This window comes from Streptomyces sp. Tu6071, from assembly GCF_000213055.1.
Taxonomy (GTDB): domain Bacteria; phylum Actinomycetota; class Actinomycetes; order Streptomycetales; family Streptomycetaceae; genus Streptomyces; species Streptomyces evansiae.
In genome coordinates this window covers 6,947,217-7,174,366 of record NZ_CM001165.1, presented here as the reverse complement: position 1 = coordinate 7,174,366, position 227,150 = coordinate 6,947,217, and the positions used below count along the sequence as shown (strand labels likewise).

Sequence of the window (227,150 nt, the reverse complement as noted above, 5' to 3'; positions counted from 1 at the left end):
GCCGCGCTCGTCCATGATCCGCTTGATCTTGCCGACCGAGCGTTCCAGGGTGTCGGGGTCGACGACCTCGATGCCGACGCTGACGCCGATCGTGTCCTTGATCTGCTGGAGGACGACGGCCGCCGCGGCCTCGCGGGCCTCGGGGCCCGAGTCCTGGCGGGCCTCGACGCGGACCGTGAGGTGGTCCATGCGACCGCGGCGTCCCAGGTGGATCTGGAAGTGCGGGGCGAGCGCCGGGACGCGGAGCAGGATCTCCTCGATCTGGCTCGGGAAGAGGTTCACGCCGCGCAGGATGATCATGTCGTCGCAGCGCCCGGTGACCTTCTCCATGCGCCGCATCCCCGGCCGCGCGGTGCCGGGCAGGAGGCGGGTGAGGTCGCGGGTGCGGTAGCGGATGATCGGGAGGGCTTCCTTGGTGAGCGAGGTGAAGACCAGCTCGCCGGAGGTGCCGTCGGGCAGCACCTCGTCGGTGATCGGGTCGACGACCTCGGGCAGGAACTGGTCCTCCCAGATGTGCAGGCCGTCCTTCGTCTCGGCGCACTCGCTCGCGACACCGGGCCCCATGACCTCGGAGAGTCCGTAGATGTCGACCGCGTGGATGCCCATGCGGTCCTCGATCTCGCGGCGCATCTCCTCGGTCCACGGCTCGGCGCCGAAGACGCCCGCGCGCAGCTTCGTGGAGCGCGGGTCGACGCCCTGGCGCTCGAACTCGTCGAGCAGCGTGAGCATGTAGGAGGGCGTGACCATGATGAGGTCGGGCTCGAAGTCCTGGATGAGCTGGACCTGCCTGGCGGTCTGGCCGCCGGAGGCGGGGATGACGGTGCAGCCGGCCCGCTCGACGCCGTAGTGCGCGCCGAGGCCGCCGGTGAACAGCCCGTAGCCGTAGCTGACGTGCACGCGGTCCCCGGGGCGGGCCCCGGCGGCGCGCAGCGAGCGGGCGACGAGGTCGGCCCAGTTGCTCAGGTCGCCGTCGGTGTAGCCGACGACGGTGGGGCGCCCGGTGGTGCCGCTGGAGGCGTGCAGCCTGCGGACCCTCTCGCGCGGGACGGCGAACATCCCGAAGGGGTACGTCTCGCGCAGGTCCGCCTTCGTCGTGTACGGGAAGCGGGCGATGTCCTCCAGGGTGCGCAGGTCCTCGGGGCGCACCCCCGCCTCGTCGAACTTGCGGCGGTACAGCGGCACGTTCGCGTAGGCGTGGTCGAGGGTTGCGCGCAGCCGCTCCAGCTGGAGGGCGCGGATCTCCTCGCGGCCGAGCTTCTCGGCCGGGTCGCGCAGCTCGTCGGGGAGCGGTTCCCCGAAGCGCGCCGGGCGGGTGCCCGGGGCGGTGTGCGGCTGCTCCTCGGGCCAGGACTCCGTCGTTCCGGCCTCAGTGGTTGTCATGCTTGTTCCTCCACGCCTCGGATCACACGGCTGCGACCGCGGAACTCCACGACGACGGTGTGCCGGGGGTCGTCGCGCTCGATACGCACGTCGTACAGACCGCTGCGGCCGAACCGGGTGCGCTCCCTCGCCTCGGCGACGAGGACGTCGCCCTCGAACGCCGGTGCCACGAAATCGATGTCGGCGCCGGCCCCGACGGTCACCGGACCGCGGGAGTTGCAGGCGACGGCGAAGGCCGTGTCGGCGAGGGTGAAGAGAAAGCCGCCGTGGGCGACGCCGTGCCCGTTGACCATGGCGCCGGTGATCTCCATCCGGACCCTGGCGGTGCCGTCCCCCGAGGACAGCAGCTCCATGCCCAGGCCCTGAGAAGCCCTGTCCCTCTCCCACATGGCGTGTTCCGGGCCCGTCCCGGGCCCGGCGGGACCGGTCGGCTCGGCCGCTCCCGCATTGTGCGCCTCGACCGGCTTCGTGTCACTGCCACGTCCCATGTGGCGCTCACCACCCTTGCTGCCCGACCGAACATTCGGTTAGCTTTCGACCGGGTCAGTAATTCAGCATCCGATTCGCCTGTCAAGGGGTCCCATGTCTTCTCCCGCCACTGCCAGGACCGATTTCTTCGCACGTCACGAGGGTCTGCTCCGCGCTGCCGCCGAGGCGATCGCCACGCGCGGTTTCCACTCGGCCTACCCCGAGTCGCCGAGCAAGTCCGTCTACGGCGAGGAGGCCCCCGAGGCCGGCGAGCGCGCCTTCCGCGACCTGCTCGACCGGCCCTTCGCGCTGCCGGGCCACCCGGGCGAGGCGGGGGCCGTGGGCGGCGAGGTCTCCCCGTACGGGCCGCGGCTCGGCGTCACGTACCCGCGGCTCGACCCGCGCGAGGCGGTGGCGACCGCGAAGGCGGCGGGCCGCGCCTGGCGCCGTACGAGCCCCGACACGCGGGCCGGGGTCGCGGCGGAGATCCTCGCGCGGCTCAACGCGGCGAGCTTCCAGATGGCGCACGCGGTGCACCACACGACCGGGCAGCCCTTCGTCATGGCCTTCCAGGCCGGTGGCGCGAACGCGCAGGACCGCGGGCTCGAAGCCGTCGCGTACGCCTGGACGGCGCAGCGGCAGGCGCCCGCCGCGGCGACGTGGGCGAAGCCGACGCGCAAGGGCGAGCCGCTGACCCTGGAGAAGACGTTCACGCCCGTCGGGCGCGGCGTCTCGCTGCTCATCGCGTGCAACACCTTCCCGACGTGGAACGGCTACCCGGGGCTCTTCGCGAGCCTCGTCACCGGCAACCCGGTCGTCGTCAAGCCGCACCCGGCCGCCGTGCTGCCGCTCGCGCTGAGCGTCCGCGTCGCCCGCGACGTGCTCGCCGAGGCCGGGTTCGACCCGAACACCGTGCTGCTCGCCGCCGAGGCTCCCGAGGACCGCGTCGCGGCGACACTCGCGACCGACCCCGACGTGCGGATCATCGACTTCACCGGTTCGACCGGCTTCGGCGACTGGCTGGAGCAGAACGCCCGCCAGGCCGCCGTGCACACCGAGAAGGCGGGCCTCAACACCGTCGTCCTCGACTCGACCGCCGACTACAAGGGCCTGCTGCGCAACCTGGCGTTCTCGCTGTCGCTCTACAGCGGCCAGATGTGCACGACCCCGCAGAACCTGTACGTACCGCGCGAGGGCCTCGCGACCGACCAGGGCGTCAAGACGCCCGAGGTCTTCGCCGCCGACCTCGCCGACGCGCTCGGCAAGCTCCTCGGCGACCCGCAGCGGGCCGCGGGGACGCTCGGCGCGCTCACCGGCGAGGCCGTGCGCGCACGCGTCGACAAGGCCCGCGCCCTCGGTGGCACGCAGTTCGGCGGCGAGCCCCTGGCCCACCCGGAGTACCCCGAGGCCGTGTTGCGCACGCCGCTCGTGGCGGTGCTCGACGCCGACCGGGACGCGGAGACCTACCGCACCGAGTGGTTCGGGCCGATCTCCTTCGTCATCGCGACCGATTCCACCGCGCGGGCCGTCGAGCTGCTGCGCGAGACGGTCGCGGCGCACGGCGCGCTGACCGCGAGCGTGCACTCCACCGACGAGGAGGTCCTGGAGGCGACCCGCGAGGCCGCGCTCGACGCGGGCGTCCACCTCGCCGAGAACTTCACCGGGCAGGTCTTCGTCAACCAGACCGCCGCGTTCAGCGACTACCACGGCTCGCAGGCCAACCCCGCCGCGTCGGCGACCCTCAGCGACTGGGCCTTCGTCACCGGGCGCTTCGCGGTGCTCCAGTCCCGCCGCCCGGCGGTCGCAACGCAGGAGGCCACCGGTGCCTGAGGACGTCTACCTGATCGACGGGGCCCGCACCCCGCAGGGCCGCTACGGCGGCGCGCTCGCCTCCGTCCGTCCCGACGACCTCGCGGCGCTCGTCGTCGGCGAGGCGGTGCGGCGGGCCGGGGTGCCCGCCGAGGCGATCGACGAGGTGATCCTCGGCGCCGCCAACCAGGCCGGTGAGGACAACCGCGACGTGGCCCGCATGGCGGTGCTCCTCGCGGGCCTGCCGCACACCGTGCCCGGGTACACCGTCAACCGGCTGTGCGCCTCGGGGCTCACGGCGGTCGCCTCGGCCGCGCAGGCGATCCGCGCCGGGGAGGCGGAGATCGCCGTCGCGGGCGGCGTCGAGTCGATGACCCGCGCCCCGTGGGTCATGGCGAAGCCGGGGACGCCGTGGGCGAAGCCCGGCGAGGTCTTCGACACCTCGCTCGGCTGGCGCTTCACCAACCCGCGCTTCACCGCCGCCGACCGCGCCGCGGGCCCCGGCGAGCTCCGTACGACGCTCAGCATGGGCGAGACGGCCGAGGAGGTCGCCGCGCTCGACGGGACGACCCGCGAGCAGTCCGACGCCTTCGCGCTGCGCAGCCACCAGCGGGCCGTCGCGGCGCGGGAGGCCGGGCGCTTCGACCGCGAGATCGTCGCCGTGCCGGTCAAGGACGGCGAGGTCACGCGGGACGAGGGGCCGCGCCCGGGCTCCTCGATGGAGAAGCTCGGCACGCTCCGTACGGTCTTCCGCGCCGACGGCATCGTGACGGCCGGTTCCGCCTCGCCGCTCTCGGACGGCGCCTCGGCGCTCGTCGTGGCGAGCGCGGCGGCCGTGGAGCGGTACGGGCTGACGCCGCGCGCCCGTATCGTCGGCTCGGCCTCGGCCGGGGTCGAGCCGCACCTCATGGGCCTCGGCCCGGTGCCCGCGACGCGCAAGGCGCTCGACCGGGCGGGCTGGTCGGTGGGCGATCTCGGGGCCGTCGAGCTGAACGAGGCGTTCGCCGCCCAGGCGATCGGCGTCATCGACCGGCTCGGCCTGGACGACGCGGTCGTCAACGCGGACGGCGGCGCGATCGCGCTCGGCCACCCGCTCGGCTGCTCCGGCTCCCGCATCCTGCTGACCCTCCTGGGCCGCATGGAGCGCGAGGGCGCCGCGAAGGGCCTCGCGACGCTGTGCGTGGGCGTCGGCCAGGGGGTCGCGATGCTCGTGGAGCGGGTGTGAGCGCGGTGGACGACCTCTCGTACGAAGACCTCGCGGCGCGTTCCTTCGCGACGCTCGCCGTCGAGGTGCGCGAGGACCGCGTGGTGGTGACGCTCGACCGCCCCGAGGCGCGCAACGCGATCAGCGGGCTCATGATCCGCGAGCTGCACGCCGTGTGCGCGTGGCTGGAGGAGCACCCGCGGATGCTGCTCCTGACCGGCGCCGGGGGCTCCTTCGCGGGCGGCGCGGACATCGCGGAACTCCTCGGACGGGGCCGGGACCAGGCATTCCAGGGCATCAACAGCCGGCTCTTCGAGCGGGTGCGCAGGCTGCCGATGCCGACGCTGGCCGCCGTGGACGGCTGGGCGCTCGGCGGGGGCGCCGAGCTGAGCTACGCGTGCGACCTGCGCCTCGCGGGGCCGGACGCCGCCTTCGGGAACCCGGAGCCGGGGCTCGGCATCCTCGCCGCCGCGGGGGCCGCCTGGCGGCTGCCCGAGCTGGTCGGCGAGTCGGTCGCCAAGCAGGTCCTGCTCGCCGGGCGCACCCTGGACGCGCGGGCGGCGCTCGCGTGCGGGCTCGTCATGGACGTCGTACCGGCCGAAAAGCTCCTCGACGAGGCGCACGCGGTGCTCGACCGGATGGCGAAGTCCTCGGCGACGGCGCTGCGCCTGACGAAGCTCGTCGTGGACGCGCCCGGGGCGCACCCGGTCGCCGACGACCTCGCGCAGGCCGTGCTGTTCGAGGGGCAGGACAAGAAGGACCGCATGACGAGATTCCTGGACCGCAAGCGGGACCGGGGAGCGAGCGGCGGGAACACCGGGAACAAGGGCTCCGGCACGCCGGGGGCCGACAGCGAGCGGACGGAGGGCCGGGCATGAGCGCGGCAGTGCCCCGGCGGGCCGGGGTCATCGGTGGCGGGCGGATGGGCGCGGGCATCGCGCAGTCCTTCGCCACGGCGGGCGCGGCCGTGACGGTCGTGGAGCAGGACGAGGCGGCGGCGGCGAAGGTGCGCGAGCGCGTCGCGGGCTCCCTGGAGCGCGCCGCGCGGCGCGCGCTGCTGCCCGCGGCGCCCGAGGAGATCCTCGGGCGGCTCGCCTTCGTCGGCGACGTGGGCGGGCTCCCCGCCGACGCGGACCTCGTCGTCGAGGCCGTACCGGAGAACGCGGGCCTCAAGGCGAAGCTCCTCGCGGCGGCCGAGCGGGTGGTCGGCGCGGACACCGTCCTCGCGACGAACACCAGCTCGCTGTCCGTCACCGAGCTGTCGGCCTCGCTCGCGCGCCCCGGGCGTTTCCTCGGGATGCACTTCTTCAACCCGGTGCCCGCCTCCGCGCTCGTCGAGCTGGTCGTCCCCGAGGCGACCGAGCGGGCCGTCGTGGACCTCGCGCTCGCCTGGACCGCCGGGCTCGGCAAGAAGGACGTCGTCGTCAGGGACTCGCCCGGCTTCGCGAGCAGCCGCCTCGGCGTCGCGCTCGGCCTGGAGGCGATCCGCATGGTCGAGGAAGGGGTCGCCGCGCCGGAGGCGATCGACGACGCCATGACCCTCGGCTACAAGCACCCGATGGGGCCGCTGCGCCTGACCGACCTCGTGGGGCTCGACGTGCGGCTCGCGATCGCTGAGTACCTGCACCGCACGCTCGGCGAGCGGTTCGCGCCGCCCGCGCTGCTGCGCGAGAAGGTCGCGCGCGGCGAACTGGGGCGCTCGACCGGACAGGGCTTCTACACGTGGAACGACTGAACGCGACAGCGCGACCGGCAAGGACCCGTACGACAGCTACCGGAAGGAGGGGCGGGCGATGACCGAGACCACCGCGACCCCGCTCGCGCACGAGGAAGAGCTGAGCGCCCACTTCGACGCGACGATCGCGCGGGACCGGCGCGTCGAACCGCGCGACTGGATGCCGGAGGCGTACCGCAGGACGCTCGTGCGCCAGATCGCCCAGCACGCGCACTCCGAGATCATCGGGATGCAGCCGGAGGGCGACTGGATCACGAAGGCGCCCTCGCTGCGCCGCAAGTCGATCCTCTTCGCCAAGGTGCAGGACGAGGCGGGCCACGGCCTCTACCTCTACAGCGCCGCCGAGACGCTGGGCGCCGACCGCGCCGAGCTGACCGAGATGCTGATCGAGGGCCGCCAGAAGTACTCCTCGATCTTCAACTACCCGACCCCGACCTTCGCCGACGTCGGTGTCATCGGCTGGTTCGTGGACGGCGCCGCGATCTGCAACCAGGTGCCGCTGTGCCGGTGCAGCTACGGCCCGTACGCCCGCGCCATGATCCGCGTGTGCAAGGAGGAGTCCTTCCACCAGCGACAGGGCTACGAACTCCTCATGACGATGATGCGCGGCACCGAGGCGCAGCGCCGCATGGTGCAGGAGGCCGTGGACCGCTGGTGGTGGCCCTCGCTCATGATGTTCGGGCCGCCCGACGGCGACTCGCCGCACTCGGCGAAGTCGATGGCCTGGCGCATCAAGCGGCACTCCAACGACGAACTGCGTCAGCGCTTCGTCGACATGACGGTGCCGCAGGCGGAGCACCTCGGCGTCACGCTCCCGGACCCGGAGCTGCGCTGGAACGAGGAGCGGGGCAGGCACGACTTCGGCACCCCGGACTTCGAGGAGCTGAAGCAGGTCATCTCGGGCAACGGCCCGTGCAACGCGGAACGGGTCGCGCGGCGCAGGTCCGCGCACGAGAACGGCGCCTGGGTGCGCGAGGCCGCCGCGGCACACGCGGCACGGCACGCGGGCGACCGCGGGAAGACGACGGAGGTCGCGGCATGAGCGGGACGGACGAGCAGGGCACGCCGGCACCGAAGGACTCCTGGCCGCTGTACGAGATCTTCGTACGGGGCAAGCGGGGCCTGAACCACGTGCACGTCGGCTCGCTGCACGCGGCCGACGACCGGATGGCGCTGACCAACGCGCGGGACCTGTACACGCGGCGCAACGAGGGCGTCTCGATCTGGGCGGTGCGCAGCGAGGACATCGCCGCCTCGGCGCCCGACGAGAAGGACCCCTTCTTCGCGCCGAGCGGCGACAAGGTGTACCGCCACCCGACGTTCTACGACATCCCCGCGGACGTCCCGCACATCTGAGCCGCCGCGCCGCCCCCGCGCGGGGGCCCGCTTTCCAGAGGATTTCAAGGAGTAGTGGTCGCAATGAGCGACGATCACCTGTCGCTGGCCGCCGACGCCGCCGAGGGCGACGGTCACTGGGCCTTCGGCACCGGGTTCGAGGACCCGCTGCACGGCGTGGACACGACCGTCCCCGACGGGGTGGACACGGCGGCGCTCGCGGCGCTGTGCCTCGCCCTCGGCGACGACGCGCTGGTGAGCGCGCAGCGGCTCGGCGAGTGGGTCACGGCGGCACCCGAGCTGGAGATCGAGCTGGCCCTCGCCAACATCGGCCTGGACCTGCTGGGCCAGACCCGGCTGCTGTACGCGCGGGCCGGGCTGCTGGACGGCACGGGCCGCGACGAGGACGCGTACGCCTACTTCCGCGACGCCGACGCCTTCCGCAACCTGCGGATCACGGAGGTGCCCAACGGCGACTTCGCCTTCACCGTGCTGCGGCTCCTCGCCCACTCGGCGTGGCGGCTCGCGCTCCTGCGCCGGCTCACCTCCGCGCCGGACCCGGTCCTCGCGGCCATCGCGGCGAAGGGCGTCAAGGAGCTGGCGTACCACCGCCAGTTCGCCGCCGACTGGGCGATCCGGCTCGGTGACGGCACCGAGGAGTCGCACCGCAGGATGACCGAGGCGGCACGCGCCCTCGCGCCGCTGCTCGCCGAGTTCGGCCGCGACGACAGCGCCGCCTTCCTCGGGGTCGACGCCGCCGGGGTGGCGGCGGAGGCGCGCGAGGTGTGGGAGCGGGTGCTCGGCGCGGCGACGCTGGAGATCCCCGAGGCCGTCGCGGAGAGCGCCGACGGGCGGCGGGGCGCGCACACCGAGCACCTGGCCCCGCTCCTGGCGGAACTCCAGGTGGTGGCCCGCGCACACCCGGGGGCGACGTGGTGAGCGCGGCGGCCCCGGTGTCCGACCCCCGCCTTCGGGCCGCCTGGGAGGCGGCCGGGCGGGTGCCCGACCCCGAGCTGCCGATGCTGAGCCTGCACGACCTCGGGGTGCTGCGGGACCTCGCGTACGAGGAGGACGGCACGCTCGTCGTGTCGCTCACGCCGACGTACTCGGGCTGCCCGGCGATGGCCGAGATGCGGGCGGCGACGGTACGGGCCCTGAACGGGGCCGGTTTCGGCGCGGTCCGGGTCCGTACGGTGCTCGACCCGCCATGGACGACGGACTGGATGACGGAGGAGGGCCGCGCGGCCCTCGCCGCCCACCACATCGTCCCCCCGGGCCCGGCCTCGGGCCCCCGTCGCGGCGGCCCGGTCCCCCTCTCCCTCTCCCCCACCCGTCACGCGGACGACGCGGCGGCGGTGCGCTGCCCGCAGTGCGGCGCGGACGACGCCGAGGAGCTGTCGCGCTTCTCCGCGACCTCCTGCCGCTCCCTGCACCGCTGTCGCGCGTGCGGGGAACCCTTCGAGCGGTTCAAGGAGATCTGAGGGGCCGGACCGGCCGTGGTCCGGCCCCGCTCAGCCGGCCGCCGCCCTCGCGTGGGCCGCCTCCTCCCGGCGTTGTCGTTGGCGAGTGACGTCGGCGACCGGGGCCGAGAGGAGCAGGGTGCGGGTGTAGGGGTGGTCGGGGTGGCTCGTGACGCGGTCGGCGGGGCCCGTCTCGACGATCTCGCCGTGGTGGATGACGCTCACGCGGTGGCTCATGTACCGCACGACGGAGAGGTCGTGCGAGACGAAGAGGTAGGCGACGCCGGTCTGTTCCTGGAGTTCGAGGAGGAGTTCGAGGACGGCGGCCTGGGTCGTGAGGTCGAGCGCGGAGACCGGTTCGTCGCACACGACGAGGCGGGGGCGCAGCGCGAGGGCGCGGGCGATGGCCACGCGCTGGCGCTGGCCGCCGGAGAACTCCCGGGGCAGGCGTGCGGCGGCGTCGGCGGGCAGCCGCACCCGGGAGAGGAAGTCGCCGACCCGCCCGCGCGCCTCCTTGGCCCGGACGCCCTGCGCGAGGAGGGGTTCGGCGAGGGTGTCGCCGACGGTCCGTGAGGGGTTCAGGGACGTGTACGGGTCCTGGAAGATGACCTGGAGGTCGCGGCCGAGCGCGCGGCGGCGGGCGCGTTTCATGCCGTCGAGGCGTGCGCCCGCGAAGGTGATGCTGCCCGAGTCGACCGGGACGAGACCGAGCACGGCCCGTCCGATAGTCGTCTTGCCGGAACCGGATTCGCCGACGAGGCCGAGTGTCTCGCCGGGGCGGATGCCGAGCCCGACGCCCTTGAGCACCTCGGTGCGGGGGGCACGGCGGCCCTTGCCCCGGAAGGAGACGCGCAGATCGCGGACGGCGAGGAGGGTGTCGGTGCCGTCCGGCTCGTGGTGGGTGCTCATGCGGTCGCGTCCTTCGTCGCTGCGGCGGGGGTCGGCTGCCAGGGCGCTCGGGCCGGTACGTCGTCGAGCACGGCGTCGAGCAGGGCGCGCGTACAGGGGTCGCGCGGGGCGTGCAGGACCTGTTCGGCGGTCCCGGTCTCGACGAGGCGGCCCCCGCTCATCACGGCAACGCGGTCGCACAGGTCCGCGACGACTCCCAGGTTGTGGGTGACGAGGAGGATGCCGAGGCCGCGCTCCTCGCGCAGGCGGCGCAGGAGGGCGAGGATCTCGGCCTGGACGCGCACGTCGAGGGCGGTGGTCGGTTCGTCGGCGATGAGGAGCCGCGGGTCGCAGGACATGGCGCCCGCGATGAGGACGCGCTGGGCCATGCCGCCGGAGATCTCGTGCGGGTAGGCGCGGAAGGCGCGTTCGGGGTCGGGTATCCCGACGGCCCGCAACAGGTCGAGGGCGCGGGTGCGGGCCTCGGCGCGGCGGAGGCCGAGGACGGTGCGCAGGGGCTCGACGAGCTGGCTGCCGATCGTGAAGGCGGGGTCGAGATTGCTCATGGGCTCCTGCGGTACGTACGCGACGACGCTGCCGCGCAGCGCGCGGTGCCGCTTCTCGGGGAGCCCGACGATCTCGGTGCCCGCGACGGTCACGCTGCCGCGGGTGACGGTGCCGCCGTCGGGGAGGATGCCGAGGACGGAGAAGGCGGTCTGCGTCTTCCCGGAGCCGGACTCGCCGACGAGGCCGAGGATCTCGCCGGGGGCGAGGTCCAGGTCGATGCCGTGCACGACCTCCTTGGTGGTGCCGTCGGGGAGGGTGTAGGCGACGGCGAGGTCCCGGAGGGAGAGGAGGGCGCCGCGCTCGGTGGGGGCGGCGGACGGGGCGGGCTCCGGGAGCGGTGCGGTGGCCCTCTTCGTGGTGCGCCCGCCCCGGGTCGTGCCCCTGTCCTCCAGTACGTCGCGCAGCGCGGCGGCCAGCAGGACGAGGGCGCCGCTCGTGAGGCCGAGCGCGAGTCCCGGCCACAGCATGAGGACGGGGGCGCGCTGGATGTTCTTGAACGCCTCGTCGAGCATCGCGCCCCACGTCGGCGAGGAGCCGCTGCCGATGCCGAGGAATTCGAGGCCCGCCTGGAGGCCGATGGCGAGTCCGGCGACGAGGGCGAGCTGGATGATGAGGGGCGCGCGGACCACGACGAGGACGTGCCGGGCCACGATCCTGCGGTCGCCGAGCCCGGAGACCCGGGCGGCGTCCACGTACAGCTCGCCGCGTACGTCCGCGACGATGCCGCGCACGAGCCGGAAGAAGCTGGGCGCGACGAGCACGCCGAGGACGACCATGAGCACCCACACGCGGGGGCCGAGGATGGCGCGCCCGGCGAGGAGGACGACCATGGCGGGCAGCGCCATGACGAGGTTGACGAACCATCCGGCGACGGCGTCGAAGAGGCCGCCGCGGTAACCGGCGTAGAGCCCGGCAGGGACGCCGAGGACGAGGGCGATGACGAGGGAGAGCGCCGCTCCCCCGAGCGTCTCGCGACCGCCGTACAGGAGCCGGGCGAGGATGTCGCGGCCGGCCGAGTCGAGGCCGAGGGGGTGGCCCGCGCCGGGGTGGGCGAAGGCACCGCTGAGCGAGGAGGCCGAGGGGTCGGCGGAGGTGAGCAGCGGGGCGAGGAGCACCGCGAGCACGATGAGCAGGAGGAGTACGGCGGAGCCCGCGCCGAGCGGGTGGCGGGCGAGCCGGCCGGTGGTACCGGTGCGGGCACGGGGCGGTGCGACGGGCGGGTCACCGGCGGTGGGCGGCACGGGGCCGAGGACGGCGGTGACCGGGGTTGCGGTGGGGCGGGCCGGAACCGTGTCCGTGCCCCTCGCGACGGTGTGCGGGTTCTCGCTCACGCGGTCCTCGCCTTCGGGTTGAGCCAGCCGATCAGGAGGTCGACGAGGAGGTTGACGAGCACGACGCCGACGACGGTGAGCATGACGAGGGCCATGATCACGGGGATGTCGCCGCGGGTCGTGTAGGTGACGGTCATGGAGCCGATGCCGGGCAGTCCGAAGATCTGCTCGACGAGGACGGCGCCGCCGAGGAGCCCGACGAACTGCATCCCGAGGACGGAGAGCGCGGGCGCCGAGGCGTTGCGCAGGACGTGGCGCAGCACGATGCGGTGCGGCGGGAGGCCGCGGGCGCGCAGGGTGCGGACGTAGTCCTGGCGCAGGGTGTCGATGACGGCTCCGCGCACCTGTTGCGAGACACCCGCCACCGAGGCGAGGGAGAGCGAGACGACGGGGAGGGCGATGGTCGAGAGCCAGCCGCTCGGGGAGTCGCCGAAGGCGGTGTAGCCGATGGCGGGGAACCAGTTCAGCCGGACGGCGAAGAGCAGCACGATGACGAGGGTGACGAGGAAGCCGGGCAGGGCGTAGCCGACGACGCCGAGGAGTTGCACGAGGCGGTCGACCGCGCCGCGCCGGACGCCCGCCCACACGCCGAGGGCGAAGGAGGCGACCGTCGTCACGAGGGTGACGCCGAGCATGAGGCTGAGGGTCACGGGGAGCCGTCCCGCGACGGCGTCGGTGACGTTCTCGCTCGTGTACCAGGAGGTGCCGAGGTCACCGCGCAGGGCGTGGGCGAGCCAGTCGCCGTACTGGGCGAGGACCGGGCGGTCGAGGCCGAGGGCGGCGTTCTTGGCGTCGACGGCGTCCTGGGCGGCGCTCTGGCCGAGGAGCTGGCGGCCGACGTCGAGGTGCGGGACGGAGAGGAGGAGGTAGGAGAGCAGGGAGACGACGAAGAGGAGGAGGGCTCCGGCGGCGACTCTGCGGAGGAGGAAGGTCAGCATGGCACTCGCTGTCGGTGGTGCCCGCCGGGGACGCGGCGGGCGGAGGGGGCGGGGCCGGGAGGGGCGGGACGCGGGAGGGGCGCCCGCGCACGGGCGGCGGGGGGCACGACGGTCCCCGGTGCCGGGGTCACGCGGTCCTGGACGGCCGGTAGTTGTAGATCGAGGGGACCGCCATGCCGGACTGGGGCTCGGCCTTGACGCCGTCGGCGGTGACGAGGAGGTAGCTCATCCGGTAGAAGGGCACGAACCACGCCTGGTCCACGAGGTGCTGGTTGAGCCGGCGCGCGGCGGTCGTGGCCTCGGCGCCCGTGCTCCGCTGGATCTCGGGGACGAGGCGCTTGACGGTCGCGTCGGTGGAGCCGAAGAGGTTGAAGGCGCCGGGGGCGACGAGATCCTGGACGGTGATCCAGTCGGTGGCTGACTGACCGATGTTCATGACCATCGCGGAGTAGGCGCGGTCGGTGTAGATCTTCTGGACGGCGCTCGCCTGGTCGAGGCTTTCCCAGTCGAGGCGGACACCGACGGCCTTGAAGTCGCTCTGCAGCGAGGAAGCGAGGGCGTCGCCGACGATGGCGGTGAGGCGGGGCAGCTTGAGCGTGAACCCCCTCGGGTATCCCGCCTCGGCGAGGAGTTTCCGCGCCTTGGCCGGGTCGTGGGGGTAGGCGTGGTCGAGCTTCTTGTCGTAGCCGCGGGTGCCGGGGCCGAAGACCTGGTCGGTGGTCTCGCCGCGTCCGAGCCGGATCTTGTCGAGCATCGTGTCGCGGTCGATCGCGTAGTTGAGGGCCTGGCGCACCTTGGCCTCGCGCAGGGCGGGGGTGCGGGCACCGGCCCGGTCGAAGAGCAGGAGGCCCTGGAAGTCGATGGACTGCTTGCGGGTCGTGAGGCGCGGGTCGGCCTCGATCGCCGCCTGCTGGTCGGCGTCCTGGAGCAGGGCACTGTCGATCTGGCCGGTCTTCAGGCCGTTGACGACCGCCGTCTCGTTGTCGAAGACGCTCATCGACAGGGTGCGGTACGGCAGTTCCTCGCCCCAGTAGTCCTTCTTGCGGGTGTAGACGTACTTGGTGCCGAGGGCCGTACGGCTCTTGTCGAGCGTGTACGGGCCGGTGCCGTCCGGGGTCGTCTTGAGGCTGTCCCCGGTGAACTTCGCGGGGCTCGCCATGAGTCCCGCGGCGTCGCTGAGGTAGAAGAGCATCGCCGGGTCGGGGTTCGTGAGTTGGAGGGTGACGTGGTGCGCGTCGCGCACCTCGACGTCCTCGAGGACCGCGAGGGTCTTCGCGGAGGCGCCGCCGCCCTTCTTGAAGCGCGTCATGTTGGCCTTGACCGCCGCCCCGTCGAAGGGCGTGCCGTCGGCGAACTCGACGCCCTCGCGCAGGGTGAGCGCGAGCCGGGTGCGGTCGCTGCTCCAGCTCCACCGAGTGGCGAGCATCGGGTGGTAGGTGCCGTCGGGGGCGCGCCGCAGGAGCGTGTCGTAGACGGCCTGGAAGTACGGGAGCGCGCTGCCGACCGCGGCGGCGGGGTCGAGGCTCTGGGCCGCGGTGAGCGTGGCGATCCGCAGGCTGTCGGTCCCCGCGCTCGCCGAGCGGCCGACCCCCGAGCCGGCGCAGCCGGTGAGCACCAGACAGGCCGCCGCCGCACCCGCGAGGAGCGCCGTGGAGCGGGGAGTTCGTTTCATGAGGGATCTCCGTCCGGAGGGCCGGCAACGAGCGTTCCGGCGAGATTGGCGGCGAGCTTACACACAGAACTAACCACTTGGTAGGTTTCCGTCGACGGAAATCAACCAACTGGTAGGTTTCTCGCGGCGCGACGGTCCCGCGACTCCCCGGCCGGTGCGCCACGACGGCGACGCGACGCCCCGACAGGCCCAGGAGGTCCCCCCGTTGAGCGCACCCCACCCGCAGTCCGCCCCGCGCCCCAGCAAGGGCGACCGCACGCGCGCCCGCATCCTCGACGCGGCCACCGCGCTCTTCTCGCGCTCCGGCTTCCACGCCGTCTCGCTGCGCGACATCGCGGCCCACGCGGGCCTGACGCACGCCGGACTGCTGCACCACTTCCCGGGCAAGGAAGCCCTGTTGACGCAGGTGCTGAGCAGACGGGACGCGGAGGACGCCGCGCGTCTCTTCCCGCCGGACGCCTCCGGCGACCCCACGGAGCGGCTGATGCGGCTCGTGTACGTCGTCGCGCGCAACGCCCACACCCCGGGCCTCGTCGGCCTCTACGCCAAGCTGTCCGGCGAGGCGTCGGACCCCGAACACCCGGCCCACGACTACTTCGTGGAGCGGTACCGGCTGCTGCGCGAACGCACGGCGGTCCTCTTCGCGCGGCTCTTCGCCGAGCACGAGCCGCCGCTGCCCCACGACCCCGCCTCGGTCGCCCAGCAGCTGCTGGCCCTCATGGACGGGCTCCAGACCCAGTGGCTCCTGGAACCCGCCGCCGTGGACATGCAGGCGTCGGTACGCGCCTACCTGACCGAACTCGGCCTCGTGCTCCCGCCGACCCCCTGGACCGGGGAGCCCGCCCCGGGCGCCTCCCCCGCGCCCGGAGGCGCCGGGGCCCCCGGGGCGGGCTGAGGCGGTGGGACCCGCGCACTCCCGCTCAGCGGCCGAGCGCCGCGAGCACGTCGGCCGCCGCGGCGCGGTGCCCGACCTCGTTGGGGTGCAGCCCGGCCGTGGTCGCGGAGTCGGCCGGCTCGATCCACCGGGTACCGGCCGGGCGGCACAGGTCGTGGCCGACGGACGGCGCGTAGGTGTCCACGTACGCCGCGCCGTGCGCCGCGGCCCGGTCGGCGAGCATCGCGTTGAACCGCTTCTCCTTGTCCCTGATCCAGGGCGCGTCGCCGGAGGCCATCGGGACGATGTCGTGGCAGTTGCCTCCGTCGTCGGGAAGGATCACGGGGTAGCCGACGACCAGCACGCGGGCGGCGGGCGCCCGCCGGTGGATCTCGGCGAGCACGGCGTCGATCTTCGGGGCGACGCCGTCGATCCGCGCGTCGATCTCGTCCTTGCCGAGCAGGGTGAACGAGGTGCGGCACGGGTCCCCGTACGGGAGCAGCGTGCCGAGCACGGCGCACCGCCCGAGCAGGAGCGGCAGGTCGAGGTCGTTGCCGCCGATGCCGAGGGTGACGAGCGTCGTGTCCGGCGACAGCGCGTCGAGCTGGGGCGGCGCCTCGCCCTGCGGGCCCGTCATGTGACGCGTGTCGGCGCCGCCGCAGCTCACGTCGGTGAAGGAGGCGGGGGCGAGGGCGGCGGCCACGAGAGAGGGGTAGTTGACGTCGGAGCGCGCGCAGGCCGTGTCCACCTGCGTGCCGAGCTTGGGGCCGGACGTGTACGAGTCGCCGAGCGCCACGTACCGCTCGCCGCTCGTCGCCGCGTCCGGCGCCGCGTGCGCGCCGGGACCCGAGGCCACCACGGCGGCGAGCGCCAGGACGAACGCACCGGCCGCGGCCCCCGCACGGGAGCGCGGGGAGCGACAAGAATCTTTCAGTCGAGCCTTCATGACCGTTCCTCATCGACAGGCCGAAGGAGCAGGAGAGCCCGGTCACCCGCCGCGCGAGGACATTCCGTCCGGTCGGTAGGGCACCCGGGCGCGAAAACCGTAAGGCGTGCGGTTTCCGCCCGTCAATGGGCGGGAGGGGAGAAGACGGCGCAGAGCATTGTCGGGGGCCCCACCACCCTCACCCACCCTCGGCCCCTTGACACCAAAAACCGATCACCATACGTTTTTCATACTCCGCGCTCGTGCCGCCTCTCCACTCCCCCGCCCCCGCCGCCACACCGGCGGGCGGCCCCGGCACCCCGCGTCGCCGCCGCGTCGCCGCCGCGCCCCGCCGCCTCCGCCGCGCCCTCTTCCGCACCTCAACCGGCAGGTATCCCAGATGACTTCGCCCACCCGGCCCCCCGTACCCTCCGGCTCCCGCCCCGCGCCCCCGGCCGCGACCGGAGCTTCCGCACCCCTCTCCCCCACCGCCCTCCCCCTCGCCGCCAAGGCCGCGCTCACCAGCGGTGCCGGGGACTTCGTCACCGAGGGGAACGCGACAGCCGGGATCGCCGCCGTCACGCTCTCGGACGGGCCGCACGGGCTGCGCCTGCCGCGCCGGAGCGGCGACGGGGGCCAGTTGGAGCTGCGCAGCGCGAGCCCCGCGACGTGTTTCCCGCCCGCCGTCGCGCTCGGCAACTCCTGGGACCCCGCGCTCGCCCGCCGCGTCGCGGGCGCGCTCGCGGCCGAGGCCCGCGCGTACGGCGTCGGCGTGGTGCTCGGCCCCGGCATCAACCTGAAGCGCTCACCGCTCTGCGGGCGCAACTTCGAGTACTTCTCGGAGGACCCGCTGCTCTCGGCGGCGCTCGGCGGGGCGATGGTCGAAGGACTCCAGACGGCCGGTGTCGGCGCCTCGCTCAAGCACTACGCGGCGAACAACCAGGAGACCGACCGGATGCGGGTCTCGGCCGACATCGACGAGCGGCCACTGCGCGAGCTGTACCTGCGGGCCTTCGAGCGCGTCGTGCGGACGGCCCGGCCGTGGTCGGTGATGGCCGCGTACAACGCGGTCAACGGCACCCCGGTCACCGAGAACGCCCGGCTGCTGACCGAGATCCTGCGCGGGGAGTGGGGTTTCGACGGCATCGTCGTCTCCGACTGGGGCGCCGTGCGCGACCGGGTGAGCGCGCTGTGCGCCGGGCTCGACCTCCAGATGCCGGCCGTGGGCGGACGCACGGACCGGGAGGTGGTGGCGGCGGTCGAGCGGGGCCTTCTGGACGAGGCCGTCCTCGACCGCTCGGTCGCCCGGCTCGCTCTCTTCGCGCGGCGCGCGGGCGGTACGGGCGGTGCCGGAGGCGCGGGCGGTGCGGGCGGCATCGCTGGTGAGGGCGGTGCGGGAGCGAGCGCCCCGCAGGTCTCCGCGACGGACGCCGCCCACGGCTCCACCGCGAGCGCCCCGGCCCTGGCGGCCCTCGCCGAGGCCCACCACCGCCTCGCCGCCGAGGCGGCCGAGCGGTGCGTGGTGCTGCTGCGGAACGAGGGCGGCCTCCTCCCCCTCTCCCCCGCCACCGGGCGGCTCGCCGTCGTCGGCGAGCTGGCCCGTACCCCCCGTTACCAGGGCGGCGGCAGTTCGCAGGTCACCCCGACCCGGCTCGACACACCGCTCGACGCGCTGCGCGCGCGGGCGGAGGGCGCGGAGGTGGAGTTCGCCCCGGGATACGCGCTGCCCGGCACGCCCCCCGACGCGGCCGGGTCGCCCGACGCGGAAGCCCTCACCGCCGAGGCCGTCGCGCTCGCCGCCCGCGCCGACACGGTGGTCCTCTTCCTCGGGCTGCCGCTCGCCGAGGAGTCCGAGGGCTTCGACCGCACGCACCTCGACCTGCCGGGGGAACAACTGTCGCTCCTCGCGGAGTTGGCCGAGGTCAATCCGCGCGTCGTCGTGGTGCTCTCGCACGGCGGCGTCGTCCGTACCGCCCCGTGGCAGGACCGCGTCCCGGCACTGCTCGACGGCGCGCTCCTCGGTCAGGCGGGCGGCAGGGCGCTCGCCCGGGTGCTCTACGGGACGGCGAACCCCTCGGGGCGGCTCGCCGAGACCGTGCCCGTGCGCCTCGCGGACTCCCCGAGCCATCTCTCCTTCCCCGGCGAGGAGGGGCATGTCCGGTACGCAGACGGGGTGTTCGTCGGCTATCGCGGCTACGACGCGACCGGCCGCGAGGTCTCCTTCCCCTTCGGGCACGGCCTGTCCTACACGAGCTTCGCCTACCGCGCGCTGACGGTGGCGACCACCGAGGACGGGACCCTCACGGCACACGTCACCGTGGCCAACACCGGGGAGCGGCACGGGCGCGAGATCGTCCAGCTCTACAGCCGCCCGCCGCGCGGCTCCCGGGGCGCCCACCCGGTCCGCGAACTCCGCGCGTTCACCGCGGTCGACCTGGCTCCCGGCGAGGAGCGCACGGTCACTCTCGCGGTTCCCCGGGCCGAACTGGCCTTCTGGAGCGTGCGGGAGAACGGCTGGCACGTCGAGGGCGGTACCTACCGGATCGACGTGGGCGCCTCCTCGCGGGACATCCGGCTGAGCACGGAGGCGGAGATTGCCGCCGATCCCAGCGGTGTACGGCTGAACGGGAGTTCCACGCTCGGGGAATGGCTGTCCCACCCGGTGGGCTCGGCGGTGCTCCAGCGCCACATCGCCGCGGCGCGCGCCGCCTCGGGCACGTCCGGCGCGGCCACCGGGCTCACCGACCCGGCCGTCCTGCGCTTCCTCCGCGACACTCCGCTCGCGGTCATCGCCGACTTCCCGATCAGCCCCGTCGCCCCCGAGGAACTGCCCGCGCTGGCAGAAACGGTGGAGGCCGCGCTCGCGGAGGACGACGCCCGTTCCTGAGAGACTTGAGGGACGCGTACGGGCTCGGCGGGGTATGCGGGCGGCTCGGCCTCGTCCGTCGGGCGCTCGCGTGAGCCCGGCCGCGTGTGCGCGGCGACGTGTTCGGGGGGGGCGCGGGGGCCGTGTCGGCACCACCCGACGCGGACGCGCACCCGCGCGCCGACCGCTCAGACCGCGCGGGTGCCGAGGAGTGTCAGCAGGTCGTCCACGAGCTGTTCCATGTCCACGGAACGGTCGTTGAGCCACTGGAGCTGCACGCCGTCCACCGCCGCGAGGAGCAGCACGGCGAGGCGGTCGGGCGGCACGTCGGTCGTCAGCGTGCCGGCGGCGGCACGCTCGCGCACGAACTCGGTCACCTGCGCGCGCAGTTGCGCGTACCGCTCGGCGAAGAGCGCGTGAGCCGGGTGGCCGGGGTCGCTCCCGGCGGCGGCCATCGAGACGAACAGCTCGACGAGCCCCGGGGTCGCCGCGCCCTCGCGGACGATCGCGAGGAAGCGCTCCCGGGCGGGGCGCTCCGCGTGTCGCTCGCGCGCGGAGGTGTCCCGCATCCGCAGGACCTGGGTGAGAAGGTCCTCCTTGGACGCGAAGTAGTGCATCAGGCCGGGCAGGCTCAGTTCGCACCTCGCCGCGACCTTGCGCAGCGACGTGCCCCGGTACCCCTCGGCGGCGAAGACGTCCAGCGCCACGCGCAGGATCTCGGCGCGCTTGGCCTCGCCCTTCTCGTACGGGCCTCTCTTCGGCATGCCGAGCAGCCTAACGCGCGGGGCGGAGCCGACCGCGAGGACCACCCCGCCCTCGGAGTCGTCTCGCGATGTCATGCGCACATCCGAGGGGCGGGCTGGAGCCGTGGCGGCGGGAGTTCACGGTCCGCCCGTAGCTGGCCGGCCAAAAAGGCTGGTGGGCGTAACCAGCGTGCCGCAGGGGGCAGTTGCGTGTCGTGTGAAGAAAAACAACGAGACGTCGAGGGCACTGACGGCCACCTCAGCAGTCGTTACAGTGGGCGCGCGCGTTTCACCGTTGGGGCAGTGTTCCCGGAACGGAGTAATCGGACATGAGTGCCGTCGAAACAGGCCGTCGTGAGCCGGCTGGGCATGACGAGGATGTTCGCGGCACCGCGATCTGGTGGGTGTTACTGGCGCTGCTCGCCGCGGGTGTCGCCGTGACGCTGGTTCTCGTCTTCGGGACGGGGCTGTCCGGCGCGGACATCGCGGTTTACCGCGGTGGGGGCAGGACGCTGCTCGACGGTGACTCGCTCTACGACTACGCCAGCTCGAACTCTCTCGGGTTCACCTATCCGCCGTTCATGGCGTTGCTGTTCATGCCGCTCGGCCTGGTGTCGATGGACGTCGCCACTGTCGTGTGGGCCGTGCTGTCCGTGGCCGCGCTCGAGGCGGTGCTCTGGATCGTGCTCGGTGCCGCCGGCGTCTCCCGCCGGAACCGGCTGAAGCTGGTCTTCTTCGGGACGCTCGCCGCCCTGACACTGGCGCCCGTCTCGGCGAACTCGTGGACCGGGCAGATCAACAACTTCCTCATGCTGTTCGTCGTCGCCGACCTGGTGCTCGCGAAGGGACGGTGGCGTGGTGTCGGCATCGGGATCGCGGCCGGGATCAAGCTGACGCCCCTGATCTTCATTCCCTACCTCCTCATGACCCGCCAGCTCCGTGCCGCCCTCACCGCGGCCGCGAGCTTCGCCGGAACGGTGCTTGTCGGGTTCGTGTTTCTGCCCGGCGATTCCTCGCGGTACTGGTTCGACGCGTTCCTCGACATCAAACGCGTGATCGTCTTCGAGGAGGCATGGGGCTTCAACCAGTCCATGCTGGCTGTGCTCAGGCGGCTGCCCGGCGGCGCGGAGCACCTGTGGCTCCCCCTCGCCGTGATCGTGGGAATCGGCGGCCTGCTCGTCGCCGCCTGGGCCACCCGGCGCGGGCACGAACTGGCAGGCATCCTGGCCTGCGCCCTCACCGGTCTGATCATCTCGCCGGTGTCCTGGCCGTTTCACTGGGTGTGGTTCGCTCCGCTGCTGGTGCTGTGCACCGTGCGGGCCTGGCGCAGTGGGCTCGTGACCGAACGGATAGGTGTCGTACTGCTCTGGCTGGCTCTCGCCGCGACGTCGTACTGGACGTTCATGACGTTCTTCGACCAGCCGATTCCTGCCGCCCCGAACGTGGGGTTCGGCAACCTGTTCGTACCGGTCAGCCTGGTGGTGCTGGCCGCCCTGGCGGTGTACCTCAGAAATGAGACCAGCGGTGATGCTCGCCCGCGCTGGAGTCGAGGCACTGGCCTGTGATGACGCCGGCCAGGGCCATGATCCACCAGCCAAGATCAGTTGAAGAGACGGCCTAGCGCACTCCCGTACGGGTGGCCCCGGCCCCCTCCCGGCCCCCGTCCCCGAGCGCGCCCTCTCCCGTCGCCTCCGTCTCCGGCGGCAGGCAGCCCGCACGCGCCAGGCCGCCGAGCCATCGCGCCGATTCCTTCGGGGTCCGCGCGAAGGTCTCCGGGTCGACCGCGATCAATCCGAAGGTCGGCCCGTAGGAACCCCACTCGTAGTTGTCGAGCGCGCTCCAGTGCAGGTAGCCGCGCACGTCGCAGCCCTCGCGCAGAGTGGCGGCGAGACCTCGCAGCGCCTCCGTCGTGTACGCGAGGCGTCGGGCGTCGTCGGCGGTGGCGATGCCGTTCTCGGTGACGAGGACGGGCACGTCCGGGCCGGTCACGGCGATGGTGTGCCGGATCGCGGCGGCGAGGGCCGCCGGGTGGTACTCCCAGCCGGTCTGCGTCGTCTCCGCGCCCTCGGGCACGGGCAGCGGGCCCTCCGCGCCGACACGGGTGCGCGTGTACGACTGCACCCCGACCCAGTCGTCGCCGCGCGCCGCTTCGAGGAAGACGTCCTCGCGCGGGTACGCGTGCGCCGCCGCGACCTCCTCGGCGCCGGGTTCGGCCTCGTACACCTGGTTCGCGACGGTCCAGCCGACGAGGAGGTCCGGACGGGCCTCCTTGAGCACCCGTCGGGCGGCGGCGTGCGCGGCGATCAGCGCGCGGGTCACGGCCGCGTCGGGCAGCGCCCGCGCGCCGAGCGCGGCGGCTCCCTCCATGCCGCCGCCGGACCCCTCCGCGCGGGCGGTGGCGAGGAGGGTGTGCATGAGCGCGATCATGTTCGGCTCGTTGATCGTGGCGACGTACCGGACGCCCTCGGTGAGGACCGGCAGCACGGTGCGCGCGTATGCGGCGAACACCTCCGGCGCGTCGGGCGCCGTCCAGCCGCCGCGTTCGGTGAACCAGCGCGGGTTGGTGAAGTGGTGCAGCGTGACGACGGGCCGGAGACCGCGGGCGAGCGCGCCGCGCACCATGTCCCGGTAGTGGGCGAGCGCGGCGCGCGAGACGTGGCCCCGTTCCGGTTCGATCCGCGCCCACTCGATGCTGAACCGGTAGGCGTTGAAGCCCAGTTCGGCAAGCAGGTCCATGTCCTCGGGCCAGCGGTGCCAGCTGTCGGCCGCGTCCCCGCTCGGTTGCGGCAGGAAGGTGCCGGGCCGGTGCTCCAGGGCCCACCAGTCACTCGCGTGGTTGTTGCCCTCGGTCTGGTGCGCGGAGGTGGAGGCGCCGAAGAGGAAGTCCTCGGGGAGCGCGGTACCGGCGGTTGTACGGGACATGCGGGTCGCCCTTCTGCCGTGGTGGCCGGACGGGGGACCGCGGAGCGCGGCGGCACCGCGCTCCGCGGTCCCGCACACGTGCTCCGCGACCTGGAGCCGCCGGCGTCTTGAAAAACGTTCACTGATCGGTTTTGGTGTGAGCGTACACGCGCGGATGCCGGGCGAGGAGAGCGCCGACACCGCTTTCACCGTCCGCGATCCCGTCCGCCACCCGCCTTCGTCGTCCCGGAGCACGTCATGACCCTTGCCCGCCCGGACCACACGCCCGCCCCCACAAGCCACCATCCGCACCCCCTCGTCCCGCGCCCCACCGGTCCGGCGCGCGCGCTGCCGGGCCCTCCGCTGCCGGTGGGCGGCCGGTGGCGGCTGCGGGCCGAGGACCCCGCGCTCGCGGAGGTGGCGCGTACCGTGCACACGCTCCTCGCCCCGCACCTCGGGACACGGTTGCTGCCCCTCGGCGACGAGGACGGCGCCACGGCGCTCGGCGACGACGGCGGGACGCGGGACCTCACGCTCGCGCTCCGCACGGACGAGAGCCCGTACGGGCCGGTCGCGCGGGGCGTGTCCCCTGCGGGGCTCGACGTGCCCGCCGACGAGTCGTACCGCCTGACGGTCGACGCCACGGGGCTCCACTGCCGGGCGACGACGCCCGAAGGGCTCTTCCGCGCGGCGGCAAGCGCGCTCCAGCTCCTCGCGACGGCGGCGCACTCCCCCGGGCAAACCCTCCCCGCCCAGGAGTTCACGGACGCGCCGCACTTCGCCTGGCGCGGGCTGCTGATCGACCCGGCGCGCGGCTTCCTGCGCCCGGCCGAGGTGCGGCAGCTCATCGACCTGGCCGCGCTGTACAAGCTCAACGTCGTCCATCTGCACCTCACCGACAACGAGGGCTGGCGCATCGAACTGCCGGGGCTCCCCCGGCTGACCGCCGGGGAGGCGCCCTTCTACACGGCGGACGAGTACGGGGAGCTGCAGCGGTACGCCGCCGCGCGCTTCGTGACCCTCGTCCCGGAGATCGACCTGCCCGGACACTGTGCCGCGCTGCGCGCCGCCGTCCCCGGCCTGCCGGCCGCCCCCTGCCCGGAAGGGCTCGCCGGTCGCTTCCCGTTCGTACCGCCGCTCGACCTGGCGGACCCCGGCACGCGCGCTCTCGTGGAGGAGATTTTCGCCGGGGTGTGCGCGCTCACGGAAGGCCCGTACGTGCACATCGGCGCGGACGAGGCGGTCGGGATGACCGGGGAGAGCTTCGCCGTCGCCGTACGGGCCCTGCGCGCCGCCGTCCGCGCGCACGGCAAACGCCCCCTCGGCTGGCAGGAGTCGAGCCGCGCGGGCACCACCCCGGACGACCTCGCCCAGTTCTGGGTGGACGTGCCGATGATGGAACTGCCGGGCAGCCAGGAGGAACTGGAGGCCCGCCCCGAACTCCTGCGGCACGGCTGGACCCTGGAGCTGGCGCAGGCCATGGGCCGCTTCTTCGCCCCGGCCGACGGGGACCTGGGGCGCATCCTCGCGGGCGGCGGGAAGGTGCTGCTCTCCCCGCAGTCCCACCTCTATCTCGACCGCGCCTACGACATCGCGATCGTTCCGCCCGCGCAGGCGGCCGACGCCTCCCGCCTCGGCTTCCCCTCCTACCGGCACCGCGACGTGGCCTACACGGCGGCATGGGAACCGCACACGCACGGCGTGCCGCCCGAGCGGATCGCGGGGGTGGAGGCCACCGTCTTCGGGGAGTCGGTCACGAGCCTGGCCGACGTGGTCCTCCTCCTGCTGCCCCGGCTCCCCGCCGCCGCCGAGACCGCCTGGTGCGGTGGCCCGTCCCCGTGGGAGGAGTACCGCGCTCGTCTCGCCCCGCACACCCACGTGTGGCGCGCCCGCGACCTGGCGCACCTGGCGACGACGGAGGTCGCGTGGGAGTGAGCGGCGTCCCGCGATCCGCCGCGACGGTCCGTCCGCTCACGTCCTGCCCAGGGCGTCCGCCTCGATGACGGCCTCGGTGAAGGCCTCCGGGCGTTCCTGGGGCACGTTGTGCCCGGCTCCCGGGATCACGTGGTGGTTCCAGGGGCCGGTGAAGTGGGCCGCGTAGCCGCTCCCGTCGGTCCAGGGGGTGACGCCGTCCGCCTCGCCGTCGAGCGTCACCGCGGGGACGACGATCCGGGGCTGCTCGCGCAGAAGCGCCTCCCACTCCGCGTACGCGGGTGCGCCGGGCGCGGCGTCGAGGCGGTGCCGGTAGCCGTGGATGACGACGTCCACGTAATCGGGGTTGTCCCACAGCTCGGCCGCCCGTGCGAACTCTGCCTCGGTGAAGTGCCATTGGGGCGAGTTGCGCTGCCACACGACGCGGGCGAGTCCCGCGCGATCGCGGGTCAGCCCCTTCCGGCCGCGTTCGGTGAGGAAGTAGAAGAAGTACCAGTAGCCGGATTCGATCGAGGGGGGAAGGGGCTCCCGCGCCACGGCGAGGTTCTGGATCAGATAGCCGTTGACGGAGACGAGACCCGCGCAGCGCTCCGGCCACAGCGCCGCCGCGACATCGGCGGCGCGACCGCCCCAGTCGTACCCGGCGAACAGGGCGCGCGGGACGCGGAGCGCGTCCAGGAAGGCGAGGAGGTCGGCGCCCAGCGCGGCCTGCTGGCCCGAGCGGGGGGTGCGCGCGTGGCGGAAACGTGTCTCGCCGTGGCCACGCAGGTAGGGCACGTAGCAGCGGTACCCGCGCCGGGCGAGGGCGGGCGCCACCGCACCGTACGAGCCGACCGGGTCGAACGGCCAGCCGTGCAGCAGCACGACGGGCGTGCCGTGCGCGGGGCCGATGTCGTGGTAGGCGATGTCGAGTGCGTCGGTCCGTACGTGCCGGAGGGGTCCGAGCCCTCCGTCCGGCGCACCGCCGGTCGAGCCCTTCGCCGTCCGTGCGTTCCCTCGTCCACCGTTCACGCGGTTCCTCCCGTTCGTTCCGTGCGACGTGCGGCGTCGTGCCGGTCATACGTGTCGTGGTCGCGCGGGCCCGCGCGGTGCGCGTCGGCTTCGCGGCACCTGTCCCGCCGTACCATGCGTGGCATCCGTCCGATGTGAGGAGTGCGTGCCTGTGTCCAGCCAGTCAGCCGCCACGATCCGTTCGCGGTACGTCGAGCAGGCCGCGTCGGACCTGGAGGAGAACCGTCGCCGTCAGCAGCAACTGACGGAGGAGATGAGGGTGTTGAAGCAGGAGGAAGCGCTCCTGACCGACATCCTGAGCCTCACGGAGCGCTTCGCGCCGACCCCGCCCGCACAGAAGCGGGAGGAGAAGGCCGCCGGGGGCTCCGGGCGAAGGAGCCGGGGTGCGGGCGGCCGTGACGGCGAGGACGTCAAGCCCGCGAGGGGGAAGTCACCCTCTCCACTGCTGGGCGACCTGCTGGCGGAACTGCTCGGCGCCTCGACGGAGCCGCGTGCGGCGAAGGACCTGCGCGCGGAGCTGATGGCGAAGCACCCGGAGCGGACGCCGACGCCGCAGGTCGTGCGGAACACGCTGGAGTCCCTGGTGGCCAAGGGCAGGCTCCGCCGCCACAAGGAGCGGCGTTCGGTGCTGTACACACTCGTCCCTTCGCGGACGCGCTGAGGCTTCGCCCCCGGGCCGAGGCCGCGCCCCCTCAGGCCGCCGTGCGCAGAGGGCCCGCGAAGGACTTGCGGAGCGAGGAGGGGCCGACGAGGGGGAGCAGGGCGGCGAGGAGTTTCCCCTTGGTGGTGGCGGGGGTGCGGGTCAGTTCCACGTCTATGCGGGAGCCCGCACCCTGTGGGGTCATCCGGAAGGTCCAGCCGCCGCCCGCGCCGAAGAGCTTCGAGTCCAGCGTGGTGATCGTGACGCGTGCCGTGTCCGCGTCCCACTCGTAGCGTGCGCGTTCCCAGGCGGCGGCGGTGCCTTCGGTGACCTCCGCCCAGTTCGCGCCCCGGGCGTGGACCACGAAGTGCCCGGCGTCGATCGACGGCCACTCCCGGGGCCGGGAGGGCCCGAAGTCGGTGAGCACGGCGAGGGCCTGCGAGGGCGCGAGGGCCGAGTCGAGGTGGAAGCGGACGACGGCCATGGAAGATCCCCCAGGTGCTGTGTGAACCGGTCGCGAGTAACCGGTTCGACTGGTGATGACTCTGACACGTGCGCGATAACCAGTCAAGACGGTTACTTCGGCGAGTCACGTACACATTGAGGACCCCTTCACGCCTGCACATCACTTCCTTGACTGGTTATCAGGTGCGGCGGATGATGAGGCGCCGGTACACGGACGTGTCCACGGCTGGAGACGCGCGAAGGGAATCTCATGCTCGACAGGCGTACCTTCCACAAAACGATCGGTCTCGGGACCGGAGCCGCCGCGGCTTCGCTGGCCGGGCTCCCCGGCGTCGCGCGGGCCGCGACCGGCGGCACCCCGGCCGACCGCTTCGGGCACACCGCAGGGAGGGCGCCCGTGATCCCGGACCTCGCTCCCGGCGCCCACACCTCCTTCCCGCGGCTGAAGCGGATCGGGGCCGGGGTGCTGGACATCGGGTACGCGGAACTCGGCCCGGCGCACGGCCCCGTCGTCGTGTGCCTGCACGGCTGGCCGTACGACATCCACTCCTACGTCGACGTGGCCCCGCTCCTCGCCGACGCGGGCTACCGGGTGCTCGTCCCGTACCTGCGCGGCCACGGCACGACACGCTTCCGCTCGGCCCGCACCGTCCGCAACGCCCAGCAGGCCGCCGTCGCCCTCGACATCCTCGCCTTCCTCGACGCGCTGCGGATCGACCGCGCCGTCCTCGCGGGCTTCGACTGGGGCTCGCGCACGGCCGCCATCGTCGCGGCGCTGTGGCCCGAGCGGGTCAAGGCCCTCGTCGCGGTGAGCGGTTACCTCGTGACCGACCGGGCGAGGCAGCGCGACCCCCTGCCGCCCGCCGCCGAACGGCCGTGGTGGTACCAGTACTACTTCGCGACGGAGCGAGGCGCGAAGGCGATGGAGAACAAGGACTACCGGCAGCAGCTCACGCGGCTCGTGTGGGACGAGGTCTCGCCAACCTGGGACTTCGACGACGCGACGTTCGCCCGCACCTCGGCGGCCTTCGAGAACCCCGACTACGCGGCGATCGTCGTCCACAACTACCGCTGGCGGCTGGGTCTCGCCGGGGGCGAGCGCGGCTACGACCGCTACGAGGACCGGCTCGCCACCGGGCCCGTCGTCACCGTCCCCGCCCTCACGCTCGACGCGGACCGCGACCCGTTCACCGCGAACAACGGGGACGGCAGCGGCTACCGCGACAAGTTCACCGGGCCCTACGCGCACCGGCTCCTCACCGGCATCGGCCACAACGTGCCGCAGGAGGCGCCGACCGCCTTCGCCCAGGCGGTCGTGGACGTCGACCACTTCTGAGCACGGACACACGTGTGAGGAGAAGGACCGGCCGCCCCTCCCCGGGGCGGCCGGTCCTTCTCCTCACGTCCGGTGGCGCGACCGTGTCCCGGGCGGGCACAGCACGCACGTCCGTTGTTCAGCGGCGCGGCAGGACGCAGCGGAAGCTGCTCGCCTCGTCGACGTCGCCGTGGCCGGTGTAGCGCGAGACGCGCGGGTAGCGGCACAGGTCGCGCGTGACGGTGCGTCCGTCCGCGCGGGTCACCGCGGCGGGCAGGGTGTCCGGGGCCTTGCCGTGCTCGACCCAGTCCACGAGGGCGCCGAGCGGATCGGTCGGCGCGGCGCCCGTGTTCCCGGGCCCGGCGCAGTGGTCGGTCCCGGGGGCGAGGAAGAGCCGGTAGAAGTCGTCGACGCGCCCCGCGCCGCCCATCCGGTCCTCGACGCGGTCGCGGTAGGCCGCTGTCCCCGCCGCCGGGATGTACTGGTCGGCGAGTCCCTGCCAGCTCAGGAGCTTGCCGCCGGAGCGGCGGAAGCCGGAGAGATCGGGGTCGTCGGTGCCGATGACGCCGCCGAACTCCGCGCGCGACTGCCGGAACGCCTTCTCGAACTCGGTGTAGGAGAGCTTCGTCGCGTCCTCGGCGGGGTGCTTGCGCACGAAGGTGGTGACCCAGGCGGCGGGTACGGGGAACGGCTGCGCGATGCCGTCCTCGACGCCCGCGAGCGCGCTGAGGTCGGCGCCGACCGGTGTGCCGTACCAGAGCTTCGTGCCGCGCCCGGAGCGCGGACCGTCCCAGATCTCGCGCACGACGGCCGCGTCGGCGGCGGTGATCGTCGTCGGGACGCCGTCGCAGTCGATGCGCGTGCCGATGAGGCGGCGGGGGTCGTAGTCGCAGGCGGCGGGGTCGCCGATGACGCCGTCCTTCGCGCCGTCCGTCGGGTCGCAGGCGGTGACGGCCGCCGCCGTGAAGGCGTCGAACTCACACTTCGTGGGATACGTGTGGGACTGCGCCATGACCACTTGCGGCCAGAGCGTCGCGACCTCGAAGGCGTCCCAGCTGATCGCGGGCGCGTGGGCGGCGATGCCGTCGTAGTCGTCCGGGTGGCGCTGGGCCTCCATGTAGCCCTGCCGGCCGCCCGTCGAGCAGCCGTTGAAGTAGGCGTGGGCGACAGGACGTCCGTAGGCGCCGCTGACGACCTGTTTGGCGAGGACGGCGGTCTCGTGCTCGGAGCGCGAGGCGAAGTTCTCCAGCAGGGGCCTGTTGATCGCGCCCTTGGCGGTCAGGGCCCAAGAGACGTCGGTGTACGTGGAGACACCGGCGTCGGTCGTGGCGGCGGCGTAGCCGCCCTGGACGGCGGCGGCGAGCTGACCGCCGTAGTCGCCGGCGGCGTAGGCGCTGCCGCCGACGGTCTGGAGGCGGCCGTTCCAGCCGCTCGCGGGCAGCCACACCTGGATGCGGGCGTGATCGTCCGCGCCGGGGTGGGTGAGGGTCACCGTGACCTCGCAGCGGGCGGGCACGCCGGGCACGGTGTAGCCGTCCTGCGGCGGGATCGGCGGGACGACGACGTCCCCGGCCGCGACGCTCTCCGCGGTCACGGACTCGACGCGGGTCCCGGCGGGCGCGCGCAGTGGCGGGGCCGCGCAGCGGGGTGCCGCGGCTCCGGGCGGGGTGGCCGCCGACGCGGGCGGGAGGTAAACGGCCGCGGTCAGCGGGAGGACCGTCGCGAGGACGGCCAGGATGCGTTTCATCATGTGTCTTCCGGTCGGGTGGGGAGATACTTGCACGCACCTCATTACCCGTCAAGACGGTTACTTTTGAGGAGCGTTGCTGAGCTGGTCACTCCACTCGTGTCTGGGGAAGCGAGCATCCGGACGGGAATGGACACACGTGTGCGAGGGTCATGCCCACGACGGGCGGGCGCACAAAGGACTTGCCCGCGAAGGACGAGGACGCCGCGAAGGCGCGCGAGAGGGCACGTACGAAGGGACGTGGGCGCCGTACCGGGGAGACTGGCGCGTGCACGGGCGATGCGGGGCGCCCAGCGGTCGACGCCCTCGCGCGGGGCGCTCTACGGGCGCGGGAAACAGGCGACCGACGGCGATGCGGCGGCCCGCGACAGCGCGACGCCCCGGCGGATGGCCGGGGCGGGCGGAGCGTCGCCGGTCAGCCCCGCACCGCCTCCTGGCGACGGGCGCGGTAGGCGGCGGCCTTGACGCGGTTGCCGCAGGTCCGCATGGCGCACCACTCGCGGCGGTGGCCCCGGGAGCGGTCCAGGTAGACCTGCGTGCACTCGGGACGGGCGCACTCTCGCAGGAGCGCGCCGTCCGCGCCGCCGACGATCTCGACCGTCTCGCGGGCGAGGGCGGCGAGCCCCTGCGAGACGGACCCGGAGTGCCGCACGCCGTCGGGTCCGAGCTGGACCTTCACCGGAAGCCCCGCCGCCTGCCGGTTGATCGCGTCGACCCCGGCGGGCGGCAGCGTCTCGCCCGCGAGCAGCGCGGCGACCAGCTCGTAGATCACCTCGCGCAGTGCGACGGCCGTGTCGAGGTCGGCCTCGTCGGCGCCGGGCGGCATGTCGAACATCCCTGACTCGACGAACCAGTCGTCGAGCAGCCCGGGGGTCGCGAGCTTCTCCACCGGCGCGGCGTTGCGCCGAGCGCGCAGCGTGCCGACGAAGTCGAGGGGGAGCGTCCCACAGGGAAATGCATGGTTCACCTCACCATTCTGGCCAGTGAGGGGCCGAGAAGCAATGCGCGGGCGCACCACCCGGCTCCGGGCCCCGGCCCTCCCCCGGCTCCCCCGCCGTCCCGCCCCTTCACGCGCGCCGCCGGTTGAGGAGCCACCACGAGGTCACCAGGTCCTCGGTGCGCCGCAGGTTCAGGTCCGTGAGTTCCTGGAAACGGCTGACCCGGTAGCGCACGGTGTTCGGGTGCACGGCGAGCCGCCGGGCCACCTCCCGTACGTCCTGGTCGCATTCGAGGTAGACCCGCGTGGTGCGCTCGATCTCGTTGCTGGAGCGCCCGGCGCCGTCGAGTGCCGACAGGTGCCGTGCGGAGAGGCTGTCCGCGGTGAGCGGGTCCGCGAGGACGAGGGGCCGGGGGCCGAGGCCCGAGAGGCGCACGACGCCCGACATGGCGAACTGCCGCGCGGTCTCCAGCGCGAGCACGGCCTCGCCGAAGCCCGTGCCGAGCCGGTCGAGCGGGAGCGCGGGTCCCGCCGCCACCAGGTGCCCCGCGACCGAGTCCGGTGCCCTCGGCGCGATGAAGCCGAGAACGGTGCCGACCCGGGCGAGGAGCAGGCGGTCCGCGGGGAGCCGCAGCGCCCCGGCGACGGCGAGGCGCAGGGCCTCCGCGTCGGCGTCGTTGGCGGCCCGCGCGGCGAGGGCGACGTGGCGCGCCTGGGGCACGAGCCCGAAGAGGCGCGCGTCGTCGCCGATGTGCTCGGCGGGCAGCGTCCCCGCGAGCACGCCCGCCGCGAAGGCGGCACGGCGCTCGGCGTCGAACTGGACGCGTTCCAGGGCCAGATCGCGCTGGACGCGGGAGAAGATCCCGGCCGCCTCGTGGGTGAACTGCCAGGTGCCGTCGTGCGCGGCGAGCAGGACGGCGGGCGGGAGCCCCACCGCGGCCCCGACCTCGTCCATCAGGGCGAGCATCGCCCGGGAGCCCCACTGGTACGCGAGGGCGAGCACGTCGGGCGGCACGCCGCGCGCGGCCCGCTCGCTCGCGTAGTCGGCGAGCGCCCCGCGCAGCGCCGCGCCGGGCACGCGCAGCGCGGACAGCTCCGTGAGGACGATGTCCATGAACCGCCGTGCGGAGAAACGGATGTCCTCGGGTCCGAGCACCGCGTAGCCGGGGACGTGCCGGCGCAGCAGCGCGCACACGCGGTCGGCGAAAACCTCCCTGAGGCCCCGCAGCCGGTCGACGGCGGCGGCCAGCGCGGCGCGGTCCGCGGGATCGAGACCGGCGAGGTCCGACAGGTCCCGGCAACCGGGTCCCGCGGCGGGTGTCTCGGCTTCGATGGCGGCGGCCTCCTCAACAAGGTGTCTGGCGGGGGAGGTTGAGGTGCGCCCGATGGTCGGGGCGGCCGTCCCCCGGGCGGCCCGGCGGACTGTACCACCGTCCAAAGTTGTTTGTATCCAGAAACATAGACGCGCGCACGAGGTCGACGTTAGAACTACGCAGACGATCGATTGCGTTGTTAATTGGTGGCTTATGTTGGAAAAGTCCGCCGAGCGAGCTTCGCTCCGCCGCTCTCAACTCGCCGCCCTGCACAATCACTTACGCGATGGAGGCACCATGTCGCCTGTCGACCCGTCCAACGGCGTCACGGGTTTCGCCCACACACGCAGAGGTCTGCTCAAGGGTGTGGGCGCCACAGGGCTGACAGTGGCCGCGGGAGGGCTCCTGTCGGCCTGCGGGGACGACGACGATTCCGGCGGCGGGACGAAGTCGTCGGGCCCGGTGGCGGGCAGCACGGTCACCTTCGGCTCGAACTACTCCGACCCGGCCACGAAGAAGGCGTTCGCCGCGCTCACGGCGTCGGCGACGACGTCGACCAAGGCGAAGATCAAGATCAACACGGTCGACCACAACACCTTCCAGCAGAACATCACGAGCTACCTGCAGGGCACCCCCGACGACCTCTTCACGTGGTTCGCCGGGTACCGCATGCAGTACTTCGCGGCCCAGGGGCTCGCCGCGCAGCTGGACGACGTGTGGGAGAAGATCGGCGGCAACTTCGGGCCCGTCGCCAAGGACCTCTCGACCGGTCTCGACGGCCACCAGTACTTCGTGCCGATCTACCAGTACCCGTGGGTCGTCTTCTACCGGAAGAGCCTGTTCAAGAAGAACGGCTACTCCGTGCCGACCACGTGGGACGCCTACCTCGCGCTGTGCAAGAAGATGAAGAAGGACGGGCTCATCCCCGTCGCCTTCGGCGACAAGGACGGCTGGCCGGCCCTCGGCACCTTCGACATCCTCAACATGCGCATCAACGGGCACGACTACCACAGCAAGCTGATGAAGCACGAGATCCCGTGGACGGACCAGGGTGTGCACACGGTCTTCCAGCACTGGGCCGAGATGATGCCGTACGTGCAGACCGGCGCCAACGGGCGCATCTGGCAGGACGCGGCCAAGGCGCTGGAGGGACGCAAGGCCGGGATGATGTTCCAGGGCACCAACCAGGTCGCGGCCCAGTGGGTCAGCGACAAGGAGGACCTGGACGACCTGGACTTCTTCCCCTTCCCCGCGATCAACGCGAAGTGGGGCCAGCAGTTCATGGACGCCCCCGCGGACGGCTTCATGCTCAGCAAGAAGGCGAAGAACCCGTCGGCGGCGAAGGCCGTCCTGGAGTACATCGGCTCGGGCGAGGCGGAGGCCGAGTACCTCAAGAGCGACCAGTGGGACGTGGGTCTCGCGAAGGGCCTCAAGGTGCCCTCGTACAACGCGATCCAGAAGAAGTCCGTGGAGGAGATCGCCAAGTGCAAGGCGGTCGGGCAGTTCATGGACCGCGACGCCGACCCGGCGATGGCCACCGCGATGATCTCCGTCATCCAGAAGTTCCTCGACGACCCCAGCGGCGGCAACATCACGACGCTCCAGAAGAGCGCCGAATCGCAGGCGAAGGCGATCTACACGGGATGAGCACGCTCACACGTACGCGCCGGGCGCCCACCGCGCCCGGCGCCGCCGCCGCCGGGCGCAAGCGGCGGCGGCTGCGGCACCTCAGCGCCCGCGACCGCGTCGTGGCCGCGCTGCTGCTCGGCATCCCGCTCCTGCTCAGCCTCGCCTTCGTGTGGTTCCCCGCGCTCGGCACCATAGCCCTGTCCTTCTTCCGGTGGAACGGCGTCGGCGACCTGCACACGAAGGCGTGCGACCCGGCGCTGCCCACGGTCCTCAACAACGGCTGCGTCACGGGCCTCCAGAACTACCACCAGGCGGCGACGAACTACCCGGAGTTCTGGCCCGCCGTCCAGCACAACCTGATCTGGCTCGCGGTCTTCGTCGTGATCGCGACACCGCTCGGGATGCTCTTCGCGGTCGTGATCGACCGGGGCATCGCGGGCAGCCGCATGTACCAGAGCATCCTGTTCCTGCCCGTCATGCTGTCGCTCGCGCTCATCGGCATCATCTGGGAGTTCGTGTTCTCGCAGAACTACGGCGTGATCAACACGGTCATCGGGCGGTCCGGGGACAGCAACGCCATCGACTGGCTCGGCAACCCGCACCTCAACCTGTGGGCCGTGCTCCTGGAGGCCACCTGGCGTCAGGCCGGTTACGTGATGGTCCTGTACCTCGCGGGCCTCAAGGCGGTCGACCCGAGCCTGCGCGAGGCCGCCCGCATCGACGGGGCGAACGCCTGGCAGACGTTCTGGCGGGTCGTGTTCCCGGCGATGCGGCCGATCAACATCGTCGTCATGGTGATCACGGTCATCGAGTCGCTGCGCGCCTTCGACCTCGTCTACATCACGAACAAGGGCATCAACGGCCTCGAACTCCTCTCGGTGCTCGTGACGTCGAACATCGTCGGCGAGACCCAGCGGGTCGGCTTCGGCTCCGCGCTCGGCGTCGTCCTGCTCCTGATCTCGCTGGTCCCGATCTGTCTCTTCCTCCGCCAGTCCTTCCGCAAGGAGGAAACACCGTGAGTACGCAGACGTCGCCCGCGCTCGCCGTGCGGGGCGGCGGCGACCGCAGGCCGCGCCCGCGGGGCCAGGTCCTCTCGCAGGTCTTCCTCGTCTGCGCGTCGGTGCTGTGGCTGCTGCCGATCCTCTTCGCGCTCTACGTCGCGATCCGCCCGTACTCGGACACCCGCAAGCACGGATACGTGTCCCTGCCGCACAGTCTGACCCTGGGCAACTTCTCCGACGCCTGGACCCAGGCGAACATGGGCCGCTTCTTCTGGAACTCGGTGCTGATCACGGTTCCCGCGGTCGTCATCGTGCTCGTCCTGGCCTCGGGGGCCGCCTTCGTCCTCACACGTGTCAACGTCAAGGTCAACGTCGCGCTGCTCATCGTGTTCACGGCGGGGAACCTGCTGCCGCAGCAGGTGATCATCACGCCGTTGTTCCGGATGTACCTGAAGATCCCGCTGCCCCACTTCCTCGCGGACAGCGGCCTGATGTACAACTCGGCGTTCGGCCTCATCGTCATCAACGTGGCGTTCCAGCTCGGCTTCTGCGTCTTCGTGCTGAGCAACTACATGAAGTCGGTGCCCGGGGAGATGTACGAGGCGGCCCTCGTGGACGGGGCGGGGCTGTGGACCCGCTTCTGGCGGCTCACGGTGCCGTTGTGCCGCCCGGCGCTCGCCGCGCTCGCCACGCTCCTGACGACCTGGATCTACAACGACTTCTTCTGGGCCATCACCCTGATGTCCTCCGGCGACAAACGCCCGGTCACCTCGGCGCTCGCCAACCTCCAGGGGCAGTTCGTGACGAACCAGAACCTCATCGCCGCGGGCGCCATGATCGCCGCGATCCCGACCCTGGTCGTCTACATCCTGCTCCAGAAGCAGTTCATCTCGGGTCTCTCGCTCGGAGCCAGCAAGGGCTGAGCGACACGTGTCGCGGGCGGGGGCCGGAGCACACGCTCCGGCCCCCGCCCTGTGCGAGGTCTCAGCGAGGTGTCACTGCCAGACCTTCACGTAGTCGATGCTCATCTTCTGCGGCAACCGCGTACTGGCGTCGGGGGCGCCGGGCCAGTCGCCGCCCACCGCGTTGTTGAGGATGATGAAGAAGTCGTGGTCGAAGACCCAGGGACCACGCGTGGCTTCGAGGGTGTCCTTGTCGACCGTGTGCATGACCTGCCCGTCCACGCGGAAGGTCATGCCCTTGCTGTTCCAGTCGACGGTGAAGGTGTGGAAGCCCGCGGCGAAGTCGGCGCCGCCGGGCAGGGTGTAGGGCGAGCCGAAGCCGTTGGCGCCGTTGTAGGCGGGCGCGTGCAGGGTCGAGTACGTCGTCCCCGGCTCCTTGCCGACGTGCTCCATGATGTCGATCTCACCGGTGTACGGCCACGGCCTGCCCTGGTCGAAGTAGTCCGCGCCGAGCATCCAGAAGGCGGGCCACAGGCCCTGCGTCCCGGACACCTTGATGCGCGCCTCGACCCGGCCGTAGGTGAACTTGAACTTCCCGTACGTGTTGAGGCGGGCCGAGGTGTACTGGCACGTGCCGCTCCCGGTGAGCGGGTCGCGGGGGCACGCCGAGCCGGGTGTCTCCTCCTTGCGCGCTTCGAGGACGAGGTTGCCCGCGCCGTCGAGCGCGGCGTTCCTGTTGTTGGTGTAGTACTCCAGCTCGTTGTTCGGTCCGGGGCCCGTCTCCGGCACCCACTTGCTCGCGTCGGGCGCGCGGCCCGCCGGGCCGTCGAAGTCGTCGTTGAAGACGAGCTTCGAGTAGTTCGGGTCGGCCGGGAGGGGCGGCGGCGTGGTGGGGGCGCCGCCGGTGCCCCACACCTGGAACTCCCAAAGCGAGTAACCGTACTCGCCGGAGCGCTGCGTGCCGTACACGCGCACGTGACGGCCCGTGGTGTCGAGGGGGATGGTCTCCTTGAAGCCCTTGCCGGTGGTGGTCTGGTAGACGGTGCGCCAGTCGGTGCCGTTGTCGGAGACGTCGATGCGGTACGACTTCGCGTAGGCGGGGTCCCACTGGAGGACGACGCGGTGGATCGCGGCGTTCGCGCCGAGGTCGACGGCGATCCAGCCGGGGTCGGTCCAGCCGCCCTCGGGGCTCGTGGCCCAGCGGCTCGCGGGGTCGCGGTCGAATGCCTTGTCGGGCGTGCAGAGCCAGCAGGTGCCGTCGTTCTGCGAGGTCGAGGCGGTGCCCTGCTTCCCGTACGAGAGGAGGACGTCGCCGCCCGGCTGCGGGCCGCCCGTGCCACCGGTCGAGTAGACCTGGAACTCCCAGAGCGAGTAGCCGTACTGGGTGGCGCGCTGGGTGCCGAGGACGCGGACGTAGCGGCCCGTGCCGGAGACGTCGAGCGTCTCGTTGCCGCCGGTGCCGTTGGTGGTGGTGCGGATCGTCGTCCACTGCTGGCCGTTGGCCGAGACCTGGATCTGGTAGCCCTTGGCGTAGGCGGCTTCCCAGCGCAGCACGACCTGGCCGATCGCCGTGCTGCTGCCCAGGTCGACCTGGAGCCACTGGTTGTCGCTGAACTCGCTGGACCAGCGGGTGCCGTTGTCGCCGTCGACGGCGGACGCGGCGGTGAAGGGACCCTCCTGGCTGGAGGCGGTGGCGGGCTTGCCCTGCGAGACGAGTACGGGCGCGGCGGCGACGGCCCGGCCGGGGGCGGTCACCACCGCGAGGGAGAACAGGAGCGCGACGGCGGCGAGGACGGCGAGGACTCCTCGGGGGAGGGTTCTTCGCCGGCTGCGGGTGCGGGTGGTCATGCGAACTCCTCGGTGGGAGGCGGGGGTCGGGCCGAGAGAGCACTCCCTCCGCAGGGGGAGACTCGTGGCGGCGGTTCCGCGCGTCAAGAGAGCTGACCAGTCGATTCACAAAGCGACGCCGGATTGGCCGAATCCTGAGAGGAACGGCCGGTTGGCACCCCACCCGCTTCGAGAGGTGAAGGATCTGGACATCGCGCCTCTCCGTCGTGCACACCTCTTGACGCCAGTCGGAGCGGCGGCCCATCATCCTGCTCACCGAGAGAGCACTCCCCCCCTTCCGCGCCGCGCGCCCACCGAGGCCGCCCTTCCCCCACGCCGCCTCCCCCTTCGCCCGCGCGCCTCCTGCCGGAGCCCCTGCCGGCACCACCTTCCCGCCTGCGCGCCCCCTCCCGCACGCGCGCGGCCCCACGCCCGCAGGTCGGCACTCGCGGGCCCGCACCCGCGCCCGCAGGTCCGCACTCGCGGGCCCGCACCCGCGCGCGGACGCGCGACGGTGAGCCCGCGCCCGTACGCGCGACGGTGAACCCCCGGCCGACGGGGCACGGACACGAGCCACCGGGACGCCGAAGAATTCCCGGCGCCTGAGTTGTGGTCATTAAGTTCTGAGCTTTTCCTGAGCCAAGTCCGACCACATTTGCCGGTTTTCGAATCTAAAGAGCCGTTACCACAAGTGGTACAACGCACCTAGTCTCCTGTCCGGAAGCGCTCCTCACCGCCCCCGCCTCATCCTTTTGAGTGAGTCTTTGGAGCAGACCCATGGGCCACGTCCCCCCGGATGCACACACGGCTTTACCCCCTGCCGAGCGGCACCGCGCCCGGCTCCTGCGCTACGCGCGCCTGCACGCCTCCGGCGACTTCCATCGCGCCGAGGACATCGTGCAGGAGACGATGCTGCGCGCCTGGCTGACCCTCGACGAACTGGACCGCCAGGGCGACCAGCGGCTCCAGGCGTGGCTGTACCGCGTCGCGCGCAACCTCGCGATCGACGCGCACCGCCGCGACCGGGCCGTCCCCGTCGGCCTCGTCCCCGAGGAACCGGCGCACCACGGCGGCGAGGCCGAACTCGCCGACACCGTGGCGACCCGCCAGGTGCTCTACGAGGCGCTGTCGCGCCTCTCGCACGAGCACCGCGAGGTGCTCGTCCACATCCATCTGCGGGACCGCAGCCGCGCGGAGACCGCGCGCGTGACCGGTGTGCCCCAGGGCACGGTCAAGTCCCGCAACCACTACGCGCTCGAAGCATTGCGCCGATCCCTCCCTGCCGCGTGAGGGGCGGCGATCTGTGAACAGGAACACCGATCCCTTCGACTGGTTCCGCGACCACGCGGACGCGATCTTCCGCTGGCTCGGCATCATCGGGCTGCTCGTCCTGATCTTCGTCCTGCTGCGCTGGTGGGCGATGCGCTGGGGCGGCTGGCGACGCTGGGCGGCCCGGCTGCGCCGTGAGGGCGCCCTCACCGTCGCGGCCTTCACCGAACCGGTCCGCTCCCTGATCCGCCACCGCCGCGCCCTGCGCGCGCTCGTCACGAGCCTCGGCGACCCCGGCACGTGGCGGGACGCCGAACTGGCGCTGGCCGCCGCCGCGCGCGACCCCGAGGCGGGCGGACGCCCGTACGCCGCCCTCGTCGGGCCCGAGACCGTCACGGTGCTGCTCGCCGGGCTCGGCTCGCCCGAGCCGTGGACCTCGGCGCGTACCGCCCTGCCGCTCGTCGCGGTGCGCACGGCCGAGGAGCGCCCCCTCGTCGTGGCGCTCGGCGCGCAGAGCGTGGACGGCGCGCCGTGCTGCGTCTTCCTCGACCTCACCGTCGGCCCGCCCGTGCTGAGCGTGGACGGCGACGAGCGGGCGTCGCGGGCCCTGCTCCAGGCGCTCGCCGCCCAGCTCGACGCCCGGCTCCCCGACGACCTGGTCACGGTCGCCGAGGGGGTGCACCCGGGCCACGCGGGACCCGCCGTGCGCACCGCCTACCGCGAGGCGCGCGACACCCCGCGGCGCCTCGGTCTCGCGCCCGTCCTGGTCGCCGCCGAGCTGCCCGACCCGCTGCCGCCGGAGATGGCGGCGGCGCCGGACGGCGCGCCCGGGGTGCGGACCCTCGTCCTGGGGGAGGCACGCGCGTACGCCTGGCGGTTGTTCACCGACCGGTACGGCAGGGTCGCCGTCACCGGCACGCCCCTGCTGCCGCGCTGCGACGGCCTCGGCCGCGCCGTGGTGCGCACGCTGGACAACCTGCCGCCCGTGCTGCCGCCCGCCTCGGCCGTGGAGAGCGCCGCCGACCTCGTCGAGGAGAGCGAGGCCCGCGAGTCGGAGGCGACCGGCGCCACGACCGAGGAGGAGGCGAGCCCGGCCGCGCACGCCGGAGTCGCCGCCCGTCCCCTGCCCACTCCCGCGCGGCCCGACGAGGGCGCGACGCGGACCAGTTCGTGAAACGGACGACCACCCCGTGAAACTCGCTGTCAGCACCATCGCACCCGACGCCGGGCGGACCGATCATCTGCTCGACCTGCCGGAGAGCGCGACCGTCGCCGAACTCGGCAGCGCTCTCGGCGCGGAGCGGCTGTACCTCGGTGAGCGGCTCGTGAGCCCCGAGCTGCGCGTGGGGTCCGCGGGCATCCGCGCCGGGGCGGTCCTCGGGCTCGGCGCCCCCGTGCCCGTACGGACCGCGACCCGCGCCTGGCAGCCGCCCCCGCGCGATCCCGTCCTGGTCGAGGTCCGCCACGTCGGCGGGCCGGGCGCCGGGCGGACCTGGCTGCTCGGCCCCGGCAGCCACGAGGTGGGGACGGACCGCGGCTGCGCGCTGCGCCTGGAGGGGGGTGGGGCGCCGCCGCGCGGCACGTGGATCACGGTCGGCATGGACGGCGCGCTCAGCTTCCGGCTCCCCGCCGACGCGGACGCCGCCCGCGACGGGCTGCGCAGCCTCACCCCGCCGCCCCCCGTGGACCCCGAGACCGGCACCCCGCTCACCGCCGAGGAACCGGCCGGCCCGGTGGACGGCGGGCCCGGCGGCCACTCCCCCACCCCCGCCGAGCCCGGCCCCGACGGGCTGCCCGCCGAGCCCGCGCCGCTCCCGGCCACCGAGCGGCCCGCGCCCGACGACGGCTCGCGGGAGTGGCCCTGCCACGCCGATCTGGCCCTCGGCGACCACTTGCTGCGCCAGGCCGACCCCTTCGACGCGGACGCGGCGGTCAATCCCTCGCGCGACGGTTTCGCCGTCGAGTACAACCGGCCGCCCCGTATCGCTCCGCACCTGGACACCGAGTCGATGCGGATGCAGGGCCCGCCGGGCGAGCGGAAGAACCGCCCCTTCCCGTTCATCATGATGATGGCGCCGCTCGTCATGGGCCTCGTGATGATGAGCCTCTTCCGCACCTTCTACTTCGTCATCTTCATCTTCTTCACCCCGATGATGGCGATCGGCAACTGGCTCACGGGCCGCCGCTCGGGCCGCAAGCAGCAGGCGGAGGCGCTGCGGATCTACCGGCTGCGGCGCGCCGCCCTGGAGCGGGAGGTGCGCGAGGCGACGGTCGAGGAGCGCGAGCTGCGCAACGACACCTTCCCCGACCCGGCGACGGTGCTGCTGCACGCCAAGGGGCCCGGCACCCTGCTGTGGCAACGGCGGCGCCGCGACCCGGACTTCCTGACGCTGCGGCTCGGCACCGTGACGCGGCCCTCGCTCAAGCGGATCGAGGACCACGCGCGCGAGACGAACCACCGGGCGGTGCACTGGCGGCTCGCGGACGTGCCGTACGGCCTGGAGATGACCGACCAGGGCGTGGTCGGCGTCTCGGGCCCCGGGCGGGCGCCGCGCGACCTGGCGTGCTGGGCGGTGGCGCAGGCGGCGGTCCTGCACAGCCCGCGCGATCTGCGGATCGTCGTCCTGACGACGGAGGAGCACGCGGAGTCGTGGAACTGGGTGCGCTGGCTGCCGCACCTGGCTTCGGGCCGTCCGGGGTCGCCCGTCGCGATCGGCAACGACCCGGAGAGCACCGCGCACCGGGTCAACGAGCTGATCTCCGACATCCAGAACCGGGTGGCGGCCAGGTCCTCCTCGGCCCTCGCGCACACGTTGCTGCGCGAGCCGGACATCCTCGTGGTCCTCGACGGGGCACGGCGGCTGCGCGATGTGCCGGGGATGGTCCAGGTGCTCACGCAGGGGCCGGGCGTGCGGGTCTTCGGGCTGTGCGTGGACGAGCGGGAGCGGCTGCTGCCGGAGGAGTGCACGGCGGTCGTCGTCGCGGAGGGCAACCGGGTATCGGTGCGCAGTTCGGGGGTGCCGAAGGTCGAGGACGTCCGTGCCGACCTCGTCGACTCCGCATGGTGCGAGGAGGTGGCGCGCGCGATCGCCCCGGTGCGGGACGTGACGGTGGACAGCGACTCGGGGCTGCCCTCGCAGGTGCGGCTGCTGCCGCTGCTCGGCCAGGAGCCCCCGGACCCGACGGCGCTGGCCGGGGCCTGGGAGCGCCGTCCCGCGTCCACGACGTTCATCCTCGGCGCCGGGTACGAGGGGCCGCTGCGGGTGGACCTGGTGCGGGACGGGCCGCACATGCTGATCGGCGGCACGACGGGCGCGGGCAAGTCGGAGCTGCTCCAGACGATGATCGCCTCGCTCGCCGCCGTGAACCGCCCGGACGAACTGACCTTCGTGCTCGTCGACTACAAGGGCGGCAGCGCCTTCCGCGAGTGCGCGGAGCTGCCGCACACGCTCGGCATGATCACCGACCTCGACGGGCACCTCGTGCAGCGGGCGCTCGCCTCGCTCGACGCGGAGCTGAAGCGGCGCGAGCGGCTGCTCGCCGAGGTGGCGGCGAAGGACCACACGGAGTACCGGGCGAAGCGGGCGCGGGAGCCGGAGATGGCGCCTCTGCCGCGGCTCGTCCTGGTGATCGACGAGTTCGCGACGCTCGTGCGGGAGCTGCCGGACTTCGTGCCGGGGCTCATCAGCCTGGCGCAGCGCGGGCGTTCGCTCGGGCTGCACCTGGTGCTCGCGACGCAGCGTCCGGGCGGCGCGGTGAGCAACGAGATCCGCGCCAACACCAACCTGCGGGTCGCGCTGCGCGTGACGGACCGGGCCGAGAGCCAGGACATCATCAACGCGACGGACGCGGTGAGCATCTCGTCCGCGAGCCCCGGGCGGGCGCTCGTGCGGCGCGGCGCGGACGCGCCGACGCCCTTCCAGACGGCGTGGGCGGGCGCGGAGCGCGACACGGGTTCGGCGCCTTCGGCCGGTCCCGCGCGCCCGGTGCGGGAGGTCGAGCTGGCCTGGAACCGGCTCGGGCGCCCGGCCGAGTGGGGCGAGGAGGAGGAACGCGAGTGGGCCGCGGCTCCCGAGGAGGAGCCGGTCACGGATCTGCGGGTGCTCGTGGAGGCGATCGGGCGGGCGACGGAGCTGCTCGACGACTTCACGCCGCAGCCGAGTCCGTGGCTGGAGCCGCTGGAGGACCGGGTACGGGCCGAGGACCTGCCGCCCGTGCCGAAGCCGTCGCCGGGGGCACTGCCCGCGGTGCCGTACGCCCTCCTCGACCTGCCGCGGTCGCAGGAGCGCCGCCTGGGCGTCATCGACTTCGCGAGCTTCGGGCACCTCTACGTCATCGGCTCGCCGCGCTCCGGGCGCACGCAGGTGCTGCGGACGGTCGCGGGCTCCGCCGCGCTCGCGATCGGGACGGCGGACCTGCACATCTACGGGATCGACGCCTCCGGCGGCGGCCTGTCGGTCCTGGAGTCGCTGCCGCACTGCGGTGCGGTCGTCTCGCGGCACGACGCGGAGCGCCTCGAACGGCTCATCACGCGCCTCGGGCGGGAGCTGACGGAGCGGCAGCGCCTGATCGCGCAGCACAACGCGGCGGATCTCGCGGACGTGCGCGCGAAGGTCGGCAAGGACCGGCGGCCCGCGCGGCTGCTGCTCCTGATCGACGGCTGGGACGCGCTCGGCTCGATGCTCGACGACTACGACGGCGGGCGCGTCTACGCGGATGTCGTCCGGCTGCTGCGCGAGGGCGCGGCGGCGGGCATCCACGTGATCGCCACCTCGGAGCGGGTCCTGCTCGGCGGGCGGCTCGCGGCGCACAACGACCGCAGGCTGCTGCTGCGGCAGGCGGACCCGGGTGACTACAACGTCGCGGGGATGCCGCGCAACAAGGTGCCGGCGCACATCCCGCCGGGCCGGGGCTGGCTCGCGCCCGAGGGCATCGAGGCGCAGATCGCGCTGCTCCCCTCCGAGGAGGGGGACCAGGCGGAGGCGGTGCGGGAGATCGGGAAGCGCACCACGGCGCGCGATGCCGCGCTGCCCGCCTCGCGGCGCCCGTTCCCGGTCAGGGAGCTGCCGTCGGTGGTGGGTTTCCAGGAGGCGATGGACCAGGTCCCGGCCGAGGAGCGGGCCCCGCTGCGGGCGCTGCTCGGGATCGGCGGGGACTCGGGCGAGCCGCTGAGCTTCGACTTCGCGACGGGCGGCGGGGCGTTCATGGTCGCGGGCCCGCCGCGCACGGGCCGCAGCACGACGCTCGCGTCGATGGCCGTCTCGCTGCTCCTGGGCGGCACCCAGCTCGTCGTCCTCACGCCGCGCGACTCGCAGTTGCGCCAGCTCGCCGCGCACGACCTCGCGAAGGTCTTCGCGGAGCCCGACCCCTCGGCGGACGCGGTCGCGCGGGCGCTGGAGGAGGTGGAGGGCCGGCCTGTCGTCGTGGTCGTGGACGACGCGGACCTCATGCTCAACTGCAAGGCGGACAAGGTGCTGCGGCAGGTGGCCTCCTCGGGCCGCGACCGGGGGCAGGGCCTGCTCCTGTCGGGGCTGCCGGAGTCGATGAGCTCGCTGGGCTGGGTGGGTATCGCACGGCGTGCCCGGCGCGGCATCCTCCTCGGCCCGAAGAGCATCGGCGAGGGCGACCTCATCGGCGCGCGCATCTCGGCCGAGCAGGTGCGCACACCGCTCGTGACGGGCCGGGGCTGGACGGCGAGCGCGGCGGGGGCGGCGATCACGGTGCAGGTGCCGCTGACGGTGCTCGGCTCGTAGGACGGACGGGGGCGGGGCGCGCGGCCCGGGAAGGGCTCCCGGCGTCGCGCGCCCCGCTTGTCGTGTGGCCTTGCCTCGCCGATCGTCCCAGCCGTCCCCTGCCGTCCGCGCGCTCCCCCGCGTGCTTCGCGCATACGAAGGCCCCGCCTCCCTCTCCGGGGGCGGGGCCTTCGTGGCCCGGAGGGCGGGGGCCGCGGGGGGTCAGCCCTCGTTGCCGCTCTGGGCGTTCTTGACGCCGGTGGCGATGTCGCCGTCGGAGTCGGCGATCGCCTTGGCGATGTCGTTGAAGGTGTTCGCGTACTCCTGGATGTTCTTGGCGGACGTCTTCATCTGGTTGCTGAAGTCGTTGTACGCCTCCTGGAGCGCGGGGCTCGCCTTCTCGAAGACGAGTCCGTCCTGGAGCAGACCGCTCACCGTGGTCTCCAGGTCGCCCAGCTCGGTCGAGATGTCGCTGAGCTTGGTGCCCATCGTGGTGGCGACGCGGGCGATCTCGTCGTAATCGAAAAGGACATCGGGCTGCGCCATGGTGCTGTTCTCCTCGCGGTTCGGTGAAGGGGGCGGGGGCACGGGGCCCCGGGGGGCTTACTGGCCGCTGCTGTTGACCTTCTCGGCGATGTCGTGGTCCATGTCCTTCACCGAGTTCATGATCTGGCGGAACTGCTCGGCGTAGCCCTTGATGCTGTCCGTGGCCTCCTTGAGGGAGGTCGTGAACTTCTCGTACTGCGTCTGGAGGGCGGGGCTGGACTGGGTGAGGACGAGGGAGGTGTCGAGGAGGTTGTCGACCTCGGTCTTCGCCTCGTCCATGCGGGGCACGAGGGTCTGCTCGACGCTCGTGTCCAGGAGGTTGGACACTCGCTCGATCTCGGCGTACGAGAGGCTGATGTTGGCGGGCACGTGGGTGTCCTTTCTGTCGGGGGCAGGGGTCCCGGGCGTCCGGCCCGGGGCCTGGTCGGTGGGGACGGGGTCAGTCGTCGTCCTCGGGCTCGGGCCAGTCCTCGTCCGGGCCGCCGCGCGTCACGGTGGTGACCTCGCCGTCCTGGTCGGTGGTGGTCATGGTCCCGGAGCCGTCCTCGTTGATGACGACCTTGGTGGAGGTCTTCGAGCCGTCCGCGTACGTCGTCTCCATCGTGTAGTCGCGGGCGTCGTAGCGGTCGCCGTCGGAGGTCTCGTGGTACTCGGGCGCGGAGTCGTACGTCGTCACCGAGGTGTAGGACTGGCCGTCGGGCGTCGTGATGGTGGAGCTCTCCTTCATCACGTTGTAGTCGTCGTCCACCTCGACGTCGACCGACACCTTGCCGTGCTCGTCCTCGTACGAGTACGACAGCGGCGGATCGTCCGCGGGCTTGGGCGGCGCGTCCCCGGGGTCGTCGGGCGCGTCGTCGTCATCGATCCAGGTGTCGCAGAAGTCCGGCGCGTCGTCGGCACGGCACAGCTCGCCCATGTTCGCGTCGGGGTGCTCGGCGAAGTAGTCGGAGGCGCCGATCTTCTCCAGGTAGTCGTCCCACGCCGTCTTGTCGTCCTGCCACTGCTCGTACGCCTCCTTCTGGTTCTTCCAGTCGTCGAGGCCGAGGCTCTGGCTCATGAGCCCGGCGGCGGAGGAGAGCTGCGCGTCGGCGTTGAAGAAGGTGTCCGAGACGCCCGAGAAGGTGTCGGCGAGCTGGCCGAGGCCGTCCTTGGCGTCCTTGGTGCGGGAGGCGGAGTACGAGTAGAAGAGGTTGAACGCGTAGGAGAGGTCGGAGCTGCCGAGCACCGCCTTGCGTTCGGAGCTGGTCGACTCGCCGACCTCCTTGAAGGCCCCGGTCGCGCCGCCGCTGCCGGCCGCGTCCGCCAGCTCGTGCATCTTGGCCTGCACGACGTGCAGGTTCGAGTAGTCGATGGAGAAGTCGGGCACCCCGTACCTCCCTGGTCCCTCGGTGGCCCGGTGGTCCGGACCGGCTGTCCGCTCCTTCCACGCACGGGGCCCCTCGAAAGGTTCATCGCATCCCCGGAAATCCGGCTGAACCTTTCGGCGCGCTGGTGCGTGGACAGGTCAGCGGCCCTCGCGGCCGGTGACCGACAGGCCGGATGGCAGCCCGGACCGGGCCGTCGAGGAAGGAGCGCGTCCCATGCCCCGCCCCTCCGACTGGAGTGCGCTCGGACTCGGCGGTGACCCGACGCCGGGCGACGCGGACCGCATCGACGAGGTCATCTCCTCGCAGGAGAACCTGGTCTCGCTCGCCGACACGATCGACGACGGCCTGACCTCGGTGCTCAACACGACGGACGGCATCTTCGTCGGCGAGACGGCGGACGCGCTGCGCAAGAAGATCGACGGGGACCTCCGCAAGTACGTCTCCTCGTTCCGGCAGGCGCACAAGGACGTCCAGGGCGCGCTGCGCACGTACGTGGACGTCATGCGGACGCAGCAGAAGCGCGCCGACGACGCGCTGACCGCGGCGGCGGCGCTGGACGAGGACGACGACGCGGGCCGCGAGGAGCAGAAGGGGATCGCGGAGGACGCGAAGAGCCAGCTGGAGACGGCGGCGAGCACCGCGTCGGACACGATCACGGACGCCGCGTACAGCATCGCCTCGCCGATCGACGAGTGCGAGGAGTTCTGGAAGGCGCTCGGCTGGCTCGCGCTCATCCTCATCATCCCGGCGATGATCGTGGGCGGTCCGCTCGCGCTCTTCGCGATCGGCCTGAACGTCGCCCTGCTCATCAAGACGGCGATCGACTTCTCGCAGGGCAAGGCGAGCATCACCGACCTCGTGCTCTCGATCATCGGGGTGATCGCGCCGACGACGAAGGGCATCCGTCTCGGCGACCTGTGGAAGGGACTCAAGGGACTCGGCGCGGGTGCCTTCAGGGGCGCGGGGAACCTCTTCTCGGGCGCCAACTCGCTCGGCTCGCTGACCCGGCTCGCGCTCGGCTTCGACGACGTGTTCGCCGCCTCGGGCAACTGGCTGCGCGGCCTCAAGGGGCTCAACGGGCTGAAGATCAGCGGTGCGGGGCTGCACTTCATGCCGGGCGCCAAGGGCTTCACGATGGGCATCAACGGCATCCGCGACATCAAGCTGGTGCCCGCGGTCAGCGGCCTGACGGTCATCAACCTCGCGGGCGCGAAGACGTTCTTCGCCATGAAGACGGTGATCGGCGGCCTCAACGGCATCCGCGCCCTCGGCACGACGCTGGTCAACACGACGGTCAACGGGCTGCGCGGGGCGAACTCGCTGCGGCTGCTCCTGCCGGTCGCCGCGGACGAGCTGGGGCACGGTGTGCTCTTCGCGCTGAAGATCGGTGTCATCGACCGCGGTGTCTTCGGCCTGTACCGGTACGGGGCCTTCGCGGGCGGGCAGTTCATCGGCGCCGCGAGCAAGATCTCCGGGGGCGTGGCGCACGGTCTGCAACTGGCCCCGCCGACGGGCGGCTTCGGCTCCTTCGCGCACGTGAACCTCTCGGGGTTCACACCGACCCCGCCGACCGGCATCGGCGGCGGCTTCACCTCGGTCCACGGGCTCACCGGGGCCTCGGCGATCGGCGGGATCAACACGAGCGCCTTCCACGGCCTCGGCTCGACGATCAACTCCTCGGTCCCGGCGCTCGGCGCGAAGGTCGTCGATGTCCCGACGATCTCCACCCTCTCCGGCGTCAACGCCGTGCACATCCCCACCCTCGGCCCGATGAACGCGGTGTCGGCGCCGGGCATCGGCGCGACGCACCTCCCCGGCGGGGTCACGGACGTGGGGCAGGTCGCGGCGCACGGGGTGGACGTCCCGCACCTCGGGGCGGGTGTGGGCCGCGTCGACACACCCGCGCTCGGCGGGCTCGGCCAGGTCCACACGCCGCAGCTCGGCTCCGTCGCCGTCCCCGCCCCCACGCAGGGGCACATCGCGGCGCCCGGCCAGATCAACGCCCCGGCCGTCCACCAGATCAACGTGCCCTCGCTCGGCTCGGTGTCGCAGGGCTCGGTCGTCGGGAAGCTGGACGCGCCGCCCGTGGGCGCCCGTGTCAGCGACCTGCCGTCCGTGAACGTGGGCGTCACCCACGTCAACCTGCCCACCACCGGGCACGTGTCGGTGCCCGCGCTCGGCAACGGCTCGGAGGTCTCGCTGCCGTCCGTGGGGCGGGTCGACATCGCGGCCGTGGGCCGGGGCACGGAGATCAACGCGCCCACGGTGAGCCGCGTCGACGTACCCTCGGCCGGCGCCTCCGCCCCGGTCACCGCGCCGCCGGTCGGACACGTCGACATCCCCGCCGTCGGCGCGACGTCCGCCGCCGCCCCGCCGGTCGCGCACGTGGACGCCCCCGCCGTCCGTACCGGCGACACCACGGTGCCCCCGGCGGCGCAGGTCCACTCCCCCACGGTCCACCAGCCGGGGCAGACGCAGGTCCAGGCCCCGGCGACGTCCGGGCACGTGACGGCGGTCCCCGGGGGCGGGCAGGTCACGGTGCCGCCGCTGTCCTCGGGTGCCGGGGCGGGCGACGGCGCGAACGGCCTCGGCCACCTCAATGGCTCGGTCACGGGCATCGACGCGAAGCCCACGCCGATGCCCGCGACGACCGGCGGGCTCGCGCTCCCCGGCAGCGGCTCGCTCATCGCCGACCTGGGCAAGGGCGGACTGGTCGACCTCTCGGCGCTCGCCCAGCGCACGATCCGCGTCAACATGGTGCACACGGTCCAGTACGACCTCCAGCACACCTTCCGCAACATGGACGAACTGCTGCCCGGGGTCGTCGTGGACGTGCGCCCCGGCACGGGCGCCACCCGCGCCGACGTCACCGTGACGCAGACCGGCGGCCTCAGCGGCGTGACGGCCCACCACCTCCAGGAGGGCGGCCGGGACATCCTGCGGATCGAGCGGACGCTCGGCGACGGCACCGTGCACCGCTGGAACTACTACCTGGAGGCGTCCACCGACTACGCCCCGGCCGGGCCCATGGAGATCGTCCCGCCCGGCACACGCGGCAGCGGCGACGTCGAGCTGACGTCGCTGCCCGGCGGCTCGCACCACCCGCCCACCGCCTCCACCTCCGCCGCCGTGTCCGTCCCGGCCCCCGCCCCGCTCACCAGGACGCTCGACGTCCCGGGCCTGAACGGGGTCCAGCTCCACATGACCCCCGACGGCACGGGCGGCATCGGGCACGCCGCGGTCACCGTGCAGCCGGGTGGCGGCGCGTGGACGGCGACGGTCCGCGCCGGGCACACCCCGGGGACCCCCGGCATCGTGCACATGGAACAGCGCGTGAGCGCGGTCGAGGTCCGGCACATGGACGTGTCGCCGCAGGACGGCGGGGGCCTGCGGGTGCTCTCCGACGAACGGTTCGTGACACTCTCGGGCGGCCAGTTCCACGGGGCCGTCGTCGCGCTCGACTCGCTCGTCCCGAACACTGTGCGCCACGTGCCCTCGCCGGGTGCCGCGGCGCCCGGCGGGGTCCCGGGGATGGTCGGGCACGAGATACGGATGCCCTCGGGCAGCGGCTTCCAGCTCTACGACCCGGCGACGGGCCTGCCGACGCGCTCCGGGCTGCGGCTCGGCGACGGGGCGGGCGGCGAGATCCACGTGCTGCCGAGCAGGAACGGGCAGCAGCTCGGCCTCACCGGCCCGGACGGGGCCCCGGCGCCCGCGCCGCAGGCGCAGGTCACCGCGCAGGCGGGCGGCGGCTTCCGCGTCCAGTACGGCGAGAGCCACGTCGTCGTGGACGCGACCGGCGCCCGTACCCACACGGTCGTACCGCTCGGCGGCACCAACGACTTCGTCCTCACCCCCGCCGGGGGCGGCGGCCACACGCTGGTGGACGCGGCGGGGGCGGCCCACGCGCGGCCCGTCACCGCGCACGGCACGGACTTCCACGTGCCGGACGGCACCAACCCGCGGCTCACGCACGTGTACGACGCGCACGGCGCCCCGACGCACGACCTCCTCTCGCTCCAGCACCCGGGCTTCGCGGGCCGCGACCTCCACCTCCCCACCGACGGGACGCCGCCGACGCTCCACGGCGCCACCGTCACCCCCCAGACCGGCGGCGGCTTCCGCGTCGACGACCCGACCAACGGCCACCACATCGTCGTCGGCCCCCAGGGCGCACACACCCACAACGCGATCCCCCTCGGAACCACGGGCGACCTCGCCCTGCGCCCCACAGGCCCCGGCCCCGTCACCCGCGTCGACCTCAACGGCGGCGCACGCGGCCCGATCACCCTGCACGGCACCGACTTCCACGTCCCCGCCGCCGCCCCGGGCCGCCACCACGTGTACAACGCCACCGGCACCCACACCCACGACACCCTCACCCTCAACCACCCCGCCTTCAACGGCCGCGACCTCCACCTCCCCACCAACGGCACACCGCCGACCCTCCACGGAGCCACCGTCACTCCCCAGACCGGCGGCGGCTTCCGCGTCGACGACCCCACAGGCGGCCACCACGTCGTCTTCGGCCCGCAAGGCGCCCACACCCACAACGCGATCCCCCTCGGGGCCACGGGCGAGCTGGCTCTGCGCCCCACGGGGCCGGGCGCCGTCACCCGCGTCGACCTCAACGGCGGCGCACGCGGCACCGTCACCGTCCACGGCACGAACTTCCACGTACCGGACGGCACCAACCCGCACCTCGCGCACGTCTACGACGGGGCGGGCACGCACACCCACGACCTGCTCTCCGTCCAGCACCCCGCCTTCAACGGCCGCGACCTCCACCTCCCGGCCGACGGCACACCCCCCACGCTCCGTGGAGCCACCGTCACCCCCCAGACCGGCGGCGGCTTCCGCATCGACGACCCCGCAGGCCACCACATCGTCGTCGGCCCCCAGGGCGCACACACCCACAACGCCGTCCCCCTCGGAACCACGGGCGACCTCGCCCTGCGCCCCACAGGCCCCGGCCCCGTCACCCGCGTCGACCTCAACGGCGGCGCACGCGGCACCGTCACCGTCCACGGCACGAACTTCCACGTACCGGACGGCACCAACCCGCACCTCACCCACGTCTACGACGGCGCGGGCACGCACACCCACGACCTGCTCGCGCTCCACGGTCATCCACACCTCAACGGCCCGCTGCGCACCGACCCGGCGGGCGGGAACCCGTCCCTCGGGGCCGGCGACACCGTCGTGCGGCAGGGCGACGGGAGCTTCCGGGTCGAGGCGGGCGGCAACCACGCGGTCTTCGACGGGCAGGGCGCCCACACGCACGACGTGGTGCGGCTCGGCACCGGCAACGAGTACGCGCACATGCCGGTGGGCGGCGGGGCGCCGCGCGTCGTCGACGCGGGCGGCACACCCGTGCCGCACGCGACCGTCGTCACCCGCCCGGACGGGCACATCGTCGTCACCGGCACGGGCGGCAGGGTGCTGTACCGACCGGACGGCAGCGTGCAGGCCCAGGTCGGCCACGTGCTCGCGAACGGGGAGGGCATCCACGTACACCCGGGCGGACACCTGGCGCTGTACAGCCGGGACATGAACCTTGTGGACGACGTGACGGTCACCGCGAGGCCGGGCGGCGGCCACCGGATCACGGGCGCGGACGGCCAGGTACGGCTCTTCGGGCCCGCGGGCGCCCACGACTACACGATCGCGCCCCCCGGCGCGGGCGCGCACACCTTCCGTGTCACCGACCACGCGGGCGGCGGCCACTTCGACGTCGTGCAGCTCACGGACGGTGTCGGCACCCGTTTCGTCCGGACGGACACCCACGTCCTGCTCGACGGCGACATGGCCCCCGTACCGGCGGGCACGCACACCTTCGCCCACCAGGCGGACGGCAACTACCGCCTGACGTTCAACGGCGGCGGGCGCGCGAACGAGTACCACCTCTACAACGGCAACGGCCAGCTCTTCGAGCAGCGGATCAACGTCTTCGACAAGGGCACGCTCAAGAACGACCAGTTCCTCAAGGTGACCCACCCCACGGACGGCGTGACGAAGCCGAGCTGGGAGCGGGTGCGGCTCGACGGGACGGGACAGCCGGTCGCCGCTCCGGCGATCAAGAAGTGGTACGACGCGGGCACCGTGGACACGAAGGGTCTCGGCAACGGCCGCGTCAAGCTGACGACCCACTCGGGCGTCGAGCTGATGGAGCGCAGGCCGCTGCCGAACGGGCACGTCCTGGACGGCTACCACTCGGCGGCGGGTGTCGGCTCCTTCGGGCGCTTCAACCAGCGCGGCGTGTGGACCGAGTTCGACGGCGCGGGCACCGTCGTCGGCTCGGGCACCCGGCACTGGGGCGAGAGCGGGCGCAGCTGGTTCGACGTCACGGGGCACACCGGCACACGTGTGCGGCACTACCAGGAGCTGCCGGACGGCGGGCACGTCCTCGCCGATGTCGGCCACCGGCCGTTCTCGCAGAGCTTCTCCGGCGACACCCGCTGGACCCGCTTCGACAGCGAGTTCAAGAAGGTCGCCGAGGGCGACCGCACGTGGGGCCCGGGGCGCGGCTTCACGGACCACCTGCCCCACCCGGAGACCGGCGTGCGGGTCGTGGCGCAGGAGAAGTTCGGCCGTTTCAACTGGTCCGTGGACGACGTACGGCGCCTGCACCAGACGGAGTTCGGCGCGGACGGGGTGCCGAAGAAGGACTACACGTCGTGGTCCGCGCACGGCAAGGAGAACGGCCGGGGCGTGACGCTGAAGGACGGCGGCTTCCTGGACAGCACGCGGTTCGCCGAACAGCGTCCGCCGCGCGTCTTCCGCTGGATGATGAGCCCCGAGTACCGGGCGGCGAACCTGGACCACGTGCCCTGGCTCGCCAAGGACGGCCGGCTCCAGATGCACACGTGGACCGAGACCGGCGCGGGCGGCGTCACACACGGCGTGCGGTTCGTCAGCAACAACGGCACGATCACCGACATCAGCAGGGCGGGTGACCTCGTCCGCGAGACACGCAAGCCGCTCGACGGCAAGGCCGTGACGACCGGCGACGTCGCGATGCCGGACGGGGTCGCGAAGCAGAACGGCTACCTGCCGTGGAAGCAGGGCGACGACGGCCTCAAGGGCCACCGCACGTACCAGGCCACCGACTTCGACACCACGAACCTGCCGACGGGGGTCAACGCGGGCGACATCCGCTGGCAGGAGCGCTTCACCAACGACCTGGGCGACGGGAACTGGTACACCCCGAACGCGGGCAAGCAGTGGCACGTGGCCCGCATGGGTCTCGCGGACGGCTCCGTCGTCGACTTCCGTCCCCCGCCCGGCGCGGCCGGGCGCGAGGGCCGGATGGGCGCGGGCAACGACTGGACGCGGTACGACCACCACGGCCTCGTCCTCTCCCGCCAGGACACCTTCCCCGACCCGGCGGGCGGCGCGAACGGCATCCGGATCACCTCGCAGGGGATGCTCGACGGCACGGTGCGCTGGAGCGACGGGGCGGGCGGTGGCGGCATCCGCAGGCTCAACCACCACCGGGGCGAGGTCACCCCCTGGGGCTGGGACCGCGAGAGCTTCCAGGACTTCGACGCGGCGGGCGCGCTCGTGCGCGACCACAGGCTGCTCGCGGACGGCACGGTGGTCGACGCCTGGAAGAACCCGGCGGCGAACACCTGGCACTGGAACAAGATCGGCGCGGACGGGGAGATCAAGGGCTTCGGCAACGGCGTGGGCGACCGCGTGCGGCAGTGGTTCGACCGGAACGGTACGCGGCTCCCGGACTTCCAGCCCGGCGCCGTGTTCAGGGACCTGGACAACAACGCGGGCCACATCGTGCAGGAGATCCCCGTCCGCCCGGCGACCACCCCGCACTTCCAGGACTCGCCCTACCGGGTCCGCGAGTACGTCCAGACACCGGGCGGCGTCCACAACCCGCACGTGTGGAAGGAGTACGACAACGGCATCGAGCTGGGCCGCAAGGTCGAACTGCCGGACGGCAGCTTCCTGGAGAGCGAGGACTGGCACAAGCAGTGGCGCCGCTTCGGCGCGGACGGATCGAGCATGATCGACGAGCGGACCATCCCCGGATACGTGTGGCATCGCGACACCTTCGGCCGCACCACGCTGACGGGCCGCGAGACCAACTTCACGGGCATCCTCTCGGAGTACCGCGGCTTCAACCGCATGTGGCGCGAGCCCAACCGCTGGGAGTGGGGCCACACCGCGGGCGGCGTCAGCACGTACACGTCGTTCCCGTACAAGGCCGGGCAGGCGCTCGCCGTCGACCTGATCCAGGAGTGGCTGCTCGACTTCGGTATGAACCTGGCGGTGTACGGGATCGTCGCGGCGGCCACGGGCACGCCGTTCGGCTGGAACGAGGTCGGCAAGGCCGCGTTCGGCGCGACGGTCGGCGCGGGCGTCAAGGGGGCCTTCTCGCTCGGGCACTTCGCGACGTTCCGGGGCGGGCCGTGGAAGACGGGGCTCAGCCAGGTCGACCAGGGCAACCCGTACGCGCGGCGCCCCAACGACGACTCGTGGACGGCGGAGTTCGCGGGCAACGAGAAGGTCACGCGCTGGCGTTCGGGCACGTACGACTGGGGCGTGGGCCTCATGACCGGCGCGGTCTCGGGCTTCGTCACCGCCGCCGCCAGCTCCGCGATCTTCGGGATCAAGGACGCGAACGGCAACACCGTGCACCTGCACGGCAGCGACGCGCTGCTCGCGGGCGCGGTCGGCATGGCGGGCGGGGTCGCGGGCGCGGTGAGCCTCGGTGTGGCCCGTACCGCGATGATCCAGAACTTCGGCGGGCGCTTCTACCACCGGGGCGGCGTCTTCGACACCTTCGCCGTCGCGGGGCTCGGCAAGCTCGTCGACAAGACCTTCGCGAACCTGTACCTTTCCTCGACCTTGCAGAAGCAGGTCTTCCCGGGCCACGACTTCTACACGGGCGAGCAGCAGAACGAGCAGAACGGGGAGCCGAAGTGACGGCCGTCAGAGTCGGCCCGCGGGGCCGCGGAGTCCATCGCACGATCGCCGACGCGCTCGCCGCGGCACCGGCGGGGACGACGGTGCTGGTCGCTCCGGGCACGTACGTGGAGAGTCTGGTCCTGTCGCGGCGGGTCACCGTCGAGGCGGAGGCGGGCGCGGGTTCGGTGCGGTTGCGCGCGGCGCACGGGGTCCCCGTGACGGTGACGGCGCCGGGGTGTGTGCTGCGCGAGCTGAACCTCGCCGGTTCCGATCCCGATCAGCCCGTGGTGCGGGTCGAGGACGCGGCGGGGCTGACCGCCGAGCGCTGCGAGCTGACGGGCGGCCGGGTCGAGGTGCTGGGCTCGGCGTCGGGGACGTCGGCGGCGGCGAACACGCGGCTGGGCGCGGAGGACACGCTGCGGGGCGAGGTGGCCGACCCGGTCGACGGCGGCGGAGTCCTCGTGCTCGACAGGACGCGGCTGAGCGGGGCGCGGGGCGCGGCGCTGCACCTCGTGGGCGACGCGCGGGCGCGAGCGGTGGACACGGAGATCTCCGAGGTCGACGGGATCGGCGCGGTCGTCTCGGGGCAGGCCGTCCTGATCGCCGAGCGCCTGCGGGTGCGCGACACCTCGGGCTCGGGCGCGCGCGCCAAGGGCATGGGCAGGTTCCTCGCCCGCGGCAGCGTCTTCGCCGGTACGGGGCGGCACGGCGTGCTGGTCGAGGAGGACGGTGCCGTCGAGCTGACGGACTGCCGGGTGGAGCAGAGCGGGCGGTGCGGGGTGCGGCTCTCGCACCGCGGTCGCGCTGCCCTGCGCGAGACGCGGATCACTGGCCCGCGCGAGCACGGCGTGCGGGCCGACGACCAGGGCGGTGTCTCGCTGCGGGACTGCCAGGTGGTGCGTCCCGGCGGGCATGGGATCAGCGCGGCCGGGGCGAGCAGCGTGCGCGTCACGGACGCGCTCCTCGCGGAGGCGCACGGGAGCGGGCTCGCGCTCGCGGGACAGGCGCGGGCGGTGCTCGAAGGGCTGCGGGTGCGCGGCGCGGGCGAGCACGGACTGCGGGTCTCGGGAGCGGCCGGCGCCGAGGTGACCGACTCCTCCGTCGCGGGGGCGCGGTTGTGCGCCGTGCACGGCGACGAGGAGGCGCGTCTCGACCTCACCGGGCTGCGCGCGGTCGGCGCGGAGACGGGGCTGCGGCTGCGTTCGGCCGCCGAGGAGGAGTCGCGGGTGCGCGCGTGCGTCTTCACCGGGCAGGGGCGCAGCGGCGTCGAGATCGGCGCGGGGACGGCGGTCGCGCTCACGGAGGTCCGGGTGAGCGGCGCCGGGGGCGCGGGCGTGACCGTGGACGCGGGCGGGCGGCTGACCATGACGGGCGGCACGGTCGCGGGCGCGGCCGGCAGTGGTCTCGTCCTGGAGCGGGAGGCGACGGCCGAGGTGCGCGGCGTGCGGTTCGAGGACTGCGGCAAGAACGGCGTGCTCGTCGGCGAGCAGGTCAGCGGCACCTTCGCGCACTGCGACGTGTCGGGGACGACGTTCCCCGCCCTGCACGTCGGCAAGGGGGCGCGGGTCCGCTTCCTCGGCTGCCGGGTCTTCGACAGCGCGCAGGACGTCGGGCTCGCGGACGGCGCGGAGCCGGAGTTCGAGGACTGCGCGGCGGTACGGGTCAGGACGGCGGCGCTGCCGAGCCTGTCGGACCGTGCCCGGACCCCGGCCGCGCCCGCGTACGTCCCGGGCGGTGGCCCGCACGCGCCCGAGGAGACCGCCCCGGAGGCGGACGGCGCGCTGTGGGACCAGGGCGAGCCGGCGCCGGAGCCCGAGAGCCTGGAGGACCTGCTCGCCGAGCTGGACGAGCTGGTCGGCCTCGACGGGGTCAAGCGCGACGTCAACGGCATGGTCAAGCTCATGCAGACGGTGCGGATGCGCGAGGAGGCGGGGCTGCCCGCTCCCCCGCTGAGCAGGCACCTCGTCTTCGCGGGCAATCCCGGCACGGGCAAGACGACGGTGGCCCGTCTCTACGGCAGGCTGCTGCACGGTCTCGGGCTGCTGTCGCGCGGTCACCTCGTGGAGGTGGACCGCAGTTCCCTCGTCGGCGAGTACGTCGGTCACACGGGCCCGAAGACGACGGAGGCGTTCCTGCGGGCGCGCGGCGGGGTGCTCTTCATCGACGAGGCGTACGCGCTCGCCCCGGCGGGCGCGGGCAACGACTTCGGCACGGAGGCGATCGCGACGCTCGTCAAGCTCATGGAGGACCACCGGGACGAGGTCGTCGTCATCGCGGCCGGTTATCCCGGGGACATGGACCGATTCGTCTCGTCCAACCCCGGGCTCTCCTCCCGGTTCAGCCGGACGCTGCTCTTCGCCGACTACAGCTCCGAGGAGCTGGTGAGCATCGTCGAGCACCACGCGCAGCGGCACCAGTACGAGCTGACGGAGGCGGCGCGCCGGGCGCTCACCGCGCACGTCGGGACCATCCCGCGCGACGCGGGCTTCGGCAACGGCCGCACGGCCCGTCAGCTCTTCCAGGCGATGACCGAACGGCAGGCGATGCGAGTCGCCGAACTGACGTCCCCCGACTCGGCCCAGCTCATGCAGCTCGACGAGCACGACCTGCTCTGACCGACCCCCCAGGAGTTTCACACCATGCGCATGCGCCCCACGCACCGCACCGCGGAGCCGGCGGACCCGGCCGAGCAGACCTTCGCGGACACCTTCCGTCAGCGTCCGGCCCGCGCCCCGCACGGGCTCGTGCCCAGCCGCAGGGTCTGGGTGACCCTGGGCTGGGCCGCCGCCGTCTCCGCGACCGTCACGCTCTCGGCGGTGGCCGCGCGCGCCACCGTGCTGGACGACGACGGCAAGGAGAGCCCCGCGCTCGCGGCGAGCGACACCTCGGCGCGCGTCGCGGCCGACCCCGCGGCCTCGCCCTCCGGCTCGCCCACGCCCTCTCCGTCCCCGTCCCCGTCCCCCACGAAGGAGGCGGCGAAGCCGCAGGAGAAGAGCGGGTCCGGGGGCTCGGGAGGCGGTGGCCCCGTGTCGGGCGGGGCCCCGGCGGGCGCGCCCGCGGCCCCGCCCGCCGGAACACAGGAGAAGAACGGCACCGGCGGGTCGGGCGGCGGGAGCGACGGCGGCGGCGCGAAGAGCGAGGCGAAGAAGGACACGAAGGACGAGAAGCCGTCCGGCTCCTCCGGCTCTTCCGGCGGCAACGCGCCGAAGAAGGCGCAGGCGCCCGCGCAGGACTTCTCCCGGCCGCTCGGCGCGATCGTCGGGCGGTACGGCGACTTCCAGGGCCACTGCGTGCAACTCGCGGGCAGCTCGCTGAAGTTGTACCCGTGCGACGGGGGCGCGGACCAGCAGTGGCAGTTCGCCAAGGACGGCACACTGCGCAAGAACGGCCGCTGCCTCTCGCTCGCCGGCCGCTCGACCAACGACGGCACGTACGCGGTCATGGCCGGGTGCGACTCGACGAACGTCACGCAGTGGCGCTACTCCCCGGGCAACGACATCGTCAACGTCGCCGCCGACAAGTGCCTCGACGTGGCGAACGCGAGCACGGCGGGCGGTACCCCGCTCCAGATCGCGTGGTGCTCGGGCAACTGGGCCCAGAAGTGGAACGTGCCCTGATTGTTGGGGATTTCACCCTGTCCGCGCGAGCAACGCGGGGACACGACGCAGCACGCGACACCCGGCGGGGCCCGGCCTACCCCGCGCTCAGGTACGCGCTCGCGCCCGTCGCCGAGGCCGAGCGGCGAGCACCTACGCAAACGACACAGCGGCGGCGGTGCGCCAGGACGCCCCGCTGCCGCCCCGGAACGCCTACGCCCTCGTGGCGCGGCGCGAGGGCGTGAACGCGCCAGACGCGCACCAGGCAGGGCTGCCCGCGAGGCGCCCCAACGGCCGCCGGTCACGCCCCCCCCTCCCGGAACCGACCCCCCGGACACCCGAAGGCGGTTTCCCCGCGTCAGGAAGCGGTTTCACCCACCCGCGTCCGCGCAAGCGGTCTTGACAGGGGCATTGGTCTGGACCATCTTGAGGCAGCACTCCCGCACCACGACGGTTCCGTTCCACCCCTTCGCGTCCTCCGCCCCGGCACGCCCGTGCCGGGGCACCCCCCGCTCCGGAGGCAGTCGTGCACCGTAGAAGATCCCTGTCCCGCGGCAGATCCCTCGCCGCTTCCCTCGCCGCGGCGCTCACCGTCGGCGGCCTGCTCGCCCTCTCCCCCACGGCCTCCGCGGCCGACGCCGAACTCGTCGCCAACGGCGGCTTCGAGTCCGGCACGAGCGGCTGGAGCTGTTCCGCCGGCAGCGGCTCGGCCGTCACCACACCCACGCACGGCGGGAGTTCGGCGCTGAAGGCGGTGCCCGCCGGGAGCGACAACGCGCGGTGCGCGCAGACCGTCCGGGTCAAGCCCGACTCCGCCTACACCCTGAGCGGCTGGGTGCGGGGCGGGTACGTGTACCTCGGCGCCGCCGGGACCGGTACGACGGACGTGTCCACGTGGACGGCGTCGGCGGGCGACTGGCAGAAGCTGACCACGTCCTTCCGCACCGGGCCCTCCACCACCTCCGTCGAGATCTACACCCACGGCTGGTACGGGACCCCCGCCTACTACGCCGACGACCTCTCCCTCGTCGGCCCCGGCACCGACCCGGTCGCCGTGCCCGCGACCCCCGGCGGCCTGCGCGCGGCCACCCCCACCGCGACCTCGGCGACCCTCACGTGGAACGCGGTGCCGGGGGCGAGCGAGTACCGCGTCTACCAGGGCGGGACCAAGGCGGCGACCGTCACGGGGACCTCGGCGACGGTCTCGGGGCTCTCGCCCGCGACCGCGTACAGCTTCCAGGTGAGCGCGGCGAACGCCTCCGGCGAGTCGGCCAAGTCGGCGGCCCTGAAGGTCACGACGGCGGCCGGTGGCGACAACGGCGGCGGCACGAGCGGGCAGTTGCCCGCCCACGCCCTGGTCGGCTACCTGCACGCGAGCTTCGCCAACGGCTCCGGGTACACGCGGATCGCCGACGTACCCGACTCCTGGGACGTCATCGACCTCGCTTTCGGCGAGCCCACCTCGGTCACCTCGGGCGACATCCGCTTCAGCCTGTGCCCCGCGAGCGAGTGCCCGGGGGTCGAGACGCCCGCCGAGTTCAAGGCGGCGATCAAGGCGAAGCAGGCGGCGGGCAAGAAGGTCCTCATCTCGATCGGCGGGCAGAACGGGCAGGTCCAGCTCACGACGGCCGCCGCGCGCGACACCTTCGTCTCCTCGGTCTCGAAGATCATCGACGAGTACGGGCTCGACGGTCTCGACATCGACTTCGAGGGCCACTCGCTCTCGCTCAACACGGGTGACACCGACTTCCGCAACCCGACGACGCCCGCGATCGTCAACCTCATCTCGGCGGTCAAGTCCCTGAAGGCGAAGTACGGCAAGGACTTCGTCCTGACGATGGCGCCCGAGACCTTCTTCGTCCAGCTCGGCTACCAGTACTACGGCTCGGGCCCCTGGGGCGGCCAGGACCCGCGCGCCGGGGCGTACCTGCCGGTGATCCACGCCCTGCGCGACGACCTGACCCTCCTGCACGTGCAGGACTACAACTCGGGCTCGATTATGGGCCTCGACAACCAGTACCACTCGATGGGCGGCGCGGACTTCCACATCGCGATGACGGACATGCTCCTCACGGGCTTCCCCGTCGCGGGCGACACGAGCCGTGTGTTCCCCGCCCTGCGCCCCGACCAGGTCGCGATCGGCATGCCCGCGTCGACCCAGGCGGGCAACGGCTGGACGGCCCCGGGCGAGGTCACCAAGACCCTCAACTGCCTGACGAAGAAGACCGACTGCGGCAGCTACCAGACGCACGGCACATGGCCCGCGCTGCGCGGGCTCATGACGTGGTCGATCAACTGGGACCGCTTCAACGGGGGTGAGTTCTCGAAGACGTTCGACAACTACTTCGGCTGAGCGAGCCCCCTCGCGAACGGTCCGCCCGGGCGGAGTCGGCCGCTTCGCCGGAGTCGGCCGCTTCGCCGAAGCCGGCCGCCCCGCCGGAGCCCGCCGCTTCGCCGGAGCGAGCCATACGGGCCGGGCGGCGAACCGCCCAGCCCGAGCGGACCCCTTCGCCCGGCCGCACCGCCTCGCCCGAGCGGGCTACTTCGGCCGGGCGGACGGCTCCCGCGTCCTGACCGCCTCCGGCGGCCGGAAGCAGGCGGTGACGTCCTTGCCGCGGCGGCAGGGGTGGATGTGCCAGGTGTCGGCGAGCAGGCCGACGAGGAACATCCCCCTGCCGCCGGTCGCCTCCGGGCCCGCCTCGCGCGGCTTCGGGAGGGTGGGCGCCGAGTCGTGGACGGTCACGTGCAGGCACTCGTTGTCCCACGTGAGCAGGAGATGGGCCGTGCTGTGCGCGTGGACGTGCGCGTTGGTGACGAGTTCGGAGACGGTCAGCAGGACGTCGTCGGTGGTCCCGGGGGCGGTACGGGTCCACCCGAGCGTGTCGAGGTGGCCGCGCGTCCACTCGCGCGCCGCCCGCACCTCGGTGTCGAGCGGCAGCGAGCGGGCCCACCCGACCGCCCTGAGCGAGTTCTCGTCCATGACCGTGCTCCTTCACCATGGCCCGCGCTGCTGAGCGGGCACCCCGTCCTGCCGATCGGGTGCCCGCTCAGGGCGGGGACAGACACGGAACGGGGACATTCCGTACCCGTGGGGGTGAAGTCGTACGGAAGAAGTGGCTACGGTGCGGCCCGCCGCCCTCAGCCGGCGTTCTTCACGAACTCGGTCGTGTAGGTCTTCGCGAGGTCGACCTTCGTGTTCTTGAGGTTCGGGTTGAACGCCTTCAGGACGCGTTCGACGGTCTCGGGGCCGTTCTCGGGCATGACGCCGTCGGTCGTGAACATGGGCAGGGTCGCCTCGATCGACTTGGCGTAGAGGTCCTTGCCGCCCTGCGCGTAGTCGGCCGGCATCTTCGCGGCGATCTCCTCGGGCGAGTGCGCGTCCATCCACTTCAGCGTCTTGACGAAGGCGCGGGCGAGTTTCCGCACCGTCGCCTTGTGCTCGTTCACCCAGTCCGTGTTCATGTAGAGGCTCGACGAGGGGTACGGGCCGCCGAGCGCCTTCTCGGAGCCCTCGGGGGTGCGCATGTCGACGAGGACCTTGCCGATCTTCTTGTCGAGGATCGCCGTGACGGTCGGGTCGGTGGTCATGCCGGCCTGGATGGAGTTCTGCTGGAGCGCGGAGATGAAGGTCTGGCCCGCGCCGACCGCGACGGGCGTGATCTTCTCGACGGGCACGCCGCTCTTGACGGCGAGGTACTTGGTGAGGAAGTCCGTCGAGGAGCCGAGCCCGGTGACGCCGAGCTTCTTGCCCGCGAAGTCCTTCGGCGAGGCGATGTCCCCCGCCGCCTTCGCCGACACCACCTCGACCTCCCCGGAGGTGTGGGAGAGCTGCACGACCGACTCGACCTGCTTGCCCTTCACCTGGAGGTCGAGGGTGTGGTCGTAGAAGCCCACGACGCCCTGCACGTCGCCCGAGATGAGCGAGGTCGTCGCCTGCACCCCGGCGGGCTCGGTGAGGAGCTGCACGTCGAGGCCCTCCTGCTGGAAGTAGCCGAGCTTCTGGGTGAGCATCGCGGGCAGGTAGATGACCTTGTCGAGCCCGCCGACCATGATCTTCACCTTGCCCCCGCCGTCCTTGCCGCCGCCGGAGCCGGAGGAGTCGCCGCAGGCGGTGAGGGAGCAGAGGGCGAGCACGGCGGTCGCGGCGGCGGCCGTTGTCCTGAGGGAACTGCGCATGGGGTCACGTCCTTGTGAGGTGGTGGGTGGTGCGGTGGCGAAGGGAGCCGGGACGCCGCGGGACTCGGCTCAGCGCCCGTCGCCGCCCTCGGCCGGCTTCCAGCGGAAGAGGCCGCGTTCGAGGGCGGACAGGAGCGCCTCGGCGAGCAGCGCGACGACCGCGAGGATGACCATCGCCGCGTACACACCGGCCGCGTTGAAGGTGCCCTGCGAGGCCGAGACGAGCAGGCCGAGGCCCTTCGTGGCACCGATGTACTCGCCGACGATCGCCCCGATGAGCGCGAAGCCGAAGCTCACGTGCAGGCTCGTGAAGATCCACGAGGTCGCCGAGGGGATGACGACCTGGAAGGTGACCCTGCGGTTGCTCGCGCCGAGAATGCGCGCGTTGGCGACGAGGTTCCGGTCGACCTCGCGGGCCCCCTGGAACGCGTTGAAGAAGACCGGGAAGAAGACGAGGACGACGGCCGAGGCGATCTTAGACGCGGGCCCGAGGCCGAACCAGATGAGGAAGATCGGCGCGAGCACGATGCGCGGCAGCGCGTTGAGGACCTTGATGTACGGGCCGAGCACGTCCGAGAGGAAGCGGACGCGGCCGAGCGCGATCCCGAGCACCACCCCGGCGACGACGCCGATGACCCAGCCGAGCAGCGCCTCGTAGAGCGTGTACCAGACCTGTTCCCACAGGCTGCCCTGCGGTGTCCCGTCGGTGACCCAGCGGCTGATCTGGTCCCAGATCCTCGATGGCATCGAGAAGTTGAAGGGGTCGATGACCTCGGTCCGCGCGAGCCACTCCCACAGGCCGAGGAGCAGGACGAGGAGGAGCACGCGCGCCCCGTACACCGTGAGGCGGCGCCTGCGGGCCGCGCGGGCGCGGGTCTCGGCGCGCGTCGGCTCCTCCTTGCGCGCGGGCGCGGCGGGCCGGGCGGGGCTCGTGGTCTCAGGCGGCATCGGCGGCGCCCCTTTCCCTGGTGATGCGGACCTCTTCGCCGAGCGAGGTCCAGATCTCGCGGTAGATGTCGAGGAAGCGCGGTTCGAGCCGGATCGACTCGACCTTGCGGGGGCGCGGGAGGTCGATCGTGAAGACCTCCTTGACGGTCGCGGGGCCCGCCGTCATGACGACGACCTTGTCGGCGAGCGCGATGGACTCCTCCAGGTCGTGGGTCACGAAGACGACGGAGGCACCCGTGCCCGCCCACAGGTCGAGGAGTTCGTCGGACATGAGGGCGCGGGTCTGCACGTCGAGCGCTGAGAAGGGCTCGTCCATGAGGAGGAGTGTGGGGTCGTTGACGAAGGTCGCGGCGAGCGCGACGCGCTTGCGCTGGCCGCCGGAGAGCTGGTGCGGGTAGCGGTCCTCGAAGGCGCCGAGGCCGACGCGGGCGAGCCAGGCGCGGGCGCGCTCGCGCGCCTCGGCCTTGGGCACACCCCTGAAGCGCGGGCCCGCCATGACGTTGGAGAGCACCGAGCGCCAGGGGAAGACGGCGTCCTGCTGGAAGACGAAGCCGGTCGTGGGGCCGATCCCCGTGACCGGTGCGCCGCCGACGAGGACGTCGCCCGTGGTGGCCTCCTCCAGGCCGCTCACGAGGGTCAGGGTCGTGGACTTGCCGCAGCCCGTGGGGCCGACGACGGCGACGAACTCGCCCTGGTCGACAGTGAGGTCGAGATCGCGTACGGCGGTGTGGAGTCCGCCCGACGGGGTGCGGAAGGTCTTGCCCGCGCCCCGCAGCTCGATGGCGGGTGTCTGGTGACTGCTCATGCCGGGGGACGCTAGGGGCGGTACGGGTCCAGGGCGGCCTTGTGCCGACAAGCCTCCGTTGTGCCCGTACTCCTCGTTCCGCTCGTTGTGCTCACTCCGGCGTGTCCGTCGGGCGCACGGGCCTGGGCAGCGCCCCGCCGCCCGTTTACCTTGCCGCTACACGGGTGTTAAAAGGGCATGTCCGCGCGGGCGCGGTGGCCCGTACCCGTGGCCCTTCCCGTCCGTACGCGGCCCGCGCCCGTACCCGAACGAAGACAGAGGACAGCATGCGACCGCACTGGCCCCGGCGGCTCTCCGGCCAGATCCTGGTGGTGCAGCTGACCATCACGACCGGCGTCATGGTCCTGGCCGTCAGCCTCTTCATCGCGCCGCTCGCGCGCGAGCTGGACGACGAGGCGACGCACCGCGCGCTCGCCATCGCGCAGACCACGGCGGCCGACCCGGCGATCACCGAGGGGCTCCTGACGACCCGGCCCGGCGCGAGCGGCCCGGTGCAGCGCGAGGCGGAGCGCATCCGGCGGGCGACGGGAGCGCTGTATGTCGTCGTGATGGACCGCGAGGGCGTGCGCTGGTCGCACACGACGGTCGCCGAGATCGGGCGGCACGTCTCGACCGACCCGAGCGGCCCGCTCGCCGGGCACGAGGTGCGGCAGGTCGACAGCGGGACCCTCGGCCGCTCGGCCCGCGCGAAGGTGCCGTTGTACGGAGCGGGGCACGAGGTGGTCGGCGCGGTGTCGGTGGGGATCGCGTACGACAGCGTGCGGCAGCGGGTCGTGGACGCGCTGCCCGGACTGCTCCTGTGCGCGGCGGCGGCGCTCGCGGTGGGCGCGGGGGCGGCGGTCGCGGTCGCGCGGCGGGTGCGGCGCAAGACGCAGGGGATCGGCTTCGCGGACATCTCGGCGCTGCTCGACGAGCGCGAGGCGATGCTGCACGGCATCCGCGAGGGTGTCATCGCCTTCGACCCGCGTGGCCGGATACGGCTGGTCAACGACGAGGCGGCGCGGCTGCTCGGGCTCGACGCCGACATGACCGACTACGGGCTCGACGCGGTGCTGCCGCCGGGCCGTACGGCCGACGTGCTCGCGGGGCGCGTCGCGGGCGCCGACCTGCTCGCGGTGTGCGGGGGCCGGGTGCTGCTCGTCAACCGGATGCCGATGGCGGACGGCGGCGCGGTCGTGACCTTGCGGGACCGGACGGAACTGGAGCTGCTCGGGCGGGAACTGGACAGCTCGCAGGGGCTGCTGGACGCGCTGCGCGCGCAGGGCCACGAGCACGCCAACCGGCTGCACACGGTGCTCGGGCTCCTGGAGCTGGGCCGGCCGGAGCAGGCCGCGGACTTCGTGGCGCAGGTCGCGGGCGGCAGTGCGGCCTCGGCCGAGGAGATCGCCGAGCGGCTCGGCGATCCGCTCCTGTCGGCGCTGCTCGTGGGCAAGAGCGCGGTCGCCGCCGAACGTGCCGTGACGCTCGGGATCGGCGCGCGCACCGGCCTCCCCGGGCGGCTCGTCGCGCCGCGCGACCTCGTGACGGTGCTGGGCAATCTCATCGACAACGCGCTCGACGCGGCGTGCGAGCGGCGCGTCGCCGAACCCCGCGTGGAGGTACGGGTGTGGGCGGAGGGGACGACGGTGCTGCTCCAGGTCGCGGACACCGGGCCCGGGGTGCCGCCCGAGCTGCGGGAGAGCGTCTTCGCGGAAGGCTTCAGCACGAAGGCGACGGCGTCTCCCGGACCGCGCAGGCCGCACGGGCGGGGCATCGGGCTGAGTCTCGTCCGCAGGCTCGCGGAGCGGTACGGGGGCACGGCGCGGGTGGGGGCGCGGGCCGGGGGCGGCGCGGTGTTCACGGTGACGCTGCCCGAGACGCTGATCCCGCGGGACGCGGGGGCGCTCGTCCCGGCGGCGGGGGGTGAGCGGTGATCCGGGTGCTCGTCGTGGACGACGACTTCCACGTGGCCGAGATCAACACCGCGTACGTGAGCCGCGTGCCCGGTTTCACGGTCGTGGGCAGCGCGCACACGGCCGCGCAGGCACTCGGGTGCCTGGAGCGCACGGAGGTCGATCTCGTCCTGCTCGACCACTACCTGCCCGACGAGACGGGCGTGCAGCTCGTGCGCAGGCTGCGGCTCGGCGGCCACGACACGGACGTCATCATGGTGACGGCCGCGCGTGATCTCGCGACGGTGCGGGGCGCGCAGCGCTTCGGCGCGCTCCAGTACCTCGTGAAGCCCTTCACCTTCGCGGGGCTGCGGGAACGCCTGGAGGGATACGCGGCCCTGCGCCGTGCCGTCGACGAGGGCGCCGCGCGCCCGGAGCCTGGCCAGGAGCAGATCGACCGGATCTTCACCGGGCTGCGCGGCGGTGCCGGGCGCCCGCGCCCGTCCCTGCCGAAGGGCCACTCGACGGCGACGGCGGCCCTCATCCGCACCGCCCTCACCAGCGGCCCCGCGCCGCTGTCCGCCCACGAGGTCGCGGCCAGGACCGGGATCGGCCGCTCGACGGCGCAGCGCTACCTCAAGTACCTGGAGCACTCGGGCCTGGTCTCGCTGACGCTCCGCTACGGGGACACGGGGCGGCCGGAGCACCTGTACACGTGGGTGGCGGGGGCGGGGCGCGGCTGAAGCGCCCCTGCCCGCCCGTCGCTTACGCGCCAACGCGCACGACTTCCTGCCGCCCGTATTGACACGCACCCCGCAAGCCCCGACGGTGGGAGCGCTCCCGCACAGTGTCCCGCCCCCCGAGGGCGGCGCTCGCGGGCGCTCGGCACCCGCATGTCCGTACCGGCCTCCCACACCGAGGAGCACCCGTTGAACGTACGAGGACCCGCCCGACCCCCCACCCCCAGACGTCGCCCGCGTGCCCTCGGGGCACTCGCCGCCCTCGCCCTCGCCGCGGGGACCGCGCTCGTCGCCGTCCAGCCCGCGGCGGCCGCCACCGCCGCCCGGGTCGACAACCCCTACGCCGGCGCCACGACTTACGTGAACCCTGACTGGTCGGCGCTCGCCGCCGCCGAGCCCGGCGGGGACGCGGTGGCCGACGAGCCGACCTTCGTGTGGCTCGACCAGATCGCCGCGATCGAGGGCGACAGCGAGAAGCGCGGCCTGCGCGCGCACCTCGACACCGCACTCGACCAGGGCGCGAACCTCGTCCAGCTCGTCGTCTACGACCTCCCCGGCCGCGACTGCGCGGCGCTCGCCTCGAACGGCGAACTCGACCCCACCGAGATCGGCCGCTACGAGAGCGACTACATCGACCCGATCGCCGACATCCTCGACGACCCGGCCTACGCGAACCTGCGGATCGTCACCCTCATCGAGCCCGACTCGCTCCCCAACCTCGTCACCAACGCGGGCGGCACGGCGGGCTCGACGGAGGCGTGCGCCACGATGAAGGCGAACGGCAACTACGAGAAGGGCGTCGGGTACGCGCTGCACACCCTCGGCGCGATCCCCAACGTCTACAACTACGTGGACGCCGCCCACCACGGCTGGCTCGGCTGGGACAGCAACCTCGTACCGGCGGCGCAGGAGTTCAAGAAGGCCGCCACGACGAGCGGCGCGACCGTGAACGACGTCGCGGGCTTCATCGTCAACACCGCGAACTACTCGGCCACGACGGAGCCGTACCTCAAGATCACCGACTCCGTGAACGGGCAGACGGTACGCCAGTCGAAGTGGCTCGACTGGAACCAGTACGCCGACGAGCAGACCTTCGCGCAGGGCCTGCGCACCGCGCTGATCGCGCAGGGCTTCGACTCCGGCATCGGCATGCTGATCGACACCTCGCGCAACGGCTGGGGCGGCTCCGCGCGGCCCACCGCGCCCTCGACCGCGACATCGGTCGACGCCTTCGTGGACGGCTCGCGCACCGACCGCCGCATCCACGCGGGGAACTGGTGCAACCAGTCCGGGGCCGGGCTCGGTGAGCGGCCCGCCGCCTCGCCCGCCGCCGGGATCGACGCGTACGTGTGGGCGAAGCCGCCGGGCGAGTCGGACGGGTCGAGCAAGGCGATCGACAACGACGAGGGCAAGGGCTTCGACCGGATGTGCGACCCCACGTACACCGGCAACGGCCGCAACGGGAACAGCATGTCGGGCGCGCTCGCGGACTCCCCCGTGGCCGGGCACTGGTTCTCCGCCCAGTTCCGCCAGCTCCTCGCCAACGCCTACCCCCCGGTGGGGAACCCGGGCGGCGGCGGCGACACGCGGGCGCCGAGCGTCCCCGCCGGGCTGAAGGTCACGGGCACGACGGCCGCCTCGGTCTCGCTGAGCTGGTCCGCGTCCACCGACGACACGGCCGTGACGGGCTACGACGTCTACCGCAACGGCACGAAGGTGACGACGACGAGCGCCACGTCGTACACCGACCCGGGGCTGAAGGCGTCCACCGCGTACGCCTACACGGTCCGCGCCAAGGACGCGGCGGGCAACGTCTCGGCCGCGTCGGCCGCCGTCACGGGCACGACGGCGGCGAGCGGCGGCGGGGGCGGTACGGGCGCCTGCGCGGCCACCTGGAAGGCGAACACCTGGAGCGGCGGCTTCCAGGCGGACGTCACACTGAAGAACACCGGCGACAAGCCGCTGACCGCGTGGAAGGCGACCTTCACGGTCCCGTCCGGGACGGTCGTGACGAACGCATGGAGTGCGACGGTCTCCGTCTCGGGCACGACGGCGACCGCCGCGCACGTGGACTACAACACCGACATCCCCGCCGGGGGCAGCGTCTCCTTCGGCTACCAGGGAACGGGCACGTACGCGGCCCCGACCGCGGTGACGGTCAACGGGCAGAGCTGCGCGCTGAGCTGACCCGCACACTGTCCGCCGGGCGACGGGGCCACGTGCCCCGCCGCCCGGCGGCGCCTCCCGTAAATGTGCTCGCCCGCGCCCTCGGGCGGACCCCACACTCGCCCCATGCGAAACGACGAACTCCAGGCGATGGCCGCGCGGCTCACCGAGGTGGACGGCATCGTCGCCGTCGCGCTCGGCGGGAGCCGTGCCCGGGGCCTCCACCGCCCCGACTCCGACTACGACCTCGGCCTCTACTACCGCGGCGGTCTCGACACGGCAGCGCTGCGCGCGCTCGCCGGGGAGGGCGTCGAGGTGAGCGAGCCGGGCGGCTGGGGCCCCTGGGTGAACGGCGGGGCATGGCTCACGGTGGGCGAGGACAGGGTCGACTGGATCTACCGCGACCTGGACCGCGTGGAAGCGGTGTGGGAGGGCTGCCGCGAGGGCCGCTTCGAGACCGGTTTCCAGCCGGGGCACCCGCTGGGCTTCCACTCCCCCGCGTACGTGGGCGAGGTGGCCGTCTGCCAGGTGCTCGCCGACCCCACGGGCGCGCTGACGGCGCTGCGCACGGCGACCCGCGACTACCCGCCCCCGCTGCGCGCGGCGGTGGTGGAGAACGCCCGCTGGGAGGCCCCGTTCATCCTGGCCGCCGCCCGCAAGGGCGCGAAGAGCGCGGACGCGGCCTACGTGGCGGGCTGCCTCTTCCGCGCCACGGGCCTCCTCGCCCACGCCCTCCACGCCCACGCGGGCACGTACGTCCTCAACGAGAAGGGCGCCCTGCACGCGGCGGCGACCCTCCCCACGACCCCACGCGGTCTCACCCCCCGCGCCCAGTCCCTCTTCACCCGCCTCGGCACGACCCCGCAGACCCTGCACGCGGCGCTGGACGACGCGGAGGCGCTGGTGGCGGAGGTGATGGGGGTGGTGGGGGTGGTGGGGGCGTAGCTCCGTGACGGGTGCGACGGTCGGAGCTCACCTCTGCCTCCCGGCGTTTGTCGGCCAAGTTGTCCCGCTGCCGCGTTTTCGCGGGGCGCGCGGAACAGGAAACGGGAACACCAGCTATCTCCTCGTCGCCAGGGCGCCGCGTGCCACGCGCTCTTTCAGGTCACGCGCCGCCGCCCGCCGAAACGGCGCGCAGGACGGTGCACCCGACGTCTCGTTGCCGGACCAGGTCGCGGGGGTCTTCGATCTTCTGGGGCTCCCGGACGGCGACCCCCGCCGCGCGATGCTCGCAAAACAGTTCGCCGAGTACCTGCGGGGCATGGACTTCCCCGAGTCCGCCGACCGGCTCGCGCACCACTTCGACCCGCCCGCGGAGTACCGGGCCGGGGAGGCGCCCGGCCCTGCCGGGGGCTGACGCGACGGACGCCTCTCAGAACGAGTCCCCGTACCAGTGCGCCGCTCCCCTCGCCCCCACCGTCGCCGCGATCTCGGCCGGTGTCGCCGTGAGGGGGCGGGTCATGCCGGTGTGGCGGGGGGCCGGGTGGGGGGTGGTGAGGAGGGCGGGGAGGGATGGGGTGAGGGTGGTGGGGAGGTGGGTGCGGGCGTGGTGGTGGCCTGTCAGGCGGGCCTCGTGGGCGGCGGCGGTGAGGAGGCGGGTCAGGGTGGGGGTGTCGGCGGGGTCGGCGAGGGCCAGTTCCTCGACGGTCGCGGTGCCCGGGGTCGTGTGCGCGCGGAAGGTCAGGTAGCCGGTGGCGTCGGTGGTCAGGAGGGTCGTGGTGGTGGCCTCCGGGTACCAGGCGGGGACGCGGTGGTGCCAGTCGGCGGGGGTGCGGACGGTGGTGAGGGGGCGGGCGGTGTCGTACGCGGTGCGCAGCCGGGCGAGGTCCGGGAGGTCGGCCGCCGTCGCCGCGCGGACGCCGCCGGGCGCGCGGGGCGGTGCGGTGAGGGGGCCCTCCCAGGCGGGGGCCTCGTACGTGGTCCAGCCCGCGCCCTCGTAGACCCGTGGCGTGCCGGTGAAGAGGAGGGACCAGGCGCAGTCGTCCTCGGTCATGCGGGCCACGGCGAGGTCGAGCATCCGGCGCACGTGTCCCTTGCCGCGCGCCTGCGGCAGCGTGGCGACGCCGCCGAGGCACGCGACGCGGGCGGGCGCGCCCCCGGGCGCGGTGCGCACGGGTCGCGGCTGGTAGTGGAGCGCGGCGACGAGGCGGCCGTCCTCGGTGGTGACGAGGGTACGGGCGTGCCGCTCCTCGCCGAGTGCCCACAGCGCCGCGACGGGGGCGGGGCCGAAGACCTCCGCCCACAGGGCGCGGAGGGCGGGTTCGTCGGCCTCGGTCGCGGTGCGGTGGATCGTGGTCATGGGTGTTCCCGGGATCACAGGAGGAGGTTGGCGGTCCAGTGGACGCGGGGGCCTTCCTCGGGGACGGCCTCGCGCGTGACGCCGTCCTCGGTGCAGTGGGCGTGGACGAGGGTGGAGTCGCCCCGGAAGGCCGCCGGTTCGAGGCGGAGGCGGCCCCCCTTCAGCTCGGCGCCGAGCGCCCTCCAGTGGTGGACGCCCGTGGTGAGGACGGCGTGGGCCGTCGTGGCGGGGGCGGTGGAGCGGAGCGCGCCGAGGTGCCAGTGCGTGGCGGCGTCGGCGGGGCGGTGGGGGCCGGTCGTGAGGAAGGTGTGCCCGGCGTTGTCGCCGTCGAGGCGCGTGGAGCCGGTCAGGCTCAGGCGCTGGGTCCCGGCGGGGGCGTCGAGCACGAGCCCGGTGTCGTGCAGCACGCTGTCGGTCAGGCGCAGTTCCGGGCAGGTGACGGTGAGGGGCACGGCCTCGGGGCCGCTGCCGCGCAGGGTGCAGGCGGTGAGGGTGACGGTGCTCGTCCCGGCGAAGGTGTTGCCGTCGAGTCCGTCGAGGACGCAGCGTGTGAGGTGCACGGGGGTGTCGACGGCGGAGTGGACGAGGACGCTCTTCGCGGGCGGGGCGAAGTGGCAGTCGGTGAGGGTCGTGGGGCGTGCCGAGCGGCTGGAGCGGCGCGTGAGGGAGAAGGTGACGGCGGTGCAGCCGCGCAGTTGGGCGCCGTCCGCGTTGACGCTGAGGGTGCCCGCCTGGTCGAAAGTGGGGCGGGCCAGGACGGTGACGTTGTCGAGCGTGAGGTCGGTGATTTTCGTGTCGGCGACGAACCAGGAGCACACGTGGTCGCGCACGGTGATGCGCTTGGCCGATCTCCCCCAGGGGGCGCCGGAGTTGGCGATGTCCATGAGCCCGGAGTTGCCCTGGTAGAGCAGGTCGTGCTCGTACTGGCCGTGGGTGGTGAAGGGGTTGCCGCCGCTGTCGTCACCGTCGCCGTGGCAGTTGACCACCTGGCAGTGCGCGGAGGCGGTGAGGTCGCTGAGGTGGCGGACGTTGCTGCTCGCGCAGTCGCTGACGCGTCCGTAGAGGCAGTAGATCTGCTGGGTGAGGTAGCCCGCGCCGCCGTACTCGACGGTGGGCGGGTTCTTGAGGGAGCAGCGTGCGGTCGTGAAGCGGGTGTTCCAGCGGCGCATCACGACGGGCCAGAAGGTGCCGGTGGCGTGGATGTCGCGGGCGTGGCAGTCGACGGCGTACTCGAAGGAGACGGGGTGCGAGCCGGTGTACTCGTCGTCCTTCGCGCCGGTGTCCTCGCCCGCGCCGAGGAAGACGAGGTCGCGGACGGTGACGGAGTGGACGGGGCGGACGGGGACCCAGGTCAGTTCGCGTCCCGCGGGCAGTTCCCAGCCGGAGAGGTAGCCGACGCGGATGTGCCGGTCGTCGGGGATCTCGGTGATCTCGACGAGTTTCTGGAGTTCGCGTTCGTACTGGCCGCCGCCCGGCACGGGGGCGCACGTGACGCTCCACCACTCGCCGACCGCGAAGGCGCCGCTGTCGGGGACGGGGTAGACGTCGGTGAGTTCGGGGACGCGCGCGGTGAGGGCGTGGGTGACGGCGCGGTCGGGGTCGGTCGTGCCGGTGAAGGCGAACACGGCGCCGAAGGGGTTGTCGTGGGTGTTGCGCGCGATGCCGCCGGTGTGGACGGTGTGCCCGGTGAAGTCGAGCGTGAGGCGCGAGCGGGTGAAGGTGTGGCGGCGGCGGAAGAGGAGGTCGGTGCGGGCCTGGACGCGCGTGACCGAGGGGTCGGCCGCCATCGCGTCGAGGGCGTCGTCGGCGGGGGTGCGGGGGCCGAGGACGCCGAAGGTGCGGAAGTCGACGGTGCCGTCGTGGACCTGGCGCCAGCGGCCACGGCGGGGGCGCGCCGAGGGCGTGTGGACGAGGCCGCCGTCGGGTGTCTCGCTCGCTCCGGAGTCCCAGCGCAGGAGGGTGCCGCCGCCGTCGCCGGGGGTGCGGTAGCCGCTGGTCAGGGCGTGTTCGCCGTCGGTGAGCCCGTGCGGGGAGCGGTCGAGGAGGGCGGCGAGGGTGGGCCAGGCGCGGGCGGCGGGGGCCGCTTCGGGGGTACGGGCCTGGGCGGGCGCGGTCGCGGCGAGGAGGGCCCCGGCGGCGAGCCCGGTCCCGGCGCCGGCGCGCAGGAGGTGGCGGCGGCTCGGCGAGGTGTGGCCGGGGCTGTCCGGGGCGGGGGTGCCGGGAGCGGGTCTCTCCGGCTCCTCGTGGTCGTGCGAGGCGGTGGTTCCGGTGCTCATGGGGTCTCCGGGGGTGCGCTCTCGGTGGGGAGGCCGCTGCGGTAGGGCGGCATGAAGCGGGTGCGGGGCATCTGGTCGGCGAGGACGCCGCCGTCGACGAGGAGGTGGGTGCCGGTGACGTACGCGCCCGCGTCGGAGGCGAGGAGGAGCAGGGGGCCGGCGCACTCCTCGGGGCTCGCGTAGCGACCGAGCGGGATGCGGGCGCGGTAGGCGGCCTCGAACTCCTCGTGGGCGAGCGGGAACGCGTCGTCGATGGGGGTGTCGACCATGCCGGGGGCGAGGGTGTTGACGGTGATGCCGTGCGGGGCGAGTTCGATCGCGAGGGTCTTGCTGAGGAGGTCCACGGCTGCCTTGGAGGCGTTGTAGTGGGCGAGGCCCGCCTCGGCGACGTGGGCGTTCTTCGACGTGATGTTGATGATGCGGCCGGGGACGCCGTCGGCGATCATGTGCTCGGCGAAGCGCTGGGAGAGGAAGAAGACGGCGTCCGTGTTGACCCGCATGACGTGCCGCCAGCTCGCGGGGGTGATGGTGTTGAAGCGTTCGAGGGCGGCGACCCCGGCGTTGTTGACAAGGATGTGCACGGGTCCGGCCGTCGCGCGCACCCGGTCGGCGAAGGCGGGCAGTTCCTCGGTCCGCGCGAGGTCCTGGGGGTGGAGCGCGGCGGCACGGCCCGCGGCCCGTACCGCGTGCGCCGTCTCGTCGAGGCCCTCGGCACCCGGCAGGTCCACGAGGAGGAGGTCGGCGCCCGCCTCGGCGAGGGCGAGCGCGAAGGCGCGGCCGAGGGCGCCGGCGGCTCCGGTGACGAGCGCGGTGCGCCCGGTGAGGTCGAATCGGTCCATGGGGGCTCCAGGGGTACGGGACCGGGCGCGCCCCCGGGCGAGGGGGCCGGGGGCGCGCCGGGGCTCAGGCGAGGCCGAGCAGGTCGAGTGCCGGGCGGTGGATGAGGGCTTCGACGGCGTCCTGGTCGAGCGGGTCCAGGCCCGGGATGCCCGGGACGCGGGCGATGCGGCGCAGGCCCTCGATGGAGTCGTTGACCGTCGTGAAGGGGTAGTCGCTGCCGAAGAGGAGCTTGTCCCAGACCCCGTAGTCCTGGACGAGCCGCAGGCTGTGCCAGAGCTGGAAGGGGCGGTAGTGCAGGGCGCTGATGTCCGCGTACACGTGCGGGTGCTTGCGGATGACGGCGACGCACTCGCCCTCGAAGGGGTGGCTGAGGTGCGCGAGGACCATGCGCAGCTCGGGGTGGCGGATCGCGACCCAGTCGAGGTGGCGGGGCATCGCGTATTCGAGCGGGGCCTGCGAGACGAAGGTGGTGCCGGTGTGGACGAGGAGCGGGAGGCCGTGCTCCTCGGCGTAGCCGAAGAGGTCGTCGTACTCGGGGTCGGCCGGGTCGAAGCCCGCGTACATCGGCATGATCTTGATGCCGCGCAGGCCCAGTTCCTGGTGCCCGTACCGCAGTTCCTCGCGCCAGCCGGGCTGTGTCGGGTCGATCGCGAGGTAGCCGATGAGCTGCTCGGGGTGTCGCGCGACGTACGCGGCGACGGCGGCGTCGTCCACCCACAGCCCGCTTCTGCGGGCCTTGCCGCCGACGACGACGGTGCGGGTGCCGGGCGGGGTGCTCGCCGCGTAGTCCTCGTACCGCACGGTCAGGTCGACCTCGCCCGCGTGGGCGCGCGCGGACTCGGCGCGGAAGGTGGCGTCGAAGTCGTGGCTGTGGCGGAACAGGTGGGAGTGGACGTCGACGACGGGGCCGGAGACCGCCGGCGGCGGGGTGGTGCTCACGTGCGGTTCCTCTTCTCCCAGCCCTCCGCGAACATGTTCCAGAAGCGGTGGCTGGGCGGGTGCTCCTCGAAGACCTCGTCGACCAGCTCGATGCCGAGTCCCGGCGCGGTGGGCAGCTCGATGTGGCCGTCCACGACGGGCAGGGCCCCCTTGACCGCGTCGAAGACGTACGGCTCCAGGAGGCCGTCGAAGGTCTCCAGGATCTGGAAGTTGGTGATGCCGAGCACGGCGTGCACGGAGGCGGTCGTGCACAGCGGGGAGTTGGAGTTGTGCGGGGCGACGGTCATGCCGTGCGTGTCGGCCTCGGCGGCGATCTTGCGCAGTTCGGTGAAGCCGCCAGCCATGCTCAGGTCGGGCTGGACGATGTCGACGGCGCGGGTCGCGAAGAGCTGCTTGTACTCGTGGCGGTTGTGGAAGTGCTCGCCGCCCGAGATCGGGAAGGGCGCGCGTGCGCGCAGCTCGGCGTAGCGCTCGATGAGGGTCCAGGGCAGGGGCTCCTCGAACCAGCCGGGCTCGTAGGGGGCGAGCGCGTCGACGAGTTGCCGCGCGGTGCCGGTGCCGAAGCGGGCGTGGCCCTCGACGAAGAGGTCCACGTCGGGCCCGACGGCCTCGCGCACGGCGGCGACGAGGTCGACGCTGCGGCGCAGTTCGGCTTTCTCCAGGTGATGGAGCCCGGCGCCGAAGGGGTCGAACTTGAGTGCCGTATAGCCGCGGGCGACGGTCTCCTTGGCCTTCGCGGCGAAGATCTCGGGCTCGCGCTCCCCGGTGTACCAGCCGTTGGCGTAGACGCGGACGCGGTCGCGGGTCGCGCCGCCGGTGAGGCGGTAGACGGGGACGCCGAGCGCCTTGCCCATGAGGTCGTGCAGGGCCTGGTCGACGCCCGAGACGACGATCCCGCCGACGTCACCGCCGCGCAGGAAGTCGCCCTGGTACATGCGCAGCCAGATCTCCTCGGTGTCGAAGGGATCGGCGCCGAGGAGGTGGCGGTGGCCCATCGCCTCGGTGAGGGCGCAGGTCTCGCGGGGGCGGTAGGGGTGGGTGATCTCGCCGACGCCGGTGAGGCCCTCGTCGGTGTGGAGGCGGACGTAGGCGAAGTCGCGCCAGGCGGTGCCCAGCATGAGGGTCTCGACGCGGGTGATGCGCCCGGCGGGCCCGGCGGGACGGGTGGTGTTCACGGTGAGCATCAGCGCTGGGCTCCGCCCATGGTCGAGGTGTGAGCGAGGTCGGTGGGGGTGCCTTCGGCGAGGACGGTGCGCACGGCCTTCGCGGTCGCTTCGAGGAGGCGGTCGATGTCGTCGTCGGTGTGCGCGTACGAGACGTGGCTGCGCTTGAGGTTGAGCGGCAGCTCGAAGATCCCGTGCTCGGTGAGCGCGCGGCGCACGCCGATGAAGCGCGCGGCGTCGTTGGCGAGGAGGTCGTCGTACGTGAGCGGTGCGGGGCCGTCCATGAAGTACGTGACGAAGACGGAGCCGAAGCCGGTGACGACGGCGGGGACGTCCAGCTCGCGGTAGAGCGCGGCGAGGCCGTCGCGGGCGCGGGCGCCGAGGCGGTAGATGTGCTCGTGGACGGGTTCCTCGCGCAGTTTGCGCAGCGTGGCGAGGGCGGCGGCGACGACCTGGGGGTGCCCGTTGTACGTACCGGCGAAGAAGGCGGGGCCGCCGGGGCGGGTGCTGAAGAGGTCCATGAGGTCCGCCCGGCCGCCGAGCGCGCCGATGGGGGCGCCGTTGGCGATGGCCTTGCCGAGGGTCGTGAGGTCGGGGGTGATCCCGCAGATCTCCTGGTAGCCGCCGAGGCCGTGCCGGAAGCCGGTGATGACCTCGTCGAAGACGAGGACGGTGCCGGCCTTCGTGCACTCCTCGCGCAGGGTGCGCAGGAAGGTGTCGGTGGGCAGGAGGGCGCCGACGTTGTGCGGGACGGGTTCGAGGATGACGGCGGCGATGTCCCGGCCGTGCTCGGCGAAGACGCGGCGCACCGCCTCGGGGTCGTTGAAGGGCAGGACGAGTGTCGCGTCGAGGACGGGGGCGAGGATGCCGGTCGACGTGGGGTCCTTCGTGCCGACCCGCTCGGGGGCGGAGATGACGTTGAGGCTCACGGCGTCGTGCCAGCCGTGGTAGCAGCCCTGGAACTTGACGACGAGGTCGCGCCCGGTGGCGGCGCGGGCCACGCGCAGGGCGTGGAAGGTGGCCTCGCTGCCGGTGCTGGTGAGGAGGACCTTCTCCAGCGAGGGGACGAGCGCGGTGAGTTCCTCGGCGAGGGCGACCTCGGCCTCGGTGACGCCGACGCCCGCGAGGGCGAGGGTGGTGTTGGCCTCGGCGGTCGCCGCCGCGACGTCGGGGTCGTTGTGGCCGAGCACGGCGGGCCCGAAGGCCGCGTGGTAGTCGGTGAACTCCCGGCCGTGCTGGTCCCAGAAGCGCGAGCCCCGGGTCCTGGCGATCACGAGGTCCGTGAAGCCGGGGATGCTGCGCTGGCCGCTGTTGACACCCCCGGGGATGACCCGGCGGGCGCGTTCGGCGAGCGTCATGTGTGGTGCTCCTTGCGTCGAGTGCTGTCGGCCGGAGGCCCGCTCTGCTCAGCGGGATTCCGGTGCCATCCGCCGCATTCGTCGCGATCGCTGTGCCGTGGTGAGGCCCGGCGGTGGTCCTCCGGGCTCATTTTTCAGAACAGTGTTCTGTTATTCGGAACAGCGCGCTCAGCCTAGAACGGCCTGATTCCGCCGTCAAGAGGCGTTCTGCGGACAGCGCCTCAGGTACGGACTATCGTGTTCGGCTATGCAGAACAGTCAGCAGCAGAGTCAGGGTGAGGCGGCGGTACCGGCCGAACAGGCGAAGTACTGGGTGAAGACCGTGGGGCGCGGCGCGGAGATCCTGGAGGCGCTCGCCGCCGGGGGCCCCGGGCGGGGGCTGAGCGTCACGGAGGTGGGCAAGGCGTGCGGGATCTCCAAGAGCGCGGCCTTCGGCATCCTCCAGACGCTGCGGCACTACGGGCTGGTCGCCGACGAGGGCGAGGGGATGAACCGCCGCTACCGGCTCGGGATGGCGCTCGCGCGGCTCGGGGACCGGGCCAGGGCGCAGGTCTCGCTGCGGGACGTGGCCCGGCCGGTGCTCGCGCGGCTCTCCGAGGCGACGGGGATGGCGGCGCGGGTCGCGGTCCCCGAGGCGGGGCAGGCGGTCGTGATCGACCAGGTGGACCGGGCCGTGGGCCCCGGGCTCGACCTGCGCATGGGCACGCGGGAGCTGCCGCACTGCTCGGGGCTCGGGAAGGCGCTGCTCGCCGCGCTGCCCGAGGACGAGGCGCGGGCGCTGCTCGCCACGAGCGGGCTGCCGCGCAGGACCTCGCGCACGATCACCGACGAGCCGACCCTCCTCGCGCACCTGCGCGACGTCCGGGCCTCGGGGTACGCGCTGGACGACGAGGAGGACGCGGACGGCATCTTCTGCATCGGGAGCGTGCTCAGGGACCACCGGGGCGAGCCCGCGGGGGCGATCAGTGTCACGGGCCTCAAACTGGACCTGCCGAGCTGGCGGTTCCAGGAGCTGGGGCGGGAAGTGCGGGACGCCGCGGGGGAGATCAGCGGGGCGCTCGGGTACGTGGCGGGGGCGGCCGGGCGGTAGGGGCGGGGCGCGTGAGGGGTTGACCTCGGCCGCCGGGGGTGCTTAGGTACCGGCAATCCGGAGGGCCAGTGCCCGATCCGGGCCGTGACAGGTTTTTCCGACCGGGCTGCTCTCCCGGGGTCACGGCGCGGGGCCGACCGCCCCGCTTCTCCTCCTCGCCATCCGCCTCCGCTCGTACGGGCCCGCAACGGCCCTCGTGCGACCGGTAGTTGTTCGCCGCGGGAATGCACCACCTCACCAGCCGGTCCACCACCCGAGGTTGAGTCCCCCGTGAGCACTGCGTCCCGTCCTCCCTTCCCCGAACCACTCCCCGAACCCGGGGCCGAAGCCGAAACCCCCGGGCCCGGCACGGCCCGCCGCAGGCAGCTCCTGCGCGCGGGCGGCCTCGGCGGCCTCCTGCTCGCCGCGACCGCGGCCGGCACCGCCACCGCGTCGGCCGCGCCCGCCAAGGGCGCCCCCGCGCCCCGTACCGTCCCCGATGTAAAGGCCCTGCGGGCCCTCCCCCCGCATGCCCTCGCCCCCGGCGAGACCGTTCTCGTCACCGGCTACCGCACGCCGGGCGACGGCGGCGGGATGCTCCTGCGCTGGGACGCGACGTCCGGCGCCGACGACAACGGCGGCACCGTCCTCGCCCACAAGGGCGCGGGGAAGAAGGGCCGTTGGCTGCGCCTGCACGAGGGCGTGGTGGACCTCCGCTCCTTCGGCGTCTTCGGGGCGGACACGCCCGCCGACGCCGCGCTCGACGCGCTCGTCAACGACCCGGCGGTGCACCGCGTCGAGGCGCACACCGACCTCAACTTCGTGAAGCGGCACACCTTCGACCGCTCGGGCATCGAACTCGACTTCGGCGGCCACCGCGTCACCACCACCGGCATCGAGCCGAACACGAACGACAACCCCTTCGGCGCCGTCCTCTACTTCAAGGGCCACCGCACGGGGTCGACCCTCACGGCGAAGCTGTCGGCGCCCATGCCCGACCTCGCCGACATCTTCGAGGTGCCCGACGCCGGCGCGTTCGGGGTCGGCGAGTGGTGGGCCGTCGAGATCGACGCGAAGCCCGGGGGCGGCCAGTACGAGAAGGAGGTGCAGCGCCTCGTCCAGGTGACGCAGCGGGTCGACGGCACGCACATCCGCGTCAACTACAAGATCGGCTGGGACCTCGCCGCGGGCCGCACCTTCCGGTGGACGAAGGTCGAGCCCGTGACCCGCAGCCACGTGCGGAACATGGTCTTCGAAGGCGTCCCGGACGCCGACCAGCTCTCCGGCTCGCACCCGGTCGCCTACGAGTACGCCGTCTCCTGCGACGTCTCCGGCATCGACGCGACCGGCACCTTCTGGCCCGTCGTGATGCGCCGCTGGTGCACGTACTTCCACACCTATCAGTGTCAGCTGAAGAACCCGTCCTCGGTGACGTGGGGCGGCGCGGGCTACCTCACGCAGCAGATCTACTGCCTGTACGGGCACGTCGAGGACTGCCACACGGCGAACGCCCGGCACCTCAACGACTGGACCGCGTCCGCCTACGGCTACGTGACCAACTGCCACGGCGACGGCGACGACCAGGGCCCCTTCGTCACGCACGGGCAGTTCGAGCACGACCTCGTCTACACCGGCAACTCCGGGCTCATGACCTTCGCCAACTCGGGAACGGCCTGGGGCGGTGCCGCGAAGCGGGTCAGCGTCACGCGGCACGTGTGCTCGTGGTTCGTGGCGCGCGTCGCGGTGACCGACCTGACGCTTGAGGACATGCGCGTCATCGGGAACGCGCAGTCGGGCTCCGGGATGATCTGGATCAACGCGGACGGCGCCCAGTTGCGCGGCTGCACCGCGTCCGGGCCGCTCGTGATCTCGCAGTCGTCGCAGCGCTCGACGCGGCCAACCGTCGTCGCCGACTCCGCCTTCACGCTCGGCAAGGGCGCCGAGGTGACCGCCGCGAACGTGAGCGCGGCAGTGCACCTGGAGCGGGTCGCGCTCGACGGGCTCGACGGCGCCTCCTTCAAGGGCACCGGGCCGCTCGTCCTCGACGCGTGCGCCTTCACCGGGAAGCCCGACGCGGCGCCCGGCACCTTCGCGCACTCCTCCGTGACCGTGCGCGGGGGCCGCCACCAGGACACCGGTCTCGTGCTGAACGGCGCGAAGGACCAGGAGGTCGTGGTCGAGGGCGGCGCGGTGCTCGGCGGCACCAACGCGTCGGGCGCGCTGCTCTCCCGTACGGGCGACAAGGACCGGACCGTGCGGTGGCGGCTCGGCGTCTGCACGAGCGAGCCGGCGGGCGACACCGCGCACGTGCGGCTCACCGAGGGCGCCAACGAGTACCTCGCCCAGGGCGCCGTCCTGCGCGGCGGCAGCCTCGACCTCGCCGAAGCGGCCTTCGCCGAGGGCTGGCTGCTGCACAGCGGCTGCGTCGAGGACGGCACGGCCCGCACCCGTCTGCCCGCCGAGGGCGACCGCGTCCGGCACAAGGACGGGAACCTGCTCCTCGGCTGACCGGCCCGGGACACGGGCCCGGCGGGCGGCACCCCGTACGCGCACCCCGCCGGGCCCGTGCGCCCGCACCACCTCCGCACCACCCCGTACCGCGAGGACACCTCACCATGACTGCTCCACTCCCCCGGCCCGAAGGGCCCGTGCGCGTCGCGCTCGCGGGCGCGGGCAACCGCGGCCTGACGTACACCGACTGGATCAACGCGCACCCCGGGCGGGCCCGGCTCACCGCCGTCGCCGACCCGCTGCCCGCGGCGCGGGCCCGTGCGGCGGCGGGCGCGGCGGGGCCCGTCGCGGAGTTCGACGACTGGCGCGGGCTGCTGCCCGGCCCCGGCGGCGAGCGGATCGCGGACGCGGTGCTCGTGTGCACGCAGGACAGGGACCACGTCGAGCCCGTCCTCGCGCTCGCCCGCGCCGGGTACGCGCTGCTCACCGAGAAGCCGCTCGCGCCGGGCGAGGAGGAGACCCGCCGCCTCGTCGAAGGCGTCCTCGGCACCGGGGTGCCCTTCGCCGTGTGCCACGTCCTGCGGTACACGCCGTACACCGACCTCGTGAAGGGCGTCGTGGACAGCGGGGTGCTCGGCACGGTCACCGGGATCGAGCACCTGGAGCCGGTCGGCTGGTGGCACTACGCGCACAGCTACGTACGCGGTCCCTGGCGCAGCGAGGCCGCCTCGTCCCCGATGATCCTCGCCAAGTCGAGCCACGACCTCGACTGGATCGCCTATGTGACGGGCCGCCGCATCGAGACCGTCGCGAGCTTCGGCTCGCTCGCCCACTTCCGCCCCGAGAACGCGCCCGAGCACGCGGCGACGACGTGCCTCGCCTGCCCCGAAGCGGTCGAGTCGGCGTGCCCGTACTCGGCGCGCAAGCTCTACTACCCGGCGCTGCGCGAAACCGGCGGCGCCTGGCCCGTCAGCCACGTCACCGACCGCGCGCACGGGCCCGAGGACGAGGCGGTGCTCACCGAGGCGCTGCGCTCGGGGCCGTACGGGCGGTGCGTCTACCACGCGGACAACGACGTGGTCGACAACCAGGTCGTCGCGATGCGGCTCTCCGGCGGGATCACCGGGACGTTCACGATGAGCGCCTTCACCGAGCAGACGCACCGCCAGACCCGGATCTTCGGAAGCCACGGCTGGCTGCGCGGCGACGGCGAGCGCGTCACCGTGCACGACTTCCGCGACGACACCGTCACCGTCCACGAGACGGAGGCGACCGGTTCGAACGCCGCCGAGGGACACGGCGGCGGCGACACCGTCCTCATCGCCTCCTTCGTCGACGCGCTCGCCACCGGGGACCTCTCGCGCATCCGCTCGGGCCCCCTCGACTCGCTCGGCTCGCACCTCGCGGCATTCGCCGCGGAACGCTCCCGCCACCACGGGACCGTCGAGCAGGTCCCCGCCCGCTGACCACCCCCCGCGCCTCGCACCGCCGAACGCCGCCCCCTCCCCCGTACCGCCTGGAGAACACCACCATGAGAATCCGCCGCAGCCTCGCCTGTACCGCCCTCGCCCTCACGACCCTCGCCGCGACCGCCGCGTGCGGCTCCGGCAGCGGCGGCTCGGGCAAGGGCACCGTGAACGCCTGGGTCTACCCCGTCATCACCGACGAGAAGGCCAACAAGGCGTACTGGGACGGCCTGGTGAAGGAGTTCGAGAAGAAGAACCCCGACATCGACGTCAAGGTGTCCACCTACCCCTGGGCCAACCGCGACACCTCCCTCGCCACCGCGCTCTCCGCGAACAAGGGCCCCGACGTCGCCTACCTCATCCCCGATCAGCTCCCCGCCTACCAGCGCAACCTGGTGCCCGCCGACGAGTACCTGTCCGCCGCCGACACGAAGGCGCTCCGCCCCGCGGCGCGCGCGGCGGTCACGGTCGACGGCAAGGCGCTCGCGACGCCCGTCCTCATGTCGGCGTACCCGCTGCTGTGCGACAAGAAGGTCTTCGAGGCCGCGGGGCTCGCCGACCAGTACCCGAGCACGTGGGACGACCTCGACGCGCTCGCCCCGAAGCTCAAGGCGAAGGGCTACTACGCGACGAGCTACAGCGGCGACACGACCGCGACGCTCAACATGACCTTCTACCCGCTCCTCTGGCAGGCGGGCGGGGACGTCTTCGCGAAGGACAACAAGAGCGTCGCCTTCAACAGCGCGGCCGGCGTCAAGGCGCTGAGCTGGCTGCGGACGTACGTGCGGAAGGGGTGGACACCGAAGGACCTCGTCACCTCGACGCCGAAGATGGAGCAGACCGACCTCGCGAAGAACAAGGTCGCCTGCACGTGGCAGAACACCGCCGCCGAGGTCGCGCCCTTCTGGGGCGAGGACAACATCGTCGTCCGGCAGCCGCTCAGCGCCGACACGAGCGCCGCCTACGGCACCGTGGGCACCCTCGCGGTCTTCAAGGGGGGCGACACGAAGGCCGCCGGGAAGTGGGTGAGCTTCGTGAGCCGGTCGAAGAACAGCGCGGGGCTCCAGAAGCCCGGCGGCTACTTCCCGACCCGCGAGGACGCGAGCGACCTCTACCCCGGTGACGCGCGCCAGCAGGAGACCGCGAAGGCGCTCGACACCACCAAGGTCGGCCCGCTCGCGACCGCCGCGCGCGACGTCATGGGCTCGCTCGCCCCGGAGATCCAGGCCGCGCTGCTCGGCAAGAAGAGCCCGAAGGACGCGCTCGACGCGGCGGCGAAGGCCGCGGACCAGGTCATCGCGCGCAAGCGCTGAGCGAGGAGGGGGCGGGGGCCGGGGGTACGTGCGGGCCACCGCGCGTCCGTACCGTCCGGTGCCGGACGCACCGGCCCCGCCCCACCGGCACGTCCGTACCGTCCGGTGCCGGACGTACCGGCCCCCCGCCCGGCGCAGAACCGGACCCGCCCGCCCCGTCCCACCGGCCCGCCCCGCTCCCGCCCTCGACGTCCCTCCGCTCCCCCGCCCCTCGCGCCGCCCCGTGCGGCGTCCGCACCACCCCGAAGGAGGTCCCGTGTCCGCTCTCGCGGAACGCCCTCACCCCGCCAGGACCCGGCGCGGGCCGCACGCCCGGCGCGAGGCCAGGATCGGTCTGCTCTTCGTCCTGCCCGCTCTCCTCCTCTTCCTCGCCTTCCGCTTCGGCCCCGGCCTCGCGGGCCTGCTGCTCGGCTTCACCGACTACACCCTCGGCCAGGACACGCACTTCACCGGCCTCGACAACTTCGACCGGCTCGTGCACGACCCGCTCTTCTGGTCGGCCCTGAAGGTCACGGTCGTCTACACGGTCATGGCCGTGCCCGTCACGATCGCCGCCTCGCTCGGCCTCGCGCTCCTGACCCGCCGCGCCTTCCGCGGCTCGAAACTGTTCCGCTCGGTGTTCTTCCTGCCGGTCGTCACGAGCCTCATCCTCGCCTCGACGGTCTTCCTGTGGATCTTCTCCTCGGACGGACCGTGGTCGAAGGTCATGGGTCTCGTCGGCCTGCCCGACCAGTCCTGGCTCGCGGACTCGGCGCTCGTGCTGCCCGCGCTCGCCGTCGTCGGCGTCTGGTCGCGCTGCGGCTACGGGATGCTCATCCTCCTCGCCCGGCTCCAGGAGGTCCCGCGCGAGCTGGAGGAGGCCGCCCTCGTGGACGGGGCCGGGCCCTGGAAGCGGTTCCGGTACATCGTCGCGCCGCAGCTCAAGGGCTCGTTCTTCTTCCTCGCGGTCATCGAGACCACCGCGAGCTTCCAGGTCTTCGACGCGGTCTACATGATGACCGGCGGCGGCCCGGCGAACGCGAGCTACAGCCTCGTCTTCCAGCTCTACGACGCCGGCTTCAAGTACTTCGACCTCGGCTACGCCAGCGCGATCGGCTGCGTCCTGTTCGTCCTGACCCTCGTGGTCGCGGCCGTCCAGCGGCTGGTCATCGGAAAGGAGAGCTGACGATGAGCGACACCGCCGAACTGCCCCGTACCGCCGAGGAGTCCGCGGCGAAACCCGCCGCGGCGGCCCCGGGGAAGCGCGTCCCGCGCCCGCGCGAGCCCAAGCCGCACGAGACCCTGCCCGCCGCGCTGCGGATGCGCCGCGGCGGCAAGGTGCTGCGCGGGGTGCTGCTCGTCGTCGCCGCGCTCGTCACGATCTTCCCGTTCTACGCGATGGTCGTGCTCTCGCTGAAGCCGGAGGGCGCCGTCGACCTGCCGGGCAGCCTCGCGCCGTGGCCGCTGCACGGCGGTGCCTACGGGGACGTGCTCGGCTCGCAAGACGTACCGCGCTGGCTGCTCAACACCCTCGTGTACTCCGTCGTCTCGGTCGTCGGGGTGCTCGTGCTCTCGGCGCTCGCCGGGTACGCCTTCGCGAAGAAGCGCTTCCCCGGGCGCGAGACGATGTTCTGGTCGTTCCTGTCGATGGTCATGGTCCCGTACCACGTCACGATGATCCCGACCTTCATCCTCATCGCGAAGCTCGGCGGCGTGGACACCTACTGGGGTCTAATCCTGCCGACCCTCGCCAACGCCCAAGCCGTCTTCCTCATGCGGCAGTTCATCATGGGGCTGCCCGACGAGCTGTTCGAGGCGGCCCGTCTCGACGGCTGCTCGGAGCTGCAGATCTTCTTCCGGATCGTGCTGCCGCTCCTCAAGCCCATCCTCGCGACGCTCGGCACCTTCGTCTTCCTGTGGCACTGGAACGACTTCCTGTGGCCGCTCATCATCGGCCAGTCCACGGACATGCGCACGCTCACCGTGGGCATCGCCTCGCTCCAGCAGCAGCAGGTGCCGCTCAACCAGGTACTCGCCGGTTCCGTCGTCGCTTTCGTTCCGATCTTCAGCGCCTACCTGGTGGGCCAGCGGTACTTCACCGAGGGCGTCACCGGTTCGGCCGTGAAGGGATGACCCACACCCCCATGTCCAGCACTCTTTCCTTCCCCGGGGACGAGACGGGTCTCGAAGACCTCCTCGCCGCCCCCTCGCCGGGGCTCGTCGCCGATCTCGCGGGCCTGGAGGGCGATCTCGTCCTGCTCGGCGCGGGCGGCAAGATGGGCCCGAGCCTCGCCCGGCTCGCGCGCCGCGCCCTCGACGCGGGCGGACGCGCGGACGTCACCGTGCACGCCGTCTCGCGGTGGAGCGACCGCGCGGTGGCCGACGCGCTCGCCGCCGAGAACATCCGGCCCGTCACCTTCGACCTCATGGCGGGCGACCCCGCCGACCTGCCCGACGCCGGGAACGTCGTCTTCATGGTCGGCGCGAAGTTCGGCTCGGCCGGACGTCCCGACCACGCGTGGGCCGTCAACGCGGCGCTCCCCGACCGGATCGCGCGCCGCTACGCCGCCGCGCGGATCGCCGCCTTCTCGACCGGGAACGTCTACACGCTCGTCCCCACCGCCTCGGCGGGCAGCGTCGAGACCGACCCGGTGGGACCGGTCGGCGAGTACGCGATGTCGTGCCTCGGCCGCGAACGCGTCTTCACCCACCACGCCCGCGAGCACGGACTGCGGCTCGCGCTGATCCGGCTCAACTACGCCGTCGACCTGCGGTACGGGGTCCTCGCCGACCTCGCGACGACGGTGCGCGCGGGCAGCCCGGTGGACGTGACGACCGGGCACGTCAACGTCGTGTGGCAGGGCTACGCGAACGAGGTCGCCCTGCGCTCCCTCGCCCACGCCACGAGCGAGCCCTTCACGCTCAACCTCACGGGCCCCGAGACCGCCTCGGTGCGCCGCCTCGCCGCCCTCCTCGCCGAGGAGTTCGGCACCGAAGCCGCGTACGCCGGTGCGGAGTCCGGCACGGCGCTGCTTTCGGACGCCTCGCGGTGCCACGCGCTGTTCGGCTACCCGGGCGTGCCGCTGCGCACGCTCGTCGGCTGGCAGGCCGAGTGGCTGCGGCGCGGGCTGCCGCTCTCGGGCAAGCCCACCAAGTTCCAGGTCCGCGACGGAAGGTTCTGATCACCGGTGCCCGCAACGCCCTCCCCCACGCCGCTCGACACGCTCGCCGCCGGCACGGTCGTCCCCGCCCACCCGCTCGCGCTCGACGCGGACCGCCGCCTCGACGAGCGCAGACAGCGCGCCCTCACCCGCTACTACCTCGCCGCCGGGGCGGGCGGCGTCGCGGTCGGGGTGCACACGACGCAGTTCGCGATCCGCGAGCCCTCGGTCGGCCTGCTGCGCCCCGTGCTCGAACTCGCCTCGGAGACCGTCGACGAGGAGGCCGCCCGGCTCCGCCCGCCCGGGGAGGCCGCCGCGCCCTTCGTCCGGGTCGCGGGCGCTTGCGGCTACACGCGGCAGGCCGTCGCCGAGGCGGAACTCGCGCGCGAACTCGGTTACGACGCCGTGCTGCTGAGCCCGCTCGTGCCCGGCGCCGACGAGGCGGGGCTCCTGGAACGCACCCGGGCGGTGGGCGAGGTGCTGCCCGTCATCGGCTTCTACCTCCAGGAAGCGGTGGGCGGCAGGCGCCTGTCCCCCGCGTACTGGAGCGCGCTCGCCGAGATCGAGTCCGTCGTGGCGATCAAGACGGCGCCCTTCGACCGGTACCGCACCGCGGACGTCGTCGCGGCCGTCGCCGCGTCGGGCCGCGCGGGTGAGGTCGCGCTCTACACCGGCAACGACGACGCGATCGTGCAGGACCTCCTGACGCCGTACCGCACGGCGGAGGGCGAGCGGTGGTTCGCGGGCGGGCTGCTCGGGCACTGGGCGGTGTGGACCCGCACAGCGGTCCAGCTCTTCCACGAGGTGCGGCGGGCCCGCGCGGGCGACCACGCGCTGCTCACCGCACTCCTCGCGCGCGGCCCGCAGGTGACGGAGTCCAACGCGGCCGTCTTCGACGTGCGCTACGACTTCAGGGGCTGCATCGCCGGGGTGCACGAGGTGCTGCGGCGGCAGGGGCTGCTCGCCGGGACGTGGTGTCTGGACGTGGACGAAGGGCTCTCGCCGGGGCAGGCCGAGGAGATCGCGCGGGTGGCGAAGGCGTACCCGTGGCTGACGGACGACGCGTTCGTGGCGGAGCACCTCGATGACTGGCTCCGCTGATCGGGCGGCGGGGGCCCGTCCCCGCGCCGTCGTCGCCGTACCCCCGGCCCTGCGGCGGCAGTTCTTCACGGCGGCAACGTGGGACCGGCTCCGCGCCCTCGCCGAGCCGACCCTCCTGGACGCTCACAGCGACAGTACGGAGCTGGCCCGCGCTCTGCGCACGACCCGCCCACACGTCCTCGTCACCTCCTGGGGCACCCCCGCACTCGACGCCGAACTCCTGGCGGAGGCAGCAGAGTTGGGTCTTCTCGCGCACACGGGGGGCGCGGTGAGCCCATACGTGGGACCCGAGGTGTTCGCGCGCGGTGTGAAGGTGACGCAGGCGGGCGGCGCGATGGCGCGGCCCGTCGCGGAGGTCGCGCTCACCTTCACGCTGAACCTGCTGCACCGCGTGCACCGCTTCGATCACGCGTTGCGCTCCGGGGTGGCGTGGGAGGCGGCCTCGCGGGCGCCGGAGCGGCACGAGATCCTCGGCTGCCCGATCGGTGTCGTCGGGGCCTCGCGCACGGGCCGGGCCTACATCGCGCTCGTACGGGCGCTCGGCGCCGAGGTGACGGTGCACGACCCGTACCTCGACGCGGCCGACGCGGAGCGGCTCGGCGTGCGCGGCGCGCCGCTCGACGAGGTGCTGCGCACGAGCCGCGTCCTCGCGCTGCACGCCCCGGCCGTGCCGGAGACGCGCCACCTGCTCGGCGCGCGGGAGCTCGCCCTCCTCCCGGACGGCGCGGGGCTCGTCAACACCGCCCGCTCGTGGCTGGTCGACGAGGCGGCGCTGCTCGCCGAGGTGGGCACGGGGCGGCTCGACGCGGCGCTCGACGTGTACGACGCGGAGCCGCTGCCCGTGGACCATCCGCTGCGCGCGCTGCCGAACGTCCTGCTGACCCCGCACCAGGCGGCGGCGACCGTCGAGGGCAGGCACGCGCTCGGCGCGAGCACCGTCGCCGAGATCGCGAGGTACCTCGCGGGCCGGCCGCTGCGCCACGCGGTCGGGCCCGAAGCGCTCGTGCGGGTCGAGTGAGCGGGGCCCCGTCTTCCCCCGTGCCCCGCGAAGCGGCAGACTCGTGACGCCGCCGTTCCCAGCCGTGATCCAACCGCCCCCTCCGGAGGTTCTTCTTCCATGCGTCTCCAGCGCGTCGGCGCCGTCGGTGCCGAACGACCCGTCCTGCTCGGCACGGACGGTCACCACTACGACCTGAGCGGCCTGACCGACGACCTGACCCCCGAGTTCTTCCGCGACGGCGGTCCGGCACGCGTGGCCCGCGCGCACGCCGCGGGTGAGCTGTTCCGTGTCGATGTGGCGGGGCAGCGGGTCGGGGCGCCGCTCGCCCGGCCCGGCGCGGTGCTCTGCATCGGGCAGAACTACGCGGCGCACGCCGCGGAGTCGGGCGCGAAGCCGCCGGCCGAGCCGATCCTCTTCTACAAGGGACCGAACGCGCTCGCGGGGCCCGAGGACGACGTGCTGATTCCGCGCGGCAGCGAGCGCACCGACTGGGAGGTGGAACTCGGGGTCGTCATCGGGAAGCGGGCGCGGTATCTCGGCGCCGACGAGGACCCGCTGGACTACGTGGCCGGGTACGTGCTCTCCAACGACGTCTCGGAGCGCACCGTCCAGCTCGACGCGCCGGGCGGGCAGTGGTCGAAGGGCAAGAGCTCCGAGACCTTCAACCCGCTGGGGCCCTGGGTCCTGACGGCCGAGGAGCTGCCCGTCCCGCAGGCCGTGCGGCTGCGCTCGTGGGTCAACGGCGAGGCGCGGCAGGACTCCTCGACCGCCGACATGGTCTTCTCGGTCGCCGAGATCGTGCGGCACCTGTCGCAGTACCTCGTCCTGGAGCCGGGCGACCTCGTCAACACCGGGACGCCGGAGGGCGTGGCGCTCTCGGGGCGCTTCCCCTATTTGCGCGCGGGGGACGTCATGGAGCTGGAGGCCGAGGGGCTCGGGCGGCACCGGAACCGGCTCGTGCAGGCGTAACGGGGGGCGGGGCCGCGTCGCGGCGCTGCCCCGCGTCTCGCTCAGCCCGCGTACGGGAGCGGGGGCAGCCCGCGCACCCCTGGCTCGGCGCGGAAGACCGCGCCCGCGTCGGGGTCCTCGTGCGGGGCGAGGTCCTGGCGCGAGGTGGTGATGTACAGCTCGCGGTAGCCGGGGCCGCCGAAGGCGCACGCGCTGACCTGGCGGGCGCCGACGTCGACGACCGCGTCGAGCGTCCCGTCCGGGGCGTAGCGGCGGACGGCGTGCCCGCCCCACAGGGCGATCCAGATGCCGCCCTCGGCGTCGCGGGTGATCCCGTCGGGGCCGCCGTCCGCCGGGTCGATCCGCACCCACGGATCCAGCGTGCCGAAGTCGCCGGTGACCGGGTCGGGGTGGAGGCGGAAGACCGTGCCCGTGCCGGTGTCGGCGTAGTGGGCCTCGCTGCCGTCGGGGGCCCAGACGAGGCCGTTGGAGATCGTGGCGTCGCGGTGCACGACGCTCGTGGTGCCGTCGGGGGCGAGGCGGTGGACGCTGCCCGCGCCGCGCCGCGCGTCGTAGGCCATCGAGCCGCAGTAGAAGCTGCCCGCCGGATCGCAGCCCCCGTCGTTCATCCGCACGGTCGGGTCGCTCCACAGCTCGGGCCCCGGGCGCACCGTCCCGTCCGGGTCCACGAGCGTGAATCCACGCTCGACGGCCGCGACGATCCCGCCGCCCGCGCGCGGGCGCCACGCGGCGAGCACGTCGCCGAGACGCAGCCGCTCGGGCCGCGCGTCGGCGTCGAAGGTGAGCAGCTCGCCGCGCGTCAGGTCGACGATGCGCAGTCGCCCCGCCGCCGGGTCCCAGCCCGGCCCCTCGCCGTGGTGGGTCACCACCTCGCTCCACCGCCGCGCGCGCATCCGTCCCCCTCGCACTCGTGCGGCCCCGGTCGGGCCGTCCCGGGGGACGATACCCATGATCGCCCAGGCTGCCGCGGCGCGGGTACCCAGACCGGATCTGAGTACGTCCACGGAGGTGCGCCGCGGCGCGGCGCGCGAGTCTTGGGGGGTCAGATCGTCCGCCCACGGACGTCCAGGCCGACGAAAGGCCCCCGGCAATGACCACCTCCTCGCGCACCGTCCTCGCGACCGCCCGCCGCCTGCTCCTGCGCCCGCTGCCCCTGGGGTACCTGGCGCTCGTGGCCGGGGTCGTGTGCTGGGTGATCGCCGACCACTACCTCGTGGCGCACGCCGACGCGAGCATGGCCGGTGTGTGGATCTTCTTCTCCACCGCCCCCGCTTCGATGATCTTCGCCGCGCTGCCGACGGCGCTGTTCTGGGTCGGGCCCCTCGTGGGCGCGCTCGTGAACGCCCTCGTGCTCGGGGTGCTCGCCGAGCGGTTCGGCGGGCGCGAGCGGGGACGCTCGCACTCGCGTCCCGCGTGACCCGGGCGTGCGTACCGGGCTCAGTGGAGCTTGTTCACCGCCGTCACGGTCGTCCGCCGGAAGGCGGGGACGGGGGCGGAGTCGAAGCCGCCGAGCTGGGCCCACTCCACGAGCGTGACCGTGCGCCCGTCACGGCCCACCGACCACAGCGAGACGTCGGAGGCGCCCCAGCTCGTGACGGTGTGCACCCCGTAGACGTGGGCGCCCTCCTCGACGTCGAGTTTTCCGTAGGACTTCTGCGTCGCGGTGACGTCGGGGTCCTCGGCGGCGCGCTCCGCGCAGCGCGCGAGGCCGCGGCGGAGCACTTCCGCGTAGTCGGCGGCCCGCCGCGCGTCGCGCTCCACGACGACGACCTGGAGGGCGTGCGTGTCCACGTCGGTGCGGAAGGTGCGGTGGCTCGCCGTCGACGGCAGGGTCTCGCCGCCGCAGAGGGGCAGTGGGTCGGGGCGCCCGGCGGTGACGGGTCCCGCGTACCAGCGGGAGGAAGGGTGCGGCGGCAGCTCGCTCGCACGCAGCCAGTGCGGGCCGGGGCTCTGCGCGAAGGCAGGCGCGGCGCCGAGCAGGCCGCCCGCGCTGAGCGCGAGGAGAGCGAGAGAGGTGCGCCAGGCGTGGCGGGGCCGGGCGGAGGTGCGGGTCATGCGGTGGTCCCCCTGGTCGTACGGTCGTCCACCCCGTACGACGGGTGAGCACCGCCCCTCGTTGCCGGACCCCTCTCAAACCACCCTTTGGAGTGATTCCAGGCGGTATCGCCGGATCGGATTTACGGGATCAGCACCGCGTACGCCAGGAAGAATCCCGCGACGAACAGCACGAGCACCCCGACGGCGATGAGCGGGGCGGCGGTCCAGCCGCGCGCCGGGTCCTTCCAGGGCCCCGGCTCGGACGTACTGCTCTCGGCGGGCGGGGTCTCACCCTGGGGGACGCCGCCGCCCGGTTCGAGGCCCGTCGTGAAGCTCGGATCTGCGTCGGTGTTGGACACGGGGGTCGCGTAGGTACTCATGGGGACGGGATGCCCGCCCCTCATGCCCTATAAGCACCTTTTGCACGTTTAATCCGTCCCTGCGCGTACCCACCCTCCCGTCACGTGGCGCGTGCCGCACCGTCGAGGGCTTGCACCCCGTGGGAATCTTTGGAAATCTACTCCCGAACGAACGGTCGGTAGATGTTGAGGAGTACGACATGACCGCGACCCCCGTAGAGGGCGCGCGCCCATCCGCACGGCGCCGCCCCGGCTTCCACACGCTCCGTGTCGCCCAGGTGGAGCGGCTGTGCGAGGACGCCGTCGCGGTCGGCTTCGACATCCCCGAGGAACTCGCCGAGCAGTACGCGCACCGCCCCGGCCAGTCGCTGACCCTGCGCCGCGAGGTGGAGGGCGGCGACGAGCGGCGCTCGTACTCGATCTGCTCCCCGGCGGGGACCGCGCCCCGCATCGGCGTGCGCGAGGTCCCCGGCGGTCTCTTCTCCTCCTGGCTCGTCCACGAGGTGCGGGAGGGCGACGAGGTCGAGGTCATGTCCCCGACCGGCCTCTTCACGCCCGATCTCGCGACGCCGGGGCACCACGTGCTCATCGCCGCGGGGTCCGGGATCACGCCCATGCTCTCCATCGCCGCTTCCGTGCTCGGCGCGGACGAGGACTCGCGCGTCACGCTCTTCTACGGGAACCGGCGCGCGGGCACCGTGATGTTCGCCGACGAGCTGGCCGACCTGAAGGACCGCTACCCGACGCGCTTCGAGCTGGCGCACGTGCTCTCGCGCGAGCCGCGCGAGGCCGAGCTGTTCAGCGGCCGTCTCGACGCGGAGCGCCTGGCGGCGCTGGTCGCGGCGCTCGTGGACGTCGAAGCGGCGGACCACTGGTGGCTGTGCGGCCCGCACGGCATGGTCACCGACGCGCGCGACGTGCTCGACGGGCTCGGTGTCCCGGCCGCGCGCGTCCACCAGGAGCTCTTCTTCGCCGACGGCGAGCCCATCACCCCGGCGGTCCGCCCGGACCGCCCCGCCGCGGACGGCCCCGCGAGCGAGGTCACGATCGTCCTCGACGGCCGCTCCACGACCGACGCGCTGCCGCGCGACCGCACCCTCCTCGACGGCGCCCAGGCCACCCGCTCGGACCTGCCCTTCGCCTGCAAGGGCGGCGTCTGCGGCACGTGCCGCGCGCTCGTCACCGAGGGCGAGGCGGACATGCGCCGCAACTTCGCCCTGGAGGAGAACGAGGTCTCCGCCGGGTACGTGCTGACCTGCCAGACCTTCCCCGTCTCCGAGAAGCTGACCGTCGACTACGACAGCTGAGCACGCCCGGCCGGACCCGCCGCCCCGGCGAACCGGGGCGCGACATTCCCGAGCCGTCCACCGGACCTTTGGCCACGGATCATCCCGGTAGGGTCCGGGCGGACGGAAAGGGGACGAAGGTGGCGGACAGGGAAGCGGTACGCGGCGCATCGGAACGGGGCAGGGACGCACCGGGAAGCGGGCGGTGCACCGTCGTGGTGCTGCACGGGGGCAAGGCGGAGGGGCGGGAACCGGCGCGGCCCTGGCAGCCGGCCGCGCTGCGGATGCGGCCGTTCGCGACGGCGCTGCGGCGCGCCCTGCCGAGCCGCAGCGCCGAGGTCGTCCCGGTGCGCTACCGCTACCGGGGCTGGAACGGCAGCGCGGCCGACCCGCTCCAGGACACCCTGCTCGCGCTCGACGCCCTCGCCGCGCGCGACGGCGACCGCCCCGTCGTGCTGCTCGGGCACTCGATGGGCGGGCGCGCCGCGCTGCGCGCCGCGGGACACCCCACCGTGCGCGGAATCGTGGCGCTCGCTCCGTGGTGCCCCGAGGGCGAGCCGGTCGCCCAGCTCGCGGGCCGTGAACTCGTGATCCTCCACGGCGACCAGGACCGGGTCACCTCGCCCGACGCCTCCTGGCGGCTGCTCACGCGCGCCCGCGAGGAAGGGGCGGTGGCCTCGGGCGTGCGGCTGACGGGCGGGGAGCACACGATGCTGCGGTACGCGGGGATGTGGCGGCGGCTCGCGGTCGGCGCCGTGACCGGGCTTCTCGGCGCGGGCCCGCTGCCGCCGGAGGTCGCCGAGGGATTCACGGCACCCGAGCCGGTCGCGGTGGGGGCGGGGCGCGCGACGAGAACGGGCTGAGCGCCGGGAGGGGCCCGGGCGCTCCGGCCCCCCGCACCGGCGCTCCGGCCCCCGGTGGCGGGGCTCCGGCTCCCGGCGGCGGGGCTCCGGGCCTCTCTGGCTGCGGCGGCTCCGGCGCTTCCGGGCAGAACCCGGACCTCGCGAGCTCCGGGGGTTCCGGACAGGGCCCGGACCTCACAGGCTCCGGATCCTCCGGGCAGGCCCCGGACCTCCCCGGCGGCGGGGGCCTCTTGACACCCCCGCCGGGCGCCGTTTGGATCGGGGCATGGATCAGCGCACGGTTCTGACGCGGCGTCGCCACGTCGACCTCGCCCGGGTGTCGAGCGCGGCGTGTCGCTCCACCGCGGGCGGTACGCGCCCGAGCGGCACGCGCTGAGCGGCGCCCCTCTCCCGTACCGCCTCCCCTCCCCCTGTACGGCGTCGCGCCGCGCGCCTCGCGCTCGCGCGCCGTGCTCCTCCCCCCGCGCGCCCCGGCGGGTCCCCCGTGCCGAACGGAGCTTTCCCGTGCCTCTGACCTTCCACTGGTTCCTGCCCACCAACGGCGACAGCCGCGAGGTCGTCGGCGGCGGCCACGGCACGCCCGTGACCGCGAGCGGCGGCGACCGCCCGCCCTCCGTCGAGTACCTGGCCCTCATCGCGCGCTCCGCCGAACAGCTCGGCTTCGAGGGGGCGTTGACGCCGACCGGCACGTGGTGCGAGGACGCCTGGCTGACGACGGCGATGCTCAGCCAGCACACCGAGCGCTTCAAGTTCCTTGTGGCCTTCCGCCCCGGCGCGCTCTCGCCGACGCTCGCGGCGCAGATGGCCGCCTCCTACCAGTGGCAGTCGGGCGGGCGGCTGCTGCTCAACGTCGTGACCGGTGGCGAGAGCGCCGAGCAGCGCGCGTTCGGGGACTTCCTCGACAAGGACGGGCGCTACGCCCGCACGGACGAGTTCCTGCACGTCGTACGGAGCCTGTGGCGCGGCGGGACCGTGGACCACGCCGGGGAGCACCTCAGGGTCGAGGGCGCGCGCCTCGGGCGGCTCCCCGACCCCGTGCCGCCCGTGTACTTCGGCGGCTCGTCGCCCGCCGCGCTGCGCGTGGCGGCCCGGCACGCGGACGTGTACCTGACGTGGGGCGAGCCGCCCGCCGCCGTCGCGGAGAAGATCGGCGCGGTGCGGGAGCTGGCGGCCCGGGAAGGGCGCGAGGTGCGCTTCGGTATCCGGCTGCACACGCTCACGCGGGACCGCTCGGAGGACGCGTGGGCCGAGGCGGCGCGGCTGCTCGACGGGATCGACGAGAAGCTCGTCGAGGACGTCCAGCGGGGGCTGGGCCGCAGCGAGTCGGAGGGGCAGCGGCGGATGCTCGCGCTCCACGGCGGGCGGCGCGACGCGCTGGAGATCCACCCGAACCTGTGGGCGGGCGTCGGGCTCGTGCGGGGCGGCGCGGGCACCGCGATGGTCGGCTCGCACGAGGAGGTGGCCCGGCTCGTCGAGGAGTACCACGCGGTGGGCATCGACGAGTTCGTCCTCTCCGGCTACCCGCACCTGGAGGAGGCGTACTGGTTCGGCGAGGGGGTGCTGCCGCTCCTGGAGCGCCGGGGACTGTGGCGGTCCCCCCGTGCGGGGGCCCGTCCTCGCGCCTGAGCGACCGCACACCGGTTCCTTCCGGTGAAGACACGGAGGGGGAGGAACGCGACCGGGGTCCGGCGGGGAATAGCTGTGATCACCGGTGCGGTTGGCGCCGGTGAAGCCTCCCGGACGGCGGTGCCGCGATCCCGTACCGTCGCGCCGGATCGCACCGACAGGAAGGACCGGCATGGACATGGGCCGTATCGGCATCTGGAACGGGCTGCTGAGCAAGGGGGACCCGATCGCCCAGGAGGCGACCGGGGAACTGGAGGAGCTGGGGTACGGGGCGGTGTGGCTCGGCGGGAACAGCAGCGTGACGGGGGCCGCCGCGCTCGTCGCCGCGACCTCGCGGATCACCGTCGCCAACGGCATCCTCAACATCTGGGAGCACACGGCCGAGGACGTCGCCGCCGAGGCGTCGGACCTCGACGAGGCACACCCGGGCCGCTACCTCCTCGGCCTCGGCGCGAGCCACGCCCCCGCCGTGAAGAACTACCGCAAGCCGTACTCGACGATGGTCGCCTACCTCGACACGCTCGACGCGGCCCCGCGCCCCGTCCCCGCCGCGCGGCGCGTCCTCGCGGCACTCGGCCCGAAGATGCTGAAGCTCGCGGGGACCCGCGCGGCCGGCGCGCACCCGTACCTCGTGACGCCGCAGCACACCGCCGAGGCCCGCGAGGCCCTCGGCCCCGGGCCGCTGCTCGCGCCCGAGGTGAAGGTCGTGCTGAGCGAGGACGCCGAGCGGGCCCGCGCGATCGGGCGGCAGGTCCTCGCGATGTACCTCAAGCTGCCCAACTACACGAACAACTGGCTGCGCCTCGGCTTCACCGAGGAGGACTTCCGCGCGGGCGGCAGCGACCGGCTCGTGGACGCGACGGTCATCTGGGGCTCGCCGGAGACCGTACGGGGCCGCATCGCCGAGTACCACGAGGCGGGCGCCGACCACGTCGCCGTCCAGCTCCTCGACGGCAACCCGGACTCGCTGCCGCGCGCCGGGTGGCGGGAGCTGGCGGGGGTGCTGGAGCTGAAGGGCTGAGGACGAGGGGGGACCGGGCCGGGGCGGTGCGGGAACCGGGCCGCTCCGCCTGCGAGGCGCCCGGCGCGGTGCGGCCCCCGCTCCCCCGTGCCGCCCCGATTCCCCGGTCCCTCAGCCGCGTCCGAAGGTGTCGATGCCCGTGCGCTCGGCGGACAGGGCCCACAGCCGGGCCGCCTGCTCGGGGTCGATCGCCCAGTCCTTGACGCCGCCGCTTCCCTCGGGAGCCTCGTCGGCGGGGACGGCGACCTCGCAGTCCTCCAGGTAGAGGCCGCCGAGGCCGTCGAGGAGCGGCGAGGTCGCGGCGAAGACGGTCGTGGCCGCGCCCTGCTCGGGGGTCTTGAAGACATCGGGGTCGATCAGCTCGCCCTGCTCGTCGATCCAGCCCCTGTCCACCATCTCCTGCCGCTCCAGGTGGCGCTGGAGCGGCGTGAGGATGCCGCCGGGGTGCAGCGCGAAGGCCCGTACGCCGTCCTCGGCCGCGAGGGCGTCGAGGTGGACGGCGAAGAGCACGTTGGCCGTCTTGGCCTGCCCGTACGCCTCCCACTTGTCGTAGCCCTCGCGGAAGTCGACGTCGTCCCAGCGGATGCCGGAGCGCAGGTGCCCCGTCGAGGACAGCTCGACGACGCGGGCGCCGCCGTCCGCGACGAGCGCCGGGCGCAGGAGGTTGGTGAGGGCGTAGTGGCCGAGGTGGTTCGTGCCGAACTGGGCCTCCCAGCCGGGCCCGACGCGGGTCTCGGGGCAGGCCATGATCCCCGCGTTGTTGATGAGGAGGTCGATCGAACGGCCCGAGGCGCGGAACTCCTCGGCGAAGGCCCGGACGCTGTCGAGGTCGCCCAGGTCGAGGGTGGCGACCTCGGTGCCCTCGATGTCGGCGAGCGCCTCGCGCGCGGCCTCGGGCCGGCGCGCGGGCACGACGACGTGGGCGCCCGCCCCGGCGAGGGCGCGGGTGGTCTCCAGGCCGATGCCGGAGTAACCCCCCGTGACGACGGCGAGCTTGCCGCCGAGGTCGATGCCGGAGAGCACTTCGCTCGCGGTGGAGTCGTGGCCGAAGGGGGAACCGATGGGGTGCTGCTGGCTACGGGTCATGACGACGACGCTACGAACTGGAGCGCACTCGAAGTCAAACGCGGCTCGCACCCCGGCCCGCGGGCCCCTCCCCCGGCCGAACGCGGGACGGCCGCCCCGGGCCCGGCGCCGCGCGAATGGCCCCCGGAGCAGATTCCGGGGGCTGGTACGCGCGGCGAAGCCGCTTACGGCACGTAGTTGAACTCGTCCGGGTTCGGTCCCGTGCGCTCGTCGCGGTTGAGGGCCGAGATCTCGGACATGTCGCCCTCGGTCAGCTCGAAGTCGAACAGGGCGAAGTTCTCCTCGACGCGGGAGCGGGTGACGGACTTCGGGAAGACGATGTCGCCGCGCTGGATGTGCCAGCGCAGCGTGACCTGCGCGGCCGACTTGCCGAGGCGGTCGGCGATGCTGGTGATGACCGGGTCCTTGAGGACGAGGCCCTGGGCGATCGGGGACCACGCCTCGGTCGCGATGCCGTGCTCGGCGCCGAAGGCGCGCACCGTCTCCTGGGTGAGGTACGGGTGCACCTCGATCTGGTTGACGGCGGGGACGACGTCCGTCTCGTCCAGGAGGCGCCGCAGGTGGTGCGGCTGGAAGTTCGAGACGCCGATCGCCTTGGCGCGCCCCGAGCGGTAGACCTCCTCCAGCGCCTTCCAGGTCTCGACGAAGTCGCCGACCTTGGGCAGCGGCCAGTGGATCAGGAAGAGGTCGAGGTAGCCGATGTCGAGATCGGCGAGGCTCTGGTCGAAGGCGGCGAGCGCGTCGTCGTGGGCGTGGAAGCCGTTGTTGAGCTTGCTCGTGACGAACAGCTCCGCGCGGTCGATGCCGGACTCGCGGACCGCCTGCCCGACCTCCTTCTCGTTGCCGTACATCTCGGCGGTGTCGATGTGCCGGTAGCCGACGTCGAGGGCGCTGAGCGTGGCCTCCTTGGTCTTCTCCGGCGGGACCTGGAAGACCCCGAAACCGAGCTGGGGGATCTCCACGCCGTTGTTGAGGGTGATGTTCGGTACTGCGGGCACGTGCCTCTCCTCATTCGTTCGGCGGGGGCGGGAGCCGTACGGATCGCACGCGGGCGAGGTGCTCCACCGCCACGGTGGTCCGCCTCCCCGTTTTCCGGGGGCGGAAAACACCATTCTGCCCTGTTTCGACACGATGTGCGCGGGTTGTCACTCGCGGTACGGGCCCGCCGCGCGTGGCGGAAGGGATGCCTCCGCCACGGCTCCGCGTGCCCTCGTACGCCCCGCGCACACCACCCCGCCCGGCTCAGCCCTTCTCGCGGGCCCTGCGGAAGCGGTCGCGGCCCTCGGCGAGGTCGACGAGCGGCTCGGGGTACCCCTCGCGCTCCTCGCGCGGGCGCTTCCACGGCTCGTGCACCGCGCGCCCCTCGATGCCGCGCAGCTCGGGCACCCAATGGCGTACGTAGTCGCCCTCCGGGTCGTACTTGCGGGCCTGCGTGAGCGGGTTGAGCACCCGCCCGGGGCGGGTGTCGGTGCCGGTCCCCGCGACCCACTGCCAGTTCATCTGGTTGTTGACGAGGTCGCCGTCGACCAGGAGGTCGAGGAAGTGCGCGGCGCCGAGCCGCCAGTCGAGGTAGAGGGTCTTGGTGAGGAAGCTCGCGGCGAGGAGCCTGCCCCGGTTGTGCATCCAGCCCTCGTGCGCGAGCTGCCGCATCGCGGCGTCGACGACGGGGTAGCCGGTGCGGCCCTCGCGCCAGGCGGCGGCCTCGTGCTCCGCGTCGCTCCCGGTGCGCCAGTGGTCGCCGCGCGGGCGGTAGTCCTCGTGGGCGGCGGCGGGGCGTGCGGCGAGCACCTGGTGGTGGAAGTCGCGCCAGCACAGTTGCCGCACGAAGGCGTCGGCCCCCGCCCCGCCGACGGCGCGCGCCCGGTGCACGCACTCGGCCGCCGAGAGCGCCCCGAAGTGGAGGTACGGGGAGAGCCGCGAGGTGCCGTCGCCCGCGAGGTCGTCGTGCAGGTCCTCGTACCGGCTGATCCCGTCGCGCCGCCAGTCCGCGAGCCGCGCGCGGCCCTCGCGCTCGCCGCCCCGGGCGAGCCCCGGCGAGACCCCCTCGACGTCCTCGCGGCGCGGGACCCCGTCGGAGCGGACCTTCGACGGAACGCTCAGCTTGCGCGGCGCGCCGAGGGGTTCGCGCAGGTGCTGGGCCGACCACTGGCGGTGGTACGGGGTGAAGACGGCGAAGTGGTCCTTGGAGCCCGGGACGACCTCGCCGGGCGGCAGTGCCGTGATCACCGCCTCGTGCTCGACGAGTTCGGCGCCCGTCCCTTCGAGCGCCGCGCGCAGCCGGTCGGCGCGGTTCCTCGCGTACGCGCTGACCCCGGCCGCCACGTGCACGCGCTCCGCGCCCGTGGACCCGACGAGTTCGCGCACGACCTGTGCGGGCTCGCCCGCGCGCACCACGAGCCGGCCGCCGCGCTCGCGCAGTCCCGCGTCGAGGTCGCCGAGGCAGTCGGCGAGGAAGGCGGCCCGATTGGCCGCGTGGAAACCCACCTTCTTGATTCCGGGGTCGCGGACGAAGAGCGGCACCACCTCCTCGGCCTCGCGCACGGCGGCGCGCAGGGGCGGGTGGTCGTGCAGGCGCAGGTCGGAGGTGTAGAGGACGATCGATGCCTTCACGGCGGGCTCCGCTGGGGGACGTACGGGACGGACTACCGCGATGATCGCCGGACGGGGGCCGTACGACGCGCTTCCCACGCGGGAGGACGGGAGTAGAACACCCGCACGACGCTCACGCGTTCGGGGCAAACCCGCCCGCGCGGGGGCAACTGCCGCGCGCGGCGCGGAGGATACCGCGCCCCGCTCAGGACGGGGGCGCACTCCGGTCAAGCGCTTCCGCTCCCTTGACGTGAACACGTGACTCGGTATGGTCTAGTCCAAGTGGCCCAGACCATTGGGAACTCCGGTACTCCCGTGCCGTGTTCACCGGTCGCGGCCAGAAGCCTTCGCGCCTCTTGCACCCCCACCCTGAGAGGCCCGTCCGGACGGCACGGCGCCCCAATCGCCGCACCGCTCCCGGGCAGACCGACCGCAGTGAAGGAGAACTCATGCACGCCAAAAGGAAGTTCGCCATCGGAGCGGGCGCCGTCCTGGCCCCCGCCCTCGCCCTCACGCTCGGTGCGAGCACCGCGAGCGCCCACGGCTACATCAGCAACCCGCCGAGCAGGCAGGCCCAGTGCGCGGCCGGCACCGTCTCCTGTGGCGAGATCAAGTACGAGCCGCAGAGCGTCGAGGGGCCCAAGGGCCTGACGAGTTGCAGCGGCGGCAACTCGCGCTTCGCGGAACTCGACGACGACTCCAAGGGCTGGGTGGCGACCCCGGTCAGCTCCTCCACGCAGTTCAGCTGGAAGCTCACGGCGCAGCACTCCACGAGCACCTGGCAGTACTTCGTCGGCGGCCAGAAGATAGCCGAGTTCAACGACGGCGGTGCCAAGCCCGGCGCCACCGTGACCCACACCGTCAACTTCGGGAACTTGAAGGGCAAGCAGAAGGTCCTCGCGGTGTGGAACATCGCCGACACCACCAACGCCTTCTACAACTGCATCGACGTCACGGTGCGGTAGAGGTCCCGTGCGGCAGGCAGTAAGCGTCAGGCAGTAATCGGCAAGCAGCACAAGGCACTTCCACGAAGCGCGAGCCACGGGCGCGGGCCCCGCACCCCCGCCCGTGGTGCTTCCCCAGCCCCACCCCCTCCCCCCACACCGGCGGGCCGCCGCCACCTCCTCGCGGCGGCCCGCCCGCACGAATGGAGCCCCCCGTGCGCGCACGATTGCTCGCTCTCCTCTCGGCGACCGCCTCGGCCGCCGCCCTCACCACGCTCGCGCTCGGCGGCACCACCGCCGCGGCGAGCCCCCGCACCGCGAACGCCGGCACGAGTCAGCACGTCTCCGCCGCCGCCTTCGTGGTGAGCCAGTCCCAGTTCGACCAGATGTTCCCGGGCCGCAACTCGTTCTACACGTACGAGGGCCTGACGGCCGCGCTCGACGCCTACCCCGGCTTCTCGGGGACCGGCAGCGACACGACGCGCAAGCAGGAGGCCGCGGCCTTCCTCGCCAACGTGAGCCACGAGACCGGCGGCCTCGTCTACGTCGTCGAGCAGAACACCGCCAACTACCCGCACTACTGCGACACTTCGCAGCCCTACGGCTGCCCGGCGGGGACCGACCAGTACTACGGGCGCGGCCCCATCCAGCTCAGCTGGAACTTCAACTACAAGGCGGCGGGCGACGCGCTCGGCATCGACCTCCTCAACAACCCGTCCCTCGTGGAGAAGGACGCGGCCGTCGCCTGGAAGACCGGGCTGTGGTACTGGAACACGCAGAACGGCCCCGGCACGATGACGCCGCACGACGCGATCGTCAACGGGCGCGGCTTCGGCGAGACGATCCGCAGCATCAACGGCAGCCTGGAGTGCGACGGGAAGAACCCGGCGCAGGTGCAGAGCCGCGTCGACAGCTACACGCGCTTCGCGCAGATCCTGGGCGTCGACCCGGGCGCGAATCTGAGCTGCTGAACGGGTGACCCCGCAGACTTGCGGGGAGGGGGGCGGCCCGCGCATCGCGGGCCGCCCCCCCACCCGTACTCGCCGTGCCGGGGCGGGAGGGCCGAGGCTCAGGAGGGACCGGCGCCCGCGCTGAGCGTCGTCACCGTGAAGGTGTCCCCGCAGACGCGGAAGTCGCCCGCCCGCGTCGTCATCGCCTCCCGCGAGCCGGGCGGGTAGACCCGCAGCAGTTCGCCCTTCGCCCGGCAGGGGCCCCCGACTCCCCCGTTGAGCGTGTGCACCTCACTGTGCGCCTTGGCGCCCGGCGCGAGCCGGACGCTGCTCCCGGCTCCTCCCTCGCGCTTCGCCGGAGCGCCGATCTGCGCCCCGTCGCCCGCGAGATGGGAGACCCCGGGGTAGCCGCTGAGCACGCACGTGCGGCCCGAGGTGTTGGTGAAGACGAGCGAGTAGTGGATGTTGCCCGCGCCCACGTCGCCGCGCCCGAGGACGAGCCGCATCCCGGCGGAGGCGCAGCGCGGGGTGCCGCTGTCCTTCGGCGCGGAGGTCGCGGGCGTGCTCGCGGAGGCGCTCGGCACGGCGCTCGGCGGGGTGCTCCGGGGACGGCCCGGGGAGCTGTCCCCCGAGCCCTCCCGCGACTGGCCGGGCGAGGTGCTCTGCGGGGCGGAGGTGCTCGGCTCCGGGGAGCCCAGGCCGGGCGGGCTCGCCGTCCCGCTCGTGGGCGCGGCGGAGGCGTCCGAGGCCGACTGGGCCTCGCTCCCGCCGTCCCCGCCCGAGCAGGCGGTGAGTGCCGCCGCCGTCAGGAGGCAGAGCAGGACGCCCCGCACGGGGCGGCCTCCCGCTCCGTGCCGTCCAGGCCGCCGGTTCATGCGTGTACGCGTCACGTTCCCCATGGGGCCCGTCTTCCCACCGCGAGCGCCCCCGAATCCGCCGGACGCGGGTCGTACGGGGGTACGAGGGCGGCTCGGGGCCGCTCGGGGCGGCGCGCGGGGCGTGCGCACCGCCCCTGACCACGGGGCAGAGGGGCGGGGCGGGTCAGTCGCGGGTGGTGGTTCCCGCCGCCGTGGTGTGCGTGTAGTAGACGGACTTCTGCTGGCGCGACCGCTGCACCAAACCCTTGGCGACGAGCGCTTCGAGCGTGGTACGCACGACGTTGCCCTTCAGCTCGCGGTCGGGGTGCTCCTCGCGGAGGGTCGACCCGACCTCGGCGGCGGAGCGGGGCTCGCCGTGGGCCGCGAGCTGCCGGGAGATCAGTTCGCGCAGCGTGATACGCCCGGCGGGGGTGGTGTCGGTGGCGGACGAGGGCGCGGTCGTGGTGGCGGGCGAGGTGGCGGACTTCGCCTCGGCCTTGGCGGTGGGCTTGGCGGTGGGCTTGGGGGCCGACTTGGCGGGCGCCTTGGCCCCGGCCGTGGACTTGGCCCGCGTCTTCGGGGCGGCCTTGGACGCGGGCTTGGCTGCGGTCTTCGACGCGGCCTTGGAAGCGGACTTGGCTGCGGTCTTGGTCTTGGCCGCGGGCTTCGACGTGGTGCGCGCGGGGGCCTTCTCCGCCGTCCCGGCGACCGAGGCGGGGACAGTGGTCGCCAGTCCGGAGGCCGGGGCCGGTACGGGAACCGGGGCCGCCTCGGGTGCCACCGCGGCGGACGCGGGGGCCTGCGCCGGGCTCTCCGCGCGGGCGCGCGGCACCTTCGCCGACTCGGCGGCGGGAGCCGGAGCGGTGTCGGCGGTGGTGGCGGGGGCGGTGTCGGCGGTGGTGGCGGGGGCGCCGCCGAGGGCCTGCTGCACCCCCGTCAGCATCCCCTGTTCGCGGGCGAGGACGCCGAGCCGCTCGCGCAGCGCGTCGATCTCCTCGGCGATCCTCGACTGCTCCTCGGTGTTGGCGTGCAGGTCGGCGGCGACTTTCGCCTCGTACTGCGCCTTGAGGTTCTGCACCTCGGTGGGGTCCTGGGTCACGGACGACTCACTTCCTGGACGTGGTGGTGGTCCCCGGCCGGGGCCGGAGTGGTGCCTGCCGCGTCCGGTGGCACTCCCGTCGGATGCCGCCCGCTCCGGGACGCCTTCGAGGGCATCCGCCTGCGGTGCCGGGCCAGTTCGGGAACGGGGAGGGGACGCGGTGGGGCCGAGGGTACCGCCGTCGGGGCCCGTGCGGGGCCGGGCCGCCGGAAGTGCACTCTCTCGTGGCAGGACGTACGAGAGAGGCATCGCTCGCGCACCCCGGCACGCGCGGCGGCGCCGGGCGGGGCCCGGCGCCGCGGTGTGGTGGTGCGCGCGGCTCAGCGCGGGGTCCAGCTGTACTGGTCGCCGCCCACCCACAGCACCTTGTCGGGGTCGTCGAGATCCTCCGCGGTGAGGCCGAGGGCGAGGGCGACCGCCACCACCTCCTTCACGTTGGTGGCCTCGCCGACCACCTGCCCGTCCGCCTCGACGACGCGGAAGGGAGGGTGGGCCGGCTGGGGCGCGAGGACCACGAGACGGGGCATCATCGAGCGGGGGCTGTCTCTCTCTGTCATGCCTCACGCGTTCCACCGCCCCGCTCCCGCCACACGCGCCCCCTGCGCGGCTACGTCCCTCCGGGGCGGCAGCCGGAGCAGAACGGGCCGTCAACTGTCCCCCGAACGGCTTATTTTGGCTTCGCGGCCGATTATCCGTACGATCCCACGATGATCTTGACGAAATACCGGGTGGCAGCCGCCGGAGGGGCGCTCGCCGTCGCGCTCGCCCTGCTGCCGGGGGCCGCCGCCCAGGCCGCGGACGAGCCCGACGCGGGCAAGGCGCCGCCCCAGGTAGAACTGGTCCTCGACGTCAGCGGTTCGATGCGGGCGAAGGACATCGACGGCGCCTCACGCATGTCGGCGGCGAAGCAGTCGTTCAACGAGGTGCTCGACGCCGTCCCCGAGGACGTCGAGCTCGGCATCCGCACCCTCGGCGCCGACTACCCGGGCGAGGACCGCGAGACGGGCTGCAAGGACACCCGTCAGCTCTACCCGGTCGGCCACCCGGACCGCACCGAGGCGAAGGCCGCCGTGGCGACGCTCTCCCCCACGGGGTGGACGCCGATCGGGCCCGCGCTCCTCGGCGCCGCCGACGACCTGCGCGGCGGTGAGGCGAGCAAGCGGATCGTCCTCATCACGGACGGCGAGGACACCTGCCACCGCGACCCCTGCGAGGTGGCCCGCGAGATCGCCGCGAAGGGCGTGCACCTCGTCGTGGACACACTGGGTCTCGTGCCCGACGCGAAGACGCGCGATCAGCTCAGCTGCATCGCCGAGGCGACCGGCGGGACGTACACGACGGTCCGGCACACGAAGGACCTCTCCGGCCGCGTCAAGCAGTTGGTGCACCGGGCGGCAGACCCGGTCGTGACGCCCTCGGCGGTGTCCGGCGCGGCGGAGTGCGCGAAGGCGCCCGAGCTGAGGACCGGTCTGTACAGCGACCGCGCGAGGATCGGCGAGCACCGCTGGTACCGCGTCGAACTCCCGCCCGGCAAGGAGTTGCGGGCGGCGGTGACGGTCGCGGCGGACCGCGCGGTGGCGCCGGACAGCGGCGTGCTGCTGCGCGCGGTGACGCTGCACGGACGCGAGATCGTGCGGGGCGAGGCGGCCGGGACGGGGCGCACCGACGCGCTCTCGACGGGGCTGCGCTACCCGAAGCCGGAGGCGGATGACGACGACGGCGACGAGCCGCCCGCCGAGACGGTGTGCCTCCAGGTGGCGCACTCCTTCACCGACCGGGGCGCGAGCACCGCGAAGGCCCCCGGTCTGCCGCTGGAACTGACGATCGATGTGGTGGGCGGTCCTTCGAACGGCTCGGACGTGGCCTCCTTCGGGCTCGGGCACGGCTGGTGGCTGCTCGGTCTGCTCGCGGTGGTGGGTCTGCTGACCGGACTGGTGTGGGGCTTCGTCTCGCGCTGGCGCGTCACGGTGTGGAGGAGCAACTGATGAGGATGCGGAACAAGCCCGGCGCCTTCGCGCGCCGGGCGGGGGCCGCGCTCGCCGCGCTGTGCCTCGCGCTCGGCCCGGCGGTCGCGGCACGGGCCGACGACGGGAACGACAAGGGGGCGGCGCCCACGGAGGCGGGCACCTCCTTCCGCACCGCGACCGCGCTCGACGTGGGACAGCGCGGCACCGCGCACGCCTCGACGGGCGACTACCTGTACTGGGTCTACCCCGGGGACGCGGGACGCTCGGCGACGGTGCGTGCCGACGTGAGGCTCCCGGCGGCGAGTGCCCGGCACGGAGCGCAGACGTGGCAGGTCGACGTGTACGACGGGCTGCGGCGGCGGCAGGCGTGCCGCTACGGCGCGCAGACCCGTACGGTCGCGGCCGAGACCACCACGGTGCGGCTGTCGTGCACGCTGCGCACGGTGCGCGCCTGGGCGGAGCCGTGGGCGAACGACCCGCTGCCCGGCGCCTACTACGTGCGCCTGACGGTGCTCGACGCGCCCGCACAGGACATGGGCCTGCCGGTCGACGCGGCCGTGGAGGTGTCCACGGTCGACAAGGGCGGGGCCGCGGCCGTGGGCGGAAAGCTCGCGAAGCCGCTGCTGCCCGCGGCGGCTCCGCAGGCGCCCGAGCCGGAGGACGGCTGGTCGTCGGGCCGCTGGAACGACCGCTGGTGGTGGACCGGCGGCGGCGCGGTGCTCGGCGCGCTGTGCGGGATCGGCGGGTACGTGCTGACGCGGGGCCGGGGACGGCCGCGCGGGCTGCCCCCGCAGGTCTGAGCGAGGGCGCGCCCCGTACGTCGCACGGGAGGGGCCCGGCACCTGTCACAGGTGCCGGGCCCCTCCCGTGCGCGGCCTCGCGGTGCCGGGTGCCGGTGCCTCAGTCTCCGGCGAGCACGGCGAGCACCCCGCACAGCAGGCTCACGAAGGCGACGGCCGTGCCGAGCACGGCGGTGGCCACGCAGCGGCGGCGCAGTCGCTCGTAGCGCGCCGTGTACTCGGCGCGCAGGCTCACCGAGCGGGCGGCGACGCGGCGCAGCATCTCCTTGGAGTCGTCGAGCCGGTCGGCGGTGTAGGCGCGCTCGAGGTCCTCGCGCTGCGCGGTGGTGAGCCAGGGCAGGTGCTCGGTGAGGCACCGCGCCCGCCGCCTGGCCTCCGCCACCTCGGCGTTCCACAGCAGGTACCCCTCCAGCTGGACGAGTCCGCGCGCGCTGTCGGGGGTGGGCTGCTCCACGTACGGCTCCTTGCTGTCTGCGTCAGGGGGCTCTCTGCGTCAGGGGCTGCGGGTGCCACGGTGGTGGGGCCGCGCCGGGCGGCCCCACCGGTTCAGTCGCCGCGGTGGTCGCGCTCGCCGGGGGCCTTGATCACGGACTGGTGCGGGGCGTTGATGGTCTGGTCCATCGCGTTGATCGCCGGGTGGTGCAGTTCGAAGGCCGGCGACTCGCTGCGGATGCGGGGCAGGGCGTCGAAGTTGTGCCGCGGGGGCGGGCAGGAGGTGGCCCACTCCAGGGAGCGGCCGAAGCCCCACGGGTCGTCCACCTCGATCTTCTTGCCGTACTTGGCGGTCTTCCAGATGTTGTAGAAGAACGGCAGGACCGACAGGCCGAGGAGGAAGGAGCTGATGGAGGACGTGGTGTTGAGCCACGTGAAGCCGTCGGCCGCCAGGTAGTCGGCGTACCGGCGCGGCATGCCCTCGGCGCCCAGCCAGTGCTGGACGAGGAAGGTGCCGTGGAAGCCGACGAAGAGGGTCCAGAAGGTGATCTTCCCGAGCCGCTCGTCGAGCATCTTGCCGGTGAACTTCGGCCACCAGAAGTGGAATCCGGCGAACATCGCGAAGACGACGGTGCCGAAGACGACGTAGTGGAAGTGCGCGACGACGAAGTACGAGTCCGAGACGTGGAAGTCCAGCGGCGGGGCCGCGAGGACCACGCCGGTGAGGCCGCCGAAGAGGAAGGTCACGAGGAAGCCGACGGACCACAGCATCGGTGTCTCGAAGGACAGGGACCCCTTCCACATGGTCCCGATCCAGTTGAAGAACTTCACGCCTGTGGGCACGGCGATCAGGAACGTCATGAAGGAGAAGAACGGGAGGAGCACCCCGCCGGTCACGTACATGTGGTGCGCCCACACCGTGATGGAGAGCCCGGCGATGGCGATGGTGGCGCCGATGAGGCCCACGTAGCCGAAGACGGGCTTGCGGGAGAAGACCGGGAAGATCTCGGTCACGATGCCGAAGAACGGCAGCGCGATGATGTAGACCTCCGGGTGGCCGAAGAACCAGAAGAGGTGCTGCCAGAGCAGCGCCCCGCCGTTGGCCGGGTCGAAGACGTGCGCGCCGAACTTGCGGTCCGCCTCCAGGCACAGGAGCGCCGCGGCGAGGCAGGGGAAGGCGAAGATCACGAGCACCGAGGTGAGCAGCACGTTCCACACGAAGATCGGCATGCGGAAGGCGGTCATGCCGGGGGCGCGCATGCAGATGATCGTGGTGATGAAGTTGACGGCGCCGAGGATCGTGCCGAAGCCCTGAAGGGCGAGGCCCATGATCCACAGGTCGGGCCCGAGGCCCGTCGAGTGGACGGCGTCGGTGAGCGGCGAATAGGCGAACCACCCGAAGTCCGCGGCCCCTTGGGGGGTGAGGAAGCCGCTGACGACGATGAGCGAGCCGAAGAGGAAGAGCCAGTACGAGAACATGTTCAGCCGCGGGAACGCGACGTCGGGCGAGCCGATCTGGAGGGGCATGATCCAGTTGGCGAAGCCGATGAAGAGCGGTGTCGCGAACATCAGCAGCATGATCGTGCCGTGCATCGTGAACGCCTGGTTGTACTGCTCGGGCGAGATGATCTGGAGTCCCGGCCGGGCGAGTTCGGCGCGCATGACGAGGGCGAGGACGCCGCCGAGGCAGAAGAAGGTGAACGAGGTGACCAGGTAGGAGGTGCCGATCACCTTGTGGTCGGTGCTGGTGATCCAGCGGATCACCCAGCCCCCTGGATACCTCCGCCGTACGGGGTCGGGGGGCGTCGGGGGACGGGAGTCCACCAGGGTGTCTGCCGAGCTCACTCGGTCTCCATTCGTCATTCGTCAAGCGGCGGGCGGGAGTTCCCGCCTGCGCCCGTATGGCGACGGAAGAGTACGAACGACACGCGGCGCGCGAGGGGCAGGCCGGGCGGTAACCGCCCGATCGGCCCAACGCGGTGCACCCTGTTGGCGGAGCGCGGGCTCAGACGGTGACGGCCCTGCCCGCGAGGTGGAAGTCGTGGCGGGCGGGGTGTCCGTCCCGGATCGCGACGCGGGCGACGGCGGAGAGCCGGGAGGGCGCCGAGGCGATCACGACGACGGTCTGCTCGGCGAGCCCGGCGGCGGCGTAGGCGCCCTCGTCGTCGGTGGTGGCGCGCAGGAGTTCCCTGCCGTGGGTGCCCGTGACGGTGATGACGACGTCGCGCAGCGGGTGCCCCGCGGTGTCGGTGACGCGCCCGGTGAGCTGGGGCAGCGGGAGGAGGCTCGCGGCGCGGTGCGGGGGCAGCGCCTCGGGCTGCCCGGTCTCCAGGGCCGGGTCCTCGACGGGCGGTTCGGGCACGGTGTCCGTCGCGGTGTCCCGGGCGGCGGCGCGGCGGGCGAGGAGGGCGCCGAGGCCGTGCAGGACGAAGGCGGCGGCGATCCAGGCGAGCAGGACCAGGACGTGCGGCACGACGTCCTTGCCGCCGAAGTAGAAGAGTCCGCGCAGGGCTTCGATGAGGTTGCCCATCGGCATGACCGGGTGGAGGGCGCGGAAGAAGCCCGGGACCATCTGCACCGGGATGGCGCCGCCGCTGGAGGGCATGCTGAGCAGCACGAACAGGCCCATCGCGACGCCGGGCAGGTACTGCTTGACGAAGGGCACGAGGCCGAGCGCGGTCTGCGAGACGGCCTGCGACATGAGGAAGAGGAAGAGGATCGCGAGCGGGTCGTCCGGGATGACGTTCATCCAGCGGGCGACGCCGTAGGCGACGAGGGCGAGGACGGCTCCGGAGGCGGCGAGGACGAGGATCTTGTCCCGCCGCCCGAGGTTCGTGGCCCGCAGCAGCATCATGACCATGACGTAGGCGGGGATGGTGCAGGCGAGGACGACGTAGAAGAGCCCGGTGCCCATGCCGTCCCCGGCGGCGATGGGGGCGACCTCGGTGACCTTGAGGGCGGACTGCCCGCCGTCGTGCGGGCCGGGGCTCTGCTGGGCGACGGTGGTGAACGTCTTCTGGAGGACGTTTTCGAGCGAGTAGCCGTCGGCCTTGGCGGTGAAGAGCTCGGGCGCGCCGGGGCCGGGGACGTATCCGGCGACGGCGTCGCGGTCGGTGACGGCGGCGCGGGCGGCGTCGGCGTCGTGCACCGGGACGAGGTCGAAGCCGCCGGGGACGCCGCGGTCCAGCGCGTGCTGGAGGGGCGCGGCGGTGGCGGCGGGGACGGCGACCTTGACGTGGTGCGGGACCGGGTTGTGGAAGGGCAGGAGGTAGCAGACGAGGAACCCGGTGAACATGAACGCGGGGAACCACAGGGTGCGGACGAGGGTCAGGGCCGTCTCCCGCTTCGTGGAGCCGTCGCCTCGCGTCGTGGTGTCCGCCGTCGTGCCGGGTGCCGATCGCACCATGGGGTGCCTCCGCCTCCTCTTGTCCTCGTGCGCTTCGTGGATTTATGTGCCTAAACCAATATTTAGCAACGCTAACATTAACGTGCAGTCGTGCAAAAATTCATTCGTGCAAGTTCTCGCACAGAGATGGCAAAATCGTCGGCGCGGTCCTCCGGACGGCGGAGGGCGGACGCGGTGAGGACGACGATGCCCGGACAGAGCGCGCACGAGGACGAGCCCGGCGAAGAGGACGAGGGCGGCAACGGGCTGCGGGCCCGCAAGAAGCTGCGGACCCGGCGGGAGCTGCGCCGGGCGGCGACGCGGCTGTACGCGGAGCGGGGAGCGGCGCACGTGACCGTGCAGGACATCTGCGCGGAGGTCGGCATCTCGCCGCGCACCTTCTTCAACTACTTCGAGAGCAAGGACGACGCGGTCTTCGGGCTCGACCACCGGCTGCGCGAGCGGGTCGTGTCCGGGCTGCTCGCCCGCCCGGCCGCCGAGGCCCCGCTGCCCGCGCTGCGCGAGGCGATCCTCGCCGCCGTACCGGCCGTGGTGGCCTCCGACACGGAGTTCGCCCGCAGGCGGGCGCTGCTCCACACCGAGCCCGAACTGCTCGACCGGCCGCTGCGCAACAACCGCCGGATGGAGGAGGCCGTGACGGCCGCGCTCGCGCACCGCACCGGGGCCGCTCCCGGCGACCTCTACCCGCACCTCGTCGCGGCGACAGGGCTGGCCGCGATGCGCGCCGCGCTGCGCGGCTGGGAGCCGCGCAGCGGCGCGGAGGGGCTCACGGCCGCCCTGGAGCAGGCGTTCGCGCTGCTCGCGGCCGGGCTCCCGGTGCCGCCCGCCGGGCCCGCCCGCGTACCGGCCCCGTGAGAGAGCCGTACCCCCAAGGGCTCCGGACGGGTGGCGGCCCGCCGGGCGGGCCCCGACCCTGGAGACGTGGGCCCGACCGCGGGCCCGCGGGAGCCCCGTACCGGCTCCGCCCGCCCTCCCCGTACCGGTGAGCCATGACAACGTCCCCCGCGCCCGCGCAGGACCCCGGCAGTGCGGCAGCCGGCGAAGGCACGGCCTGGCTGCTCGTGGACGCGAGCGCCCGCCCGGCCGAGAGCCGTGTCCTGGAGGTCTCGCGCCGTGCCGCGCGCCTCCTGGAGCGCGCGCCCGACGAACTGGTCGGCGCACCGCTCACGGCCCTCGTGGCCGAGGGCAGCCTGAACAGCGTGATCGCCCTGCTCCTGGAGGCGGCCTCCTTCGCGCGCGACGGCACGGCGGGCAAGGCCCTCCAGCCGGTGGAGTTCACCGTCCCCAGCGGCGCCGTCATCTGCACCGCCAGCGCCCGCCGCCCGCGCGGGGACGACGGCGTACTCCTCGTGCGGATCGAGGAGAAGTTCCCGCAACGGCGCTGGGAGGCACTGCGCCTGGGCGTCGTCCTGACCGGCGAGTCCTTGTGGCTGTACGACCACGACGCGGAGCGTTTCCGCTGGCTGGAGGGCGAACCGCCGTTCTCGCTCATGGGCCCTGACCGGGACGTGAGCCCCGAGGAGTTCCTGGCGCGCGTCCATCCCCACGACCTCGACTCCGTCGCCGCCTTCTTCGACTCGCTCGTCTCCGGGCGCACCGACAGCGGCGAGCTGCTCTTCCGGCTCCGCAGGAGCGGCGAGGGCACCGGTTACCGCAAGCTGCACACGCGGGCCCGCGCGGCGCGCTTCGGCTTCACCGGGGCGCGCCGCATCGTCGGCACCACGGAGGACACCACGACGCTCGTGGAGCGCCTCGACGCGCTCCAGGCGGCGTACGTCAACGAGCGCAAGCGCGGGCGCCTCGTCGGGGAGCTGGCCTCGGCGTTCATCTCGGCCGCCACGGAGGACGAGCTGACCGAAGCGGTGCTGCACCGGCTCGCCCCGGCGTTCGGCGGGGTCGGCACACTCTTCGCGTACGGGGAGCGCGGGCACCTGCGGGTCGTCTTCGGCGACGAGATCGACCAGGCCCTCGCGAAGGAGCTGGAGGGGCTGCCGCTGAGCGCCCCCAAGCCTCTCCCCGAGGCGATCCGCACGGGAGAGGCCCTCTTCATCGCGAGCCGTGAGGAGTACCGCGAGCGGTGGCCGATGGCCCACAGCCTCCTCGACGCGACGGACGCGGAGTCCTTCGCGATGGTGCCGCTGCGCGCGGCGGGCCGGCAGCTCGGCGCGTGGGTCATCACCTTCCACGAGCCCGGCATGCTCACCGAGGGCGACCGCACCCTGATGCGGACCCTCGGCACGCTCGCCGGGCAGGCCCTGGAGCGGATCAGGCTCCAGGAGGCACGCGTCGAACTCGCCCGCATCGTGCAGCGCAACATGCTCCCCGAGGTGCTGCCGCCCGTGCCGGGGGTGGAGCTGACGGCGCTGTACCACCCGGCGCAGACCGGGCTCGACGTCGGCGGCGACTGGTACGACGTGGTGCCGCTCCAGGACGGCGGGGCGGCCTTCGTCATCGGCGACGTGCAGGGCCACGACCTGCACGCGGCCGGGCTCATGGGCCAGGTGCGCACCGCGCTGCGCGCCTACGCCTGGCAGGACCCGCAGCCCGGCATGGTCCTGGAACGCACCAACGAGCTGCTGCTCCAGATGGGGGTACGGGCCTTCACGACGTGCCTGTACGTGCGCCTCATGGCGGACGGCCGGCTGTGCACGGCGCGCGCGGGGCACCCGCCGATGGTGCGCCTCGACGCGGGAGGCACGGCGACCGTGTGCGAGGACGAGACCGGCCCGCCGCTCGGCGTCCTGGAGGGGGCCCGGTACCCGGAGCACGCCTACGACTTCGCGCGCGGAGGCATCCTGGCACTGCTCACGGACGGGGTGGTGGAGGGCCCTCGGTTCACCGCCGACGAGGGCCTGCGCCGCGTCGGCGACCTCCTGGCGCTCAAGGCCCACGAACCCCTGGACGTGCTCGCGCAGTACCTGATGTCGACGGCGGGGAGCACGGGGCACCTGGACGACTCGGCACTCCTGCTGGTGCGCGGCATGTGAGCCCCGGGCCGGGGCCCCGGACCCGCCTCACGTGCGGATGATCCGCCCCGTCAGCCGCTCCGGCCGCAGCGTGAACCACGTCGTGCGGTCGCCACCCGCCCAGGGGGCCGACCAGGCGGCGCGTTCCAGGGCCTCGGTGCGGGCGGGGTCCGTCACGCGGCGCAGGGTGCCGGTGGCGAGGACCGACCATCCGGCGCCGAGGGCCTCGTCGACGCGGTCCACCTCGAAGGCGACCGTGCCGCCCGCCACGTGCGCCAGCGGGCCGCGCGGCGTCGAGCGCAGCGTCAGCTCACCGTCGATCAGCGTGTAGTTGAGCGGCAGGATGACCGGGCCGGTCGTCTCCGTCGTGAACCCGACGCGGCCCACGCCGTGCGCGCCGATCCTGCGACGGCACTCCTCCTCGCCCATCTCCTCCAGGACCGGGTGGGCGGCGGCCCGCCCGCGGCCGTCCGGGTACCCGGCGGCCGTCCCGCGCAGTTCCGCGAGGCTCACGCCGAGGGCGTTGGCGATCCGCAGCAGCACCGCCGTACCGGGCGCCGCGTTCTCCTCCTCGATGTAGCGCAGATACGAGGGATCGGCGCCGACCGCCTGCGCGAGTTCGGAGCGGCTCAGCCCGGCCCGCGTCCTGCTGTGCGCGATGCGCCGGCCCACGTCGCTGCCCTGACCGCCCCCGGGGGCGGTGAACTGCGATACCGGAGTCATGGCTCGTGCCTTCCTGGGCCGGGGCGGGACCCGTGGGCGTGCCCCCGAGGCGGTGGTCGGCGGAGGGATCAGCCGCCGGTTCGTTCCGCGAGCGTGAAGATCGCCCCCGCGGGATCGCGCAGCACGGCCCGGCGGAACTCGGGTCCGTCCTGCCGCTCGACGAGCGAACCGGAGTGCCGCGTCGCCTCGGCGACGGCCGCGTCCAGGTCCGCCACCGGGAAGTGCACCCGCCACATGGGGCGTACGAGCGGATCGGGCGCGGCCTCGACGGCGCCGGAACTGATGCGGGCGAGCTGGTTGTCCCCGTCCCGCACCACGACCGCCTCCTGCTCGTACCGCACCTCGGGTGCCCCCGGGATCTCCGCGCCCCAGCCGAGCACCTCGCCGTAGAAGATCGCCGCCTCGAAGGAGTCGCGGGTGCGCAACTCGACCCAGGCGAGCCGGCTGCGCCTGCCGATGCGGCCCGGTGTGCCGTCGTCCTGCCAGACGCCGAAGACGGCGCCGTCGCGGTCGGCTGCGAGGGCGCCGCGGCCCCGCGGCAAACGCAGCGGGCCGATCGCGACGGTGCCGCTGCGCTCGCGGACGCGGGCGACGGTGTCGTCGATGGCGGCGACGGCGAAGAAGGGAATCCAGGCGACGGCGACCTGGTACGTGGAGGCGACCGCGCCGAGCACCGCGACCGTCCCGCCCTCGGTGTCCTCCGCCACGCAGAACTCGTCCCCGAGCGCGTTGCCCCGGAAGGTCCAGCCCATCACGGCGCCGTAGAAGCGCTGCGACTCGCCGAGGTCGTGGGTCATGAGGTTCACCGCGCCCCGGGAGCCGAGTGCGCGCTCCTCGTGGCGCTGCTGCTGCCCGGGACTGTCCGCCGTCACCTGGGGCCGCCTTCCTGTGGTGCCTGGGGCCGGGGTGCCCGCACGCGTGCCCTCCGCGCGCGGGCGGGCTCGTTCATCTTGGGCCGGGGCGGGGTCCGCCGCATCCGGGGACATGCCGGGGGTTCACCCCCACGCGCGGTGAGCCGTAACCCTGATCGACGGACGCACGTTCACGACGTTGACCCATGACCGCTACAGAACGGAGCGCACAATGGCCAAGCGTCGCCAGCAGAAGGGCCGCAAGCACCGCCAGGTGAACCGGACGCCTCGTCCGGTCACCCGCACGGGTGCCGCCCGGCTCGTGGCAGCGGCCGGAGGCCCCGAGCGCCCACGTCCGGCCGGTACGCCGGACGCCCCCACGACGGCCCGCACCATCACCCCGGCCGCGTCCGCTCCCCCGGCCCCGGCCCCGGCCCCGCAGGACGCCCCCGCCGCACCCGAGGTCCCCGCCCCCGCCCGGCCCACCGCGCCGGTGGTGGAGGCCGGGGATCTCTTCGCCCCCGCCGCCGCCGGGGGCCTCGGCCGCAGCGCGGCCCGCACCTTCGCCCAGCTCAGGGAGGGCGGCCCGGCGGGGCTCGCGCTTGACGAGCTGGCCGAGCGCGCGGGCTTCCAGCCGAACACGGTCGGCAAGCACCTGAGCGGACTCGCGGAGCGCGGCGTCGCGGAGCGGCGCGGCGACCGCTGGTACGCGACGGAGCAGGCCCCCGCGCCCGCCTGAGCCGGCACCGGCCGGGGCCCGGACCGCGCGGGCGCGGGGGCGGGCGGCGGCGCCGCGTGCGCGGGGGCGCGAAGCCCCGCGCGTACGCGGCCCGGCGCCCGCACCCGCGGCCTCACACGGCCCGTACGAGCCCGCTCCCCGTCTACTCCGCGAGCGGGAGCTGGAGCTCGGTCACCCACGTCGCGGGCTCGCCCGCGCACTCCAGGTAGACCTCGCGGGTGAGCCCGGCGGGCCGGGCGTTCTCGGTCTCCAGCCAGCGCCCCACGAGCTGTTCGGAGGCGAGGACGGTGTCCATGGAGCCGTGGTGGACGAGGGTGGCCGCGCGGGTGACGGCGGGCAGCGTGACGGCGCGCAGTCCGCTCGCGGCCGGGACGTCGGCGCCGACCGGGAAGAGGGCGTGCACCTCGACGGGGCCCTCCTCGTCCCCCTGCTGGACGTAGTGGGCGATGCCGGGGCCCTGCGGGCGGATTCCGGCGGCGTCGAGGAGGCGGCACACCTCGTCGAAGAGGGGGCCGACGACGGGGGTGATCGCGGCGGGGTCGAAGGAGGCCGCGACGGCGGTCAGTCCGGCGGCGCGGACGGCGGGCAGGGTCTTGACGACGATGTCCTGGGTGGACATGTGTCCCTCGCTCTCGATGACGTGGAGCCGCGCCCCGACCCGGGCGAGCCGCGCGCGGGCCGCCGCCGCCTCCTGTGCGAGCTGCGCCTGACGCAGGCGCAGCATCCCGCGCAGCTCGGCCGGGGCGACGTCCTCGGCGAGGAGGTGCCCCACCTCCTGGAGGCTGAAGCCGAGTTCCTTGAGCGCGATGACACGGTTGAGGCGGCTGAGCTGGTCGGCCGTGTAGAAGCGGTAGCCCGTGTACGGGTCGGTACGGGCGGGGCGCAGCAGCCCCAGGGCGTCGTAGTGCCGCAGCATGCGGACCGACACCTGCCCGTGCCTGGCGAAGTCTCCGATGGTGAACATGACGTCCTCACTCCACGGTCTGACACGGGGGGAGAGTCAAGCACGCGCGTGCCGGGGTGCGGACGCGTGGCGGCGGGGGCGGGACGGCCCGCCGCTTCGTGACGCAATCGTTGAACGCGCGCACCACGAGTACGGGGACAATGAGGGGCCCGCCGCGGCCCCACCGCTCCGGACGGGACGACCCTTATCCCTCCGGGCACGCCGGATTCGCGAGAAAGCAGGACCGCACATGTCCCACTCCCCCGAGGACAGCGAGCGCCCCGGCGGCGCCGGGGAGCGACCCGACCTCTCCAAGCCGGCCGCGCCCGAGCAGCCGCCCGGGGAGCGCGATCCTTTCGCGGTACGGGACGAACCGCCGCGCCCCGAGGGCGCACCGGGTCCGTACGCCCAGGCCCCGGGACCGTACGCGCAGGCCCCCGGCCCCCACGGGCAGGCGCCCGGCCCCTACGCCCAGCACCCGGGCTCCTACGCCCAGGGGCCCGGTTCCTATGCCCAAGGGCCCGGCCCCTACGGCCAGACGCCGGGTCACATACCCGGGCACGACGCGTGGGGAGGGCAGTACGGCGGGCAGTGGCAGGGCGGGAAGCCGCCGGGCGGCGGCATGGCCGTGGCCGCGCTGGTGTGCGGGATCGCGGCCGTGGTCTTCTGCTGGACCGTCGTGGGCGGGATCATCCTCGGGGTGCTCGGCGTCGTCTTCGGGATTCTCGCGCTGCGCCGCTCGCGCAGGACCGGGGCGCCGAACCGGGGGCTCGGGCTCGCGGGGATCATCGTCGGCGCGGTGGGAATCGTCGGCGGTGCCATCACGCTCGGGGTGATCATCGCCGTGACCACGTCGGACGACTTCCAGGACTCGTACGACTCCTTCCGCAACTACTCGGAGTGCCTCCAGCACGCGCAGTCGCCCGACGAACAGCGGATGTGCAAGGAGAAGTTCGACCGGGACCTGAACGGCTGACGGTCTTTCGGGCCCGGCGGCGGGAAGCGTCCGGCGCCTCGCGGGGGCTCAGCCGTCGCCCGACTCCCCGCCGCCGCGTCTGCCGCGTCCGGGCGGGCGCGGACCGCCGCTGGTGAGGCGCGCGCGCAGGGCGGCGAGCCGGGGGTAGCGCTCGCGCTGGCGGGACGTGATGCGGTCGAGTTCCTCGATGAGACGGGCCGAGCGCTTCTCGACGTCGAGTTCGTCGAGGATGCGGTCGGCCTCGGCGAGCAGGGCGCCGTAGAGCTGCCACTGCGCGGCCTCGGCGCGGATGACGTCGAGGAGGAGCGTCGCGAGGTGGTCGCGTTCGGCGTGGCTCGCGTCGAGCGCGCGGGTGAGCGCGTCCTCGGCGTCCTCCGCGCCCGTCGACAGGGGGGTGGTGATGAGCGCGGCGAAGCTCTCGACGGCGCTGCCCATGTGGAGCAGCAGCCGCGCGTAGCTGTCGGCGGCCTCCTCGGGGAGGGGGCGGCGGCCGGGGCGTTTGGCGGCGAGGTCGGTGAGGGTGCGGAACTGCACGCGCTGGACGACGGCGCAGATCTCCAGGGTGTCGAGCCCGGTGCGCAGGACGACGCGGTTGAGGAGTCCTTCGCGCACGCGGGGGTTGAGGCGGGTGCTCTCCTCGGCCTGGCGCAGTTCCTCGTCGACCTCGGCGATGTCGTTGTCGAGACGGCGCGCGGCGTGCAGCCAGTCGGCGGCGCGCGCGGCGTTGTAGTCCTCGCCGACCTGGAGGGCGACCTCGTTGTAGAGGCGGCTGCTGCGGCGGGCCATCGCGGTGATGGCCTCGTTCGCCGTGCGGACGTACACGGGCGGGGCGAGGAAGAGGTTGAAGGCGAGGCCGACGCCCGCGCCGATGAGGGTCTCGTAGACGCGGTCGAGCGCGGTGTTGGCGACCTGCGAGACGCCGAGGACGAGCATCGCCGAGATGGCGACCTCGGGGACGAACTCGCCGACCCGCACGATGCGGCCGATCACGAGCGCGGTGACGATCGTCAGCCCGAGGCTCCACCAGGTGAGGCCGACGAGCGAGGAGAAGCCGCTCGCGATGAGCACCCCGGCGATGACGGCGTTGACGCGGCGGATGCCGGTCCTGATCGTCGCGAAGAGGGTGACCTGCACGACGAGGAGCGCGGTGAGCGGCGCGGTGAGGGGGGCCGGTTGCGGCAGGAGGGTGACGGCGAGGACGTACGAGATGACGGCGGCCGACGTGGAACGCAGCGTCTGGGTGACGACGGGCTCGACGCTCCTGCGCGCCAGGTCCTTCACGGGTGCGGGCGCCTTGCGCGCCAGGGCGGTCACGGGTGCGGGCACTTCGGGCATTGCCTCATCTTGGCCACGCGGGCGTGAGGGGACCGCCCGGCGCGCGGGTCCCGGCAGGTGATTCGTGCGCGCGGAAGGAGGCAGGCGGGCCCGGGGCGGGTAGGGGTGCGGGGACGGACGAGGTCCTTCGCCGTGCCGGGCGGGGGCGGTGACGACGGGAGCCGGGACGATGACGGACGCGACGGACGGTGCGCGGGGGGCGGAGAGCTCCTCGGCGGGGAACCCGGGAGAGGGCGGCGGGAACTCCGGGTACGGCACGAAGCCGTTCAAGCGCTCGCGCAGCCATTTCGCGGACCGGGTGACGGCGGACGGGCGGGACGGCTGGCCGGTGGAGGCGGGCAGGTACCGGCTCGTGGTGAGCAGGGCGTGCCCGTGGGCGAGCCGGGCGCTGGTCTCGCGGCGGCTGCTCGGCCTGGAGGACGCGCTCTCGCTCGCGGTCGCCGATCCGATCCAGGACGACCGGAGCTGGCGGTTCACGCTCGATCCGGACGGGCGCGACCCGGTGCTCGGCATCCGCTACCTGGCCGAGGCGTACGACGCGCGCGAGCGGGACTACCCGGGCGGGGTGAGCGTGCCCGCGCTCGTGGACGTGCCGAGCGGCCGGCTCGTGACCAACGACTACCAGCAGCTCACGCTCGATCTCGCGACCGAGTGGAAGGAACTGCACCGTCCGGGCGCGCCCGATCTCTACCCCGAGGCGCGGCGCGACGAGATCGACGAGGTCATGGACGGCGTCTACCGCGACCTCAACAACGGCGTGTACCGGGCGGGTTTCGCCGATACGCAGGAGGTGTACGAAGAGGCGTACGAGGACGTCTTCCGGCGCCTGGCGTGGATGTCACGGCGTCTGGAGCGGCAGCGGTACCTCGTCGGGGACTCGCTGACGGAGGCGGACATCCGGGCGTTCACGACGCTCGTGCGCTTCGACGCGGTCTACCACGGCCACTTCAAGTGCAACAAGCACAAGCTCGCCGAGGACCCGGTCCTGTGGGCGTACGCGCGGGACCTGTTCCAGACGCCGGGTTTCGGGGACACGGTGGACTTCGGCCACATCAAGCGGCACTACTACGGGGTGCACCGGGGCATCAACCCGACCGGCATCGTGCCACGCGGGCCCGAGCCGTTGTCGGCGTGGCTGAGCCCGCACCACCGCGAGGAGCTGGGCGGCTCCCCCTTCGGCGAGGGCACGCCGCCGGGCCCCGTCCCCGCGGCGGAGGCGGTGCCGCCGGTGCGCCGCGGCTGAGGCGGCACGCGCGCGGACGTGCGGGCGTGGGGCGCGAGGGCGTGCGGACGTGGGGCGTGCGGGCGCGCCAGGAGACCCGCCCCGGTGACACCCGCCGCCGGGGCGCCCCCTTACTCCTCGCGCTCGTAGTCGGCCTGCGCCTCCTCCACGTCCAGGTCGTGCCGTGCCGCGTCGTACAGCTCGCGCACGAAGCCGCGCGCGGTCTCCTCCTCGGTGCCGGGCGCGGTCTCGCGCAGGCGGACGGTCCACTGCTCGATCGCTTCGTCACTCATGACTCCAGGGGACTACGCGCGCGGGGACGCCGCCACTCGGGTGAGCGCTCCCCTTGGGGGCGGGCCTCAGTGCGGCAGCAGCGCGCGCACGCGGGGGCGCAGGACGTAGGCGCCGACCCCGGCGGCGAGGGCGAGGACGCAGAAGGAGAAGGTGAGTCCCGCCGTGCGCAGCCCGACGCCCTCGGCGAGGGCGCCGACCGCGATGACGGGCACGGAGATGCCGATGTAGGCGAGGACGAAGTACGCGGAGAGCGTGGCGCCGCGCCGCTCGGCGGGTGCCCGCACGCCGACCGCGGTGGTCCCGGCGCGGAAGGCGAGTCCCTGCCCGAAGCCGCCGAGCACGCCGCCCGCGATCAGGAGCCACAGGCTCTCCCAGGCGAGTCCGGCGGCGACCAGGAGGAGCCCGGCGACGAGCACGAAGCAGCCCGTGGGCAGCGCGCGCCGCACCCCGAAGCGGCCGAAGGCGCTCTGTCCGGCGATGGACCCGGCGAAGACGAGGAAGACGACGAGTCCGGTCGCCGCGAGGTTGTGCACGCCGAGGGTCTGGCCCAGGAAGCTCGGTGAGACGGCGGTGAAGAGGCCGAGCAGCGCGAAACCGGCGAAGGCCGCGCAGGAGGCGGGGACGAAGACGCCGCGCACCTCGGGCGGCACGGCGAGCCCGCGCGGGCGGGGCCGGGCGCGGGGGCGCGCGTCGGCCACCGGTTCGGGGAGCGTGAGCAGCGCGAGCGCGGCGAGCACGACGAGGCCGAGGTGGACGAGGTAGGGCAGGCGCAGCGGCCAGCGGGCGTACTCGGCGAGGATTCCGGCGACGAGGGGGCCGCAGCCGAGGCCGCCCATGTTCGCCGCGGTGGCGGCGAGCGAGGCGCGGGCGGCGTGGCGTTTCGGGGCGAGGTCGAGCACGTAGGCGGTGGCGGCGCCGGAGAAGAGCCCGGCGGAGAAGCCGGAGAGGAGCCGTCCGGCGAAGAGGGCGGGCAGTCCGCCCTCGAAGACGAAGCACAGCGCGCTCGCGGCGGAGAGGCCGAGGCCCCACCACACGGCGGCGCGCCGCCCCGCGAGGTCGGACCAGTTCCCGGCGAGGAGCAGCACCGCGATGACGCCGACCGCGTACACGGCGAAGACGATCGTCACCATGAGCTGACCGAAGCCGAGTTGTTCGCGGTAGAGGCCGTAGAGCGGGGTCGGCAGGGTCGTGCCCGCCATGCCGACGGCGAAGACGGCGGCGGCGAGCGGGTAACCGTGCGGGAAGCGGGGACGGGGCGCGGTCATGGAGCCACGGTAGGCCGCGCCGTCCCCGGCCGCGCGGGCGGCCCGGGACAGGGTGTCAGCGGGCGGCCGTGGAGAGGGTGTCGGACGAGCGTGCCCGCGACGCCGGAACGTCCCTGGGGGGACGCCCTCCAGGGTGCTGACGAGTTGTCCGCGCACCACGTCGCCGAGTACGCCGGTGACGGCGCCGCTGATCCCGGCGACAAGCCGGGCAGGCACGTCAGGTGGGAGGCCCCTTCGCGCAGGCTCAAGGCGAGGACGGGGTACGGGCCTTCGACGGCCTTTCCGCCGACGCAGCGGCGCGCGCGCCGGCGCCCAACGGCTCGGGGTGTCGCCGCCGACGGTGGACCCGAGGGCCGGCGAGCCGAGCCGCCGGGGCGCCCCGGAGCTTCGCGGGGACAAGCGGGACCGCCGCATCGTGGGCATCGCCCCCGCGCACGAGTCGGCCGCCGCGCCCGGCTCGCGCCGGTCGCGGCGGCCTGACGCACCGTGCTCACACGTCCCCGCCCGCCGCTCAGGCCGTCAGGTCCGGGGTCGTGTGGTCCTTCGTCGCCTCCGGGGCCTCCGTGACGTCCAGGAAGACCTGGTCGGCCTCGGGCCAGCGGGCCGTGAGACCGGCCTTGACGCGCTCCATGACCAGTTCGAGCTTCTCGCTCTCGTGGCCCGGGGCGAGGTCCACGCGGGCCGCGACGAGGAGCGAGTCCTGGCCGAGGCGCATGGTGAGGAGGGTGGCCACGCCGTCGATCTCCGCCTGTTCGTCGAGGTACGCGGCGATCGCCTCGCGGGTCTCCGGGTCGGCGCCCTCGCCGATGAGCTGATCGCGCGCGTCGGCGCCGAGCTTGAAGGCGACGAAGAGCAGCAGCACGCCGATGGCGAGCGAGGCGGCGGCCTCGTAGACCACCTGCCCGGTCGTCATGTGCAGCGCCATACCGGCGATGGCGAGCAGGACACCGAGGACCGCCGTGCCGTCCTCCGCGACGACCGTGCGCAGCGCGGGGTCGGAGCCGATTCCGCCCTCCTGGCCGCGCACCTGGATCAGCGCCCGCGCCAGCGAGGTGCCCTCGGCGAGGAAGGCGACGCCGAGCACGACGAGCCCGACGATGTACCCGCTCGTCGACTCCTCGCCCGAGGAGCGCAGCGCCTCCACGCCCTGGAAGACGGAGAAGCAGCCGCCCATGACGAAGATGCCGACGGCCGCGAGCAGCGACCAGAAGTAGCGCTCCTTGCCGTAGCCGAAGGGGTGGCCCGGGTCGGCGGGCCGCTTGCTGCGGCGCAGCGCGGCGAGCAGGAAGACCTCGTTGAAGCTGTCGGCCACGGAGTGCGCGGCCTCCGAGAGCAGCGCGGGCGAGCCGGCGAAGAGCCCCCCGACGAGTTTCGCGACGGCGATGACGAGGTTCGCGGCGAGCGCGATCCAGACCGTCAGCTTGGTGTGCGCGTCACTGCTCCCGGCGGCGCGCGTGGCGTTGTCCGCCTCGGCCGGCTTGGCGCCGTCCGCCTCGCCCGGCTGGGCGGCGCCCGCTTCCCGCTCCCCCGCCACCCGCGTCCCGCCGTCCCGCGTCCTGACGTCGTCGGCCTCGCTCATGGGTCCTCGCTCCCTCCCCGTCGTACGTGCAGGAGACACGCACAGCCTCCGCGTACCCCGCTCCGGGCCGCTCAGGCGGGCCTTCGCGGTGGACCGTACGGGCTGTGTCCTCACCTCTTCGGCCGTGCCGCGCGGCGCCGGGGGCGTGAGGCAAGGAGGGTACGGAGGGCGGGCCGCCCCCGTAGCGGGAGGGGGGCGGCGAAACCCGTACGGGACCGTACGAGACGGGGAGAGGGAGCGGGATGCCGGAACCGACACGGCGGCCCAGCACGGACCGGGCCAGGAGAGGTGACCGGCAGGCCACCGACCGGATGCTGCGGACCCTGCTGCGCCGCCGCAAGAAGATGTACGCGGCCCAGGACGTGACGGTGACCGATCCGCCACGCATCCGGCGCGCGGTGACCGCGGCGGCGCTCGGCAACACCATCGAGTGGTTCGACTTCGGGGTCTACGCCTATCTCGCGGGCACGCTCGGGAAGGTCTTCTTCCCGTCCAGCTCACCGGGCGCGCAGGTCGTGCAGACCTTCGCGACCTTCGCGGCGGCGTTCCTCGTGCGGCCCCTCGGCGGGCTGGTCTTCGGGCCGCTCGGGGACCGGATCGGGCGGCAGAAAGTGCTCGCCGTCACCATCATCATGATGGCGGCGAGCACCTTCGCCGTCGGCGTGCTGCCCACGTACGCCTCGGTCGGCTTCGCCGCGCCGATCCTGCTGCTCGTGTGCAGGCTCGTGCAGGGCTTCTCGACCGGCGGCGAGTACGCGGGCGCGACGACGTACATCGCCGAGTACGCGCCCGACAAGCGGCGCGGGTTCTTCGGGAGCTGGCTCGACTTCGGGACCTTCGTCGGCTACTCGCTCGGCTCGGGTCTCGTCACGGTCCTGACCACGGTGCTCGGCGAGGACGGCCTCACCGACTGGGGCTGGCGCATCCCGTTCTTCGTCGCGGGGCCGCTCGGCATCATCGGGCTCTACCTGCGGCTCAAGCTGGAGGAGACACCCGCCTTCCAGCGCGAGGAGGAGGACCGCGAGGAGGCGCTCGCGGAGGGCGACCCGGTCGAGGAGGCTCGGCAGTCCGGCAAGGGCAGGCTGAGGGACATCTTCGCCCACCACTGGGAGGCGATCCTCATCTGCATGGGGCTCGTCCTGCTCTACAACGTGACCAACTACATGGTCACGTCCTACCTGCCGACGTACATGTCCGAGACGCTCGGCGAGTCCGAGACGACCGCGCAGCTCCTCGTGCTCGGCACCATGGTCCTCGTGGTGCTCACCATCACGACGGTGGGCCGCAGTTCGGACCGCTGGGGGCGGCGCCCGGTCTTCTTCTTCGGCAGCATCGCGCTCATCGTCTTCTCCATCCCCGCGTTCCTGCTCATCCGTCAGGGCGGCATCCTGCTCCCGGCGATCGGCAGCGGCATGCTCGGGCTGCTGCTCGTGACCTTCGCGGGCACGTCCGCCTCGACACTTCCGGCGCTCTTCCCGACGCGGATCAGGTACGGGGCCCTGTCGATCGCGTTCAACATCTCGGTCTCGCTCTTCGGCGGTACGACCCCGCTCTTCGCCTCGGCGCTGGTGGAGGCGACGGGCAACGAGATGGTGCCCGCGTACTACCTGATGGTGGCGGGGGTGATCGGGCTCGTCTCGACGCTCTTCCTGCACGAGACGGCGGGCCGTCCGCTCCGCGGCTCGGGGCCGATGGTCGAGACGAGCGAGCAGGCCCGGCGCCTCGTCGCCCGCAGCCGCATCCATGCCGGGCGCCAGGCACGGGACGTGTGGGTACGGCTGCGGCACCCCTGGCACGGGGCGGGAACGGGGGACGGCAAGGGGAAGAAACGGGAGTGAGGCGGGACGGTGCGGGGCTCGCGCCCGTACGGAGTCTGCCTCCCGTACGGCGTCTGCCTCCCGCACGGGGACGGGCCCCCGCCGGGCCGTCGCGCCTGCCCCGCCGCTACAGCGCCCGGTGCAGGCTGTGGAGCCCCACGTATCCGAGCCGCGGGTGGCGGAAGCCCTCGGGGAGGGTGCCGAGGATCTCGAAGCCGAGGTCGCGGTAGAGGGCGAGGGCGGGGGCGTTGGTCTCGACGACGGCGTTGTACTGGATACGGCGGAAGCCCGCCGCGCGCGCCCAGTCGAGGCTGTACGCGACGAGGGCGCGGCCCGTGCCGCGGCCCTGGTGCGCGGGGTCGACCATGTAGCTCGCGCTCGCCACGTGCGCGCCGTTGCCGGAACGGTTGGCGTACATGTTCGCGGTGCCGAGGACGGTGCCCGCCTCCTCGGCGACGACGACGTGCGCCGGGGCGGGCAGCATCCACATCGCGCGGGCCTCCTCCTCCGAGGGGTGGAGGGGGTAGGCGAAGGTCTCGCCCGCCGCGCAGATGTCGCGGAAGAAGGGCCAGACGGCCTGCCAGTCGGCCGCCGTGGCCTCGCGTATCAGCATGCGGACGATCATGCGGGGAGCCCCGGGGCCGTGTCAAAGGCTTTCGGGCGCGGCTACGTCCCGGCGGCCTGCTTCTCGTTCTCCGAGGCGATCATCGCGTCCACGCCGCCCCTGAGGAACGCCATCGCGAGGGTGATCGCCCCGTTGCGGTCGGCGCCCTCGGGGTGCTCGACGATCTCGGTGATGACGGCGGCAGCCGCGGCGGCGGCGAGGCGGGGACCGAGGGAGCCCGGCCGCTGCCCGGTGTCCTCGGCGAGGATGCTGGCGCCCTCCTCGATGACGGCCGCCATGCGCGCCGTCTTCACCGCCCGCAGCTCGGGGTTCGCCTCGAACATGCGCACGCCCATCTCGTCGAGGTCGTCGTGACAGGCGAGTTCCTCGCGCAACCAGCTCTCCAGGGCGTGTACGGCGGGGAGACCGGGGGCACGCGAGCGCAGGGCCTCGGTGAGCGCTTCGACGGAACTGTCGAACGTGGCGAAGGCGATGTCCTGCTTGGAGCGGAAGTAGAGGGTCACGGTGCGCGGCGAGACCTCGGCGGCGGCGGCGATCTCCGCGACCGTCGTGGCGTCGAAGCCCTGCTCGGCGAAGAGCTCGAAGGCCGCGCGCGTGATGGCGGCCCGCCGTTTGGCCTTGCCCCGCTCCCGCAACCCCGCCCCGTCAGTGACCCTGTGCATGACATCGAGCATAGCGAGGGACGCGCCGCCACGAGCCTTCGGCGCACTGCAAATTTACCGATGACTGCAAAGATGCACTAGAGTGCAGAAATCTCGCGGAGCCGGTCCGCGCGGAGCACAGCCTTGAACGGGAGAAGCCTGCCGTGGCACAACGTTTGTACGCGCTGGGACGTTGGGCGGCACGCCGCCGCGGGCGAGTGCTCGCGGTGTGGCTGCTGCTGCTCGCGGTGGCGGTCGGGCTCGGCACGACCCTCAACGGGAAGCTGTCGACCGAGTTCTCGGTGCCGGGGATCGAGTCGCAGGAGGCACAGGACCTCCTCAAGGAGAAGTTCCCCGAGGCGGCGGGCGGCACCGCGCGTGTCGTCTTCGAGGCGCCGAAGGGCGACACGCTGACGGGCGCGAAGGAACAGCGCGCCATCGGGGCGACGCTCAAGAAGGTCGCCGCGGTCCCCGGCGTCCTCGACGTCGCCGATCCCACGAAGACGGGCACCGTCTCGAAGGACCGCACGATCGCCTACGCGGACGCCGTGTTCGGCAAGCCCGCGCAGGACGTGCCGCAGTCCGCGAAGGACAAGCTCGACGACGCGCTCGACCCGGCCCGCGACGCGGGCCTCAAGGCCGAACTCGGCGGCACGGTCTCCACACCGCCCGTCGAGGTGGGCGGCCCGGCCGAGGTCATCGGCATCGTCATCGCCTTCGTCGTCCTCGCGGTCACGCTCGGCTCGCTGCTCGCCGCCGGACTCCCGCTGCTCACCGCCGTGATCGGCGTCGGGGTGGGCGTGATGACGGTGCAGTTCCTGTCCCGGTTCATCGAGATGACGAACACGGCGACCATTTTGGCGCTGATGATCGGCCTCGCGGTAGGCATCGACTACGCCCTCTTCCTCGTCTCGCGCCACCGCGAACAGCTCGCGGACCCGGACGAGGACGTGCACGACTCGATCGGGCGGGCCACCGCGACGGCGGGCAGCGCGGTCACCTTCGCCGGTGTCACCGTGATCATCGCCCTCGCCGCGCTCGCCTCGGCGGGCATCCCCTTCCTGACGGTGATGGGCCTCGCGGCGGCCGGCACGGTGCTCGTCGCGGTACTGGTCGCGCTCACGCTCGTACCGGCGCTCCTCGGCTTCCTCGGCGAACGGCTGCGGCCGAAGGCGAAGCAGGGCGGGACGGCGGGGGCCGGAGACACTGAGGGCGCTGCGGGCGCCACGGGCAATCCCGGCCGCGGGCGCGTGCCCGGCGCCTGGGGGCTGGCCTGGGGGCGTCTCATGACGCGCTTCCCGATCCCGGTGCTCGTCGTGTGCGTCGTCGGGATGCTCGCCCTCGCGGTCCCCGCGAAGAGCCTGCGCCTGGGCCTGCCGAGCAACGAGACGCAGCCCACGGCGAGCACCCAGCACAAGAGCTACGAACTCCTCCAGAAGGGCTTCGGCCCCGGCTTCAACGCGACGCTGCTCATCGCCGTCGACGGGACGAAGGTGCCCGCGAAGGAACGCGAGGGCATCGTCAAGCAGGTCGCCGCGACGGTCCAGAAGGACCCCGACGTCGCGACCCTCGCGCCCCCCAACACCAACAAGGACGGCACCCTCACGGTCCTCGGCGTCGTCCCCAAGTCCGGCCCCGACGACCAGCGCACGACGGACCTCGTGCACCGGCTGCGCGACGAGGCGACCAAGCCCGTCGACCGGGCGGGCGGCACGGCCTACGTCGCCGGGCAGACCGCCGCGGGCATCGACGTCTCGGCGAAGCTCTCCAGCGCGCTGCCGCTCTTCATCGCGATCATCGTCGTCCTGGCGCTGCTCCTGCTCATGATCGCCTTCCGTTCGGTCCTCGTCCCGCTCAAGGCGGTGCTCGGCTTCCTGCTCTCGATCGCGGCGAGCCTCGGCGCGGTGGTGTGGGTCTTCCAGTACGGGCACCTCGACGGGATCTTCCAAGTCGCCGCCGCCGCACCGATCGTCAGCTTCCTGCCCGTCCTGCTCATCGGGGTGCTTTTCGGGCTCGCGATGGACTACGAGGTCTTCCTCGTGAGCCGCATGCGCGAGCACTACCACCACCACCGCGACGCCCGCGCCGCCGTCGAGCACGGCGTGGAGCGCAGCGGACGGGTCGTCACGGCGGCGGCGCTCATCATGGCCTCGGTCTTCGGCGGCTTCATCTTCAACCACGACCCGATCATCAAGTCCATCGGCTTCGCCCTGACGATCGGTGTGCTCCTCGACGCCTTCGTGGTCCGCCTCACGGTCGTCCCCGCCGTCCTCGCCCTCCTCGGCCGCTACGCGTGGGCGCTCCCCCGCTGGCTCGACAAGGCGGTGCCGAACGTCGACATCGAGGGCGACAGCCTGCCACCGAGGCCGGGCACGGACGGCGCCAAGGAGTGAACCGGGAGGCCGGGGCCGGGGACCTCAGACGCGGGCCGCGAGGAACGCGTCGAGGAACCCGGCCACGGCGTCCGGCCGTTCGAGGTGCACGTCGTGCCCGGCGCCCGGCACCCCGAGGGACCAGGCGTCGGGCCGTGCGGCGAGCATGGCCCGCACCGCCGCCGGGGCGAGGATGCCGTGCTCGGCGACGAGCAGCAGGACGGGCAGTCCCGGCGCGGTCCAGGCGGGCCAGGAGGGCGCGCGGAGAAGGGCGTCGAAGAGCCGAGCGAGCACGTCCACGTCGAAGCGCGGCCGGAGGCCGCCGTCGCGCTCTTCGAGCCCGCCCGCCCACGCGTCCCCGACCGCTCCCCCGCCGAGCCACGCCGCGGCGCTCGCACGGTCCGGGAAGGGCAGCGGCCACGACCGCAGCCAGCGGATCGCGGCATCGCCGGGCGCCCCGGACGCGGGCCGCGCATCCGCCTCGACGAGCGCCAGGCCCCGTACGAGGGAGGGGTGTTCGGCCGCGACGCGCAGGGCCACCCGTCCACCGAGCGACTGCCCGACGAGTACGGCGGGCCCGGCACCGAGGCGCTCAAGCAGCCCGGCGACGTCGTCGGCGTGCGCGTTCGCGCTCGTGTCGCGCGGGTGGCGCACACTGCCGCCGTGCCCCCGCAGGTCCATCGCGAGCACGCGGTGCCCCCGCTCGCGCAGACGCACGGCGACCGGCTCCCACTCCCCCGCGTACCCGGCGAGGCCGTGCAGGAGCAGGACGGGCGGACCGTCACCGCCCCAGTCCAGGTGAGCCACCGGTTCGGCCACAGGACGGCCCCTTTCGTGAGTGTCGGAGCGGGTCACGGCCTCGTCCGGCCGCGGGGCACGGGTGGCGACCTCCGCCCCGCCATCCCGCACGGATGGGCATCCTGCCCCAGGCGCCGCGTCGAGACGAGGGGTGCCCCCGTTCTTCGGACCGCTCCCGTGCCCCCGACCCTCCCGTGCTCCCGACCGCTCCGGTGCTTCCGATCACTCCGGTGCTCTCGGCCCCGCGCGGACGGATCGGCCTGGGATGCCCGGCAGCCGTTCATGAGGGGACTGACGGGGAACGACGCACCTTGTCGCTTCCGGGGCCCGGGGGTGCGGACCGCTACGCGCCGACAGCGGGAACGCGACCCCGGGCGGCCCCGGGTGAGGGACCGCCCACGGTCGCACACGCCCGCCACGTCCTCCCGCCGCATCCCGCGCCGCAGGTGGCGCGGCTTCCGGCGGCGGATGCCCCAGCCCGCCGCGCCCGCCGGACTGCCACGGCGTCACGGCATCACGGCATCACGGCATCACGGCATCACGGCGTCACGGCGTCACGGCGTCACGGCGTCAGGGTCGCGAGTTCCGCGTTGGCGCGCGCGGTGACCTGCGCGAGGACGCGCCCCGCGGCGGCCAGGTCGTCGGCGGGGATTCCGGCCCAGACACGGGCCGTGAAGGGGGCGACCTCCGCCGCCGTGGTGGCGAGGAGGTCGCGGCCCGCGTCGGTGGGGCGGAGGTGGGCGCCGTCCGTCGCGAGCAGCCCCTTGGCGAGCAGTGCGTCGAGGTCGGCGCGGACGGTTACGGGGTCGGCCTTGAGGGAGTCCCGCACCTCGGCGGCGAGCGCGTCCGGGGTGCGCGGGGACTCGGCCGTCACGGCGGCACGCAGGGCGACCTGCTGCGGGAAGGTGACGCCGTGCCGGGCGAGGAAGTGCTCCAGGACGGCGCGGGCGGCGTAGTGGGCCAGGGCGAGGCCGCGGGCGTCCGCGGCGGGGGTCGTGGTGGTCATGGTGTGCTCCTCTGCGTGCGCTGGTCGTGCGGTACGGGTGGAGCGAGAGGGGTGCCGAGCAGAGCGGTCAGCTCGTCCGTGAAGGCGACGGTCCGCGCGGTGCCGGGGCCGCCGAGCGGTGTCAGGAGACGCTCGTGCAGGTCTTGGACGAGGTCGATGGCGCGGCTCGCGATGTCCGCGCCCTCGTCGGTGAGGGCCAGTTGGACGGCGCGCGGGTCGTGCGGGTCCCGGGTGCGCGCGAGGAGGCCGGCCGATTCCAGCGCGCGCGCCAGCTTCGAGACGTAGAGCGCCTCCAAGCCGGTGTGGTCGGCGAGCCGCCGCTGGCTGGGCCGCTCCCCCGACCGCCCCATGCCGTACAGGGAGGCGACCACGACGTACTGCGCGTGCGTCAGCCCCAGCGGGGCCACCGCCCGATCGACCGCCACCCGCCACTTGTTGGCGAGCCGCCACACCAGATAACCGGGAGTGGGCCCCGGCGACGCCTTGCTCATGCCGAAGAGAGTACATAGACATGATGTCCATGGCTACTAAATCCGCAGAGCGGGGGGGGGCGGCCCCCGCGCCGGTTCGGGTGCGGGGGCGGGGGGCAGGCGGCATGGTGGGGGAGGCGGCCGGGGGCGTCCCGGGGCCGGTGCCGACGAGAGGTGGTGCGCGCGATGCGCGGTGCGGAGCTGCTCAGTGACGGGTTCGGGCGGATTTCGGAGGAGGTGCACGCGGCGGTCGAGGGCCTGACGGGCGAGCAGCTCGGGGAGCGCCTCGATCCGGGGGCGAACTCGATCGCGTGGCTCGTGTGGCACCTGAGCCGGGTGCAGGACGACCACATCGCGGACGCGGCGGGCGAGGAGCAGGTGTGGACGGGGTCCGGGTGGGCGGAGCGGCTCGGGCTGCCGTTCCCCGACGGGGCGACCGGATACGGGATGAGCGCGGCGGAGGTGGGCCGGGTGCGGGTGAGCGCGCCGGAACCGCTGCTGGGCTACTTCGACGCGGTGCGGGAACGCAGCCTCGCGTACGTGTCGGGGCTCTCGGACGCGGACTTGGACCGCGTGGTCGACGAGAACTGGTCGCCCCCGGTCACGCTCGGCGTCCGCCTCGTGAGCGTCCTCGGGGACTGCCACCAGCACGCGGGCCAGGCGGCGTTCGTGCGGGGGGTGCTGGAACGGCGCTGAGCCCCGGGACCTCGCCCGCCCGTCCCCGTACCGTCACCCCGTTGTCAGACCCCGGTGCGAGGATGCCCGGCACGTAGACACTGCACCCACGGGACTGGGGTGACCGGGATGAGCGGGACGGCGACGACGGCGGTACGGGGACGCGGGAGCGGCGAGGCGGCGGCAGGGCGCGGCACGACGGACGAGCCGGTGATGCTCGGCGACGTGCTGCCGGAGGTGCTGCGCGCGCTCGCCGTCGGCGGGAACATCCCCCGCCCGGGCGCCGGGCGCGCGGCCTACTCCGGGCCGCCCGGCGGCTGAGGGGCGGCAGGACACGGCCCCGCCCCCGTGCGGGTACGGGGCGGGGCCGTGGTGCGGGGTGTCAGCCCACGGGTACCGCGTCGCGCGGTGCGACGGGGCGCAGGGGGCGGCCCGGGGGCACCGGTTCGGGACGGTCCGGCTCGGGCGGGGCGATCGCGCGGCCCCGGCGGCGGGTGACGCCGAGGTAGTGCTCGGCCGCGTGGGCCGCCTCGCGGCTCGTGCGGCGCGCCATGAGGACGCACAGCGTGTACGCGGTCGCCTCGAAGCGGCGGCGCACGGTGCCGTTCGCGGGGTGGTCGAGCGTGAGCCGTTCCCAGGCCCGGTAGCGGTCGAGCACGCGCGCCACGGCGCGGCGCTCGGGGCGCAGCGGGGGTGGGCGCGGCGGGCGGGGGCGCGGGCTGCCGTTCGCGTACGGGCCGCAGGGGCCCCGTGGCGCGGTGCGCGCCGGTGCGGCGGACCGCTCCGGCGGGCCAGGCCGGTGCCCCTACGCCGTCCACGGCGCTCACCGCGCCTCGGCCGCGGCTCGCAGCGGCTGCTCCGCCGGAGCGGGCTCGCCCTCCTGCGGCACCGGCAGGGGTACGGGCAGCGGCTGCTCCTCGGGGGCGAGCGCGTCGGGGACGGGCTGCGGGAGGGGCACGCGTTGGGCGTCGGCGACCCTGCGCGTGAACCAGACGACCTTGCCGCCGTCCTCGGTGGCGCACGTGCCCCAGCTGTCGCTCAGCGCGGCGACCCGGCCGAGGCCGCCCGTGCTCGCGGAGTGCAGTCGGGGCAGCCGCGGGTCGGGGTCGGAGACCGAGACGGTGAGCTGTCTGCCGCTCCAGCGCAGTTCCAGCGCGCACCGCCCGTCGTCGGTCCCCGCGTGCTCGACGACATTGCGCAGCAGTTCGTCCAGGGCCGCGCACACGGGGGCGACCTGGAGGTCCAGGCCCCAGTGGCGCAGGTGGGCGGCGGCGATGCGCCGCATCTGGGAAAGCCGCTCCCGCGTGGGTTCGCACGCGAGGTGGTAGCGGCGGTTGACCACACCAGCCATGACTCTTGGCTCCTTACCCGAAGCCCACACCCCTGCCCCCGTACACGGGGGGTGAGCGCTGACGTTCTGAGGGTCATAGCCAATCTGGACCGAAAGGGTGACCCCCGCAACACGAGAGGTGTCGGGGGGTGATCACCCCTGCTCAGGAGCGTTCCGGGGTACGGGGCGCGGCGGCCGGCACCTCCACCGCGGTGGTGGGGCGCCGCCCGCCCGAGGCGGCGGCGCCGGAGGCGCCGGTGCCGCCGCCGTTCCGCGAGCGGCCGAGGCTCAGCGCGCTGAGCAGGCCCACGAGGACGAGGACGCCGGAGTAGAGGGTGAGCGCGCTCCAGTGGCCGTGGCCGTAGACGGTGCCGCCCGCCGAGCCGCCGAGCGCGCTGCCCACGTAGTAGAAGAACAGGTAGACGGCCGCGCCCTGGACCCCGATGGCCTTCGAACGGGCCCCGACCCAGCCGCTCGCGACGGCGTGCGCGGCGAAGAAGCCCATGGTGAAGACGACGAGCCCGGGGATCACCCCGCCGAGGCTCGGTATCAGCATGAGCGCGAGGCCGCCGAGCGTGACGAGCAGCGCGGGCACGAGGACGAGGCGGCGGCTGAGGCGGTCGACGAGGCGGCCCGCGAGCGCGGAGGAGAAGGAGCCGGAGACGTAGGTGACGAAGAGCAGTCCGGCGGTGCCCTCGGAGAGCGAGAAGGGCGGGGCGATGAGGCGGAAGCCGAGGTAGTTGTAGACGGTGACGAAGGCGGCCATCGCGACGAAGCCGATGAGGTAGAGGCGCAGCAGCCCGCTGTCCGGCAGGGCCCGGACGACGCCGCGCGCGAGGGCGCGGGGGGAGGCGCCCTTGGGGACGAAGCGGACCGATGCCGGGATGGTGAGGCGGAAGACGAGCGCGCACACGGCGGCGATGACGCCGACCGCGCCGATCGACCAGCGCCAGGAGTGGGTGACCTGGAGGACGCCGTCCGCGGCGAGGCGGCCGAGCATGCCGCCGATGCCGTTGCCGGCGACGTACAGGCCCATCGCGCCGCCGAGCGAGCCGGGGTGCACCTCTTCGGAGAGGTACGACATCGCGGTGGCCTGGAGCCCGGCGAGCGCGAGGCCCTGGAGCAGGCGCAGGACGAGGAGGACGGGGAAGTTCGGGGCGAAGGCGGAGGCGACGCCGAAGACGGCCGCGGCGCCGAGCGCGAGCGACATCATCGTGGTGCGGTTCCAGGCGTCCGAGAGCGCGGTGAGCGGGATGACGCCGATGGCCATCGCGAGCGTCGCGACGGAGACGCTGAGCGAGGCGCCCGCCGGGGAGAGGTCGAGGTCGTGCGCGAGGGAGGGCAGGAGCGCCTGGACGCAGTAGAGCGTCATGAAGGTGCCGAGGCCGGCGGCAAAAAGGGCGCCCGATGCCCGCCGGAAGGCGGGGGTGCCCGCGCGGTGGGGCGGCGGGAGCGCGAGCGGGGCGACGGGGGTGCGGGCGGTGGGGGCTGAGGAACCGGCGGCGGAGGGGTCTTCGGCGGGGGGCGGGGTCACGCGAAAAATGTATGCATGACCCATCCAATGCGTCCAATGCATGAATGCGGCCCTCCTCATCCATGAAGGGATCGATCCCGCGCGCGCCGCAGGAAACCCGCCGCCGCAGGGCTGCGCGCGCCGGAAGTGGGAAGGAAACCGGCGTGCTTGATCAACAGCGGGCGAAGCTCAGGGGAGAGCTGGGGGCGTCGTGGCGGCGGCTGCGCGGCGAGGGCACCGCGCCGGCGCGCGTGGCGCACCTGTGGGGGCGGGTGCGGCGCGAGGCGACCGTGGTGCGCTCCGTACGGGCCGCGGGGGCCGCGACGCTCGCGTACGTCGTCGCGCAGCACGTGAGCGACACCCCGGCCCCGCTCACCGCCCCGCTCACCGCGCTCATCACCGTGCAGGTCACGCTCTACGCGACCCTCACCAGCGGGGTCCGCCGCGTCAACGCGGTCATCGCGGGGGTCCTCGTCGCGATCGGGTTCAGCGCGCTCGTGGGGCTGACGTGGTGGAGCCTCGGGCTGCTCATCCTGGCGGCGCTCGTCGTGGGGCACCTCGTGCGGGTGAGCGAGTTCGTGCCGGAGGTGGCGATCAGCGCGATGCTCGTGCTCGGCGTCAGCCGGGTCACGGACACGGCCTGGGACCGGGTGCTCGAAACGGTGATCGGCGCGGCGGTGGGCTTGCTCGTCAACGTCGTGCTCGCGCCGCCGGTGTGGACCGGGACGGCGGGGGACGCGCTGGAGGATCTGGCCCGGCGGATGCGGCGGCTCCTGCTGCGCATCGGCGAGGAGCTGAGCAGCAGCGACCCGGTGCGCGAGACCCGGGCCACGCTCCAGGAGGCGCGCGATCTCGACAAAGACATCGCGGAGGTGGACGCGGCGCTGCGGCAGGCGGAGGAGAGCCTGCGGTTCAACCCGCGCGTGCGCGAGGGGCTGCTCAACCGGGTCGTGCTGCGCACGGGGCTCGACACGCTGGAGATCTGCACGGTGGTCCTGCGGGTGCTCGCGCGCACCTTCACGGACCTGGCCCGGGTACGGGAGTCCGAGGACACCGCCGCGCTCTTCGAGCCGAAGGCCGCGCGGGCCGTGGAAAGCCTGCTCGCCCAGGTCGCCGACGCGATCGTCAGCTTCTCGGTGCTCGTGACGCACCCGGTGAGCGAGAGCGCGGAGGCCGCCGAGGACCGCCTCGCCGCCGAACTCCACGCCGCCCGCCGCGAACGCGCCCGCGTCGGCACGCTGCTGCGCGAGAGCGCCCGCACGGAGGACGGTCACTGGTACCTGTACGGGGCGCTCCTGACCGAGGTCGACCGCATCCTCGCCGAACTCGCTTTGGAACAGCGCTCCCAGCGGCTCCTGGACGAACTCGACCGCAACGCCCGCGAACAACGCGAACGCCACCCCCTGCTGACCCGCGCCAGGACCCGCCTCGTCCCCCGCCGTCCCGGGTCCCGCCTGCCGGGCCAGCGGAGCGGCACCGCGAGAGGGAGAAAGACGCGGGCGGGGCAGGACGCCTGAAGCGGCGCGGGCGGACCTGAAGCGGCGCGGGCGGGCGGAGCCTGAACGGTGCGGGCTGAGCGGAGCCCGAAGCGGCGCGGGGCCGGGAGCCCGGCCGGACGAAGCGCGGCCCGGGGCTTGGCGGCCCGCGCGTCCCCTCACACCCCTTCGTGCAGCCCCCGGTCCGCCGGGCCGGTCGTGAAACGGGTGAACCGGACGGTCAGCCCGGCGCGCTCCGGGGAGCAGCAGAACGGGCCCGCCGTGGCCTCCGCCTCCGGGTCGAGCCGGGCGAGGCGGACCATGCGCCACGGGCTCGCGGCCGTCCTCGCGCGGACCGTGAGGGCGTCGCCCGTGCGGCTCACCCGGATCGTGACGTCCTGGCCCGCCCAGTCGGGGACGGGCGCGAGGGACCAGTCCGAGGTGCCGTGGGTGACGACGGCCCCGAGGTGCGGGACGCCGTCGCTCGTCTCGACTCCGGCCTTGACCCAGGTGTCCGGGGCGACCCGGACGAGGAGGCCGGCCTGGTCGTACAGCTCGGGGAGGTCGGCGCGGAAGGTGACTTCCACGGCGCTGTCGCGGGCGAAGGGCGCGAGCAGGGCGTGGCCCGTGTCCCGTACGAAGCCGTAGGAGGTCGTGCGCCAGAAGTCGCTGCCCTCGGCCGCCGTGACGAGCAGCGCCCCGTCCTCCTCGTCCGTACGGAGCGCGGGCGGCCGGTTCAGCCACTCCCCCGCCGTCCACTCCACCGCGTGCGTGCTGTCCGTCGTCATGGGCGAGAGCTTCGCACGCGACGGGCTCCTCCGGTTGCCCCGGGGGCGTGCCGGGTGCGCCATGGAGGGGGGACACCGTACGGCGAGGAGGTGGTCACGGTGGCGAAGAGCAAGCGGCTCGGTGCGCCGGGTGAGCTGGACGGCCTCGATGTCTACGACGACGGCGGCGAGAAGATCGGCGGCGTCGACGAGGTCTACCTGGACGACCGCACGGGGCGTCCCGAGTGGGTCACGGTCCGTACGGGGCTGCTGGGCCTGCGCGAGCACTTCGTGCCGCTCGCGGGCGCGGTCCGCGAGGGCCGTCGCATCACCGTCCCGTGGCCGAAGGACCGCGTCCGGGACGCGCCGCGCCCCGGCGACGCGGAGGACCACATCGACGCCGCGGAAGAGAGCGCCCTGTACGCGTACTACGGGCTCCCGGCGGACACCGTGCCGGAGGAGATCGAGGGCGACGAGGAGTGAGACCGCCCCGCCGGGGGCTCGCCGCCCCTCCCCCGCCCGTCCCGCGAAGGTACGGCGTGGCTCGCGTGAAGGGTGTGCGGCGGCGGCCGTGAAGGGCGTGCCGCGGGGTTTGGGGGCGAGCGGGCCGGTCACTCGCATCGGAACGTTTCCGATACGAGGAGTGATCACCCATGGAGTGGATGCACCGCGCCGCTTGCACGGACACCGATCCCGAACTCTTCTTCCCCGTCAGCACCGAGGGCCCGGGAGCCGTGCAGCGCGAGGAGGCGAAACGGGTGTGCGCCGGCTGCCCGGTGCGCGCGGAGTGCCTGGAGTACGCGCTGGAGAGCAAGCAGAACTCAGGGGTGTGGGGCGGACTCGACGAGCGCGAGCGCGCGGCGCTGCACCGCGGTCGCCGGTCCCGGCTGCGTTCCTCCGGTGCGGGACACCACTGAGCCCCGTACCGGAGGAACGTCGCGGCGGCCCCGTACCGGCGCACCGGGACGCGGCGCCGCCCGCCGGGAGCGCGCTCAGGCCCGTACCGGGCTCTCCTCGCTCGCGTGCGGCGGCCCCGACGGGTCGTCGCCGGCGTCGGAGAGACGCGCGAGGACGTCCTCCGTCGCCTCGGAGGGCTCGGGGAGCAGGAAACCGAGTCCCGCGTAGAGGGCCAGCGAGACGAGGACCGGGGTCGCGACGAGCCACGTCTGCGAGGTGTCGAAGACGTAGTAGACGAGCGCGTAGGCGATCAGGCCGCTCGCCCAGGAGACGAGCGCCGCGCGCGGTCCGCAGGTGCGGAAGCGCGGCAGCATCCCGAGCAGGAGCGGGACGGATATCGGGCCCATGAGCGCGGCGACCCAGTTGACGACGATCTGGAGCACGCCGCCGAGGTTCTCGGCCTGCGTCGCGACGGCCATCGTCAGCAGCACGAAGACGACCGTCGTGACCCGCGCCGCCTTCAGGCCCTGCCGCTGCGTCCAGTGGCGGGCGCGCGCCGAGAGCACGGGGATCATGTCGCGGGTGATGACCGCCGAGATGGCGTTGGCGTCGGAGGAGACCATCGCCATCGTGTGGGAGAAGATCCCGGCGAGGACGAGCCCGATGAGACCGTGCGGCAGGAATGTCGTGGCCATGACAGCGTAGGAGTTGTTGGGGTTGTCGAGGCCGGGGACGAGCAGCGGCGCCGCGAACATCGGGAACATGAGCACGATCGGCCAGAACAGGTAGAGCGCCGCCGAGAGCCGGGCGCCGCGCCGGGCCTCGCTCGCGCTCGGCGCCGCCATGTAGCGCTGGGCGAGGTTCCACATCCCGCCGTTGTACTCCAGCGTCTTGACGAGGACGTAGACGAGCAGGAACACCGTCGTGTACTGCGAGGTCGCCGGGTGCAGGTGGCCGTCCGGCAGGTCGCCCCACATCGTCCACACCGCCGAGATCCCGCCGAGCTTGTGGAGCACGACGACGATCATGACGAGCGCGGCGGCGCCCTGGATGACGAACTGCCCGAGTTCGGTGAGGGCGTCGGCCCACAGGCCGCCGATCGTGCAGTAGACGAGCGTGATGACGCCGGTGATGAGGATGCCGAGGTTGTAGTCGATCCCCGCGAAGACGTTGAGCAGGGTCGCGACGGCGAACCACTTGGCCGCGATGTCGGCGACCTTGAGGAGGCTGCCGCTCCAGGCGAGGGCCTGCTGCGTCGCGACGTTGTAGCGGCGGGCCAGGTATTCGAGCGGCGAGGCGACGCCGAACCGCGAGCGCAGCCGGTTCCAGCGCGCGGCGAAGAGCCAGCTCCCGATCCCGACGCCGACGCCGATGGAGGCGAAGCCCCAGAAGTAGACCGTGATCCCGGTCGTGTAGGCGACCCCCGCGTAGGCGACGAAGAGCACCGCGCTGTAGCCGGACATGTGGTGCGAGATCCCGGCGAGCCACCACGGCATCCGCCCCCCGGCGGTGAAGAAGTCCTTCACGTCGCCGACCCTGCGGTGCGACCACCAGCCGATCAGGACCATGAGCCCGAAGTACGCGCACATGACCGTCCAGTCGAACGCATGCATCGATGACTTCCTTTCAGCGTCCGTCATTCCGCGAGGCGTTCACACACATGAACGCGTATGCTGTACTGGAACCTGTCCATCTCCATGAACGCGACGGAAGCTAATATGGCCCCCGTCACAAGTCAACGGAGCGCACAAGGACGGCTGGAACGCATGGGCGCGGATGGCTCCGGGACGATCAACTCCGGGCGGGCAGAGGGGAATTGAAGGGCGTGGCGACACCGGGCACACAGGAGGCCGCACAGACGGCACAGGCACGGTCCGCGAAGGCGCGACCGGCGGACGGAAGCGCCGCGGACGAGGAGGAGCGCGCCGCCGGGGGGACGGGCGTGAAGTCGGCCAGGCGCGCGCTGGACCTCATGGAGACCTTCGCCGCGCACGACACCTGGCTCACCCTCGCCGAACTGCACACGCTCACCGGCTTCCCGCGCTCCAGCCTCCACGGACTGCTCCGCACCCTGCTCGACGTCGGCTGGCTGGAGCAGGACGCGGGCGCCGCCCGCTACCGGCTCGGCATCCGCGCCCTCGTCTGCGGGACCGCCTACCTCGACCGCGATGCCGCGATGCCCTTCGCGACCGAGGCCCTGGAGCAGATCAGGGAGCGCACCGGTTTCACCGCGCACTACGCGCGGCGCAGCGGCGACCAGGTTGTGTACCTGGAGACCCGCGAGGCGAAGCGCTCCACGCACCTCATCTCGCGTGTGGGGCGGTCGCTGCCCGTGCACGCGACGGCGCTCGGCAAGGCGTTGCTCGCCGAGCTGACCCCCGCGGAGGTCGACGCGCTCCTCCCCACCACGCTCACCGCGCTCACCGCGCACACCGTCGTGAGCCGCGAGGGGCTGCGGGCCGCGTGCGAGCGGGCGCGGGAGCTGGGGTACGCGACCGAGCGCGAGGAGGGCACGCCGGGCATCCGCTGCGTGGCCGCCGTCGTCCCGTACCGCATTCCGGCGAGCGACGCGATCAGCTGCTCGCTGCCGGTGGACCAGATCGACGAAGCGGGGGTACGGGAGATCGGCGAGCTGCTCGTCGAGGTCACCGCGCGGCTGGGGCGCGAGCTGCGGCGGGCGGGTATTCGCTGAGCGCCCCCCGCCGGGCCGGGGAAGTCATCGTCGCCCCCGCCCGGGGGCCATCACGAAGGAGCACATCCGTGGGAGCACAGCGGCTGTTGATCACCGGGGCCGCAGGCGGGGTCGGGCAGTTGATGCGGGGGCGGCTGCGCCGCCCGGGGCGGGTGCTGCGGCTCCTCGACCTCGCGCCGCAGGAGCCGGCCGCCGAGGGCGAGGACGTGGAGATCGTGACCGGGTCGGTGACCGACCCGGAGGTCATGGCGCGGGCGTGCGCGGACGTGGACGCGCTCATCCATCTCGGCGGGCTGAGCCGCGAGAACTCCTGGGAGGCGGTGCTCGCGACGAACATCCACGGGACCCAGGTCGTCCTGGACGCGGCGCGGCAGGCGGGCATCACGCGGGTCCTGCTGGCTTCGAGCAACCACGCGGTGGGCTTCCGCCGCGTCGACGAGGCGGGGCCCGGGGGGCTGCCCGCCGACTCCACGCCCCGCCCGGACTCGTACTACGGCGTGAGCAAGGCCGCGATCGAGGCACTCGGCAGCCTCTACCACTCGCGGTTCGGCATGGACGTGCTCGCGCTGCGCATCGGCTCCTGCTTCGAGACGCCGCTGCCTCTCGGCCCGCGCGGCCTCGTGACCTGGCTCTCGCCCGACGACTGCGCCCGCCTCCTCGAGGCATGCCTGAGCGCCCCGTCACCGGGCTACCGGCTCGTGTGGGGCGTCTCGGACAACACGCGCCGCGTCTACTCGCTCGCGGAGGCGCGGGCGCTCGGGTACGAGCCGAAGGACAACGCCGAGGCGTACGCCGACCTGCTGCGCGGGGCCCCCGAGCCCCCGCCCGAAGAGGCCGCCCACGTGGGCGGCGGCTTCTGCACGAACCCGCTGGGGGCACCGAACCCGCTGTGACGGGTCCCGGCCCGCGCCTCTGTCAGACCGTCGTTCAGGAGGCCGCCGTGCGCGGAAGCCTGACCACCGTCACGAAGAAGTCGTCGATCTGCCGGACCGCCGCGATGAACTGGTCGAGGTCCACCGGCTTGGTGACGTACGCGTTGGCGTGCAGGCGGTAGCTGCGCAGGATGTCCTCCTCGGCGGAGGACGTCGTGAGCACCACGACCGGGATGTGGGCGAGGTTGTCGTCGCTCTTGATCCGCTCCAGGACCTGCCGGCCGTCGTACTTGGGCAGGTTGAGGTCGAGGAGGATCAGGTCGGGGCGGGGGGCGTCGGCGTGCTCGCCCTGGCGGTAGAGGAAGTCGAGCGCCTCCTGCCCGTCGCGCACGACGTGCAGCGTGTTGCGGATCTTGTTGTCCTCGAACGCCTCGCGCGTCATCAGCTCGTCGCCCGGGTCGTCCTCGACGAGCAGGACCTCGATGGGCTCAACTGGTGTGTTCACTTCGCGGCTCCAAGCGGGGCGGAGGACTGGGGTTCCGGGGACTGGGCGGGGATGTCGGCCGGGGACTCGCCCGCCGGGGGCGAGTCGGGCAGGGCCGGGAGGGTGAAGCGTACGCGGGCGCCTTCGGTGACGGAGTGGTCGAGCCCGATCTGCCCGCCGTGGTGCTCGACGATCTTGCGGCACAGCGCGAGCCCGATACCGGTCCCGCCGTACTCCTCGCGGCTGTGGAGCCGCTGGAAGATGACGAAGACCTTCTCGCCGAACTCCTCCGGGACCCCGATGCCGTTGTCGGTGACCGAGAAGTGCCACCTGTCGCCCTCGCGGACGCTCGTGACGCGGACGCGCGGGGTGCGCTCGGGGTGGCGGAACTTGACGGCGTTGCCGAGCAGGTTCTGCCACAGCATGGTGAGCGTCGTGCGGTCGCCGAGCACGCGGGGCAGTTCGCCCTCGATCTCCACGTCGGCACCCGCCTCCTCGATGGGCACCTCCAGGTCGCTGAGCGCGCGGTCCAGCGTCTCGCGGAGCGGCATCTCGACGAGGTCGCCCCCCATGCGCCCGACGCGCGAGAAGGCGAGGAGGTCGTTGATGAGGACCTGCATGCGCTTGGCGCCGTCGACGGCGAAGTCGATGTACTGCTTGCCGCGCCCGTCGAGCTGGTCCCCGTACCGCTTCTCCAGGAGCTGACAGAAGGAGGCGACCTTGCGCAGCGGTTCCTGGAGGTCGTGCGAGGCGACGTAGGCGAACTGCTCCAGCTCGGCGTTGGAGCGCTGCAGTTCGTTGGTCTGGGCGTCGAGTTCGGCGGTGCGCTCGGCGAGGAGCGCCTCGCGGGAGCGGGACTCGGACAGCTCGGCGACGATCTTGCGGCGCATGTCCTCGACCGCGAGGCCGAGGGCCCGGACGTCGGAGGGGCCGTCGATGTCGATGGGCCGCTCGAAGTCGCCCGCGCGCACGAGCTGGGCGTCGCGTTCGAGGCTCGTGAGCGGACGCCCGACGATGCGGCGCAGGAGGACGGCGAGGACGCCGCCGCCCGCGAAGAGGACGACGAGGATGCCGAGGAAGGTGCCGTCGCGCAGCCGCTTCGCCGCGTCCAGCTCGTCGTTCGCCTTGTCCCGGACCTCGTCGAGGTGCGCGATCTGCACGTCGAACAGCTCGCGGATGTGGTCGAACTCGGTCTTGCTGGAGTCCAGGGTGCCCGAGGGCACCGGGGCGCCGTCGCGGACGCGGTCCATGACCGGTTCGGCGGTGCCCGCGCGCCACCGCGCCGCCGCCGCGCGCAGATCCTTCAGGTCGGCGACGGGCTTCGGGTACTCCGCGAGGAGAGCGGCGGCGCTGTCGCCGTAGCGCTTCTCGTCCTTGCGGCCCTGGGTGTACGGGGCGAGGAAGGACTCGTCCCCCGTGAGGGCGTAGCCGCGGACCGCCGTCTCCTGGTCGAGCAGCGCCTTCTGGAGGCGGAAGGACGCGGAGCGCGCCGGCTGGATGCGGTCGACGAGGTCGGAGGTGCGGTCGTTGGTGCGGGATATCTGCGCCGCCACGAGGACGGCGGCGAGTACGAGCAGAACGCCCAGGATGCCGAGGACGAGGTTCATCCAGCCCTGAACCGAGAGGCGCCCGGTACGGCCCGCGCGCGGGGGCGCGCTGTGGCCCTGTGTCATGACTTCTTCTCCCAGGCGAGGTGCAGGACGGCGAGGTCGTCGGAGAGGCCGCCCGCCGGTGCGGCGAGTTCGGCGACCTTCTCGACGAGGGTGTGGACGAAATCGGGACCCGCCAGGTCGTTGTGGTGGCGGGCGAGGTCGAGGAGCCCGGACTCGCCGAGCCGTGTCCCCGGTCCCGTGCGGCCTTCGAAGAGGCCGTCCGTGAAGGAGACGACGGCGGTGTCGGGCTCGACGGCGCGCACGGCTTCGGGCCAGGCCGAGGTGGGCATGTCGGGGCCGAGCAGCCCGAGGGCCATGCCGCCCTCCGGCTCGTACCACTCGATGCCGCCGGGCGTGCGGATGATGCTGCCGTGGTGTCCGGCGCGCACGGTGTGCAGGGTGCGGCGGTCGGGGTCGAAGCGCAGGCTCACGTACGTGGCGAAGACGTGCTCGCCCGCGCGCTCGGCGCACAGGATCTCGTTGAGCAGCCGCGCCTGGTCGGAGCCGACGCAGCCGGTGAGCACCGCCGCGCGCCAGGCCACGCGCAGGCACACCCCGAGCGCGGCCTCGGCCGCGCCGTGCCCGGAGACGTCGCCGACGACCGCGTGCACGGTGCCGTCGGAGGTCTGCACGACGTCGTAGAAGTCGCCGCCGAGCAGCGCGTGGTCGCGGCCGGGCTCGTAGCGCGAGACGACGGAGAAGTCGGCGGGCACGGTGCGCAGCAGCGGCGTGGGGAGCAGGCCCAGTTCGAGGCGGGCGTTCTCCTCGGCGCGCAGCCTGCTCACCTGGAGCGCCGCCGAGGCGCGCTCGACGACCTTGCGCTGGACCGCGTAGCGGACGGCGCGGCCGAGGGTCTCGGGGTCGACGCGGTTCTTGACGAGGTAGTCCTGCGCGCCGAGGGCGACGGCGTCGAGCCCGATCTCGCTCTCGGCGAGACCGGTGAGGACGATGATCGCGGCGTCCGGGGCGGCCGTCAGGACCCGGCGGACGGCGTCGAGGCCGTGCACGTCGGGGAGGTGCAGGTCGAGCAGGACGCACAGCGGTCCCGCCGTGCGGGCGAGGACCGTCTGCGCCTCGGCGAGGGTCTTGCACCACGTGAGACCGAGGTTGAGGGCGCTGTCGGCGAGGTATTCCTCGACGAGCAGCGCGTCACCCGCGTCGTCCTCGACCAGCACCAGGGTGACATCGAGTTCCCACCCGGGGTCCGCGTGTGCGGCACGCGGTCTGGGCAGCGAGGAATCGAGCCCCGTGGGCCGTTCGGCCACTTCACACCCCCACTGAAGAGCAGGCGTCCATGTGGCGGACCTCTGCGAGACAAGCAGAAGCATACTGCCCGGTGCAGGAAGGCGAGGCGGCGTGGGGCGCGATGCTCAGCGGGCCAGGACCGCCGTCACCGTCTTGCCTCCGTCCGGCTCCGTCCGCACGGTCAGGGACTGGGCGATCTCGCGGATCATCGGCCAGCCGAAGCCGCCCGTCGTGCCGTCCAGGCGCGGGGTCCGGGGAGTGGGGTGCTCGGGGCTCGGGTCGCGCACCTCGACGGTGAGGGCGCCCGGTGTCGCGCGCAGCCGCAGCCCGCTCACCGCGCCCGCGTGCCGCAGCGCGTTGCTGACCAGCTCCGAGACGAGCAGCAGGAGGTGTTGCGCGGTACGGGCCGCGACGGCGGGGCTCAGCCCGTCGAGGAAGACCCGCACGGCCTCGCGTGCCTCGGCGGCGTGCTCGGGCCGTGAGTGGTGTCCTGCTTCGGCGGTGGGGCCGGGCGGCGCGAGGGCCTGTCCGGCCTGGTCCAGGTGGTGCATGATCTCACCCCGTCACTGGGAGCCCTTGGGGAACTCCGCATCGGTACGTGAAGTGGTGTACCCCGAGCACGGGAGCTGAAAAGGGGGTGGTGAAAGGGGAGGTGCGAAAAGGGACGGTGACGGAACGGGTACGGCCGGGGAGCGGCCCGGGTGAGGGCCGCTCCCCGGCCGTAGGCGCTCCCCCGGTCCGGTGTACGGGCCGAAGGGGTCCGGTCGTGCGGGACCGGGGCGTGCCGGTCGTGCGGAGCCGGGGCGTACCGGTCGTGCGGAGCCGGGGCGTACCGGTCAGACGGAGCCGGGGCGTGCCGGTGGTACGGGGTCACCCCCGGACCCGTACGGGCGCGGTCGGCACCCGTACGGGCGGGGTCAGGACTCGGCCGCGTGCTCCGGCCGCTCGTCGGCGGGGCGCGGGGCCGCGGCGGGCGGCTGCTCCTCGGCCTGCGCGTCGGCGAACGTGCGCGGGCGGGGCCCGGGGGCCGCTGGCGGGGCGGTCCGGCTGTTCGGGGTCTGGCCCGGTGCGACGGCGCCCGGCTGCGTCGGCGGGGTCGTCGCGTGGGGGTGCGTCGCCCGGACGGGCGGCGCGGGTGGTGCGGCGGGGGGCGGGGCGGCGGGCCCCGGCTGCTGCTCGGGCGCCGGGGCGACCGGCCGGCCGAGCGTCTGCTCCGCCTTCCTGCGAAGCGCGTCGGCGGTCTGCCGGGTGTCGTTCAGAACGTCACCCTGCTCCTCGACGAGCTGCTGATAGATCGGGGTGGGGGAAGACACAATGAAGGACTCTCTGCCATCTCAGGGGCTGTGCATCGGCCCGCCACCGGCTGCGACGGGCTCACGCCGTGAGGATCGCAGACGTGTCACCCGGCGGGGACGAGGGGGGTCGGGCCGGAGCCGCTGATCCGGCGGGGCGCCGACTCCTTGGCACGGAGTGCCACAGGTGCCGTGCGCTCCTCGGCGGCGGCTCGGGCAAGCCGCTCGCGGGCGACACCGAGGGCCGCGTCGATCGTGCGCGTCCCGGTGGAGACGCAGAGCGTGTACGTGACGTCGTCGAGGTCGCGGAGGGTCTCCGCGCCGGGGTCCTGCACGGCGCTCAGGGCTTCGTAACGGGCCAGCAGCTTGCGCAGCACGACAGGGTGGGCAATCAGCACAATGATCCCTTTCCACTTTTTTCACGCCGACTTCGCCTCCCCGAAAACGGGCTCAGCCGACATTGGCCGCAGGCGGTCTTCTGACCGCTTACCCGGCACTGGGTGCCCCAAGCATCCGAAGTAAAAGGTTTTCAGTCATTGCGGGCGATGCATCCGGCCAGAAGGCGGTGCGGCGGGTTCAGGGACGCCAGTAGCCCTGGGCGTGGACCTGGCGGCGCGGGGCGGGGAGGACGGCGCGGAGGTGGGCGGCGAGGGCGCGGGTCGTCGTGGTGTCGCAGGCGATCCACGCCCAGGCGTCCTCGGGTGTGCCGAGGTACCGGGGCAGCGTGGCCCGCACCTCCTCCACGAGGCGTTCGCCCGCGCGCTCGCGCGGGATGGGGAGCAGGGTGTGCGGCCCGGGACGGACGCGCACCGGGAGGTCCGCGTCGGCGGGCCCCCGGGTCTCGAACCACACCGTGGCGGGGGTGCCGGGGTGGGCGTCGAGCAGTGAGTTGAGCGCCGGGAGGGCGGCCGTGTCGCCGATCAGCAGGAGGTGGCCGGGCTCCGGCCGCGGCGGGGTGAGCGGGGTGCCGTGCACGGTCGCCTCGATGGTGTCCCCCGGGCGGGCCGCGCGCGCCCAGTCGGCGGCCGTACCGGCGTGCAGGGCGAAGTCGAGCGAGAAGGTGCCGCTCGCCGGGTCGGGGTCGACGAGGGTGTAGGCGCGCTGGTGGGGGCGGCCGTTGCGGCGGAACCAGAGCCGGACCCAGGTCGTGGGGAGGGTGCCGCTCGCGTCGAGGAGGCCGCCGTCGGTGACGCGGAGGCGTACGTAGTCGGGGGCGATGCGCTCACTCGCGGTCACCGTGAGAGTGAAGTCCCTGGCGCGCAGCAGCCGCAGCACCGCGCCTTCCCAGCCGTGTCCCACGCCGCACCCCTCCCGCCGCCGGGAGCAGCGTCCCGGCCCGTACGCGCGCCCGGCCGCGGAGTCCACGGCCGGGCGGATTACTTAGGCAAGCCTAAGCTAACTGCGCGGGAGGCGACAGTCGGGCGCCGGTACGGGCCCGGGTCGGCCCCGGTGTCCCGTACCGGCGCGGCTCGTCCCGACTCAGCGCCGTCCGAGCCGCCGGGCTCCGGCCGGCCCGATCTGGTAGGTGAGGTCGTAATAGGCGAAGAGCTTCGGCTCCTCCTCGGCGACGAGTTCGCCGTCCGTGTCGATCGACGGCGCGTCCTTCACCCGCTTCTTGTCGTAACGCACCTTGAGCGCCCCCGGCTTGACCGTCGCGCCGTCGAGCGGCACGAAGTTCAGCTTCCGCTTGGTGGGCAGCCCGGTCACGACGGTCGCGAAGGCGGGCAGATCGGTGGTGGTGTCGACGTAAATGGCCTCCAGGCTGCCGATCTTGTGCCCCTCGGCGTCCACCACGTCATGGCCGCGCCAGTCCCGGATGTCCTCGGCTTCGAACAACGCCCTGCCTCCTCGTACGGTCCGTCAAGCCCCCCCCCACCCAGCCACCTGCCCCCGCCCGGCCCGGCCACACGCGAGGCTACCGGCCGGTCGCGGCCCGGCCCCGCAACGGCGCGGACCGACGCGCTGTCAGCAGCCGTGCGCCCGCGCCGGGTTGCCCCGCCACGGGGCCGATGCGCGAGACTGGACGAATGCCTGGGCAGAATCCGTACGCGCACAGCACCTTCGTGGGCAGGGAACGGGAGCGTTCCGCGCTGCTCGACGCGTTGCGAACCCGCCGCCTCGTGAGCCTCACGGGGCCGGGCGGCATCGGCAAGACGCGGCTCGCGCGCGAGGTGAGCGCCGAGGCCGCGGGCAAGTTCGCGCACGGGACGCACTGGACGGACCTCGGCCCCGTGCGCGACGCGGGGCAGCTTCTCACGGAGGTGGCGCGCGCGGTGGGGCTCGCCGACCAGTCCTCGCGTCCGCGGGCCGAGGCGCTGTGCGCCTACCTGGCCCGGCAGCGCTGCCTGCTCGTGCTCGACTCCGGCGAGCAGGTGTGGGACGCGGTACGGGACCTGGCCGGGGACCTCCTGACGGCCTGTCCCGGGCTCACGGTGCTGATCAGCGCCCGGCGCCCGCTCGAACTCGTCGAGGAGTACGTGTGGACGCTCGGGCCGCTGCCCGAGGACGGGCCCGAGGCGTTCGCCCTCTTCGCCGAGGGCGTGGCAGCGGTGCGTCCCGGTGGGCTCGCAGCCGGGGAGCGGGTGGTGGCCGCGCGGATCTGCGCGCGCCTCGAAGGCATCCCGCTGGCATTGGAGCTGGCCGCCGCGCGGGCCGCCCGGCTGCCGCTCGACGAGCTGGCCCGCCGCCTGGAGTCACGGCTCGACACCCTCGTCGCCGAACGGCAGGCGGACCCCGGCACCGAGTGGCACGGCGGCATCGGCGCCGAGTGGCCCGAGGTCATCGGCACCGAGTGGCAGGAGGGGGTCGGGGCCGCGCGCCACGAGGGCGGCCCCGACCGGCACCGCACGCTGCGGACCACGATCGGCTGGAGCCACGAGCTGTGCCTCCCGGCGGACCGGCTGCTCTGGGCACGCCTCACCGTCTTCCGGGGACCCTTCGACCTCCAGGCCGCGCGCGAGGTGTGCGCCGGGGGTCCGCTCTCGCGGGGGGACGTCACCGCCGGGCTCGACCGCCTCCTCGCCTGCTCGGTGCTGCGCCGGCACGGGCGCGGCTGGTCGATGCTCGACACGCTCGCCGAGTACGGCGCCCAGTGGCTGGAGCGGCTCGGCACCGACGAGCACGAGGCGCTGGCGGCGCGGCACGCCGCGTACTACGCGCGCCTCGTGCGCCTCGCGGACGAGGAGTGGCTCGGGCCCCGGCAGATCACGTGGTTCCGCTGGGCGCGCGAGGCGTACGGCGAAGTGAACGCGACCCTCACGTACTTGACGGAGTACCGCCCCGACGAGGCGCTGGACGTCGCGGGGCGGCTCGTCTTCTTCTGGGCCTGCTGCGGGCGGCTGCACGAGATGCGGGCCCGGCTGGAGACGGCGCTGAAGAACCCGTCCGCCACCGGCCCCCACCGCACGCGGGCGCTGTGGGCGCTCGGCGTCGCCTACGCGCTGCACGGCGAGTACGCGGCGGCCGAGGAGGTGAGCGCGCGGGGGGCGGAGACGGCCGAGCGGGAGCGGGATCGCGAGGGGATGCTGGGCGCGGCGTACGCGGGCGGCCTCACGGCGCTGCTGACGGGCGATCCCGCGAGGGCGCTCGCGCGCGCGGAGGCCGGGCTCGACGCGGCGCCGGGACCGGACGCGGGATCGCCGGGCAGGCTGCGCTGCCTGCTCGTCCGGGTCTTCGCGTACACCGCGCTCGGGGAGCGGGAACGGGCGCGCGAGGAGGCGGAACGGCTGCGGGCGCGGTGCCTCGCGCTCGGGGAGCGCTGGGCTCTGTCGTACTTCGACTACCAGCTCGCGCTCGTCCACCTCGGCGAGGGCAGGGCGCAGCCCGCGCTTCGTTACGCGCGGGCCGCGCTGGAGAGCAAGCGGGCGATCGAGGACTCCTTCGGCACCGCGCTGTGCCTCGACCTGCTCGCGGCGACGCTGAGCGCGGCGGGGCAGGCGGAGCGGGCGGCGCGGATGTCGGGGATCGCCGAGAGCTTCTGGGCGACCTCGGGGCACCCGCAGCGCGGCACCCCCGAGCTGGCCCCCCTGCGCGAGCGGTACGAGGCGCTCGCGCGGGGGGCGCTCGGCGACGAGCGCTGGGAACTCGCGCGCCGCGCCGGACGGCGAACGGACGCGCGGGAGGCGCTGTACTCGTGGCTGGACGGGCCGGACTGAGAGAAGGGCCGGGAACGGGAAGGGGCGGCGGCCGGTACGGGTTGACTCCCCGTACCGGGCCGCCGCCCTCGGACTCTGCACATGCTCATCGCTCACCCCCGCGGTGACGGGTTCGTGGTGCTCCGTGACAGTCGCGTGCCCCCTCGCGTCCAGGGAAAACCGGGTGTCGCCCAGATGGCCGAGAAGTGCAGAATGCGGCCATGCGCTCCCCCGCTCCCCCGGCCTTCACGCTCGTCCCGCTCACCGTCCGGCACGCCCCGGCGATGGCCGCCGTGCTCGCCGATCCGGCCCTGTACCGGTTCACGGGCGGGGAGCCGCCGGGCGCCGCCGAGCTGGAGCGCCGCTACGCGCGGCAGCTCGCCGGTCCGGGCGAGGCGGGTGTCACGTGGGTCAACTTCCTTGTGCGGGTGGAGGAAAGCGGCGCTTTCGCCGGCTACGTGCAGGCGACGGTGACGCGCGGCGAGGAGGCGGAGGTGGCGTGGGTCGTGGGCACCGCCTGGCAGGGACGCGGACTCGCGAAGGCGGCGGCACGGGCCCTGGGGGAACGGCTCGCGGACGAGGGCGTACGCGGTCTGACCGCGTACATCCACCCGGAGCACACCGCGTCGGAGTCCGTCGCACGCGCCCTCGGCCTGCGCCCGGACGGTTCCCGGCGCGACGGCGAACGCCGCTGGGCGGGCCCGGCCCCGCTCAGTCCCGCACGTACCGCAGCTCGTTGAGCACGGGCCCGCCCCACGCGCGGTAGTCGTCGGGCCGCCGCGTCCCCTCGGCGCGGTAGCCGGAGCGCTCGTAGAAGCGGCGGGCGCGGTGGTTGCCTTCGAGCACCCACTGCGCGACGGGCCCGGCGAGGCGGCCGTGCACCTCGTCGACGAGGCGGCGCCCCACTCCCGTGCCGACCCGCTCGGGGGCGGCGTACAGCGTGAACAGCTCCCCGGCGGGCCCCTCGCCGGGCCGGGGCAGCCCGTAGGAGGCCCAGCCGAGGAGTTCCCCCTCGGCATCGCACGCGAGCAGGTCCGTGACCCGCCCCCGGCTCGCCCGGAACCACGCCGCGCGGTCGCGGGCGTCCGTGTCGGGGTCCATGGCGTCGAGGTACGCGGCCGGGACGAGCCCGGCGTAGGCGGCGGCCCAGGCGCGGGCGCGCAGGCGCATGACACGCGGGAGGTCGGCTTCCGTCATCTCGCTCACGTCCACGCGCACCTCTCCTCCCGGTACCGCGTTTCCTCGCGGCCGTGGACCGGAGGCGGGGGCTCGCCGCCCCGCTCCGCGCGTCTCCGCCCGCACGAGCACGGAGGCACAGCATCGCGCACCGGTACGGCCCCTGCCGACGGATTTCTGGGCGCCCCTCGCTTCCGCCGTCCCTACCCGCTACCCACCCAGGTCCCGCAGCCACAGGTCGTCCGGCTCCTCGCGGCGGATCAGGAGGCGGGGAGTGCCCTCGCGGGTGGCGATGAGCGGGGGGCGGCCGTGGAGGTTGTAGGCGGAGGCCATCGAGAGCTGGTAGGCGCCCGCGACGGGGGTGGCGACGAGGTCGCCGGGGCGGATGTCGGCGGGGAGCGGGACGGCGGGGGCCAGGACGTCGCCCGCCTCGCAGTGGCGGCCGACGAGGTCGACGGGGTGCGGGGCCGCCGTGGAGACGCGGCCGACGAGGCGCGGGACGCAGGGGGCGCCGTACAGGGCGGGGCGGGGGTTGTCGCCCATACCGCCGTCGACGGCGACGAAGACGCGGTGCGCGGTGCGCTTGACGGCGAGGACGCGGTAGACGGCGACGCCCGCGCGGGCGACGAGCGCGCGACCCGGTTCGAGGAGCAGCCGGGGCTCGGGGAGCCCGGCGGCGCGGCAGGATTCGGCCAGTTCGGCGCGGAGCCGCCGGGCCAGGTCCGTGAGGTCGATGCCCCGCTCCCCCGGGCGCTGCGCGACCGCGTGGCCGCCGCCGAGGTCGATCTCGGGGAGCACGACCCCGTACGTCTCGGCGATCCGCGCGCGCAGCCCGAGCAGCCGCCGCTGCGCCGCGAGGTACGGCTTCACCTCGGCGATCTGCGAGCCGATGTGGCAGTGCAGTCCGGTGAGTTCGAGGCACGGGGTGGCGAGGACGCGGGCGACGGCGTGCTGGGCGCTGCCGTCGGTGAGCGAGAGGCCGAACTTCTGGTCCTCGTCGCCGGTACGGACCTTGTCGTGGTGCCCCGCGCTGATTCCCGGTACGACCCGGACCAGGACCCGCCGGCGTTCGCCGGGGGGTACGAGCGCGGCGAGGCGGGTGATCTCGCCCACGCTGTCGAGGACGACGCGGCCGACGCCGAGGCGCAGCGCGGAGGCGAGGTCGCGGGGGCTCTTGGCGTTGCCGTGGAGGAGGACGCGGTCGGCGGGGAAGCCCGCGGCGACGGCGAGTTCGAGCTCTCCGGCCGAGCACACGTCGAGGCCGATTCCCTCCTCGTCGAGCCAGCGGACGAGGGCGCGGCACAGGAACGCCTTCGCCGCGTAGTGCACCCCGGCGTCGGGGAAGGCGGCGCGGTAGGCGCGGGCGCGGGCGCGCACCTGGTCCTCGTCGAGTACGTAGAGCGGGGTGCCGTACCGCTCGGCGGCCGAGGTGAGCGGTACGCCGCCCACGCGGACGTCGCCGTCGGCGGTGAGGCGCGCGGAGTCGGGCCAGAGGGCGAGGTCCGCCTCGGTGCTGGTGAGGAGGCTCATGCGGCACCCCCGGCGCGGTGCGCGGTGCCCGGGGCGAGGACGAGGCGCGGGTCCACGGTGAGCGTGGTGACGCCGAGCGGGGCGACGAGGGCGCGCAGGGCGGCGGGGCTCAGGACGGTCCACGCCTGCGAGCGGCCGAGGGCGGCGTGCAGCGCCCCTGCGGTCGTGAAGGCGACGGCGGTACGGGTGCCGTGCGGTGTGCGGCACAGGCGCGGCGACTGCCCGTGCGGGCCGTGGGTCACGGGGACGTAGCAGCGGCGCGGCGCGGGCGGGGGTACGAGGGCGAGGGCGGCCCCGGCGGGAACGGGTTCCGGTTCGGGCTCCGGTTCCGATGGGGCGGGTCGCACGGGGGCGGGACGACGGGCGGGCATGGCGTGCTCCGGTGGTTCGGGTCCCGCGGGTCGCGGGAACGTCCTGCCGGGAACGTATGTCCGGGCCGGGTGGCCGTGGAGGGGCCCTGACGGGCTCTTGATCCTGGTGGGGCCGCCGCTGACGGGACCTTGACGGCCGTGACCGGGGCGGGGCGTCGGGTCCCCTGGCCGGTTCTCGACCCCTGGCCAAAGGTGGCTGATCACCGAGGGGTGCCGGTCTAGCCGCCGGGCATATGCTGGCACGCCACGAGGAGGGACGAGAGATGCCCGCGGAGACCGCGATCCTCCTGGTCGACGACCATCCGGACACCCTGTTCGCCCTGGAGAGCGTGCTCGCGCCGCTCGGGCGGCCCGTGCTGCGGGCCCACAGCGGCGAGGAGGCGCTGAAGTGCGTGCTGCGGGGCGGGGTCGGTCTCGTCCTGCTCGACGTGGTGATGCCGGGGACCGGTGGCCTGGAGGTGGCCTCGTACATGCGGGGCGTGGACCGGGCGCAGGACATCCCGGTCGTCCTCGTCACCGGTCTGGGCCGGGAACGGGCCCTCGCGGAGCGGGCGCGCGCACTGGGCGCGGCGGACCTGCTGACGAAGCCGGTCGACCCGTGGACGCTCTGCACGAAGGCGGCGTACCTGCTGGAGCGGTACGAGCGGGTGGTCGCACTGCGCGAGCAGGTCAGGGAGTTGCGGGCCGAGCTGGAGCTGGCGGCGGCGCGGGAGGGGTGAGGGGCGGCCCGGCGCGCGGCAGGCCCGGAACGAGGTCCTGCCGCGCGCGACGGTTCAGGCCGGGGTGATCGTCTTCTCGATCGCCGCGACGACCTCGGCGGACTCCGGCTCGGTGGGCGGGGCGAAGCGGGCGACGACGGCGCCGTCGGGGCCGATGAGGAACTTCTCGAAGTTCCAGCGGATGTCGCCGCTGTGGCCCTCCGCGTCGGGCACGTCGACGAGTTCGCGGTAGAGCGGGTGCCGGTTCTCGCCGTTGACCTCGACCTTCTCGGTCATCGGGAAGGTGACGCCGTACGTGGCCGAGCAGAAGTCGGCGATCTCGTCGGCGCTGCCGGGCTCCTGGCCCATGAACTGGTTGCAGGGCACGCCGAGGACCGTGAAGCCCCGGTCGCGGTAGGTCTCGTGGAGCCTTTCGAGGCCCTCGTACTGCGGCGTCAGCCCGCAGCGGGAGGCGACGTTGACGACCAGGACGGTCTTGCCCCGGTACTGGTCGAGCTGGGCGGGTCCGCCCTGGAGGGCGCTGATTTCCACATCGTGCACAGTCATGCCCGCATCGTACGACCGGCCGCGCGGCGCCCGGCGGGCCGTACCCGGGCGCCTTGACGCACCCCGCACACGCCGTGGGCACCGCGCGCCGGTACCCGCGCCCCGTACGGCACCGCGCCGCCCGCGTCGTACGTTCGCGGGCTCACCCGTACGAGCGGTCCCTCGCCCCGAAGCCGCAGGGAACCGGCCACGAAGACTGCCGGAACCCGGCAGTGCGGGGGTGGCGGGCGCGGTGGGAGGCTCGACACCCGCCCGGGGCCGAGCGGTCCCCGGCGGAGTCCGCGACGGGGAAGGGGTGGCGCCATGACGTGGTTCCTGGTGGCCGGGGTCGCGGGGCTCGCCGTGCTCGCGCTCTCGCTCGTCGTCGACGGGCTCCTCGAAGGGCTCTTCGACGGGGTGTCCTTCCTGGACGGGCTGCTCGACGGGCTGTTCTCGCTGCCGGTCCTCGCCGGGACGGTGTCGATGCTCGGTTTCACCGGCGCGCTCACGCTCGCCACGACCGGCCTCGGCACGGGCGCGGCAGCCGGGATCGGCCTGGCCGCCGGGCTCGTCGCCGGCTGGCTGACCTGGCGCCTCACGCGCGCGCTCATGAGCGGTACGACGGCGGCGACGCCGCGCGGCGCGGATCTCGTCGGCACCTCGGGCGCGGTCGTCACCGCGATCCCCGCCGAGGGCTTCGGCGAGGTGCTGCTCTCGCTCGGCGGACAGCCCGTCAAGTACGCGGCGCGCAGCACCGTGGCGGTGCCGCGCGGGGCCGAGGTGTGGGTCGAGGAGACGCTGTCGGCCACGGCCGTGCGCGTACGCCTCGTCGAACGCTGAGCATCCCGGGGGCACACGGCGCGCGCTTTCGCGGCGCGCACCCGGCACACAAGCACGCACAACGCACGAGAGCGATCCCCGCGCGGCGGGGGCGAAGGGGGTGGAGCGGATGAGTCCTGTGGTTCTCTCCGTGAGCGGCATCGTGGTTCTGGTCGTCCTGGCGGCCCTGGTGGTCGTCACGCGGTACAAGGTCGCGGGGCCGAGCGAGGCGTTCATCGTGACGGGGCGGCGTGGCAAGTCCCGTACGGACCCGGAGACCGGGCGGATCTTCACGGACAACAGCGGCCAGAAGGTCGTGGTCGGCGGCGGGGTCTTCGTCGTCCCGTTCGTGCAGCAGCGGTTCACGCTGGAGCTGTCCTCGCGGCACATCCCGGTCGCCGTGCGCGGCGCGGTGACGCTGCGCGGCGTCAAGGCGAACCTGGAGGGCGTCGCGATCGTCAAGGTCGGCGGCACCGAGGACTCGATCCGCGCCGCCGCGCAGCGCTTCCTCATGCAGCAGGGCGGCATCGTCGGCTTCACGCAGGAGGTGCTCTCGGGGGCGCTGCGCTCGATCGTGGGCCGCATGTCGGTCGAGGACATCATCAGGGACCGCGCGGCCTTCGCCGGGCAGGTCGCCGAGGAGGCGGAGGCGAGCCTGTCGGGACAGGGGCTCGTGCTCGACGCCTTCCAGATCCAGGACATCACCACCGAGGGCTCCTACCTGGAGGACCTCGGGCGGCCCGAGGCGGCACGCGCCAAGCAGGAGGCGGACATCGCCGAGGCGGTCGCGCGGCGCGCCTCGGAGCAGGCCCGGCTCAAGGCGGCCGAGGAGATCGCGATCGCGGAGCGCACCTTCGCGCTCAAGCAGGCCGAGATCAAGGCCGAGACGGACGAGGCCGCGGCCCGTGCGGCGGCGGCGGGGCCGCTCGCGCAGGCGGCGCGCAACCAGGAGGTCCTCACCGAGCAGGAGAAGGTCGCCGAGCGGCAGGCCGCACTCACCGACCGCGAGCTGGACACCCAGGTCCGCAAGCCCGCCGACGCGGCCCGCTACCGCGCGGAGCAGGAGGCCGAGGCGCAGCGCATCACGCTCGTCAAGCAGGCCGAGGCCGACGCGCAGCGCGCCCGGCTCACCGGTACGGGTGAGAAGGAGCACCGCGCGGCCCTCGCCGACGCCGTGCGTCTGGAGGGCGAGGCGGACGCGGCGGCGATCCTGGCGCGCGGCGCCGCCGAGGCCGACGCGATGCGCAAGAAGGCGGACGCCTTCGCGCAGTACGGGGACGCGGCGGTGCTCCAGATGCTCGTGGAGGTGCTGCCGCAGGTCGTCGCCAAGGCGTCGGAGCCGCTGAGCGCGGTCGACAAGCTCACCGTCATCTCCACGGACGGCGCGGGGCAGCTGCCCCGCGCGGTCGCGAACAACGTCGTGCAGGGGCTCGAACTGCTCACCTCGACGACGGGTGTGGACCTCACGGAGCTGCTGCGCAAGGCGACGGGCGGCGGGAGCCAGGCGGGCGCGGCGGTCGCGGAGGGCCGGGCGGGCGCGGCGGTCGCGGAGGGCGCGGGTTCCGCCCGTACGGGTGAGGACGTGCCTTCTCCGCGGCGGAAGGGGCACACGGAGATCACCGACTGAGCCCGGCGGCCGGTCGCGGGACGCCCCGCGCGCCCCGCGACCGTACGCGGCCCGTGACCTCGCGCCCCGCGCGAGCGCGCGCTCCCCGCCCGCCGGTGCCATGGTGGGAAGGAATGTCACTCCGAGGGAGGCCGCGGTGCGTTGTCTGGTGACCGGAGCGAGCGGGTACATCGGCGGCCGGCTGGTGCCGGAACTGCTCGAAGCGGGACACAGCGTCCGCGCGCTGGCGCGTACGCCCGAGAAACTGCGTGACTACCCCTGGGCGGACCGTGTCGAGGTCGTCAAGGGGGACGTCACGGACCCGGAGTCGTTGCGGGCCGCGATGGAGGGCATGGAGGTCGGTTACTACCTCGTGCACGCGCTCGCCTCGGGCCCGCAGTTCGAGGAGACGGACCGCCAGGCAGCGCGCAACTTCTCCGAGGCGGCGGGCGCGGCGGGGCTGCGACGGCTCGTCTACCTCGGCGGCCTCACGCCCGCCGGGGTCCCGGAGAAGGAACTGTCCCCGCACCTGCGCTCGCGGGCCGAGGTGGGGCACATCCTGCGGGCCGGCCCCACGCCCACGGCGGTGCTGCGCGCGGCCGTCGTGATCGGTTCCGGTTCGGCCTCCTTCGAGATGCTGCGCTACCTGACCGAACGGCTGCCGGTCATGGTCACGCCGAGCTGGGTCAGCACCCGGGTGCAGCCGATCGGCGTACGGGACGTGCTGCGCTACCTCGTGGGCGCTGCCGAGCTGCCCGAGGACGTCGACAGGGACTTCGACATCGGCGGGCCGGACGTGACGACCTACCGGCACATGATGGAGCGGTACGCGGAGGTGGCGGGACTGCGCAAGCGCCTCATCGTCCCGGTCCCGGTGCTCACGCCGCGCCTGTCCTCGCACTGGATCGGCCTCGTCACGCCGGTGCCGCGCGGACTCGCGCGCCCCCTGGCCGAGTCGCTGCGCTACGAGGTCGTCTGCGCGGAGCACGACATCGCCGCGTACGTGCCCGACGAGCCGGGCCGCCCCATGCCCTTCGACAAGACGCTCCGGCACGCGCTCCAGCGGGTGCGCGAGGCCGATGTGGCGACCCGCTGGTCCTCCGCCTCGGTGCCCGGGGCGCCGAGCGATCCGCTGCCGACCGACCCGGACTGGGCGGGCGGCTCGCTCTACACGGATGAGCGACAGCGCGAAACGGACGCCCCCGAGTCCGCGTTGTGGCAGGTCATCGAGGGCATCGGCGGCGAGAACGGCTGGTACTCCTTCCCGCTCGCGTGGGCCGTGCGCGGCTGGTTCGACCGGCTCCAGGGCGGGGTGGGGCTGCGCAGGGGGCGCCGGGACGCGCGGCGGCTGCGCGTCGGCGACTCGCTCGACTTCTGGCGGGTCGAGGAGATCGAGCACGGGAAGCTGCTCCGCCTGCGCGCCGAGATGCGGATGCCGGGCCTCGGCTGGCTGGAGCTGTGCGCCGACCCGGCCCAGGACGGCGACCCGAACCGGTCCGTGTACCGGCAGCGGGCGGTCTTCCACCCGCGGGGGCTCGCGGGGCAGGTGTACTGGTGGAGCGTCTCGCCGTTCCACGCGGTGATCTTCGGCGGGATGGCGCGGAACATCGCGCGCGCGGCGGAGCGGGTGACGCGCGGCGAGGCGGTGTCCGGTCAGGCCGGGAAGCCGGTGCGGGCGCTGCTCGGGTTGCTGCGGCCCCGGGGCGCGGGCGGCTGAGCGGGCCGGCGGCGGGGCGGCGTGCCGTCAGGCCCGTGGAGGGTTCCTGCGGAGGCGGGCGCGTTCGACACGGCCCGGGTTCCTGACCCGTACCCCGCCCATGCCCGCCGCCCCCGTGAGCCGCAGCAGCGGCGCGCCCCTCTCGTGGCCCGGCGACGTACGGTCGCGCAGTCCGCCCAGGCCCGGGTCCACGCCGCCCGCGTCGACCCCCCAGGACTCCGGCACCACGATCCGTACGCCGGCCATCTCGCCGTGCACCTCGACCTGGATCTCGGCGAGCGACGTCCGCACCCTGGTGAAGTCGAGCAGCACCCCACCCATGCCCCCGCGCACCACGAGCCGCGCGGGCACCGCCCAGTCACCCGAACGGCGGACCCCGTGCATACCGCCGCGCAGTTCCACCGGCTCGCCGGGGGGTGCCGCGGGCGGCGGGACGAACCCCGGCGCCCCCGGCAGGTCCGCGAGGAGCGGTCGCAACTCCCCGTACGTCCGCGCGCCCAGCGCGGCGCCCAGGCGCTCGTCCAGCTCGTCGAAGTCGATCCTGCCCTCGGCCGCGGCCTCCCTGAGCCGCTCGGCGACCGCGTCCCTGTCGGCGTCGGAGGCGCGCTGACCGTCCTCGTGGGGGAATTCCTCGGGGAACCGGCCGGGACGCGGTGAAGGACTCATGACCGCGGATCATAGGCGGCGGCCGATCGGGAACACCAGGGAGCGCGTACCCCGCCCTCACGGCCCCTTCCGGGCTGCGTCGCGGGGCGGGCGGTGCCACCCTCGACAACACGACCGACCACGTGGGAGCCCCTTGTGCGAGACACCTTCGAGCTGAACCCGGACATCCTGGCCGAGCTGCGCGCCCCGCGCCCGTACCCGGCGGTGTCGCTGCTGCTGCCCACGCACCCCGCGTCGCCGGACGGCGCGGAGGACGCGATCCGGCTGCGCAATCTCGTGAGCGAGGCGAAGAAGCGGCTCGCGGACGACCCGGGCGTGGACAAGGCGGCTCTCCAGGCCGTCGAGGCGCGGATCGACGAGGCGGCGGCGTCGGTGGACTCCTCGGAGATCACCGACGGGACACTCCTGCTCGCCTCGGCGAACGACTGGGAGGTCTGGAAGCTGCCCGTCACGCCGCCCGAGCGCGTCGTCGTCGCGGACACGTACCTGACCCGCAACCTCGTCTCCTCCTGGCTGCACGAGCGCCCGTACTGGGTCCTCGTCCTCTCCGAGGAGGGCAGCAGGCTGTGGCACGGGGCCGGTGAGTCGCTCACCGAGGTGACCGGCTTCGGTTTCCCCGCGAAGCCCGAGCTGCCCGACCACGAGGACGCCGAGCCGGGAGCGAACTTCGGCCTTCAGCCCTCCCCGTACCGCGAGGAGCGGCTGCGCCAGTACCTGCGCGACGTGGACGACAAGCTCGCCGAGGCGCTGCGCACGGGCAAGGGCCCGGTGCACGTCGTGGGCACGGCGAACCAGATCAACACGCTCGTCGAGCGCAGCCGCAGCAAGGAGCGCGTCGGGGAGCGCGTCGAGCGGGCCGGGGCGGACAAGCTGACCGGGCACGTCCTGCTCGACGTCATCCGCCCCGCGCGCGAGAAGTACACGGCCGAGCGGCAGCGCGACGCCCTCGACCGGCTGGGCGAGGGGATCGGGCAGAAGCGGTTCGCCGCGGGCACCGACGAGATCTGGCAGAACGTGCAGGAGGGCCGCGTCCACCTCCTCCTCGTCGAGGACGGTTTCCAGGTCTCCGCGATCCCGGAGGCGACGCACCTGCGTCCCGCGGCCTCCCCGGAGGACCCGGACGTCGAGGACGACATCGTCGACACACTCGTCGAGACGGCGCTCGGGACGGGCGCGGACGTCGTCTTCGTCCCGGACGACGCGCTCGCGGAACACGGGCGGGTCGCGGCGGTGCTGAGGTACTAGGACGGAGCGGAACCCACCAGCCCACGGGCTCGCGGGCTCGCGGGCTCGCGGGCTCACGGGCTCACGGGCTCACGCTGAGGGGCGCGCGGTTCTCGACTGCCGCGCGCCCCTCCGTGTCGCTCCGGGCTCAGCGGTGGCGACGGCCGCCGATGCGCGAGGAGGCGCCGCCGAGGTGGGCGGCGAGGATCGCGAGGCCGACGAAGCCGAGCGCGGTCGGCGAGTACCAGGCGTCGGTGCTCGTGGACGTGGCGAGGAGGAGCCAGGCGATCACGAAGAAAGCCGCGGCGACGTAGGCGAGCACAGTGTCTCCCGGAAGGGGATGGGCGGGCGCGAGGCCCGTGGTCCCGGGTGGGACCGCTGAGCGAGTGCCCCGTCAGGTCCGTACCACTCCCGCGAATTGACGTGTGCACTGCGAAATTTCGTGTGCGCAGGCCGGAGCCGTTTCCCGGCCGGGAGCGGGGGCAATCGGGCGGTATGACGAGTGAATCGACGACACGGCGCGCGCATCAGAAGGCGGAGCGCGCGGCAGACAGCAAAGCGGTGGACCGCGCCGCACGTGCCGGGTTCGTCGCCCGGGGGGTCATCTACGTACTGATCGGGATCATCGCGATCCGGCTCGCCTTCCATCCAGGTGACGGCAAGCAGGCGGACCGTTCGGGAGCGCTCGCGGAGATCGCCGAGAAGCCCTTCGGGCTCGTCCTGCTGTGGGCCCTCGGCATCGCCACCGCGGGCATGGCGCTGTGGCGGCTGTCGGAGGCGGCCTTCGGCGCCTCGGGCGAGGACGGCGACAAGGCCGGCAAGCGGCTCATATCCTTCGGCCGGGCCGTCTTCTACGGTTTCGTCGCCTACTCCGTGCTCTCCTTCGCGATGGGCAGCGGCGGCGGGGGGTCCTCGGACAAGAAGTCGAAGGACATCACGGCGACGGCGCTCGGCTGGCCGGGCGGCCGGTGGATCGTCGCGATCGCGGGGGCCGTCGTCGTCGGGGTCGGCATCGGTCTCGTCGTACGCGGCGTCATGCGCAAGTTCCGCAAGCACCTGAAGACCGCCGAGATGGGCCCGCGCACCGAGCGCGTCGTGGACGTCCTCGGCATCGCGGGCAATGTGTCGCGCGGCATTCTCTTCGGCACGGCGGGGGTCTTCGCCATCGTCGCGGCCGTCCAGTTCGAGCCGAAGAAGGCGAAGGGCATGGACGACACCCTGCGCAGCTTCACCGACACCCCCGCCGGTCCCTGGCTGCTCGTGGTGGTCGCCATCGGCCTCCTCTGCTTCGGCGCCTTCTCCTTCGCGAGCGCCCGGTACCGGAGGACGTGAGCGGAAAGGCCCCGATGTGCGCTCCCACCGTGCGGTGGGGGCGCACATCCGCGTGAGCGGCCCCCGGGAGACGCGGGCGGTCCGGAGGTCGTGGGCCGGGCTCAGGCGGCGGATGTGCTTCTCGGCCCCACGCCCTCGCGCCGGGCCGGAGCCCCGTCCGGGGTGAACGGGCGGGGGAAGGGAAAGGCGTGCGGCGCGGGGCCGTGCTCGTGGAGGTGTTCCAGCCGGGCCACCCCGTCCTGCCAGCGGGGTGTCGCGTCGTCCGCGACCCACCAGAACACGTGCCGGGGGTGTCCCGTCCGCTCGAACCAGTCGGCACGCCGGTTCAGGGCCCGGCGGTGCGCGCCGCTGAGGACGGCGTCGAAGGCGGAGCGCGGATCGGTCCAGAGCGAGAGCGTCGCGGCCAGCGCGACGGTGTCCGCCGTACGGCCCTTGGTGTACCAGGCCGGGACGACGAACTCCCCCCAGGCGCCCCAGTCCGAGTCGAAGTGGTTGCCCTGGTCGCCGCCCACCGCCTCGGCGCGGGCGAGGTACCCGGGGTGCCGGGCGACCGCCCGGTAGACGGGCTCGCCGCTGTCCTGGAGGGCCCGCGTGAGGGGCCCGGGATCGGCGAGCGGCGACTTCAGGACGCCGAAGGTGTACAGCGCGGCACAGGGCATACGTCTCTCCACGGTCGAGGGGCCCGGCCCGGACCCGGCGGCGCGGCCGGGCAACTCCCGTACGACGGCGGGCACTCGTACGGGGCCAGGTGAACGTAGCCCTCTTCGCGGGACCTGTCGACGTTGCGTTTTACCGGTCCGTGTGGCCCGCGCGGAGGTCGTTCGCGGGACCTGTCGGCGTCGCGTCTTCCCGGTTCGTGTGGCCTCCCGCAGGGGTCGTGCGCGGGACCGGTTGCCGTGCGGGCCCGCGGTGCGCGCACGCGAAGCGCCCCCGCGCGTTCGGCCGGTGAGGGGCCGTACGGGCGGGGGCGCTGGGATGCCGCGTTCCCCCGTCGCGGGGGAAAGAGCTCAGTCGCCGCGGGGCGGGGCTCAGCGCTCGGACATCAGCCCGGCGCGCAGGGTGCCGAGGGTGCGGTTGAGCAGGCGCGAGACGTGCATCTGCGAGACGCCGAGGCGCTCGCCGATCTGGGCCTGCGTCAGCTCCTGGCCGAAGCGCAGCTCCAGGATCTGGCGGTCGCGGGGCTCCAGGCCCGCGAGGAGCGGGGCGAGGGCGTGCAGGTCCTCGACGAGTTCCATGCCCGGGTCCTCGGCGCCGATGAAGTCGGAGAGGGCGGCCTCGCCCTCGCCGCTGTCCTCGCCGCCGATGGTCGCGTCCAGCGAGGAGGAGGAGTAGCCGTTGGCCGCGATCTGGGCCTCGACGACCTGCTGCTCACTGAGGCTCATGAGGGCCGCGAGTTCGGAGACCTTGGGGGCCCGGCCGAGGCGCGTGGAGAGTTCCTCGTTGGCCTTGGCAAGCTCGACTCGCGCCTCCTGGAGACGGCGCGGGACGTGCACGGCCCAGGTGGTGTCACGGAAGAAGCGCTTGATCTCGCCGACGATGTACGGCACGGCGAAGGTCGTGAACTCCACCTCGCGGCTCAGCTCGAAACGGTCGATCGCCTTGATGAGGCCGATCGTGCCCACCTGCACGACGTCTTCCATGTCGTCGCCGCGGCTGCGGAAGCGGCGCGCCGCGAAGCGGACGAGGGACATGTTCATCTCGATGAGCGTGTTCCGCGCGTCCTGGAACTCCCGCGTCCCCTCCTCCAGCGTGTCGAGCCGGTCGAAGAAGAGCCGGGTCAGCTCCCGTGCGTCCCGGGGAGCCACCTTGTGCGGTTCCGCGATCTCGGGCAGGGCGGGGGCAGCTTCGGTCCGTTCTCCCGCGGTCGTGACGGTCCTTACCGCACCCATGAAAACCTCCTCGGTCCTGCGCCGCACCGCGCGGCGCGCTGCGGCCCGTGTACCCCGGCTTCCGGCCGTCATACTCAGCCGTTCGCGTAATTTTTTTCGGCGGCTTCCGCCGCCCCGCTCACGGGGCCTCGGCTCCGGTGTTCACGACTCCTGTCTACCCGTCCGCACCGGGCCGCGTACAGCCGGGGGTCCTTTCCGGCCGCCCGGCACGCGGGAAGACCCCACACGGATCGCCCGAAATGCCCCCGTAAGAGCGGAAATATTCGGACACCGGGCGCGGGTGGCGCGCGGTGTCCGGGTCCGGACGTCCGGCCTTCGCGGTCCGGTTTCCGGCTTTCCGGGTCCAGGTGTCCGGGTTTCCGGTGGCTCGGGCCGCTCGGCTCAGGTGGCCGAACCGAGATCCTCGGCCTCGGCCTGGCGGACGAGTGCGTCCTCCTTGTTCGCGCTCGCGCTGTGATGCGCGGCGTCGGCGGCCTGGGCGCGCTCGGCCTCCGCGAGGAGGCGGTGGCCGGTGGAGAGGATCACGATGCCGAGGACGACGACCCCGGCGCCGACGTAGAAGGGGACGTGCAGGTTCCAGTGGTCGGCGAGCTTGCCCGCGAAGTACGGGGCGAGACCGCCGCCGATGAAACGGACGAAACCGTACGCGGCGGAGGCCGTGGGCCGGTCGACCGGCGAGACGGTCATGACGGCCTGGGTCGTGACGGTGTTGTTGATGCCGATGAAGCAGCCGGTGACGATGACGGCCACGATGAGGGTCGTGCGGTGCTCGGTGTTGAGGCCGATGACGAGGACGTCGGCGGCGAAGAGCGTCAGGTTGAGGTAGAGCGCCTTCGCGACGCCGAGTTTCGCCTGGAGCCAGGGCGCGCCGAAGACGGAGAAGAAGGCGACGAGCAGGCCCCAGCCGGTGAAGACGTACCCGAGCTGGTGGGTGTCCAGCTCCATGGGGTAGGGCGCGTAACCGAGGACGGTGAAGAAGCCCCAGTTGTAGCAGAGCGCCATGAGGCCCATCGTGAGCAGGCCGCGGTGGCGCAGGGCCTTCAGCGGGTCGAGGACGGACGCCTTGCGGGCGGGCTTGGGTGTCGGCTGGACGAGGACGATCGTCGCGACGAGCGCGATGGCCATGAGGACGGCGACGCCGAAGAACGGGCCCCGCCAGCTGATCGCGCCGAGTTCGCCGCCGAGGAGGGGGCCTATCGCGATACCGATGCCGAGGGCGGTCTCGTAGAGGATGATCGCGCCGGCGAAGCCGCCGCTCGCGGAGCCGACGATGACGGCGAGCGAGGTCGCGATGAAGAGCGCGTTGCCGAGGCCCCAGCCGGCCCGGAAGCCGACGATGCCGTTGATGCCGCCGCTCGCGCCGGCGAGGGCGCTGAAGACGACGATGATCACGAGCCCGGCGACGAGGGTGCGCTTGGCCCCGATCCGGCTGGAGACGAAACCGGAGAAGAGCATCGCGACGGCCGTCACGACGAGGTAGCTCGTGAAGAGCAGCGAGACCTGGCTCGGCGTCGCCTTGAGGCTCGTGGAGAGGGCGGGGAGGATCGGGTCGACGAGGCCGATGCCCATGAAGGAGATGACGCAGGCGAACGCGACGGCCCAGACGGCCTTCGGTTGCCTGAAGGGGCTTGCCGGCTTCGGTCCTGATGCGGACAAGGTGTGCTCCAGGTAGGGACGTTCGGCCGCTCCGGCGCGGGCGGGTCCCGGCGGGGCGGCGGGGCGGAGCGCACGGCCACGGGCAGGGCGTGGCCGTGCGGTGGTGCGACCGCGCCGGCCTGGGGAGCCGGGCGGTGGTGCGACCGCGCGGCACGGCGGCCGGGCGGAAGTCGGGGTGGACGCGGGTCAGTCGGTACGGGGGGCAGGGCGCGCCCCGCCGCGTCCGGGCGGGGTGGGCCACTGGGTGCGGACGGCGGTGTCGAGCAGCGTCTCCAGGGCGGGCCTGGCGTCCCGCGCGGCGCGCAGGAGCGTCAGGCGTTCCTCGGCCGAGAGGGTGTCGAGGAGCTGGTGGAGGCGTTCGGCGCGAGCCTCGCGCCGTTCCCGGACGACGTCGCGGCCCGCGTCGGTGACGGAGACGAGGACGGCGCGGCCGTCGTCGGGGCAGCGCACGCGGCGTACGAGCCCCTGTTTCTCCAGGCGCTGGACGAGCTGGGTCATGGAGGGCTGGGAGACGCCGCCGTCGCTCGCGAGCACGGTGAGCCGCGTCGGTCCCGTACGGGAGAGCCGGCCCAGTGTCATGGCGGCGGTGAAGCTGATGTCGTGCACCGTCAGGTGCCGTACGGACAGCGCCGTGAGCCCTTCCAGGAGGGCGGTGACATCGTCCTGACCGAGGGGGATCTCATCCACGGAGCCATATGTATCACGCACCTATATAGGGGGTCCATGGATTATGCAACTACCAGAGAAAGAGTGATCCACTTCACACGGGGACAGGGAATGCGGGCGCTACGTCCCGCTCGTGCGGCTGCCGTCCTCGCGGCGTCTGCGGCCGAGGAGGGAGCCGAGGCCGTGGCGGGTGGCGGCGAGGACGACGCGGTCCTCGGGGCGCAGGACGTAGCCGGGGTGCAGGTCCCAGACGAGGCCGCCCCCGCCCTGCCCGCCGGGCGAGGCAGGGTCGGGGGCGCGCTCGGCGGGGCCGCTCGTGTCGAGCGCGATGACGCGCCAGGAGCCCGGGTGGAACGCCTCGGCGACCGTGCGGCCCTCCAGTTCGGCCCGCCCCGCCACGTCGAGCGCGGCGAAGAGCAGGACCCGGCGCTCGACGGGGATGGCGCCGAGCACCTGGCGGCCCATCATCGCCCCGGCGAAGGCGGGCGCGGCGAGCGAGGAGACGCTGCGGCTGCGGGTGAGGGCACCGGGATGCGCGGCGCGCAGGGTGCGGTACACGGCGGTCGCGAAGTCGTCGTCGAAGAGCCGCAGCGAGACGCGCAGGAGCGGGTGGAGGGAGCGGGCGTACAGCGCCGCCTCCAGGTTCGTCGCGTCCACGCTCGTGACGGCGAGCAGTGCCGAGGCGCGGCCGATCTTCGCGGCTTCCAGCACGCCCTCGTCGGTGACGTCGCCGATGACGCACGGCACCCTGAGCCTGCGCGCGAGCGCGATACCGCGCGCCTCGGGGTCCTCCTCGACGCACACGACGGGCACGTTCATCTCGTGGAGCCTCGCGAGCACCCGGGTGCCGATCTTGCCGAGCCCGAGGAGCACGACGTGTCCGGCGAGACCGCGCGGCGGGCGGCGCAGCGTGGAGGCGGAGCGGAAGGTGCCGAAGGCTTCGAGGGTCGCCGCGACGAGCACGGGCAGGATGAGCAGGCCGATGAGCCCGTTGAGGAGTTGCAGGATCTGGCGGGCCTTGCCCTGGTCGATCGGGTCGTTGATCGCGAAGAGGTCGAGGAGCGTGACGTACGCGGCGTGCAGGGGGTGTTCGCCCGCGACCACCATCGAGGCGCCGGTCAGGACGAGCACGGCGAGTCCGAGTCCCGCGAGCGACCAGCGCAGCCGCGCCGAGAACAGCGAGCCGAGCGGTACCCGCCAGCCGGTGAAGCGGCCCCCCGCCGCGGTGGAGCCGGGGCGGCCGATCTGCTCCAGGACGACCGTCTCGCGTCCGGCGGCGGCGGCCACCTCGCGGTCGTCGGGGAGCAGCCGTGGTGCGTCGGCGCTGCTGTCCGAGCCCTCGGCGCCGCCCGGGTCGCCGACCGTCGCGGAGAGCAGCGCGAGGGTGGCGAGGCCCGGCGCCGCGACCTCGCCCCGGCCGGGCGGGCGGCGTTCGACCGCGCGCAGCAGGATGCCGTCCGCCTCGATGACCTTGCTCGTCCCCGCCACGGCGGAGGCGGCGAGCGCGGGCGCCGCAGTCGCCGCGTCGGACAGCACGGTGACGCTCGCGACACCCTCGTCGAGCCCGGCGAGGACGGCCGCCTGGTCGAGCAGATGCTCCAACTGCTGTCCCAGGCGCCGGTTGTAGAGGCGGATGACGAGGCGCAGCCGCGGGTTGAGCCGCCGGGCGCGCAGCGCGGCGTGGATGTTGACCTCGTCCTCCTCGTGGACGAGCGCGAGCGCCGTCGCGCTCGCGATCCCCGCGGCCGTGAGCGCCGCGTCGTCGAGCCGCGCCGCCTCGACGACCTCCACTCCCCCGCCGCGCGGGGGCGCGGGCTCCTGCGCGGTGTCGGCGGCGCGTCCCCGTACGAAGCCGAAGCGGTCGAAGAACGCGGAGGCGCGCCCCAGCGCCCGCCCCGAGAACGCCGCCCCCGTCGCGAGGCCCTCGGGCGCGGGCGGCTCGATGAGCGTGACCCGCTCCTGGTACACCTCGGCGAGTTCGGCGGCGATCCGGGGCGCGAGCGCGTCGTCCCCCGCCACCACCATGCCGGGCTCGGGCGGGGACGCGGAGGAGGACTGGGAGGGGAAGGTGAGAGCGGGCACGGGGACAGCCTGCCGTATGCGGACGGGCGGCCCAAGAGGTGAGGGGTGGTCAGGGGGCCCTGGTGGGAGGGCGATACAGGTCGTGGTGCCGCGGGACCGGGGTGGCCGGAGCGGTGGAGTCGGGGTGACGGACCACGCGACGGGGCGGCGCTGTGGGGGCCCGAGGGGTCCTTGCCCCGACGCGCACACCACCGTGTCGGTGCGGGCGCGAAGGGCCTTGTGCGGAACAGTAGTTGGCCGTCCGGAGCGGTGAGTGGTGGCGCTGGGGGTACGGGCGGGCCCGCGCCAGGGGATCATCGCCCGGGGACCCCCCGCGCCCGCGAGGGGTCCGACGCAGGGCCCCATGTCCGCCCGCTCGCGCACCGGGCCCGTCCCGCCTACGAGGGGCCCGACGCTCGCCGCGCGGCCCCTCGCGACGGGTTCCCCGGGCCCGGCTCAGGCCCTGACGTCCACCAGCGTGCGTCCCCTGACCCGGCCCGCGAGGATGCGGGGGGCGAGGGGGATGACGTCGGCGAGCGCGACCGTCTCGGTGATGGTGTCGAGGTGGGCCGGGTCGAGTTCGGCGGCCAGCGCCGTCCAGGCGCGACGGCGGGACTCCATCGGGGCGTACACCGAGTCGATGCCCTGGAGGCGGACGCCGCGCAGGATGAAGGGGGCCACCGAGCCGGGCAGCTCGAGGCCCTGGGCGAGGCCGCAGGCGGTGACGGTGCCGCCGTAGCGGGTCGCGGCGAGCACGTTGGCGAGGGTGTGGCTGCCGACGCTGTCGACGGCGGCGGCCCAGCGCTCGGAGGCGAGCGGCTTGCCCGGGGCGGAGAGCGTGGCGCGGTCGACGAGGTCGGCGGCGCCGAGCGCACGCAGGTAGTCGCCGTGCTCGGGGCGGCCCGTCGAGGCGATGACGCGGTAGCCGCGCGCGGCGAGGAGACTGATCGCGACGGAGCCGACGCCGCCCGCCGCGCCCGTGACGAGCACGTCGCCGTCACCGGGCGCGACCCCCGCGTCCTCCAGCGCGAGGACGCTGAGCATCGCGGTGTACCCGGCCGTGCCGATCGCGGCGGCCTGCCGCGTGCTCAGCGCGTCCGGCAGGGGCACCAGCTCGTCGGCGCCCACGCGGGCCCGCTCGGCGAAGCCGCCGTCCTTGCTCTCGCCGCGGCCGAAGCCGTTGAGGACGACCCGGTCGCCGGGCGCGAAGCGCGGGTCGGCGGAGTCCGCGACCGTACCCGCGAGGTCGATGCCGGGCGTGAGCGGGAACGTGCGCACGATGCCCTTCCCCGCGAGCGCGAGACCGTCCTTGTAGTTGACCGTCGAGTACGCGACGTCGACGGTCACCTCGCCCGGTGGCAACCGCTCGTCCTCCAGGGTCTCCACGGCGGCGTGGCGGCCCTGCTCGTCCTCGGTGACACGGATGGCGCGGAACGACATGTGCGCTGCTCCCTGCTGGTCGCGGTACGGATGATGCCTGTACGGGCCAGTCTGCTCCCCCGCGCCGCACGGCTCGCCTCAGGGCTCGACGAGTCCCGCCCGGATCGCGTACCGCGTCAGTTCGAGCCGGTCCTTGAGGCCGAGCTTGTGGAGCGTGTTGGCGCGGTGGCGCTCGACGGTCTTGACGCTGATGACGAGGAGCGCCGCGATGTCCTTCGAGGAGTGCCCCTCGGCGACGAGCTTGAGGATCTCCTCCTCGCGCGGGGTGAGCGTGCTGCCCCCGGCGGGCTCCTCCCCCCTCCGCGCCTGGTCGAGGTAGTTGCGGATGAGCGCCCCGGTCGCGCCCGGGTAGAGGAAGGGCTCGTCGCGCATCGCGGCCCGGCATGCCTCGATGAGGTCGCGGTCGGCGAGGGACTTGAGCACGTATCCTCCGGCGCCCGCCTTGAGCGCCTCGAAGAAGAACTGCTCGTTGTCGTACATCGTGAGCACGATCATGCGCAGTCCCGGCAGAGCGCGGGACAGCTCCCGCGCCGCTTGGAGCCCGGTCATGCGGGGCATGGCGATGTCGAGCACGGCGAGGTCGGGCCGGTGCAGGCGTGCCTGCTCCACCGCCTCGGCCCCGTCCCCGGCCTCCGCCACGACGGTCAGATCCGGCTCGGCGTCGAGGATGAGCCGCAGCCCCCGCCGCACGAGGGCGTGGTCGTCGGCGAGGAGCACCCGGATGGGGGCGGCGGCGTCCCGGGGAGAGGCGTCAGGGGCGGAAGCGGGGACGGGCGGGGCGGGTGTGGCGGTGGACACGGGTGACTCCGTGGGGAGGGGCGGTGCGGCGGGAACCGGGGCGGGCGGCGGGGTCGGCGGGCGGGGGTGCACACCGCGCCCTCACGTGACGCTCGCCTCCTCGCGAGGGCCCGGTGGAAGTGGGGACGGGCGGGTCCGGAGCGGAACCGTCAGGCGGATCTCCGTACCGCCCGCGGGGCCGGGGCCGATGGAGAGGTGGGCGCCGATCAGGAGGGCGCGTTCGCGCATCCCGCGCAGGCCCGCGCCCTCGGCGGCGTCGCCCGGGCCGCGACCGTCGTCCGCCACGGTCAGCTCGATCCCGCGCGGCAGCGCCCGCAGCGTGAGCCGTACGTCGCGGGCCCGCGCGTGCCGGACGACGTTGGTCAGCGCCTCCTGGGCGACCCGGTAGAGGACCAGCTCCACCTCCTTGTCCAGCTCGGGCAGTTCGCGGTCGCCCGCGCGCCGCACCCGCAGCCCGCTGTCCGCCGGCAGCTCGGTGACGAGGGAGGCGAGCGCCGCGCGGAGCCCGAGTTCGTCGAGGACGCCGGGGCGCAGCCTGCGGGCGATCCTGCGGATCTCGTCGAGGCCGCCGCGCGTCGTCTCCTGCACCTGGTGGAGCCGCTCGGCGAGCGCCGGGGGCGCGTCCTTGGCGGCGCTCTTGAGTTCGAGGAGCACGGCGGTGAGGGTCTGGCCGACCTCGTCGTGCAGTTCCTGCGCGATCCTGCGGCGCTCGGCCTCCTGCGCGGAGAGCGCGCGTGCGGTGCTCGTGGCCCGTTCGGCCTCCAGCCGGTCGAGCATCGTGTTGAACGCGGTGATGAGCCCGGCGATCTCGCCGTGCCCCGAGACGTCGGGGCGGCGCCCCGGGCGGAGCAGGTCGGTCGTGCTCATCGCCCGGTGCAGCCGCTGGAGCGGGGCGAGGCCGATCCGGAGGAGCGCCGCGTTGGCGGTGAGCATCGCGACGAGGCCCGCCGAGAGGATCAGTACCTCGGTGAGCACGACGGGGGCCGAGACGGTGACCGGACCGAGCAGCAGCAGCCCCGTCGCCGCGAGGAGCACGGCGGCGTTGAGCAGGAAGATCCGCTGGAACAACGACACCTCGTCCCCTCCCGGTGGTCGGACATGTCCCGCCATGCCGTACGACGGGTCCACCCCCACCCTCCCCGATCGCCCCCGGCCCGGTCCATCCGTGACAACCCCCATTTCCGCCCCGGCGTGTCGCCCCGGCCCCCTAAGGGTCGGCTCCCCGTTCCTCAGGGTTCTCCCCCAGGGGCGGGTGGGGGTGATTCCGGATGGCGCCGGGCCCCGGCGGCGGGACAGGCTTGCGGGGAAGGACCCGGCGGACGGCCGCGGCGGAACCCCGGCCTCAGGTGTGGGCGGGGCCGGAGGGCGGAATCCCCTTGGTACGTGCCGCCGAGGGGCGCGGGCCGCAGGGCCCGCCGAAGCGGGGACCCGGGGCTGCACGGAGGGAGAGACGGGCGATGGATCGTCAGGACGAGACACTGCGGACGCTGGAGCGCCGGCTGCGCGCGGAGGACCCGCGCCTGGAGCGGGCTCTGCGCACCGGACGGCTGCCCCGGGCCTCGCACCCCTGGGTGGTACTGCTGCTCGTCCTCGCCCTCGGGACGCTGTGCGGGGGCCTGGTCGCCGGGCACGGCGTGGTGCTCGCCTCGGGACTCGTCGCGGCGGGCGTCGCCGCGCACCTGCTCGACCCGCACCCGCGCGCCCGTGGCCGCCGGACCGGCGGTGCCTTCACCCGCCCCCGGCTCACCCCGGGCCGCGGCCCCCACTCCCGGCACTGAGCGCGGGCTCCCGGTACCCGCCACCCTGCGCGCGCCCTCCGCACCCGGCCTGCGGAAATCCGGCCCCCGCCTCGCGCGAGTCCCCCACGAGCGCGAAAATTCCCACCAGTTGATACGCGCACTTCATACCGGAATCCACCCCTTCATCCTCTTTGCCGTACGTTAAAGTACTGGTCAAATAAGCAAGCCGGTCACGCTCTCATGGGCGTCCCGGCGCGTCGAGCGGCCCGTTCCCGGGGCCGCCTTCGCAGGTCTGGGAGGGGGTGGTCCCGTGGAGCACGACCGGCACACCCGCCCTCGCGCACTGCCGCTTCAACCCGGCCCCGGCGCGGCGCTCCGCCCTCCCTCTCGCGGCAGGGCCGTCGGAGTACGCCCCCGCGAAGCCGTTCCGCATAGCGCCTGACCCGGCACTCCCCGTGCGGGCCCCGGCCCGCACGCCACCGCGCCCCGTACCGCCGCCCCGCGCGGCACCGCGAGACCCACCGGCGCGCGATCCCGCACCGGTATCCCGCACCGGTATCCCGCACCACGAGACGCACCACCGCGAGTCCCCGTCCAGCCCCGCGAAGCCCCGGACGGACCGCCGTCCGGTCCGCCCCCGGAGCCCCGTACCGCTGGGCCTTCCCCTCGCACGTCCCGCAACCGACCGGGGGAGACCACTCCCCCGTATCCCCACCGTCCTTTCCGGGCTCCCCTCCCGCGCGGCCGGTCGCTCCGGCGCACCTCCGCACACCCGGCGGGGCCCGGTTCCGTCCCCTACCCACGCACGGGTGTTCTGTGCGCGCAGCAGGGATGACACGGTATGGGCTGTCACGGTCCCCCCGTGGCACCCGTCCCCGCACACCCTGCACGCAGCCGCGCGCGAGCGACACACCGTACGGAGTTCTCGATGGAGCCCACCGCTCACTTCACCAAGACCGCTCTCCCCGGGATCGGGGCGCGCTACGACCTGGACACGCAGTCCGGCCGCCACCTGTCGGTCGTCGTGCACCAGGACGGCCGCCGTGTCCTCGGCCTCCACGACCCGGAGGACGAGGACAGCTGCCGCGACGCCGCCCAGCTCGACCCCGGCGAGTCGCTCGCGCTCGCCGGACTGCTCAAGCCCGACCCGGTGCGCTACCTGCGCCAGCACGTGGAGATCGACCTCGTCACCGAGCACATCCCGGTGACGAAGCGCTCCCCCTTCGCGGGCCGGATGCTCGGCGCCACGCAGGCACGTACGAAGACCGGGGCCTCGATCGTCGCCGTCCTGCGGCGCACCGACGCGGTTCCTTCCCCGACCCCGGATTTCCGCTTCGCGATCGGCGACGTACTGGTCGTCGTCGGGACCCGTGAGGGAGTGGACGCCGTGGCCGAACTGATCGCTGGAGGATGACCCCTCGTGCACGACACGACGACTGAACTGCTGATAGAGCTGGGCGCGATCATTCTCGGCCTCGGCATACTCGGCCGCCTGGCCGGGCGGATCGGCTTCTCCCCCATCCCCCTCTATCTCCTGGCGGGCCTGGCCTTCGGCAAGGGCGGTTTCCTGCCGCTCAACGCCAGTGAGGAGTTCGTCGCCACCGGTGCCGAGATCGGGGTGATCCTGCTGCTCCTCCTGCTCGGCCTGGAGTACAGCGCCTCCGAACTCGTCACCAACCTCAAGAAGCAGTACCCCTCGGGCATCGTGGACTTCGTCCTGAACGCCCTGCCGGGGTTCGTGTGCGCGCTGATCCTCGGCTGGGGCCTCGTGGCCGCCGTGGCCCTGGCCGGGGTCACCTGGATCTCCTCCTCGGGGGTCATCGCGAAGGTCCTCGGCGACCTGGGACGGCTCGGCAACCGCGAGACGCCCGTGATCCTCGGGGTGCTCGTCATCGAGGACCTCGCGATGGCGATCTACCTGCCGATCCTCACCGCGCTGCTCGCCGGGCTCAGCCTCGGCGGCGCGAGCCTGACGCTCGTCATCTCGCTGGGCACCGTGGGCCTCGTGCTCTACCTCGCGCTGCGCCACGGCCGCCTCATCAGCCGGGCCGTCTCCTCGGACAACCCCGAGATGCTGCTCCTCGTCGTGCTCGGCCTGACCGTCCTCGTCGCGGGCGTCGCCGCCGAACTCCAGGTCTCCGCCGCAGTCGGCGCCTTCCTCGTCGGCATCGCGCTCTCGGGCGAGGTCGCCGAGGGCGCGCACAACCTGCTCGCGCCGCTGCGCGACCTGTTCGCCGCCGTCTTCTTCGTCTTCTTCGGCCTCTCCACCAACCCGGCGGACATCCCGCCGGTCTTCCTCACCGCGCTGCTCCTCGCCGTCGTCACCGTGCTCACCAAGATCGCCACCGGCTGGTACGCGGCCCGGCGGGCCGGGGTCCAGCGGGCCGGGCGCTGGCGGGCGGGCGGCACGCTCGTGGCGCGCGGCGAGTTCTCCATCGTCATCGCGGGCCTCGCGGTCGGCACGGCGCCCGAGATCGGGCCGCTGGCGACCGCGTACGTCCTGATCCTCGTCATCCTCGGGCCGCTCACCGCCCGCTGGACCGAACCCCTCGCGCGGCGCTTCCTGTACCGCGAGGACGCCGTCAAGGACCGCCCCGTACCCGCCGAGCCCCCGGGGGCGCGGGCCGTCGACAACCCGGGCAGTACCGCGCCCGCGAACTGAGGGGGCGAGCACATGCAGCCCAGAGAGATCCCGGAGCTGTACACGGAGGGCTTCCGCGAGACCCTCACCGAGGTCGCGAAGAGCGGGCGGCGGCTGCAGCGCGAGGAGATCGAGGCGCGGCGCAGGCTCGGCGAACAGGCGGCGGAGGCCGGGTACGGGCTGCGTTCGCTCGTCAACGGGCTCCTCGCCGCCGCGCGCAGCAACTGGCCGGCCCCGCCCGGCGCCTCGGCGCCCGAGGTGCTCGCCGCCGTGGAGCAGGCGGTGGACGCGAGCGCCGAGGGCTACGAGCGGGCCCAGCGACTCGCGGTGCGCCACGAGGAGGCCGCGCGCCGGGAGTTCATCGACGACCTGCTGCACGGGCGCGGCAACCAGGGCCGCATGGCCGAGCGTGCCGAGCGCTTCGGGCTGCGGCTCGCGCACGCGCACGTCGTCGCCGTGGCGCGCGGCGCGGAGGCGTACGACGACGGCCACCCCGTCACGCGCGGCGTGCAGGACGCCGTCTTCGCCCGCTTCGGGGACCGCAGGACGCTCCTCACCACGAAGGACGAGGTGCTGATCTGCGTCGCGCCGAGCGGGCAGGAGGAGATCGCGCGGTTCTTCGCGAAGCAGGCGTACGTGCGGGGCAAGGAGTGCCGCGCGGCGGTCGGCCGCCCGCACACCGGGCCCGGCGGGGTCGTGCGCAGTTACGAGGAGGCGCTCGAAGTCCTGCGGGTCGGCGAGCGGATGGAGCTGGCCGAGCCGGTGCTGCACGCCGAGGACCTGCTCGTCTTCCCCGTGCTCACGCGCGACCGGCAGGCGATGTACGACCTCATGGACACCGTGCTCGGGCCGCTGGAGGAGGCGCGCGGCGGTGCGGGGCCGCTCCTCGCGACGCTGCGCGAGTACTTCGAGGCGGGGTGCGTCTCGGCCGAGGCGGCGCGGCGCCTCAACCTGAGCGTCCGGGCCCTCACGTACCGCCTGGAGCGCATCCGGACCCTCACCGGGCTCGACCTCGCCGACTCCCTCGACCGCTACTCGCTGCACACGGCGGTCATCGGCGCGCGGCTCTTCGGCTGGCCGCGCGGCGTGCGGACGGAGCAGCAGGCAGGCTGAGGGGGCGAAGCGGCCCGGCGTGATGGTACGGGCCGGGGCGCCGCGTTCCCGTGCCGCCGGGCCACCGCCCCGCCGCGCCCCCGCGCCGCCGGGCCGGTGCACAGCCGCGCCCTGACGGCCCCTCAATCACCGCCCTCTTGGCGGTCGAAGGGGGTCTGCCTGCGCCTTTATGCTCTACGGGACCGCAGCGGCGCCACTCGGGAGTGCGCGCCGCGCCCCGGAAGTCCCAGGAGGATGTGCGCGATGGTGTTCAAGCGGCTGCTCGGTGCGCTCGGCGCGGGCGGGCCCTCGGTCGACACGGTGCTCGCCGACGGGCCCGTGCTGCCGGGCGGCACGCTCACGGGAGAGGTCCGGCTCGGCGGCGGCGAGACGCGGGCACGGGTCGAGGACATCACCCTGGAACTCCTCGCCCGCGTCGAGGCGGAGACCGAGGACGGCGAGCACGAGGGCGGGATCGTCTTCGGGCGGCACCACGTCGGCGGGGACTTCACGCTCGAAGCGGGCGAGGAGCGGGTCCTGCCCTTCGCGCTCGCGGTGCCGTGGGAGACGCCGACGACGGAGCTGTACGGGCAGCCGCTCGGCATCGTCCTCGGGGTGCGCACCGACGTCGCGCTCGGCGGGGCGCGCGACAAGGGGGACCTCGATCCCCTCGTGGTGACCGCGCTCCCCGTGCAGGAGGCGGTGCTCGACGCCTTCGGGCGGCTCGGCTGGGGCTTCCGCTCGGCGGACCTGGAGCTGGGCAGGATCGGCGGTACGGGGCAGCGGCTGCCCTTCTACCAGGAGATCGAGCTGACGCCGCCGCCCGCGCTCGCGCACGCCGTCAACGAGGTCGAGGTCACCTTCCTCGCCTCGGCCGCGGGCGCCGAGGTGGTCCTGGAGGCGGACAAGCGGGGCGGCCTGCTCGGCGGGGGCCACGACGCACTGACCCGGTTCAGCGTCGCGCACGCGGACGTCCCGGGCCTGGACTGGACGAGCGAGGTCGACGGCTGGGTCACCCACCTCCTGGAGCACAGCTCGGCGTACGGCGATCACGGCTCGTACTACAACCACGCGGACCCGCACGGCGGCGGCCACGGGGGCCACCACGAGGGGCACGGGGCCGGGGGCGCGGTGCTCGCGGGGGCCGCCGGACTCGCGGTGGGCGCGGCGGGCGGTCTCGTCGCGGCCGAGGTGATCGACGAGGTGGGCGACTGGTTCGAGGGGGACGACGAGGGCGGGAGCGAGGACGGCGAAGGCGGCGAGGAGTGAGCGCGCCCCGGCGGCGCGGACCGGAAGGGGGCGCACGGCCCTCTCCCCCCGGTTCCACACTGCTGTAGATTCTGGCCGGTGCGCCGCTCCGCCCCGGTCCGGCGTACCGCCCGAAGCCCCCTTCTCCCAGGAGCGCACCCGGTGTTCGGACTCAGTGAGCTGGCGATCCTGCTCCTCGTCGTGATCGTGGTACTCGGTGTGAAGCGGCTCCCGGGACTCGTGCGCTCGGCGGGCCGGGCGAGCCGCGTGCTCAGGAGCGAGGCGCGCGCGACCGGGGACGCGCCGCTCACGGACCCGGCCGACCCCAAGCTCATCCGGGCCCGGCCCGGGGACTGGACCCGTGAGCGGGACGAGCCCGCCGCCTGAGAGAACCCCCCGGCGCTGCCTACACTTGTGCGGCCGGGCGGGACCCCGGCGCGGGACCGGCGGAACGGAGAGCGGTGTGAGCGGGGACGGCAGCGGCTTCGCGGGCGACCCGCCGCCGGAGGCGCTCGACGCGGCGGCGACGGTCTTCGGACTGCTCGCCTCCCCGGCCCGGCTGCACCTCGTCTGGGCCCTGGCGGGCGGCGAGAGCGACGTGACGCGGCTCGCGCAGCGGCTCGGCGGCGCCCTCCCCGCCATCAGCCAGCACCTGACGAAGCTCAAGCTCGGCGGTCTCGTCGGCTCCCGCCGCGAGGGCCGCCGCCAGGTCTACTACCTGCGCGATCCCCGGATCGTCGAGCTGGTCGGCGCGCTGCTCGCCCCGGGGAGCGAGGCCCCCGCCGCACCCGAGCGGTCCCTCGGTGCCTGAGACAGCGGCGCCCCTGCACGTCCTGCGCCGCCTGGAGTCCTCGCCGCGCGGGCTCACGGAGGAGCAGGCGGCGCTGCGCGCGGCGCGGTACGGGCCGAACCTGCCGCCCGCGCCCGTGCTCACACCGTGGTGGCGGCTCGCGCGGCGGGGTCTCGCCGACCCGTTCACGGCCGTGCTCCTCGCGCTCTCCCCCGTCTCGGCGCTCGTCGGCGCGTGGGGCACGGCCGCCGTCACCGCGCTGCTCGTCGGTCTCAGCCTCCTCCTGCGCGCCCTCGGGCAGCGCAGGGCCGAGCGCGCCTCGGCGGCGCTCGGCGCGCTCCTCGGGGACACGGCGGCGGTACGGCGCAGGGCGCGCCCGGACGCGGAGCCCCGGGTGCGGGATGTGCCGGTGGCGGAGCTGGTGCCGGGGGACGTCGTGCTGCTCGGTCCGGGCGACCGCGTCCCGGCGGACCTGTGGCTGCTGCGGACGCGGGGGCTGCGGCTGCGTCAGGCGGCGCTGAGCGGCGAGTCCGACGCGGTCGCGCGGCGGGCCGGGGACCCCGGCGGGGCGCTGCTGGGCTCGACGGTCGCGAGCGGCACGGCGACCGGCCTCGTGACGGCGACCGGGACGCGGACGCGGCTGCTCGGTGCCTGGGACGGGCCGCCGCGCCCCGCGAGCGCGTTCGCCGCCTCGGTGCGCGGCGTCGCCTGGACGCTCGTGCGGTTCATGCTCCTCGTCCCGCCGCTCGTGCTGTGCGCGGACGCGCTGGCGCAGGGGCAAGGGGCGCAGACACTGCCGTTCGCCGTCGCGGTCGCCGTGGGCCTGACGCCGGAGATGCTGCCGGTGGTGGCGACGCTCGCGCCCGCGCGGGCGGCGCTGCGGCTCGCGGCGGAGCACGGCGTGATCGTCAACCGTCCCTCGGCGCTGCACGACCTGGGCGCGGTGGAGGTCCTGTGCGTCGACAAGACGGGGACGCTGACGGCGGACGAGCCGCGCGCGCACGCGAGTCTCGACGCGCGCGGGGCCCCCGACCCCGAGCCCTTGCGGCTCGCGGCGGTCGCGGCGGCGTGGACGCTGGAGCTGGGCGAGGTGCCGCGCCCGGCGCCGCTCGACGAGGCGCTGCTCGCGGCGGCGGACGCGGCGGGCATCGATCCGCTCGGGTCCGAGGGGATCGCCGCGCTCCCCTTCGACGCGGAACGGCGGCGGGCGAGCGTGCTCCTCGCCGAGTCCGGGGTGCCCGGCGCGCACGTGCTCGTGGTGAAGGGCGCGGTGGACGCCGTCCTCGAACGGTGCGGGTGCGGGCCCGGGGAGCGGGCGCGCGCCGAAGCGCTCGCCGGTAGGCTCGCGGCGGACGGGCTGCGGGTGCTCGCGGTGGCGACGGCGCGGCGGGCCGCGCGGCCCGGCCGGCGGTACACGCCCGCCGACGAGCGGGGCCTCGCGCTCGCGGGCTTCGTGACGTTCAGGGACCCGCCGGTGGCCGGGGTGGCGGGGGCGCTGCGCGAGCTGACCGGCCTCGGGGTCGAGGTGCGGGTCCTGACGGGCGACCAGCCGGGCACGGCGGCGCGGGCCTGCCGGGAGCTGGGGCTCGATCCGGGCGAGGTCGTCGACATGCGCGCGCTCGCGGCGCTCCCGGAGGCCGAGCGGGCGGTGCGCGCGGCGCGGGGGCGGGTCTTCGCGCGGTGCGCGCCGGAGGACAAGGCGTGGCTCGTGGCGAGGACACGCGCGGCGGGCCGGGTCACGGGTTTCCTCGGCGACGGCTGGAACGACGTGCCCGCGTTGCGTGCCGCGGACGTGGGACTGTGCCCGCCGGGGGCGGTGGCGCTCGCGCGCGAGCACGCCGACCTCGTTCTCGGCGGCAAGGACCTGGGGGCGGCGGCGCACGCGGTACGGGCCGGGCGGAGCGGTACGGCGACGGTCCTCGCGTATCTGCGCGCCGCGCTCTCGTCGAACCTCGGCAACGTCGTGGCGATGCTCGTCGCGGGGCTGCTGCTGCCGTTCCTGCCGATGCTGCCCGCCCAGGTGCTGGTGCAGAACCTGTGCTTCGACCTGGCGCAGACCGCGTACGTACGGCGCGGGGCCGCCGCGCGCCCCTCGGCGCGCCCCGTGCCGCTGCGGACGCGAGCGCTGGTGCGGCAGATCCTCGGGTACGGGGCGCTCAACGCGGGGGTCGACGTGCTGACCTTCGCGGCGCTCGCGTGGGGCGCGGGGGGTGCGGCGGGGACGCGGTGGCAGGCGCTCTTCCACGCGGGGTGGTTCACCGAGAACCTGCTCACGCAGGCGCTCGTGCTCGTGGTGCTGCGGCCGGGGGCGGGCCGGGTGCCGAAGGTGCTGTGGGCGGCGGTGGCCGGGCTGGTCGCGGTGGGCGTGGCGCTGCCGCCGAGCCCGGTGGGCGCCGCGCTGGGGATGGTGGCGTTGCCGTGGCGCGTGTGGGCGGCGCTCGCGCTGCTGATGCTCGCGTACGGGGGTGCGCTGCGGTGGATACGGGGGCGGGGGCGGCCCGGGTGGGAGCCGGCCGCCCCCGCGTACGGACCGGCCCGTGCCGGGCGGGGCCGGGCTCAGCCGTAGGACAGGTCCTCGCAGGGGTTCTCATCGGCCGAGCGGGCGTCGGAGCCGACCGGTTTCGCGGGGGTGTCGGACTGGGGTGTCGCGGGGGCCGCCGCGGGGTCGTCGGCGTAGGTGCGCCCGAGGGTGACGGTGATGCCGGGTGTGCCGGTCTCGGTGAGGTTCGCGCCGGGGAACCAGTGGGCCGTGGTCGTGGCGGACTTCTTCTCACCCGGGCCGTAGGCGATGGTCGTGGTGGCCGCGGTGAGGTCGGCGGCGTTGCCCGTCGAGGCGACCGTGAAGCCGCCCGTGCCGAGGATGCCCGCGGCCTTCGCGGCGAGACCCGGCACGGTGGTGCCGTTGCGGATCGCGACGGTGATCCCGGCGCCCGTGACGGGCTCGGGGCTCTTGTCCGCGTCCTTGCCGCCGTTCTTCGCGTCGGCGGACTTCGACGGGCCCTTCTCCGCCCCGGCGAGCGGCTTGTCCGCCTTGAGCGCGGCCCAGAGCCGGTCGGCGTCGGGCTGGACGATCGCGACGCGCTCGCCCTCGTACCGCCAGGGGATGGTGACGAACTTCGTGTTGTGCAGGTCGACGTTCTTGAGCGAGAGGGCGAAGGAGAGCATCTTGTCGGCGGAGCCGAGTCCGGGGTCGACGGTCATCGAGCCGGTCGCGGCCTCGGCCAGCGGCAGGAGCCTGGTGGGCGTGAGGCCCTTCTCCTTCACCTTCTTCAGGAGCGCCGACACGAACGCCTGCTGCCGCTTGATGCGGCCGATGTCGGAGCCGTCGCCGACGCCGTGCCGCAGCCGCACGTAGTCGAGCGCGCGCTGGCCGGAGACCTTCTGGAGCCCCTCGTGGAAGACAAGGTCGCCGCGGGTGGGCCGCTTCGGGCTCAGGTCGCGCTGGTAGATGTCGTGGGGCAGGCAGACGGGGACGCCGCCGACGACCGAGGTCAGCTCCGAGAAGCCGTTGAAGTCGACGACGACGGTGTGGTCGACGCGGAGCCCGGTGAGCTTCTCGACGGTGTTCTGCGTGCAGGCCGGGTTGCCCTTCTCGGTCTGGCCCACGGTGAACGCCGCGTTGAACATCGTGTTCGGCTGCGGCTCGCTCCAGCTCCCGTCGGGCAGGCGGCAGCGGGGGATCTCGACGAGCGTGTCGCGGGGGACGGAGACGGCGACGGCGTGCCGGTGGTCGGCGTAGACGTGGAGCAGGAAGGCGGTGTCGGAGCGGCCGATGTCGCCCTCGCCGCCGCCGAGTTCCTTGTTCTTGCCGGAGCGCGTGTCCGAGCCGATGACGAGGATGTTCTCGCCCGGCCCGGCGTCGTCGGGCCGGTCCTTCGCGACGCCGCCCTGGTCGAAGGTGCCGATGTCACCGCTGAGCTTGAGCCACACCCAGCCGAAGCCTCCGCAGGCGAGGACGGCGAAGGCGGCGAGCACGCCGAGCCCCCTGAGGAGCCGGGAGCGGCCACTCCGGCGGGACCGCCGGGCCCCGGACCGCCGGCTCCCCGGCCGGGAAGACGCTCCGCCCTGCGCGGTCGCTTCCTTGCGAGTCATGCACGTACCCCTCGGTGGCTCGTTCCCCACGGTCGGCCGGCCCCTGACCGACTCCGCCCACGGCTGTACAGTTGCGCAATGTAGCAAGCTTCCCGGGGTGCTCGCGCTGTCCGGCCCCCGGCTCCCCGACCCGGAACGAGGCGATCATGATCCGCAACGGACTCGAACCCTGGCACCTCCTCATTCTTCTTGTCGTGGTCCTCGTCCTCTTCGGTTCCCGCAAACTGCCCGACACCGCGCGGGCGTTGGGCAAGTCGCTGCGCATCCTGCGGAGCGAGTCGCGGGCGCTGCGCGCGGAGCACGAGTCCCCCGAGGCGGGAGGGGACCCGGGCTCCGCGCGCGGGACCGGCTGAGAGAACCGGTCCTCAGTGCCCGCGGGCGACCCACTCGTCCAGGTGGGGGGCCTCGGCGCCGATCGTCGTGCTGTCGCCGTGCCCGGTGCGCACCTCGGTCCCGGCGGGCAGTCCGAGGAGCTTCCAGCGGATCGACTCGATGATGGTCGGGAAGTCGCTGAAGGAACGCCCCGTGGCCCCGGGCCCGCCCGCGAAGAGCGTGTCCCCGGTGAAGACCGTGCCGAGCGCGGGGGCGTACAGGCACACCGCGCCGGGCGAGTGGCCCGGCGTGTGCAGCACCGTCAGCTCCGTACCGGCGACACCGAGGACCTGGCCGTCCGCCAGTTCGCCGTCCGGCAGTATCCCCGGGTGCGTGAGCTTCCAGAGCGGGACGTCCTCCGGGTGGAGCAGCACGGAGGCGTCGGTGACCTCGGCGAGCGCCGGGGCCGCGTCGATGTGGTCGTCGTGCGCGTGGGTGCACACGATCGCGACGACGTGCCGGTCCCCGACCGCGCGGGCGATCGCCTCGGCGTCGTGCGCCGCGTCGATGACGAGGACCTCGTGGTCGTCGCCGACGAGCCACACGTTGTTGTCGACGTCCCAGGTGCCGCCGTCGAGCGAGAAAGTGCCCGAGGTGACGACGCGTTCGATCCGTACGGCCATCAGAGGATCACCACCGAGCGGAGCACGTCGCCGTCGTGCATCTTCGTGAACGCCTGCTCGACCTCGTCGAGCGCGATCGTCTCGGTGACGAAGGCGTCGAGGTCGAGGCGGCCCTGGCGGTAGAGGTCGATGAGCATCGGGAAGTCCCGCGAGGGCAGGCAGTCCCCGTACCACGAGGACTTGAGGGCGCCGCCGCGCCCGAAGACGTCGATGAGCGGCAGGTCGACGCGCATCTCGGGGGTCGGGACGCCCACGAGGACGACGGTCCCGGCGAGGTCGCGGGCGTAGAACGCCTGCTCGTACGTCTCGGGGCGGCCGACCGCCTCGATGACGACGTCGGCGCCGAAGCCGCCGGTCAGCCCGCGGATCGCCTCGACCGGGTCGGTCGTGCGCGAGTTGACGGTGTGGGTCGCGCCGAGGCCGCGGGCGGTGTCCAGCTTGCGGTCCTCGACATCGACGGCGATGATCTTCGACGCTCCGGCGAGGCGTGCGCCCATGACGGCCGCGTCGCCGACTCCGCCGCAGCCGATGACGGCGACCGAGTCGCCGCGCGTGACGTTGCCCGTGTTGATGGCCGCGCCGATGCCCGCCATGACGCCGCAGCCGAGGAGACCGGCGGCGGCCGGGGACGCCTCGGGGTCGACCTTGGTGCACTGCCCCGCGGCGACGAGGGTCTTCTCCGCGAAGGCGCCGATGCCGAGCGCCGGGGTCAGCTCGGTGCCGTCCTCCAGCGTCATCCGCTGCTTCGCGTTGTGCGTGTTGAAGCAGTACTGCGGCCTGCCGCGCTCGCAGGCGCGGCACTCCCCGCACACCGCGCGCCAGTTGAGGATCACGAAGTCACCGGGGGCGACCTCGGTGACGCCCTCGCCGACGGATTCGACGATGCCGGACGCCTCGTGGCCGAGCAGGAAGGGGAACTCGTCGTTGACCCCGCCCTCCCGGTAGTGGAGGTCCGTATGACAGACCCCGCACGCCTGGACGCGTACGACCGCCTCGCCGGGCCCGGGGTCCGGGACGGTGATCGTGGCGATCTCGACCGCAGCCCCCTTCGCCCGCGCGATGACGCCCTGAACCTGCTGTGGCATGGATGCCGCCTCTCTCGTTCCGACCTGTCCGACCCGCTCGGTGCCCGCGTGGAATGCGGAGGGTCCGCGACAGGGGCGATTCTCCCCCAGCACCCCCTGCCCACCGCCGAGGGGGAGACTCCCGGCGGGTCCGCGCCGCGCCCGCTACCCTGTCGGTTTCCGTCGAAGGGGGGCGCCGTGCGCGTCGGTACGGCACGAAAGGCGGCCCACGACTGGGTGGCACGGCACGGCCGCGCGCTGCCCGGCTTCGCGGGGGCGTACTTCAGCGGCTCGACGGTGGGGCTCGACGCGGCGGACACGCTCTCGCCGTACGCGGACATCGATCTCGTCGTCGCGCTCGACACGCCCCGGCCGCCCCCGAAGCCCGGCAAGTTCCGGCACGCCGGGGCGCTCCTGGAGGTCACGTACGAGCCGTGGGCGGCGCTCGCCTCGCCGCACGCGGTGCTCGGCGACTACCACCTGGCGCCGCCCCTGGCCCGTACGGACACCCTGGTCGCCGACCCGGACGGGCGGCTCGCGGCGCTCGTCGCCGACGTCGCGCGCGGCTTCGCCCGCCCGGAGCACGTCCTGCGCCGCTGCGCGCACGCGGCGGGACGGGTGCGGAACGGGCTCGCGGCGATCCCCGCGGACGCGCCCTGGCACCGGCAGGTCACGGCGTGGCTGTTCCCGAGCGGCGTCACCGCGCACGTCCTCCTCGTCGCCGCGCTGCGCAACCCGACGATCCGGCTGCGCTACCCCGCCGTCCGCGAAGTCCTCGTGCCGGGCCCGCACGAGGGGCTGTACGAGGACCTGCTCGGCGCGCTCGGCTGCGCCCACCTGGACCGGGCCCGCGTGACCGAGCACCTCGCCGTGCTCACGGAGACGTTCGACGCGACGTCCGGGGTCCCCGCGCGCACGCCGTTCCCCTACGCGGCCGACCTGCGGCCCGAGGCCAGGCCCGTCGCCGTGGACGGGAGCGCGGATCTCGTGGAGCGGGGCCTGCACCGCGAGGCGGTGTTCTGGATCGTCGCGACGCTCGCGCGCTGCCACACCGTCCTCTCCGCCGACGCCCCGGCCGCCCACCGTCGCCTGCTGCCCGGCTTCCGCGACGTCCTCGCCGACCTGGGCCTGTTCGCGTACGCGGACCTGCGGGCGCGCGGGGAGCGGACGGCCGCCGCGCTGCTGCCGCGCGTCGAGGAGGCGGCGGCCCGGCTCGTGCGCGAGGGGGCGCCCCCACCCCGTCCCGGCAAGTGAGGTGTGACTGTCACACACATCACTCGTTTGACGGAGTGCACCACGCCCCACGCCCCGTCACTCGAAAGGCGCCCCCATGCCGACGCGTTCGCGGCCCTCCCCCACCGCCGGGGAGCGGATCGACCTCGACCTCGCCGAAGCCGCCCTCGTCGAGCGGTACGCACGCCTCGTACGGCTCACCTACCTCGTCCTGCCGACCTCGCTCACGCGGCACCGCAGGGTCCTCACCGCGCACGGCATCGTGCAGCGGGCCCTGCCGGGCACGGGCACGCGACTCCTGCGGCCCGCGCCGCGCCGGGTCCCCGCGCCGCGCGGCGCCCACGAGCGCCCCGGGTACGCCTGGGTGCGCGAGCAGGTCCTGCGCGAGGCGCTGCGCCACGCGCGCCGCCCCTCCTGGTGGCCGCACCGCCTGCCGCCGCCGCGCGCCCTGCGCCCCGGGCTGCCCACCGTGATCGGCCTGCGGCTCTTCCCGCACGCGGGCGGCACGGAGGAGGTCGCGCTCGACCAGGCGCTCGGGCAGACGGACGGCGCGACGCGCGCGGCCTTCGTCCTCGCGACGCTGGACGAGCTTCCCCCCGAGGGCGTCGACGACGTCCTCGTACGCCTCGGGGTCGAGGACCCAGCGGGCGCCCGTGAGCGCGCGGCGGGTCTCGCCGGGGCGGCGCGGGGCGCGGCCGAAGCCCTCGTGCGCTCCGACGAGTTCGACCCCTCCTCGCTGCGCACCCAGCCCACGGACCTCCTGCGCCGCAGGCACCGGGTGCGCCTCGGGCTGATCACGGGAACGGCGCTGGTCGTCACGGGCGGCGTCCTCGGAGTCGTCGGCTCGGGCGCCACGCCCCTCACCGGGCCCCCGCCGGTGCCGCACGGCAGCGGGGCGCTCGACCCGGACCGGCTCGTCGTCCGCTCCCGCACCTCCTGGGACGACACCGCGCGGGTGGACTTCACCGCGTGGCCCGCGCGCGGCTCCCGCACGAAGGACACGGACCTGCTCGCGAAGGCCCTCAACGCCTGGGCGCGCGCGGGCGGGGCGCTCGGCGAGGACGGGCGGACGGGCCGCGCGGCGGGCATCGCGTTCACGCGGGCTCCCGGGACACCGGCGGGCGCGCCGACGGGTTCGCCGCGACTGCTGTACGCGGGGAACGTCGAGGGGGACGCGGTCGTGCTCCTCCACGACGGCGACCGCGTCGCCCGGTACACGGAGCCCGCCTCGGGGGGCGGCGCGGCCTTCGAGGTGGGCCGTACCGACGACGCCGACGTGACGACGGCCGCCGCGCTCGTCCTGCACCGGTCGAAGGCGGGCGCGCGCTGGCTCACGGCGCCGTGGATCGACGAGTCCGCGACCCGGGACCTGCTGCGCCCCGACACCCCGGCCCGCGCCCTCGGCGTGTCGAAGGACGGCATCACCTCGCCGCTGCCCGAACCGCCCGCCGGGGGCGGCTGCGGCACGTGGCCGGTCGTGCAGTTCCGTTCCTCGGCGCGGATCGTCGAGAAGCACTCGTTCCTCCTCACCGACCTCGGCGCCCTCTCCCCCGTGCACCTCACCTACACGCCGCCGCCCGGCGCGGGCGCCCCCGCCAGGCAGCCGCGCGAGGCCACCGGCTCCCGGGCGCTCGTGACGTGGGCGCGGCTCGCCTGCCGCCTCGGCGCGCTGCGCGGCGAGGGCGTACGGGCCGTCAATACGTGGGACTACGCGGCGCAGCGGCTCCCCGAGGGCGGCGGCGAGGCGGTGTGGGCGTGCACGCGCGCCGACACGTGGGCGGGGCGCGGCGACGTGTTCCTGTCGCTGCGCACCCCGGCGGCGCGCCCCGCGGCCCCCGTCGAGGTCGTGGCCCGCGCGGACGACACGGCGGCGTGCAGCCGCTTCGGGCAGCACGTCGTGGCGGGCGCGCGCTGGAAGTCCCCGCAGGGGCACTGGTACGCGCTCGGCGCGGGCAGCCGCCAGGTCACCGCGCTCACCACGAGCGGCGCGGTCTCGGGCACGCACCCGGGGGCGACGTTCGCCGTGCGGGCGCCGGAGGACGGGCCCGTCCGGGTGCGGGCACGACTGGGGAACGGGGAGACCCTGGACGAGGTGGGGCGCTGACGGGCCGGAACACCCGAGGGCCCCTCCGGGAGGGCCGTGTGCCGTCGCTTCGCCGGGCGGGGCCGGGGCGGGGCGTGGACACTGTGGCGATGAGCCACGACGAGCGTGACAGGGACCGCCTGGAGCGGCACGAGGCGGAGACGCTGGGGGCCGCCCTCGCGGCGGAGCGGCGCAGGGCGCGCAGGGCGCTCGCCGCGCGGGCCAGGGACGCCGACGACCTGGCCCGGCTGCTCGACGCGCTGGGGCTGCGGCCCGAGGAGGGACGACGGGAACCGGAGTGAGGCGTCCGCGAGGCGGGCGGCGGTCCGCCCGCCTCGCGGACGCCCCGCGCGGACGCCCTTCTCAGGCATCCCCCTGGACTTCTCAGGCATCCCCGTCGGGTCTCTCAGGCATTCCCCTCGGGCTGCCCGGCGAAGTACGTCGCGATCATGTCCTCGCCGCCGTGTCCCTCGTCGCGCGCGCGGGCGAAGCGGGCGGCCGTGGCGTCGAGGAGGTCGAGGCGGGCGCCGCTGCCGCGGGTGGCCTCCAGGATGAGGCGCGTGTCCTTCAGAGCGGTGGAGAGCGCGAAGCTGGGGTCGAGTGCGCCCTTCAGGAGCGCGTCCGCCTTCATCTGGAGGTACGGGCTGTCGAGCGCCCCGCCCGTGACCGTGTCGAGGAAGAGCCGCGGGTCCACGCCGAGCGCGTCGGCCACGTTCAGGGACTCGGCGACGGCGCTCACGAGGTTGACGAGCCAGGAGTTCACGACGAGCTTGAGGCGTGTCGCGTCGCCGGGCTCGCTCCCCGCCCACACCGTGCGCTGGCCGATCGCGTCGAGTACGGGCGTGACGGCGGGCCGTGCCGCCTCGTCACCCGAGACCAGGACGATCAGCTTGCCCTGCTCGGCGGGTTCCTTCGTGCCCGAGACGGGGCTGTCGAGGTAGACGACGCCGTGTGCGGCGGCCTTCTCGGCGAGCGTCGCGGTGGCCGCGAGGCCCACGGTGGACGCCTGGAGCCAGGGCTGCCCCGCGCGCAGTCCCTCCGCCGCCTGCTCCATCACGGAGGCGACCGCCGTGCCGTCGTTGAGGACCGTGAGGACGACGTCGGCGCCGCGCACGGCGGCGGCGGGATCGGCGGCGAGTTCCGCCCCGTCCGCGACAAGCGGTCGCGCCTTGTCCGTGCTGCGGTTCCAGACGCGCACGGAGAGGCCCTCGCGGAGCAGGCTGCGGGCCATCCCCGCGCCCATGATGCCGGTGCCGAGGACGGCGACGAGGGGTGCGTCGGACATGAGGGTTCCTCCCTGACGTGCGGTACGGCCCGCGGGCCGGGCGGGGTCGCTGTCGCCCCTCGCCCCCTCCACCCTGGCACCACCCGGCCGGTTCCGCCCCGCCGGACGGGTGCCGGGGGTGGCGCGGCCGGGCCGTGCGACGCCTGATCAGGGGGCGTTGTCAGTGGGGTGGTGCACGCTGGGGGCCGGGCGTGCGGCACGGGGCCGGCGCCGGGACGACGGGGAGCGTGTGGTGACGGTACGGGACAGGACGGACGAGCGCCGGGCGCGGGCGGCGCGGGCCTGCCTGCGGCTGCGGCAGGCGACGCGGGCGGTCCTCGCCGATCCGCGTACGGCGCCGGCGGCGGCGGTGCTGCTCGCGGGCCCGATGGCGGAGGCCGACGCCGCCCTGCGGGAGGCCGGGCTCGCGGGCAACGAGGCGGAGTTGTGCGCGCTGCTCGGGGTGCGGGCGTGAGCGCGGTGCGGCGCTGTGCCTGGGCGGAGGGCACGTCCGGGTCGATGACGGAGTACCACGACCGCGAGTGGGGCCGCCCGTCGCACGACGACGGCTACCTCTTCGAGATGCTGGTCCTGGAGGGCGCGCAGGCCGGGCTCTCCTGGTCGACGGTGCTGGGCAAGCGGGAGAACTACCGGCGGCTGCTCGACGGTTTCGACGTCAAGGCGGTCGCGGAGTACGGGCCGGGGAAGCTGGAGGCGCTGCTCGGGGACGCCGGGATCGTGCGGCACCGGCTCAAGGTGGCCTCGCTGCCGCGCAACGCGCGGGCCTTCCTCGCGGTGGCCGAGGAGTTCGGTTCCTTCGACGCGTACCTGTGGTCGTGGGTGGACGGGCGGCCCGTGGTGCGGCACCGGGCGCGCGGTGCGCGGCCACCGGCCCGTACGGACTTGTCGGACCGGCTCGCGAAGGACCTCAAGAAGCGGGGGTTCTCGTTCGTGGGGACGACGATCACGTACGCGTTCCTCCAGGCCACCGGGGTCGTGGACGACCACGCGGGGGACTGCTTCGTCGTCGGGGAGCTGAGCGGGGGCTGAGGTGCGGGGCCGGTCCCGCACCTCGGCCCCCGCAAGGTGCGGGGCCGGTCCCGGACGGCGGTGGGGGTCGCCGTGCCGGGACCGGGGGTGCGCGCCGGGTGCTGCGGCCCGGGGCCCGCTGCGAGGGACCCGGGCCGCGGGCCTCAGCCCTTCTGCTCGACGCGCACCCAGTCGATGTCGGCCTGGACGCCGCCCTGCGCGATCTTGTCGACGCTGGACTGCGGGAGGCCCCAGTAGGGCGAGGTGACCTTGTTCCACCCGGCCGGGTAGGCGCCGCCGAGTGCCAGGTTGAGGATCACGTACTGGTTGTGGTCGAAGACCCACTGGCCGCGCGTGGACTCCATCGTGTTGCGGCTCGTCTCCTGGATGACGCGGTCGTCGACGGAGAAGGTCATGCCGGTCGGCTTCCACTCGACGGCGTAGGTGTGCCACTGGTCGGCGCCGCCGTCCGGGTACGTCTGCCGCGCGCCGATGTTGCCGTCCGCGGAGTAGCCGGGGCCGTGCAGCGCGCTGGAGGTCCAGTCGTTGTAGCCGATGTTCTCCATGATGTCGGTCTCGCCGGAGCCCGGCCAGGAGACCTTGGGGTCGTCGACGTCGCTGCCGAGCATCCAGAAGGCGGGCCAGAAGCCCTCGCCGACGGGGAGCTTCATGCGGGCGCTGACCTTGCCGTAGGTGAAGTCGAACTTGGTGTTGGTGTCGATGCGGGCCGAGGTGAAGTCGTAGGTGGTGCCGTCGGCCTCGGTGCAGCCCTGGCAGTACTTCGCCTTGAGCTGGAGGACGCCGTCCCGCGTGCTGAGCGCGTCGGGCGAGTCGACGTACGCCTGCGACTCGCCGTTGACCGGGCCCATCTCCGTGCCGGTGCGCACGACGCGCCACTTGGAGCGGTCGAGCCCGTCGCTGTCGAAGTCGTCGAAGAAGGTGGTGCGGTAGTCGCCGCCCTGGTCCGCGGGGAGCGCGGGGTAGGCGGCGTCGGCGCTGCCGCCGGTGCCCCAGACCTGGAACTCGTAGAGGGAGTAGCCGAACTGCGCGGTGGCGGGTGCGGGGTTGTAGAAGGAGCGGCGCTCCTTGCCGAGCATGCGGACGTAGCGCCCGGTGGCGGGCTCGGGGAGCTGGACGGTGTCGTGCTTCCCGGCGGACTGGCCGGGGGTGCCGATGTCGGCGCGGCGGGCGGCGACCTCGTCGGCGGAGGGCTGGTAGACGGTGCGCCAGTTCTGCTTGTCGTCGGAGACCTGGATCTCGTAGTCGACGGCGAAGGCGGATTCCCAGTAGAGGTCGACGCTGTCGATGGTGGAGGAGGCGCCGAGGTCGACGGCGACCCAGCGGTCGGCGTTCCAGTCGCTGGCCCAGCGGGTCGCGTCGCCCGTGAGTCCGGCGGGGATGCCGCCGTCGGTGACGAAGGAGGGGTTGGCGCCCGCGCCCTGGTAGAGGTCGCCGTAGGCGGGGTGGTGCAGGGCGAGGTTGGTGCGCGAGGTGGAGGCGGGGGCGGGGTCGCCGCCGTAGACCTTGAAGGAGGCGAGCACGTAGCCGCCGGCCGCGGAGCGCTCGACGCCGCGCACGCGGACGTAGCGACCGCGTACCTCCTGCGGGTAGGTCTGGGCGGTGACGGTGTCGCCGTTGCCCTGGTCCTCGGTGTAGAAGGGCTGCCAGTCGGTGCCGTCGCCGGAGACCTCGACGACGTACTTCTTGCCGTAGGTGGCGCCCCAGTCGAGGACGACGCGGTCGATACGGAGCCTGCTGCCGAGGTCGACGCTCAGCCAGGCGGTGGCCGAGTCCTCGCTGGTCCAGGAGGTGCCGTCGTCGCCGTCGAAGGCGTCGGCGGCGGTGCCGCCCGAGGCGGAGGCGGCCCCCGGGTTCGCGGCGACGGCCTCTGCCGCGAGGTCGGTGTCCCACGCGGCCGCGGCGGCGCGCGGGGCGGCGCGGGGGCCGGGGTCGGCGAGGGCGGGCACGGCGAGGAGGCTCGCGGCCGAGAGGGTCGCGAGGGCGAGGGTGAGGGCGCGCCGGTGGGGGGTGCGGCGGGTGCGGGCGGGCATGGAGCACTCCTGTCGGAGGAGGTGGGGGGGGGTGCGCGACGTGGGGGGACCGGTGCCGGAGCCGGTTCGTGTTCTGCGGCGTGAGTAAACCGAGCACCAAGGAGGTCGTCAAGACTTCTAACCAAACTCGGCCCATCAGCAACTCGGTTACGGTAAAAGCCAGTTGTCGCTTCATTTCCTGAAGGAAAAGTGTTGTCGGCGCTCCCCTCGGCACGTCCCCTCCCCGTACGGCCCCACCCCGCTCGCCACTGCCCTATGCCGCCTTTAATGTGATATTTCGGAGCGTCGAAGGGCTGAAGACCATGAAGCACCGATCCGATGGCCCGGCCGACCAGGGCGGCGGGGGTTCGAGCGGCGGGCAGGGCGGGGGCGAGGGACGGCACGCGGGGCGGCAGACCGAGCGGCAGGCCAAGCGGGAGATCGTCAGGAACAGGGCCCAGGCCCACCGCTGGTGGGTGCTCGCCGTCATCGGGACCGCTCAGCTCATGGTCGTCCTGGACGCGACGATCGTGAACATCGCGCTGCCGTCCGCGCAGAAGGCCCTCGGGTTCAGCAACGGCAACCGGCAGTGGGTCATCACCGCCTACGCGCTCGCCTTCGGCTCGCTGCTGCTCCTCGGCGGCCGGGTCGCCGACATGGTCGGCCGCAAGATCGTCTTCCTGACGGGGCTCGTCGGCTTCGCCGCCGCCTCGGCGGTCGGGGGCGCGGCGCAGAGCTTCGAGATGCTCGTCGTCGCCCGCGCGGCGCAGGGGGTCTTCGGCGCGATGCTCGCGCCCGCCGCGCTCTCGCTGCTCACCACGACGTTCACGGACGCCAAGGAGCGCGCGAAAGCCTTCGGGATCTACGGGGCCGTCGCGGGCGCGGGCGGTGCGGTGGGGCTCCTGCTCGGCGGTGTGCTCACGGAGTACCTGGACTGGCGCTGGTGCCTGTACGTCAACCTGATCTTCGCGGTGCTCGCCATCGTGGGCGGGGCGCGGCTCCTGGAGGGCGGGCGCCCGGCGGAGCGTCCCGGGCTCGACCTGCCCGGCGCGTTCCTCGCGACCGCGGGGCTCTTCTGCATCGTCTACGGCTTCTCGAACGCGGAGCGGCACCACTGGGGCTCGGCGCAGACGTGGGGCTTCCTCGTCGGCGGAGTCGTGCTCCTGGTCCTCTTCGTCGTCCGGGAGCGGGTCGCGGCGCACCCGCTGCTGCCGCTGCGCGTCGTGCTCAACCGGCAGCGCGGGGCCTCGTACCTGGCGATCTTCCTGGCGGGCGCGGGGCTCTTCGGCGTCTTTCTGTTCCTGACGTACTACCTCCAGCAGATCCAGGGCTACTCCCCCATCAAGACGGGACTCGCCTTCCTCCCGATGGTCGGCGTGATGATCGTGATGTCCGTCGTGGTGACGAACGCGGTGCTGCCGCGCACGGGGCCGAAGCCGCTCGTCCCGCCGGGGATGCTCTTCGCGGCCGGGGGCATGGCCTGGCTCACGGGGCTCGATCTGCACAGCACGTACGCGGCGCACATCCTGGCGCCGCTGCTGCTCACCGGTTTCGGCGTGGGTCTCATCTTCGCCCCCGCGTTCAACATGGCGACGGCGGGCGTGCGCCCGCAGGACGCCGGGGTCGCCTCCGCGATGGTCAACACGTGCCAGCAGGTGGGCGGTTCGGTGGGGACCTCGCTGCTCAACACGCTCGCGACGACGGCGGCGACGAACTACGTGGTGGGCAAGCGGCCCACGAAGCTCGTGCTGGCGCAGGCCCAGATGCACAGCTTCACGGTGGCGTTCTGGTGGTCGGCGGCGATCTTCGGGCTCGGCGTGGTCCTGACGGGACTGATCTACCGCTGGGGGCGCCCGGCGACGGGCGATCAGACGATCGCCACCTGAGGGGGCGTACGGGTACGGGGCCGCCCGGCGCACGCCGCCGGGCGGCCCCGTACTCGCGGGGACCTCGTACCGCTCAGGCCCCGAAGCTCTCCGCGAGCGGCCCGACGGCCGCCTTCCACTCGTGCACGGTGACGTTCTCGACGAGACCCTGGAGCCGGAAGGGGTCCTGCTCGGTGTGGGCGAGGGCCTCCTCGGCGGATGCCGCGCGGAAGATGAGCAGTCCGCCCTCGCCCGCCGGGTTGCTGAGCGGGCCCGAGACGAGGATGAGCCCGCGGTCGGCGAGCTCGCTCAGGAAGGCGCGGTGGGCGGGGCGGTGCGTGTCGCGGGGGCCCTCGCTGCCCGCGGGGTAGGCGTAGACGACGGCGAAGAGTGCCATCGGGGCACGTCCTTTCGGAGTTCGGGTGCGCCGGGCGGCGGCTCGCGGCGGTGGTGCGGCGCCATGATTCCAGCACCTCGGACACGCCGGACGCGCGGGGCGGGAACGGGGACGGGAGCGCCCGGCCGGGCCACGCGGCACTGACGGGGCGGCACGCGGGGCCGCGCGGCGGCGGGAGCGCCGGTCCTCGTCGCGCTCCCGCCGCCCCTCGCCCGGCCCCCGGCGCCGGGGGCCGGGGGCGCCTCGCGGGCGGGCCCGCACCCGTATCACCCGAACGGGGGGCCGCTCAGGCCCGGCGCAGGGCCACGAAGCGGCGGCCACCGGCCTCCCACTCCCCCGCCTTCGCCCACGCGCCCGTCTCCTCCGCGTGGCGCAGGAGCGCGGTGCTGCCGAGGCGGGCCCAGGGGAAGGGGGTCCCGTGGACACCGCGACCGTCGCCGACGCGGACGCTGAGGCGCTCGTCCAGGGCGTGCGCGGCGGTCTCCACGAGGAGGGTGCCGCCGGGGCGGACGAGTTCGGCGGTGCGGCGCAGGAGCCGGGGCGGATCGCCTCCGATGCCGATGTTGCCGTCCACGAGCAGCGCGGTGTGCCAGCTTCCGGTGCCGGGCAGCGGCGCGAAGACGGAGCGGCACAACGCGCCGCCGCCCGCGCGCACGGCGCGGGCGACGGCGTGCGGATTCGCGTCGATGCCGAGAGCGGTGAGGCGGCGTTCGGCGAGCGCGACCAGGAAGCGCCCGGGGCCGCAGCCGATGTCGAGGACGCTGCCCCGGCAGCGTTCGATGACGGTGCGGTCGGCGGCGTCGGGCGCGGCGCACCAGCGCTCGATGTCGAGCGGGTGCCGGGTGCCGTCCTCGCGGTGCAGGTAGAGCGGGCCGCGCCCGGAGCGCAGCGCCGCGCTCCAGGGGTCGCAGCGGCTCCAGGCGTGTTCCTCGTGCGCGTCGAGCGCCTCCGCCGCGGCGGACTCGGAGACGGCGGGCTCGGAGACGGCGGGCTCGGAGACGGTGGGCTCGGGAACGGTGGGCTCGGGAACGGCCGGATCGGGCGCGACGGGCTCGGGGCGGGTCCGCGGGACGCGGGGCGGGGCGCTCATGGGTGGCTCCCCGTGGTCGTACAGGACGTCAGGAGCCCCTGGGGCAGGGCGCCGACGGCGGCGGCGAAGCGGGAGTGCGGAGCGAGGGTCGCGACGCTCAGGGCGTCGGGGGCGGTGTCGACGTCGGTGAGCGTGGGGAGGGTGCCGGTGCGCAGTCCGGCGGCGTGCAGGCGCGCGCGCTGGAGGGCACCGGTGTCGGGGCGGGACATGGGGACGCCGCGCAGCAGAGCGGCGCGCGGGACGGGCAGCGCCGACGGGGCGGCGAGCCCGAGCGCCCAGAAGCCGCCGTCGCTCGCGGGACCGAGCCACGCCTCGTGGTGCGCGAAGGCGTGCGGGGCGAGGACGGGGGTCAGCGCGGCGGCGTCGATCTGCGGGGTGTCCATGCCGAGCAGGAGCACGGGCCCCTCGCACGCGCCGAAGACCGCGGCGAGGCGCACGTCGAGCGTGCCGGGCACCTGCGGGATCACGTCGAAGCCCGGCGGGAGCCACGGTCCCGGCCGCCCGTCGAGGGCGAGGACGCGGCGGCACGCGGGGAGCGCGGCGAGGGTCGCGAGGGTGTCGTGGAGCGCGGCGCGCGCGAGTCCTGCGGCCTGGGCCGGCGTGCAGGGCGGGCACAGCCGGGTCTTGACGCGCCCGGGGAGCGGTTCCTTCGCGATGACGGCGAGCGTGAGGTCCGGCGGGACGGGGCGGGCGGCGGGTACCTGGGCGTTCTTCACCGGGCCTCCGTTCCGGCCGCGGCGAGCACGCGGCGCATGTCGTGCACGGCCTGCCAGGTGCCGCGCCACGTCCCCGTGACCTTCGACGTGCCGGTACGGGGCAGGTACGGGACGTCGCGCTCCTCGACGCGCCAGCCGGCCTCGGCCGCGCGCACGACCATCTGGAGCGGGTAGCCGCTGCGCCGGTCGGTCAGGCCGAGTTCGCGCAGGGCGGTGCGGCGGGCCAGGCGCAGGGGCCCGAGGTCGTGGAGCGGGAGCCCGGTGCGGCGGCGCAGGCTGTGGGCGAGCGCGGCGTTGCCGAGCCTGGCGTGCGGCGGCCAGCTTCCGCGCGCGGGCCTGCGGCGGCCCAGGACGAGGTCGGCGGCACCGGAGGAGACGCGTGCGGCGAAGGCGGGCAGGAGACCGGGGTCGAGCGAGGCGTCGCAGTCGCAGAAGGCGACGAACTCGGCGGTCGCCGCTTCGAGCCCGGCGTGGCACGCCGCGCCGAAGCCGCGCCGCGACTCGGTGACGACGTGCGCGCCGTGCGCCGCGGCGATCTCGGCGGAGCCGTCGTCGGAGCCGTTGTCGACGACGACGGCGCGCCAGCCCTCGGGGACGCGGCCGAGCACCCAGGGCAGCGCTGCGGCCTCGTTGAGGCAGGGCAGGACGAGGTCCACGGGGGCGGGCGGGGTGGGGTGGGGGGTGGCGAGCGGCGTGGGGGTGGGGTGGTTCATGGGCACACCGTACGAAGACGAATGCCGCGAATCGGGCAGCGCGGCCCTACGAAACGCGGGACGGAGGAAGGCGGGGCGGCGCCGGGGTCCGCCCCACCCGCCTTGCGCGGCGCGTCAGCCCCCGGCCGTCGCGCTCGTCGGCTCGCGCATCGGCTCCCTGGCGAACTCCGCGATGCCCTCGTCGAAGGGCACCTCGGCGCGCCAGCCCAGCTCCTGCGTGAGGCGTGCGGAGTCGGCGGTGATGTGCCGTACGTCGCCGAGGCGGTACTCGCCCGTGACGCGCGGCGCGGGTCCGCCGCACGCGGTGGCGAGGGTGCGGGCCATGGCGAGCAGGGTGCGCGGGGTGCCGCTGCCCGTGTTGTAGGCCGTGAGGGTGCCCGGGGGCATGGCGGACCCGGTGAGCGCTTCGAGCGCGCGGACGTTGGCCGCCGCGATGTCCCGTACGTGCACGAAGTCCCGTCGCTGCGCCCCGTCCTCGAAGACGCGGGGTGCCTCGCCGCGCGCGAGCGCGGAGCGGAAGAAGGAGGCGACGCCCGCGTAGGGGGTGTCGCGGGGCATCCCGGGGCCGTAGACGTTGTGGTAGCGCAGGGCGAGGGCGCTGCCGCCCGTGGCGCGGGCCCAGGCGGCGGTGAGGTGCTCCTGCGCGAGCTTCGTCGCGGCGTAGACGTTGCGGGGGTCGGCGGGCGCGTCCTCGGGGACGAGTCCGGGGGCGAGGGCCGCGCCGCACGTGGGGCAGCGGGGCTCGAAGAGACCGGCGCGCAGGTCGGCCTCGGCGCGCGGTCCGGGGCGTACGAGTCCGTGCGCCGCGCAGGTGTAGCGACCCTCACCGTAGACGACCATCGAACCGGCGAGCACGAGCGCGCGGATACCGGCGCGGGCCGCAGCGGCGAGGAGGACGGCGGTGCCGAGGTCGTTGCAGCCCACGTAGTCGGCGGCGTCGGCGACGCCGTTGCCGAGGCCGACCATGGCGGCCTGGTGGCTGATCGCGTCGATGCCGCGCAGGGCCTCGTCGACGGCGTCGGGGTCGCGCACGTCGGCGTGGACGAGCCCGGCGGCGCGGGGTGGCGGGACGGTACGGCCGTGGGGGTGGACGGCGGGGAGCAGGGCGTCGAGGACGAGGGCCTCGTGGCCCCGGTCCGCGAGGGCGGCCACGAGGTGACGACCGATGAAACCGGCACCGCCGGTGACGAGTACGCGCATGAGCGGGGACCCTAGGGGCCGCCCGGCGGGGGCGGGACAGGACGCGCCGGGCGGTGGCGGCGAGGTACTCGGGTGCGGGAGTCCCCGGCACGCGCGTCCGTGCCGGGTCTCCCTCGCCGCCACCGCCCGGCGGGCCGGTCCGTCAGTCCGTCAGGGCCGCGGCGACGTCCCGCAGGAAGCGGGCGGTGGCGCGCGGGGCGGGGGCCAGTTCCGGGTTCCAGGGCAGGACCGGGTGGCCGCTCGTCAGACGGGTCCAGCCGGGGACTCCGGCGAGGTCCACCGGGGGGACGGCGTTGCCGCGCGCGTCGGCGAGGACGAGGTCGGCGCCGAGTCCGGCCGCGTACTCCCAGTCGGTGGTGAGCCAGTTGAGGCCGGGCCCGGGGCCGGGGTCCACGAGGTCGACGCCCAGCTCGGCGAGGTGGCGCAGTTCCGGCCAGGTGCCGGGGCGTGCGAGGTGCACCTGTTCGGTGCCCGCCGCCGAGAGGACGAGGACGCGCGGGGCGCCGGGGCCGGCCGCGGCGGTGCGTACCGCCGTCCGGGCCTCCGCGAGGACGTCCCCCGCCGCCGGGTCCGCCGGGACGCCGAGCGCCTCGGCCAGAGCGGCGAAGCGGGCGACGAGGCTCGTGAGCGGGGTGCCGCCCGCGACCGACAGCGCGACGACGGGCACCCCCAGTCCGGCCGCGACGCCCTCGTCCACGGCGTAGGCGAAGTGGTCGTCGTAGGTGACGTCGACGACGAGGTCCGGCGCGGCGGCGCCGAGCGCCTCCTCGTCGAGCGTCTTGCCCGCGCCGAGATAGGGCACGTCGGCCGGGAGGTCGCCCGCCTTGACCGGGTCGGCCTGTTCGCCGTCGTGGCCCGAGCCGAAGATCCCGGCCGGGGTGAGCCCGTACTCGTGGAGCGCGGCTCCGGCACGTATGTAGGCGACGACGCGTTCGGGCCGCCGCGCCGCGCGGATCACGCTCCCGCGGTCGTCGGTGAACTCCCAAGTGGTCGATGACATCCGCTCCACCCCCTCGACGGCCCGCCCGGGGCCCTGGGACCGTCCGTCGGTCCCCGGGTCCCAGCCTGGCCCCCGAAGGTGTGCCGGACAAGGGCGCACCGGCCCCGGGAAAGAAAACCGGGGCCGGACGATTGTCCGGAACTCGCCGCTTGCCAGGAGCAGTTGACACGCTGTCAGCGGCACGCGCTCACCGCAGGTCGAAGACGAGTCGCGCCGTGACCTTTCCCGAGAGCACCTCGTCGATCGCGAGGTTGATGTCCTCCAGGCGGCGGGTCTCGCGGATGACGCGGGTGCGGCCGAGCCGGTGGAGGCGGAAGACCTCGGCGAGGTCCTGCCGGGTGCCGACGATCGAGCCGACGACGGTCTTGCCGCTCAGCACGGTCTCGAAGACGGGCAGTTCGAGGCTTCCCTCGGCGGGGAGCGCGACGAGGACGAGGGTGCCGCCGCGCCGCAGGGCGCTGTAGGCGGCGCGGAAGGAGTCGTTGTCGACGGCGGTGGAGATCGCGACGTCGGCGCCGCCGAGCCGCGCGACCTCCTCGGCGACGTCCTGGTCGCGGGCGTCGATGACGTGGTCGGCGCCGAGTTCGCGGGCGAGGGCGAGCTTTTCGTCGGTGATGTCGACGGCGATGGTCTCGCCGCCGAAGATCCGCGCGTACTGGAGCGCGAGGTGCCCGAGGCCGCCGATCCCGGAGACGAGGACGCGCTGTCCGGGCCGGGTCCCGCCGACCTTGACGGCTTTGTACGTGGTGACGCCGGCGCACGTCAGGGGCGCGGCGTCGAGCGGGTCGATGCCCTCGGGAACCGCCACCACGTAGTCGGCGTCGGCGAGCGCGTACTCGCTGTGCGTGCCGTCGACCGAGTAGCCGGTGTTCTGCTGCTGGAGGCACAGCGTCTCCCAGCCCGAGACGCAGTGGTCGCAGTGGCCGCACGCGGTGCCGAGCCAGGGCACGGCGACGCGGGCGCCGACCGCGAGGTGTCCCGCCTCGGGGCCGGTGGCCTCCACGATGCCGATGCCCTCGTGCCCCGGCACGAAGGGCGGCGAGGGCTTGACGGGCCAGTCGCCGCGCGCGGCGTGGATATCGGTGTGGCAGAGCCCGGAGGTCTCCATGCGCACGAGTGCCTGGCGCCCGGTGGGTGCGGGGATCTCGCGGTCCTCGACGGCGAGGGGCTCGGTGAAGCCGGGGACGACGGCTGCCTTCATGCGGACCTCCGTGGGCTGCGGCGGGAGCGGGTCACCGCCGGGGTACGGGCCGGGCGCGGCGCCCTCGCGGACGGTGCCCGCGAGGGCGTGCGGCAGGTGCGGCAGGTGCGGGGTGTGCGGCACGTGCCGCACGGCGAGCCGGGCGAGCGCCAGGGCACGCAGGACCCCGGCGAGCGCGCGAGCACCGCGCGGGACGAGGCGCCGGGCCGCGCGGCGCTCGCCGGGGCCCGCGCGCGGCACTGCCCGGCCCGTGCTCAGCGGGCGCCGCCGCCTTCGCCGCCGTACCGCTTCTGGAACTTGGCGACCTGTCCCTCGCTGTCGACGACCCGCGCCTTGCCGGTGTAGAAGGGGTGGCTCTCGGAGGAGATCTCGACATCGACGACGGGGTACGTCTCGCCGTCGTCCCACTGGACCGTCTCGCCGCTGGTCGCGGTGGAGCGGGTGAGGAAGGCGTACCCCGCGGCCCGGTCGCGGAAGACGACGGGGTGGTAGTCGGGCTGCTTGTCCTTCTGCATCGCTGCGGCTCCAATCGGGAAAGGCCGTCGGGGTTCCGGGGAGGGCCGCCCGGGATGCGGGCGGCCCTCCGGCTGAGGCCGTTCAGGGAAGGTCGTTGACGTCCTCGTCGACGGGGAGGTCGTTCTCGTCGTCCTCGACGACGTGCACGGCGGCCTCCTCGGCGGAGGCCGCGGCGCCGTCGATGCCGACGTCCGAGGCGACCATGTCCTTCTCGGTGTCGGGCCCGAGGCCCTCGTCCGGGGCGACGAGCCGCCCCGAGCGGTCCTCGCCCACCTCGTCGTCGCGCAGCTCGCCGTCCGTGTCGAGCGCGTCGCCGAGGCCGTCGCCCTGCGGGTCACCGATGTCGGGCAGTTCCTCGGCCAGGCGCTGGTCGAGCGTCTCACCCTCCTCGCTCTCGGCGAGCGTGGTGCCGTCCCGGTCGGCGGCGAGGGGACGCTCCACAGGCGAGTAGCCCTCGTCGAGCGGGTCCTTCACGTCGGGGTCGAGGAGGGTGTCGTCGTAGTCGAGCTGGGCGAAGTCGTCGTCGTCCCGCTCCTCGGAGCCGTCCGGCTGGTAGACGTCGTCGCCGCGGCCCGTGTCATCGCTGTCCACGAGTGGTTCCTCCCGGTCATCGGTGCACGCCGAGCGGCGCCTCCCGGCCAGCGTGGGGCGCCGCGTGGACGCGGGCCACCGCGCATGGGCCGAACGGGTGAGGCCGCGCAGCGCTCGTACGGGAGCCCCGGTACCCCGCTCACGGCCGCGCACGCACTCCGGACGCGTTGTGCGTGCGCGAGCGCGGGGGGTCACGCTCCGGGGGACTGCTTGCCGTGCCCCTTCTTGGTCCCGGGGTCGGGATCTCGCGGGCGCGGACCTGGCCTGTGGGCGCGCCGACCGGTTGGGACGGCTCTCCGGAAGTGACGTGGTGCCGATTCCGTCGACCCCGATTAGTCAACAGTTTTGACAAATTCACGGCAAAGACGGGCCGCAGGGGGCGGGCCGCGCGCACCGGCCGCAGTGGCCCCGTACGCCGCTGATCAGCCCGCTCGGCGCCGGGAGCGCTCGCGGCAGGAAAAACGGACGGCGCGCGGCGTTCGGGGCCGGAAAGGGCGCGGGAACACGGGGCGATGCTCTAGCGTTCACCTGTGTGGGAGGCGAGGCGCGAATCCCCCCTCGCTGCCCCTCCCACCGCGGCCCCTGCCGGTCCCCCCGTCCGGCAGGGGCCGCCCTTTGCCCACACCCCATGCGGGGACACGCGGGCCGGGTCCCCGCGTTCCAGGTGCGCGCCCCGTGCGTCAGGCCCCGAAGTCCCGCACCTTGAGTTTCGCCTTGCGGCCGTCCGGGTGGTGCCACACGACGCCCTCGTACGGACGCGCCGTGACCCACGCGCGCAGAGCGCCGAAGTCGCGGGGCGCCGCCGCGAATTCCGCCGCGACGTCCGGGGCCATCCAGCCGTGCCGCAGCAGCGTGTGGCGCGCGACGCCCTCGGGGTTCCCGTTGATCCTGGGCCCGACCAGCTCGTACGTGCCGGGGGCGAGGTCCGTACCCGTCCCGTCAAGCGCCTCCGCGTGGAAGCGCAGGAACGTCGATCCGGCCATGGGCTCCCAGCCCATCGCCTTGCCCGTGCGGGAGTCGGTGCTGATCGCCAGGTAGCCGGGAGGCGCGACCCGCCCGGGGCGCACCTCCCTGCGGGCCCACCACTCCCCCGCCTCGTCGCGCAGGACGCACGTGCCGTCGTACTTGCGGGTCGCCGCGCCCTCGCCCGCCACGACCCACGCGCACTCCGGCGCGACCTCGGGCAGCAACCGTTTGCGGTTCTCCGGGTCGCGGACGAAGAGGGTCGGGATCTTGTGCACGAGGGGCTCCGGCAGGGACGAGCGGGGCACGACCGCGCCCCGGCACGGGCCGTCCGTGCCGGGGCGATGGTGCCAGCCGGGCCGCACGCCCCGCCACGGGTTTCCGCCAGTGGGCCGCGACGGGTTCCGTCACCGAGCCGCGAGCGTGCGCGCGATGACGAGCCGCTGAATCTTGCTCGCGCCTTCGAAGATCGTATAAATCGTTGACGGGCAATGCCTGAAAGTAGCTGCGGCCACATGATCCGGGCGCCCCTGACGTCTGTCGAACGCCGCCCCAAGATCAAGTCCCGCCGTGGCGATCCGGCCTGCACCGCCAGGCAGGCGAACGCCTCCGAGCCCGCCCCCTCCGCTGCAACCGCACCCAGGAGGGGCTCGCCGAGGACGTCGGCATGAGCCGCGACACCTTCCAGGGCATCGCAGCCGGACGCTCCGACGCGGGGATCAGCCACCTCGCCTACGCTCTCGACCGCAAGGTGAGCACCTGCTGCCATGAGCCCCGGCCGGTCCTGCCTCCGGCCGGGGCTGCGGCGTCCCGCCCTCGACGGGGGGCGTGGGGCGGGAGTCAAGGGGCGTCGCGGCGGCGCCGCACGGCTTCCCGTGCCGCTGCCCACCGCGCCGCTTCGTGCGGGCACTCGGCGTGGATCGTGGCGGACGGTCGCGGCGCCGAGACGGAGTCGCGGAAGACCTGCTGCGTCTTCTCACCGGGCCGGAGGACCTGGCCGCAGCGCTCGCACGTGCGGGTCTTCACGATCGGCCTCCAGGGGGCGCGAGGTTGAGGGTCGGCCGCCAGGCGCGGTACAGGGCCGCCGCCTCGGGGCAGCCGTCACCGTCGGCCCGGCATCGCGAGCACGCGGCGGAATGGGCTTCAAGGGCGCGGAACGCGACCTTCTCCTCCTGCGTGGTCATCGCTTCTCCACGTAGGGGGTGAGCTGATACGACTCGCGGCAGCGAGGGCAGGCGTAGAGGCGGCCCGCGCTGCCGGGCCCGGACGCCTGCTCGACGACCTGGATGAGCACGGGGTCGTCGGCGAGGCCACGGTGCCACGCGCACCAGCCGATCGAGCGCGCGGGGACGCCGGGCGTGGTCACCGATCCCCCTCTCCGCAGCGGGAGGAGCACGCCCTCGGGAACGAGGCGGTGCCGGTGTCTTCGCGTCGGCGGTGGCCGAGATCGACGTCGTCGATCCCGGGTCGGAGTGGGGCGCGGCACCACCCGCAGGCGACCCCACGGAGCTGCCGCCCGCTGAGCGTCCCAACATCGGGGAGCGCTGTCACGTCCACGTTGTTGGTCACCGGGGCAACCTCCTCGTGGAGGCGGCGCGAGCCGGTATGGCGACGGCGTCAGCAAGTCGGATTCGTGCGTCGCGCTCTGCCGTCGTCGTCATCGTCATTGTCCTGTCCCAGATAACTGTGGGCAGGGCGAGGGTCTGACCCGCGGTGCCTACGGTTGGGTGGGACAGGTCGGCGGTCGATGTCCCGCTCAACCGTAGGCAGTCGCCTCTAGGGTGCTCATCGCGGAAGCCCACTGGCCGACGCGGAGGTGCCGGGTCTCGCCGAGGCCCGGCGCAAGAGGCCGGGGAACCTTCCCCGCCTGCAGGTCCTCTTCCCTGCCTCCCCGGGGACGTCGCCGAGCTCACCAGTCTGCTCACGCGCCCGGCGACGCCCGACGTTTGCGGCGGTCAGGCCGTGTTGGAGCGGGTCGAGGTGATCACGACGGATGTGTAGGGCATGGTGGCGTGGCCGCCGAGCTTGTCGATCGCGGTTCCGGCGCTGTCCAGGACCTCCTCCATTTTGTCTGCGGGGAGTTGGGTGAGGCCGCCGAAGGTGGGGAGCTGGTCGAGCCACTCCGCTCGGGAGTAGGTGCGCTCCCAGGCGAAGCGCCACTGTTCCGGCTCGCTGAAGCTGCCGGTCTGCCGGATCCCGTCGGCGATTTTCGCGAACAGTGGCTGGTATGCGTCCACGGCCGATCCTCTCAGCAGGCCGGGGTTGAACGGGGAATCGGGGGCGACCCGTTGGAGGGCTTGGGCGAGGGCGTCGATCACCTCGGCCGGGAGCTGGGGGACGTGATGGAACGGAGCCAGCCGGCCGCCGGGCCGGAGCACCTGGGCCGCCTTGGCCGCGCCGGCGACAGGGTCCACCCAGTGCCAGGCGGTGCCGGCGATGACCGCGTCGAACTGCCGCCCGGCCGGCTGCCAGTCCTCGAACCTGGCGACCTCGACCTCAACGCGGCTGCGTCGTGTGAAGGCGGCCATCCGCTCGTCGGGTTCGACACCGAGCACCGTGCAGCCGACCGCCTGGAATTGCCGAGCCTCGATGCCGGTCCCGGCCCCGACGTCGAGGACGTGCCGACCGGGGCTTGCCGCGACGATCCTGTCCACCAGGGCCTGGGGATACGGAGGTCGGGCGCGGTCGTAGCGTTCGGCGTCGACGCCGAACGACTCGGCTGTCTGCCGGTGGCGGTGGGGCTCGGGGCCGGACTTGTCCGGCTGTCCCTGCGATAAAGTGGGCATGCGCCCACACTAATGGGCGGTTGCCCACTTGTTAAGGCGGGCGGCGCGGAAAGGGAGACAATGCCGTCAGGGGTGCACATCCACAACGTGCGCGGCCAGTTGTTCGAAGCCGCCGAGCGCGTCCTGCTCCGGGACGGGCCCGACGCGTTGACCAGCCGGGCGGTCACGGAGGAGGCGAACTGCGCCAAGGGCGTGCTGCACCGGCACTTCGCCGACTTCGACGCTTTCCTGGCGGAGCTGGTCCTCGACCGCGTCCGCGGCGTCGAGGACCGAACCACGACTCTGCTTGCCGCCGCCGGCACCGGGAGCGTGGTGGACAACCTCGCCGACGCCCTGCAGGATCTGTTCGGGCCGGTCACGGTGGCAGTCGTCGCGCTCGTCACCTTCCGCGACGGCCTCCGCGCCCGGCTGCGTGAGGCCGGTCTGACCGGTATCCCGCTGGCCATGCAAGGCACCGCCATGATCGCCGCATACCTCGCCGCCGAGCGGGAGTCGGGGCGCCTGGCCGGTGACGCCGACATCGACACACTCGCGCCCACCCTCGTCGGGGCCGGGCACCTGCTGTTCGCCGACCGGACAAGCGCCCCACCGCAAACCACCACCGTCCGCAAGATGGTGACCACCGTCATCGCCGGCGCCTTGCGACCACCCCAATCGTGACCTGAGCGCCCAGGTCGCAAATGCCCGGCTGCTGGAGCCGGGTGCGGGCAAGCCGGATCACCAGACGCGCGGGGACAAGACGCGCGGGTCCTCACCGATTCAGTTGGGCATCCCATCTGCGTCAGCCTGCGCTGATTGCCGGATTCGCGAGGCCCTCGACCTGTCTGGCAGTGGCCTCGATGGTTGTGCTGAGCCATGTGCGGCCGGTGCCTCGCAGGGGCGCCCGCAGAGGGAAGCGGCGGTGGAATTCGGCGATGGCCCGAGTGACGGCGAGGAGGTCGTCACTGAGGATCGATCGCCTCCAGTGACCTGATGCGAACAGGCTGACCGGTGTGATGTGTTCGGGGTATCCAGCGGCTTCCAGCCATGGGGCCTTTTTGTCCCGTTCGACGGTGGGTGCCTTGACCACGACCAGGTCGTGGAGGAGTTCGGCGCGGTGGGTGAGCTGGTAGTGGCGGTGGGCCAGACCGCTCCAGAGCTTGCTGGTGGCGACGTAGTAGGCGTCGATGTGAGTCGGGCAGTATCGCTGCCGGAGTCGTCAGTAGTGGCGTTGAGCGCGAATGACGTCGGGGGTTCGGGACAGGTCAAGTTGCTGTTCGGGGGCGAGGACATTCTTGCCGTTCCAGGCGTGTCATTACGGTTCCCTCGGCCGGGACTTGGCCGCCCTCCTCCCCCTCGCGCAAGCTGCCGCTGACGCCTCGTCGCCAGGCGCCGGGGAAGCACACGTCCTGCTGTCGCGCACGCTACAGCTCACGGCGTCGTTCCTGCACAAGTACGGCTCCGCGACCGCGACCCAGGCCGCAGTCGTCGCGGACCGCGCGCTGGCCGCAGCCGAGCGATCCGGGGACCCAGTGGCGATCGGCGCAGCGGCACGTCGAGTCGCGAAGTCACTCACCCGTCAGGCCCACCCGGACGCCGCGCGCGCCTTCGCGGTCTGCACTGCCCACCGGCTCGCCCCCGACCTGGAACGGCGGGGCCCCGTGGGGCTGTCGACTCTCGGCATGCTGTACCTGAACGCGGCGCTCGCGGCCTCAGGTGGCGGGCGCAGCCCTACGTCCGTGTGCCAGGCGGCCGAGCATGTAGCCGAGGCCGGGGAGGCGGCGGCGCGACTGGGCTCCGACATGAACGCGGACTACACCAGCTTCGGCCCGACGAACGTGGGCCTGCACGAGGTGGATGTCACGGTCCGCTTCGAGGACGGGTGGGACGCGCTCCGGGCGGCCGAGACCTTGAGCGCCGAGGCGGTCGACGGGCTCAGCCGGGAACGACGGGCCCGGCACCTCGTCACGATGGCGCGCGCCCAGCTCCCGACCCGGCGAAAGGCGGATGCCGCCGTATCGCTCGTGAAGGCGGCGCATCTGGCGCCCGAGGAGATCGTCGGCCGCGCCGCGTCCGTGGCACTCGTGGGTGATGTCCTGGGCGCGACCGCGCGCCCGGACCAGGGCTTGCGTGATCTTGCGCGTCGGGGTGGACTCCCGGCATGACGAGTCCAGTTCTCTATCTCCTTGCGAGCGCGGCCGGCCCGACCCAGTACCTGGACGACGGCGTGCGGGCCGCGCAGGCGGACGGCTGGGACGTCCATGCCGTTCTCACGCCGACGGCCGCGCGGTGGTGGGAGCCGCGCATGGGCGAGCTGGAGGAGGTGACCGGGCATCCGGCGGTGTGGGAGTACCGGGTGCCTGGCCAGGACGTGCGGGGCGCGTCGTCGTTGCCGAAGGCGGACGCGATGCTGTTCGCGCCGCTCACGACGACGTCCACGTGCAAGTGGGCGGCGGGGATCACGGATACGGCCGCGCTCGGGATCGTGGCCGAGGCCGTGCACATGGCCGTGCCCGTGGTGGCGATGCCCTTCTGGAACGCCTCGCTCTACGCTCAGCCGGCCGTGCGCGTGGCCGAGGAGAACTTGCGGGGGCAGGGCGTGCAGCTCGTCTTCGGGCCCGGGGAGCCGCATCCGCCGAAGACGGGCTCGGCGCGGGACTTCCCGTGGGATCTCGCGGTGAGCGCCGTGCGTGAGGCGGTCCGTCAGACGGTGCCCCCTCGGGCGTAGCTTGCGCATCAATCCCCCGATGGCCTGCTCACTCTCCAGCGCGCGGCCGATGAGGAGCACGCCGCCCTCGCCGCCCGCGTGCAAGTCGATCTCCCCGTCATCGCCCAGCAGCCCACGTGCCACCCTCTTGACGCCGGAGCGGGGCTCTCCCGAAATCCTGGGAGAGCCCCGCTCCGACATCGGCACTGCGCACGTTCCGCGGGAACCACGGCTCAGCGGATCGGTACTCCCGCGAGCGTGCGCGCGATGACGAGCCGCTGGATCTCGCTCGTGCCTTCGAAGATCGTGTAGATCGCGCTGTCCCTGTGCATCCGCTCCACCGGGTACTCGCGCGTGTAGCCGTTCCCGCCGAAGATCTGGATCGCCTGCGCGGTGACCTGCTTGGCCGTCTCGCTCGCGAAGAGCTTCGACATCGAGCCCTCGGCCGAGGTGAAGGGCTTGCCCGTGGTGGCCATCCAGGAGGCGCGCCACACGAGGAGGCGCGCGGCGTCGATACGGGTGCGCATGTCGGCGAGCTGGAAGGCGATGCCCTGGTTGTCGATGACGGGGCGGCCGAACTGGGTGCGGGTCTTCGCGTACTCCAGGGCCTCCTCGTACGCGGCGCGGGCGGTGCCGACCGCCATCGCGCCGACCGCCGGGCGGGACGCCTCGAAGGTCGCCATCGCCGCGTTCTTGATCCGCTCGCCGCCCTGGGCCTTCGCCCGCTCGCGGGCCCGCGCGAGGCGCTGGTCGAGCTTCTCCTTGCCGCCGAGCAGGCAGTGTCCGGGCACCCGCACGTCCTCGAGGACGACCTCGGCGGTGTGCGAGGCGCGGATGCCGTGCTTCTTGAACTTCTGGCCCTGGGAGAGGCCCTTCGTTCCGGGCGGGACGATGAAGGAGGCGTGGCCCTTGGAGCCGAGCCCGGGGTCCACGACCGCGACCACGACGTGGACGTTGGCTATCCCGCCGTTGGTCGCCCAGGTCTTGGTGCCGTTCAGCACCCACTCGTCCTTCGCCTCGTCGTAGACCGCGCGCGTGCGCATCCCCGCGACGTCCGAGCCCGCGTCGGGCTCCGAGGAGCAGAAGGCCGCGACCTTGACGTCGTCGGGGGTCCCGTACATCTGCGGCACCCACGTGCCGATCTGCTCCTCGGTGCCGTTGGCGAGCACGCCGACCGCGGCGAGGCCCGTGCCGACGATCGACAGGCCGATGCCCGCGTCGCCCCAGAACAGCTCCTCCATCGTCATCGGGATGCCGAGCCCGGTCGGGTCGAAGAACTGCTGGGCGTAGAAGTCCAGCGAGTAGATGCCGAGTTTGGCCGCCTCCTGGATCACCGGCCAGGGCGTCTCCTCGCGCTCGTCCCACTCGGCCGCGGCGGGCCGGATGACGTCGGCGGCGAAGCCGTGCAGCCAGTCGCGGATCTCCCGCTGTTCCTCGTTGAGATCCATCGTGAACTCGGCCATGACCGGCCCCTCCCGCGTGGCGAATGCTGTTACCTCAAGTAACCCGAGTCTGTTACCGGCTGGTAGAGCATGTCAACCGCCTCCCTCGCCCCCGACGGGCTCCGCGCGCGGGTGTTACGTTGCGCGATGCGCGGGGCCGTCACGCCTGGTCCGGCGCGCGAAGACGGCACGGAGACGGCACGGGCGGGGAGATTCGTTGTGGAGAGCACGGACACGAAGGGCCGTGCCGCGCGGCAGCGTACGGCACAGCAGCGGACGGCGGCGCTGCGTCGGCGCGAACTCCTGGAGGCCGCCGACCGCGTGGTACTGCGCGAGGGACCCGGCGCCTCGATGAACGCGATCGCCGCCGAGGCCGGGATCACCAAGCCGATCCTCTACCGGCACTTCGGCGACAAGGGCGGCCTGTACCGGGCGCTCGCGACCCGGCACACCGACGCCCTGCTCGCCGCGCTGCGCCAGGCGCTCGACGCACCGGCCTCGACGCGCAGGGAGCGCGTGCGCCGCACGCTCGACACCTACCTCGCCGCGATCGAGGCCCGGCCGCAGGTCTACCGCTTCCTCATGCACCCCGCAGAGGACGCCCCCACGCCCGAGGGCGCGGGCTTCGACGTGGGCCGCCACTCCGCGCCGCTCCTGCGCCGCCTCGGCGAGGAACTGGCGGAGGTCATCGCCGAACGCGTCGACCCGGGCCCCGGCGGCACCCGCAGGGCCCGCGTCTGGGGCCACGGCATCGTCGGAATGATGCACGCGGCGGGCGACTGGTGGCTCGCCGAACGCCCCTGCGGTCGCAAGGAGCTGGTGGAGGATCTGACGGAACTGCTCTGGGGGATGCTCGGCGAGGTCCCGGACCGGGGCGAGGACGGCCCGCGCTTCTGAGACCGGCCCCCACGGCGGCAGCGCCCCCTTCCCCGCACGTCCTCCGGATCGCGGGGCGACGCGCTCGCGCGGGCGGTGATCGCACGGGCGACACGCCGTCATCCCGTGCGATCCGGGGGCCCTCACAGGCCGGCGGCCCTCCCCCAGCCCGTGCGGCCCGCCTCCCGCAGGACCTTGCGGTGGCGGCGCGCGTCGAGCCGGTCCACGTAGAGGCCGCCCTCCAGGTGGTCGTACTCGTGCTGGAGGCAGCGGGCGAAGAAGCCCGTGCCCTCGACGCGGCGGCGCGCCCCGTCCGCCGTACGGCCCTCGACGACCGCGCGGTCGAAGCGCGGGGTGCCCGCTTCGAGGCCCGGCAGGGACAGGCAGCCCTCGGGGCCGCGCACCACAGGGCCGTCGACCTCGACGAGGCGGGGGTTGACGAGGTGTCCGAGGTGGCGGCGGTCCTCGTCGTCGGGGCAGTCGTACACGAAGACCCGTACGTCCTCGCCGATCTGCGGGGCCGCCAGCCCGACCCCCCGGGCGGCGTACATCGTCGCGAAGAGGTCCTCCACGAGCTTTTCCAGCCACGGACCGAAGTCCCCGGTCTCGCGCGCGGGAGTGGTGAGCACGGGGGCGCCGTAGAGGCTGAGGGGCCGGACCTGTCCGGAACTGCCCGGGATGGGACGTCGTCGCATGACCGGACAGCCTACGGTCCCGTGCCTTTCCCCAGGCAAGGCACGGTGTGCGGTTCTGGCCGCGCGGGGGATCTCGGTAGGCTGCACCCGACGAATGCCTCCCCGCCAGTGTGCGGCGCGCGGGAGGAGCACCGCACCACAGCGTGGGCCGGAGTGGCCCGGGGACGGTCGCGGGCGCCGGACGCGGCGGAAGTGAAGGAGGAGCGAGGACGATGACAGCCAACTCGGAGCCGCTGTCGGCACGGGCCAAACTGGCCGTGACGGCGGGCAAGGCCGCCGCGGCGGTGTCCCGAGCGGCGGGGCGCGGAAGCGGGTCGGTGATCGGCGGCAAGGTGGCTCTCCGGCTTGAGCCGGACCTGCTCGCCCGGCTCGCGACGCACCTCGACGTCGTACTGGTCTCCGCGACCAACGGCAAGACCACCACGACCCGGCTCATCGCCGAGGCCCTGCGCGCCGCGGGCCCCGTGGTCTCCAACGCGCTCGGCGCCAACATGCCCGCGGGGATCACCTCCGCGCTCGCCGGGGGCTCCGACGCGCGCTACGGCGTGATCGAGGTCGACGAGAAGTACCTCGCGGGTGTCGCGCGGGACGTCGAACCCAAGGCGATCGCGCTGCTCAACCTCTCGCGCGACCAGCTCGACCGGGCCGCCGAGACCCGCATGCTCGCCGAGCGCTGGCGCGAGGGTCTCGCGGGCAGCAAGGCCGTCGTCGTCGCCAACGCGGACGACCCGCTGGTCGTGTGGGCGGCCTCGTCCTCGCCGCACGTCATCTGGGTGGCGGCCGGGCAGGAGTGGAAGGACGACGCCTGGTCGTGCCCCTCCTGCGGCGGTGTCATGCAGCGTCCGGGCGACGACTGGTTCTGCGGCGAGTGCGGTTTCCGCCGCCCCGCCGCGAGCTGGGCGCTGTCCGGCGAGCACGTCCTCGATCCGCACGGCTCGGCCTGGCCGATCCACCTCCAGCTCCCGGGGCGCGCGAACCGCGCCAACGCCGCGACCTCCGCCGCCGTCGCCGCCGTCTTCGGGGTGCCGCCGCAGGTCGCCCTGGAGCGCATGTGGCAGGTCCAGGCAGTCGCCGGACGCTACGACACGGTGCAGTTCCAGGGCCGTGACCTGCGCCTGCTGCTCGCGAAGAACCCGGCCGGCTGGCTGGAGACCTTCTCGCTCATCGACCCGCCCCCCACCCCCGTGCTCCTGTCGGTCAACGCGCGCGGCGCGGACGGCACCGACACCTCCTGGCTCTGGGACGTGGACTACACGCGGCTCGCCGGGCATCCCATCTTCGTCATCGGGGACCGCAAGCTCGACCTCGCGGTCCGTCTCGAAGTGGCCAATCTCGACTTCCGGGTCTGCGAGAGCGTGGACGAGGCGGTGCGCATGGCCCCGCCGGGGCGTATCGAGGCGATCGCCAACTACACGGCGTTCCAGGACTTGCGCCGACGCGTGGGGAATTGACCGGACCAGTGAGAAGGGACAGGGATATGAGCGACAACAGTCTTCGTCTGGTCTGGATCTACCCGGACCTGCTGAGCACGTACGGCGACCAGGGCAACGCCCTCGTCGTCGAGCGGCGGGCGCGCCAGCGCGGCCTCGGCGTCACGCGCGTGGACGTGCGCAGCGACCAGCCGGTGCCGACCTCGGGCGACATCTACCTCATCGGCGGCGGCGAGGACAGGCCGCAGCGGCTCGCGGCCGAGCGGCTGCGCCGCGACGGCGGCCTGCAGCGCGCGGTGGGCAACGGGGCGATCGTCTTCTCGGTGTGCGCCGGGTACCAGATCCTCGGACACGAGTTCGTCAACGACCTCGGGCAGCGGGAGCCGGGCCTCGGGCTGCTCGACGTCGTCTCGGTACGGGGCGAGGGCGAGCGGTGCGTGGGCGACGTGCTCGCCGACATCGATCCCCGGCTCGGCCTGCCGCCGCTGACCGGCTTCGAGAACCACCAGGGCGTGACCCACCTCGGCCCGACCGCGCGCCCCTTCGCGCGGACCCGGCTCGGCAAGGGCAACGGGACCGGGGACGGGACCGAGGGCGCGTTCAACGACACGGTGTTCGGGACCTACATGCACGGGCCCGTGATGGCGCGGAACCCGCAGATCGCCGACCTGCTGCTGAAGCTGGCGCTGGACGTCAACGCGCTGCCGCCGGTCAACGACCAGTGGTACGAAGCCCTCAGGGACGAGCGGATCGCTGCCGCGACCCGGCCCGAATAGTCCGACGTGCGTGCGGGGTTTCGGGGCTCCGCCCCGGACCCCGCTCCTCAATCGCCGGAGGGGCTTGGGGTGGTGCGCCCGGAGGGCTGGAAAGCGGCCCACCGGGGTCTGTCCACCACACGGACCGGAATAGGCGGCGTGCTGGACCGGGATTAGGGTGCTGCCACCGACCGGACGTCGTGGTCCGGTGTCATTACCAGGTTGCGAAGGTGTTTCAGGCCCATGCGCATTGGCGTGCTGACGTCCGGTGGGGACTGCCCGGGGCTCAACGCGGTCATCCGCTCCGTCGTTCACCGGGCGGGCGCCCTCGGTGACGAGGTGATCGGTTTCCACGACGGCTGGCGCGGGCTCCTGGAGTGCGACTGGCGGCCCCTCGACCACGACGCGGTCGCCGGCATCCTGGCGCAGGGCGGGACGGTGCTCGGTTCCTCCCGGGTGCAGCCCGCGCACCTGCGCGACGGCGTGGAGCGGGCGCGGGCGCACCTCGCGGACCTCGGTCTCGACGCGGTCGTGCCGATCGGCGGCGAGGGCACCCTCAAGGCCGCGAAGCTGCTCTCGGACGCCGGGCTGCCCCTCGTCGGCGTGCCCAAGACGATCGACAACGACATCGCGGCGACCGACGTCACCTTCGGCTTCGACACGGCGGTGGGGGTCGCGACCGACGCGCTCGACCGGCTCAAGACGACCGCCGAGTCGCACCAGCGGGTCCTCATCGTCGAGGTGATGGGCCGGCACACCGGCTGGATAGCGCTGCACTCCGGGATGGCGGCGGGCGCGCACGCGGTGCTCGTGCCCGAGCGGCCCTTCGACGTCGCCGAGGTCGCCGAGCGGGTCGGCGCGCGCTTCGACGCGGGCAAGCGCTTCGCGATCGTCGTCGTCGCCGAGGGCGCGAAGCCGCTGCCGGGCACGATGAAGTACGAGGACGGCGAGCGCGACATCTACGGGCACGAGCGCTTCTCGGGCGTCGCCCGCCAGCTCTCCCTGGAGCTGGAGGACCGGCTCGGCAAGGAGGCCCGCCCGGTGATCCTCGGGCACGTGCAGCGCGGCGGGACCCCGACCGCGTACGACAGGGTCCTCGCCACGCGCTTCGGGCGCGAGGCGGTCGAGGCCGTGCACCGCGGCGAGTTCGGGCGGATGACGGCGCTGCGCGGCACGGAGATCGTCATGGTGCCGCTCGCCGACGCCGTCGCGACGCTCAAGACGGTGCCCGCGGCGCGGTACGAGGAGTGCGAGACCGTGGTCTGAGCCGTACCGGGGAGCCGTCGGCCGGGGCGGGCGACCCGCGCGCGGGAGCGTGGGTCGCCCGTCCTAGTCTGGTGCGGACAACCGGTACGAAATCAGGAGTCTGCGGATGGATCACAGCGGGCACGGCATGATGTCCGATCTGCCGCCGTTCACGCTGGGGCGGGGACTCGAACCCTCCCCCGACGTGTTCTTCCTCGTCGCCTGCCTGCTGGGGCTCGGGCTCTACGGCTGGGGCGTGGCGCGGCTGCGGCGGCGCGGCGACTCCTGGTCCTGGGGACGGACGATCCCGTTCGTGCTCGGGGTGCTGACGATCATGCTCGTGATGTGCACGAAGCTGAACGACTACGGCATGGTCATGTTCAGCGTGCACATGGTGCAGCACATGGTCATCAGCATGCTCTCGCCGATCCTGATCCTGCTGGGTGCCCCCATGACGCTCGCGCTGCGCGCGCTGCCCGTCGCGGGGCGGGGCCGCAAGGGGCCGCGCGAGTGGCTGCTGTGGCTCCTGCACAGCCGGTACATGCGGGTCGTCACGCACCCGCTCTTCACCATCCCGCTCTTCATCGCGAGCCTCTACGCGCTGTACTTCACGCCGCTCTTCGACTTCCTCATGGAGTCGACCGCCGGGCACATCGCGATGATGGTGCACTTCCTCGCGGTCGGCGTCGTCTTCTTCTGGCCGATCATGGGCGTGGACCCGGGCCCGCACCGGCCGGGCTACCTCATGCGGATGCTGGAGCTGTTCGCGGGCATGCCCTTCCACGCCTTCTTCGGGATCGCGCTCATGATGGCGTCCACGACGATGGTCGGCACCTTCGAGAACCCGCCCGCCTCGCTCGGCGTCGACGCCCTCTCCGACCAGACCGCGGCGGGCGGCATCGCCTGGGCGTTCAGCGAGGTCCCCTCGGTCGTCGTCCTCCTCGTCCTCCTCATGCAGTGGTACCGCTCCGAACAACGCCAGGCCCGCCGCACCGACCGGGCGGCGGACCGCGACGGCGACGCGGAGCTGAACGCGTACAACGACTACCTGGCGTCGTTGCAGGGCCGGAGCTGACCGAGGCCCCCGGGGGCGAGCGCGGTCGGCCGGGCCTCCCGGCGCCCGTACCGGCGCTCCCGGGGGCGAAGCCGACCCGCACCAGAGGTGGCGTCCGTGCGGCCGTTCGGGTGAGGATGGTGGGACGGGTCTCGTCCCCGGGGCCCGGTGGCCGGAGAGGCGGACTCGGTATGCCTGGCACCACGAAGACCATGGGCGTGTTCACCATCGGCGGGCTGGTGGTGGTCACCGCCTACACCGTGGCCCTCGGCAGCAACGGCTGGCTGTGGTTCGGCTGGGTCGTCCTCGGTCTCCTCACGCTCGCGATGACGATGACCCAGGACTGACCGAGCCGCGTACGACACCGCACGACAACGAGAGACGAGGGGCGGCTCCCGGACCGGGGGCCGCCCCTCGCTCGCGTACGAGCCCTCGCGGTACGGCGTCCCGGTACGGACGGGGGCGCCGTACCGGTTTCCCCGCTTTCCCCGCTCAGAAGCGGAAGACGTCCCCCGTCTCCTCGCCGAGCACGCACGAGTTCGCGTACGTGCGGTGCCAGGTCGTGGCGCGGCCGAGGTAGCTGCCCGTGACGCCCACCGTGACCGGCTGGTACCGCTTGACGCAGTTGCGGGGCGCGCCGCGGAGCTGGTCGAGGCGACCGCCCGCGGTGGCGAGCGCGGCGCAGGCCGCCGCGGCGTGCGGGTGAGTGCCGCTCGCGGGGCGCGCGGCACAGTCCAGCGTGACGCCCTTGATCCAGGTGGCGTCGTCGGCGGCGACGGTGAGGAAGAGGCCGCGCGCGGGCCCGTGCGCGGTGAGCCGGCCCCCGGCGTCGCCGGGCGCCGGGGTGTCGCGCGGAGTGTCGCGCTCGGCGGACTGGGCGCTGCCGGGGGCGGGGCGTTGCAGCGTGGGGCGGTCGGCCGGGGGCGGGGGCGGGGCTGCCTGGGCGGTCGGCAGCAGGGCCGTACCGGCCAGCAGCGCCACCGCGAGGGTGGTGACGAGACGCATGCGGGACTCCTCGTGCGGGACGGGGGTTTCGCGCCCGCGCGGGCGGGCGCCCGCGCTCACCCCTCCCCGGTCACCGGGCACGGGCGACGGGGCTCCCGGGTCCCGGCACGCGCACGGGTGAGGGCGCGCGGCCGTACGGCGGAGCGTGCGGCGGCGTGCCGGGCGACCCCGGCGCGCTCCGTCCGCCGGGCAACCCGGCGGCCCGAATGCCCCTCTCTGTGGGTGGAAGGTGGCAGAGCGTGCGCGAGGGCGGTGCACGGGCGCTCAGGAGCGGTGAGAGAGGCAAGGCATGGACGACAGCGGGTTCTGGCCGCTGCGCGCGGTCACGGGGGTGCTGCTGCTGGGCGGGGGGCTGCTCGGCACCGCGGCGGCGGTGCGCGCGGCGGTGAGACAGCGGCGGCTGCCCGGGGGCCGGGCGCTCGCGCGGGTCGTGGACACGCTGCTCGTCGGACCCCCGGCGGGCTCCTGGCACGCGGGCCCCGAGCGGCAGGCGCTCCTGGAGTTCCGTACGCCCGAGGGGCGGCTCGTGCGCCTGCGGGACACCTCGGGCGAGCTGCGGCTCACGGGGGATCTCGTGGTGGTACGGCATCCCCCGGGCGAGCCGGAGCGCGCGGTGTGCCCGCCGCCGGGCGAGAGCGCGGACCCGGTGCCGGTCGTGCTCGGTCTGGTCGTGTGCGCGGTGTGCGCGGCGGTGGGCGCGCTGCTCGTGGGCCGGGCGCTGCTCCTGGGGTGAGCGGGTGGGGGCGGGGGCGTACGGTCTGGGGCGCGCGGAGGTGGGGGCGTACGGTCCGGGGCGCGCGGGGGCGGGGTCGCCGGGGCGTACGGGCACGGAGGCGGCCGGAGCCCGGCCCGTACCGTCCGCGCCGCCCTGCCCCGTACCGGCTCGGTCCCCCGCGCGCCCCAGGGACTCACGTCCCCGCGTGCGTCACGCCCCCGTCACCCTGGCCTCTCCCCCGCCGCCCTCCGGGGCCCAGCCGAGGGCGAGGAGGCCGCGGTGGATGGCCTCCCTGCGGGCCTCGTCCACGGCGTCCATCTTGAGGTCGGCGCGGGCGCGCTGGTCGACGGCGAGGGCGAGGTCGTTGTCGAGGTGGCCCGTCTCGCGCCAGGCGCGCAGGCGGGACTCCTCGGCGTTGCGGTAGCCGAGCGTCTCCTCGTACTCGTGCGTGCCCTCGGTGGCGGCGCTCAGCTGTCCCTCCCACTCCGAGAGCCTGCGCGAGAGATGGACGTCCACGGCCTCGCGGGCGAGGTCGGCATCGGAGGCATCGCGTCCCCCCTGTGGCTTTTCGCTCATTCTCGTACCGTATTACGCCCCCACGGAGGCGCAAACGGTCAGCCGTCGATCCCGCTCGATCCGAATCCCTTCGCCGTGTAGGCGCACTCGGTGTACGTGTATCCGCCTCGCACCTTCACGGTGTCGGTGGCGGGGGACCCGCCGAGGCCGCTGCCGCTCCTCGGCTCGTGCAGGAAGTACGTGGTGCCCGCGGGCAGCCGCAGCGTCTTGCTCGGGTACGTCCGGCCGGACGGGCAGGGCTTGAAGGCGGGGTTGAGGGTGTCGGCCCACTCGTAGCGCTTGCAGTTCTCGCAACCGCCGAGCTGGAAGCTACCGGTCACAGGGCCGGTGTAGAGCACTTCGACGGCCTCGGGGCTGTCGTTGCGGACGGTCACCGTGATCGAGCCGCCGGACGAGGTCGTCGGCTTCACCTTGCCCGCGGCCGGGAGTTCGTCGGCGACCTGGGCGGCGATGACGTACTTGCGCGCGAGCGGGGTCCGGCCGTCCTTGCCGTAGCGGGCCGTGAAGTCGCGCATGCGGGACTGCGTGGCCGCGTAGTCCTTGTCGTGATAGGCGTCGAGCGCGCAGTTCCACGTCTTCGTGGGCAGGCCGCCCTTCGCCCGGTCCGCCTGGCGGCCGAGGGCGGTCACCGTCGCGGCGGGCGCGCCGTCCGCCTTGGCGACGGAGGTGGCCTGGTCGGCGAGGGTCTGGAGGGATGAGGCCGCGTCACAGGGCGACTCGCCGCCCTTGTCCTTCAGCGAGAAGCTCACGTGCTTCTCCACCTCGGGGACGATCTTGCCCGCCTCGGGGCTGTCGGGGTACTCCTCCAGGAGGGCCGTGAGGTGGTACTCGGCGGTGGAGGAGTCCTTGGTGCCGAGCCCGCCGATGCCGCAGCCGTAGAGCGAGGTCGCGAGGCGCGGTGCGGGCCAGGCGGCGAGGTCCTCGGGGACGCGGCCTGTGCCCATCGTCCTCGGCACGGTGAGCAGGTGGCGCAGGGGATCGACGGCGTCGCAGTAGTCGCCCTTGCCGAAGGGCGCGCCGACGGTCCGGTAGTACGTCCGCAGCCGGGCCGGGACCTTGTGCGCCGCCGCCGAGCCGGGGTGGTCGCGGCTCAGGTCGCGGTACGCGGTGAGGGCCGAGGAGAACGCCGACTCGTGGCCCGCGTACCCGGAGGTCTCGTAGCGGGCCACGGTGCGGTCGGCCTCGCCGAGCCGGTCGAGCAGTTGTTTCTCCAGGCGGGCGTGCTGGGCGCGTTCGCGGGCCGCGTCGTACTCGAAGCCCGCGAGGACGGGCGCGGCGAGCAGGACGAGGGCGAGGCCGAGCACGGGCACGGTCGGCACGGCGCGCGTCGTGCGCAGTCCGCGCGCGGCGGCGTGGGCCGCGAGGAGGACGAGGATCACGAGCCAGCCGACGACGAGGGCGGGCGGCACGCCGTCGGGGTCGGCGGGCAGGGCCACGAGGGCGAGGGCGCCGGTGCTCACGAGAGCCACGGCGAAGCCGCCCCGGGAACGCAGCAGGGCGTGCCCGATGCCGAGTCCGCTCAGGTCGAGCAGGGCGAGACCGAGAGCGCGCGGAACATCGCGCGGGCCGCGCGGCGCGTCGGGCGGACCGGGGGGCGGGGCGAGCGCGGTGGGCGGACCGGGCGGGTAGAGGGGCGGCGGGGGGAAGGAGGGCGGGGCCCCGGACTGGGCGGGGATGCCGGGCGGGGTGGGGGAGCCCGGGTCGGCGGGGTCGTACGCGGGGCCGAAGCCGCCGTGCGGTGCTCCCGGCGGGGCGGGCGGCGGCGGGGCGGGCGGGACGCCCTGCGAGGGATTCTGCGCAGGGACTTGCGGAGGACCCTGGGACGCGCCCCGCGCCGGACCGGGCGATGTGCCCCGCGCCGGGCCGAACCCCTCGGGCGGCGGGCCGAATCCGCCGCCGCCCGCGCCTCTCGCGTCCTCCGGCTCTCCGGACGCGCCCTGCCGAGGATCAGTCATGTACTCCCCCTGTTGTGCGTATGCGGCACCCGTGTCCCGACCCCCCGGGGCAACGTCGGACGCCTACGCATGGTTTACCACCGCCCAACCGTCCGTGAACATCCGGGTCCGTACCACTTGTACGCCTTCGCGACTTCCCCGTGCGAACAGCCAGGCATGACCGGCCCGTTCCGGGAAACCCGTCCGCTGACGGCGGCCCGCACCCGGCGGGGCCTCCTACGAGAAGGGGTACGCATGAGCGGCTACGGAGCGGGACGGACGCGTGGGACGACAGGCGGCCTGGCGATAGCGTCGCTCGTCCTCGGCATCGTGGGACTCTTCTTCTTCTCCATCCTCCTGGGCCTGCTGGCCCTCGTCTTCGGTTACATCGCGCTGCGCGGCACGGGCCGCCCCGGCATGGCCAAGGCCGGTCTCGTCCTCGGGGCGATCGACCTGGTCCTCGGCATCGTCCTCATGGCGACAAACGGTTTCGGTCTGTACGTGGGAGCCTGACCCCCCGGAGGGCCGCGGGGCTCACGCCCTCACACGCCCGGCCGTCCCAGCGCCTGCGCCGCCTCGTCCAGGAGGCGGCGCAGGCGCAGTGCGTCGGGGGCGAGCGCGCTCACGAGCACGGCCGGTCCGTCGAGCGGCAGCAGCACGACGCCCGGTGCGAGGGAATGAGCGCCGATCTCGTACTCCTGGAACTCCGGCGCCACGAGCAGCAGTTGCCCGAGCGCGCGGCGTCCCGCCGTACCGGCCGGGCCGTCCCAGCCCGGCGGAGCGCCCGTCCCGAGACACGTCTCCTGGTCCAGGAGCGGGCGTCCGGCGAGGCGGACCGTGAGGCGCGAGGTGATCCGGCCCGGTGACTCGCCGCTGCGGCCGAGGACCTGCTCCTCGCGCAGGGCGAGCCGCGCCCCTTCGGCGAGCGTCACGCGGGTGTGCTGCGCGAGGTCGCAGCCCGCGACGGCGACGACGGGTTCGGGCAGCCACTCCAGGAGCCCGTCCCCGGCCGCCTCCAGATCCACGGCGTACGTGGAACGGGGCGTGGACTGCCCCGGCAGGGCGAGCGTCGCGGCGACGGAGCCGACGCGCAGCCGCGCCCCGGGGCCCGCCTCGGCCCGTACCTCGTACGCGTCCCCGCCGAGCGGACCGCCCATCGCGCCGACGAGCACGACGTGCGCGGCCCCCGGGACGCCCCGCGTGCGGCGTGCCGCGAGCGGGCCCTCGCCGCTCAGCACGGGGAGCGCGGTGCCGCCCCGCCCGTCCGCGCGCGCCTCGATCCGTACCCGCGCGCGGGCCCCGGCGACGGCTGTCGTCATCCGCGCGCCCGCCACGCGCGGTGCTGTGCGCGTACCCACCCGGCGACCGGGCCCACGCCCTCGGGCGTGCGCAAGGACTGGAGGATCACGGGGAGTTCGCCGCGCGCGTGCGCGGCGTCCTTCGCCATCCGGTCGAGGTCGGAGCCGACGTAGGGCGCAAGGTCCGTCTTGTTGACGACGAGGAGGTCCGCCGTGGTGACGCCAGGTCCGCCCTTGCGCGGGATGTCGTCGCCGCCCGCGACGTCGATGACGAAGATCTGCGCGTCCACGAGGCCGCGCGAGAAGGTCGCCGTGAGGTTGTCGCCGCCGGACTCGACGAGGATCACGTCGAGGGGGCCCGTCGCGGCCTCCAGTTCCTCGACCGCCTCCAGGTTCGCCGAGATGTCGTCCCTGATCGCGGTGTGCGGGCACGCGCCCGTCTCGACGGCGGTGATCCGCTCGGGCGGCAGCACGCCTTCCTTCAGGAGGAATTCGGCGTCCTCGCGGGTGTAGATGTCGTTGGTGACGACGGCGAGGGACAGTTCGGCGCGCAGGGTGCGGCACAGCGCGGCGACGGTCGCGGTCTTGCCCGAGCCGACGGGGCCGCCGAGGCCGAGCCGGAGCGCGCGGCGGCGGCCGTCGGGCAGGTGGGCGTCGGCGCTGAGCGCGGGCGGCGCGTCGTGGGCGTGGTCGAGGTGCACGGGGCGGCTCCAGCGGTGCTAAGTGGTGAACAGCTTGTGCGGACGGCGGGCGTGGTGTTCGGCCGCGAGGTCGAGCAGCGGGGCCGCGCGGGCGGGGAGCGCGTCGAGGCCCTCGGTGCGGGCGCGGGCCGCGTGCGCGACGGCTTCGGCGGCCAGAGTGTCGAGAACGGGGGCGAGGCGGGCGAGGACCCGGGTGGCGTCGAGCGGGTCGAGGCTGAGCAGCCGGACGGTGGCGCTCGCGGGGCCTCCGACGCTCTCGTAGAGGCTCGCGGCAGCCGCGTCGGCGGGGCCGAGCCCGGCGGCACGCGCGGTGAGGCCGAGGACGACGGGCTGGTGGAGACCGCGCGGGTGCCGTGCGGCGACGGCGTCGAGCGCGGGGTCCGGCCAGGCGGCGCGCGCGGCGCGCAGGAGCTGGCGGCCGAGCCTGCGGGCCGCCGCGCGCAGCGCCGGGGACGGGGTGCGGGCGTCGGCGGCGTGGTCGAGGGCGAGCGGGTCGAGCCCGTCGGCAGCGGCGGCGGCGAGCGAGGCGGCGACGAGGCCGGTCGTGTGCGCGCGGCCGAGGCAGTACGCGTACAGGTCGGCGGGGCCGCTGACACGCCCGTCCGCGACGGCCTCCTCCGCGCCCCCGGAGTGCGCGTGGCCTCCGGCCGGGAGCCTGCCGTCGGCGAGGACGAGCAGCGCGGCGGGCACGGGCACGAGGGCTCCTTCCTTCGGGTGCGGTCGGTGCGGTGGGGTGCGGGCGGGTGGATGCGGGTGCGGTCGGGCGCGGCCACGGGATGCGGACAGGAACGGGGCAGCGCGCGGGTCAGAACAGGAAGTACCGCTGGGCCATGGGGAGTTCCGTCACCGGTTCGGGTTCGACGAGTTCCCCGTCGATCGTCACGGCGAAGCTGTCGGGGGCGACCTCGACGCGGGGCAGCGCGTCGTTGAGCCGCATGTCCGCCTTGCCGAGGCCGCGCGTCGAGCGGATCGCGGCGAACGTACGGCGCAGGCCGAGGCGTTCGGGGAGCCCGTCGTCGAGTGCCGCCTGGGTGACGAAGTTGAGCGAGAGCCCTGCGGGCGCGGCGCCCATGGCGCCGAACATGGGCCGGGGCAGGACGGGTTGGGGCGTGGGGATGGACGCGTTGGCGTCGCCCGTCTGCGCCCAGGCGATCTGCCCGCCCTTGAGGACGAGGTGGGGTTTCACGCCGAAGAACGCCGGGTCCCACAGCACGAGGTCGGCGAGCTTGCCGGGCTCCACGGAGCCGACCTCGGCGTCCAGGCCCTGCGCGAGCGCCGCGTTGATCGTGTACTTCGCCACGTACCGCCGCGCGCGCAGGTTGTCGGCGCGCCCGTCGCCGGGCAGGCTGCCGCGCCGCCGCTTCATGACGTGCGCGGTCTGCCACGTCCGCAGGACGACCTCGCCGACGCGGCCCATGGCCTGGGAGTCCGAGGACATGATCGAGATGGCGCCGAGGTCGTGGAGGATGTCCTCGGCGGCGATCGTCGAGGGGCGGATGCGGGACTCGGCGAAGGCGAGGTCCTCGGGGACCGCCGGGTTGAGGTGGTGGCAGACCATCAGCATGTCGAGGTGTTCCTCGACGGTGTTGACGGTGTGCGGGCGGGTCGGGTTGGTGGAGCTGGGCAGGATGTGCGGGAGCGAGACGGCCGTGATCATGTCGGGCGCGTGACCGCCGCCCGCGCCCTCGACGTGGAAGGCGTGCAGGGTGCGGCCCCGTACGGCGGCGAAGGTGTCGCCGACGAAACCGGCCTCGTTCAGCGTGTCCGTGTGGATGGCGAGCTGCGCGCCGGACTCCTCGCACACGTCGAGGCAGGCGTCGATGACGGCGGGGGTCGCCCCCCAGTCCTCGTGGATCTTGAACCCGACGGCGCCCGCGCGCAGTTGCGCGCGCATCGAGGCGTACGAGGTGGTGTTGCCCTTGCCGAGGAAGCCGAGGTTGACGGGGCTGTCCTCCAGGGCCTCGAACATGCGGGCCAGGTGCCAGGAACCCGGGGTGATGGTCGTGGCCTTCGTGCCCTCGGCCGGTCCTGTGCCGCCGCCGACCATCGTCGTGATGCCCGAGCCGATCGCCTCGTCCACGAGTCCCGGTGAGATGAAGTGCACGTGTGTGTCGATGCCGCCCGCGGTGAGGATCTTCCCGTTGCCCGCGATGATCTCCGTCTCGGGGCCGATCACGAGGTCGGGGTGCACGCCGTCCATCGTGTCGGGGTTCCCGGCCTTGCCGAGCGCGACGACGCGCCCGTCGCGGATGCCGACGTCGGCCTTGACGATGCCCCAGTGGTCGAGGACGACGACGCCCGTGACGACGGTGTCCGGGGTGCCGTCGGCGCGGCTCGCGCGGGACTGGCCCATCGACTCGCGGATGACCTTGCCGCCGCCGAAGACCGCCTCCTCGCCCGCGCGCCCGGGACCGCCGCAGCGGTCCTCCTCGATCTCGACGAGCAGATCGGTGTCGGCGAGCCGGATGCGGTCCCCGGTCGTGGGGCCGTAGAGGTCGGCGTACGCGGGCCGCGCGAGGGTGTACCGGCGGGGGCTCGGCTCAGACGTCGTCACGGGTGACTCCCTCGTCCGGTGCGGCGGTGGGGGTACGGGGGTCGAGCGGGCCCGCCGTCTCGCCGCGCAGACCGGCGACGAAGCGGGCGCCCGCGAGCGGGACGAGCGCGACCTCGGCGGGGATGCCGGGCTCGAAGCGGACGGCCGTGCCCGCCGGGATGTGGAGCCGCTTGCCGTGCGCGGCGCCGCGGTCGAAGTCGAGGCCGGGGTTGGCCTCGGCGAAGTGGTAGTGCGAGCCGACCTGGACGGGCCGGTCGGCGCGGTTGAGGACGGTCACCACGGTGACCTCGCGGCCCTCGTTGTAGGCGACGGGCTCCTCGGCGTACAGGATCTCCCCGGGAATCACACGGTCCTCCCCCGGCTCAGACGATGGGCTCGTGGACGGTGACGAGCTTGGTGCCGTCGGGGAAGGTGGCCTCGACCTGCACCTCGTGGATCAGCTCGGGGATGCCGTCCATGACGTCGGCGCGCGTGAGCACTTCCCGCCCCGAGGCCATGAGTTCGGCGACCGTGCGGCCGTCGCGCGCCCCTTCGAGCAGGTGCGCGGTGATCAGGGCGACCGCCTCGGGATGGTTGAGCCTGAGCCCGCGCTCCCGCCGCCTGCGCGCCACGTCGGCCGCCACATGGATCAGCAGCCGTTCCTGCTCGTGCGGGGTGAGTTGCACGCGCCTACCACCTTCCACTCGTCCCACGCCCCGCCTGCCCGGGGAGTCCCCCGGCGAGGCGAAGCCGAGGCTAACCGCGAACGGTTTCAGGCGCGTTACATCGAAGGGCGGGCACAAGGGGCCGGAGGTGCGCGGTCACGGCGCGGCAGGAGCGGGCCCGTATACGTACCGGCGGGTCGCGGCCGTCGTCCGGGGCCGGGGCCGGTGGACCGCGTCCGGGACGGGTCAGTGCTGTCCTGGTGGGCGGTGTTCCGCCGCGATGCCGAAGCGGGGGCGGTAGGAGTCGGCCGGGGCGGCGGGCTCGGGCAGGGTCGTGACGATGCCGAGCGAGGTGGGGGTCTCGGCGGCCTCCGCCGCCTCGGCGGCGTCGAGGGCCGCGAGGCGGTCGAGGTCGGCCGCAGGGACCAGGGCGGCGAGGGGTTTGCCGTGGCGGGTGACGACGACCCGCTCCTCGCCGTAGACGACCCGGTTGATCAGGTCGGCCAGCTCGGCGCGGGCTCGCGTCACCGGGATCTCGTAAGCCATGCCGTCCACCTTAAGTCGCGCGACCGCTCTCGCTGTCGGCGTAATCCGGGCGTCTCTGTTGCGCGAGCCCCTTCGGCTGACTCAGACTCACGTACGTTCTGTACAGAATTTACAGGACGTACAAATCGTACGGTCTGCCCGATCCGTGCG

General features: G+C 73.8%; 207 protein-coding genes (1 of these 207 only partly in view). 97 read left to right on the top strand and 110 right to left on the bottom strand.

Annotated features, from left to right (window positions below; genetic code table 11):
- Together paaK and paaI are read right to left on the bottom strand one after the other, a co-directional pair.
- Nucleotides 1-1,380: the 5' portion of a phenylacetate--CoA ligase PaaK gene (paaK, locus tag STTU_RS30555; RefSeq protein ID WP_043256829.1), read on the bottom strand. 6 nt of this gene lie to the left of the window's left edge; 1,380 of the gene's 1,386 nt are visible here — the first part of the coding sequence; its start codon is at nt 1,378-1,380; its stop codon lies off the left edge, out of view.
- Nucleotides 1,377-1,769: a hydroxyphenylacetyl-CoA thioesterase PaaI gene (paaI, locus tag STTU_RS30550; protein WP_324607911.1), complete on the bottom strand. Its 393-nt coding sequence runs from the start codon at nt 1,767-1,769 to the stop codon at nt 1,377-1,379. The genes paaK and paaI overlap by 4 nt, the downstream gene beginning before the upstream one ends.
- Before the next feature lie 193 nt (nt 1,770-1,962).
- Between paaI and paaN the strand changes: the two genes are divergently transcribed.
- The 8 genes from paaN (at nt 1,963) to paaD (ending at nt 9,412) form a co-directional block, all read left to right on the top strand.
- A complete protein-coding gene (gene paaN, locus STTU_RS30545; protein WP_007830097.1) occupies nt 1,963-3,678 on the top strand; it encodes a phenylacetic acid degradation protein PaaN in 1,716 nt (571 codons plus the stop codon).
- Nucleotides 3,671-4,882, top strand: a complete 1,212-nt coding sequence (locus STTU_RS30540; protein WP_043256828.1) for a thiolase family protein — start codon at nt 3,671-3,673, stop codon at nt 4,880-4,882. Before paaN ends, STTU_RS30540 begins: the two co-directional genes overlap by 8 nt.
- A 5-nt stretch (nt 4,883-4,887) precedes the next feature.
- On the top strand, nt 4,888-5,739 hold the full coding sequence (locus STTU_RS30535) for an enoyl-CoA hydratase/isomerase family protein (protein WP_007830095.1): 852 nt from the start codon (nt 4,888-4,890) through the stop codon (nt 5,737-5,739).
- Nucleotides 5,736-6,596, top strand: coding sequence for a 3-hydroxyacyl-CoA dehydrogenase family protein (locus STTU_RS30530; RefSeq protein ID WP_043256826.1), 861 nt, complete (start codon nt 5,736-5,738; stop codon nt 6,594-6,596). Before STTU_RS30535 ends, STTU_RS30530 begins: the two co-directional genes overlap by 4 nt.
- Nucleotides 6,597-6,654: 58 nt before the next feature.
- Entirely contained in the window at nt 6,655-7,638 is a 984-nt protein-coding gene (paaA, locus tag STTU_RS30525) for a 1,2-phenylacetyl-CoA epoxidase subunit PaaA (protein ID WP_007830093.1), read from the top strand.
- Entirely contained in the window at nt 7,635-7,952 is a 318-nt protein-coding gene (gene paaB / locus STTU_RS30520) for a 1,2-phenylacetyl-CoA epoxidase subunit PaaB (protein ID WP_043256825.1), read from the top strand. The genes paaA and paaB overlap by 4 nt, the downstream gene beginning before the upstream one ends.
- A gap of 63 nt (nt 7,953-8,015) precedes the next feature.
- Entirely contained in the window at nt 8,016-8,870 is an 855-nt protein-coding gene (paaC, locus tag STTU_RS30515) for a 1,2-phenylacetyl-CoA epoxidase subunit PaaC (protein WP_007830091.1), read from the top strand.
- Complete coding sequence (gene paaD / locus STTU_RS30510; RefSeq protein WP_078519066.1) at nt 8,864-9,412, top strand: 1,2-phenylacetyl-CoA epoxidase subunit PaaD; 549 nt, start codon at nt 8,864-8,866, stop codon at nt 9,410-9,412. Before paaC ends, paaD begins: the two co-directional genes overlap by 7 nt.
- A 30-nt stretch (nt 9,413-9,442) precedes the next feature.
- Here paaD and STTU_RS30505 read toward each other — a convergent pair whose 3' ends face one another.
- The 4 genes from STTU_RS30505 to STTU_RS30490 form a co-directional block, all read right to left on the bottom strand.
- Nucleotides 9,443-10,300 (bottom strand): ATP-binding cassette domain-containing protein, encoded by an 858-nt coding sequence (locus tag STTU_RS30505; RefSeq protein ID WP_043256824.1) that lies wholly within the window; start codon nt 10,298-10,300, stop codon nt 9,443-9,445.
- Nucleotides 10,297-12,177 (bottom strand): dipeptide/oligopeptide/nickel ABC transporter permease/ATP-binding protein, encoded by a 1,881-nt coding sequence (locus tag STTU_RS30500; protein WP_043256822.1) that lies wholly within the window; start codon nt 12,175-12,177, stop codon nt 10,297-10,299. The genes STTU_RS30505 and STTU_RS30500 overlap by 4 nt, the downstream gene beginning before the upstream one ends.
- The gene (locus tag STTU_RS30495) at nt 12,174-13,115 is read right to left on the bottom strand and encodes an ABC transporter permease (RefSeq protein WP_007830087.1); all 942 of its coding nucleotides are present in this window, start codon (nt 13,113-13,115) and stop codon (nt 12,174-12,176) included. Before STTU_RS30495 ends, STTU_RS30500 begins: the two co-directional genes overlap by 4 nt.
- Before the next feature lie 127 nt (nt 13,116-13,242).
- Complete coding sequence (locus STTU_RS30490) at nt 13,243-14,787, bottom strand: ABC transporter substrate-binding protein (protein ID WP_007830086.1); 1,545 nt, start codon at nt 14,785-14,787, stop codon at nt 13,243-13,245.
- Between the two features lie 205 nt (nt 14,788-14,992).
- On the opposite strand from STTU_RS30490, the gene STTU_RS30485 reads away from it, so the two are divergent.
- Nucleotides 14,993-15,682 (top strand): TetR/AcrR family transcriptional regulator, encoded by a 690-nt coding sequence (locus STTU_RS30485; RefSeq protein ID WP_043256820.1) that lies wholly within the window; start codon nt 14,993-14,995, stop codon nt 15,680-15,682.
- Nucleotides 15,683-15,707: 25 nt separating this feature from the next.
- Here STTU_RS30485 and STTU_RS30480 read toward each other — a convergent pair whose 3' ends face one another.
- Nucleotides 15,708-16,607: an SGNH/GDSL hydrolase family protein gene (locus STTU_RS30480; protein WP_007830084.1), complete on the bottom strand. Its 900-nt coding sequence runs from the start codon at nt 16,605-16,607 to the stop codon at nt 15,708-15,710.
- A 379-nt stretch (nt 16,608-16,986) separates the two neighbouring features.
- Between STTU_RS30480 and STTU_RS30475 the strand changes: the two genes are divergently transcribed.
- The gene (locus tag STTU_RS30475) at nt 16,987-19,473 is read left to right on the top strand and encodes a glycoside hydrolase family 3 C-terminal domain-containing protein (protein WP_007830082.1); all 2,487 of its coding nucleotides are present in this window, start codon (nt 16,987-16,989) and stop codon (nt 19,471-19,473) included.
- Between the two features lie 167 nt (nt 19,474-19,640).
- Here the strand turns inward: STTU_RS30475 and STTU_RS30470 are convergent, their stop codons facing one another.
- Nucleotides 19,641-20,216: a TetR/AcrR family transcriptional regulator gene (locus STTU_RS30470; RefSeq protein ID WP_043257867.1), complete on the bottom strand. Its 576-nt coding sequence runs from the start codon at nt 20,214-20,216 to the stop codon at nt 19,641-19,643.
- A 308-nt stretch (nt 20,217-20,524) separates the two neighbouring features.
- Between STTU_RS30470 and STTU_RS30465 the strand changes: the two genes are divergently transcribed.
- Nucleotides 20,525-21,760, top strand: coding sequence for a glycosyltransferase 87 family protein (locus STTU_RS30465; RefSeq protein WP_007830080.1), 1,236 nt, complete (start codon nt 20,525-20,527; stop codon nt 21,758-21,760).
- 52 nt (nt 21,761-21,812) lie between these two features.
- Here the strand turns inward: STTU_RS30465 and STTU_RS30460 are convergent, their stop codons facing one another.
- Nucleotides 21,813-23,117: a glycoside hydrolase family 1 protein gene (locus tag STTU_RS30460; protein WP_043256818.1), complete on the bottom strand. Its 1,305-nt coding sequence runs from the start codon at nt 23,115-23,117 to the stop codon at nt 21,813-21,815.
- A 348-nt stretch (nt 23,118-23,465) separates the two neighbouring features.
- Here STTU_RS30460 and STTU_RS30455 point away from each other — a divergent pair, with 348 nt between their 5' ends.
- The gene (locus tag STTU_RS30455) at nt 23,466-25,031 is read left to right on the top strand and encodes a family 20 glycosylhydrolase (RefSeq protein WP_007830078.1); all 1,566 of its coding nucleotides are present in this window, start codon (nt 23,466-23,468) and stop codon (nt 25,029-25,031) included.
- Nucleotides 25,032-25,067: 36 nt separating this feature from the next.
- On the opposite strand, the gene STTU_RS30450 is transcribed toward STTU_RS30455, so the two are convergent.
- Complete coding sequence (locus tag STTU_RS30450) at nt 25,068-26,039, bottom strand: alpha/beta fold hydrolase (protein WP_007830077.1); 972 nt, start codon at nt 26,037-26,039, stop codon at nt 25,068-25,070.
- Between the two features lie 151 nt (nt 26,040-26,190).
- Here STTU_RS30450 and STTU_RS30445 point away from each other — a divergent pair, with 151 nt between their 5' ends.
- On the top strand, nt 26,191-26,700 hold the full coding sequence (locus STTU_RS30445; RefSeq protein WP_007830076.1) for a hypothetical protein: 510 nt from the start codon (nt 26,191-26,193) through the stop codon (nt 26,698-26,700).
- 31 nt (nt 26,701-26,731) lie between these two features.
- On the opposite strand, the gene STTU_RS30440 is transcribed toward STTU_RS30445, so the two are convergent.
- Nucleotides 26,732-27,163 carry a hypothetical protein gene (locus tag STTU_RS30440; RefSeq protein WP_007830075.1) on the bottom strand — a complete coding sequence of 144 codons (432 nt, stop codon included), beginning with the start codon at nt 27,161-27,163 and terminating at the stop codon, nt 26,732-26,734.
- Between the two features lie 231 nt (nt 27,164-27,394).
- Between STTU_RS30440 and STTU_RS30435 the strand changes: the two genes are divergently transcribed.
- Nucleotides 27,395-28,480 carry an alpha/beta fold hydrolase gene (locus tag STTU_RS30435; RefSeq protein WP_007830074.1) on the top strand — a complete coding sequence of 362 codons (1,086 nt, stop codon included), beginning with the start codon at nt 27,395-27,397 and terminating at the stop codon, nt 28,478-28,480.
- Between the two features lie 118 nt (nt 28,481-28,598).
- Here STTU_RS30435 and STTU_RS30430 read toward each other — a convergent pair whose 3' ends face one another.
- The 3 genes from STTU_RS30430 to STTU_RS30420 form a co-directional block, all read right to left on the bottom strand.
- Nucleotides 28,599-30,209, bottom strand: a complete 1,611-nt coding sequence (locus STTU_RS30430; protein WP_007830073.1) for a tannase/feruloyl esterase family alpha/beta hydrolase — start codon at nt 30,207-30,209, stop codon at nt 28,599-28,601.
- Nucleotides 30,210-30,621: 412 nt separating this feature from the next.
- Nucleotides 30,622-31,173 (bottom strand): CGNR zinc finger domain-containing protein, encoded by a 552-nt coding sequence (locus tag STTU_RS30425; RefSeq protein WP_043256816.1) that lies wholly within the window; start codon nt 31,171-31,173, stop codon nt 30,622-30,624.
- Nucleotides 31,174-31,273: 100 nt separating this feature from the next.
- Nucleotides 31,274-32,581 (bottom strand): PucR family transcriptional regulator, encoded by a 1,308-nt coding sequence (locus tag STTU_RS30420; protein ID WP_007830071.1) that lies wholly within the window; start codon nt 32,579-32,581, stop codon nt 31,274-31,276.
- A 262-nt stretch (nt 32,582-32,843) separates the two neighbouring features.
- Between STTU_RS30420 and STTU_RS30415 the strand changes: the two genes are divergently transcribed.
- Genes STTU_RS30415 through STTU_RS30405 form a run of 3 tightly spaced genes read left to right on the top strand, consistent with a single transcriptional unit; the run spans nt 32,844 to nt 36,009 of the window.
- Nucleotides 32,844-34,103, top strand: coding sequence for an ABC transporter substrate-binding protein (locus STTU_RS30415; protein ID WP_007830070.1), 1,260 nt, complete (start codon nt 32,844-32,846; stop codon nt 34,101-34,103).
- The gene (locus tag STTU_RS30410) at nt 34,100-35,104 is read left to right on the top strand and encodes a carbohydrate ABC transporter permease (RefSeq protein ID WP_043256814.1); all 1,005 of its coding nucleotides are present in this window, start codon (nt 34,100-34,102) and stop codon (nt 35,102-35,104) included. Before STTU_RS30415 ends, STTU_RS30410 begins: the two co-directional genes overlap by 4 nt.
- Nucleotides 35,101-36,009, top strand: coding sequence for a carbohydrate ABC transporter permease (locus STTU_RS30405; RefSeq protein WP_010265456.1), 909 nt, complete (start codon nt 35,101-35,103; stop codon nt 36,007-36,009). Before STTU_RS30410 ends, STTU_RS30405 begins: the two co-directional genes overlap by 4 nt.
- Before the next feature lie 72 nt (nt 36,010-36,081).
- On the opposite strand, the gene STTU_RS30400 is transcribed toward STTU_RS30405, so the two are convergent.
- Nucleotides 36,082-37,836 (bottom strand): discoidin domain-containing protein, encoded by a 1,755-nt coding sequence (locus STTU_RS30400; protein ID WP_043256812.1) that lies wholly within the window; start codon nt 37,834-37,836, stop codon nt 36,082-36,084.
- A 756-nt stretch (nt 37,837-38,592) separates the two neighbouring features.
- On the opposite strand from STTU_RS30400, the gene STTU_RS30395 reads away from it, so the two are divergent.
- Genes STTU_RS30395 through STTU_RS30385 form a run of 3 tightly spaced genes read left to right on the top strand, consistent with a single transcriptional unit; the run spans nt 38,593 to nt 44,837 of the window.
- A complete protein-coding gene (locus tag STTU_RS30395) occupies nt 38,593-39,105 on the top strand; it encodes a sigma-70 family RNA polymerase sigma factor (protein WP_009062777.1) in 513 nt (170 codons plus the stop codon).
- 13 nt (nt 39,106-39,118) lie between these two features.
- The gene (locus tag STTU_RS30390; protein ID WP_007830064.1) at nt 39,119-40,258 is read left to right on the top strand and encodes a hypothetical protein; all 1,140 of its coding nucleotides are present in this window, start codon (nt 39,119-39,121) and stop codon (nt 40,256-40,258) included.
- 16 nt (nt 40,259-40,274) lie between these two features.
- Nucleotides 40,275-44,837 carry an FtsK/SpoIIIE domain-containing protein gene (locus tag STTU_RS30385; protein WP_007830063.1) on the top strand — a complete coding sequence of 1,521 codons (4,563 nt, stop codon included), beginning with the start codon at nt 40,275-40,277 and terminating at the stop codon, nt 44,835-44,837.
- A gap of 201 nt (nt 44,838-45,038) precedes the next feature.
- Here STTU_RS30385 and STTU_RS30380 read toward each other — a convergent pair whose 3' ends face one another.
- The 3 genes from STTU_RS30380 to STTU_RS30370 form a co-directional block, all read right to left on the bottom strand.
- Nucleotides 45,039-45,362 (bottom strand): WXG100 family type VII secretion target, encoded by a 324-nt coding sequence (locus tag STTU_RS30380; protein ID WP_007830062.1) that lies wholly within the window; start codon nt 45,360-45,362, stop codon nt 45,039-45,041.
- A 57-nt stretch (nt 45,363-45,419) separates the two neighbouring features.
- Nucleotides 45,420-45,731 carry a hypothetical protein gene (locus STTU_RS30375; protein WP_008749402.1) on the bottom strand — a complete coding sequence of 104 codons (312 nt, stop codon included), beginning with the start codon at nt 45,729-45,731 and terminating at the stop codon, nt 45,420-45,422.
- 70 nt (nt 45,732-45,801) lie between these two features.
- Nucleotides 45,802-46,728: a hypothetical protein gene (locus STTU_RS30370; protein ID WP_007830060.1), complete on the bottom strand. Its 927-nt coding sequence runs from the start codon at nt 46,726-46,728 to the stop codon at nt 45,802-45,804.
- A 214-nt stretch (nt 46,729-46,942) separates the two neighbouring features.
- Between STTU_RS30370 and STTU_RS35750 the strand changes: the two genes are divergently transcribed.
- From STTU_RS35750 to STTU_RS30350, 4 genes are all read left to right on the top strand, one after another.
- A complete protein-coding gene (locus STTU_RS35750) occupies nt 46,943-55,672 on the top strand; it encodes a hypothetical protein (RefSeq protein WP_007830059.1) in 8,730 nt (2,909 codons plus the stop codon).
- Nucleotides 55,669-58,269, top strand: coding sequence for a right-handed parallel beta-helix repeat-containing protein (locus STTU_RS30360; protein ID WP_043256809.1), 2,601 nt, complete (start codon nt 55,669-55,671; stop codon nt 58,267-58,269). The genes STTU_RS35750 and STTU_RS30360 overlap by 4 nt, the downstream gene beginning before the upstream one ends.
- Nucleotides 58,270-58,293: 24 nt before the next feature.
- Complete coding sequence (locus STTU_RS30355) at nt 58,294-59,271, top strand: RICIN domain-containing protein (protein ID WP_007830055.1); 978 nt, start codon at nt 58,294-58,296, stop codon at nt 59,269-59,271.
- Nucleotides 59,272-59,776: 505 nt separating this feature from the next.
- On the top strand, nt 59,777-61,603 hold the full coding sequence (locus STTU_RS30350) for a chitinase (protein WP_007830044.1): 1,827 nt from the start codon (nt 59,777-59,779) through the stop codon (nt 61,601-61,603).
- 186 nt (nt 61,604-61,789) lie between these two features.
- On the opposite strand, the gene STTU_RS30345 is transcribed toward STTU_RS30350, so the two are convergent.
- The 4 genes from STTU_RS30345 to STTU_RS30330 all read right to left on the bottom strand — a co-directional run bounded on the left by STTU_RS30345 (nt 61,790) and on the right by STTU_RS30330 (nt 65,179).
- A complete protein-coding gene (locus STTU_RS30345; protein ID WP_007830042.1) occupies nt 61,790-62,230 on the bottom strand; it encodes an ATP-binding protein in 441 nt (146 codons plus the stop codon).
- Nucleotides 62,231-62,388: 158 nt separating this feature from the next.
- Nucleotides 62,389-63,426 carry an ABC transporter substrate-binding protein gene (locus tag STTU_RS30340; RefSeq protein ID WP_007830040.1) on the bottom strand — a complete coding sequence of 346 codons (1,038 nt, stop codon included), beginning with the start codon at nt 63,424-63,426 and terminating at the stop codon, nt 62,389-62,391.
- 69 nt (nt 63,427-63,495) lie between these two features.
- Nucleotides 63,496-64,374 (bottom strand): ABC transporter permease, encoded by an 879-nt coding sequence (locus tag STTU_RS30335; RefSeq protein WP_043256806.1) that lies wholly within the window; start codon nt 64,372-64,374, stop codon nt 63,496-63,498.
- Nucleotides 64,364-65,179 carry an ABC transporter ATP-binding protein gene (locus STTU_RS30330; protein WP_007830035.1) on the bottom strand — a complete coding sequence of 272 codons (816 nt, stop codon included), beginning with the start codon at nt 65,177-65,179 and terminating at the stop codon, nt 64,364-64,366. The genes STTU_RS30335 and STTU_RS30330 overlap by 11 nt, the downstream gene beginning before the upstream one ends.
- Before the next feature lie 266 nt (nt 65,180-65,445).
- On the opposite strand from STTU_RS30330, the gene STTU_RS30325 reads away from it, so the two are divergent.
- The 5 genes from STTU_RS30325 to STTU_RS30305 all read left to right on the top strand — a co-directional run bounded on the left by STTU_RS30325 (nt 65,446) and on the right by STTU_RS30305 (nt 71,313).
- Nucleotides 65,446-67,092: a sensor histidine kinase gene (locus STTU_RS30325; protein ID WP_007830026.1), complete on the top strand. Its 1,647-nt coding sequence runs from the start codon at nt 65,446-65,448 to the stop codon at nt 67,090-67,092.
- Nucleotides 67,089-67,793 (top strand): response regulator, encoded by a 705-nt coding sequence (locus STTU_RS30320; RefSeq protein ID WP_043256805.1) that lies wholly within the window; start codon nt 67,089-67,091, stop codon nt 67,791-67,793. Before STTU_RS30325 ends, STTU_RS30320 begins: the two co-directional genes overlap by 4 nt.
- Nucleotides 67,794-67,943: 150 nt before the next feature.
- A complete protein-coding gene (locus STTU_RS30315; RefSeq protein WP_007830022.1) occupies nt 67,944-69,977 on the top strand; it encodes a glycoside hydrolase family 6 protein in 2,034 nt (677 codons plus the stop codon).
- Nucleotides 69,978-70,082: 105 nt separating this feature from the next.
- Complete coding sequence (locus tag STTU_RS30310; RefSeq protein ID WP_007830020.1) at nt 70,083-70,901, top strand: nucleotidyltransferase domain-containing protein; 819 nt, start codon at nt 70,083-70,085, stop codon at nt 70,899-70,901.
- 214 nt (nt 70,902-71,115) lie between these two features.
- On the top strand, nt 71,116-71,313 hold the full coding sequence (locus STTU_RS30305; protein WP_007830018.1) for a hypothetical protein: 198 nt from the start codon (nt 71,116-71,118) through the stop codon (nt 71,311-71,313).
- Nucleotides 71,314-71,328: 15 nt separating this feature from the next.
- Here STTU_RS30305 and STTU_RS35990 read toward each other — a convergent pair whose 3' ends face one another.
- The 6 genes from STTU_RS35990 to STTU_RS30275 form a co-directional block, all read right to left on the bottom strand.
- A complete protein-coding gene (locus STTU_RS35990; protein ID WP_007830017.1) occupies nt 71,329-72,255 on the bottom strand; it encodes a GNAT family N-acetyltransferase in 927 nt (308 codons plus the stop codon).
- Between the two features lie 14 nt (nt 72,256-72,269).
- Nucleotides 72,270-74,531, bottom strand: a complete 2,262-nt coding sequence (locus STTU_RS30295) for a hypothetical protein (RefSeq protein ID WP_043256798.1) — start codon at nt 74,529-74,531, stop codon at nt 72,270-72,272.
- Complete coding sequence (locus tag STTU_RS30290) at nt 74,528-75,370, bottom strand: SDR family NAD(P)-dependent oxidoreductase (RefSeq protein ID WP_007830015.1); 843 nt, start codon at nt 75,368-75,370, stop codon at nt 74,528-74,530. Before STTU_RS30290 ends, STTU_RS30295 begins: the two co-directional genes overlap by 4 nt.
- Before the next feature lie 64 nt (nt 75,371-75,434).
- The gene (locus STTU_RS30285; protein WP_043256797.1) at nt 75,435-76,310 is read right to left on the bottom strand and encodes an amidohydrolase family protein; all 876 of its coding nucleotides are present in this window, start codon (nt 76,308-76,310) and stop codon (nt 75,435-75,437) included.
- The gene (locus tag STTU_RS30280) at nt 76,307-77,494 is read right to left on the bottom strand and encodes a mandelate racemase/muconate lactonizing enzyme family protein (protein WP_007830013.1); all 1,188 of its coding nucleotides are present in this window, start codon (nt 77,492-77,494) and stop codon (nt 76,307-76,309) included. The genes STTU_RS30285 and STTU_RS30280 overlap by 4 nt, the downstream gene beginning before the upstream one ends.
- Complete coding sequence (locus tag STTU_RS30275) at nt 77,494-78,831, bottom strand: aspartate aminotransferase family protein (protein WP_007830012.1); 1,338 nt, start codon at nt 78,829-78,831, stop codon at nt 77,494-77,496. Before STTU_RS30275 ends, STTU_RS30280 begins: the two co-directional genes overlap by 1 nt.
- Nucleotides 78,832-79,078: 247 nt before the next feature.
- Between STTU_RS30275 and STTU_RS30270 the strand changes: the two genes are divergently transcribed.
- The 10 genes from STTU_RS30270 (at nt 79,079) to STTU_RS30225 (ending at nt 91,340) form a co-directional block, all read left to right on the top strand.
- Nucleotides 79,079-79,921, top strand: coding sequence for an IclR family transcriptional regulator (locus STTU_RS30270; RefSeq protein ID WP_007830011.1), 843 nt, complete (start codon nt 79,079-79,081; stop codon nt 79,919-79,921).
- Between the two features lie 684 nt (nt 79,922-80,605).
- Entirely contained in the window at nt 80,606-82,408 is a 1,803-nt protein-coding gene (locus STTU_RS30265) for a hypothetical protein (RefSeq protein WP_007830009.1), read from the top strand.
- A gap of 107 nt (nt 82,409-82,515) precedes the next feature.
- Nucleotides 82,516-83,817 (top strand): Gfo/Idh/MocA family protein, encoded by a 1,302-nt coding sequence (locus STTU_RS30260; protein ID WP_007830008.1) that lies wholly within the window; start codon nt 82,516-82,518, stop codon nt 83,815-83,817.
- Nucleotides 83,818-83,882: 65 nt separating this feature from the next.
- Complete coding sequence (locus tag STTU_RS30255; RefSeq protein ID WP_007830007.1) at nt 83,883-85,130, top strand: extracellular solute-binding protein; 1,248 nt, start codon at nt 83,883-83,885, stop codon at nt 85,128-85,130.
- A gap of 256 nt (nt 85,131-85,386) precedes the next feature.
- Nucleotides 85,387-86,295: a carbohydrate ABC transporter permease gene (locus STTU_RS30250; protein WP_043256794.1), complete on the top strand. Its 909-nt coding sequence runs from the start codon at nt 85,387-85,389 to the stop codon at nt 86,293-86,295.
- A 2-nt stretch (nt 86,296-86,297) separates the two neighbouring features.
- Entirely contained in the window at nt 86,298-87,242 is a 945-nt protein-coding gene (locus STTU_RS30245; RefSeq protein ID WP_007830005.1) for a carbohydrate ABC transporter permease, read from the top strand.
- An 11-nt stretch (nt 87,243-87,253) separates the two neighbouring features.
- A complete protein-coding gene (locus STTU_RS30240) occupies nt 87,254-88,291 on the top strand; it encodes an NAD-dependent epimerase/dehydratase family protein (RefSeq protein ID WP_007830004.1) in 1,038 nt (345 codons plus the stop codon).
- Nucleotides 88,292-88,297: 6 nt separating this feature from the next.
- Nucleotides 88,298-89,371, top strand: coding sequence for a dihydrodipicolinate synthase family protein (locus tag STTU_RS30235; protein ID WP_007830003.1), 1,074 nt, complete (start codon nt 88,298-88,300; stop codon nt 89,369-89,371).
- Entirely contained in the window at nt 89,355-90,389 is a 1,035-nt protein-coding gene (locus tag STTU_RS30230; RefSeq protein ID WP_043256791.1) for a hydroxyacid dehydrogenase, read from the top strand. The genes STTU_RS30235 and STTU_RS30230 overlap by 17 nt, the downstream gene beginning before the upstream one ends.
- 99 nt (nt 90,390-90,488) lie before the next feature.
- A complete protein-coding gene (locus STTU_RS30225; protein WP_007830001.1) occupies nt 90,489-91,340 on the top strand; it encodes a fumarylacetoacetate hydrolase family protein in 852 nt (283 codons plus the stop codon).
- A gap of 41 nt (nt 91,341-91,381) precedes the next feature.
- Here STTU_RS30225 and STTU_RS30220 read toward each other — a convergent pair whose 3' ends face one another.
- Entirely contained in the window at nt 91,382-92,233 is an 852-nt protein-coding gene (locus STTU_RS30220; RefSeq protein WP_007830000.1) for an SMP-30/gluconolactonase/LRE family protein, read from the bottom strand.
- A 197-nt stretch (nt 92,234-92,430) separates the two neighbouring features.
- On the opposite strand from STTU_RS30220, the gene STTU_RS30215 reads away from it, so the two are divergent.
- Nucleotides 92,431-92,757, top strand: a complete 327-nt coding sequence (locus tag STTU_RS30215) for an SCO4225 family membrane protein (RefSeq protein ID WP_007829999.1) — start codon at nt 92,431-92,433, stop codon at nt 92,755-92,757.
- A gap of 20 nt (nt 92,758-92,777) precedes the next feature.
- Here the strand turns inward: STTU_RS30215 and STTU_RS30210 are convergent, their stop codons facing one another.
- Nucleotides 92,778-93,395 carry a hypothetical protein gene (locus STTU_RS30210; RefSeq protein WP_043256788.1) on the bottom strand — a complete coding sequence of 206 codons (618 nt, stop codon included), beginning with the start codon at nt 93,393-93,395 and terminating at the stop codon, nt 92,778-92,780.
- A gap of 122 nt (nt 93,396-93,517) precedes the next feature.
- Nucleotides 93,518-93,757: a DUF6480 family protein gene (locus STTU_RS30205; RefSeq protein ID WP_007829996.1), complete on the bottom strand. Its 240-nt coding sequence runs from the start codon at nt 93,755-93,757 to the stop codon at nt 93,518-93,520.
- 179 nt (nt 93,758-93,936) lie between these two features.
- Here STTU_RS30205 and paaE point away from each other — a divergent pair, with 179 nt between their 5' ends.
- From paaE to STTU_RS30185, 5 genes are all read left to right on the top strand, one after another.
- Nucleotides 93,937-95,043: a 1,2-phenylacetyl-CoA epoxidase subunit PaaE gene (gene paaE / locus STTU_RS30200; protein ID WP_043256786.1), complete on the top strand. Its 1,107-nt coding sequence runs from the start codon at nt 93,937-93,939 to the stop codon at nt 95,041-95,043.
- A gap of 194 nt (nt 95,044-95,237) precedes the next feature.
- Nucleotides 95,238-95,885, top strand: coding sequence for an alpha/beta hydrolase (locus tag STTU_RS30195; protein WP_043256784.1), 648 nt, complete (start codon nt 95,238-95,240; stop codon nt 95,883-95,885).
- Nucleotides 95,886-96,150: 265 nt separating this feature from the next.
- Nucleotides 96,151-96,261: a putative leader peptide gene (locus STTU_RS36285; protein ID WP_368073163.1), complete on the top strand. Its 111-nt coding sequence runs from the start codon at nt 96,151-96,153 to the stop codon at nt 96,259-96,261.
- Nucleotides 96,262-96,389: 128 nt separating this feature from the next.
- The gene (locus tag STTU_RS30190) at nt 96,390-97,511 is read left to right on the top strand and encodes an LLM class flavin-dependent oxidoreductase (RefSeq protein ID WP_043256782.1); all 1,122 of its coding nucleotides are present in this window, start codon (nt 96,390-96,392) and stop codon (nt 97,509-97,511) included.
- Nucleotides 97,512-97,683: 172 nt separating this feature from the next.
- Entirely contained in the window at nt 97,684-98,532 is an 849-nt protein-coding gene (locus tag STTU_RS30185; RefSeq protein WP_007829991.1) for an LLM class F420-dependent oxidoreductase, read from the top strand.
- A gap of 111 nt (nt 98,533-98,643) precedes the next feature.
- Here STTU_RS30185 and STTU_RS30180 read toward each other — a convergent pair whose 3' ends face one another.
- The 3 genes from STTU_RS30180 to STTU_RS30170 form a co-directional block, all read right to left on the bottom strand.
- Nucleotides 98,644-99,618 carry an SDR family NAD(P)-dependent oxidoreductase gene (locus tag STTU_RS30180; RefSeq protein ID WP_007829990.1) on the bottom strand — a complete coding sequence of 325 codons (975 nt, stop codon included), beginning with the start codon at nt 99,616-99,618 and terminating at the stop codon, nt 98,644-98,646.
- A 164-nt stretch (nt 99,619-99,782) separates the two neighbouring features.
- Nucleotides 99,783-100,616, bottom strand: coding sequence for an aldo/keto reductase (locus tag STTU_RS30175; protein WP_007829989.1), 834 nt, complete (start codon nt 100,614-100,616; stop codon nt 99,783-99,785).
- A gap of 244 nt (nt 100,617-100,860) precedes the next feature.
- Nucleotides 100,861-102,228, bottom strand: a complete 1,368-nt coding sequence (locus tag STTU_RS30170) for a cryptochrome/photolyase family protein (RefSeq protein ID WP_043256779.1) — start codon at nt 102,226-102,228, stop codon at nt 100,861-100,863.
- Between the two features lie 428 nt (nt 102,229-102,656).
- Between STTU_RS30170 and STTU_RS30165 the strand changes: the two genes are divergently transcribed.
- Together STTU_RS30165 and STTU_RS30160 are read left to right on the top strand one after the other, a co-directional pair.
- Nucleotides 102,657-103,172, top strand: a complete 516-nt coding sequence (locus tag STTU_RS30165; RefSeq protein ID WP_007829986.1) for a lytic polysaccharide monooxygenase auxiliary activity family 9 protein — start codon at nt 102,657-102,659, stop codon at nt 103,170-103,172.
- Between the two features lie 194 nt (nt 103,173-103,366).
- Nucleotides 103,367-104,122, top strand: a complete 756-nt coding sequence (locus STTU_RS30160) for a chitinase (protein ID WP_007829985.1) — start codon at nt 103,367-103,369, stop codon at nt 104,120-104,122.
- Nucleotides 104,123-104,220: 98 nt separating this feature from the next.
- Here the strand turns inward: STTU_RS30160 and STTU_RS30155 are convergent, their stop codons facing one another.
- The 3 genes from STTU_RS30155 to STTU_RS30145 all read right to left on the bottom strand — a co-directional run bounded on the left by STTU_RS30155 (nt 104,221) and on the right by STTU_RS30145 (nt 106,614).
- Entirely contained in the window at nt 104,221-104,934 is a 714-nt protein-coding gene (locus STTU_RS30155; RefSeq protein WP_234019339.1) for a DUF4232 domain-containing protein, read from the bottom strand.
- 208 nt (nt 104,935-105,142) lie between these two features.
- Nucleotides 105,143-106,057, bottom strand: a complete 915-nt coding sequence (locus tag STTU_RS30150) for a BlaI/MecI/CopY family transcriptional regulator (protein ID WP_043256777.1) — start codon at nt 106,055-106,057, stop codon at nt 105,143-105,145.
- A gap of 320 nt (nt 106,058-106,377) precedes the next feature.
- Entirely contained in the window at nt 106,378-106,614 is a 237-nt protein-coding gene (locus STTU_RS30145) for a hypothetical protein (protein WP_029396759.1), read from the bottom strand.
- 150 nt (nt 106,615-106,764) lie between these two features.
- Between STTU_RS30145 and STTU_RS30140 the strand changes: the two genes are divergently transcribed.
- Together STTU_RS30140 and STTU_RS30135 are read left to right on the top strand one after the other, a co-directional pair.
- On the top strand, nt 106,765-108,042 hold the full coding sequence (locus tag STTU_RS30140; protein WP_158678816.1) for a VWA domain-containing protein: 1,278 nt from the start codon (nt 106,765-106,767) through the stop codon (nt 108,040-108,042).
- Nucleotides 108,042-108,824: a hypothetical protein gene (locus STTU_RS30135; protein ID WP_007829979.1), complete on the top strand. Its 783-nt coding sequence runs from the start codon at nt 108,042-108,044 to the stop codon at nt 108,822-108,824. The genes STTU_RS30140 and STTU_RS30135 overlap by 1 nt, the downstream gene beginning before the upstream one ends.
- Before the next feature lie 100 nt (nt 108,825-108,924).
- Here STTU_RS30135 and STTU_RS30130 read toward each other — a convergent pair whose 3' ends face one another.
- The 3 genes from STTU_RS30130 to STTU_RS30120 form a co-directional block, all read right to left on the bottom strand.
- Nucleotides 108,925-109,278, bottom strand: a complete 354-nt coding sequence (locus STTU_RS30130; RefSeq protein WP_007829978.1) for a hypothetical protein — start codon at nt 109,276-109,278, stop codon at nt 108,925-108,927.
- 92 nt (nt 109,279-109,370) lie between these two features.
- A complete protein-coding gene (ctaD, locus tag STTU_RS30125; protein WP_007829977.1) occupies nt 109,371-111,020 on the bottom strand; it encodes a cytochrome c oxidase subunit I in 1,650 nt (549 codons plus the stop codon).
- A gap of 241 nt (nt 111,021-111,261) precedes the next feature.
- Complete coding sequence (locus STTU_RS30120) at nt 111,262-112,662, bottom strand: carboxypeptidase regulatory-like domain-containing protein (protein ID WP_007829976.1); 1,401 nt, start codon at nt 112,660-112,662, stop codon at nt 111,262-111,264.
- A gap of 186 nt (nt 112,663-112,848) precedes the next feature.
- Here STTU_RS30120 and STTU_RS30115 point away from each other — a divergent pair, with 186 nt between their 5' ends.
- Together STTU_RS30115 and STTU_RS30110 are read left to right on the top strand one after the other, a co-directional pair.
- Nucleotides 112,849-113,517: a TetR family transcriptional regulator gene (locus STTU_RS30115; protein ID WP_052862442.1), complete on the top strand. Its 669-nt coding sequence runs from the start codon at nt 112,849-112,851 to the stop codon at nt 113,515-113,517.
- Between the two features lie 134 nt (nt 113,518-113,651).
- Entirely contained in the window at nt 113,652-115,649 is a 1,998-nt protein-coding gene (locus tag STTU_RS30110) for a SpoIIE family protein phosphatase (RefSeq protein ID WP_007829974.1), read from the top strand.
- Between the two features lie 27 nt (nt 115,650-115,676).
- On the opposite strand, the gene STTU_RS30105 is transcribed toward STTU_RS30110, so the two are convergent.
- Nucleotides 115,677-116,351 (bottom strand): helix-turn-helix domain-containing protein, encoded by a 675-nt coding sequence (locus STTU_RS30105; protein WP_043256774.1) that lies wholly within the window; start codon nt 116,349-116,351, stop codon nt 115,677-115,679.
- 68 nt (nt 116,352-116,419) lie between these two features.
- Complete coding sequence (locus STTU_RS30100) at nt 116,420-117,223, bottom strand: VOC family protein (protein WP_009062874.1); 804 nt, start codon at nt 117,221-117,223, stop codon at nt 116,420-116,422.
- A gap of 211 nt (nt 117,224-117,434) precedes the next feature.
- Here STTU_RS30100 and STTU_RS30095 point away from each other — a divergent pair, with 211 nt between their 5' ends.
- Nucleotides 117,435-117,941, top strand: a complete 507-nt coding sequence (locus tag STTU_RS30095) for a hypothetical protein (protein ID WP_007829971.1) — start codon at nt 117,435-117,437, stop codon at nt 117,939-117,941.
- A 142-nt stretch (nt 117,942-118,083) separates the two neighbouring features.
- On the opposite strand, the gene STTU_RS30090 is transcribed toward STTU_RS30095, so the two are convergent.
- A complete protein-coding gene (locus STTU_RS30090; RefSeq protein ID WP_043256772.1) occupies nt 118,084-118,905 on the bottom strand; it encodes a MerR family transcriptional regulator in 822 nt (273 codons plus the stop codon).
- Between the two features lie 229 nt (nt 118,906-119,134).
- Between STTU_RS30090 and STTU_RS30085 the strand changes: the two genes are divergently transcribed.
- The gene (locus STTU_RS30085) at nt 119,135-119,860 is read left to right on the top strand and encodes a DUF4190 domain-containing protein (RefSeq protein WP_007829969.1); all 726 of its coding nucleotides are present in this window, start codon (nt 119,135-119,137) and stop codon (nt 119,858-119,860) included.
- 48 nt (nt 119,861-119,908) lie between these two features.
- Here the strand turns inward: STTU_RS30085 and STTU_RS30080 are convergent, their stop codons facing one another.
- Nucleotides 119,909-121,195 carry an FUSC family protein gene (locus STTU_RS30080; protein ID WP_007829968.1) on the bottom strand — a complete coding sequence of 429 codons (1,287 nt, stop codon included), beginning with the start codon at nt 121,193-121,195 and terminating at the stop codon, nt 119,909-119,911.
- Nucleotides 121,196-121,364: 169 nt separating this feature from the next.
- Between STTU_RS30080 and STTU_RS30075 the strand changes: the two genes are divergently transcribed.
- Nucleotides 121,365-122,438 carry a glutathione S-transferase family protein gene (locus STTU_RS30075; protein WP_043256770.1) on the top strand — a complete coding sequence of 358 codons (1,074 nt, stop codon included), beginning with the start codon at nt 121,365-121,367 and terminating at the stop codon, nt 122,436-122,438.
- A gap of 110 nt (nt 122,439-122,548) precedes the next feature.
- Here the strand turns inward: STTU_RS30075 and STTU_RS35100 are convergent, their stop codons facing one another.
- The 3 genes from STTU_RS35100 to STTU_RS30065 all read right to left on the bottom strand — a co-directional run bounded on the left by STTU_RS35100 (nt 122,549) and on the right by STTU_RS30065 (nt 125,555).
- A complete protein-coding gene (locus STTU_RS35100) occupies nt 122,549-122,710 on the bottom strand; it encodes a hypothetical protein (RefSeq protein ID WP_007829966.1) in 162 nt (53 codons plus the stop codon).
- A gap of 66 nt (nt 122,711-122,776) precedes the next feature.
- Complete coding sequence (locus tag STTU_RS30070) at nt 122,777-123,976, bottom strand: MFS transporter (RefSeq protein WP_043256768.1); 1,200 nt, start codon at nt 123,974-123,976, stop codon at nt 122,777-122,779.
- 511 nt (nt 123,977-124,487) lie between these two features.
- Nucleotides 124,488-125,555: a cation diffusion facilitator family transporter gene (locus tag STTU_RS30065; protein ID WP_007829964.1), complete on the bottom strand. Its 1,068-nt coding sequence runs from the start codon at nt 125,553-125,555 to the stop codon at nt 124,488-124,490.
- Nucleotides 125,556-125,866: 311 nt separating this feature from the next.
- Between STTU_RS30065 and proP the strand changes: the two genes are divergently transcribed.
- Nucleotides 125,867-127,393, top strand: coding sequence for a glycine betaine/L-proline transporter ProP (gene proP / locus STTU_RS30060; RefSeq protein WP_007829963.1), 1,527 nt, complete (start codon nt 125,867-125,869; stop codon nt 127,391-127,393).
- Between the two features lie 106 nt (nt 127,394-127,499).
- Here proP and STTU_RS30055 read toward each other — a convergent pair whose 3' ends face one another.
- Both STTU_RS30055 and STTU_RS30050 read right to left on the bottom strand, forming a co-directional pair.
- Nucleotides 127,500-127,985 (bottom strand): GNAT family N-acetyltransferase, encoded by a 486-nt coding sequence (locus tag STTU_RS30055; protein ID WP_043257857.1) that lies wholly within the window; start codon nt 127,983-127,985, stop codon nt 127,500-127,502.
- 53 nt (nt 127,986-128,038) lie between these two features.
- On the bottom strand, nt 128,039-128,659 hold the full coding sequence (locus STTU_RS30050) for a TetR/AcrR family transcriptional regulator (protein ID WP_234009604.1): 621 nt from the start codon (nt 128,657-128,659) through the stop codon (nt 128,039-128,041).
- A 143-nt stretch (nt 128,660-128,802) separates the two neighbouring features.
- Between STTU_RS30050 and STTU_RS30045 the strand changes: the two genes are divergently transcribed.
- On the top strand, nt 128,803-131,031 hold the full coding sequence (locus STTU_RS30045; protein ID WP_158678815.1) for an MMPL family transporter: 2,229 nt from the start codon (nt 128,803-128,805) through the stop codon (nt 131,029-131,031).
- Between the two features lie 24 nt (nt 131,032-131,055).
- Here the strand turns inward: STTU_RS30045 and STTU_RS30040 are convergent, their stop codons facing one another.
- From STTU_RS30040 to STTU_RS30030, 3 genes are all read right to left on the bottom strand, one after another.
- Nucleotides 131,056-131,829, bottom strand: a complete 774-nt coding sequence (locus STTU_RS30040) for an alpha/beta fold hydrolase (RefSeq protein ID WP_007829947.1) — start codon at nt 131,827-131,829, stop codon at nt 131,056-131,058.
- 541 nt (nt 131,830-132,370) lie between these two features.
- Complete coding sequence (locus tag STTU_RS30035; protein WP_043256765.1) at nt 132,371-132,814, bottom strand: hypothetical protein; 444 nt, start codon at nt 132,812-132,814, stop codon at nt 132,371-132,373.
- On the bottom strand, nt 132,811-133,305 hold the full coding sequence (locus tag STTU_RS30030; protein WP_052862441.1) for a MarR family winged helix-turn-helix transcriptional regulator: 495 nt from the start codon (nt 133,303-133,305) through the stop codon (nt 132,811-132,813). The genes STTU_RS30035 and STTU_RS30030 overlap by 4 nt, the downstream gene beginning before the upstream one ends.
- Nucleotides 133,306-133,470: 165 nt before the next feature.
- Between STTU_RS30030 and STTU_RS30025 the strand changes: the two genes are divergently transcribed.
- A complete protein-coding gene (locus tag STTU_RS30025) occupies nt 133,471-133,980 on the top strand; it encodes a mycothiol transferase (protein WP_007829940.1) in 510 nt (169 codons plus the stop codon).
- 108 nt (nt 133,981-134,088) lie between these two features.
- Nucleotides 134,089-134,280, top strand: a complete 192-nt coding sequence (locus tag STTU_RS30020; protein WP_106432182.1) for a hypothetical protein — start codon at nt 134,089-134,091, stop codon at nt 134,278-134,280.
- A 61-nt stretch (nt 134,281-134,341) separates the two neighbouring features.
- On the opposite strand, the gene STTU_RS32305 is transcribed toward STTU_RS30020, so the two are convergent.
- From STTU_RS32305 to STTU_RS30005, 3 genes are all read right to left on the bottom strand, one after another.
- Nucleotides 134,342-134,626: a DUF5133 domain-containing protein gene (locus STTU_RS32305; RefSeq protein ID WP_007829936.1), complete on the bottom strand. Its 285-nt coding sequence runs from the start codon at nt 134,624-134,626 to the stop codon at nt 134,342-134,344.
- A gap of 156 nt (nt 134,627-134,782) precedes the next feature.
- On the bottom strand, nt 134,783-135,310 hold the full coding sequence (locus STTU_RS30010; RefSeq protein WP_043256763.1) for an ATP-binding protein: 528 nt from the start codon (nt 135,308-135,310) through the stop codon (nt 134,783-134,785).
- A gap of 142 nt (nt 135,311-135,452) precedes the next feature.
- Entirely contained in the window at nt 135,453-136,823 is a 1,371-nt protein-coding gene (locus STTU_RS30005) for an MFS transporter (protein WP_007829934.1), read from the bottom strand.
- Nucleotides 136,824-136,966: 143 nt separating this feature from the next.
- On the opposite strand from STTU_RS30005, the gene STTU_RS30000 reads away from it, so the two are divergent.
- The gene (locus tag STTU_RS30000; RefSeq protein WP_043256761.1) at nt 136,967-138,319 is read left to right on the top strand and encodes an FUSC family protein; all 1,353 of its coding nucleotides are present in this window, start codon (nt 136,967-136,969) and stop codon (nt 138,317-138,319) included.
- A 137-nt stretch (nt 138,320-138,456) separates the two neighbouring features.
- Here STTU_RS30000 and STTU_RS29995 read toward each other — a convergent pair whose 3' ends face one another.
- Nucleotides 138,457-139,065 carry a DUF1349 domain-containing protein gene (locus tag STTU_RS29995; protein WP_043256759.1) on the bottom strand — a complete coding sequence of 203 codons (609 nt, stop codon included), beginning with the start codon at nt 139,063-139,065 and terminating at the stop codon, nt 138,457-138,459.
- 99 nt (nt 139,066-139,164) lie between these two features.
- On the opposite strand from STTU_RS29995, the gene STTU_RS29990 reads away from it, so the two are divergent.
- Together STTU_RS29990 and STTU_RS29985 are read left to right on the top strand one after the other, a co-directional pair.
- Entirely contained in the window at nt 139,165-139,527 is a 363-nt protein-coding gene (locus STTU_RS29990) for a PRC-barrel domain-containing protein (protein ID WP_234019338.1), read from the top strand.
- A 170-nt stretch (nt 139,528-139,697) separates the two neighbouring features.
- On the top strand, nt 139,698-139,961 hold the full coding sequence (locus STTU_RS29985) for a WhiB family transcriptional regulator (protein ID WP_007829930.1): 264 nt from the start codon (nt 139,698-139,700) through the stop codon (nt 139,959-139,961).
- A 75-nt stretch (nt 139,962-140,036) separates the two neighbouring features.
- Here STTU_RS29985 and STTU_RS29980 read toward each other — a convergent pair whose 3' ends face one another.
- Complete coding sequence (locus STTU_RS29980) at nt 140,037-141,554, bottom strand: sodium:solute symporter family protein (RefSeq protein ID WP_007829923.1); 1,518 nt, start codon at nt 141,552-141,554, stop codon at nt 140,037-140,039.
- Nucleotides 141,555-141,766: 212 nt separating this feature from the next.
- On the opposite strand from STTU_RS29980, the gene STTU_RS29975 reads away from it, so the two are divergent.
- The gene (locus tag STTU_RS29975) at nt 141,767-142,633 is read left to right on the top strand and encodes an IclR family transcriptional regulator (RefSeq protein WP_007829921.1); all 867 of its coding nucleotides are present in this window, start codon (nt 141,767-141,769) and stop codon (nt 142,631-142,633) included.
- Nucleotides 142,634-142,701: 68 nt separating this feature from the next.
- Complete coding sequence (locus tag STTU_RS29970; protein ID WP_007829919.1) at nt 142,702-143,526, top strand: NAD-dependent epimerase/dehydratase family protein; 825 nt, start codon at nt 142,702-142,704, stop codon at nt 143,524-143,526.
- Between the two features lie 34 nt (nt 143,527-143,560).
- Here the strand turns inward: STTU_RS29970 and STTU_RS29965 are convergent, their stop codons facing one another.
- The 8 genes from STTU_RS29965 to STTU_RS29930 form a co-directional block, all read right to left on the bottom strand.
- Nucleotides 143,561-144,010, bottom strand: coding sequence for a response regulator (locus STTU_RS29965; RefSeq protein ID WP_043256755.1), 450 nt, complete (start codon nt 144,008-144,010; stop codon nt 143,561-143,563).
- On the bottom strand, nt 144,007-145,662 hold the full coding sequence (locus tag STTU_RS29960) for a CHASE3 domain-containing protein (protein WP_043256753.1): 1,656 nt from the start codon (nt 145,660-145,662) through the stop codon (nt 144,007-144,009). Before STTU_RS29960 ends, STTU_RS29965 begins: the two co-directional genes overlap by 4 nt.
- Nucleotides 145,659-146,969 (bottom strand): PP2C family protein-serine/threonine phosphatase, encoded by a 1,311-nt coding sequence (locus STTU_RS29955; protein ID WP_007829912.1) that lies wholly within the window; start codon nt 146,967-146,969, stop codon nt 145,659-145,661. Before STTU_RS29955 ends, STTU_RS29960 begins: the two co-directional genes overlap by 4 nt.
- Nucleotides 146,970-147,011: 42 nt before the next feature.
- Nucleotides 147,012-147,437: an ATP-binding protein gene (locus STTU_RS29950; protein WP_007829911.1), complete on the bottom strand. Its 426-nt coding sequence runs from the start codon at nt 147,435-147,437 to the stop codon at nt 147,012-147,014.
- A gap of 366 nt (nt 147,438-147,803) precedes the next feature.
- Nucleotides 147,804-148,199: a hypothetical protein gene (locus tag STTU_RS29945; RefSeq protein ID WP_007829910.1), complete on the bottom strand. Its 396-nt coding sequence runs from the start codon at nt 148,197-148,199 to the stop codon at nt 147,804-147,806.
- Nucleotides 148,200-148,285: 86 nt separating this feature from the next.
- Nucleotides 148,286-148,576, bottom strand: coding sequence for a DUF5133 domain-containing protein (locus STTU_RS29940; protein ID WP_043256751.1), 291 nt, complete (start codon nt 148,574-148,576; stop codon nt 148,286-148,288).
- 178 nt (nt 148,577-148,754) lie between these two features.
- A complete protein-coding gene (locus STTU_RS29935) occupies nt 148,755-149,477 on the bottom strand; it encodes a siderophore-interacting protein (RefSeq protein ID WP_007829908.1) in 723 nt (240 codons plus the stop codon).
- A 180-nt stretch (nt 149,478-149,657) separates the two neighbouring features.
- On the bottom strand, nt 149,658-150,014 hold the full coding sequence (locus tag STTU_RS29930; RefSeq protein ID WP_007829907.1) for a PRC-barrel domain-containing protein: 357 nt from the start codon (nt 150,012-150,014) through the stop codon (nt 149,658-149,660).
- A 191-nt stretch (nt 150,015-150,205) separates the two neighbouring features.
- Between STTU_RS29930 and STTU_RS29925 the strand changes: the two genes are divergently transcribed.
- Nucleotides 150,206-152,332 (top strand): ATP-binding protein, encoded by a 2,127-nt coding sequence (locus tag STTU_RS29925; RefSeq protein ID WP_007829905.1) that lies wholly within the window; start codon nt 150,206-150,208, stop codon nt 152,330-152,332.
- 200 nt (nt 152,333-152,532) lie between these two features.
- On the top strand, nt 152,533-153,051 hold the full coding sequence (locus STTU_RS29920) for a GNAT family N-acetyltransferase (protein WP_043256749.1): 519 nt from the start codon (nt 152,533-152,535) through the stop codon (nt 153,049-153,051).
- Here STTU_RS29920 and STTU_RS29915 read toward each other — a convergent pair.
- The 3 genes from STTU_RS29915 to STTU_RS29905 all read right to left on the bottom strand — a co-directional run bounded on the left by STTU_RS29915 (nt 153,023) and on the right by STTU_RS29905 (nt 155,388).
- A complete protein-coding gene (locus STTU_RS29915; RefSeq protein ID WP_234019427.1) occupies nt 153,023-153,508 on the bottom strand; it encodes a GNAT family N-acetyltransferase in 486 nt (161 codons plus the stop codon). The two genes, STTU_RS29920 and STTU_RS29915, sit on opposite strands and share 29 nt — an antisense overlap.
- A 189-nt stretch (nt 153,509-153,697) precedes the next feature.
- Entirely contained in the window at nt 153,698-155,017 is a 1,320-nt protein-coding gene (gene lysA / locus STTU_RS29910) for a diaminopimelate decarboxylase (RefSeq protein ID WP_043256745.1), read from the bottom strand.
- Nucleotides 155,014-155,388, bottom strand: coding sequence for an SAV_915 family protein (locus tag STTU_RS29905; RefSeq protein ID WP_007829895.1), 375 nt, complete (start codon nt 155,386-155,388; stop codon nt 155,014-155,016). Before STTU_RS29905 ends, lysA begins: the two co-directional genes overlap by 4 nt.
- A 263-nt stretch (nt 155,389-155,651) precedes the next feature.
- Between STTU_RS29905 and STTU_RS29900 the strand changes: the two genes are divergently transcribed.
- Nucleotides 155,652-156,107, top strand: a complete 456-nt coding sequence (locus STTU_RS29900) for a response regulator (RefSeq protein ID WP_043256744.1) — start codon at nt 155,652-155,654, stop codon at nt 156,105-156,107.
- 54 nt (nt 156,108-156,161) lie between these two features.
- On the opposite strand, the gene STTU_RS29895 is transcribed toward STTU_RS29900, so the two are convergent.
- Entirely contained in the window at nt 156,162-156,653 is a 492-nt protein-coding gene (locus tag STTU_RS29895) for a glutathione peroxidase (RefSeq protein WP_043256742.1), read from the bottom strand.
- A 303-nt stretch (nt 156,654-156,956) separates the two neighbouring features.
- Here STTU_RS29895 and STTU_RS29890 point away from each other — a divergent pair, with 303 nt between their 5' ends.
- The 3 genes from STTU_RS29890 (at nt 156,957) to STTU_RS29880 (ending at nt 160,774) form a co-directional block, all read left to right on the top strand.
- A complete protein-coding gene (locus STTU_RS29890) occupies nt 156,957-157,472 on the top strand; it encodes a hypothetical protein (protein ID WP_007829892.1) in 516 nt (171 codons plus the stop codon).
- 109 nt (nt 157,473-157,581) lie between these two features.
- Nucleotides 157,582-159,078, top strand: coding sequence for a flotillin family protein (locus tag STTU_RS29885; RefSeq protein ID WP_043256740.1), 1,497 nt, complete (start codon nt 157,582-157,584; stop codon nt 159,076-159,078).
- Nucleotides 159,079-159,178: 100 nt separating this feature from the next.
- Nucleotides 159,179-160,774, top strand: a complete 1,596-nt coding sequence (locus STTU_RS29880; protein WP_078519063.1) for an SDR family oxidoreductase — start codon at nt 159,179-159,181, stop codon at nt 160,772-160,774.
- A 27-nt stretch (nt 160,775-160,801) separates the two neighbouring features.
- On the opposite strand, the gene STTU_RS29875 is transcribed toward STTU_RS29880, so the two are convergent.
- A complete protein-coding gene (locus STTU_RS29875) occupies nt 160,802-161,440 on the bottom strand; it encodes a DUF1707 SHOCT-like domain-containing protein (RefSeq protein ID WP_043256736.1) in 639 nt (212 codons plus the stop codon).
- Between the two features lie 135 nt (nt 161,441-161,575).
- On the opposite strand from STTU_RS29875, the gene STTU_RS29870 reads away from it, so the two are divergent.
- Complete coding sequence (locus tag STTU_RS29870) at nt 161,576-162,685, top strand: hypothetical protein (protein WP_007829881.1); 1,110 nt, start codon at nt 161,576-161,578, stop codon at nt 162,683-162,685.
- Between the two features lie 127 nt (nt 162,686-162,812).
- Here STTU_RS29870 and STTU_RS35095 read toward each other — a convergent pair whose 3' ends face one another.
- Nucleotides 162,813-162,986, bottom strand: a complete 174-nt coding sequence (locus STTU_RS35095) for a hypothetical protein (protein WP_007829879.1) — start codon at nt 162,984-162,986, stop codon at nt 162,813-162,815.
- A 173-nt stretch (nt 162,987-163,159) separates the two neighbouring features.
- Here STTU_RS35095 and STTU_RS29865 point away from each other — a divergent pair, with 173 nt between their 5' ends.
- Nucleotides 163,160-163,996, top strand: coding sequence for a DUF1206 domain-containing protein (locus STTU_RS29865; protein ID WP_202532012.1), 837 nt, complete (start codon nt 163,160-163,162; stop codon nt 163,994-163,996).
- Between the two features lie 101 nt (nt 163,997-164,097).
- Here the strand turns inward: STTU_RS29865 and STTU_RS29860 are convergent, their stop codons facing one another.
- From STTU_RS29860 to STTU_RS29825, 8 genes are all read right to left on the bottom strand, one after another.
- A complete protein-coding gene (locus STTU_RS29860) occupies nt 164,098-164,655 on the bottom strand; it encodes a DUF3291 domain-containing protein (protein WP_043256734.1) in 558 nt (185 codons plus the stop codon).
- A 369-nt stretch (nt 164,656-165,024) separates the two neighbouring features.
- The gene (locus tag STTU_RS29855) at nt 165,025-165,885 is read right to left on the bottom strand and encodes a SigB/SigF/SigG family RNA polymerase sigma factor (protein WP_010271613.1); all 861 of its coding nucleotides are present in this window, start codon (nt 165,883-165,885) and stop codon (nt 165,025-165,027) included.
- 381 nt (nt 165,886-166,266) lie between these two features.
- Nucleotides 166,267-167,541, bottom strand: coding sequence for an MFS transporter (locus tag STTU_RS29850; protein ID WP_007829870.1), 1,275 nt, complete (start codon nt 167,539-167,541; stop codon nt 166,267-166,269).
- 186 nt (nt 167,542-167,727) lie between these two features.
- Nucleotides 167,728-168,228 carry a MarR family winged helix-turn-helix transcriptional regulator gene (locus STTU_RS29845; protein ID WP_007829868.1) on the bottom strand — a complete coding sequence of 167 codons (501 nt, stop codon included), beginning with the start codon at nt 168,226-168,228 and terminating at the stop codon, nt 167,728-167,730.
- Nucleotides 168,229-168,327: 99 nt separating this feature from the next.
- Nucleotides 168,328-170,232, bottom strand: a complete 1,905-nt coding sequence (locus tag STTU_RS29840; RefSeq protein ID WP_052862438.1) for an NAD-binding protein — start codon at nt 170,230-170,232, stop codon at nt 168,328-168,330.
- Between the two features lie 492 nt (nt 170,233-170,724).
- Nucleotides 170,725-171,708, bottom strand: a complete 984-nt coding sequence (locus tag STTU_RS29835; RefSeq protein WP_007829864.1) for an MDR family oxidoreductase — start codon at nt 171,706-171,708, stop codon at nt 170,725-170,727.
- A gap of 78 nt (nt 171,709-171,786) precedes the next feature.
- The gene (locus STTU_RS29830) at nt 171,787-172,506 is read right to left on the bottom strand and encodes a response regulator (RefSeq protein ID WP_010271597.1); all 720 of its coding nucleotides are present in this window, start codon (nt 172,504-172,506) and stop codon (nt 171,787-171,789) included.
- A gap of 81 nt (nt 172,507-172,587) precedes the next feature.
- Nucleotides 172,588-173,580 (bottom strand): HAMP domain-containing sensor histidine kinase, encoded by a 993-nt coding sequence (locus STTU_RS29825; RefSeq protein WP_043256730.1) that lies wholly within the window; start codon nt 173,578-173,580, stop codon nt 172,588-172,590.
- A gap of 383 nt (nt 173,581-173,963) precedes the next feature.
- On the opposite strand from STTU_RS29825, the gene STTU_RS29820 reads away from it, so the two are divergent.
- The 8 genes from STTU_RS29820 (at nt 173,964) to STTU_RS29785 (ending at nt 182,582) form a co-directional block, all read left to right on the top strand.
- Entirely contained in the window at nt 173,964-174,284 is a 321-nt protein-coding gene (locus STTU_RS29820) for a DUF3040 domain-containing protein (RefSeq protein WP_007829858.1), read from the top strand.
- 889 nt (nt 174,285-175,173) lie between these two features.
- Nucleotides 175,174-175,659 carry a cation:proton antiporter regulatory subunit gene (locus STTU_RS29815; RefSeq protein ID WP_007829856.1) on the top strand — a complete coding sequence of 162 codons (486 nt, stop codon included), beginning with the start codon at nt 175,174-175,176 and terminating at the stop codon, nt 175,657-175,659.
- A 6-nt stretch (nt 175,660-175,665) separates the two neighbouring features.
- Nucleotides 175,666-176,907: a cation:proton antiporter gene (locus STTU_RS29810; protein WP_007829855.1), complete on the top strand. Its 1,242-nt coding sequence runs from the start codon at nt 175,666-175,668 to the stop codon at nt 176,905-176,907.
- 12 nt (nt 176,908-176,919) lie between these two features.
- A complete protein-coding gene (locus tag STTU_RS29805; RefSeq protein WP_007829854.1) occupies nt 176,920-177,999 on the top strand; it encodes a PucR family transcriptional regulator in 1,080 nt (359 codons plus the stop codon).
- 243 nt (nt 178,000-178,242) lie between these two features.
- Complete coding sequence (locus STTU_RS29800; RefSeq protein WP_043256728.1) at nt 178,243-179,247, top strand: sporulation protein; 1,005 nt, start codon at nt 178,243-178,245, stop codon at nt 179,245-179,247.
- Between the two features lie 141 nt (nt 179,248-179,388).
- Nucleotides 179,389-179,613 carry a twin-arginine translocase TatA/TatE family subunit gene (locus tag STTU_RS29795; RefSeq protein WP_043256726.1) on the top strand — a complete coding sequence of 75 codons (225 nt, stop codon included), beginning with the start codon at nt 179,389-179,391 and terminating at the stop codon, nt 179,611-179,613.
- A gap of 76 nt (nt 179,614-179,689) precedes the next feature.
- A complete protein-coding gene (locus STTU_RS29790; RefSeq protein WP_007829851.1) occupies nt 179,690-180,037 on the top strand; it encodes an ArsR/SmtB family transcription factor in 348 nt (115 codons plus the stop codon).
- Nucleotides 180,030-182,582, top strand: coding sequence for an HAD-IC family P-type ATPase (locus STTU_RS29785; RefSeq protein WP_078519061.1), 2,553 nt, complete (start codon nt 180,030-180,032; stop codon nt 182,580-182,582). Before STTU_RS29790 ends, STTU_RS29785 begins: the two co-directional genes overlap by 8 nt.
- Here STTU_RS29785 and STTU_RS29780 read toward each other — a convergent pair.
- Nucleotides 182,573-184,108, bottom strand: a complete 1,536-nt coding sequence (locus tag STTU_RS29780) for an LCP family protein (protein ID WP_043256723.1) — start codon at nt 184,106-184,108, stop codon at nt 182,573-182,575. The genes STTU_RS29785 and STTU_RS29780 overlap by 10 nt on opposite strands.
- Nucleotides 184,109-184,254: 146 nt before the next feature.
- Here STTU_RS29780 and tatA point away from each other — a divergent pair, with 146 nt between their 5' ends.
- Complete coding sequence (gene tatA, locus STTU_RS29775; RefSeq protein WP_007829848.1) at nt 184,255-184,461, top strand: Sec-independent protein translocase subunit TatA; 207 nt, start codon at nt 184,255-184,257, stop codon at nt 184,459-184,461.
- Between the two features lie 12 nt (nt 184,462-184,473).
- Here tatA and STTU_RS29770 read toward each other — a convergent pair whose 3' ends face one another.
- Together STTU_RS29770 and STTU_RS29765 are read right to left on the bottom strand one after the other, a co-directional pair.
- Complete coding sequence (locus tag STTU_RS29770) at nt 184,474-185,103, bottom strand: MBL fold metallo-hydrolase (RefSeq protein ID WP_007829847.1); 630 nt, start codon at nt 185,101-185,103, stop codon at nt 184,474-184,476.
- Nucleotides 185,103-186,188, bottom strand: a complete 1,086-nt coding sequence (locus STTU_RS29765) for an S-(hydroxymethyl)mycothiol dehydrogenase (RefSeq protein WP_007829846.1) — start codon at nt 186,186-186,188, stop codon at nt 185,103-185,105. The genes STTU_RS29770 and STTU_RS29765 overlap by 1 nt, the downstream gene beginning before the upstream one ends.
- Before the next feature lie 177 nt (nt 186,189-186,365).
- On the opposite strand from STTU_RS29765, the gene STTU_RS29760 reads away from it, so the two are divergent.
- The 3 genes from STTU_RS29760 (at nt 186,366) to STTU_RS29750 (ending at nt 189,785) form a co-directional block, all read left to right on the top strand.
- Nucleotides 186,366-187,421 (top strand): hypothetical protein, encoded by a 1,056-nt coding sequence (locus STTU_RS29760; protein ID WP_043256721.1) that lies wholly within the window; start codon nt 186,366-186,368, stop codon nt 187,419-187,421.
- A gap of 76 nt (nt 187,422-187,497) precedes the next feature.
- Nucleotides 187,498-189,504 carry a hypothetical protein gene (locus STTU_RS29755; RefSeq protein WP_007829844.1) on the top strand — a complete coding sequence of 669 codons (2,007 nt, stop codon included), beginning with the start codon at nt 187,498-187,500 and terminating at the stop codon, nt 189,502-189,504.
- Between the two features lie 89 nt (nt 189,505-189,593).
- Nucleotides 189,594-189,785: a hypothetical protein gene (locus tag STTU_RS29750; protein ID WP_010271563.1), complete on the top strand. Its 192-nt coding sequence runs from the start codon at nt 189,594-189,596 to the stop codon at nt 189,783-189,785.
- A 104-nt stretch (nt 189,786-189,889) separates the two neighbouring features.
- On the opposite strand, the gene STTU_RS29745 is transcribed toward STTU_RS29750, so the two are convergent.
- Nucleotides 189,890-190,768: an NAD(P)-dependent oxidoreductase gene (locus STTU_RS29745; protein ID WP_009062988.1), complete on the bottom strand. Its 879-nt coding sequence runs from the start codon at nt 190,766-190,768 to the stop codon at nt 189,890-189,892.
- Nucleotides 190,769-191,000: 232 nt separating this feature from the next.
- Between STTU_RS29745 and STTU_RS29740 the strand changes: the two genes are divergently transcribed.
- Together STTU_RS29740 and STTU_RS29735 are read left to right on the top strand one after the other, a co-directional pair.
- Complete coding sequence (locus STTU_RS29740; protein ID WP_202429710.1) at nt 191,001-191,222, top strand: hypothetical protein; 222 nt, start codon at nt 191,001-191,003, stop codon at nt 191,220-191,222.
- Entirely contained in the window at nt 191,195-191,797 is a 603-nt protein-coding gene (locus STTU_RS29735; RefSeq protein WP_311607712.1) for a DNA-3-methyladenine glycosylase I, read from the top strand. The genes STTU_RS29740 and STTU_RS29735 overlap by 28 nt, the downstream gene beginning before the upstream one ends.
- Before the next feature lie 143 nt (nt 191,798-191,940).
- Here the strand turns inward: STTU_RS29735 and STTU_RS29730 are convergent, their stop codons facing one another.
- Nucleotides 191,941-193,827: a discoidin domain-containing protein gene (locus STTU_RS29730; RefSeq protein WP_007829840.1), complete on the bottom strand. Its 1,887-nt coding sequence runs from the start codon at nt 193,825-193,827 to the stop codon at nt 191,941-191,943.
- A 302-nt stretch (nt 193,828-194,129) separates the two neighbouring features.
- Here STTU_RS29730 and STTU_RS29725 point away from each other — a divergent pair, with 302 nt between their 5' ends.
- Nucleotides 194,130-195,692 carry an MFS transporter gene (locus tag STTU_RS29725; protein ID WP_007829839.1) on the top strand — a complete coding sequence of 521 codons (1,563 nt, stop codon included), beginning with the start codon at nt 194,130-194,132 and terminating at the stop codon, nt 195,690-195,692.
- A 73-nt stretch (nt 195,693-195,765) separates the two neighbouring features.
- Here the strand turns inward: STTU_RS29725 and STTU_RS29720 are convergent, their stop codons facing one another.
- The 13 genes from STTU_RS29720 to STTU_RS29660 all read right to left on the bottom strand — a co-directional run bounded on the left by STTU_RS29720 (nt 195,766) and on the right by STTU_RS29660 (nt 206,844).
- A complete protein-coding gene (locus STTU_RS29720; RefSeq protein WP_007829838.1) occupies nt 195,766-196,068 on the bottom strand; it encodes a YciI family protein in 303 nt (100 codons plus the stop codon).
- 286 nt (nt 196,069-196,354) lie between these two features.
- Nucleotides 196,355-197,158, bottom strand: coding sequence for a class I SAM-dependent methyltransferase (locus STTU_RS29715; RefSeq protein WP_078519060.1), 804 nt, complete (start codon nt 197,156-197,158; stop codon nt 196,355-196,357).
- Complete coding sequence (locus tag STTU_RS29710) at nt 197,155-197,874, bottom strand: TIGR04282 family arsenosugar biosynthesis glycosyltransferase (protein ID WP_043256719.1); 720 nt, start codon at nt 197,872-197,874, stop codon at nt 197,155-197,157. Before STTU_RS29710 ends, STTU_RS29715 begins: the two co-directional genes overlap by 4 nt.
- Complete coding sequence (locus STTU_RS29705) at nt 197,871-198,587, bottom strand: glycosyltransferase family 2 protein (RefSeq protein WP_007829835.1); 717 nt, start codon at nt 198,585-198,587, stop codon at nt 197,871-197,873. Before STTU_RS29705 ends, STTU_RS29710 begins: the two co-directional genes overlap by 4 nt.
- Before the next feature lie 114 nt (nt 198,588-198,701).
- Complete coding sequence (locus STTU_RS29700) at nt 198,702-199,787, bottom strand: NAD-dependent epimerase/dehydratase family protein (protein ID WP_043256717.1); 1,086 nt, start codon at nt 199,785-199,787, stop codon at nt 198,702-198,704.
- 142 nt (nt 199,788-199,929) lie between these two features.
- Nucleotides 199,930-200,787, bottom strand: coding sequence for an ABC transporter substrate-binding protein (locus tag STTU_RS29695; protein ID WP_043256715.1), 858 nt, complete (start codon nt 200,785-200,787; stop codon nt 199,930-199,932).
- Between the two features lie 187 nt (nt 200,788-200,974).
- The gene (gene adhP, locus STTU_RS29690) at nt 200,975-201,988 is read right to left on the bottom strand and encodes an alcohol dehydrogenase AdhP (protein WP_043257852.1); all 1,014 of its coding nucleotides are present in this window, start codon (nt 201,986-201,988) and stop codon (nt 200,975-200,977) included.
- A gap of 254 nt (nt 201,989-202,242) precedes the next feature.
- On the bottom strand, nt 202,243-202,503 hold the full coding sequence (locus STTU_RS29685; protein ID WP_007829825.1) for a type B 50S ribosomal protein L31: 261 nt from the start codon (nt 202,501-202,503) through the stop codon (nt 202,243-202,245).
- Between the two features lie 82 nt (nt 202,504-202,585).
- Complete coding sequence (locus STTU_RS29680; RefSeq protein WP_009063004.1) at nt 202,586-203,095, bottom strand: DUF5709 domain-containing protein; 510 nt, start codon at nt 203,093-203,095, stop codon at nt 202,586-202,588.
- 680 nt (nt 203,096-203,775) lie between these two features.
- Nucleotides 203,776-204,366, bottom strand: a complete 591-nt coding sequence (locus STTU_RS29675) for a hypothetical protein (RefSeq protein WP_234019337.1) — start codon at nt 204,364-204,366, stop codon at nt 203,776-203,778.
- Nucleotides 204,367-204,898: 532 nt separating this feature from the next.
- A complete protein-coding gene (locus STTU_RS29670; RefSeq protein WP_043256713.1) occupies nt 204,899-205,084 on the bottom strand; it encodes a hypothetical protein in 186 nt (61 codons plus the stop codon).
- Between the two features lie 154 nt (nt 205,085-205,238).
- Nucleotides 205,239-205,424, bottom strand: coding sequence for a hypothetical protein (locus STTU_RS29665; protein ID WP_007829817.1), 186 nt, complete (start codon nt 205,422-205,424; stop codon nt 205,239-205,241).
- Nucleotides 205,425-206,013: 589 nt separating this feature from the next.
- The gene (locus STTU_RS29660; protein ID WP_043256711.1) at nt 206,014-206,844 is read right to left on the bottom strand and encodes a class I SAM-dependent methyltransferase; all 831 of its coding nucleotides are present in this window, start codon (nt 206,842-206,844) and stop codon (nt 206,014-206,016) included.
- Between the two features lie 72 nt (nt 206,845-206,916).
- On the opposite strand from STTU_RS29660, the gene STTU_RS29655 reads away from it, so the two are divergent.
- The gene (locus tag STTU_RS29655; protein WP_007829810.1) at nt 206,917-207,504 is read left to right on the top strand and encodes a TetR/AcrR family transcriptional regulator; all 588 of its coding nucleotides are present in this window, start codon (nt 206,917-206,919) and stop codon (nt 207,502-207,504) included.
- Between the two features lie 121 nt (nt 207,505-207,625).
- Here STTU_RS29655 and STTU_RS34775 read toward each other — a convergent pair whose 3' ends face one another.
- Complete coding sequence (locus tag STTU_RS34775) at nt 207,626-207,913, bottom strand: hypothetical protein (RefSeq protein WP_158678814.1); 288 nt, start codon at nt 207,911-207,913, stop codon at nt 207,626-207,628.
- A 247-nt stretch (nt 207,914-208,160) separates the two neighbouring features.
- Here STTU_RS34775 and STTU_RS29650 point away from each other — a divergent pair, with 247 nt between their 5' ends.
- Nucleotides 208,161-208,988, top strand: a complete 828-nt coding sequence (locus tag STTU_RS29650) for a hypothetical protein (protein ID WP_234019336.1) — start codon at nt 208,161-208,163, stop codon at nt 208,986-208,988.
- On the top strand, nt 208,985-209,551 hold the full coding sequence (locus STTU_RS29645) for a flavoprotein (protein ID WP_043256708.1): 567 nt from the start codon (nt 208,985-208,987) through the stop codon (nt 209,549-209,551). Before STTU_RS29650 ends, STTU_RS29645 begins: the two co-directional genes overlap by 4 nt.
- 212 nt (nt 209,552-209,763) lie before the next feature.
- Here STTU_RS29645 and STTU_RS29640 read toward each other — a convergent pair whose 3' ends face one another.
- Nucleotides 209,764-210,993 (bottom strand): acyl-CoA dehydrogenase family protein, encoded by a 1,230-nt coding sequence (locus STTU_RS29640; RefSeq protein ID WP_007829801.1) that lies wholly within the window; start codon nt 210,991-210,993, stop codon nt 209,764-209,766.
- Nucleotides 210,994-211,191: 198 nt separating this feature from the next.
- Between STTU_RS29640 and STTU_RS29635 the strand changes: the two genes are divergently transcribed.
- The gene (locus STTU_RS29635) at nt 211,192-211,869 is read left to right on the top strand and encodes a TetR family transcriptional regulator (RefSeq protein ID WP_007829800.1); all 678 of its coding nucleotides are present in this window, start codon (nt 211,192-211,194) and stop codon (nt 211,867-211,869) included.
- A gap of 122 nt (nt 211,870-211,991) precedes the next feature.
- On the opposite strand, the gene def is transcribed toward STTU_RS29635, so the two are convergent.
- A complete protein-coding gene (gene def / locus STTU_RS29630) occupies nt 211,992-212,543 on the bottom strand; it encodes a peptide deformylase (protein WP_009063027.1) in 552 nt (183 codons plus the stop codon).
- Nucleotides 212,544-212,755: 212 nt separating this feature from the next.
- Here def and STTU_RS29625 point away from each other — a divergent pair, with 212 nt between their 5' ends.
- The 5 genes from STTU_RS29625 to STTU_RS35090 all read left to right on the top strand — a co-directional run bounded on the left by STTU_RS29625 (nt 212,756) and on the right by STTU_RS35090 (nt 217,374).
- Entirely contained in the window at nt 212,756-213,994 is a 1,239-nt protein-coding gene (locus tag STTU_RS29625; RefSeq protein WP_043256706.1) for a MurT ligase domain-containing protein, read from the top strand.
- A gap of 26 nt (nt 213,995-214,020) precedes the next feature.
- The gene (locus STTU_RS29620) at nt 214,021-214,749 is read left to right on the top strand and encodes a type 1 glutamine amidotransferase (protein ID WP_007829796.1); all 729 of its coding nucleotides are present in this window, start codon (nt 214,021-214,023) and stop codon (nt 214,747-214,749) included.
- A 222-nt stretch (nt 214,750-214,971) separates the two neighbouring features.
- Entirely contained in the window at nt 214,972-215,994 is a 1,023-nt protein-coding gene (locus STTU_RS29615) for a 6-phosphofructokinase (RefSeq protein WP_009063032.1), read from the top strand.
- Nucleotides 215,995-216,100: 106 nt separating this feature from the next.
- Nucleotides 216,101-217,048 (top strand): cytochrome c oxidase assembly protein, encoded by a 948-nt coding sequence (locus STTU_RS29610; protein ID WP_043256702.1) that lies wholly within the window; start codon nt 216,101-216,103, stop codon nt 217,046-217,048.
- A 170-nt stretch (nt 217,049-217,218) separates the two neighbouring features.
- Nucleotides 217,219-217,374: a hypothetical protein gene (locus tag STTU_RS35090; RefSeq protein ID WP_007829792.1), complete on the top strand. Its 156-nt coding sequence runs from the start codon at nt 217,219-217,221 to the stop codon at nt 217,372-217,374.
- Between the two features lie 145 nt (nt 217,375-217,519).
- On the opposite strand, the gene STTU_RS29600 is transcribed toward STTU_RS35090, so the two are convergent.
- Entirely contained in the window at nt 217,520-218,032 is a 513-nt protein-coding gene (locus STTU_RS29600) for an SSI family serine proteinase inhibitor (protein ID WP_043256699.1), read from the bottom strand.
- 289 nt (nt 218,033-218,321) lie between these two features.
- Between STTU_RS29600 and STTU_RS29595 the strand changes: the two genes are divergently transcribed.
- Complete coding sequence (locus STTU_RS29595) at nt 218,322-218,765, top strand: hypothetical protein (RefSeq protein ID WP_007829789.1); 444 nt, start codon at nt 218,322-218,324, stop codon at nt 218,763-218,765.
- 192 nt (nt 218,766-218,957) lie between these two features.
- On the opposite strand, the gene STTU_RS29590 is transcribed toward STTU_RS29595, so the two are convergent.
- Nucleotides 218,958-219,323, bottom strand: a complete 366-nt coding sequence (locus tag STTU_RS29590; protein WP_007829788.1) for a hypothetical protein — start codon at nt 219,321-219,323, stop codon at nt 218,958-218,960.
- A gap of 38 nt (nt 219,324-219,361) precedes the next feature.
- Nucleotides 219,362-221,278 (bottom strand): hypothetical protein, encoded by a 1,917-nt coding sequence (locus STTU_RS29585; RefSeq protein WP_007829787.1) that lies wholly within the window; start codon nt 221,276-221,278, stop codon nt 219,362-219,364.
- Nucleotides 221,279-221,512: 234 nt separating this feature from the next.
- Between STTU_RS29585 and STTU_RS29580 the strand changes: the two genes are divergently transcribed.
- Nucleotides 221,513-221,770, top strand: coding sequence for a DUF4190 domain-containing protein (locus STTU_RS29580; protein WP_007829786.1), 258 nt, complete (start codon nt 221,513-221,515; stop codon nt 221,768-221,770).
- Nucleotides 221,771-221,799: 29 nt separating this feature from the next.
- On the opposite strand, the gene STTU_RS29575 is transcribed toward STTU_RS29580, so the two are convergent.
- The 7 genes from STTU_RS29575 to STTU_RS29545 all read right to left on the bottom strand — a co-directional run bounded on the left by STTU_RS29575 (nt 221,800) and on the right by STTU_RS29545 (nt 227,000).
- Nucleotides 221,800-222,576 carry an urease accessory protein UreD gene (locus STTU_RS29575; protein WP_043257845.1) on the bottom strand — a complete coding sequence of 259 codons (777 nt, stop codon included), beginning with the start codon at nt 222,574-222,576 and terminating at the stop codon, nt 221,800-221,802.
- Nucleotides 222,573-223,256, bottom strand: coding sequence for an urease accessory protein UreG (gene ureG, locus STTU_RS29570; protein WP_007829782.1), 684 nt, complete (start codon nt 223,254-223,256; stop codon nt 222,573-222,575). The genes STTU_RS29575 and ureG overlap by 4 nt, the downstream gene beginning before the upstream one ends.
- Nucleotides 223,257-223,274: 18 nt before the next feature.
- Nucleotides 223,275-223,952 (bottom strand): urease accessory protein UreF, encoded by a 678-nt coding sequence (locus STTU_RS29565; RefSeq protein WP_007829781.1) that lies wholly within the window; start codon nt 223,950-223,952, stop codon nt 223,275-223,277.
- Nucleotides 223,953-224,061: 109 nt separating this feature from the next.
- Complete coding sequence (locus tag STTU_RS29560) at nt 224,062-225,810, bottom strand: urease subunit alpha (protein WP_043256696.1); 1,749 nt, start codon at nt 225,808-225,810, stop codon at nt 224,062-224,064.
- On the bottom strand, nt 225,797-226,156 hold the full coding sequence (locus STTU_RS29555) for an urease subunit beta (protein WP_007829771.1): 360 nt from the start codon (nt 226,154-226,156) through the stop codon (nt 225,797-225,799). The genes STTU_RS29560 and STTU_RS29555 overlap by 14 nt, the downstream gene beginning before the upstream one ends.
- A 16-nt stretch (nt 226,157-226,172) precedes the next feature.
- Complete coding sequence (locus tag STTU_RS29550) at nt 226,173-226,475, bottom strand: urease subunit gamma (protein WP_007829768.1); 303 nt, start codon at nt 226,473-226,475, stop codon at nt 226,173-226,175.
- A gap of 225 nt (nt 226,476-226,700) precedes the next feature.
- Complete coding sequence (locus STTU_RS29545; RefSeq protein ID WP_043256693.1) at nt 226,701-227,000, bottom strand: type II toxin-antitoxin system Phd/YefM family antitoxin; 300 nt, start codon at nt 226,998-227,000, stop codon at nt 226,701-226,703.
- Nucleotides 227,001-227,150 lie beyond the last annotated feature (150 nt).

Excerpts from the sequence above, each read along its gene's own strand:
- def (WP_009063027.1), bottom strand. The coding sequence starts at position 212,543 with ATGCGACGACGTCCCATCCCGGGCAGTTCCGGACAGGTCCGGCCCCTC.
- STTU_RS30465 (WP_007830080.1), top strand. The coding sequence starts at position 20,525 with ATGAGTGCCGTCGAAACAGGCCGTCGTGAGCCGGCTGGGCATGACGAG.
- STTU_RS30220 (WP_007830000.1), bottom strand. The coding sequence starts at position 92,233 with ATGCGCGCGCGGCGGTGGAGCGAGGTGGTGACCCACCACGGCGAGGGG.
- STTU_RS30230 (WP_043256791.1), top strand. The coding sequence starts at position 89,355 with ATGACTGGCTCCGCTGATCGGGCGGCGGGGGCCCGTCCCCGCGCCGTC.
- STTU_RS30340 (WP_007830040.1), bottom strand. The coding sequence starts at position 63,426 with ATGCGCAGTTCCCTCAGGACAACGGCCGCCGCCGCGACCGCCGTGCTC.
- STTU_RS29700 (WP_043256717.1), bottom strand. The coding sequence starts at position 199,787 with ATGCGCGTACTCGTCACCGGCGGTGCCGGTTTCATCGGTCGTCACCTC.
- STTU_RS30270 (WP_007830011.1), top strand. The coding sequence starts at position 79,079 with ATGCAGAACAGTCAGCAGCAGAGTCAGGGTGAGGCGGCGGTACCGGCC.
- STTU_RS30110 (WP_007829974.1), top strand. The coding sequence starts at position 113,652 with ATGACAACGTCCCCCGCGCCCGCGCAGGACCCCGGCAGTGCGGCAGCC.
- STTU_RS30140 (WP_158678816.1), top strand. The coding sequence starts at position 106,765 with ATGATCTTGACGAAATACCGGGTGGCAGCCGCCGGAGGGGCGCTCGCC.
- STTU_RS29890 (WP_007829892.1), top strand. The coding sequence starts at position 156,957 with ATGACGTGGTTCCTGGTGGCCGGGGTCGCGGGGCTCGCCGTGCTCGCG.
- STTU_RS30210 (WP_043256788.1), bottom strand. The coding sequence starts at position 93,395 with ATGACCCGCACCTCCGCCCGGCCCCGCCACGCCTGGCGCACCTCTCTC.
- STTU_RS29765 (WP_007829846.1), bottom strand. The coding sequence starts at position 186,188 with ATGCCACAGCAGGTTCAGGGCGTCATCGCGCGGGCGAAGGGGGCTGCG.
- STTU_RS29705 (WP_007829835.1), bottom strand. The coding sequence starts at position 198,587 with ATGAACCACCCCACCCCCACGCCGCTCGCCACCCCCCACCCCACCCCG.
- adhP (WP_043257852.1), bottom strand. The coding sequence starts at position 201,988 with ATGAAGGCAGCCGTCGTCCCCGGCTTCACCGAGCCCCTCGCCGTCGAG.
- STTU_RS30205 (WP_007829996.1), bottom strand. The coding sequence starts at position 93,757 with ATGAGTACCTACGCGACCCCCGTGTCCAACACCGACGCAGATCCGAGC.
- STTU_RS29880 (WP_078519063.1), top strand. The coding sequence starts at position 159,179 with ATGGTGGGAAGGAATGTCACTCCGAGGGAGGCCGCGGTGCGTTGTCTG.
- STTU_RS30055 (WP_043257857.1), bottom strand. The coding sequence starts at position 127,985 with ATGCTGATACGCGAGGCCACGGCGGCCGACTGGCAGGCCGTCTGGCCC.
- STTU_RS30395 (WP_009062777.1), top strand. The coding sequence starts at position 38,593 with ATGGGCCACGTCCCCCCGGATGCACACACGGCTTTACCCCCTGCCGAG.
- STTU_RS29620 (WP_007829796.1), top strand. The coding sequence starts at position 214,021 with ATGAGCGACAACAGTCTTCGTCTGGTCTGGATCTACCCGGACCTGCTG.
- STTU_RS29745 (WP_009062988.1), bottom strand. The coding sequence starts at position 190,768 with ATGTCCGACGCACCCCTCGTCGCCGTCCTCGGCACCGGCATCATGGGC.
- STTU_RS29640 (WP_007829801.1), bottom strand. The coding sequence starts at position 210,993 with ATGGCCGAGTTCACGATGGATCTCAACGAGGAACAGCGGGAGATCCGC.
- STTU_RS29595 (WP_007829789.1), top strand. The coding sequence starts at position 218,322 with ATGGACGACAGCGGGTTCTGGCCGCTGCGCGCGGTCACGGGGGTGCTG.
- STTU_RS30070 (WP_043256768.1), bottom strand. The coding sequence starts at position 123,976 with ATGACCGCGCCCCGTCCCCGCTTCCCGCACGGTTACCCGCTCGCCGCC.
- STTU_RS29575 (WP_043257845.1), bottom strand. The coding sequence starts at position 222,576 with ATGACGACAGCCGTCGCCGGGGCCCGCGCGCGGGTACGGATCGAGGCG.
- STTU_RS30120 (WP_007829976.1), bottom strand. The coding sequence starts at position 112,662 with ATGGTGCGATCGGCACCCGGCACGACGGCGGACACCACGACGCGAGGC.
- STTU_RS30260 (WP_007830008.1), top strand. The coding sequence starts at position 82,516 with ATGACTGCTCCACTCCCCCGGCCCGAAGGGCCCGTGCGCGTCGCGCTC.
- STTU_RS29955 (WP_007829912.1), bottom strand. The coding sequence starts at position 146,969 with ATGCTTCTGCTTGTCTCGCAGAGGTCCGCCACATGGACGCCTGCTCTT.
- STTU_RS30475 (WP_007830082.1), top strand. The coding sequence starts at position 16,987 with ATGACTTCGCCCACCCGGCCCCCCGTACCCTCCGGCTCCCGCCCCGCG.
- STTU_RS35990 (WP_007830017.1), bottom strand. The coding sequence starts at position 72,255 with ATGACCACGATCCACCGCACCGCGACCGAGGCCGACGAACCCGCCCTC.
- STTU_RS29615 (WP_009063032.1), top strand. The coding sequence starts at position 214,972 with ATGCGCATTGGCGTGCTGACGTCCGGTGGGGACTGCCCGGGGCTCAAC.
- STTU_RS30025 (WP_007829940.1), top strand. The coding sequence starts at position 133,471 with ATGCGCGGTGCGGAGCTGCTCAGTGACGGGTTCGGGCGGATTTCGGAG.
- STTU_RS30490 (WP_007830086.1), bottom strand. The coding sequence starts at position 14,787 with ATGAAACGAACTCCCCGCTCCACGGCGCTCCTCGCGGGTGCGGCGGCG.
- STTU_RS29585 (WP_007829787.1), bottom strand. The coding sequence starts at position 221,278 with ATGACTGATCCTCGGCAGGGCGCGTCCGGAGAGCCGGAGGACGCGAGA.
- STTU_RS29885 (WP_043256740.1), top strand. The coding sequence starts at position 157,582 with ATGAGTCCTGTGGTTCTCTCCGTGAGCGGCATCGTGGTTCTGGTCGTC.
- STTU_RS30470 (WP_043257867.1), bottom strand. The coding sequence starts at position 20,216 with ATGCCGAAGAGAGGCCCGTACGAGAAGGGCGAGGCCAAGCGCGCCGAG.
- STTU_RS35090 (WP_007829792.1), top strand. The coding sequence starts at position 217,219 with ATGCCTGGCACCACGAAGACCATGGGCGTGTTCACCATCGGCGGGCTG.
- STTU_RS29915 (WP_234019427.1), bottom strand. The coding sequence starts at position 153,508 with ATGACGGAAGCCGACCTCCCGCGTGTCATGCGCCTGCGCGCCCGCGCC.
- STTU_RS30240 (WP_007830004.1), top strand. The coding sequence starts at position 87,254 with ATGTCCAGCACTCTTTCCTTCCCCGGGGACGAGACGGGTCTCGAAGAC.
- STTU_RS29780 (WP_043256723.1), bottom strand. The coding sequence starts at position 184,108 with ATGACTCGCAAGGAAGCGACCGCGCAGGGCGGAGCGTCTTCCCGGCCG.
- STTU_RS29985 (WP_007829930.1), top strand. The coding sequence starts at position 139,698 with ATGGAGTGGATGCACCGCGCCGCTTGCACGGACACCGATCCCGAACTC.
- STTU_RS29610 (WP_043256702.1), top strand. The coding sequence starts at position 216,101 with ATGGATCACAGCGGGCACGGCATGATGTCCGATCTGCCGCCGTTCACG.
- STTU_RS29645 (WP_043256708.1), top strand. The coding sequence starts at position 208,985 with ATGACGAGTCCAGTTCTCTATCTCCTTGCGAGCGCGGCCGGCCCGACC.
- STTU_RS30165 (WP_007829986.1), top strand. The coding sequence starts at position 102,657 with ATGCACGCCAAAAGGAAGTTCGCCATCGGAGCGGGCGCCGTCCTGGCC.
- STTU_RS29900 (WP_043256744.1), top strand. The coding sequence starts at position 155,652 with ATGCCCGCGGAGACCGCGATCCTCCTGGTCGACGACCATCCGGACACC.
- STTU_RS30065 (WP_007829964.1), bottom strand. The coding sequence starts at position 125,555 with ATGAGCGAGGCCGACGACGTCAGGACGCGGGACGGCGGGACGCGGGTG.
- STTU_RS30430 (WP_007830073.1), bottom strand. The coding sequence starts at position 30,209 with ATGATGAAACGCATCCTGGCCGTCCTCGCGACGGTCCTCCCGCTGACC.
- STTU_RS29660 (WP_043256711.1), bottom strand. The coding sequence starts at position 206,844 with ATGCCCACTTTATCGCAGGGACAGCCGGACAAGTCCGGCCCCGAGCCC.
- STTU_RS29950 (WP_007829911.1), bottom strand. The coding sequence starts at position 147,437 with ATGCACCACCTGGACCAGGCCGGACAGGCCCTCGCGCCGCCCGGCCCC.
- STTU_RS35100 (WP_007829966.1), bottom strand. The coding sequence starts at position 122,710 with ATGAGTGACGAAGCGATCGAGCAGTGGACCGTCCGCCTGCGCGAGACC.
- STTU_RS30495 (WP_007830087.1), bottom strand. The coding sequence starts at position 13,115 with ATGCTGACCTTCCTCCTCCGCAGAGTCGCCGCCGGAGCCCTCCTCCTC.
- STTU_RS30530 (WP_043256826.1), top strand. The coding sequence starts at position 5,736 with ATGAGCGCGGCAGTGCCCCGGCGGGCCGGGGTCATCGGTGGCGGGCGG.
- STTU_RS30185 (WP_007829991.1), top strand. The coding sequence starts at position 97,684 with ATGGACATGGGCCGTATCGGCATCTGGAACGGGCTGCTGAGCAAGGGG.
- STTU_RS29895 (WP_043256742.1), bottom strand. The coding sequence starts at position 156,653 with ATGACTGTGCACGATGTGGAAATCAGCGCCCTCCAGGGCGGACCCGCC.
- STTU_RS29815 (WP_007829856.1), top strand. The coding sequence starts at position 175,174 with ATGGAGCCCACCGCTCACTTCACCAAGACCGCTCTCCCCGGGATCGGG.
- STTU_RS30020 (WP_106432182.1), top strand. The coding sequence starts at position 134,089 with ATGAGCGGGACGGCGACGACGGCGGTACGGGGACGCGGGAGCGGCGAG.
- STTU_RS30105 (WP_043256774.1), bottom strand. The coding sequence starts at position 116,351 with ATGACTCCGGTATCGCAGTTCACCGCCCCCGGGGGCGGTCAGGGCAGC.
- STTU_RS29905 (WP_007829895.1), bottom strand. The coding sequence starts at position 155,388 with ATGCCCGCCCGTCGTCCCGCCCCCGTGCGACCCGCCCCATCGGAACCG.
- STTU_RS29960 (WP_043256753.1), bottom strand. The coding sequence starts at position 145,662 with ATGACACAGGGCCACAGCGCGCCCCCGCGCGCGGGCCGTACCGGGCGC.
- STTU_RS29715 (WP_078519060.1), bottom strand. The coding sequence starts at position 197,158 with ATGAGCGCCCCGCCCCGCGTCCCGCGGACCCGCCCCGAGCCCGTCGCG.
- STTU_RS29750 (WP_010271563.1), top strand. The coding sequence starts at position 189,594 with ATGAGCCACGACGAGCGTGACAGGGACCGCCTGGAGCGGCACGAGGCG.
- STTU_RS29805 (WP_007829854.1), top strand. The coding sequence starts at position 176,920 with ATGCAGCCCAGAGAGATCCCGGAGCTGTACACGGAGGGCTTCCGCGAG.
- STTU_RS29855 (WP_010271613.1), bottom strand. The coding sequence starts at position 165,885 with ATGGGTGCGGTAAGGACCGTCACGACCGCGGGAGAACGGACCGAAGCT.
- STTU_RS30355 (WP_007830055.1), top strand. The coding sequence starts at position 58,294 with ATGCGCATGCGCCCCACGCACCGCACCGCGGAGCCGGCGGACCCGGCC.
- STTU_RS30030 (WP_052862441.1), bottom strand. The coding sequence starts at position 133,305 with ATGAGCAAGGCGTCGCCGGGGCCCACTCCCGGTTATCTGGTGTGGCGG.
- STTU_RS30215 (WP_007829999.1), top strand. The coding sequence starts at position 92,431 with ATGACCACCTCCTCGCGCACCGTCCTCGCGACCGCCCGCCGCCTGCTC.
- STTU_RS30010 (WP_043256763.1), bottom strand. The coding sequence starts at position 135,310 with ATGGCTGGTGTGGTCAACCGCCGCTACCACCTCGCGTGCGAACCCACG.
- STTU_RS29865 (WP_202532012.1), top strand. The coding sequence starts at position 163,160 with ATGACGAGTGAATCGACGACACGGCGCGCGCATCAGAAGGCGGAGCGC.
- STTU_RS29545 (WP_043256693.1), bottom strand. The coding sequence starts at position 227,000 with ATGGCTTACGAGATCCCGGTGACGCGAGCCCGCGCCGAGCTGGCCGAC.
- STTU_RS29980 (WP_007829923.1), bottom strand. The coding sequence starts at position 141,554 with ATGCATGCGTTCGACTGGACGGTCATGTGCGCGTACTTCGGGCTCATG.
- STTU_RS30400 (WP_043256812.1), bottom strand. The coding sequence starts at position 37,836 with ATGACCACCCGCACCCGCAGCCGGCGAAGAACCCTCCCCCGAGGAGTC.
- STTU_RS29695 (WP_043256715.1), bottom strand. The coding sequence starts at position 200,787 with ATGTCATCGACCACTTGGGAGTTCACCGACGACCGCGGGAGCGTGATC.
- STTU_RS29755 (WP_007829844.1), top strand. The coding sequence starts at position 187,498 with ATGCCGACGCGTTCGCGGCCCTCCCCCACCGCCGGGGAGCGGATCGAC.
- paaC (WP_007830091.1), top strand. The coding sequence starts at position 8,016 with ATGAGCGACGATCACCTGTCGCTGGCCGCCGACGCCGCCGAGGGCGAC.
- STTU_RS30435 (WP_007830074.1), top strand. The coding sequence starts at position 27,395 with ATGCTCGACAGGCGTACCTTCCACAAAACGATCGGTCTCGGGACCGGA.
- STTU_RS29625 (WP_043256706.1), top strand. The coding sequence starts at position 212,756 with ATGACAGCCAACTCGGAGCCGCTGTCGGCACGGGCCAAACTGGCCGTG.
- STTU_RS29820 (WP_007829858.1), top strand. The coding sequence starts at position 173,964 with ATGGATCGTCAGGACGAGACACTGCGGACGCTGGAGCGCCGGCTGCGC.
- STTU_RS30330 (WP_007830035.1), bottom strand. The coding sequence starts at position 65,179 with ATGAGCAGTCACCAGACACCCGCCATCGAGCTGCGGGGCGCGGGCAAG.
- STTU_RS30460 (WP_043256818.1), bottom strand. The coding sequence starts at position 23,117 with ATGTCCCGTACAACCGCCGGTACCGCGCTCCCCGAGGACTTCCTCTTC.
- STTU_RS30280 (WP_007830013.1), bottom strand. The coding sequence starts at position 77,494 with ATGCTCACCGTGAACACCACCCGTCCCGCCGGGCCCGCCGGGCGCATC.
- STTU_RS30145 (WP_029396759.1), bottom strand. The coding sequence starts at position 106,614 with ATGACAGAGAGAGACAGCCCCCGCTCGATGATGCCCCGTCTCGTGGTC.
- STTU_RS29720 (WP_007829838.1), bottom strand. The coding sequence starts at position 196,068 with ATGGCACTCTTCGCCGTCGTCTACGCCTACCCCGCGGGCAGCGAGGGC.
- STTU_RS30245 (WP_007830005.1), top strand. The coding sequence starts at position 86,298 with ATGAGCGACACCGCCGAACTGCCCCGTACCGCCGAGGAGTCCGCGGCG.
- STTU_RS30290 (WP_007830015.1), bottom strand. The coding sequence starts at position 75,370 with ATGGACCGATTCGACCTCACCGGGCGCACCGCGCTCGTCACCGGAGCC.
- tatA (WP_007829848.1), top strand. The coding sequence starts at position 184,255 with ATGATCCGCAACGGACTCGAACCCTGGCACCTCCTCATTCTTCTTGTC.
- proP (WP_007829963.1), top strand. The coding sequence starts at position 125,867 with ATGCTGCGGACCCTGCTGCGCCGCCGCAAGAAGATGTACGCGGCCCAG.
- STTU_RS30090 (WP_043256772.1), bottom strand. The coding sequence starts at position 118,905 with ATGTTCACCATCGGAGACTTCGCCAGGCACGGGCAGGTGTCGGTCCGC.
- STTU_RS30505 (WP_043256824.1), bottom strand. The coding sequence starts at position 10,300 with ATGAGCACCCACCACGAGCCGGACGGCACCGACACCCTCCTCGCCGTC.
- STTU_RS29835 (WP_007829864.1), bottom strand. The coding sequence starts at position 171,708 with ATGTCGTTCCGCGCCATCCGTGTCACCGAGGACGAGCAGGGCCGCCAC.
- STTU_RS30050 (WP_234009604.1), bottom strand. The coding sequence starts at position 128,659 with ATGCACAGGGTCACTGACGGGGCGGGGTTGCGGGAGCGGGGCAAGGCC.
- STTU_RS30345 (WP_007830042.1), bottom strand. The coding sequence starts at position 62,230 with ATGGACGAGAACTCGCTCAGGGCGGTCGGGTGGGCCCGCTCGCTGCCG.
- paaB (WP_043256825.1), top strand. The coding sequence starts at position 7,635 with ATGAGCGGGACGGACGAGCAGGGCACGCCGGCACCGAAGGACTCCTGG.
- STTU_RS29800 (WP_043256728.1), top strand. The coding sequence starts at position 178,243 with ATGGTGTTCAAGCGGCTGCTCGGTGCGCTCGGCGCGGGCGGGCCCTCG.
- STTU_RS30225 (WP_007830001.1), top strand. The coding sequence starts at position 90,489 with ATGCGTCTCCAGCGCGTCGGCGCCGTCGGTGCCGAACGACCCGTCCTG.
- STTU_RS30310 (WP_007830020.1), top strand. The coding sequence starts at position 70,083 with ATGCGAAACGACGAACTCCAGGCGATGGCCGCGCGGCTCACCGAGGTG.
- paaE (WP_043256786.1), top strand. The coding sequence starts at position 93,937 with ATGACCGCGACCCCCGTAGAGGGCGCGCGCCCATCCGCACGGCGCCGC.
- STTU_RS30255 (WP_007830007.1), top strand. The coding sequence starts at position 83,883 with ATGAGAATCCGCCGCAGCCTCGCCTGTACCGCCCTCGCCCTCACGACC.
- STTU_RS30080 (WP_007829968.1), bottom strand. The coding sequence starts at position 121,195 with ATGCCCGAAGTGCCCGCACCCGTGACCGCCCTGGCGCGCAAGGCGCCC.
- STTU_RS29860 (WP_043256734.1), bottom strand. The coding sequence starts at position 164,655 with ATGCCCTGTGCCGCGCTGTACACCTTCGGCGTCCTGAAGTCGCCGCTC.
- STTU_RS29730 (WP_007829840.1), bottom strand. The coding sequence starts at position 193,827 with ATGCCCGCCCGCACCCGCCGCACCCCCCACCGGCGCGCCCTCACCCTC.
- STTU_RS30480 (WP_007830084.1), bottom strand. The coding sequence starts at position 16,607 with ATGAAGGCTCGACTGAAAGATTCTTGTCGCTCCCCGCGCTCCCGTGCG.
- STTU_RS30440 (WP_007830075.1), bottom strand. The coding sequence starts at position 27,163 with ATGGCCGTCGTCCGCTTCCACCTCGACTCGGCCCTCGCGCCCTCGCAG.
- STTU_RS29685 (WP_007829825.1), bottom strand. The coding sequence starts at position 202,503 with ATGCAGAAGGACAAGCAGCCCGACTACCACCCCGTCGTCTTCCGCGAC.
- STTU_RS30075 (WP_043256770.1), top strand. The coding sequence starts at position 121,365 with ATGACGGACGCGACGGACGGTGCGCGGGGGGCGGAGAGCTCCTCGGCG.
- STTU_RS30410 (WP_043256814.1), top strand. The coding sequence starts at position 34,100 with ATGAGCACGCTCACACGTACGCGCCGGGCGCCCACCGCGCCCGGCGCC.
- STTU_RS30115 (WP_052862442.1), top strand. The coding sequence starts at position 112,849 with ATGCCCGGACAGAGCGCGCACGAGGACGAGCCCGGCGAAGAGGACGAG.
- STTU_RS29925 (WP_007829905.1), top strand. The coding sequence starts at position 150,206 with ATGCCTGGGCAGAATCCGTACGCGCACAGCACCTTCGTGGGCAGGGAA.
- STTU_RS30275 (WP_007830012.1), bottom strand. The coding sequence starts at position 78,831 with ATGACGCTCGCCGAACGCGCCCGCCGGGTCATCCCCGGGGGTGTCAAC.
- STTU_RS29920 (WP_043256749.1), top strand. The coding sequence starts at position 152,533 with ATGCGCTCCCCCGCTCCCCCGGCCTTCACGCTCGTCCCGCTCACCGTC.
- paaA (WP_007830093.1), top strand. The coding sequence starts at position 6,655 with ATGACCGAGACCACCGCGACCCCGCTCGCGCACGAGGAAGAGCTGAGC.
- STTU_RS30325 (WP_007830026.1), top strand. The coding sequence starts at position 65,446 with ATGCGACCGCACTGGCCCCGGCGGCTCTCCGGCCAGATCCTGGTGGTG.
- STTU_RS30295 (WP_043256798.1), bottom strand. The coding sequence starts at position 74,531 with ATGAGCACCGGAACCACCGCCTCGCACGACCACGAGGAGCCGGAGAGA.
- STTU_RS30335 (WP_043256806.1), bottom strand. The coding sequence starts at position 64,374 with ATGCCGCCTGAGACCACGAGCCCCGCCCGGCCCGCCGCGCCCGCGCGC.
- STTU_RS30095 (WP_007829971.1), top strand. The coding sequence starts at position 117,435 with ATGGCCAAGCGTCGCCAGCAGAAGGGCCGCAAGCACCGCCAGGTGAAC.
- STTU_RS30315 (WP_007830022.1), top strand. The coding sequence starts at position 67,944 with ATGTCCGTACCGGCCTCCCACACCGAGGAGCACCCGTTGAACGTACGA.
- STTU_RS30180 (WP_007829990.1), bottom strand. The coding sequence starts at position 99,618 with ATGACCCGTAGCCAGCAGCACCCCATCGGTTCCCCCTTCGGCCACGAC.
- paaN (WP_007830097.1), top strand. The coding sequence starts at position 1,963 with ATGTCTTCTCCCGCCACTGCCAGGACCGATTTCTTCGCACGTCACGAG.
- STTU_RS29590 (WP_007829788.1), bottom strand. The coding sequence starts at position 219,323 with ATGAGCGAAAAGCCACAGGGGGGACGCGATGCCTCCGATGCCGACCTC.
- STTU_RS29725 (WP_007829839.1), top strand. The coding sequence starts at position 194,130 with ATGAAGCACCGATCCGATGGCCCGGCCGACCAGGGCGGCGGGGGTTCG.
- STTU_RS30135 (WP_007829979.1), top strand. The coding sequence starts at position 108,042 with ATGAGGATGCGGAACAAGCCCGGCGCCTTCGCGCGCCGGGCGGGGGCC.
- STTU_RS36285 (WP_368073163.1), top strand. The coding sequence starts at position 96,151 with ATGGATCAGCGCACGGTTCTGACGCGGCGTCGCCACGTCGACCTCGCC.
- STTU_RS30035 (WP_043256765.1), bottom strand. The coding sequence starts at position 132,814 with ATGACCACCACGACCCCCGCCGCGGACGCCCGCGGCCTCGCCCTGGCC.
- STTU_RS29600 (WP_043256699.1), bottom strand. The coding sequence starts at position 218,032 with ATGCGTCTCGTCACCACCCTCGCGGTGGCGCTGCTGGCCGGTACGGCC.
- STTU_RS29580 (WP_007829786.1), top strand. The coding sequence starts at position 221,513 with ATGAGCGGCTACGGAGCGGGACGGACGCGTGGGACGACAGGCGGCCTG.
- STTU_RS35750 (WP_007830059.1), top strand. The coding sequence starts at position 46,943 with ATGCCCCGCCCCTCCGACTGGAGTGCGCTCGGACTCGGCGGTGACCCG.
- STTU_RS29840 (WP_052862438.1), bottom strand. The coding sequence starts at position 170,232 with ATGGTGGTGGCGGGGGACGACGCGCTCGCGCCCCGGATCGCCGCCGAA.
- STTU_RS29995 (WP_043256759.1), bottom strand. The coding sequence starts at position 139,065 with ATGACGACGGACAGCACGCACGCGGTGGAGTGGACGGCGGGGGAGTGG.
- STTU_RS29770 (WP_007829847.1), bottom strand. The coding sequence starts at position 185,103 with ATGGCCGTACGGATCGAACGCGTCGTCACCTCGGGCACTTTCTCGCTC.
- STTU_RS30380 (WP_007830062.1), bottom strand. The coding sequence starts at position 45,362 with ATGGCGCAGCCCGATGTCCTTTTCGATTACGACGAGATCGCCCGCGTC.
- STTU_RS29875 (WP_043256736.1), bottom strand. The coding sequence starts at position 161,440 with ATGAGTCCTTCACCGCGTCCCGGCCGGTTCCCCGAGGAATTCCCCCAC.
- STTU_RS30085 (WP_007829969.1), top strand. The coding sequence starts at position 119,135 with ATGTCCCACTCCCCCGAGGACAGCGAGCGCCCCGGCGGCGCCGGGGAG.
- lysA (WP_043256745.1), bottom strand. The coding sequence starts at position 155,017 with ATGAGCCTCCTCACCAGCACCGAGGCGGACCTCGCCCTCTGGCCCGAC.
- paaI (WP_324607911.1), bottom strand. The coding sequence starts at position 1,769 with ATGTGGGAGAGGGACAGGGCTTCTCAGGGCCTGGGCATGGAGCTGCTG.